The sequence below is a fragment of the Pseudomonas sp. R4-35-07 genome (genome assembly GCF_003852235.1).
GTDB lineage: Bacteria > Pseudomonadota > Gammaproteobacteria > Pseudomonadales > Pseudomonadaceae > Aquipseudomonas.
In genome coordinates, this window is sequence record NZ_CP027732.1 from 4456941 (window position 1) to 4687626 (window position 230686).

At 60.3% G+C, this 230686-nt stretch carries 211 protein-coding genes, 3 tRNA genes and 4 pseudogenes (2 of these 218 only partly in view); 108 read left to right on the plus strand and 110 right to left on the minus strand.

From position 1 onward, the window contains the following. Window positions 1-68 carry the 3' end of a PAS domain-containing methyl-accepting chemotaxis protein gene (locus C4J89_RS20290; RefSeq protein WP_124416054.1) on the plus strand. Its footprint begins 1252 nt before the window's first position, so 68 of the gene's 1320 nt are visible here — the last part of the coding sequence; the start codon falls outside the window, past its left edge; its stop codon occupies window positions 66-68. Between the two features lie 73 nt (window positions 69-141). Next, a complete protein-coding gene (locus tag C4J89_RS20295; protein WP_124364073.1) occupies window positions 142-660 on the plus strand; it encodes a DUF1003 domain-containing protein in 519 nt (172 codons plus the stop codon). On the opposite strand, the gene C4J89_RS20300 is transcribed toward C4J89_RS20295, so the two are convergent. Then, window positions 657-1541 carry a LysR family transcriptional regulator gene (locus C4J89_RS20300; protein WP_124415423.1) on the minus strand — a complete coding sequence of 295 codons (885 nt, stop codon included), beginning with the start codon at window positions 1539-1541 and terminating at the stop codon, window positions 657-659. The two genes, C4J89_RS20295 and C4J89_RS20300, sit on opposite strands and share 4 nt — an antisense overlap. Window positions 1542-1620: 79 nt before the next feature. On the opposite strand from C4J89_RS20300, the gene C4J89_RS20305 reads away from it, so the two are divergent. Beyond that, window positions 1621-2328 (plus strand): CTP synthase, encoded by a 708-nt coding sequence (locus tag C4J89_RS20305; protein ID WP_124364075.1) that lies wholly within the window; start codon window positions 1621-1623, stop codon window positions 2326-2328. Further along, window positions 2325-2648 (plus strand): antibiotic biosynthesis monooxygenase, encoded by a 324-nt coding sequence (locus tag C4J89_RS20310; protein ID WP_124364076.1) that lies wholly within the window; start codon window positions 2325-2327, stop codon window positions 2646-2648. Before C4J89_RS20305 ends, C4J89_RS20310 begins: the two co-directional genes overlap by 4 nt. Before the next feature lie 534 nt (window positions 2649-3182). Here the strand turns inward: C4J89_RS20310 and C4J89_RS20320 are convergent. After that, window positions 3183-3506: a DUF2025 family protein gene (locus C4J89_RS20320; RefSeq protein ID WP_124415425.1), complete on the minus strand. Its 324-nt coding sequence runs from the start codon at window positions 3504-3506 to the stop codon at window positions 3183-3185. 232 nt (window positions 3507-3738) lie between these two features. Between C4J89_RS20320 and C4J89_RS20325 the strand changes: the two genes are divergently transcribed. The 4 genes from C4J89_RS20325 to C4J89_RS20340 all read left to right on the plus strand — a co-directional run bounded on the left by C4J89_RS20325 (window position 3739) and on the right by C4J89_RS20340 (window position 8335). Continuing rightward, window positions 3739-4890 carry a glycerophosphodiester phosphodiesterase family protein gene (locus C4J89_RS20325; protein WP_124415426.1) on the plus strand — a complete coding sequence of 384 codons (1152 nt, stop codon included), beginning with the start codon at window positions 3739-3741 and terminating at the stop codon, window positions 4888-4890. A 91-nt stretch (window positions 4891-4981) separates the two neighbouring features. Beyond that, window positions 4982-5290 (plus strand): PepSY domain-containing protein, encoded by a 309-nt coding sequence (locus C4J89_RS20330; RefSeq protein WP_124364080.1) that lies wholly within the window; start codon window positions 4982-4984, stop codon window positions 5288-5290. Window positions 5291-5437: 147 nt separating this feature from the next. After that, window positions 5438-6460, plus strand: a complete 1023-nt coding sequence (locus tag C4J89_RS20335) for a transporter (RefSeq protein ID WP_124364081.1) — start codon at window positions 5438-5440, stop codon at window positions 6458-6460. Between the two features lie 258 nt (window positions 6461-6718). Next, window positions 6719-8335, plus strand: a complete 1617-nt coding sequence (locus C4J89_RS20340; RefSeq protein WP_124368081.1) for an inorganic phosphate transporter — start codon at window positions 6719-6721, stop codon at window positions 8333-8335. A gap of 13 nt (window positions 8336-8348) precedes the next feature. Here the strand turns inward: C4J89_RS20340 and C4J89_RS20345 are convergent, their stop codons facing one another. After that, window positions 8349-9245, minus strand: a complete 897-nt coding sequence (locus tag C4J89_RS20345) for a LysR family transcriptional regulator (protein ID WP_124415427.1) — start codon at window positions 9243-9245, stop codon at window positions 8349-8351. A 105-nt stretch (window positions 9246-9350) separates the two neighbouring features. Here C4J89_RS20345 and C4J89_RS20350 point away from each other — a divergent pair, with 105 nt between their 5' ends. Continuing rightward, window positions 9351-10112, plus strand: a complete 762-nt coding sequence (locus C4J89_RS20350; protein ID WP_124415428.1) for an SDR family NAD(P)-dependent oxidoreductase — start codon at window positions 9351-9353, stop codon at window positions 10110-10112. An 11-nt stretch (window positions 10113-10123) separates the two neighbouring features. Here the strand turns inward: C4J89_RS20350 and C4J89_RS20355 are convergent, their stop codons facing one another. Then, window positions 10124-10561 carry a multidrug/biocide efflux PACE transporter gene (locus tag C4J89_RS20355; protein ID WP_124415429.1) on the minus strand — a complete coding sequence of 146 codons (438 nt, stop codon included), beginning with the start codon at window positions 10559-10561 and terminating at the stop codon, window positions 10124-10126. A gap of 88 nt (window positions 10562-10649) precedes the next feature. Here C4J89_RS20355 and C4J89_RS20360 point away from each other — a divergent pair, with 88 nt between their 5' ends. The 4 genes from C4J89_RS20360 to C4J89_RS20375 all read left to right on the plus strand — a co-directional run bounded on the left by C4J89_RS20360 (window position 10650) and on the right by C4J89_RS20375 (window position 13702). After that, window positions 10650-11504 carry a LysR family transcriptional regulator gene (locus C4J89_RS20360; RefSeq protein ID WP_124415430.1) on the plus strand — a complete coding sequence of 285 codons (855 nt, stop codon included), beginning with the start codon at window positions 10650-10652 and terminating at the stop codon, window positions 11502-11504. Window positions 11505-11685: 181 nt separating this feature from the next. After that, window positions 11686-12204: an N-acetyltransferase gene (locus C4J89_RS20365; RefSeq protein ID WP_124415431.1), complete on the plus strand. Its 519-nt coding sequence runs from the start codon at window positions 11686-11688 to the stop codon at window positions 12202-12204. Between the two features lie 42 nt (window positions 12205-12246). Continuing rightward, on the plus strand, window positions 12247-12501 hold the full coding sequence (locus tag C4J89_RS20370; protein ID WP_124364088.1) for a helix-turn-helix domain-containing protein: 255 nt from the start codon (window positions 12247-12249) through the stop codon (window positions 12499-12501). Further along, entirely contained in the window at window positions 12494-13702 is a 1209-nt protein-coding gene (locus C4J89_RS20375) for a type II toxin-antitoxin system HipA family toxin (RefSeq protein ID WP_124415432.1), read from the plus strand. Before C4J89_RS20370 ends, C4J89_RS20375 begins: the two co-directional genes overlap by 8 nt. A gap of 20 nt (window positions 13703-13722) precedes the next feature. Here C4J89_RS20375 and C4J89_RS20380 read toward each other — a convergent pair whose 3' ends face one another. Further along, window positions 13723-14205, minus strand: coding sequence for a GyrI-like domain-containing protein (locus tag C4J89_RS20380; RefSeq protein ID WP_124364090.1), 483 nt, complete (start codon window positions 14203-14205; stop codon window positions 13723-13725). A gap of 194 nt (window positions 14206-14399) precedes the next feature. Here C4J89_RS20380 and alaC point away from each other — a divergent pair, with 194 nt between their 5' ends. Beyond that, window positions 14400-15617 (plus strand): alanine transaminase, encoded by a 1218-nt coding sequence (gene alaC / locus C4J89_RS20385; protein ID WP_124364091.1) that lies wholly within the window; start codon window positions 14400-14402, stop codon window positions 15615-15617. An 846-nt stretch (window positions 15618-16463) separates the two neighbouring features. On the opposite strand, the gene C4J89_RS20395 is transcribed toward alaC, so the two are convergent. Then, window positions 16464-17816, minus strand: coding sequence for a GntP family permease (locus C4J89_RS20395; RefSeq protein ID WP_124368091.1), 1353 nt, complete (start codon window positions 17814-17816; stop codon window positions 16464-16466). An 83-nt stretch (window positions 17817-17899) separates the two neighbouring features. Next, entirely contained in the window at window positions 17900-18433 is a 534-nt protein-coding gene (locus C4J89_RS20400) for a gluconokinase (protein WP_124415434.1), read from the minus strand. A 212-nt stretch (window positions 18434-18645) separates the two neighbouring features. Between C4J89_RS20400 and C4J89_RS20405 the strand changes: the two genes are divergently transcribed. Next, a complete protein-coding gene (locus C4J89_RS20405) occupies window positions 18646-19677 on the plus strand; it encodes a LacI family DNA-binding transcriptional regulator (RefSeq protein ID WP_164484594.1) in 1032 nt (343 codons plus the stop codon). A gap of 10 nt (window positions 19678-19687) precedes the next feature. Here the strand turns inward: C4J89_RS20405 and C4J89_RS20410 are convergent, their stop codons facing one another. After that, window positions 19688-20833, minus strand: a complete 1146-nt coding sequence (locus C4J89_RS20410; protein WP_124371642.1) for a hypothetical protein — start codon at window positions 20831-20833, stop codon at window positions 19688-19690. A 432-nt stretch (window positions 20834-21265) separates the two neighbouring features. On the opposite strand from C4J89_RS20410, the gene C4J89_RS20415 reads away from it, so the two are divergent. From C4J89_RS20415 to C4J89_RS20445, 7 genes and pseudogenes are all read left to right on the plus strand, one after another. Beyond that, window positions 21266-22183, plus strand: coding sequence for a hypothetical protein (locus C4J89_RS20415; RefSeq protein WP_124415435.1), 918 nt, complete (start codon window positions 21266-21268; stop codon window positions 22181-22183). A 220-nt stretch (window positions 22184-22403) separates the two neighbouring features. Next, window positions 22404-22642: pseudogene (locus C4J89_RS20420) on the plus strand (DUF6124 family protein). Window positions 22643-22808: 166 nt separating this feature from the next. After that, window positions 22809-23237, plus strand: a complete 429-nt coding sequence (locus tag C4J89_RS20425; protein ID WP_124415436.1) for a DUF6252 family protein — start codon at window positions 22809-22811, stop codon at window positions 23235-23237. A gap of 264 nt (window positions 23238-23501) precedes the next feature. Next, on the plus strand, window positions 23502-24137 hold the full coding sequence (locus C4J89_RS20430; RefSeq protein ID WP_124364099.1) for a glutathione S-transferase family protein: 636 nt from the start codon (window positions 23502-23504) through the stop codon (window positions 24135-24137). Window positions 24138-24150: 13 nt separating this feature from the next. Then, entirely contained in the window at window positions 24151-24888 is a 738-nt protein-coding gene (locus tag C4J89_RS20435; protein ID WP_124364100.1) for an NAD(P)-dependent oxidoreductase, read from the plus strand. 12 nt (window positions 24889-24900) lie between these two features. Then, the gene (locus tag C4J89_RS20440) at window positions 24901-26310 is read left to right on the plus strand and encodes an MFS transporter (RefSeq protein ID WP_124415437.1); all 1410 of its coding nucleotides are present in this window, start codon (window positions 24901-24903) and stop codon (window positions 26308-26310) included. A gap of 133 nt (window positions 26311-26443) precedes the next feature. After that, the gene (locus tag C4J89_RS20445; RefSeq protein WP_124415438.1) at window positions 26444-26914 is read left to right on the plus strand and encodes a hypothetical protein; all 471 of its coding nucleotides are present in this window, start codon (window positions 26444-26446) and stop codon (window positions 26912-26914) included. A 36-nt stretch (window positions 26915-26950) separates the two neighbouring features. Here the strand turns inward: C4J89_RS20445 and C4J89_RS20450 are convergent, their stop codons facing one another. Beyond that, complete coding sequence (locus tag C4J89_RS20450) at window positions 26951-27877, minus strand: aliphatic sulfonate ABC transporter substrate-binding protein (RefSeq protein ID WP_124415439.1); 927 nt, start codon at window positions 27875-27877, stop codon at window positions 26951-26953. 206 nt (window positions 27878-28083) lie between these two features. On the opposite strand from C4J89_RS20450, the gene C4J89_RS20455 reads away from it, so the two are divergent. Further along, window positions 28084-28482 (plus strand): GNAT family N-acetyltransferase, encoded by a 399-nt coding sequence (locus C4J89_RS20455; protein WP_124415440.1) that lies wholly within the window; start codon window positions 28084-28086, stop codon window positions 28480-28482. A gap of 172 nt (window positions 28483-28654) precedes the next feature. Here the strand turns inward: C4J89_RS20455 and def are convergent, their stop codons facing one another. From def to C4J89_RS20470, 3 genes are all read right to left on the minus strand, one after another. Beyond that, window positions 28655-29194 (minus strand): peptide deformylase, encoded by a 540-nt coding sequence (gene def / locus C4J89_RS20460; RefSeq protein WP_124408002.1) that lies wholly within the window; start codon window positions 29192-29194, stop codon window positions 28655-28657. After that, window positions 29191-30147: a YihY/virulence factor BrkB family protein gene (locus C4J89_RS20465; protein ID WP_124364107.1), complete on the minus strand. Its 957-nt coding sequence runs from the start codon at window positions 30145-30147 to the stop codon at window positions 29191-29193. Before C4J89_RS20465 ends, def begins: the two co-directional genes overlap by 4 nt. 180 nt (window positions 30148-30327) lie before the next feature. Beyond that, the gene (locus C4J89_RS20470) at window positions 30328-30513 is read right to left on the minus strand and encodes a CsbD family protein (RefSeq protein ID WP_124371651.1); all 186 of its coding nucleotides are present in this window, start codon (window positions 30511-30513) and stop codon (window positions 30328-30330) included. 201 nt (window positions 30514-30714) lie between these two features. Between C4J89_RS20470 and C4J89_RS20475 the strand changes: the two genes are divergently transcribed. Beyond that, window positions 30715-31092: a hypothetical protein gene (locus C4J89_RS20475; RefSeq protein WP_124415441.1), complete on the plus strand. Its 378-nt coding sequence runs from the start codon at window positions 30715-30717 to the stop codon at window positions 31090-31092. Window positions 31093-31207: 115 nt separating this feature from the next. On the opposite strand, the gene fadD1 is transcribed toward C4J89_RS20475, so the two are convergent. Continuing rightward, complete coding sequence (gene fadD1 / locus C4J89_RS20480; protein WP_124371653.1) at window positions 31208-32899, minus strand: long-chain-fatty-acid--CoA ligase FadD1; 1692 nt, start codon at window positions 32897-32899, stop codon at window positions 31208-31210. A gap of 380 nt (window positions 32900-33279) precedes the next feature. Beyond that, on the minus strand, window positions 33280-34968 hold the full coding sequence (gene fadD2 / locus C4J89_RS20485; protein ID WP_124415442.1) for a long-chain-fatty-acid--CoA ligase FadD2: 1689 nt from the start codon (window positions 34966-34968) through the stop codon (window positions 33280-33282). A 212-nt stretch (window positions 34969-35180) separates the two neighbouring features. Between fadD2 and C4J89_RS20490 the strand changes: the two genes are divergently transcribed. Both C4J89_RS20490 and C4J89_RS20495 read left to right on the plus strand, forming a co-directional pair. Beyond that, window positions 35181-36125: an alpha/beta hydrolase gene (locus tag C4J89_RS20490; protein WP_124415443.1), complete on the plus strand. Its 945-nt coding sequence runs from the start codon at window positions 35181-35183 to the stop codon at window positions 36123-36125. A 57-nt stretch (window positions 36126-36182) separates the two neighbouring features. Next, complete coding sequence (locus tag C4J89_RS20495; protein ID WP_034115694.1) at window positions 36183-36653, plus strand: MaoC family dehydratase; 471 nt, start codon at window positions 36183-36185, stop codon at window positions 36651-36653. Window positions 36654-36786: 133 nt separating this feature from the next. Here the strand turns inward: C4J89_RS20495 and C4J89_RS20500 are convergent, their stop codons facing one another. Then, entirely contained in the window at window positions 36787-37254 is a 468-nt protein-coding gene (locus C4J89_RS20500; protein WP_124415444.1) for a PA2169 family four-helix-bundle protein, read from the minus strand. Window positions 37255-37458: 204 nt separating this feature from the next. Here C4J89_RS20500 and C4J89_RS20505 point away from each other — a divergent pair, with 204 nt between their 5' ends. Continuing rightward, window positions 37459-37695, plus strand: coding sequence for a DUF3820 family protein (locus C4J89_RS20505; RefSeq protein ID WP_104505342.1), 237 nt, complete (start codon window positions 37459-37461; stop codon window positions 37693-37695). 14 nt (window positions 37696-37709) lie between these two features. Next, the gene (locus C4J89_RS20510) at window positions 37710-38885 is read left to right on the plus strand and encodes an aminotransferase class V-fold PLP-dependent enzyme (RefSeq protein ID WP_124415445.1); all 1176 of its coding nucleotides are present in this window, start codon (window positions 37710-37712) and stop codon (window positions 38883-38885) included. Window positions 38886-39088: 203 nt separating this feature from the next. Here C4J89_RS20510 and C4J89_RS20515 read toward each other — a convergent pair whose 3' ends face one another. Genes C4J89_RS20515 through zwf form a run of 3 tightly spaced genes read right to left on the minus strand, consistent with a single transcriptional unit; the run spans window position 39089 to window position 41938 of the window. After that, window positions 39089-39754, minus strand: a complete 666-nt coding sequence (locus C4J89_RS20515) for a bifunctional 4-hydroxy-2-oxoglutarate aldolase/2-dehydro-3-deoxy-phosphogluconate aldolase (RefSeq protein ID WP_069076884.1) — start codon at window positions 39752-39754, stop codon at window positions 39089-39091. A gap of 17 nt (window positions 39755-39771) precedes the next feature. Next, window positions 39772-40485, minus strand: coding sequence for a 6-phosphogluconolactonase (gene pgl / locus C4J89_RS20520; RefSeq protein ID WP_124368115.1), 714 nt, complete (start codon window positions 40483-40485; stop codon window positions 39772-39774). Then, entirely contained in the window at window positions 40472-41938 is a 1467-nt protein-coding gene (zwf, locus tag C4J89_RS20525; protein WP_124364119.1) for a glucose-6-phosphate dehydrogenase, read from the minus strand. Before zwf ends, pgl begins: the two co-directional genes overlap by 14 nt. Window positions 41939-42158: 220 nt before the next feature. On the opposite strand from zwf, the gene C4J89_RS20530 reads away from it, so the two are divergent. Next, window positions 42159-43019 (plus strand): MurR/RpiR family transcriptional regulator, encoded by an 861-nt coding sequence (locus C4J89_RS20530; RefSeq protein WP_170039859.1) that lies wholly within the window; start codon window positions 42159-42161, stop codon window positions 43017-43019. 129 nt (window positions 43020-43148) lie between these two features. On the opposite strand, the gene C4J89_RS20535 is transcribed toward C4J89_RS20530, so the two are convergent. From C4J89_RS20535 to C4J89_RS20580, 10 genes are all read right to left on the minus strand, one after another. Then, complete coding sequence (locus C4J89_RS20535) at window positions 43149-43994, minus strand: D-hexose-6-phosphate mutarotase (RefSeq protein WP_124368116.1); 846 nt, start codon at window positions 43992-43994, stop codon at window positions 43149-43151. A gap of 100 nt (window positions 43995-44094) precedes the next feature. After that, the gene (locus C4J89_RS20540; RefSeq protein ID WP_124364121.1) at window positions 44095-45441 is read right to left on the minus strand and encodes a carbohydrate porin; all 1347 of its coding nucleotides are present in this window, start codon (window positions 45439-45441) and stop codon (window positions 44095-44097) included. Between the two features lie 85 nt (window positions 45442-45526). Then, entirely contained in the window at window positions 45527-46687 is a 1161-nt protein-coding gene (locus C4J89_RS20545) for an ABC transporter ATP-binding protein (RefSeq protein ID WP_124415446.1), read from the minus strand. 2 nt (window positions 46688-46689) lie between these two features. After that, window positions 46690-47535, minus strand: coding sequence for a carbohydrate ABC transporter permease (locus C4J89_RS20550; RefSeq protein ID WP_034115702.1), 846 nt, complete (start codon window positions 47533-47535; stop codon window positions 46690-46692). Further along, window positions 47528-48436, minus strand: coding sequence for a carbohydrate ABC transporter permease (locus tag C4J89_RS20555; protein ID WP_124364123.1), 909 nt, complete (start codon window positions 48434-48436; stop codon window positions 47528-47530). Before C4J89_RS20555 ends, C4J89_RS20550 begins: the two co-directional genes overlap by 8 nt. A gap of 174 nt (window positions 48437-48610) precedes the next feature. Next, window positions 48611-49897, minus strand: coding sequence for an ABC transporter substrate-binding protein (locus C4J89_RS20560; protein ID WP_124364124.1), 1287 nt, complete (start codon window positions 49895-49897; stop codon window positions 48611-48613). 104 nt (window positions 49898-50001) lie between these two features. After that, window positions 50002-51261, minus strand: a complete 1260-nt coding sequence (locus tag C4J89_RS20565; protein ID WP_124415447.1) for an AGE family epimerase/isomerase — start codon at window positions 51259-51261, stop codon at window positions 50002-50004. A 264-nt stretch (window positions 51262-51525) separates the two neighbouring features. Continuing rightward, window positions 51526-52350, minus strand: coding sequence for an ATPase (locus C4J89_RS20570; RefSeq protein WP_124364126.1), 825 nt, complete (start codon window positions 52348-52350; stop codon window positions 51526-51528). 127 nt (window positions 52351-52477) lie between these two features. Further along, a complete protein-coding gene (locus tag C4J89_RS20575) occupies window positions 52478-53476 on the minus strand; it encodes an NAD(P)-dependent oxidoreductase (protein WP_124364127.1) in 999 nt (332 codons plus the stop codon). A gap of 98 nt (window positions 53477-53574) precedes the next feature. Further along, entirely contained in the window at window positions 53575-54471 is an 897-nt protein-coding gene (locus tag C4J89_RS20580; protein ID WP_124364128.1) for a LysR family transcriptional regulator ArgP, read from the minus strand. 96 nt (window positions 54472-54567) lie between these two features. Between C4J89_RS20580 and C4J89_RS20585 the strand changes: the two genes are divergently transcribed. From C4J89_RS20585 to C4J89_RS20615, 7 genes are all read left to right on the plus strand, one after another. After that, on the plus strand, window positions 54568-54969 hold the full coding sequence (locus C4J89_RS20585; protein WP_124415448.1) for an ACT domain-containing protein: 402 nt from the start codon (window positions 54568-54570) through the stop codon (window positions 54967-54969). 5 nt (window positions 54970-54974) lie between these two features. Continuing rightward, window positions 54975-55577: a LysE/ArgO family amino acid transporter gene (locus C4J89_RS20590; RefSeq protein ID WP_124364130.1), complete on the plus strand. Its 603-nt coding sequence runs from the start codon at window positions 54975-54977 to the stop codon at window positions 55575-55577. 177 nt (window positions 55578-55754) lie between these two features. After that, window positions 55755-56351 carry a superoxide dismutase gene (locus C4J89_RS20595; protein WP_065949384.1) on the plus strand — a complete coding sequence of 199 codons (597 nt, stop codon included), beginning with the start codon at window positions 55755-55757 and terminating at the stop codon, window positions 56349-56351. A 155-nt stretch (window positions 56352-56506) separates the two neighbouring features. Beyond that, the gene (locus C4J89_RS20600; protein WP_104504514.1) at window positions 56507-56686 is read left to right on the plus strand and encodes a hypothetical protein; all 180 of its coding nucleotides are present in this window, start codon (window positions 56507-56509) and stop codon (window positions 56684-56686) included. A gap of 210 nt (window positions 56687-56896) precedes the next feature. After that, window positions 56897-58948: a bifunctional diguanylate cyclase/phosphodiesterase gene (locus C4J89_RS20605; RefSeq protein WP_124415449.1), complete on the plus strand. Its 2052-nt coding sequence runs from the start codon at window positions 56897-56899 to the stop codon at window positions 58946-58948. Between the two features lie 127 nt (window positions 58949-59075). Next, the gene (locus C4J89_RS20610; RefSeq protein ID WP_124364132.1) at window positions 59076-60416 is read left to right on the plus strand and encodes an imelysin family protein; all 1341 of its coding nucleotides are present in this window, start codon (window positions 59076-59078) and stop codon (window positions 60414-60416) included. 247 nt (window positions 60417-60663) lie between these two features. Beyond that, a complete protein-coding gene (locus C4J89_RS20615) occupies window positions 60664-62118 on the plus strand; it encodes a TrkH family potassium uptake protein (protein ID WP_124364134.1) in 1455 nt (484 codons plus the stop codon). Here the strand turns inward: C4J89_RS20615 and C4J89_RS20620 are convergent. Next, entirely contained in the window at window positions 62075-63133 is a 1059-nt protein-coding gene (locus C4J89_RS20620; protein ID WP_124364135.1) for an AraC family transcriptional regulator, read from the minus strand. The genes C4J89_RS20615 and C4J89_RS20620 overlap by 44 nt on opposite strands. A 162-nt stretch (window positions 63134-63295) precedes the next feature. On the opposite strand from C4J89_RS20620, the gene C4J89_RS20625 reads away from it, so the two are divergent. The 3 genes from C4J89_RS20625 (at window position 63296) to C4J89_RS20635 (ending at window position 65405) form a co-directional block, all read left to right on the plus strand. After that, complete coding sequence (locus C4J89_RS20625) at window positions 63296-63607, plus strand: DUF962 domain-containing protein (protein ID WP_124415450.1); 312 nt, start codon at window positions 63296-63298, stop codon at window positions 63605-63607. 314 nt (window positions 63608-63921) lie between these two features. Continuing rightward, window positions 63922-64104, plus strand: a complete 183-nt coding sequence (locus C4J89_RS20630) for a hypothetical protein (protein ID WP_124368131.1) — start codon at window positions 63922-63924, stop codon at window positions 64102-64104. Window positions 64105-64208: 104 nt separating this feature from the next. Then, entirely contained in the window at window positions 64209-65405 is a 1197-nt protein-coding gene (locus C4J89_RS20635; protein WP_124364138.1) for an MFS transporter, read from the plus strand. Here C4J89_RS20635 and arfB read toward each other — a convergent pair. The 3 genes from arfB to C4J89_RS20650 form a co-directional block, all read right to left on the minus strand. Further along, a complete protein-coding gene (gene arfB / locus C4J89_RS20640) occupies window positions 65402-65815 on the minus strand; it encodes an alternative ribosome rescue aminoacyl-tRNA hydrolase ArfB (RefSeq protein WP_017847165.1) in 414 nt (137 codons plus the stop codon). The two genes, C4J89_RS20635 and arfB, sit on opposite strands and share 4 nt — an antisense overlap. A gap of 92 nt (window positions 65816-65907) precedes the next feature. Further along, window positions 65908-67047 (minus strand): hypothetical protein, encoded by a 1140-nt coding sequence (locus C4J89_RS20645; RefSeq protein WP_124415451.1) that lies wholly within the window; start codon window positions 67045-67047, stop codon window positions 65908-65910. A gap of 177 nt (window positions 67048-67224) precedes the next feature. Further along, complete coding sequence (locus C4J89_RS20650; protein WP_124415452.1) at window positions 67225-68646, minus strand: amino acid permease; 1422 nt, start codon at window positions 68644-68646, stop codon at window positions 67225-67227. Between the two features lie 646 nt (window positions 68647-69292). Between C4J89_RS20650 and C4J89_RS26975 the strand changes: the two genes are divergently transcribed. Both C4J89_RS26975 and C4J89_RS20655 read left to right on the plus strand, forming a co-directional pair. After that, window positions 69293-69430, plus strand: coding sequence for a hypothetical protein (locus C4J89_RS26975; protein WP_003237751.1), 138 nt, complete (start codon window positions 69293-69295; stop codon window positions 69428-69430). 73 nt (window positions 69431-69503) lie between these two features. Continuing rightward, complete coding sequence (locus C4J89_RS20655; protein ID WP_124364142.1) at window positions 69504-70463, plus strand: leucyl aminopeptidase; 960 nt, start codon at window positions 69504-69506, stop codon at window positions 70461-70463. Window positions 70464-70661: 198 nt separating this feature from the next. Here the strand turns inward: C4J89_RS20655 and rluB are convergent, their stop codons facing one another. The 6 genes from rluB to C4J89_RS20685 all read right to left on the minus strand — a co-directional run bounded on the left by rluB (window position 70662) and on the right by C4J89_RS20685 (window position 75581). Then, on the minus strand, window positions 70662-71873 hold the full coding sequence (rluB, locus tag C4J89_RS20660) for a 23S rRNA pseudouridine(2605) synthase RluB (RefSeq protein ID WP_124415453.1): 1212 nt from the start codon (window positions 71871-71873) through the stop codon (window positions 70662-70664). Between the two features lie 144 nt (window positions 71874-72017). Continuing rightward, a complete protein-coding gene (locus C4J89_RS20665) occupies window positions 72018-72209 on the minus strand; it encodes a DUF1289 domain-containing protein (RefSeq protein WP_057723807.1) in 192 nt (63 codons plus the stop codon). 119 nt (window positions 72210-72328) lie between these two features. Next, entirely contained in the window at window positions 72329-73243 is a 915-nt protein-coding gene (scpB, locus tag C4J89_RS20670; protein ID WP_124410637.1) for an SMC-Scp complex subunit ScpB, read from the minus strand. A 12-nt stretch (window positions 73244-73255) separates the two neighbouring features. Continuing rightward, window positions 73256-73954, minus strand: coding sequence for a ScpA family protein (locus tag C4J89_RS20675; protein ID WP_177412781.1), 699 nt, complete (start codon window positions 73952-73954; stop codon window positions 73256-73258). A 120-nt stretch (window positions 73955-74074) separates the two neighbouring features. Then, window positions 74075-74704, minus strand: coding sequence for an L-threonylcarbamoyladenylate synthase (locus C4J89_RS20680; RefSeq protein ID WP_124364147.1), 630 nt, complete (start codon window positions 74702-74704; stop codon window positions 74075-74077). Between the two features lie 13 nt (window positions 74705-74717). After that, entirely contained in the window at window positions 74718-75581 is an 864-nt protein-coding gene (locus C4J89_RS20685; protein WP_124415454.1) for a PHP domain-containing protein, read from the minus strand. 87 nt (window positions 75582-75668) lie between these two features. Between C4J89_RS20685 and C4J89_RS20690 the strand changes: the two genes are divergently transcribed. From C4J89_RS20690 to C4J89_RS20720, 7 genes are all read left to right on the plus strand, one after another. Continuing rightward, window positions 75669-76265, plus strand: a complete 597-nt coding sequence (locus C4J89_RS20690) for a septation protein A (RefSeq protein WP_124415455.1) — start codon at window positions 75669-75671, stop codon at window positions 76263-76265. A 1-nt stretch (window position 76266) separates the two neighbouring features. Then, window positions 76267-76566: a YciI family protein gene (locus tag C4J89_RS20695; protein ID WP_124364150.1), complete on the plus strand. Its 300-nt coding sequence runs from the start codon at window positions 76267-76269 to the stop codon at window positions 76564-76566. A 106-nt stretch (window positions 76567-76672) separates the two neighbouring features. Beyond that, the gene (locus C4J89_RS20700) at window positions 76673-77080 is read left to right on the plus strand and encodes a translation initiation factor 2 (protein WP_124364151.1); all 408 of its coding nucleotides are present in this window, start codon (window positions 76673-76675) and stop codon (window positions 77078-77080) included. 7 nt (window positions 77081-77087) lie between these two features. Continuing rightward, window positions 77088-77765 (plus strand): response regulator transcription factor, encoded by a 678-nt coding sequence (locus C4J89_RS20705; protein WP_124405115.1) that lies wholly within the window; start codon window positions 77088-77090, stop codon window positions 77763-77765. 229 nt (window positions 77766-77994) lie between these two features. After that, a complete protein-coding gene (locus C4J89_RS20710; RefSeq protein WP_124415456.1) occupies window positions 77995-78456 on the plus strand; it encodes an LTXXQ domain protein in 462 nt (153 codons plus the stop codon). Between the two features lie 67 nt (window positions 78457-78523). After that, window positions 78524-79867, plus strand: a complete 1344-nt coding sequence (locus C4J89_RS20715) for a HAMP domain-containing sensor histidine kinase (RefSeq protein ID WP_124415457.1) — start codon at window positions 78524-78526, stop codon at window positions 79865-79867. 40 nt (window positions 79868-79907) lie between these two features. Then, window positions 79908-81257: a CoA transferase gene (locus C4J89_RS20720; RefSeq protein ID WP_124415458.1), complete on the plus strand. Its 1350-nt coding sequence runs from the start codon at window positions 79908-79910 to the stop codon at window positions 81255-81257. A 91-nt stretch (window positions 81258-81348) separates the two neighbouring features. On the opposite strand, the gene arcD (C4J89_RS20725) is transcribed toward C4J89_RS20720, so the two are convergent. Further along, window positions 81349-82776 carry an arginine-ornithine antiporter gene (arcD, locus tag C4J89_RS20725; RefSeq protein WP_124415459.1) on the minus strand — a complete coding sequence of 476 codons (1428 nt, stop codon included), beginning with the start codon at window positions 82774-82776 and terminating at the stop codon, window positions 81349-81351. Between the two features lie 401 nt (window positions 82777-83177). Between arcD (C4J89_RS20725) and arcD (C4J89_RS20730) the strand changes: the two genes are divergently transcribed. From arcD (C4J89_RS20730) to C4J89_RS20755, 6 genes are all read left to right on the plus strand, one after another. Continuing rightward, complete coding sequence (arcD, locus tag C4J89_RS20730; protein ID WP_124364157.1) at window positions 83178-84605, plus strand: arginine-ornithine antiporter; 1428 nt, start codon at window positions 83178-83180, stop codon at window positions 84603-84605. Window positions 84606-84630: 25 nt separating this feature from the next. Continuing rightward, window positions 84631-85887 (plus strand): arginine deiminase, encoded by a 1257-nt coding sequence (arcA, locus tag C4J89_RS20735; RefSeq protein ID WP_124415460.1) that lies wholly within the window; start codon window positions 84631-84633, stop codon window positions 85885-85887. A gap of 12 nt (window positions 85888-85899) precedes the next feature. Continuing rightward, entirely contained in the window at window positions 85900-86910 is a 1011-nt protein-coding gene (locus tag C4J89_RS20740) for an ornithine carbamoyltransferase (RefSeq protein ID WP_124364159.1), read from the plus strand. A 129-nt stretch (window positions 86911-87039) separates the two neighbouring features. Further along, on the plus strand, window positions 87040-87969 hold the full coding sequence (gene arcC / locus C4J89_RS20745; protein WP_124415461.1) for a carbamate kinase: 930 nt from the start codon (window positions 87040-87042) through the stop codon (window positions 87967-87969). A gap of 18 nt (window positions 87970-87987) precedes the next feature. Continuing rightward, window positions 87988-88350: a DUF5064 family protein gene (locus C4J89_RS20750; protein WP_124368149.1), complete on the plus strand. Its 363-nt coding sequence runs from the start codon at window positions 87988-87990 to the stop codon at window positions 88348-88350. Between the two features lie 188 nt (window positions 88351-88538). Beyond that, on the plus strand, window positions 88539-90047 hold the full coding sequence (locus C4J89_RS20755) for a sigma-54-dependent transcriptional regulator (protein ID WP_124364162.1): 1509 nt from the start codon (window positions 88539-88541) through the stop codon (window positions 90045-90047). A 9-nt stretch (window positions 90048-90056) separates the two neighbouring features. Here C4J89_RS20755 and C4J89_RS20760 read toward each other — a convergent pair whose 3' ends face one another. Further along, window positions 90057-94727, minus strand: a complete 4671-nt coding sequence (locus C4J89_RS20760; RefSeq protein ID WP_124415462.1) for a hypothetical protein — start codon at window positions 94725-94727, stop codon at window positions 90057-90059. Window positions 94728-95085: 358 nt separating this feature from the next. On the opposite strand from C4J89_RS20760, the gene gcvH reads away from it, so the two are divergent. The 6 genes from gcvH to C4J89_RS20790 all read left to right on the plus strand — a co-directional run bounded on the left by gcvH (window position 95086) and on the right by C4J89_RS20790 (window position 102204). Next, the gene (gene gcvH, locus C4J89_RS20765) at window positions 95086-95469 is read left to right on the plus strand and encodes a glycine cleavage system protein GcvH (RefSeq protein ID WP_032879722.1); all 384 of its coding nucleotides are present in this window, start codon (window positions 95086-95088) and stop codon (window positions 95467-95469) included. Between the two features lie 10 nt (window positions 95470-95479). Continuing rightward, a complete protein-coding gene (gene gcvP, locus C4J89_RS20770; protein ID WP_124415463.1) occupies window positions 95480-98317 on the plus strand; it encodes an aminomethyl-transferring glycine dehydrogenase in 2838 nt (945 codons plus the stop codon). A 160-nt stretch (window positions 98318-98477) separates the two neighbouring features. After that, window positions 98478-99854 (plus strand): L-serine ammonia-lyase, encoded by a 1377-nt coding sequence (locus C4J89_RS20775; protein ID WP_124415464.1) that lies wholly within the window; start codon window positions 98478-98480, stop codon window positions 99852-99854. Between the two features lie 37 nt (window positions 99855-99891). Next, window positions 99892-101016: a glycine cleavage system aminomethyltransferase GcvT gene (gcvT, locus tag C4J89_RS20780; protein WP_124364166.1), complete on the plus strand. Its 1125-nt coding sequence runs from the start codon at window positions 99892-99894 to the stop codon at window positions 101014-101016. A gap of 393 nt (window positions 101017-101409) precedes the next feature. Next, a complete protein-coding gene (locus C4J89_RS20785) occupies window positions 101410-101622 on the plus strand; it encodes a cold-shock protein (RefSeq protein ID WP_034109143.1) in 213 nt (70 codons plus the stop codon). Between the two features lie 93 nt (window positions 101623-101715). Next, window positions 101716-102204, plus strand: a complete 489-nt coding sequence (locus C4J89_RS20790) for an RDD family protein (protein WP_124415465.1) — start codon at window positions 101716-101718, stop codon at window positions 102202-102204. Between the two features lie 641 nt (window positions 102205-102845). Here the strand turns inward: C4J89_RS20790 and nadA are convergent. The 28 genes from nadA to C4J89_RS20940 all read right to left on the minus strand — a co-directional run bounded on the left by nadA (window position 102846) and on the right by C4J89_RS20940 (window position 131176). Beyond that, on the minus strand, window positions 102846-103904 hold the full coding sequence (gene nadA, locus C4J89_RS20800; protein ID WP_124415466.1) for a quinolinate synthase NadA: 1059 nt from the start codon (window positions 103902-103904) through the stop codon (window positions 102846-102848). 245 nt (window positions 103905-104149) lie between these two features. Then, entirely contained in the window at window positions 104150-104617 is a 468-nt protein-coding gene (locus C4J89_RS20805) for an SRPBCC family protein (RefSeq protein WP_124364169.1), read from the minus strand. A 22-nt stretch (window positions 104618-104639) separates the two neighbouring features. Continuing rightward, entirely contained in the window at window positions 104640-108116 is a 3477-nt protein-coding gene (locus C4J89_RS20810) for an amino acid adenylation domain-containing protein (protein WP_124415467.1), read from the minus strand. A gap of 12 nt (window positions 108117-108128) precedes the next feature. Then, window positions 108129-109058, minus strand: a complete 930-nt coding sequence (locus C4J89_RS20815) for a diiron oxygenase (RefSeq protein ID WP_124415468.1) — start codon at window positions 109056-109058, stop codon at window positions 108129-108131. 25 nt (window positions 109059-109083) lie between these two features. Next, a complete protein-coding gene (locus C4J89_RS20820; RefSeq protein ID WP_124405133.1) occupies window positions 109084-109431 on the minus strand; it encodes a DUF4437 domain-containing protein in 348 nt (115 codons plus the stop codon). Continuing rightward, on the minus strand, window positions 109428-110204 hold the full coding sequence (locus C4J89_RS20825; protein WP_124415469.1) for a DUF3050 domain-containing protein: 777 nt from the start codon (window positions 110202-110204) through the stop codon (window positions 109428-109430). Before C4J89_RS20825 ends, C4J89_RS20820 begins: the two co-directional genes overlap by 4 nt. 459 nt (window positions 110205-110663) lie before the next feature. Then, entirely contained in the window at window positions 110664-112208 is a 1545-nt protein-coding gene (locus tag C4J89_RS20830) for a DHA2 family efflux MFS transporter permease subunit (protein WP_124364174.1), read from the minus strand. Then, the gene (locus C4J89_RS20835; RefSeq protein ID WP_124415470.1) at window positions 112201-113373 is read right to left on the minus strand and encodes an HlyD family secretion protein; all 1173 of its coding nucleotides are present in this window, start codon (window positions 113371-113373) and stop codon (window positions 112201-112203) included. Before C4J89_RS20835 ends, C4J89_RS20830 begins: the two co-directional genes overlap by 8 nt. Continuing rightward, the gene (locus C4J89_RS20840) at window positions 113370-114872 is read right to left on the minus strand and encodes a TolC family protein (protein ID WP_124415471.1); all 1503 of its coding nucleotides are present in this window, start codon (window positions 114870-114872) and stop codon (window positions 113370-113372) included. Before C4J89_RS20840 ends, C4J89_RS20835 begins: the two co-directional genes overlap by 4 nt. A 203-nt stretch (window positions 114873-115075) precedes the next feature. Continuing rightward, complete coding sequence (locus C4J89_RS20845; protein WP_124364177.1) at window positions 115076-115816, minus strand: helix-turn-helix domain-containing protein; 741 nt, start codon at window positions 115814-115816, stop codon at window positions 115076-115078. Window position 115817: 1 nt separating this feature from the next. Beyond that, on the minus strand, window positions 115818-117512 hold the full coding sequence (leuA, locus tag C4J89_RS20850; protein WP_124415472.1) for a 2-isopropylmalate synthase: 1695 nt from the start codon (window positions 117510-117512) through the stop codon (window positions 115818-115820). 429 nt (window positions 117513-117941) lie between these two features. Then, window positions 117942-118017 (minus strand) — tRNA-Lys (locus C4J89_RS20855). 132 nt (window positions 118018-118149) lie between these two features. Continuing rightward, window positions 118150-118797, minus strand: a complete 648-nt coding sequence (queE, locus tag C4J89_RS20860) for a 7-carboxy-7-deazaguanine synthase QueE (protein WP_124415473.1) — start codon at window positions 118795-118797, stop codon at window positions 118150-118152. Window positions 118798-118961: 164 nt separating this feature from the next. After that, window positions 118962-119798, minus strand: a complete 837-nt coding sequence (gene ybgF, locus C4J89_RS20865; RefSeq protein WP_124415474.1) for a tol-pal system protein YbgF — start codon at window positions 119796-119798, stop codon at window positions 118962-118964. A gap of 6 nt (window positions 119799-119804) precedes the next feature. Then, window positions 119805-120305, minus strand: coding sequence for a peptidoglycan-associated lipoprotein Pal (gene pal, locus C4J89_RS20870; protein ID WP_003193861.1), 501 nt, complete (start codon window positions 120303-120305; stop codon window positions 119805-119807). A gap of 55 nt (window positions 120306-120360) precedes the next feature. Next, entirely contained in the window at window positions 120361-121641 is a 1281-nt protein-coding gene (gene tolB / locus C4J89_RS20875) for a Tol-Pal system beta propeller repeat protein TolB (RefSeq protein WP_177412836.1), read from the minus strand. A 17-nt stretch (window positions 121642-121658) separates the two neighbouring features. After that, complete coding sequence (gene tolA / locus C4J89_RS20880) at window positions 121659-122732, minus strand: cell envelope integrity protein TolA (RefSeq protein WP_124364182.1); 1074 nt, start codon at window positions 122730-122732, stop codon at window positions 121659-121661. Continuing rightward, a complete protein-coding gene (gene tolR, locus C4J89_RS20885; RefSeq protein WP_161793227.1) occupies window positions 122732-123184 on the minus strand; it encodes a protein TolR in 453 nt (150 codons plus the stop codon). Before tolR ends, tolA begins: the two co-directional genes overlap by 1 nt. 23 nt (window positions 123185-123207) lie before the next feature. After that, window positions 123208-123903: a protein TolQ gene (tolQ, locus tag C4J89_RS20890; RefSeq protein WP_053135845.1), complete on the minus strand. Its 696-nt coding sequence runs from the start codon at window positions 123901-123903 to the stop codon at window positions 123208-123210. Between the two features lies 1 nt (window position 123904). Continuing rightward, on the minus strand, window positions 123905-124360 hold the full coding sequence (gene ybgC, locus C4J89_RS20895) for a tol-pal system-associated acyl-CoA thioesterase (protein ID WP_124364183.1): 456 nt from the start codon (window positions 124358-124360) through the stop codon (window positions 123905-123907). Window positions 124361-124609: 249 nt separating this feature from the next. After that, on the minus strand, window positions 124610-125668 hold the full coding sequence (ruvB, locus tag C4J89_RS20905; protein WP_003175801.1) for a Holliday junction branch migration DNA helicase RuvB: 1059 nt from the start codon (window positions 125666-125668) through the stop codon (window positions 124610-124612). Then, a complete protein-coding gene (gene ruvA, locus C4J89_RS20910) occupies window positions 125669-126280 on the minus strand; it encodes a Holliday junction branch migration protein RuvA (protein WP_124364184.1) in 612 nt (203 codons plus the stop codon). A gap of 66 nt (window positions 126281-126346) precedes the next feature. Beyond that, window positions 126347-126871: a crossover junction endodeoxyribonuclease RuvC gene (gene ruvC / locus C4J89_RS20915; protein WP_057723842.1), complete on the minus strand. Its 525-nt coding sequence runs from the start codon at window positions 126869-126871 to the stop codon at window positions 126347-126349. Window positions 126872-127028: 157 nt separating this feature from the next. Continuing rightward, window positions 127029-127775: a YebC/PmpR family DNA-binding transcriptional regulator gene (locus tag C4J89_RS20920; protein WP_124364185.1), complete on the minus strand. Its 747-nt coding sequence runs from the start codon at window positions 127773-127775 to the stop codon at window positions 127029-127031. 134 nt (window positions 127776-127909) lie between these two features. Next, window positions 127910-129685: an aspartate--tRNA ligase gene (gene aspS / locus C4J89_RS20925; RefSeq protein WP_057013724.1), complete on the minus strand. Its 1776-nt coding sequence runs from the start codon at window positions 129683-129685 to the stop codon at window positions 127910-127912. Window positions 129686-129793: 108 nt separating this feature from the next. Then, window positions 129794-130015, minus strand: a complete 222-nt coding sequence (locus tag C4J89_RS20930; protein WP_003193872.1) for an FmdB family zinc ribbon protein — start codon at window positions 130013-130015, stop codon at window positions 129794-129796. 171 nt (window positions 130016-130186) lie between these two features. After that, window positions 130187-130519: a ribbon-helix-helix domain-containing protein gene (locus C4J89_RS20935; RefSeq protein ID WP_124364186.1), complete on the minus strand. Its 333-nt coding sequence runs from the start codon at window positions 130517-130519 to the stop codon at window positions 130187-130189. Window positions 130520-130702: 183 nt separating this feature from the next. Further along, the gene (locus tag C4J89_RS20940; RefSeq protein ID WP_003193874.1) at window positions 130703-131176 is read right to left on the minus strand and encodes a Dps family protein; all 474 of its coding nucleotides are present in this window, start codon (window positions 131174-131176) and stop codon (window positions 130703-130705) included. 429 nt (window positions 131177-131605) lie between these two features. Between C4J89_RS20940 and C4J89_RS27320 the strand changes: the two genes are divergently transcribed. Further along, window positions 131606-132208: a cold-shock protein gene (locus tag C4J89_RS27320; protein ID WP_005790922.1), complete on the plus strand. Its 603-nt coding sequence runs from the start codon at window positions 131606-131608 to the stop codon at window positions 132206-132208. A 72-nt stretch (window positions 132209-132280) separates the two neighbouring features. Here C4J89_RS27320 and C4J89_RS20950 read toward each other — a convergent pair whose 3' ends face one another. Further along, complete coding sequence (locus tag C4J89_RS20950) at window positions 132281-132487, minus strand: SlyX family protein (protein WP_124364187.1); 207 nt, start codon at window positions 132485-132487, stop codon at window positions 132281-132283. 3 nt (window positions 132488-132490) lie between these two features. After that, window positions 132491-132916 carry an HIT domain-containing protein gene (locus tag C4J89_RS20955; protein ID WP_124415475.1) on the minus strand — a complete coding sequence of 142 codons (426 nt, stop codon included), beginning with the start codon at window positions 132914-132916 and terminating at the stop codon, window positions 132491-132493. A 741-nt stretch (window positions 132917-133657) separates the two neighbouring features. On the opposite strand from C4J89_RS20955, the gene C4J89_RS20960 reads away from it, so the two are divergent. Continuing rightward, window positions 133658-134938, plus strand: a complete 1281-nt coding sequence (locus C4J89_RS20960) for an OprD family porin (protein ID WP_124364189.1) — start codon at window positions 133658-133660, stop codon at window positions 134936-134938. A 187-nt stretch (window positions 134939-135125) separates the two neighbouring features. Here C4J89_RS20960 and C4J89_RS20965 read toward each other — a convergent pair whose 3' ends face one another. Then, window positions 135126-135971, minus strand: coding sequence for a mechanosensitive ion channel family protein (locus tag C4J89_RS20965; protein WP_124415476.1), 846 nt, complete (start codon window positions 135969-135971; stop codon window positions 135126-135128). A gap of 136 nt (window positions 135972-136107) precedes the next feature. Then, window positions 136108-136593 (minus strand): YajQ family cyclic di-GMP-binding protein, encoded by a 486-nt coding sequence (locus C4J89_RS20970; RefSeq protein ID WP_003193880.1) that lies wholly within the window; start codon window positions 136591-136593, stop codon window positions 136108-136110. A 123-nt stretch (window positions 136594-136716) separates the two neighbouring features. Here C4J89_RS20970 and C4J89_RS20975 point away from each other — a divergent pair, with 123 nt between their 5' ends. The 3 genes from C4J89_RS20975 to C4J89_RS20985 are packed head-to-tail and all read left to right on the plus strand — an operon-like array spanning window position 136717 to window position 140297. Then, entirely contained in the window at window positions 136717-137634 is a 918-nt protein-coding gene (locus tag C4J89_RS20975) for a putative 2-dehydropantoate 2-reductase (RefSeq protein ID WP_124364191.1), read from the plus strand. A gap of 45 nt (window positions 137635-137679) precedes the next feature. Further along, window positions 137680-139716 (plus strand): ATP-binding protein, encoded by a 2037-nt coding sequence (locus tag C4J89_RS20980; protein ID WP_124368172.1) that lies wholly within the window; start codon window positions 137680-137682, stop codon window positions 139714-139716. 2 nt (window positions 139717-139718) lie between these two features. Beyond that, a complete protein-coding gene (locus C4J89_RS20985; RefSeq protein WP_124415477.1) occupies window positions 139719-140297 on the plus strand; it encodes a cob(I)yrinic acid a,c-diamide adenosyltransferase in 579 nt (192 codons plus the stop codon). 137 nt (window positions 140298-140434) lie between these two features. On the opposite strand, the gene C4J89_RS20995 is transcribed toward C4J89_RS20985, so the two are convergent. The 3 genes from C4J89_RS20995 to secA all read right to left on the minus strand — a co-directional run bounded on the left by C4J89_RS20995 (window position 140435) and on the right by secA (window position 145585). Beyond that, window positions 140435-141379: a Nudix family hydrolase gene (locus tag C4J89_RS20995; RefSeq protein WP_124415478.1), complete on the minus strand. Its 945-nt coding sequence runs from the start codon at window positions 141377-141379 to the stop codon at window positions 140435-140437. Window positions 141380-141508: 129 nt separating this feature from the next. Further along, window positions 141509-142726, minus strand: coding sequence for a bifunctional glutamate N-acetyltransferase/amino-acid acetyltransferase ArgJ (gene argJ / locus C4J89_RS21000; RefSeq protein ID WP_124415479.1), 1218 nt, complete (start codon window positions 142724-142726; stop codon window positions 141509-141511). A 123-nt stretch (window positions 142727-142849) separates the two neighbouring features. Further along, window positions 142850-145585: a preprotein translocase subunit SecA gene (secA, locus tag C4J89_RS21005; RefSeq protein ID WP_124415480.1), complete on the minus strand. Its 2736-nt coding sequence runs from the start codon at window positions 145583-145585 to the stop codon at window positions 142850-142852. A 305-nt stretch (window positions 145586-145890) separates the two neighbouring features. Between secA and C4J89_RS21010 the strand changes: the two genes are divergently transcribed. After that, the gene (locus tag C4J89_RS21010; RefSeq protein WP_124415481.1) at window positions 145891-146346 is read left to right on the plus strand and encodes a DUF721 domain-containing protein; all 456 of its coding nucleotides are present in this window, start codon (window positions 145891-145893) and stop codon (window positions 146344-146346) included. Window positions 146347-146349: 3 nt separating this feature from the next. Here the strand turns inward: C4J89_RS21010 and C4J89_RS21015 are convergent, their stop codons facing one another. Further along, window positions 146350-147828, minus strand: coding sequence for a helicase HerA-like domain-containing protein (locus C4J89_RS21015; protein ID WP_124415482.1), 1479 nt, complete (start codon window positions 147826-147828; stop codon window positions 146350-146352). Between the two features lie 350 nt (window positions 147829-148178). Here C4J89_RS21015 and C4J89_RS27520 point away from each other — a divergent pair. The 5 genes and pseudogenes from C4J89_RS27520 to C4J89_RS21035 all read left to right on the plus strand — a co-directional run. Then, a pseudogene (locus C4J89_RS27520) lies at window positions 148179-149018 on the plus strand (cache and HAMP domain-containing protein); the annotation flags it as partial. A 141-nt stretch (window positions 149019-149159) separates the two neighbouring features. Continuing rightward, window positions 149160-149924, plus strand: a complete 765-nt coding sequence (locus C4J89_RS27525) for a methyl-accepting chemotaxis protein (RefSeq protein WP_372237509.1) — start codon at window positions 149160-149162, stop codon at window positions 149922-149924. Between the two features lie 109 nt (window positions 149925-150033). Then, window positions 150034-151146, plus strand: a complete 1113-nt coding sequence (locus C4J89_RS21025; RefSeq protein WP_372238989.1) for a glycosyltransferase family 4 protein — start codon at window positions 150034-150036, stop codon at window positions 151144-151146. Continuing rightward, on the plus strand, window positions 151139-151891 hold the full coding sequence (locus C4J89_RS21030) for a DUF2334 domain-containing protein (RefSeq protein ID WP_124415485.1): 753 nt from the start codon (window positions 151139-151141) through the stop codon (window positions 151889-151891). The genes C4J89_RS21025 and C4J89_RS21030 overlap by 8 nt, the downstream gene beginning before the upstream one ends. After that, window positions 151879-152988 (plus strand): lysylphosphatidylglycerol synthase transmembrane domain-containing protein, encoded by a 1110-nt coding sequence (locus C4J89_RS21035; RefSeq protein ID WP_124415486.1) that lies wholly within the window; start codon window positions 151879-151881, stop codon window positions 152986-152988. Before C4J89_RS21030 ends, C4J89_RS21035 begins: the two co-directional genes overlap by 13 nt. A gap of 115 nt (window positions 152989-153103) precedes the next feature. On the opposite strand, the gene purU is transcribed toward C4J89_RS21035, so the two are convergent. After that, on the minus strand, window positions 153104-153952 hold the full coding sequence (gene purU, locus C4J89_RS21040) for a formyltetrahydrofolate deformylase (protein ID WP_019821236.1): 849 nt from the start codon (window positions 153950-153952) through the stop codon (window positions 153104-153106). 346 nt (window positions 153953-154298) lie between these two features. Here purU and mvaT point away from each other — a divergent pair, with 346 nt between their 5' ends. Continuing rightward, entirely contained in the window at window positions 154299-154673 is a 375-nt protein-coding gene (gene mvaT, locus C4J89_RS21045) for a histone-like nucleoid-structuring protein MvaT (RefSeq protein ID WP_003175830.1), read from the plus strand. A 90-nt stretch (window positions 154674-154763) separates the two neighbouring features. Here the strand turns inward: mvaT and sbcB are convergent, their stop codons facing one another. Next, window positions 154764-156191, minus strand: a complete 1428-nt coding sequence (sbcB, locus tag C4J89_RS21050; protein WP_124415487.1) for an exodeoxyribonuclease I — start codon at window positions 156189-156191, stop codon at window positions 154764-154766. A gap of 166 nt (window positions 156192-156357) precedes the next feature. On the opposite strand from sbcB, the gene C4J89_RS21055 reads away from it, so the two are divergent. Genes C4J89_RS21055 through C4J89_RS21080 form a run of 6 tightly spaced genes read left to right on the plus strand, consistent with a single transcriptional unit; the run spans window position 156358 to window position 163028 of the window. Further along, entirely contained in the window at window positions 156358-157050 is a 693-nt protein-coding gene (locus C4J89_RS21055; protein WP_124415488.1) for an RDD family protein, read from the plus strand. Further along, entirely contained in the window at window positions 157047-158021 is a 975-nt protein-coding gene (locus C4J89_RS21060) for a stage II sporulation protein M (RefSeq protein ID WP_124415489.1), read from the plus strand. The genes C4J89_RS21055 and C4J89_RS21060 overlap by 4 nt, the downstream gene beginning before the upstream one ends. Continuing rightward, window positions 158008-159540, plus strand: coding sequence for a DUF4129 domain-containing protein (locus C4J89_RS21065; RefSeq protein WP_124415490.1), 1533 nt, complete (start codon window positions 158008-158010; stop codon window positions 159538-159540). The genes C4J89_RS21060 and C4J89_RS21065 overlap by 14 nt, the downstream gene beginning before the upstream one ends. Further along, window positions 159537-160694 (plus strand): DUF4350 domain-containing protein, encoded by a 1158-nt coding sequence (locus C4J89_RS21070; RefSeq protein ID WP_124415491.1) that lies wholly within the window; start codon window positions 159537-159539, stop codon window positions 160692-160694. The genes C4J89_RS21065 and C4J89_RS21070 overlap by 4 nt, the downstream gene beginning before the upstream one ends. Further along, window positions 160691-161689, plus strand: coding sequence for a MoxR family ATPase (locus C4J89_RS21075; protein ID WP_124364208.1), 999 nt, complete (start codon window positions 160691-160693; stop codon window positions 161687-161689). The genes C4J89_RS21070 and C4J89_RS21075 overlap by 4 nt, the downstream gene beginning before the upstream one ends. Window positions 161690-161696: 7 nt before the next feature. Further along, window positions 161697-163028: a DUF58 domain-containing protein gene (locus C4J89_RS21080; protein ID WP_124415492.1), complete on the plus strand. Its 1332-nt coding sequence runs from the start codon at window positions 161697-161699 to the stop codon at window positions 163026-163028. 56 nt (window positions 163029-163084) lie between these two features. Here C4J89_RS21080 and C4J89_RS21085 read toward each other — a convergent pair whose 3' ends face one another. Together C4J89_RS21085 and C4J89_RS21090 are read right to left on the minus strand one after the other, a co-directional pair. Beyond that, window positions 163085-163444: a PilZ domain-containing protein gene (locus tag C4J89_RS21085; RefSeq protein WP_124415493.1), complete on the minus strand. Its 360-nt coding sequence runs from the start codon at window positions 163442-163444 to the stop codon at window positions 163085-163087. Window positions 163445-163649: 205 nt separating this feature from the next. After that, window positions 163650-164024, minus strand: coding sequence for a tol-pal system YbgF family protein (locus tag C4J89_RS21090; RefSeq protein ID WP_124364211.1), 375 nt, complete (start codon window positions 164022-164024; stop codon window positions 163650-163652). 174 nt (window positions 164025-164198) lie between these two features. Here C4J89_RS21090 and pyk point away from each other — a divergent pair, with 174 nt between their 5' ends. Next, window positions 164199-165650 carry a pyruvate kinase gene (pyk, locus tag C4J89_RS21095; RefSeq protein WP_124371716.1) on the plus strand — a complete coding sequence of 484 codons (1452 nt, stop codon included), beginning with the start codon at window positions 164199-164201 and terminating at the stop codon, window positions 165648-165650. Window positions 165651-166073: 423 nt separating this feature from the next. Here pyk and C4J89_RS21100 read toward each other — a convergent pair whose 3' ends face one another. Further along, window positions 166074-167006 carry an iron-sulfur-binding ferredoxin reductase gene (locus tag C4J89_RS21100; protein WP_124415494.1) on the minus strand — a complete coding sequence of 311 codons (933 nt, stop codon included), beginning with the start codon at window positions 167004-167006 and terminating at the stop codon, window positions 166074-166076. A 216-nt stretch (window positions 167007-167222) separates the two neighbouring features. Here C4J89_RS21100 and C4J89_RS21105 point away from each other — a divergent pair, with 216 nt between their 5' ends. From C4J89_RS21105 to C4J89_RS21125, 5 genes are all read left to right on the plus strand, one after another. Further along, window positions 167223-168746 (plus strand): fumarate hydratase, encoded by a 1524-nt coding sequence (locus C4J89_RS21105; RefSeq protein WP_124415495.1) that lies wholly within the window; start codon window positions 167223-167225, stop codon window positions 168744-168746. 258 nt (window positions 168747-169004) lie between these two features. Next, the gene (locus tag C4J89_RS21110; protein WP_124414627.1) at window positions 169005-170336 is read left to right on the plus strand and encodes an IS110 family transposase; all 1332 of its coding nucleotides are present in this window, start codon (window positions 169005-169007) and stop codon (window positions 170334-170336) included. Window positions 170337-170458: 122 nt separating this feature from the next. Continuing rightward, window positions 170459-172225 (plus strand): ATP-binding protein, encoded by a 1767-nt coding sequence (locus C4J89_RS21115; RefSeq protein WP_124415496.1) that lies wholly within the window; start codon window positions 170459-170461, stop codon window positions 172223-172225. After that, entirely contained in the window at window positions 172219-173544 is a 1326-nt protein-coding gene (locus tag C4J89_RS21120; protein WP_124415497.1) for a sigma-54 dependent transcriptional regulator, read from the plus strand. Before C4J89_RS21115 ends, C4J89_RS21120 begins: the two co-directional genes overlap by 7 nt. 283 nt (window positions 173545-173827) lie before the next feature. After that, window positions 173828-175147: an MFS transporter gene (locus C4J89_RS21125; protein ID WP_124364215.1), complete on the plus strand. Its 1320-nt coding sequence runs from the start codon at window positions 173828-173830 to the stop codon at window positions 175145-175147. Between the two features lie 115 nt (window positions 175148-175262). Here C4J89_RS21125 and C4J89_RS21130 read toward each other — a convergent pair whose 3' ends face one another. Beyond that, window positions 175263-176018 carry a hypothetical protein gene (locus C4J89_RS21130; RefSeq protein ID WP_124415498.1) on the minus strand — a complete coding sequence of 252 codons (756 nt, stop codon included), beginning with the start codon at window positions 176016-176018 and terminating at the stop codon, window positions 175263-175265. 191 nt (window positions 176019-176209) lie between these two features. On the opposite strand from C4J89_RS21130, the gene C4J89_RS21135 reads away from it, so the two are divergent. Further along, window positions 176210-176845: a flavin reductase family protein gene (locus tag C4J89_RS21135; RefSeq protein ID WP_124415499.1), complete on the plus strand. Its 636-nt coding sequence runs from the start codon at window positions 176210-176212 to the stop codon at window positions 176843-176845. A 121-nt stretch (window positions 176846-176966) separates the two neighbouring features. On the opposite strand, the gene C4J89_RS21140 is transcribed toward C4J89_RS21135, so the two are convergent. After that, entirely contained in the window at window positions 176967-177212 is a 246-nt protein-coding gene (locus C4J89_RS21140; protein ID WP_124415500.1) for a hypothetical protein, read from the minus strand. A gap of 43 nt (window positions 177213-177255) precedes the next feature. After that, complete coding sequence (locus C4J89_RS21145) at window positions 177256-177597, minus strand: antibiotic biosynthesis monooxygenase family protein (protein WP_124364218.1); 342 nt, start codon at window positions 177595-177597, stop codon at window positions 177256-177258. A gap of 328 nt (window positions 177598-177925) precedes the next feature. Between C4J89_RS21145 and C4J89_RS21150 the strand changes: the two genes are divergently transcribed. After that, window positions 177926-178855: an AraC family transcriptional regulator gene (locus C4J89_RS21150; RefSeq protein ID WP_124364219.1), complete on the plus strand. Its 930-nt coding sequence runs from the start codon at window positions 177926-177928 to the stop codon at window positions 178853-178855. Between the two features lie 122 nt (window positions 178856-178977). On the opposite strand, the gene C4J89_RS21155 is transcribed toward C4J89_RS21150, so the two are convergent. The 4 genes from C4J89_RS21155 to edd all read right to left on the minus strand — a co-directional run bounded on the left by C4J89_RS21155 (window position 178978) and on the right by edd (window position 184077). Further along, the gene (locus C4J89_RS21155) at window positions 178978-180447 is read right to left on the minus strand and encodes an ATP-binding protein (protein ID WP_124364220.1); all 1470 of its coding nucleotides are present in this window, start codon (window positions 180445-180447) and stop codon (window positions 178978-178980) included. Beyond that, window positions 180437-181171, minus strand: coding sequence for a response regulator (locus tag C4J89_RS21160; protein ID WP_124364221.1), 735 nt, complete (start codon window positions 181169-181171; stop codon window positions 180437-180439). Before C4J89_RS21160 ends, C4J89_RS21155 begins: the two co-directional genes overlap by 11 nt. A 126-nt stretch (window positions 181172-181297) precedes the next feature. Continuing rightward, a complete protein-coding gene (locus C4J89_RS21165) occupies window positions 181298-182254 on the minus strand; it encodes a glucokinase (RefSeq protein WP_124364222.1) in 957 nt (318 codons plus the stop codon). Further along, window positions 182251-184077, minus strand: a complete 1827-nt coding sequence (gene edd, locus C4J89_RS21170; RefSeq protein WP_124415501.1) for a phosphogluconate dehydratase — start codon at window positions 184075-184077, stop codon at window positions 182251-182253. Before edd ends, C4J89_RS21165 begins: the two co-directional genes overlap by 4 nt. Window positions 184078-184297: 220 nt before the next feature. On the opposite strand from edd, the gene gap reads away from it, so the two are divergent. From gap to C4J89_RS27535, 8 genes and pseudogenes are all read left to right on the plus strand, one after another. Beyond that, window positions 184298-185299, plus strand: coding sequence for a type I glyceraldehyde-3-phosphate dehydrogenase (gene gap, locus C4J89_RS21175; RefSeq protein WP_124364224.1), 1002 nt, complete (start codon window positions 184298-184300; stop codon window positions 185297-185299). 187 nt (window positions 185300-185486) lie between these two features. Then, window positions 185487-186005 carry an RNA polymerase sigma factor gene (locus C4J89_RS21180; protein WP_124415502.1) on the plus strand — a complete coding sequence of 173 codons (519 nt, stop codon included), beginning with the start codon at window positions 185487-185489 and terminating at the stop codon, window positions 186003-186005. Between the two features lie 75 nt (window positions 186006-186080). Beyond that, window positions 186081-187049 carry a FecR domain-containing protein gene (locus tag C4J89_RS21185; protein WP_124415503.1) on the plus strand — a complete coding sequence of 323 codons (969 nt, stop codon included), beginning with the start codon at window positions 186081-186083 and terminating at the stop codon, window positions 187047-187049. Between the two features lie 116 nt (window positions 187050-187165). After that, window positions 187166-189730, plus strand: a complete 2565-nt coding sequence (locus C4J89_RS21190) for a TonB-dependent receptor (RefSeq protein WP_124415504.1) — start codon at window positions 187166-187168, stop codon at window positions 189728-189730. A gap of 137 nt (window positions 189731-189867) precedes the next feature. Beyond that, window positions 189868-190476 (plus strand): biliverdin-producing heme oxygenase, encoded by a 609-nt coding sequence (locus C4J89_RS21195; RefSeq protein WP_124415505.1) that lies wholly within the window; start codon window positions 189868-189870, stop codon window positions 190474-190476. 175 nt (window positions 190477-190651) lie between these two features. Beyond that, complete coding sequence (locus C4J89_RS21200; protein WP_124405170.1) at window positions 190652-191053, plus strand: YbaN family protein; 402 nt, start codon at window positions 190652-190654, stop codon at window positions 191051-191053. 273 nt (window positions 191054-191326) lie between these two features. Then, window positions 191327-192418: pseudogene (locus C4J89_RS27530) on the plus strand (cache domain-containing protein); the annotation flags it as partial. A gap of 375 nt (window positions 192419-192793) precedes the next feature. Next, a pseudogene (locus C4J89_RS27535) lies at window positions 192794-193324 on the plus strand (methyl-accepting chemotaxis protein); the annotation flags it as partial. A 301-nt stretch (window positions 193325-193625) separates the two neighbouring features. Here the strand turns inward: C4J89_RS27535 and C4J89_RS21210 are convergent. Continuing rightward, a complete protein-coding gene (locus C4J89_RS21210) occupies window positions 193626-194189 on the minus strand; it encodes an NAD(P)H nitroreductase (protein ID WP_124364230.1) in 564 nt (187 codons plus the stop codon). A 139-nt stretch (window positions 194190-194328) separates the two neighbouring features. On the opposite strand from C4J89_RS21210, the gene C4J89_RS21215 reads away from it, so the two are divergent. From C4J89_RS21215 to C4J89_RS21225, 3 genes are read left to right on the plus strand one after another with little or no spacing between them, the layout of a single operon-like run. After that, window positions 194329-195756 (plus strand): di-heme oxidoredictase family protein, encoded by a 1428-nt coding sequence (locus C4J89_RS21215; RefSeq protein ID WP_124415506.1) that lies wholly within the window; start codon window positions 194329-194331, stop codon window positions 195754-195756. Between the two features lie 31 nt (window positions 195757-195787). After that, on the plus strand, window positions 195788-196852 hold the full coding sequence (locus C4J89_RS21220; RefSeq protein ID WP_124364232.1) for an imelysin family protein: 1065 nt from the start codon (window positions 195788-195790) through the stop codon (window positions 196850-196852). Window positions 196853-196854: 2 nt separating this feature from the next. After that, window positions 196855-197952 (plus strand): DUF1513 domain-containing protein, encoded by a 1098-nt coding sequence (locus C4J89_RS21225; protein WP_124416057.1) that lies wholly within the window; start codon window positions 196855-196857, stop codon window positions 197950-197952. A 66-nt stretch (window positions 197953-198018) separates the two neighbouring features. Here the strand turns inward: C4J89_RS21225 and C4J89_RS21230 are convergent, their stop codons facing one another. From C4J89_RS21230 to colR, 5 genes are all read right to left on the minus strand, one after another. Then, window positions 198019-198246 (minus strand): hypothetical protein, encoded by a 228-nt coding sequence (locus C4J89_RS21230; protein WP_124364233.1) that lies wholly within the window; start codon window positions 198244-198246, stop codon window positions 198019-198021. Further along, window positions 198243-198962 (minus strand): lipopolysaccharide kinase InaA family protein, encoded by a 720-nt coding sequence (locus C4J89_RS21235; protein WP_124415507.1) that lies wholly within the window; start codon window positions 198960-198962, stop codon window positions 198243-198245. Before C4J89_RS21235 ends, C4J89_RS21230 begins: the two co-directional genes overlap by 4 nt. 4 nt (window positions 198963-198966) lie before the next feature. Further along, entirely contained in the window at window positions 198967-199647 is a 681-nt protein-coding gene (locus C4J89_RS21240) for a class I SAM-dependent methyltransferase (protein WP_124364235.1), read from the minus strand. A 188-nt stretch (window positions 199648-199835) separates the two neighbouring features. After that, a complete protein-coding gene (locus C4J89_RS21245) occupies window positions 199836-201116 on the minus strand; it encodes a HAMP domain-containing sensor histidine kinase (protein ID WP_124364236.1) in 1281 nt (426 codons plus the stop codon). After that, window positions 201106-201789 (minus strand): two-component system response regulator ColR, encoded by a 684-nt coding sequence (colR, locus tag C4J89_RS21250; protein ID WP_124364237.1) that lies wholly within the window; start codon window positions 201787-201789, stop codon window positions 201106-201108. The genes C4J89_RS21245 and colR overlap by 11 nt, the downstream gene beginning before the upstream one ends. Window positions 201790-201989: 200 nt before the next feature. Here colR and C4J89_RS21255 point away from each other — a divergent pair, with 200 nt between their 5' ends. Next, window positions 201990-203939: an LTA synthase family protein gene (locus tag C4J89_RS21255; RefSeq protein WP_124415508.1), complete on the plus strand. Its 1950-nt coding sequence runs from the start codon at window positions 201990-201992 to the stop codon at window positions 203937-203939. A gap of 51 nt (window positions 203940-203990) precedes the next feature. Further along, entirely contained in the window at window positions 203991-204710 is a 720-nt protein-coding gene (locus tag C4J89_RS21260; protein WP_124415509.1) for a phosphatase PAP2 family protein, read from the plus strand. Between the two features lie 77 nt (window positions 204711-204787). On the opposite strand, the gene groL is transcribed toward C4J89_RS21260, so the two are convergent. The 5 genes from groL to C4J89_RS21285 all read right to left on the minus strand — a co-directional run bounded on the left by groL (window position 204788) and on the right by C4J89_RS21285 (window position 209411). Then, window positions 204788-206434 (minus strand): chaperonin GroEL, encoded by a 1647-nt coding sequence (gene groL / locus C4J89_RS21265; RefSeq protein WP_065887544.1) that lies wholly within the window; start codon window positions 206432-206434, stop codon window positions 204788-204790. A gap of 50 nt (window positions 206435-206484) precedes the next feature. Then, window positions 206485-206778, minus strand: coding sequence for a co-chaperone GroES (locus tag C4J89_RS21270; protein ID WP_124364240.1), 294 nt, complete (start codon window positions 206776-206778; stop codon window positions 206485-206487). A gap of 248 nt (window positions 206779-207026) precedes the next feature. Further along, window positions 207027-207503 carry an FxsA family protein gene (locus tag C4J89_RS21275; RefSeq protein ID WP_124364241.1) on the minus strand — a complete coding sequence of 159 codons (477 nt, stop codon included), beginning with the start codon at window positions 207501-207503 and terminating at the stop codon, window positions 207027-207029. A gap of 66 nt (window positions 207504-207569) precedes the next feature. Continuing rightward, window positions 207570-208301: a HugZ family protein gene (locus tag C4J89_RS21280; RefSeq protein WP_124415510.1), complete on the minus strand. Its 732-nt coding sequence runs from the start codon at window positions 208299-208301 to the stop codon at window positions 207570-207572. A 102-nt stretch (window positions 208302-208403) separates the two neighbouring features. Further along, complete coding sequence (locus C4J89_RS21285; RefSeq protein WP_124415511.1) at window positions 208404-209411, minus strand: DUF481 domain-containing protein; 1008 nt, start codon at window positions 209409-209411, stop codon at window positions 208404-208406. 193 nt (window positions 209412-209604) lie between these two features. On the opposite strand from C4J89_RS21285, the gene C4J89_RS21290 reads away from it, so the two are divergent. From C4J89_RS21290 to C4J89_RS21305, 4 genes are all read left to right on the plus strand, one after another. Further along, window positions 209605-209919, plus strand: a complete 315-nt coding sequence (locus C4J89_RS21290) for an MGMT family protein (protein ID WP_256657927.1) — start codon at window positions 209605-209607, stop codon at window positions 209917-209919. A 43-nt stretch (window positions 209920-209962) separates the two neighbouring features. Continuing rightward, the gene (locus C4J89_RS21295; protein ID WP_124364245.1) at window positions 209963-211495 is read left to right on the plus strand and encodes an AmpG family muropeptide MFS transporter; all 1533 of its coding nucleotides are present in this window, start codon (window positions 209963-209965) and stop codon (window positions 211493-211495) included. A gap of 205 nt (window positions 211496-211700) precedes the next feature. Further along, window positions 211701-213416, plus strand: a complete 1716-nt coding sequence (locus C4J89_RS21300) for a proline--tRNA ligase (RefSeq protein ID WP_124364246.1) — start codon at window positions 211701-211703, stop codon at window positions 213414-213416. Between the two features lie 20 nt (window positions 213417-213436). After that, a complete protein-coding gene (locus tag C4J89_RS21305) occupies window positions 213437-214390 on the plus strand; it encodes a hypothetical protein (protein ID WP_124364247.1) in 954 nt (317 codons plus the stop codon). A 130-nt stretch (window positions 214391-214520) separates the two neighbouring features. Here the strand turns inward: C4J89_RS21305 and dinB are convergent, their stop codons facing one another. Beyond that, window positions 214521-215579: a DNA polymerase IV gene (dinB, locus tag C4J89_RS21310; protein ID WP_124371739.1), complete on the minus strand. Its 1059-nt coding sequence runs from the start codon at window positions 215577-215579 to the stop codon at window positions 214521-214523. A gap of 278 nt (window positions 215580-215857) precedes the next feature. Between dinB and C4J89_RS21315 the strand changes: the two genes are divergently transcribed. From C4J89_RS21315 to C4J89_RS21330, 4 genes are all read left to right on the plus strand, one after another. Next, a tRNA-Met gene (locus C4J89_RS21315) sits at window positions 215858-215934 on the plus strand. Window positions 215935-216205: 271 nt separating this feature from the next. Further along, a tRNA-Met gene (locus C4J89_RS21320) sits at window positions 216206-216282 on the plus strand. A 279-nt stretch (window positions 216283-216561) separates the two neighbouring features. Next, window positions 216562-219204, plus strand: coding sequence for a bifunctional lysylphosphatidylglycerol flippase/synthetase MprF (mprF, locus tag C4J89_RS21325; RefSeq protein ID WP_124371741.1), 2643 nt, complete (start codon window positions 216562-216564; stop codon window positions 219202-219204). Then, a complete protein-coding gene (locus C4J89_RS21330) occupies window positions 219204-220484 on the plus strand; it encodes a virulence factor family protein (protein ID WP_124415512.1) in 1281 nt (426 codons plus the stop codon). The genes mprF and C4J89_RS21330 overlap by 1 nt, the downstream gene beginning before the upstream one ends. A 137-nt stretch (window positions 220485-220621) precedes the next feature. Here the strand turns inward: C4J89_RS21330 and recJ are convergent, their stop codons facing one another. The 3 genes from recJ to C4J89_RS21345 all read right to left on the minus strand — a co-directional run bounded on the left by recJ (window position 220622) and on the right by C4J89_RS21345 (window position 223597). Beyond that, on the minus strand, window positions 220622-222331 hold the full coding sequence (gene recJ, locus C4J89_RS21335; protein ID WP_124415513.1) for a single-stranded-DNA-specific exonuclease RecJ: 1710 nt from the start codon (window positions 222329-222331) through the stop codon (window positions 220622-220624). Between the two features lie 159 nt (window positions 222332-222490). Further along, window positions 222491-223033: a YaeQ family protein gene (locus tag C4J89_RS21340; RefSeq protein ID WP_124368227.1), complete on the minus strand. Its 543-nt coding sequence runs from the start codon at window positions 223031-223033 to the stop codon at window positions 222491-222493. Between the two features lie 279 nt (window positions 223034-223312). Next, window positions 223313-223597 carry a DUF3509 domain-containing protein gene (locus C4J89_RS21345; protein ID WP_124364253.1) on the minus strand — a complete coding sequence of 95 codons (285 nt, stop codon included), beginning with the start codon at window positions 223595-223597 and terminating at the stop codon, window positions 223313-223315. A gap of 312 nt (window positions 223598-223909) precedes the next feature. Here C4J89_RS21345 and C4J89_RS21350 point away from each other — a divergent pair, with 312 nt between their 5' ends. Next, window positions 223910-224110, plus strand: coding sequence for a hypothetical protein (locus C4J89_RS21350; RefSeq protein WP_057723913.1), 201 nt, complete (start codon window positions 223910-223912; stop codon window positions 224108-224110). Window positions 224111-224196: 86 nt separating this feature from the next. On the opposite strand, the gene thrC is transcribed toward C4J89_RS21350, so the two are convergent. The 7 genes from thrC to rimM all read right to left on the minus strand — a co-directional run. After that, window positions 224197-225606: a threonine synthase gene (thrC, locus tag C4J89_RS21355; RefSeq protein ID WP_124415514.1), complete on the minus strand. Its 1410-nt coding sequence runs from the start codon at window positions 225604-225606 to the stop codon at window positions 224197-224199. Window positions 225607-225711: 105 nt separating this feature from the next. Then, complete coding sequence (locus C4J89_RS21360) at window positions 225712-227016, minus strand: homoserine dehydrogenase (protein ID WP_124364255.1); 1305 nt, start codon at window positions 227014-227016, stop codon at window positions 225712-225714. A gap of 129 nt (window positions 227017-227145) precedes the next feature. Then, on the minus strand, window positions 227146-227877 hold the full coding sequence (locus C4J89_RS21365) for a thioredoxin fold domain-containing protein (protein WP_057723916.1): 732 nt from the start codon (window positions 227875-227877) through the stop codon (window positions 227146-227148). A 140-nt stretch (window positions 227878-228017) separates the two neighbouring features. Further along, the gene (gene xerD / locus C4J89_RS21370; protein WP_124364256.1) at window positions 228018-228914 is read right to left on the minus strand and encodes a site-specific tyrosine recombinase XerD; all 897 of its coding nucleotides are present in this window, start codon (window positions 228912-228914) and stop codon (window positions 228018-228020) included. Between the two features lie 107 nt (window positions 228915-229021). Then, on the minus strand, window positions 229022-229372 hold the full coding sequence (gene rplS / locus C4J89_RS21375; RefSeq protein ID WP_003175895.1) for a 50S ribosomal protein L19: 351 nt from the start codon (window positions 229370-229372) through the stop codon (window positions 229022-229024). Window positions 229373-229417: 45 nt separating this feature from the next. Next, a complete protein-coding gene (gene trmD / locus C4J89_RS21380; protein ID WP_177343966.1) occupies window positions 229418-230191 on the minus strand; it encodes a tRNA (guanosine(37)-N1)-methyltransferase TrmD in 774 nt (257 codons plus the stop codon). Further along, on the minus strand, window positions 230173-230686 hold the 3' portion of the coding sequence (gene rimM, locus C4J89_RS21385) for a ribosome maturation factor RimM (RefSeq protein ID WP_124364258.1). Its footprint extends 23 nt past the window's final position; the window shows 514 of its 537 coding nt (coding positions 24-537); its start codon lies off the right edge, out of view — the gene reads right to left on this strand; it ends in the stop codon at window positions 230173-230175. The genes trmD and rimM overlap by 19 nt, the downstream gene beginning before the upstream one ends.

Genomic DNA, 230686 nt, shown 5'->3' on the forward strand with positions numbered 1-230686 from the left:
TCCGTGAAGGCACCAGCGAGGCGGTACAGGCGGTGAGCGCGTTTGCCAACGAGCGGGGCAACCGCTGACGGCTTCTTCATGTGCGGGCCGAGGGCTGGGTCTATAGTGCGTGATGCCTCACGCCACTGACTCGAGCCCGCCATGACCTCAGAAAAACCCGACCCAACCCCTGTCGACCCCTTGCGCTTCCACCGACATCACGCCCACCTGGCACCGACCTTTGGCAACGATACCTTTGCCCTCAAGGCCGAAGCCTTTGCGCGGTTCTTTGGCACACCGACCTTCCTCGGCGCGCAAACCGCCATTGTGGTGCTGTGGGTGGTGCTGAACGCTACCGGCATTACCCACTTCGATGTATACCCATTCATCCTGCTCAACCTGGCCTTCAGCCTGCAATCCGCTTACGCCGCGCCGTTGATCCTGCTGGCCCAGACGCGCCAGGCTGCGCGCGACAAAGCCCAGTCCGACGCCGACGCACAACACCGCGAAGCCCTGGCCACCGCCAATACCGCACGCCAGGCCCAGGCCGCACAAACCACCAAACAGTTGCTGGAGCTACTGGAACAAAACACGCGGCTGACGGAAATGACTAAACAGCTGACCGAACGTATCGAAACCCTGACGTGCGAAATACATGAGCAATTTGTGCGCAAAACCTAATTGCGCAACCCGCTTACATGTCGCCCCAGCTCATCAAACAGGGTCACCACTGAACGCAACGCCCGGCAGTCGGGGCGCGTCAACAGCCATAGCGCCGTGTCATGCCCTGCCAATGCGCAGCCCAGTGGTTGCAGGCCATCGCCTATCAGAAAATCCGGCAGCGCCGCCACCCCCAGCCCGGCGCGCACCAACTCGGCCACCGACTGCATGCTGTTGCAATGATAACCGGGACGCACGCCCGGCAGATGCTCACGGCGCCAGGCCACTGTGGGATGGTCGGGTAAAAAGTCGTCCGGCGCGATCCAGGCCAGGTCAGCCAGCTCCTGGCCTGCATGCCGACGCGCATAGTCGGCGCTGGCGCACACCTGATACGTCACCGTCCCCAGGCAACGTCCGACAAGATGCTCCGGCGGCTTGCTGGTCAGACGCAGCGCGATATCGGCATCGCGGCGGCTGAGGTTGGCGAAATCATTGGAGGTGCTCAGTTCCAGGATCAACGCCGGATAATTCGCCATGAACTTGGCCAGGGCCGGCAGCAGCAGACCTTGCAGCACAGCGTCGGTGCAGGTCAGGCGCACCGTGCCGCTGATCACTTCCCCGCCCTGCTCCACACCGATGCGCGCGGCCTCTAGGGCAAGTTCTGCGCGCTCGGCCTGTTGCGCCAAGTGGGTGGCCAATCCGGTGGGCAGATAACCGGCACGGTTTTTTTCAAACAACGTCTGGCCAAGGGCAGCTTCCAGGCGCCGCACCGCCCGGAACACTGTGGACACATCCACCCGCAGCAGCCCGGCAGCCCGCGCCAGGGTGCCGCCGCGAACCAGGGCGAGGACCAGCGACAGGTCGTTATAGTCGACTTGATAGTGCACGGCTGCATTGAGCATGTGGGCAAATGCCAATATTGATTGCGTGAGCGCCAATCTATAGTGCCCCTCAGGACACCACAAGCCATGGGATCACACGATGAAAGACGCCCCGCTGCACCTCGCTCTGATCGGCGATTACAACCCTGACGTGATTGCGCACCAGGCCATTCCCGTGGCGCTGCAACAAGCAGCCCAAGCCTTGAAGCTGAGCGTCAAGGTGCAATGGCTCGACACCGACACCATCACCGCCACGGCCTCGCTGCACGGGTTCGACGGTTTCTGGTGCGTGCCCGCCAGCCCGTATCGCGACACCGAAGGCGCACTGCGAGCCATCCGGTTCGCCCGCGAACAGCGACGGCCTTTCCTCGGCACTTGCGGTGGTTTTCAGCACGCGGTGCTGGAATATGCCCGCAACGTGCTGGGCTGGGCGGATGCCGAACACGGCGAGTTGGTACCGGGCGCTAAACGTGCCGTCATCACGCCGTTGAGTTGTGCGCTGGTGGAGGCCGACGACACCGTGCGCCTGGAGCCCTACACCCGTATCGCGCAAGCCTATGGCAGCCTGGATATCCACGAAGGTTATCGGTGCCGCTACGGCATCAACCCCGAGTTCGCTCATGCACTGCTTGAAGGAGAGATGATTGCCAGCGGTCACGACGCTGCAAACGACCTTCGAGCGGTGGAGCTGCTGAACCACCCGTTTTTCGTCGCCACCCTGTTCCAACCCGAACGCGCCGCCCTCAAAGGCATCACGCCGCCGCTGGCGATTGCCCTGCTCACGGCGTGCCAGGAGGCCTCGGCATGATCGCCAGAACGCCGGCGCCGCCCTACTACGCGGTAATCTTCAGCTCACTGCGCACCGATGGCGACCAGGGCTACGGTCAGGCCGCCACGCGCATGCTGGAACTGGCGCGTGAACAGCCGGGATTTCTGGGCGTGGAATCGGCGCGGGAAGAGGGCCTGGGGATCACCGTGTCTTATTGGAGCAGCGAAGCGGCGATCCTGGCCTGGAAACAGCAGGCCGAACATCAGCAGGTGCGCGAGCAAGGGCGCTCCCTCTGGTACACAGCGTTTCATACCCGCGTGTGCAAGGTGGAGCGGGCCTATAGCTTCCACACTGAATGATCGTGCGTCTGCAAAATGCATAGGTATCTACACAAGTGTGTAGCAGCGGCCTACGCTAACCACGATGCGAAGCGAGCCGCTCTTGATCTTGCTCTTGATCTTAAGCGCCCCGTTAAACCACGCTGGCCGCAATTCGATAGTGATTTGGGGGGTAAACCGGCAGGGATGCCGGTTTAGCCGCCCCGCGCCATGGATGGCGCGTGGCGGCGGCCCCCCAAATCACTGTCGGATTACGGGCACACCGAGCCTAGGCGAGGTGCCGAGTGGTGGGGCAAGAGCCCTTTGGTTACTTTGGGGCTCTTTTCCAAAGTGACCCGCCGTCAGGGCGGAACCCTAAGCCGCCGTTACCGCAGCAACGGATATGTACTCGCCCTGATCCAACATCCTGGTCGGCCCTGAGGCCGCCATCGGGAGCAAGCCCCCTCCCACATTTGGAACGCGGGGCATCAGTTAAAGAGACTTCGGCTCCGAGCCGCCACTGGTTCGGGGCCGAACCAAATTTGTGTAGATACCTACGCTGCAAATGGCCTGCGCTTAACTGACCAAACTACGCACCGCACTGATCTGCGGGATCTCAACCCGGCGCATATACACCCGCAGCGGTTCGCTGATGTTGATGCGATCGTCAATGTTCTGTGCGAGCAGCAACTGAATGCGCGCTCGGGACAGGATCATGCTGTGGTCGGCAGCCGATTCCCAGACGAACTCGGCTGTGGGAATGATGCCGTCATCGGCCACGTCCATGCCGAAGGCATCTTCGCTGAAACGCACGATGTACTGGCCCGTCTTGCGGTTCAGACCGACAAAACCGTGGAGTTGGTCGGCGGCCTGGCAGATAAGTTCGGAAGTGATGCGCATGGTAAACCTCACTGAAAAGTCCTACTGGGACTGGAAAGATGGTTTACACGCGTGGCAGAAAATACCGTCCTCTAACGGGACAGCTTCGGCTAAGAGTACTGCAATGCATCACAAAAAAACCGACGAAATTGGCCCGCGCACACGTTAATGTCGGTTTGGTGATAGCGCCTTTCGCAATCAATTGTTAAAAAGGACACCTTCTCAAAGTTACCTCCACGAAAGGACTTCGCATATGCCTGTCACGTTAACCAACGGCCCGGTACCCGCCACTCTAGGGAGTGCCCTGCTGCTGGCGCTGATGCTCGGCCTTGGCCCTGCACAGGCTGCCGACCCCATCAGCCCGGCTGAATTGGCGACAAACGAAGGCATTCCCTACCCTGCCGTGATCGCCCACCGTGGCGCCTCCTATGACGCCCCCGAGTCCACCGCCGCCGCTTACAAGGTCGCGCGCGACCTGGGCGCCGACTACCTGGAGCTGGACCTGCAGCGCAGCAAGGACGGCGTATTGTTCGCCCTGCACGACAACAACCTGCAACGCACCACCGACGTGGCGACCAAGTTCCCCGAGCGCAAAGACGCGCCGGCCAACGAGTTCACCTGGAAAGAACTGCAAACCCTCGACGCCGGCAGCTGGTTCAACGCCGCCTACCCGGACCGCGCACGCCCTGGTTTCGTCGGCCTGAAAATCCAGAGCCTGGATGACATCATCAAAATTGCCGAAGGCAACCCGCAACACAAACCCGGCTTGTACATCGAGACCAAGGAGCCCAAGCAATTTCCGGGCATCGAGGCCGACCTGAAAAACAAGCTGCTGGACAAGGGCTGGTTGAGTTCCGCCGGCTCCAAGCTGGGCAAGAGCAACACCGGTGTCGGCCAAGGCAAGGGCCGCGTGGTGCTGCAAACTTTCGAGGTGGCCAGCCTGAAAGAACTGCAGAAAGAAATGCCCAACACGCCGAAGATCCTGCTGTTGTGGGTCGGTGAAGGCAGCATCGAACCGAAGTCCAAAGTGCCCTTCGCCGAATCCGGCGAGCCGACCAAAGCCGCCTATTACGCTAAGCAGGAACCAAAGGACGCGGCCGAGTTCGAAAAATGGGTCGACCAGGCCAAGAGCCTGGGCGCCATCGGCACTGGCCCTTCGGCGGAGCTGACCGACCACGGCGACCAGAGCTACACCGACCTGGTCAAGCCTGAAATGAACCAGCTGACCCACGACAAGGGCCTGCTGGTGCATGTGTACACCGTGGATGAACCGGTTGATTTCGACAAGGTGATGAAGGCCGGCGTCGATGGCATCTTTACCAACCGCGCTGCCGAACTGCTGAAGTTTTACAAGCGCTGGCCGTCGTCCAGCGTGCAGGACCTGCTGAACGACCATAAGTACTGAGGCGTTTGTGGCAGTCAGCCATTAAGCATGAGTTAAGTTGCGCCGGTTAATCTGGCGCCACTTAAACAGTTCAACCAGAAGGACACACACCATGAAAACCTTGACCACTCTGTTCGCCGCCACTGCCCTCACCCTGACTGCCGGTTTGGCACAGGCTGATGTTCGTCCGGATCACATTGAAGGCCTGCTCAAGTCCGGTGCCGTGATGAAGTTCGATCAACTGAACGCTGCGGCCGTCGCCAAACACGCTGGCGCAACGATCAACGACACCGAGTTGGACCACAATAACAGCGGCGTATTGGTCTACGAAGTGGACCTGACCGACACCACTGGCAAGAAATGGGAAGTGAAGCTCGACGCCAAAACAGGCGCCGTGCTGGAAGACAAGCTAGACACCTGAGTTCAAACTCAAAAACGCGCCACCTCCGGGTGGCGCGTTTTTTTATGGGCGCTCGCCAGACCGTCACATAACCGTCATCGCGCCTTGCAATGATTCGCGCATGCGAACCTGTGAAACGTCCTACAGGCGCTTTGTCTGCGAGCCTCCATGAACCACAGCATCGATCACGCCCATCAGGATCCCGATCTGTTTGGCCTGCTTTACGGTTTCCGCTTTCTGCCCGGCGAAAAGGGCGAGCAGATTGACTCGGCCACCGCGCTTGCGTACCTGCAACAACCCGGCGATCCGCAAGCCTTTCTCTGGCTGCACCTGAACCTGGCCCACGCCGCCTGTGAGCGCTGGATGCAAGCCCACCTGGAATTGCCCGAAGAGTTCTTCGAAGCATTGCACGAAGGCTCGCGCTCCACGCGCATCGAGCACGTCGATTCCGCCCTGTTGGCGGTGGTCAACGACGTGGTATTCAACTTCAGCAGCATGGTGTCGTCGGATATTTCCACGTTGTGGGTGTGTGCGCGCAGTCGCCTGCTGATCAGTGCGCGCCTGCAACCGCTGCACTCGGTGGATAAATTGCGCTCGTCGGTGAAAGCCGGTGAACGCTTCCGCTCGCCGCTGGAGTTGCTGGTGCATTTGCTGCGCGACCAGGGCGAAGTACTGACGCAAATCGTGCGCAAGACCAGCCTCAGCGTCGACCAGATCGAAGACCAGTTGCTGTCCTCGCGCCTGTCCACCAACCGCGCCGAACTCGGTGCCGCGCGCCGCGTACTGGTGCGTTTGCAACGCCTGCTGGCGCTGGAGCCGGGCTCGCTGTTGCGCCTGCTCAACCGGCCGCCGCAATGGCTGCAAAAGGAAGACGTGAAGGAGTTGCGCAAATCCACCGAAGAGTTCGCGCTGATCATCAACGACCTGACGGCCCTGGGCGAGCGCATCAAATTGTTGCAGGAAGAGATCGCCGCCAACCTCAACGAACAGAGCAACCGCACCCTGTTCACCCTCACGGTGGTGACGGTGCTGGCGCTGCCGATCAATATCATCGCCGGTTTTTTTGGCATGAATGTGGGTGGCGTACCGCTGTCCACCGACCCGGAGGGCTTCTGGATCCTGGTCGCGCTGGTGGCGACCTTTACCTTGATTGCCGGGCGCTGGGCATTCAGGAAGCGCAAGGATTACTGAATTGAAATGCAATGAAGATCGTTCCCACGCTCCCGCGTGGGAATTCAGCCCGTGACGCTCTGCGTCGCCGTGCGCAGTATTGGCGGGACGCGCAGCGTCCCAGGAAGCATTCCCACGCAGAGCGTGGGAACGATCATCGCACGGTGCCTAACAGACCAGCGGCACCCGCATATCCCTTAAACACTGACCTGCCGCAGCATCTCTGTAACATTCTGCAATGATCATGGGCGACATCCTCATCACACTGGATGCTCCGGCATGGCCACCCCTTCCCTGACTGCCTCCCCCCACGCCTCACCCACCGCCTCCACACCCCGCCTGGACACCAAGCCCGGCCTGGTGACGGTGATCATGTTCTTCGCCGTACTCGCCATGGGCCTGTTGTTCACCGCCTATAGCCTGATGCATGACATGCACGAACTGGGCACGGTGGTCACCACCTGGACGCCGTTCCTGCTGCTCGGCGTGGCGCTGTTGATCGCCCTGGGCTTCGAATTCGTCAACGGCTTTCACGACACCGCCAACGCGGTGGCGACGGTGATCTACACCAACTCGCTGCCGCCGCATTTCGCGGTGGTGTGGTCGGGCTTTTTCAACTTTCTCGGCGTGCTGCTTTCCAGCGGTGCGGTGGCGTTCGGCATCATCGCCCTGCTGCCGGTCGAGCTGATCCTGCAGGTGGGTTCATCGGCCGGCTTCGCCATGATCTTTGCCCTGCTGATCGCCGCGATCCTGTGGAACCTCGGCACCTGGTGGCTGGGTTTACCGGCGTCGTCGTCCCACACCCTAATCGGTTCGATCATTGGCGTGGGCGTGGCGAATGCCTTGATGCATGGCCGCGATGGCACCAGCGGTGTCGACTGGAGCCAGGCCACCAAAATCGGCTACGCCTTGCTGTTGTCCCCGCTGATCGGCTTCGCGTTTGCCGCCTTGCTGTTGCTGGCCCTGCGCGCCTTCGTGAAAAACCGCTCGCTGTATAAAGCGCCCCAAGGCGATACCCCGCCGCCCTGGTGGATTCGCGGCATGCTGATCGTCACCTGCACCGGTGTGTCGTTCGCCCACGGCTCCAACGATGGGCAAAAAGGCATGGGCCTGATCATGCTGATCCTGGTGGGCACCCTGCCGATGGCCTACGCGCTGAACCGCACCATGCCCGCCGATCAGTCGCTGCAATTCGCGGCGGTCGCCGAGGTAACCCAGGCTGCATTGGTGAAGGCGGTGCCGCAGCCGGCACCCGCCGACTCCCGCGCAACCTTGTCGACCTATGTGCGCACCAAGGAAGCCACCCCGGAATTGGTGCCCGCCCTCGCCGCCATCACCGGCCACATCGGTGCCGAGGTCAAAGGCTATGGCTCCCTGGCCGCCGTACCGGCTGAAGCGGTGGGCAACGTGCGTAACGACATGTACCTGACCAGCGAAACCATTCGCTTGATGGACAAGGGCAAGGTCGGCGGTTTCGACGCCGACACCCAAGACAAGCTGCAGCTGTTCAAGCAACAGATCGACAGCGCCACGCGGTTTATCCCGCTGTGGGTCAAGATCGCAGTGGCCATCGCCCTGGGGCTTGGCACCATGGTTGGCTGGAAGCGCATCGTGGTGACGGTGGGCGAGAAGATCGGCAAGACCCATCTGACCTACGCCCAAGGCGCCTCGGCCGAAACCGTGGCGATGCTGACCATCGGCGCGGCGGACATGTTCGGTCTGCCGGTGTCGACCACCCACGTACTGTCATCGGGTGTGGCGGGAACCATGGTGGCCAACGGCGGCGGCTTGCAGATGCGCACCATCCGCAATTTGCTGATGGCCTGGGTGCTGACGTTGCCGGCGGCGATTGTGTTGTCGGGCAGCCTTTACTGGCTGTTCACGCAACTGTTCTGAGCCACGTTCGCCTCTAGAGATGCGCGTGCAGCGTGGCCGCCAGCCACTCCATGAACACCCGCACGCGCAAGGGCAAATGCCGCTGGCCGGCGTAGAGCAACGACACGTCCAGCGGCGGCGCAGGGTAATCCGGCAGCACCGCCACCAGCTCGCCGCTGCTCAACAATTCGCAGATGCCCAGGCGTGGCACTTGAATGATGCCAAAGCCCCCCAGGCACGCCGCCTGGTACGCATCGGTGCTGTTGACGGTCACGCGCCCGGCCATCGGCAGCCGCTGCACCTTGCCGCCTTGCACGTATTCGAACCCCGCCGAGCGTGCGCCCAGCGGCCTTACGTAATGCACCAGTTGATGGTGCTCAAGGTCCGCCAGGGTTTCGGGCCTGCCGTAGCGCTGCACATACGCCGCGCTCACGCAGTTGACCATGGGCAGGCTGCACACCCGCCGCGCCACCACGCTTTGATCGGGCTGGGCGCCCACGCGCACGACACAGTCGAAGCCTTCGGCGATCAGGTCCACCTGGCGGTCCGAGCTGCTGATCTGCATGTCGATCAGCGGATGCCGCTCCATGAACGGGGGCAAGTTGGGCACGATCAAGGTGCGCGCCATCGCGTTGGGCATGTCCACCCGGATGCTGCCGGCCAATTGTGTTTCGTCCTGTCGGAACAGCCCTTCCAGTTCCTCCATATGCGCCAGCAAATCCTTGCTGCGCTCATACAACACCCGACCGTCCTGGGTGGCCTGCACCCTGCGCGTGGTGCGTTGCAACAGGCGCGCACCGAGCAGTTCTTCTAGAGTCCGCACCTGCTCGGAGACGGTGGAGCGCGGCAGGCCAAGGCTCTCGCCAGCCTGGGTGAAACTCGACAGTTCGGTGACACGCACGAACGTGCGCAGCAGCTCCAGTTTATTCATGGGATTGTTCGCCTTGCCCGACCAGTGATTCCGATATAACCATGTTTATCACGTTGCCGGCGTACAAATACACTCAGTCCCACCATCACTTCAGAGGACTGCAGCATGACCCCACGTAAAATCGCACTGATCACCGGCGCCAGCCGCGGCTTGGGCAAAAGTGCTGCACTGCACCTTGCCGCACAGGGCGTCGATATCATCGGTACCTACCACAGCAAGGCCGACGAGGCCCAGGCGTTAGTGGCGCAGATCGAACAACTGGGCGGCCGCGCCGCCATGTTGCAACTGGACGTGAGCCAGAGCGCGACGTTCGCAGGGTTCGTCGCTGAAGTTACCGGCGCGCTCAAGGATGCTTTCGCACAGAACCACTTTGATTTTCTGATCAACAACGCCGGTATCGGCCTGCATGCAAGCTTTGCCGAAACCACCGAAGCCCAGTTCGACCAACTGGTGGCGATTCATTTCAAGGGCCCGTTTTTTCTGACACAGAAGCTGTTGCCGTTGATTCGCGACGGTGGGCGCATTCTCAATGTGTCCAGCGGCCTGGCGCGTTTCAGCCTGCCGGGCTACGCCGCCTACGCGGCCATGAAAGGCGCAATGGAGGTGCTGACCCGTTACCAGGCCAAGGAACTGGGCGCGCGTGGCATCAGCGTGAATATCCTCGCCCCTGGTGCGATTGAAACCGACTTCGGCGGTGGTGCGGTGCGCGACAACGCTGACATCAATGCCATGGTCGCCAACAACACCGCCTTGGGCCGCGCCGGTTTACCCGATGACATTGGCGGCGCCATCTCGCTGCTGCTGGCCGATGGCAGTCAATGGATTACCGGCCAGCGCATTGAGGCTTCCGGCGGCATGTTCCTGTAGGCGCCTGGCGCTCACAGGGAAATCGGGGTCTTGCTGGCAACCCTTTCGCGTACCACGTCATAGCCCCAGTGATAGACGTAGGTGTACGGCAGGAAGAACAGCAGCACCCCGATGTCGAGGATGAAGGCTTCCAACAGGCTGATCTTCATCAAGGCGGCAATCAATGGCACCGCCAGCAGGATCAAGCCACCTTCGAACAGCAGCGCGTGCAGCACCCGCGTCCAGCCGCCGCTGGGCAGCTGCAGGCGCACTTTAAGGCGGTCGAAGAAGCTGTTGAAAATGACGTTCCAGCTCAGCGCCAGCAAGCTGATGCCCAGGGTCACCGCGCCCATTTCCAGGGCCGGTCGGCCGGTCACCCAGACCAGCAAGGGCGTACAGATCAACAACGCCAAACCTTCAAAACCCAAGGCTTGCAAAACGCGTTCAGTCATCGACTTGGTAGGGTTCATGACCCGGCTCCGTGAAGGACGATGGTTGCCATGATTACCCCTTGAGTCGATACTTCATAACTAATAACCATCGATCAAGGCGATACTCATGGCGTCCCATGAAGTGCTCCAGGCATTTGTCCAGGCGGCAACCCAAGGCTCGTTTTCCGGGGCGGCGCGTAAGCTGGGCAAGAGTCAGTCCACCATCAGCGCGGCGGTGGCCAGCCTGGAGATTGACTTGGACGTGGTGCTGTTCGATCGCAGCAGCCGCAAACCGACGCTGACGCCGGCCGGCCAGGTGTTGCTGCAGCGTGCGGAGCAGGTGCTGGAGGCCAGCAGCCGGCTGGAGTTGGCGGCGAGCCAACTGGCCCAGGGGCTGGAGCCGAAGCTGAGTATCGCCATGTCCGATACCTACCAGTCCGACCACTTCGAGGTTGCCCTCAGCGCCTTTGAACAACGCTACCCGGACCTTGAGTTGGAATGCCTGATCGCTGAATGCGAAGACTTGATCGCCTTGGTGCAAAGTGGCCGCACACACATCGCGTTTATCGAACAGCAGGAGGTTTACCCGCCGGACCTGACGTTTGCCCCCGTTGAAGAACGTACCGAAATCGCGCTGTTCGTCTCGCGTAAACACCCGTTGGCAAGCCTGGCCAAGGTTCACCCGCAGACGCTGCAGCTGCACCGGGAGTTGCGCTTGGCGAGCATCATCAATCCCAATGAAAACCGCAGCCCCCAGCGCGTATGGTCGGCCCCCAGTTACCTGATGTTGATGGAGATGGCGCAACTGGGCTTCGGCTGGGCTCCGATCCCGCGCTGGCTGGTGGAGCGTTTTGGCGGTGGGCAATTGGTCGAACTCAAGGTGCGCAGCTGGCCCCGCTCGGTGGCGGTGGATGCGGTGTGGTCGCGACAAAACCCACCGGGGCCGGCGGGCAGTTGGTTGCTGGGCAAGATGCTTGAGTGAGTCACTGTTGATGGGCTTGGAGTTCGGCCAGGCGTTGTTCGAGGAAACGCGCTGTCGAGGCGCTCGGGCGACTCGGCCAGGAACGCGCTGCAGGCAAATCGACAGTCCGCACAAAAATAATGTCGCCTACGGCAAAAACGCTAGAATCCGCCCTCTTTGTAGGATTTCGGATATGCCGCACATGGAAACCCGCCTCGTCCCCTATCAGGCGCTGAGTGCTGTACAAAAACAGCAGCTCGACGGACTGGAAGTCAATCCAGAACAACTGGCGTATTCCGGTGATATCTATTGCGCGCTGAACAGCCTGCTGGTCAATCCCAACCCCGACGCTATCAAAGGCTTCGCCCTGCTCGCCGACGAGCGGCCGGTAGCCTTCCTGCTCCTCAAACGCCCACCTTGCCTGCCCCACTGGGCCGACGAACACAGTGCGACGCTGCATGCGTTGCAGGTCGATCGGCATCAGCAGGGTCGTGGGTTTGGCAAGGCCTGTTTGCAGGCGCTGCCGGAGGTGGCGCTACAGGCGTGGCCGCAGATCAAGGCACTGGAATTGTCGGTGGATGCGGACAATGAAGCGGCGATGGGGTTGTATCTGGCAGCCGGTTGGGTGGATAGCGGTGAGGCTTACAGGGGAAAGATTGGGTATGAGCGCAGGTTGAGATGGGTGTTTAGTACGGCTGGTGTTGACAGCGCTAAAATGTAACGTATACATAACTTAACAACAGCAAAGTAATGTATACGCGACATGGACACTTCTGTAATTACTCAACGACTCGGCGTCCAGCTGCGCACCATGCGCTTGAATCGCGGATATAAGCAGGTGGATCTGGCGAAGTTGGCCGGAATTACCCGGCAAAAACTGATCGAAATCGAAAAAGGCAGCCTCTCGGTCTCGATGAATGCCTATGCTCGGGTGGTCGCCGCCTTGGGCAGCGAATTCAAATTGGTGCCTGTGACCTTGCCGACCCTGGAGGAACTGGAGGACTTGTTCAATGAATAGCTCCACGCTACGCGTTCATACGCCTCAAGGGGGCAGCGGCAGCGTGCTGGTCGGTGCTCAAGACTATTTGTTCCGGTATAGCGATAACGCAAAAGCCGACAGCGCAATCAGCCTGTCGATGCCCGTCCGCGCGGAAGAATACCGTCGCCGGGACCTGCACCCTATCTTTCAGATGAATTTGCCCGAAGGCTACGTGCTGGAGCAACTGCGCAATCGCCTCGCCAAAACGGTGAAGGTCGACCCGATGTTGCTCTTGGCGCTCTCGGGAAGCAGCGCGCCAATCGGTCGGGTTTTCGTATCTTCTGAACAGGTGAACGAGCTGATCCATCGCAACAGCCCCCACACAACCGGAGAAAACCTCGACGAAATTCTTGCGTGGGACGGCGCGGAAGATCTGTTCGTCGAGCTGGTGGATCGCTACATCCTGCGAGCAGGTATTTCCGGTGTGCAACCCAAAGTATTGGTGCCGGAAAAACCACAAACGCCCGAACAGAAATTCACCTCGAAAACCGACGATCTGATTATTAAAAGCGGGCGCGACGAGTTTCCGGGGTTGGCCATCAATGAATACCTGTGCATGTCCATTGCCCGAGACGCGGGCCTGCCCGTACCGCCGTTTTATCTGTCCCGCAACCATAAGCTGTTCATCATGCGGCGCTTCGATCGGGACGCACAGCTCAACCCACTGGGCTTCGAAGACATGACCGCGCTGATGGGCCTGTCCGCCGAGCAAAAGTACACCAAGAGTTACGCCGCCATAGCCAAGGCTGTACGCGTGTTCTGCGCCCCGGCGCATCAACGCAGTTCGCTGGACCAATTGTTCGATAGCGTAGCGCTGAGTTGCATCGTGGGTAATGGCGATGCCCATCTGAAGAATTTCGGCGTGCTCTATAGCAATCCGGTGAAATCAGATATGCGGTTGGCACCGGCCTACGACATCGTGAACACCACCGCTTACATCCCGGAAGACTCACTGGCATTGGACCTGGGCGGAAATAAATCGTTATTCGCCTCGCGCCTGGGCATCCTCGAATTTGCCAGGACCTGCGAAGTCGAACATCCCGAGGAGCGTATCCAGGCGCTGTTGCAGACCCTTGAAATGGTGCTCAAGCGCGAAGATGACTACTGCCGGTTGGCGCCTGAGGTGGCGAGCGCCATACGTCAATCCGCTCAAGGTTATCAAAATAGCTTCGGGGGCTGAGTCGCCCCCGGTTCTGGCTCTCAGGCTTTCTGTCCAACCGGCAGCCAGATTTCCACCGTCCCGGTGCCCTTTTTCCCGTCAAAGTCCGCACTGTAGCGCTCGAAATCCGCGCCCATCACCTTGTAGCCCGAATGCGGCAGCCATTCGAACATGATGCGCTCGTACGTCTGTTCCAGCGCCCGCACAGGCCCGTAATGCGTGAACACGGCGTAATTGAGCGGCGCAATTTCGATGAACTGGAAATTGCTCGGCACATCGCCCTTGGTCGGGACTTCAACACCGGCCATGTAGTCGAATTCGCCGTGCTTGGGGTTATGGCAAACACCATACGTCACGCCGCCGACGCGCTTTTTGATGTCCTTGATGCACGTGTCGAACAACTCCCACAGATTGGGGATATCGCCCACGGTAGCCTTCGAATAGCGCCCCTGAACGCCGGCGATCACCATGGCCTTGCCGGCTTCCATGCGTGGCTCCAGCGGTTGTTTTGTCTGCTGATCCATACGAACAGTCTCCTTCTTATGAGGGAACAAACCCGCATCGAGTATAGGGGCATATCCGCGTCGCGCTCCATGTGGAAATTTTTCCTACGCATCTGGACAACTGGCCATCATCGACCGTATTGTCTGCCCGCAGGCCACCGCAGTGGCCGACGTCGCTCGGACGGTTCCGGGCGCTTACGTACCTCGAGGCAACAATGGCAGACCAAGGTTCGCCGCGCCGCTTTGCGCGCATAGATCGACTCCCCCCCTACGTGTTCAATATCACTGCCGAGCTGAAGATGGCTGCGCGTCGGCGCGGCGAAGACATCATCGACTTGAGCATGGGTAACCCCGACGGCGCCACGCCCCCGCACATCGTGGAGAAAATGGTCACCGTCGCCCAGCGTGAAGACACCCACGGCTACTCGACGTCCAAAGGCATTCCGCGCCTGCGCCGGGCGATTTCGCGTTGGTACAAAGATCGTTATGAGGTGGACATCGACCCCGAGTCGGAAGCCATCGTCACCATCGGCTCCAAAGAAGGCCTGGCGCACTTGATGCTGGCCACCCTGGACCAGGGCGATACCGTGCTGGTGCCCAACCCCAGCTACCCGATTCACATCTACGGCGCCGTGATTGCCGGCGCCCAAGTACGCTCGGTGCCGCTGGTGCCCGGCGTGGACTTCTTCGCTGAGCTTGAGCGGGCGATTCGCGGCTCGATCCCCAAGCCGAAAATGATGATCCTCGGCTTCCCGTCCAACCCCACCGCGCAGTGCGTGGAGCTGGATTTCTTCGAGCGCGTGATCGCCCTGGCCAAGCAATACGACGTGCTGGTGGTGCATGACCTGGCCTACGCCGACATCGTCTACGACGGCTGGAAAGCCCCGTCGATCATGCAAGTGCCCGGCGCCAAGGACATCGCGGTGGAGTTTTTCACCCTGTCCAAGAGCTACAACATGGCCGGCTGGCGTATCGGCTTCATGGTGGGCAACCCGGAACTGGTCAACGCCCTGGCGCGGATCAAGAGCTACCACGACTACGGCACCTTCACCCCGCTGCAAGTCGCCGCGATTGCGGCGCTGGAAGGCGATCAGCAGTGTGTGAAAGACATTGCCGAGCAGTATCGTCAGCGCCGTAACGTGCTGGTAAAGGGTCTGCATGAGCTGGGCTGGATGGTGGAAAATCCGAAGGCGTCGATGTATGTCTGGGCCAAGATTCCCGAGCAGTATGCCGCCATGGGCTCGCTGGAGTTTGCCAAGAAACTGCTGCTGGAGGCGAAGGTGTGTGTATCGCCGGGGATTGGCTTTGGTGAGTATGGTGACGATCACGTGCGCTTCGCGCTGATCGAGAACCAGGACCGGATTCGCCAGGCGGTGCGGGGGATTCGCGGGATGTTCCGGGCGGACGGGCTGGTAGCAAAACCCGGCGTCTGACTCGGTCAAAAAGTGGGAGGGGGCTTGCCCCCGATGACGGTGAATCAGTCACCACATGCAGTGGCTGACACCCTGCTATCGGGGGCAAGCCCCCTCCCACATTTGATTGGGTTCCCATATCTGCTGTGGTGGTGTGGCTTACACCAGCAACGACAGCAGCATGACGAAGATCAGCGCCCGACTCGGTCAAAATTGTGGGAGGGGGCTTGCCCCCGATGGCAGTGAATCAGTCACCACATGCAGTGACTGACACCCTGCTATCGGGGGCAAGCCCCCTCCCACATTGGATTGGGTTCCCATATCTGCTGTGGTGGTGTGGCTTACACCAGCAACGACAGCAACATGACGAAGATCAGCGCTCGACTCGGTCAAAATTGTGGGAGGGGGCTTGCCTCCGATGGCGGTGGATCAGTCACCACATGCAGTGGCTGACACCCTGCTATCGGGGGCAAGCCCCCTCCCACATTGGATTGGGTTTCCAGCTTTTGTTGCGGGGTGTGGCTTACACCAGCAACGACAGCAACATGACGAAGATCAGCGCCCGACTCGGTCAAAATTGTGGGAGGGGGCTTGCTCCCGATGGCGGTGAATCAGTCACCACATGCAGTGACTGACACCCTGCTATCGGGGGCAAGCCCCCTCCCACATTGGATTGGGTTCCCATATCTGCTGTGGTGGTGTGGCTTACACCAGCAACGACAGCAACATGACGAAGATCAGCGCCCGACTCGGTCAAAAAGTGGGAGGGGGCTTGCCCCCGATGGCGGTGAATCAGTCACCACATGCAGTGACTGACACCCTGCTATCGGGGGCAAGCCCCCTCCCACATTGGTTGAGTGGTGTGGCTTACACCACCAACGACAGCAGCATGATGAAGATCAGTGCCACCACCGACAGAATGGTCTCCATCGCCGTCCAGGTCTTGAATGTCTCGGCCACGGTCATGTTGAAGTACTGCTTCACCAACCAGAACCCCGCGTCGTTAACGTGCGACAGGATCAACGAGCCCGCCCCCGTCGCCAGCACCAGCAGCTCGCGGTTAACCCCTGGGATCATGCCCACCACCGGCACCACGATGCCCGCGCCGGTAATGGTCGCCACGGTGGCCGAACCGGTTGCCACACGAATCACCGCCGCCACCAGCCACGCCAGCAGGATCGGGTTGATCTGCGCATTCACCGCCATGTGGCCGATCACGTCGCCCACGCCGCTGGTCACCAGCATCTGCTTGAAACCGCCACCGGCACCGATGATCAGGATGATCGCGGCGGTCGGCGCAAGGCTGGCGTCGAGCAGTTTGAGGATCTGCTTGGAATGGATGCCCTGGCGATGGCCGAAGGTGTACAGCGACAGCAGCAACGCCAGCAACAGCGCGGTGATCGGGTGACCGATCATGTCCATCCAGTTGCGCACTACGTTGCCTTCGGCAAACGCGATGTCGGCGAAGGTCTTGAGCAGCATCAAAAACACCGGCAGCAGCACGGTGACCAGGGTGATGCCGAAGCTTGGCAGCGATTTGTTATCGGTCTCGCGGGCCAGTTGATCCACCAGTTCCTGGGACGGGTTGCCCGGAATGTACTTGGCGATGAACGTACCGAAGATCGGGCCGGCGATAATGGCGGTGGGCAGTGCGACGATCAGGCCATACAGGATGGTCTTGCCGATATCCGCGCCAAACACGCCGATGGCCAGCAGCGGGCCCGGGTGCGGCGGCACCAGGCCGTGCACTGCCGAGAGGCCGGCGAGCAGCGGAATACCGATCTTGATCAGCGACACACCGGTGCGGCGCGCAACGATAAACACCAGCGGGATCAGCAGCACAAAGCCGATCTCGAAGAACAGCGGGATGCCCACCAGGAACGCGGCGAACATCATGGCCCACTGGACCTTGTCCTTGCCGAAGGCGCGGATCAACGTCTGGGCGATCTGATCGGCGCCGCCGGATTCGGCCATCATCTTGCCGAGCATGGTACCCAGCGCGAGGATGATGCCGACAAAGCCGAGCACCCCGCCGAAACCGTCCTGGAACGCCTTGATGATCTTGTCCACGGGCATGCCCGAGGTCAGGCCGAGGAAACCGGCCGCGATGATCAGTGCAATGAACGGGTGCACCTTGAACTTGGTGATCAGAACGATCAACCCGATGATAGTGACTACTGCGTCTAGCAGCAGGTATGACTCGTGGGACATGCCAAACATGGGGGGTCTCTCCTGTTTGTTGTTGTTATTAAAGCGGGTGTTGAACTTCCTGCCGGGGATAGCGCTATCTTTCCGGCAAAAAATTAGTGATTAGGTTCAAAGCCGTGCTTGAGCCACCAGGCGTTGGTCTGCTCGGCCAGCTCCTCGACGCTGTCTTCGCTGGCGTTGAGGGCCAGGGTCAGCGGCTCGCCCTTGGGCGATTCAAGAGTGGCGAACTGGCTGTCGATCAGGCTGGCCGGCATGAAATGGCCCGGGCGATGGGACACGCGGTCGGCGGCCACTTCACGGGTCAGCTCCAGGAACACAAAGCCCAGGCCCGGCGCGGCTTCGCGCAGGTGATCGCGGTATTTCCTTTTCAGCGCAGAACAGGTCAGCACCGGATGCTCCCCGGCCTTGAGCGAACGGCGCAGTTCATCGCAGAGGATGTCGAGCCAGCCGGCGCGGTCGTCGTCGTTGAGGGGGTGGCCGGCGCTCATCTTTTCGATGTTCGCGGCGGGGTGAAAGCTGTCGCCTTCAATGGCGGTGGCGCCGTTCAGACGGCACAGGGCCTCGCTAACGCTGGTTTTGCCACAGCCGGCAACACCCATGATGACCAGGGCAGTAACAGGTTGACTCATAAACACCTCAGGACGCAGATAGCGCTACCTTTGCACGCTGTAAGGCTAGTGCAAAAACAGGCTTTTCCCGCGCCGTCTTGTCTTTTTTTATGGAGTGACGCGTGCATCCGCTCCAATCATTTGAACGGGATCAGGCAACCCAACGTTCAAGCATTTGCAGCCGTTTGGAGACAGCGCTACCTTAGTGCCTCGATTTTTGTTTGGCAAGCCGCCTGATGACCTCCAAGAACGATAAAAATACCCGTACCACCGGTCGCCCCACATTGAATGAAGTTGCCCGTCTGGCCGGCGTCAGCCCGATCACCGCCTCCCGCGCCCTGCGCGGTATCAGCACCGTCGCCGCCGAACTGGTGGAAAAAGTCCAGCAAGCCGCCGCCGAACTCAACTACGTGGTCAACCCCGCTGCCCGTGCGCTGGCGTCGGCCCAGAGCCATTCGGTAGTGGTGCTGGTGCCGTCCTTGTCCAACCTGCTGTTTATCGAAACATTGGAAGCCATTCACCAGGTGCTGCGGCCCAAGGGTTTTGAAGTACTGATCGGTAACTTCCACTATTCGCGTGACGAAGAAGAAAACCTGCTGCGCAACTACATGGCCTACCAGCCTCGAGGTCTGCTGCTGACCGGCTTCGACCGCACCGAAAGCGCGCGACGGATGGTCGAGGCCAGCAACGTGCCCTGCGTATATATGATGGACCTGGACCCGAATGCCGGCGTGAACTGCGTAGGCTTCTCGCAGTTGGCCGCCGGGGAAACGGCAGCGGCGCATCTGCTCTCCCGTGGGTACAAACGCTTGGCTTACATCGGCGCGCAACTGGATCAACGCACGTTGCTGCGTGGCGAAGGTTTCCGCCGAGCACTGCAAAACGCCGGCCTGTACGACCCGGCGCTGGAATTGCTGACCCCGCGCCCTTCGTCGGTCGGCCTGGGTGGCGAACTGTTTTTACAGCTGCTGGCGGCTCATCCCGATGTGGATGCGATCTTCTTCGGCAACGACGACCTGGCCCAAGGTGCACTGTTGGAAGCCATGCGCCATGGCATCAACGTGCCGCAACGCGTCGCGGTGCTGGGTTTTAACGACCTGCCCGCATCCTCCTTCATGGTGCCGCGCCTGAGCAGCATCAGCACGCCCCGCGAAGCCATCGGCCGGCGTGCGGCGGAGCACTTGCTGATGATCATGGCGGGTAACAAGATCGCCAAGCCGGTGGTGGATATGGGGTTTGAGTTGCAGGTGCGGGAGAGTACGTGAAGGCTCGCGCTTAGTCGGACGGAGGGAGCCTGTAGCCGCCGCCCTCTGCGCCTTCGTGCAACGCTGCCTGGATACGCTCGTATAGCGCGTTGGCCTCCCGCGAACCGATGGATCGCGAGCAATCGCGTAACACGATACGAAGCAGGATGTTCTCTTGCCCAGGCAACAACCCCAGGCGAGCGATTGCTTGCGCTGGCAACTCATCTCGAGACCAGCGCCCCTTGATCTGCATTTCTTCCACCCACGCTGCGTCCTCACCTGCGGCGAGCAGCATCTTCTCAGTGATAACTTCTTCGCTTTGCCCCGGCGTCACCGCAAGAGAAATGTCTCGGGTAATCGAAGGCAATCGAGAAATCGGCTGCCACGGCTTCAAGTCGAACATTTGCGCCCTGACGCGGGGATGGGTATCACGCAGGAGTCGAATATCCGGAATGCCCTTGCGCAGCATGGTCAAACGATCCAGGCCCATCCCCAAAGCCAAGCCGCCGTGGTGGTGCGGATCGATATTCAAGCGTTCAAGTAACGACCGGGCGATGCACCCGCACTCCAACACCTCGATCGGTTCTCCATCAAGGATCAAGTTCACCTCGATACCACCTTCGGTGTAATGGTGGGGGCTGTCCGAGAACACCCATTCCATGGCGGGCACCGCAATGTCCAGGATGTCTCCCACCAGGCGCAGTAGCTGGTCCCGCTCAGCAAGCTGCGGCTCGCCCAATACCCACAGGTCCATTTGATGCGGTTCCGCGCAATGCCAGCGATCACGGCTATCACGTCGAAATGTCATGCCGGGCGCCGCCAACAGCCTCATCTGCCCAGGCTGGCGGTTTTCACTGGCCCGCTGTAACGCTGCCGGAATCAAACTGGTGGTTTGAGTACGCAGCAGGCTGATGTCATCAACCCACCGGGTGTGGGCACTGCCCAGGGTAATTTCGCGGGTGTCGTAGCCGAGCAGGCCGTAGTTATCGTGGGCCGAAACCACACGCGGCCCTTCCAGCCACTGAGGGTCAGGCCAATGACGTGAGGTCAGGCCTTGGAGAATTTGATCAAGCAATAGTCGCACTGCGTGCGGCTCGAGGTTGAGGTCGGTTAGATCCTCTAATGTCAGGGCTCGTTTCAGTTCGGCGGCACTTATAACTTTTCTGCTTGGATACATATCTGCATCTCCTGCACCGTAAAAGCCAGAAGTACAAAAACTACGCCTTGAAACTTTACGAGCGCAACAGCCAGACACGAGAAACTATATTTTCAGATGCTACGTACAGACGTTACTTACAGACTTCGTAAAAAATCATAAAGACCTCTGACTTAAAATAAATACATATAAAAACCATCATTCAATACTTTCAATCTGCCCCCTTTGGAGAGCTAATGTTTTCACCCCGCCCAACGGGGTGCTTACAAACAGAACCGGATCAATAAGATAGGAGGCAAAATGAAAACCTTAGATCAATCGAACGAACAACAGCTCAATCGAAAAACGCCTGATTCAGAAGCGTTTACCTGGCCACCGCTGTCGTGGCCTTAATTGAAGCACTGAAGCGCCAAGGCTTAGGCTTTGGCGCCTTCGCAAGTAGGAGCCCACCCTATGATAGCGCCCAAAACCACAGTGCTGGACAAGGGAAACCTTGTGATCACTTCCGACTCACCCCAGTTTCTTGAGTACTGTAGTCTTCAGCACTTTACGACAAAAAATATTATGCAAGCTCAGTCACTGGATCAAAATAGCCTGGTGTTTTCGTTTAGTGACTGCGCTGCAAAAAAGACATTTGACCTAGCTAGGCTCACCGATAAAAAACGCTGTGTATTTTTCCCTATACATGTTTTTGAAAACACAATCAACAATGCACTATATAGCTTAGAGTGCTTTCTAAAAAGCGACATTACACAAGCGCTCAAGGAGCAGCAAAAAGCCTTAGAACTGATTAACTGTAAGTCCCCCCTTGCCCTGACAGGACCTTCAACCCAATCGACTGTAAACGTTTTATCCAGCGCGGTGCCCTATGCAATGCTTGACGGAGATTTAAAGGATAACTTCGTTCACTCAGCCGCCGAGTTTTTCGAAGTCCACCTTGCTCATATGCAGCCCCAAACGGCTTGCCCTTTCACTGTCAATGGAGAGTTCCGAGTGAGTGGAATTCTAACCGTTCTGAGAAAAGCGCAAAGCGCGCCTCCTGACATCACAAACTCACTCACTACACTGATTGGTGAAGTTGCTTCAAAACAGGCCAGCCTGAAGGTCGAAGGCAATAAGGTCAGGTCATTCACGGTAGACAACCGAGATTATGCCGACCTGATTAAACGCGCGGCGGGAAAAAGAGGAGCACACCTCACCGAGTTCGCCATAGGCGTAAATCAGGCGATTACACCCATTATAGATTTCAGCATTAACTCTCAGATGAACGAGGGCGTCAGTGGCGTTCATGTGGCTATTGGCGATGGTACTAATGGCTATCACATTGATTTTCTATGCCCGGATGTCGTTGTTCTTAAGGCGGTCACATGATCTGTGCCAAGCAGGGCGTAGGAACGATCACGCGCACGTAGGATGCCTGTAGGAAGCGGCTGACATCACGCCAAGTGCCTTGCTCCATTACCTACGGTTACGTCAGAATCCGCCGGCTTGTGTGACGGGGTGGCGGTCTTTAAGGTTTGCCGGTCGCTGAATTCCTCGGTGATCGGGTTTAGTAGCCCATTTTTGGACCTCCTAAACCAGGAGCATTGCAATGTTCAAAGAAATCGACACGCCGCCAAACACCCTCTTCACCGTCTTCCCCGATATTTCTACCGAAACCCTGCTGATCAACAGCTACGAAACCGTGTGCTCCGTCAGCACCTTGCTGCTTGACCTGTCCAATGACCTCACGGCAAGCAACGCGACGTAGCCCTGGCCATCCACCAATTGAGCGAGCTGAGCGTCTTGCTGGTGGGCAAGGCCATGGACCAGCACACACCGTTGGCTTAACTGTGAAGGGGGGCAAATTTTTCTCTCTGTACGCTCTTCGAAAAAGCGACCCGAACGCCTCCCCCTACCTGTCAACCTTGACAGTAGGCAAGTGTTTGACGATGTCCTATAAGTGAGTTGTTGGCTGCATTGTGCTCCACAAACCGCTACTAAAAAGGACTTCGTCATGCACACATTAAAAACACAGAAAAGGTCACTTTCCCAAGGCGTAGTGAGTTGCAACGTCTCACTTATAGCTGCTCCATTCACGTCAGATAGCGTAGATTTTTTCGACTCAACCGCGACCCACTATGGCGTCACGGCATTTGATAGAAAAGCAGGTGAGCGCATGTTTTTTATCTCGCTGAAAAAAACCATTGCGCCAGGCACTTATGAGTTTAAACCCGAGTCAGACGTGTACGGTTATTACTACCACGAACATGAACGTTTTGGATGGATTTACTATCCCGAGAAAGGGGAATTTTTACTGAAGAGCGTTGATTTTGAAAAGCTTGAGATAGACGCAACGTTCGCATTCACGTCAACGACGACACCCGACCAACAACCCGTGACGTTCGAGAACGGCGTCTTCACACTGACCGGACCGGGTGCCTGAGATAATGTTGTTTAATTCCTTCGGTTTCATGCGACAAGGGCGGGCAGTGAGTAAGAGCACTGCTATTCATGACTACATTGACTGCACGATATCTGAATTATAAATGCAACAAATGGCCCATCCCCGCTGAACCTCTTCCCATGTTAAGGCGACATTGCCGTAAACGGGCAATTGCTCGCCTTTTCTCGCTGACGGCACTACCTCGCTATCGTCACCAAACGTCTGTTAAATTGCCTCTGCCATTCACGAGCGCAGGGAAGCACCATGGGACATTCACTGAAAATCTTGGGCCGCGCCTCCTCCATTAACGTACGAAAAGTACTGTGGACCTGCCAGGAACTGGGTATCGACTACGTGCGTGAAGACTGGGGCATCGGCTTCAAGCCCACCCAATCCCCCGAATTTCTCGCCTTGAACCCCAATGCCCAGGTGCCGGTGCTGATCGACGACCATGGCGTGCTGTGGGAGTCCAACACCATCTGCCGCTACCTGGTCGGCCTCTATCAACGCACTGACCTGCTGCCCGTCGAGCCCGCGCCACGGGCCCGCGTCGAACAATGGATCGACTGGCAAGCGGTCGAACTCAACCGTGCCTGGGGCGATGCGTTCACCGCGCTGGTGCGTAACAATCCCGACGGCCTGGACGCAACACAGATTGCCGCCGCAGTGCAACGCTGGAACAGCGTGATGGGCATTCTGGAACAACAGTTGGCCAAGACTGGCGCTTACGTAGCGGGCGATGAATTCACCCTCGCCGATATCCTGATCGGCCTCTCGGTACACCGCTGGCAGGTGACGCCCATGGAGCGTCCGCCCTACCCCGCCATCGCGGCGTATTATCAACGACTCGGCGGGCAGCATGCAGGCTTCAAGACCTTCGCGCTCGACGGCCATAATTAAACAAGGACACACCATGAACGGACTCAACGTATTACTGACCGGCGCCTGCGGCAAAATCGGCAGGACCTTTTTCGAGGCGTCGAAAGACCGCTACCGCTTCACCCTGACCGACCGTGTCGAGCCGGATTTCGCGCTCGGCGAACACCGCTTCGTGCACGCTGACCTGAGCGACAAATCCGTCCTCGCCAGCCTGCTCGAAAACATCGAGGTGGTTGTACACCTCTCGGGTATCCCGGACCCCGATGCGTCGTTCGAGGAGCTGCTGCCCAATAATATCCTCGCCACCACCTACCTGTTCGAGGCCGCCGTGGCCGCTGGCGTGCAGCGCCTGGTATATGCCAGCAGCGCGCAAGCTGTCGAAGGTTATCCGGTAGACCGTGAGATCACCCCCGACATGCAAGTGATGCCCGCCAACCTGTATGGCGTGACCAAATGCTACGGTGAAGCGCTGTGTGGCTATTACGCGGCCAAAACCCCACTCTCGACCATCGCCGTGCGCATTGGCGCGTTTGAGTTTCCCCAGCACGCCGACCTGAACAACGCCCGCGACCTCAGCGCGTGGCTCAGCCCGCGCGATGCGGTGCAACTGCTGCAGTGCGCGGTGGACACCCGCGATGTGAAACATTTGGTCGCCCATGGCATTTCCAATAACCGCTTCAAGCGCCTGGACCTGAGCGAAACCACACGAGTGTTGGGTTACCAACCGGTGGATGATGCGTTCCAGGTCTTTGAAATCCCCATCACTTACTGAGTGTTCTGACCCATGCCTGCACGCGCCACCACTGACGGCATCGACCCGACCCGCGCCGCCCACATCAGCGCACGTATCGACCGCCTGCCCGCCGTCGCCAGCATCTGGCGCCTGGTGGCATTGCTGTCGATCGGCGGTTTTTTCGAGCTGTATGACCTGTTCCAGACGGCTTATATCAGCCCAGGCCTGATCAGCGACGGGGTTTTCCACACGGGCAGCGAGGGTGTGTTTGGCTTTTCCGACCAGGCCGCGTTCGCCTCGGCCACCTTCCTCGGCCTGTTCCTCGGCGCCAGCCTGCTGAGCCCCATCGCCGATCGTTTCGGGCGCCGGGCGATCTTCACCTTTGCGCTGATCTGGTACACCGTCGCCACGGTGCTGATGGGCATCCAGACGTCCGCCCTGGGCATTATCTGCATGCGCTTTCTGGTGGGCATCGGACTGGGTATTGAACTGGTGACGATCGACGCCTATCTGTCGGAACTGGTGCCCAAGCGCATGCGCAGTTCGGCGTTTGCCTTTGCGTTTTTCATCCAGTTCCTGTCGGTGCCGGCGGTGGCGCTGATGTCATGGTGGCTGGTGCCCCAGGCGCCGTTCGGGATCTCCGGTTGGCGCTGGGTGGTGCTCAGCAGTGCAGTCTTTGCGTTGTTTATCTGGCAACTGCGCAAGCGCCTGCCGGAATCACCGCGCTGGCTGGCGCAGAAAGGTCGTTTCGAGGAAGCCGGCACGATCATGGACACCCTTGAAGCGCGCTGCCTGAAGGATCACGGCAAGCCTCTGGATGCGCCGGAACCCGAGGCTGTCAGCGTGCAGGGCAGCGGCCGTTTCGCCGATATCTGGCAACCGCCCTACCGCCGTCGCGCCTTGATGCTCATCGTCTTCCATGTGTTCCAGGCCATCGGTTTCTTCGGCTTTGGCAACTGGTTGCCCGCCTTGCTGTCGGGCCAGGGCGTCAGCGTAACCCACAGTCTGCTCTACGCGTTTATCATCACGCTCGCCTATCCGCTGGGCCCGCTGCTGTTCGTGAAGGTCGCCAACCGTTTTGAGAACAAGTGGCAGATTGTCGGCTCGGCCTTGGGCGCGGTGATCTTCGGCAGCCTGTTCGCCGTGCAAACCACGGCGGTGGGGCTGATCTTCTGTGGGGTGATGATCACCTTCTGCAACGCCTGGCTGAGCTTCAGCTATCACTCGTATCAGAGCGAATTGTTCCCCACCAATATCCGTGCGCGGGCGGTAGGGCTCTGCTACTCGTTCAGCCGCTTGTCCACGGTGTTCAGCAGCCTGCTGATCGGTTTTATCCTCGAACACCTGGGCACACCGGGCGTGCTGGCGTTTATCGCGAGCAGCATGTTGATTGTGATGATCACCATCAGTTGGTTCGGGCCGCGAACGCGTAACCTGGCATTGGAGAATATCGCCCACTGACGGCAAGGGTTGGCCGTCGACGGGACAGTGTTTGCCGCGACGGCGGCTTGCCCCCCAATAAAAACGGGCACGTCGTGCCCGGCATGCTAATTGCTCCAGCTGTCACACCGAACATTCCCCCAGGTGACCGATCATGCTGGTTAACAACGACACCCAAGCCGCGTCGACCGTCCAACAGCTCAAGCGCTCCGACATGGATCCGGCCAACGCCGCTGCCAGCGCGCTGTACAGCGGCGCCCTGCAAACGGCGCAGCAAAGCGTGATGGTGCCGGCCGCCCAGAAGGACCTGGACAAGGCGAGCGATCGCATCGACGAGGCCTTCGCCAAGACCCGCGTGCAGTTGCAAGCCACAGCGACGACCTCCGGGGCGCGGGCTGAACTCAGCGAATACATGAGCAAAACCCCGGCCGAGCGTATCCGCGAGCAGTTGCTCAAGGAACAAGGGATGACAGAAGAGCAAGTGCAGGCCCTGCCGCAGGAAAAACAAGACGCCATTGCCAGGCAAGTGGCTGAGCGTTTAAAGGAGCAGCAACAGCAGCAGGTAGCGGCGAAGGCGGCTGCTCCACAGGCCCAGGCAGTGAAAGACACCCTGGCAGCAATCTAAGCCAAGCCAACCAAGGCGAACTCGCGGCGTATCGGCTTATGGACCTTTGAAGACAACCTGCTGCACATCGACCTTTTTCGGGATCAAGCCATTGGCGAAAAACAAATCGGCGGTGCGTTGCTGATTGGCGATGTCGACCGCCTGCAGCGGCCGGATCGGCTCGGGCGAGCGGTGCTCGAAGTAGCGTTTGACCACCGCCGGTTGCAGGCCCAGGGTCTTGGCCATCAGCGCGATGCTGACTTCGGGTTGGTCCAGGGACAGACGCTGCGCCTTGCCGAGGGTTTGCAGGATGGTGGCAATGGCCTGGGGATTTTGTCGGGCAAACGCGCTGCTGGTCACGAAGAAGCTGCCGGCCGGATTGAGGCCCTCGCCGGTGCCCAACACGCGGGCGGCACCGTCGACCACGGCGGCCGAGTAGTAAGGGTCCCACACCACCCAGGCGTCCACCTTGCCTTGCTCGAACGCGGCGCGCCCGTCGGAGGGCGACAGGTACACCACGTTCACATCTTTCCACTGCAAGCCGGCGCGCAGCAGGCTTTTGAGGAACAGGTTGTGCGCACTGGAACCCTTGAGCAGCGCCACGCGCTTGCCCTTGAGCTCAGCCACGCTCTGAATGGGGCTGGCTTGAGGCACCAGCACGGCTTCGGTTTTGCCCTCATTGGGCTCGACGGCGATGTACTGTAATTCAATCCCGGCGGCCTGGGCAAAAATGGGTGGGATGTCGCCGATATTGCCGATGTCCAGGCTGCCAGCGTTCAGCGCCTCGATCAGCGGCGGGCCACCGAGAAATTCGGTCCACTGCACCTGGGTGCCGGGCAGCGCGGCTTCGAACAGCTTGTGTTCACGGGCGAGGACCATGCTCACCGAGCTTTTCTGATAGCCAATGCGCAGCGTGGCTGGATCGGCGGCCAGTGCCTTGGCGGCGACCAGCGAAAGAACGGCGACAGCAATAATTTTCAGCATAAGAGCGCTTCCTTGACCTTGACGGCGGGTGCGGTTGGGCACGGTGTGTCGGGTGCTTCGAAGCAGCGATCCTAGCAAGCCCTCTTATTCATTAATAATATTAAAAAGTCATCTATTTATAACTTTATATACGGACTCGCAGGCCGATGTTTGCGCCCTGCCGGCAAAGGCTACAATGCCCGCCTCGCCCTTTCATTGGTTTGAACATGCACATCGAACGCTTGGCAGCGCCGCTATGGCCGCTGCTGAACAAGTTTTACCGCAGCCACAACTCGTCGATGAAGGCGCTCAAGGACGGGCAGTTGTGGGTGGCGAGGGACACGCAGATCGTTGCCGGGTTGTGCCTGACCCCCGTGGTCGGTGGGCAATGGCTGACCGGCGTGTTCGTTGACCCGGCTTATCGCGGCCAGGGGGTGGCGGCGCGGTTGATCCACCTGGCAGTGGCTGAAGTGGACGGCACAGTGTGGTTGCTGTGCCACCCAGACCTTGAAACGCTGTACCAGCGCATGGGGTTTTCCCAGCACACCGTGTTGCCGCAGTCGCTCAGTGAACGGCTGGTGCGCTACAAGCGCAACAAGCCGATGATTGCGATGGGCCTTCGATAACCTGGATGGCTTGCGCCGATAGCGGTGGGTAGGAGCGAGCTTGCTCGCGAAAAACTCACAGGCACCGCGTTCATTCAGCAAGCACGCGTTATCGTTGACATCTTTCGCGAGCAAGCTCGCTCCTACAGGGAGCAAGCCCCCTCCCACATTTGGACCTGTTGCAGTCTGCTGCTCATTCGTCGGCGGTTGGGTCCATTTCCGGGAACATCACTTCGATAAACCCGAACTTGCTGAAGTCGGTAATCCGCGACGGGTACAACCGGCCGATCAGGTGATCGCACTCATGCTGCACCACCCGTGCATGGAAGCCGTCGGCGAAGCGTACGATCGGCTCGCCCTTGGGGTCGAAGCCTTCGTAGCGGATCTGCTGATAGCGGTCCACAGCGCCGCGCAGGCCGGGGACGGACAGGCAGCCCTCATACCCCTCTTCCAGCACCGGGCTGAGCGGTGTGATCAACGGGTTGATCAGGATCGTCTGCGGCACCGGCGGCGCCTCCGGGTAGCGTTCGCTGGCCTCGAAACCAAAGATCACCAATTGCAGGTCCACACCGATCTGCGGCGCAGCCAGGCCGACGCCGCCCACGTGTTCCATGGTCTGGAACATGTCGTCGATCAGTTGCCACAGCTCGGGGCTGTCGAACATTTCCGGCGGCACTGGCGGGGCGATGCGCAGCAGACGTTCATCGCCCATTTTCAGGATTTCACGGATCATTGATCAGGCTCAACGGTGAGAGGCTTGGAATGGTCCCGGCCCAGGCCTGAGACATGTTGTTTTTCACCGGCATGGCCCGGTTCGTCGATTTCTTTTTCGCCGGGGTCCTTGCCTTCGGCGGACATGTGTTCGATCACGGCGTTCATCTCCGCGCCAAGCAACAGCACGGCGGCGGAAATATAGAAGTACAAAAGCAACACGATGATCGCGCCGATGCTGCCGTACATGGCGTTGTAGTCGGCGAAGGTTTTAACGTAGTAGCCAAAGCCGAGGGAAGCGACGATCCACACCACCACCGCCAATACGGAACCGGGGGTGATAAAGCGAAACTCCTGTTCGACGTCCGGCATCACGTAATACATGAGGGCCACGGCAAACATCAGCAGGATCACGATCAGCGGCCAGCGCAGGATGGTCCACAGCGTGACGACAAATTCCTGCATACCGATCTGCCCCGCCAGCCATTCCATCACCTGCGGGCCGAGCACCATCAGCGCGGCGGCGGCGAGCAGCATGCCGGCGATGCCGATGGTGTAGAAAATCGACAGCGGGAAACGCTTCCAGATCGGCCGCCCCTCCACCACGTCATAGGCCGCGTTCATCGCGCTCATCATCAGGCGTACGCCAGCGGAAGCGGTCCACAGGGCGATCACGATACCCACCGAGAGCAGCCCGCCCTTGGATTGCTGCAACTGGTCGATCACCGGGTTGACCTGCTCCAGTGCCTGGGGCGGCAATACCAGCTCCGACTGCAGGCGCAGCCAGGTGAAGAAGTCCGGCAGATGCAGAAAACCGATCAGGGCAATCAGGAACAACAGGAAAGGAAACAACGAGAACAGCATCTGGTAGGCCAGAGCCGAGGCGTAGGTGGGCATCTCGTCGTCGACGAATTCCGTAACGGTGCGCACCAGCACCTTGTGCAGCTTGAGACCATCGAGTACCGGAAAAATCATAGCGTCTCCTTTCGCCGCAAAGAGGGTGGGGTCGCGGGCGACTCAGGGGCCGTTTTCTACATCAAAGTAGCCCATTTGGCGACTTTGAAACAATTTCTAAACTTTAGTTGCAGCCTTGGATACAAAAACGGCCATCCGTAGATGGCCGTCGGGCTGCTGGGATGAGCCAGCCGGACCGTCTTACTCGGTCGCTTTTTTCACTGCGTCCTTGGTCTTGCCCACTGCCTGCTGAGCTTCACCTTTCTTTTCCTGGATCACGCCTTCAGCACGCATTTTGTCGTTGTCCGTCGCCTTGCCGACACCTTGCTTGACGTTGCCGACGGCTTCATTAGCTACGCCTTTTACCTTATCGGAAGTGCTGCCCATGGTATTACTCCTGATAACTATCAAATGGTTTTAGGTCACTACGTAGCGGTTGACTCGAAGCCAAGCGACAGAGTTTCAATTATTTTTCAGCGAGCATTTCATCGAAAGGGGCAGGTTTGCCTTTATGTTTTGCGGCCAACCCACGAGAATGCCCGGCAGATTCAGGCTCGAACGCTGAATAACAGATCCCGTAGGAAGGTTATGAAACTCAATAAAGCACAGGCCATCGCCCGCAGAAACCAGGAACTGGGCGGTGCCGTACTCGGCGTCAACAACTGCCATTTCACCGACCTGGACCCCAAACGCAATATCTGGTGGTTCGACTTGCCAGTGGCGCGGATTGGCCTGGGCCAGTACGAGTGGATCCATCTGTTGATGCACAACGCCGAGACTGACCAACTGCTGCACCTGAAAGTGCCAACGGTGTTCCTGCGTGAGAACCTCGAAGGGCTGGTGGTGCGCAATGCCGGCAAGCGCAAGCCGGAAATCACCTTGGAACTGAGCGCCGACAAGGACTCGTTCCTCAAGGATGTGCGCCCTGCCGGTGCAGGAATCAGCTTTGCGCAGTTCGCCCTGTAATAACGCAGTCATAAATGTGGGAGGGGGCTTGCTCCCGATAGCTAAGTGTCAGTCACATTATCTGTGACTGGCCCACCGCTATCGGGAGCAAGCCCCCTCCCACATTTGAAGTGCGTTACTTTTTGAGACCGAGCTTCTTCAGTTCTTCATCGCGCAATTCACGCCGCAGAATCTTGCCCACATTGGTGGTCGGCAGCGCATCGCGAAATTCAACGGCCTTGGGCACCTTGTAGCCGGTGACGTTGGCGCGCATGTGTTCCATCACCTGTTCCTTGGTCAGGGTGGCGCCTGGCTTGACCACGATGAACAGCTTGATGTGCTCCCCGGACTTTTCATCCGGCACGCCGATGGCTGCGCACTGCAACACGCCCGGCAGGCCTGCCAGCACGTCTTCCAGTTCGTTGGGATACACGTTGAAACCCGAGACCAGGATCATGTCTTTCTTGCGATCGACAATACGCATGTAGCCGTCGGGCTGGATGATCGCGATGTCGCCGGTCTTCAGCCAGCCTTCGCTGTCGAGCATTTCGTCGGTTGCGTCCTGGCGCTGCCAGTAGCCCTTCATGACCTGGGGGCCCTTCACGCACAGCTCGCCGGTTTCGCCCAGCGGCAGCTCGGTGCCGTCGTCGGCGATCACTTTACACACGGTGGAGGGCACCGGGATGCCAATGGTACCGATCTGGATATGCTGGATCGGGTTGACCGTGGCCACCGGGCTGGTCTCGGTCATGCCGTAGCCTTCGCAGATGCCACAACCGGTCACGGCCTTCCAACGCTCGGCCGCCGCCAACTGCAGCGCCATGCCGCCCGACAGGGTGACCTTCAGCGCGGAGAAATCCAGCTTGCGGAAACCTTCGTTATTACACAACGCCACGAACAGGGTATTGAGGCCGACAAAGCCGCTGAACTTCCACTTCGAGAGTTCCTTGACCATCGCCGGCAGGTCGCGCGGGTTGCTGATCAGGATATTGTGGTTGCCGATCAGCATCATCGCCATGCAATGAAAGGTAAACGCATAGATATGGTACAGCGGCAGCGGCGTGATCAGGATCTCGCACCCTTCATTGAGGTTGGAGCCCATCAGCGCCTTGCATTGCAGCATGTTGGCGACCAGGTTGCGATGGGTGAGCATTGCGCCCTTGGCCACGCCGGTGGTGCCGCCGGTGTATTGCAGCACCGCCACATCGCCGCTGGCCGGGTTGGCATCGCTGACCGCCTGGCCCTGCCCCTTGGCCAGCACGTCATTGAACTTGATCGCTTGCGGCAAATGATAGGCCGGGACCATTTTTTTCACGTACTTGATCACGCTGTTGATCAACAGGCGCTTGAACGGCGACAGCAGGTCGGCCACTTCGGTCACGATCACGTGTTTGACCGCAGTCTTGGGCACGACTTTTTCAGCCAGGTGCGCCATGTTGGCCAGGCAAACCAGGGCCTTGGCCCCGGAATCATTGAATTGGTGTTCCATTTCCCGCGCGGTGTACAGCGGGTTGGTGTTGACTACGATCAGCCCGGCACGGATGGCGCCGAATACGGCGACCGGGTATTGCAGGACATTGGGCAGTTGCACGGCGATTCGGTCGCCAGGCTTCAAGTCGGTGTGCTGTTGCAGGTAGGCAGCGAATGCGCCGGACAATTCGTACAGTTCACCGTAGGTGATGGTCTTGCCCAGGTTGCTGAAAGCCGGTTTGTTGGCGAAGCGCTGGCAGGACTGCTTCAGTACCGCCTGAATATTCGGATACTCGTCTGGATTGATTTGTGCAGCAATCCCGGCGGGGTACTTATCCTTCCAAAAGTCTTCGTTCATGGAAGCCCACTCCTCAGCGACGCGAATTCATCATCGCATTTGATGCGATTATTATTGGTGTATGTTTTTTTAAGGTGAATCTGGCGCTTCAAGCAGGCCTAGACGTCACAAAGCGCGCCGAGAGTAGCAGCTTTGCCAAGGGCCGACTAGAGCCAAAAGAGGGCCCTACGGTCACTAACACGACTGTCCTACAATAATTGGTCACACTTTTAATGCAGGCAAAATAACCCACTGAAAGGCTCTGGAATGGGGCTTAGCGGGCAATACAAAACAATGTGGGAGGGGGCTTGCTCCCGATAACGGAGTGTCAGTCACTGCATCTGTGCCTGAAACACCGCAATCGGGAGCAAGCCCCCTCCCACATTTTGTAGCTATTCGGTTCAGGCGATGTCGCGCAGCTCCCGTCGCAGGATTTTCCCCACCGGCGTCATCGGCAGCGAATCCCTGAGCACAATATGCTTGGGCACTTTGTACCCGGTGAAGTTGGTCTTGCAGTAGGCCTTCAGTTCCTCAAGGCTCACACCTTCGGCACGCGCGACCACAAACAGCTTCACCGCTTCCCCCGTGCGCTCATCCGGCACGCCGATCACCGCGCAGTTGGCCACGGCCGGGTGGGCCATCACCACGTCTTCGATCTCATTGGGATAAACGTTGAAACCCGAGACGATGATCAGGTCTTTCTTGCGGTCGACGATGCGTATAAAGCCGTCGGTATCGATCACAGCGATATCGCCGGTCTTCAGCCACCCCTCGGCATCCAGCGCCTCGGCCGTGGCCGCCGGTTGCTGCCAATAGCCCTTCATCACCTGCGGGCCCTTGATGCACAGTTCGCCGCGTTCGCCCAACGGCAATTCAGCGCCCTCGTCATCGATTACCTTCATGGCCGTGGCCGGCACCGGAATGCCTACCGTGCCCAGTCGCGATTGATTGCCATAGGGGTTGGTGCTGGCCACCGGTGAAGTTTCGGTCAGGCCGTAGCCCTCGCCGATTGCACACCCGGTGATCTGCTGCCAACGCTCGGCGGTGGCCTTGATCAGCGCCGTGCCGCCGGAATTGGTCAACTTGAGATGGGAAAAATCCAGGCTCTTGAAGTCCGGATGCTCCATCAGCGCCACAAACAGCGTGTTGAGCCCCAGCAGCCCGGTGAAGCGCCACTTTTTCAGTTCCTTGATAAACCCGCCGATGTCGCGCGGGTTGGTGATCAGCACGTTGTGGTTGCCGGACACCATCATGCACATGCAATTCGCGGTGAACGCATAGATGTGGTACAGCGGTAGCGGCGCAATCATCACCTCCTGCCCTTCCTTGATCAGCGGATGGCCGTCGTCCCCCAGTTGCGACATGCACGCCCGCGCCTGCTGCATATTCGCTACCAGATTGCCGTGGGTGAGCATCGCGCCCTTGGCCTGGCCGGTGGTGCCACCGGTGTATTGCAGCACGGCGATATCCTCTAGGCTCACCGGATGTCGCGTCACGCCCAGGCCCGCGCCCATGTGCAAGGCGCGCTTGAACGACACCGCACGCGGCAGGTGGTAGGCCGGGACCATCTTCTTGACTTTGTCGACCAGGGTGTTGACCAGCCAGCCTTTGGCGGCGGGCATGAAATCGCCCATTTTGGCTTCGATCAGGAAGTCGATCTCGGTGTCGGTACACACCTCCTGCACCCGCGAACCGAACAGGTTGAGGTAGACCAGCGCACGCACGCCGGCGTCCTTGAACTGGTGGCGCATTTCACGCGGGGTGTACAACGGGTTGGTATTGACCACAATAAGCCCGGCGCGCAGTGCGCCAAAAACCGCAATCGGGTAATGCAACACGTTGGGCATCTGGACTGCGATGCGCTCGCCGGGCTTGAGGTCGGTGTGCTGCTGCAGGTAACCGGCGAACGCCGCACTCTGGCGCTCAAGCTCGGCGTAGGTCAGGGTAATGCCCATGTTGCTGAACGCCGGACGGTCGGCAAAGGTCTTGCAGGAACGCTCGAAGACTTCGATCACTGATTGATAGGCAGTGAGGTCGATGGTGTTAGGCACACCCGCCGCGCGTTTGTCATTCCAAAAATCAGGTTGCATTATTCTTGTCCTCTTTACCTGAGTGTGTCCGGCCGCTTTTCTATGCAGCTACAAAGAGCGGAGCTTTGAGGACGTTAGCAGTAATGACCAAACAGGCAATACACTGAACTGTGTCATTGATTGTATGAATCTTGTCGCTGAGGCGTAGGCAGATACCTCGCGCCCCACTAGATGAGCTATACACTGCAACGACCCTGCGCAAAGGAACCGCCATGAACCACAGCACTTTCTGGCTGACCGCGAACGACCAAACTCGCCTGTACGTCAATCACTGGATGCCCGACGAACCCCCCAGGGCTGTGGTGATGCTGTCCCATGGCATGGCCGAGCACAGTGGCCGCTATGGGCGCCTGGCGCAGGCGTTGTGCGACGCTGGCTATGGTGTGTATGCGCTGGACCAACGTGGCCATGGCCGTACCGCCGACGAAGGCACCTTGGGGCTGTACGCCGAAGAGGATGGCTGGAACAAAGTGGTGGGCGACCTGGCCAGCCTTAACCAGCACATCGGCCAGCAGCAACCGGGGCTGCCGATTATTTTGCTCGGCCACAGCATGGGCAGCTATATCGCCCAGGCCTATCTGCTGCATCACAGCGCCAGCCTGCATGGGGCGATACTCAGCGGTTCGAATTTCCAGCCGGTGGCGTTGTATCGCGCGGCACGGGCGATTGCCCGTATCGAACGCGCGCGCCAGGGTTTGCGCGGGCGCAGTGCATTGATTGACTTTCTATCGTTCGGCTCCTTCAACAAAGCGTTCAAACCCAATCGCACCGCCTTCGACTGGCTCAGCCGCGACCCAGTTGAAGTCGACCACTACATCCATGACCCGCTTTGCGGTTTCCGCTGCACCAACCAGCTGTGGGTCGACCTGCTCGGCGGCTTGCAGCAAATCAGCAAAGCGTCCAATCTCGCGCAGATCGATCCGGGCCTGCCAATTCTGATAATCGGCGGCGAATGTGATCCGGTGAGTGAAGGCAAGCGTCTCAAAAGTCTGGCCCATGCCCTGCGCGACGCGGGCTGCCAGCACCTGCAATTGACGCTCTACCCGCAGGCACGTCATGAAGTGTTCAACGAAACCAACCGCGACGACGTCACCGCGGATGTGCTGACGTGGCTCGAACACGCCCTGACAGTGCGCAGGCCCACCCGCTGCGAATAATTTTTCGTTTAAAATCAGCCAATTAAATTATCGATTAGCCACAGGATGCACGTTTAGATGACCCAGGTAACCAACACCCCCTACGAGGCCCTTGAAGTCGGCCAGACCGCCAGCTTCAGCAAGACTGTCGAAGAACGCGATATCCAGTTGTTCGCCGCCATGTCTGGCGATCACAACCCAGTGCACCTGGATGCCGAGTATGCCAAGGCGACGATGTTCAAGGAGCGTATTGCCCATGGCATGTTCAGCGGTGCGCTGATCAGCGCGGCGGTAGCCTGTGAACTGCCTGGCCCGGGCACGATTTATATCGGCCAGCAGATGAGCTTTCAAAAGCCGGTCAAGATCGGCGACACCCTCACCGTGCGCCTGGAAATCCTGGAGAAGCTGCCCAAGTTCCGTGTACGCATTGCCACGCGAGTGTTCAACCAGCGCGATGAGTTGGTAGTGGATGGCGAAGCGGAGATTCTTGCCCCGCGCAAACAGCAAGTAGTGACCTTGACCGAATTGCCGCCAATCAGCATTGGCTGAAAATGACGCAATATAAATGTGGGAGGGGGCTTGCCCCCGATGGCGGTGATTCAGTCAATAAACCTATCGACTGATCCACCGCTATCGGGAGCAAGCCCCCCCCACACTTTTTACAGCATGTACAACCCAGGGTTTACGACTGAGCGCGAGCCTGATTACGCAGGGCTTTAACCTGGTCGTGGTTGCGCTGCACACCGTGGTACTGACGTTCAACCAGATCACGAATACCCAGCAGGTTGTGCTTGTTGATCTTCTCGATCGCTTCCTTGTAAGCCTTCAATGCGTGGTCTTCACCGCGCTCGGCTTCGTTCAGCACGGACTCTTCGTCCTTACCGGTCACCATCGATTTCACGTCAACCCAACCGCGATGCAGCGCACCGGCCATGCTGCCGGAATCTTCCGGGTCGCCACCCAGGGCACGCACGGCAGTTTTCAGCTCGGCGGCAGCAGTGGCGCAATCGGCGGAACGCTTGACGAACAGGGCTTTGAGTTCAGGGTGCTTGATATCGTCAGCGCACTCCTTGAAACCCTTTTGACCGTCGATGCTGGTTTCGATCAGGTCGTTCAGTACGGAGATGGATTCTTTATTGATGTCAGTCATTTTTCAATTCCTTATGTGGGTTGAGAAAGTTGTCTTAATGATTGCAGCGCTCGTGCCAGGTTTTGAAAAATTACTTATTTGTTATATTTCAATGACTTACGAATTATTGAACCATCTGTATCGACGTTATTTGCATGATCTGTCATTTGGCCTTCATGCAGAATGCCTGTATTTTCCCCGCTATTGAATCAAACGCTGAAGCCCATGAACCCCGAAAAACTCGAATTGCTGATCACCCGCGAAATGCCCTTCGGCAAATACAAAGGGCGGATCATCGCCGACTTGCCAGGCCCGTACCTGAACTGGTTCGCCCGTGAAGGTTTTCCCCACGGGGAACTGGGCGGCTTACTGGCACTGATGCAGGAAATCGACCACAACGGTTTGGCCGAATTGCTTGAACCGCTGCGCGTTAAACACGGTAAACCCGCCCCTCGCCATTAATTAAGAGCCTCGCCATGCCAAGGAATGCAAACAACGAACGTCACTGGCAGGCCATCGCCCAGCGCTATGAGCTGGAGCCGGGCCCGATCAATCTGGAAAACGGCTACTTCGGGCGCATGAGCCGTGCAGTCCAGGCCCAGTACCTGGAACACGTTGCCTTCATCAATCGCAGCAACTCGGTATACGTGCGTCAGCGTTTCGAGCAAGGGGAAAATCTCGAGATTCGTCGCCAACTGGCCGCTTTGATCGATGCGGACCCCGACTCGGTGGCCTTCACCCGCAACGCCACCGAAGCCTTGCAGTCGCTGATCCGCAACTACAACCGCCTGCAACCCGGCGACCAGGTGCTGATCAGTGACCTGGAGTACGACACGGTCAAAGGCGCGATGCGCTGGCTGGCCGGCGTGCGCGGTGTCCAAGTGATCGAGATTTCCCACGCTCACCCGGCCAGTTTCGACAGCCTGATGCAGACTTATCGCGATACTTTCAATCAGTACCCGCGCTTGAAGCTGATGGCGCTGACCCATGTCACGCACCGCACCGGCCTGGTGATGCCGGTGGCGGCGATTGCCAAGGCTGCGCGTGAACAGGATGTTGATGTAATCCTCGACGGCGCCCACGCTCTGGGCCAGATCGATTTCAACCTGGCCGAGTTGGGCATTCAGTTCGCCGGCTTCAACTTGCACAAATGGATCGGCGCCCCGCTGACCCTGGGCTTTCTCTACATCGCCCCCGAGCGCCTGGCGGATATCGACCCGGACATGGGTGAATTCCACTACCCCGCCACGGATGTACGCGCGCGTACGTCCTACAGCACGCCGAACTTTCCGGCACTGATGAGCCTGCCATTGGTGTTTGAAGAGCATCGGCAACTGGGCGGCGCGGCGGCCAAGGGCGCACGGGTCAATTACCTGCGCAATCTGTGGGTGAACCAGGTGCGGACTGTGCCGGGAATTGAGGTGCTGACGCCGGATGATCCGAGGCTGTATTGCGGGATTACCGCGTTCAAGTTCATTGGGCGCGATCAGCAGGTGATGGTCGACAGGTTGCTCAAGGAGTATGACTTGTTCACCACGACACGCTCAGGCGCGGCGTTTGGCACCTGTATTCGAGTGACGCCGGGGTTGGTGACTACGGCTACGGACATCAATGTGTTGGTGCAGGCGATTACCCAGCTCAACACAGATTAAACTGTGGGAGGGGGCTTGCTCCCGATGGCGGTGTATCAGTCAGCACATGTATTGACTGAACCACTGCTATCGGGAGCAAGCCCCCTCCCACATTGGTTTTGTGGCGTTCTCCAGGTTTTCTACAGGCAAAAAAAAGCGGTACACCGACCAAGTGCACCGCAAAAATGCCGTTAAGCACAGCAACAACGATTCGATGAATCAGATCAATCCAGCAGCGCCAGCGCCTCGGCGGTGACTTCCTGGATACGCGCCCAGTCGCCGTTCTTGACCCACTCAGGATCAAGCATCCAGCTACCGCCCACGCACATCACGTTTTTCAACGCCATGTAGCTTTTGATGTTGGCCGGGCCGACGCCGCCGGTCGGGCAGAATTTCACTTCGCCGAACGGGCCACCCAGGGCCTTGATCGCCGCCACGCCGCCGCTGACTTCCGCTGGGAACAGCTTGAAGCGGCGATAGCCCAGGCCATAGCCTTCCATGATGCCGGAGGCATTGCTGATGCCAGGCAGCAGCGGGATCGGGCTGTGCACCGAGGCTTCCAGCAGGTCGCGGGTGATGCCGGGGGTGACGATGAACTGCGAGCCGGCCACTTCTGCCGCTTCGAGCATATGACGGTCCAGCACAGTGCCGGCACCGGTGCACAGCTCTGGGCGCTGCTCGCGCAATACCTGGATGGCCTTGAGGCCGAACTCGGAACGCAGGGTCACTTCCAGGGCGGTCAGGCCACCGGCAGCCAGGGCATCGGCCAGGGGCAGGATGTCCTGCTCGCGGGCGATGGTAATCACCGGCAGGATCCGCGCCTTGGCGCAGAGGCTGTCGATCAGGGCAACTTTATCCGCCATGGACACGGTCGGTTGAGGGCTTTTCATAGCGGCTGATCCTTGGCTCATGGGCACCAGTAAATCTCTAAAGTAGGTTGCAAAAACGCGCGAATCGGCATGGCGGCGACATCGTCACCGGCCAGCGCGGCGCTCAAGGTAGTCAACTTCGAACTGCCGGAAATCGACAGCACGGTGTAGTGGGCCGTGGCCAGCAATGCACGACTCATGGTCAGGCGCTGGTGCGGCACGGTCGGCGCCAGCATTGGCCAGCAACGGCGGGTGCCGTCGGCCTGCAACGCCTGGGCGAGGTTCGGGCTGTTGGGAAACAGCGAGGCGGTGTGGCCGTCATCGCCCATGCCCAGCACCAGCACATCGATCGCCGGCAGTTCGGCCAGCAGGCGATCAGCCTGCTCGGCCGCCTCTTCAAGGTTGGCGGCAGCGCTGTACAGGCTCAAAAACTTCGCCTTGGCCGCCGGGCCTTGCAACAGGTGCTGCTTTAACAAGCCGGCATTGCTGTCGGCGTGCTCCACCGGCACCCAACGCTCGTCGGCCAGGGTGACCGTGACCTTGGACCAGTCCAGGGCTTGCCTGGCCAGGTTCTGGAAGAACGCCACCGGGCTGCGGCCACCGGACACCACCAGAGTGGCCGCGCCACGGGCGCTGATGGCCACGCGCAATTGTTCGGCCACGTCATTGGCCAGGCCGTCCGCCAACAGCACGGGCGTACGATACTCATGGGCAGTGACGCCCTGAGGCAGTTTCAATTCAGATATCGCCATACCACGACCTCCCATCCCGCGTGATCAGTGCAATCGAGCTCATCGGCCCCCAGGACCCCGCCGCGTACGGCTTGGGCGCATCACCGGATTTTTTCCACCCGGCGATCAACTGGTCACACCACTTCCACGCGGCTTCAATTTCATCTTTGCGAACAAACAGGTTCTGATTGCCGCGCATCACTTCCAGCAACAACCGCTCGTAGGCATCGGGAATCCGTGCGCTGCGATAAGTGTCGGAAAAATTCAGTTGCAGCGGCCCGCTGCGCAGTTGCATGCCCTTGTCCAGGCCCTGCTCCTTGGTCATCACGCGCAAGGAAATACCTTCGTCCGGCTGCAGGCGGATGATCAACTTGTTGCTGATCTGCAAGCGCTGCTCGGGGGCGAAGATATAGTGGGACGGTTCCTTGAAGTGGATGACGATCTGCGACAGCTTTTGCGGCATGCGCTTGCCGGTACGCAGGTAGAACGGCACCCCGGCCCAACGCCAGTTGCGAATATCGGCCCGCAGGGCGACGAAGGTCTCGGTGTCGCTCTGGGTGTTGGAATTCTCTTCTTCCAGGTACCCCGGCACGGCTTTACCGGCGCTGTAGCCGGCAATGTACTGGCCGCGCACTACCTGGGTAGTCAGGCCTTCCGGGCTGATCGGCGCCAGGGCCTTGAGCACCTTGACCTTCTCGTCGCGGATGCTGTCGGCGGACAGATCGGCCGGCGGGTCCATGGCGATCAGGCACAGCAGCTGCAGCAGGTGGTTCTGGATCATGTCGCGCAGTTGGCCTGCCTTGTCGAAGTAGCCCCAACGGCCCTCGATGCCAACCTGCTCGGCCACGGTGATTTCCACGTGGGAAATGTAGTTCTGGTTCCATTGGGTTTCGAACAGGCTGTTGGCGAAACGCAAGGCGATCAGGTTCTGGACGGTTTCTTTGCCCAGGTAGTGGTCGATACGGTAGGTGCGGTTTTCCGGGAAAAACTGCGCGACGGCGTCGTTGACCTTGCGCGAGGATTCCAGGTCCGAACCAATCGGCTTTTCCAGCACGACGCGGGTATTTTCCGCCAAGCCGACCTTGGACAGGTTTTCGCAGATCGCGCCATACACGGCGGCCGGGGTGGCGAAGTAGGCGATCAGGCGCTGTTCGCTACCGACCTTTTCGGCAAGGGCGACGTAGTCGTCGGCCTTCATGAAGTCGACATGCACATACGCCAGGCGCGCCAGGAAACGCTGGGCCACGGCTTCGTCCAGCTCCTTGCCGACGTATTTGCGCAGTTCGGTTTCGATATGGGCCAGGTGCTGCTGCTCGGAACCGGCTTCGCGGGCCAGGGCCAGGATGCGCGTGTCATCGTGCAGCAGGCCGGCGCCATCGAGTTGATAGAGGGCAGGAAATAACTTGCGCAGCGCCAGATCACCCAAGGCGCCAAACAGGGCAAAGGTGCAGGGTTCTACGGTTATCAAAGGCATGATGTTTGTTCTTTTATCAAGTTAAGCTACAAATACCTTTTTTCAAGGCATCACTCAAGGAAAAATGTAGTAATAACCACAACATTTTCCGCAAATACGCATTGCGAGTGGTGGTGTTCGGCTACCCTCAGTAGGATAGGCCACCGCGAAAAGCCACTCATTGACTGGTTACCGCCTTTTTATTTGCATCGTCGCCCGAAGGAAAGACTGAATGGACCGCGTGCGAAATCTTCTGGAACAGATCCGGAACCGCCTCGAAGAATTGAACAAGGCCGAGAAAAAAGTCGCCGAGGTCATCCTGCTCAACCCGCAGCAGGCCACCCGCTTCTCGATCGCTGCCCTCGCCCAAGCCGCTTCGGTCAGTGAACCGACGGTCAACCGCTTCTGCCGTTCGTTCGGCGTCAGTGGTTACCCTGAACTTAAATTGCAGTTGGCGCAAAGCCTGGCCAGTGGCGCGGCGTATGTCAGCCGCGCAGTGGAAGCCGATGATAACCCGGAGGCCTACACCCAGAAGATCTTCGGCAGCGCCATCGCGTCCCTGGACAGTGCCTGCCAGGCCCTCGACCCGGCCCTGATCAGCAAGGCCGTGGATCTGTTGATCCAGGCGCGGCAGATCCACTTCTTCGGCCTGGGCGCCTCGGCCCCGGTGGCCATGGACGCGCTGCACAAGTTCTTCCGTTTCAACCTGGCGGTGACCGCCCACGCCGACGTGCTGATGCAACGCATGATCGCCTCAGTGGCGCATACCGGTGAGTTGTTCGTGATCATTTCCTACACCGGGCGTACCCGTGAGCTGGTGGAAGTGGCGCGTATCGCGCGGGAAAACGGCGCGTCGGTGCTGGGCGTAACGGCCGAGAACTCACCACTGGCCAAGGCCAGCACGGTGAGCCTGAACATTCCGCTGCCGGAAGACACCGATATCTACATGCCGATGACCTCGCGGATCATTCAGCTGACGGTGCTGGATGTGCTGGCGACCGGGATGACATTACGCCGCGGAGTGGATTTCCAGCCGCATTTGCGCAAGATCAAAGAGAGCTTGAATGACAGCCGGTATCCGGTGGGGGATGAGTTCAACTGAGCCTGATCGTTCCCACGCTCCGCGTGGGAATGCCTCTTGTGACGCTCCGCGTCACGGCATCAAAAGCAGACGCGGAGCGTCAAGGGCTGCTTTCCCACGCGCAGCGTGGGAACGATCACAGCAGCACCACTAAATCCCAGCCCGAGCCTGCAGACTCAAATGCGCCCTCTCCCCCGGCGCCAGGCTCGCCCCGGCCATCGCCGACTCCACGCACACAAACCCCGACGCCTCGTTGAAGCTCACACCCAGCAACGGCCGGCTGCCGGGATGCCACACCACGGTGTCGGCGCTGTCGCCGGTGTCGATACACAGTTCCCGCTGCCACGCATGATCCTTGAGGTGCAACTCACCCTCATGCTGGAACACCCGCTGGCAGCCGCCATCCACCCGCAGCTCGCCTTCCTGCTGGCAAGCCTGGCGGTTGAGCTGGTCATAACCTTGCGCGCCGTCGAGCCCAGACAGCGCTACCTCGTCAACGTGACCGATACGCCAGTAGGCGTGCAAAGCGTGGCTCAACTGGCACGGCAGCTCATCCTGATGCTCGGTGCTCAGGCGCAATTCCAGGGTTTCACCCAAATGCGCGTGCAGGTCCACCTGCCAGTCACACAACTGCAGCTGCCAGTGCAGGCGCACGCCGTCGTCTTCGGTGCTGCTGTCGAGCAGTTTCCAATCGATCAAGCGCGCCCAACCGTGGGAAGGCCACGCGTTTTCGCTGGGGTGGCGGCCATACCACGGCCAGCACACCGGCACGCCACCCCGGATGGCACCGACTTGGGGCCACTTGGCGGCGCACCACAGCCAGGGTTTCTGGCCGGTGGGCTGAAAGTGCAGCAATTGCGCGCCCTGGCGACTGAACACCGCCTGGCACAGCGGATGGTCGATCACCAACACGTCACGCATCTGGAAGCGCTCCCAGGCGAACACCGGACGCTCGCGCAAGGATTTGAAAAAACGTTGCAGCGGTTGCTCATGCATGTGCACAGGTTCCGAATATCACAGTGCCACCCAAAAAAAAGCGGATAGCCATGGCTACCCGCAAAATGCGCACAGAGAGAAGGAGCTTATCGCAACAGCGTTAGAACGTAGACTGGATTTTCAGGCCCGCTACCAACGCGTTGTCGACTTTGTCCACGCCACCCGGCTGGACAACGTATTGCAGGTTCGGACGCACGGTCAGCCAGTTGGTGACGTGGAAACCGTAGTTGAGTTCGACGTTGTACTCAGTCTCACGAATGGGCGTGTAGAACGGATTGTCATAGTCGCTCACACCATTGGCGGCGTTGAGCAGTTGAGAGTTCTTCTTCACGTCATCGTTGACATGCAGGCGAGCGACGCCAATGCCGACGTCATCTTTTGGACGCGCGTCGAAGGGGCCTTTGTACACCAGCATCAACGACTGGTAGTTGTCGACCAGGTTGGTTTCCTTGTCGTGGAAGGTCGCGTTGGCGGCGATGTTCAGGCCACGGGTAGCGTCGCCGTTATGCGTGGTGAGTTGCTGTTGCGCAACGAACCAGTAGCCTTTCTTGCTGCTGTGGGTACGGTAGGCGGCGCCAGTGGTGGCGGCATCGTTGCCGTTGACGTCTTCGCGTACGTCAGACGCATCGGCAGCGCTTTTGTAGTAACCCACACGGTATTCGCCCGGCAGGTTGTTGACCTTCGGCGACCAGACCAACTCCACCGGAATCACGGTGCCTTTGGTACCGCTGCCGCTGAGTTTGAAGCCGTTACCGTGCTCAAGTTGCGACGGGTTCTGGTTGTAGGCACCAATCTGCGCATACAGCTCAGGCGTGATGTTGTACTTCACGCGGATAGCGGCCTGGGCGACCGGCCAGTTGTACCAGGTGTTTACGTAGTTACCGACCTGGGAGCCGCAGAACGACAGGTTCTGGAAGTCGCACGGGAAGGTGTTGAAGTCTTCGCCTTCACCGAAGTAGCCGAGTTTCACGTCCAGTTTGTTGTCGAACATCTGGTGCTGAACCCAGAACTGGGTCAGACGCACCATGTGGCCACGGCCATACACTTCCTGAGACGAACTCAAGGTGCCGGCGCGCGGATCGCCAATACGGTCATTGGAGATGTTCTGGCCATTACGGTTGGTGAACTGGATCTTGGCCTGGGTGTTATCCCAGCCCCACAGTTTTTGCAGGTCCAGCGCCACGCCCAGACCGAACTGGTCGGAGTAACGGCCGGTCTTGTCGTCGTTGTAGCCACCGTGGGCGTTGTAGCCCATCTCACCTACGTAGTCGGCCTTGATGTCGATACCCTGCTCGATCAGCTTGGTACGCTCGCCGCCCCAATCGCCGGTCATCCACTTGGAATCGGCGCTGAACGCATCGGCCGCCATCGCATTGGCGGACAATACAAGGGCTGCTGCTGCTGACAGTTGGCAGAACAGCCGGGTGTTGTTGTGTTGCTTTTTCATCCCTACATCCTCGTCTTTATTGTTATTAAACTGTTTTTATCTAACGCGGGTTACATTTTTTAATTAAAACAACCAGTTATCTCGATTAACGACCTTTGAACTGGGTCACATTGCCGGCATGCCCCTGTGCCGGCAATGCAGCAACGGTGCCCAATCGCTCACCGGTCGCGGCATCGAACAGCAATACCTTGGCCGGGTCGAACTGCAGGGTCAGGGTCTCGCCGACCTGCGGTGCCACGTCCGGCGCCAGACGGCAGCAGACCTTGGTGTCATTGAGCTGCACGAACACCAGGGTGTCCGGGCCGGTGGGCTCGGTTACCTGGACTTCGGCACGAATGCTCGAAGCACCATTGCCCTCGCCCGCCGCCAGCACGATCTGCTCCGGGCGCAGGCCCAGGATCACATCGCGGTCTTCCAACCCAGCGTCATTCATACTCAGCGGCAGCTCGCAACGGGCCTGGCCGCTGTCGAGCGGCGCCACCAGGCGACCGTCCTTGCGTTGTAGACGTAAAGGTACGAAGTTCATGGGAGGTGAACCGATAAAGCTTGCCACAAACAAGTTGGCCGGGTCGTTGTAAATTTCTTTCGGCGTACCAAATTGTTGGATGATGCCGTCCTTCATCACCGCCACTTTGTCGCCCAGGGTCATTGCTTCGATCTGGTCGTGGGTCACGTAGACGGTGGTGGTCTTCAGGCGCTGGTGCATCAGCTTCATTTCGGTGCGCATCTCGACGCGCAGCTTGGCGTCAAGGTTCGACAACGGTTCGTCGAACAGGTAGATCTTCGGCCGACGCGCCAAGGCCCGGCCCATCGCCACGCGCTGTTGCTGGCCACCGGACAGCTGGCCCGGCTTGCGGTTGAGCAAGTGTTCGATCTGCAGCAGCTTGGCTACGCGCGCGACTTCGGCGTCGATGTCGGCCTGGGGCATCTTGCGGATCTTCAGGCCGAACTCGATGTTCTCGCGCACGCTCATGGTCGGGTACAGCGCGTAGGACTGGAACACCATGGCGATGTCACGGTCCTTGGGGCTCATGCCGCTCACGTCCTGATCACCGATCATGATCGCGCCGCCGGAGATGGTCTCAAGGCCGGCGATGCAGTTCATCAACGTGGACTTACCGCACCCCGACGGGCCGACCAGGATCAGGAACTCACCTTCCTTGATCGACAGTTCGATGTTCTTCAAGGTGTCGGGCAGGCCGGCGCCATAGGTCTTGTTTACATTGCGAAGTTCAAGCGTAGCCATGATTACCCCTTGACCGCGCCGGCCGTCAGGCCGCGCACGAAATACTTGCCTGCGATCACATAGACCAGCAGGGTCGGCAGCCCGGCGATCATCGCCGCCGCCATATCCACGTTATATTCCTTGGCCCCGGTGCTGGTGTTGACCAGGTTGTTCAGCGCTACCGTGATGGGCTGCGAGTCGCCGCTGGAGAACACCACACCGAACAGGAAATCGTTCCAGATCTGGGTGAACTGCCAGATCAGGCAGACCATGATGATCGGCGTCGACATCGGCAGAATGATCTGACGGAAGATGGTGAAGAAACCGGCACCGTCCAGGCGGGCCGCCTTGATCAACGCATCCGGAATGCTCACGTAGTAGTTACGGAAGAACAGCGTGGTGAACGCCAGGCCGTAGACCACATGCACGAACACCAGGCCGGTGGTGGTGCTGGCCAGGCCCATCTTGCCGAGGGTGAACGACGCCGGCAGCAGCACGGTCTGGAACGGCAGGAAGCAGCCGAACAGCAACAGGCCGAAGAACAGCTGCGAACCGCGAAAGCGCCAGAACGACAGCACGTAGCCGTTCAACGCACCGATGGCCGTGGAGATCAGCACAGCGGGCACGGTGATCTTGATCGAGTTCCAGAAGTAGCCATCCACGGTGGCCCAGGCCTTGACCCAGCCAATGCCGCTGACCACGGTTGGCCAGCTCAGCAGGTTGCCGGTGCTGATGTCTTCAGGCGTCTTGAAACTGGTGAGCAGCATCACCACCAGCGGCACCAGGTACAGCAGCACCGCAAGGATCAGCACCGCGTAGATCGCGATGCGACTCAGGCTGATGGCAGGTTTAGCGGCGAGACTAGTCATTACGCTTGGTCCTCAGCTCGGAATACAGGTACGGCACGATGATCGCGAGGATCGCACCGAGCATCAGGATTGCACTGGCCGAGCCCATGCCCATCTGGCCGCGACTGAAGGTGAACGAGTACATGAACATGGCCGGCAGGTCGGAGGAATAGCCCGGGCCGCCAGCGGTCATCGCCGCGACCAGGTCGAAGCTCTTGATCGCAATGTGCGCCAGGATCATCACCGCACTGAAGAACACCGGACGCAGGCTTGGCAGCACCACGCTCCAGTAGATGCGCGGCAAGCTTGCGCCGTCGATCTGCGCGGCGCGGATGATCGACTGATCGACGCCCCGCAGGCCCGCCAGGAACATCGCCATAATAAAGCCCGAGGCTTGCCACACGGCGGCGATCACCAGGCAGTAGACCACGCGGTCGGGGTCGATCAGCCAGTCGAGACGGAAGCCTTCCCAACCCCAATCGCGCAATAATTTGTCCAGGCCCATGCCCGGGTTGAGCAGCCATTTCCAGGCTGTACCGGTGACGATCATCGAGAGCGCCATCGGGTACAGGTAAATGGTGCGAATGAAACCTTCACGACGGATTTTCTGGTCGAGGAAAATCGCCAGCAGCACGCCGATCACCAGGGTGATACCGATGAACATCCCGCCGAACACGGCAAGGTTTTTGCTCGCGACCCACCAACGATCGTTGTCGAACAGCCGCTCGTATTGCGCCAGGCCAGCCCACTTGTAGCTGGGCAGGAAGGTGGAGGTGGTGAACGACAGCACGAACGTCCACAGGATGTAGCCATAAAAGCCCACCAGCACGATGAACATGCTCGGCGCCAGCACCAGTTTAGGGAGCCAGCGCTGCAGTGCATCGAACGGCGAGGCCTTGCTGAACACAGCAACAGAACTCATGGGAAAATCCAATACAAGGAAAAGGACTGACAGGTGAAACCATGGCGCTCCCCTGTAGGAGCGAGCTTGCTCGCGAAAGTCTTCAACGATGACGCGGGCATCAGGGATGAACGCGGTGACCTTGAGTTTTTCGCGAGCAAGCTCGCTCCTACAGAAAAGCGCTTTTAGAGCGTGTTACTTCGCAGACTTGATCGCAGCGCCCAATTTCTTGGCGGTGTCGGCCGGGTCGGCTTTCGGATCGTTGATGTAGTTGGTGACCACGTCAAAGAACGCACCTTGTACCGCCAGGGTGGTGGCCATGTTGTGCGCCATACTTGGCTGCAGGCCACCGGTCTTGGCATCGGTCAGGAAGTCCTTGGCCGCCGTCTGGGCGCAGGAGTCGAAACCGTACGAATCCATTTTGTTCAGCATGTCGTTGCGCACAGGGATCGAACCCTTGTTGATGCTGAACACTTTCTGGAAGTTTTCACCCAGCACGACTTTGGCGATGTCCTGCTGGCCAGCGGCAGTGCCTTCGTCTTTCTGCTTGAACACCGCCAGGGAGTCGATGTTGTAGGTGAAGGCTTTGTCGGTGCCCGGGAAGGCTACGCACTCGTAGTCCTTGCCGGCGACTTTCTTGGCGGCGGTCCATTCGGACTTGGCCCAGTCACCCATGATCTGCATGCCGGCCTTGCCGTTGATGACTTTACCGGCTTCGAGGTTCCAATCCTGGCCTTTGCCGTCAACGTCCATATAGGTCGCGACTTTCTTCAGCTCGGTCAGCGACTTGACCATTTCCGGGCCAGTCAGTGCGCCGTTATCCAGGTCGACCAGGGCTTTCTTGTAGCCATCGGCACCCATCACCGAGAGCACCACCGCCTCGAACACGGTGCTGTCCTGCCAAGGCTGGCCGCCGTGAGCGAGCGCAATGAAGCCCGCCGCTTTCAGCTTGTCGCCGGCGGCATAGAATTCTTCGAGGGTGGTGGGGTTCTTGGTGATGCCGGCTTTCTTGAAGACTTCCGGGTTGATCCACAGCCAGTTCACGCGGTGGATGTTGACCGGTACGGCGACGTAGTCACCGTCGTACTTCACGGTATCGGAGACTTTCTTGTCGAGCAGGGAGTCCCATTTTTCTTCTTTGGCGACGTCTTTGAGCACGTCGGTGTCGAGCAGGCCAGTGGACGCCCATTCCTGGATGTCCGGGCCTTTGATCTGGGCAACGCCAGGTGGGTTGCCGGCGACCGCACGGCTTTTCAGCACGGTCATTGCAGTGGCACCGCCGCCACCTGCAACAGCGCCGTCTTTCCAGGTGAAGCCGTCTTTCTCGACTTGGGCCTTCAAGACATCGACAGCCGCTTTTTCACCGCCCGAGGTCCACCAATGCACCACTTCAACCGTCCCTTTCGAGTCGGCGGCAAATGCACTGAGGGGAAACAACGAGGCAACGGAAATAGCTACGGCGAGGCGATTAATCGCGTTCATCTGAATACCTTTTCTTGTTGTTATGCATGCAAGTCTAGAGCTTGCGCTGCACGGAGTTTAAACAGGGATTTTCCGGGCGCAGGTAACAAAGGGACGTACAAATGTCACCACTTGGTGACATAGCGTCCGCTGCCCAATGCACTGGCCAGGCTGGGTGCCAAAGGTAGCGCCGGCAACACGACGGCTTGCCAGGCATGGTACAGGTCCGGTTTGCCCGCCCAGATTTTGCTGCTGGGCTGGTTGTGCGGGCTGAGTTCGTGGTGCCAACTGCCATGGAGCCGGTCGATGAAATGGGTTTCGCAAAACTCCCAAAACCGCCGGTACCAGATTTCATAATGCAACTCACCGGTACGCTTGAGCAGCGCCTGGGCCGCAGCGCTGGCTTCGGCATGGGTCCAGTGCAGGCGTTCGCGAACGACCGGGAGGTTGTTCCAATCCAGGGTGTAGACAATGCCCGGCGCACCATCCACCGCCCAGGCATAGTCGCAGGCGCTGGCAAACAGCCCTTGGGCATCTTTCACCAACCAGTCCGGCGTGGGCAGCCCGGCTTGCAGGCGCGCGGCCTCCAGGTGCAGTACCAGCCGCGCCCATTCGAAGCCATGGCCGGGGGTGATGCCGTAGGGACGGAAACCGTCGGCGGGGTTGTCTTCATTGTAAGCGGGCAAAGGCTTCCACTGGGCGTCGAAGTGCTCGATCACCATAAAGTGGCTACCGGCGGCGTGGGTGTGGATAACGCGCTCGACGATACGCAACGCGCGGTCCAGCCAGCGCGTGTCACCGGTGACATCGGCCAGGGCGAGAAACGCTTCGGTGGCGTGCATGTTGCTGTTGGCGCCGCGATAGGCTTCAACGCCGCTCCAATCGCGGGCGAAAGATTCGAGCATCACGCCCTCCTCTTCGCTCCAGAAGAACTGGTCGATGATATGGACCGCATCGTTCAACAGGGTGTGTGCACCGGGGGCACCGGCCACTACCGCAGAGCTGGCGGCCAGGGCGACGAAGGCATGCAGGTAAGCGGCCTTGCGGGTATTGCCATCGATGGCATCGGGCGCGGCGAACCAGCCACCGTGTTCGCTATCGTGCAACGGGCCACTGAGGGCCGCGACGCCGTGGGCTACCAGCTCGGCGTAACCGGGCAGCCCCATGGCGTGGGCCATGGCGAAGCTGTGGGTCATACGGGCAGTGTTCATGGTTTCGGCATGGGCATCGGCCGGCAGCTGGCCTCGCTCGTCGAGGTTGCCAAAGCCGTGCGGCAGGCGCGAAGCCTTGGCAAATGACAGCAGACGCTGACCTTCTGCCGCGAGCCAGGCGTGATGGGCAGGTGCGTTCAGCCAACTGCTGGCAGGCAGTGGTTGCATGGTCATGGGGGGCCCTTATTGTTTTTTGTGGGGTGACCGGAGTCTAAACAAGGGCGCGGGAGTGGCAAGTAACGAAGGGGACAAGAAATGTCACCGGGCGGTGACAAAAGTGCGAGCGACATCAATTTACCTGACTAATACAGGTTTAAATGTGGGAGGGGGCTTGCCCCCGATAGCGGTGAGTCAGTCAATATTTCGGTGACTGATACACCGCTATCGGGGGCAAGCCCCCTCCCACAGTTTGGCCTCATTCACAGTCCACAGAACGAGTCATTGACCCAGTGGCGTCGTCGCCGCTGGCGCATTGAGACGTTGATTCAGGTTCTGCACCTGGCTTTGCAAGGTCGTGATATTGCGCGTGGTCTGGATGCGGAACACGTCGAACTCTTTATTGGTCGGTGCATCCGCAGTGGCGGGCTGGTTTTCCTGCGCGCTCTTGAGTACCAGCACGTCCTGCTCAAGACGGGCGATGGCCGCCGTCGGATTGCCTTGCTTCTTCAAGGCCGCCACGTCGTTAGCCAGGTCCTTGGTCTCACCCTGTGTCGCCTTGAGGCTGGCGACCGCATCGGTCAGGGCCTGCACCTGGCCCTGCAATTTGGCATTCGCATTCGCAAGCTCAGTGGTGCTGGCGCTCATCTGTGCCAGGCGCTGGTCCAGCGCGGTGGCTTGGCCGGCCACGCCCACTTGTTGCTTGCCCTGCTCGAGCAACTGGGCTTCCAGCTGTTTGATCTGCAATTTCAGGGCTTCGCTGCCGTTGTTCACATTGGCTTCGCTGGCCACGACCTTGCCGGAAATATCCTGCAGGCGCCCCGCCGCTTCTTCGCTGATACGCGCAAAGCTTTCCTGGGTGGCGACCAGTTGCTGGCCCATCAGGGAAATCTGCTGGAAGCTCCACCAGGCAAGGCCGGCAAAGGCGATCAGCAATGCGCCGACCAACGCCCACAACGGGCCGGTGTTGGCCCGTTTAACCTTGACCACAGGCGTCGTCCGCGAGCGCACCGAGGTGGCGGCAGTCGGCACGAAATCATCATCGTCCCCGGGATCAGCCCGCAGGCTGGGAACGTTGTCGAAGTCGTCTTTAGCATCGTTACGCATGAATCTACCCTGAATCAATGAGATGGCCGGCTGGAAAGCCGAGCGGCGCGAGTATAAACCCTGCGCCCGGCGCATGGGTCGACACGCAACCGGCAATACGGTTCCCGATGTGTTGCTGGTTGTGAGCTTAAGCGTGGCCAGGGGCCTGGGCCTTCCACCAGGTACAGAACTCGTCGAGGGCGCTCCACAGGCTGACCTTGGGCTCATAGTCGAGATAATGCCGCGCCCGGCTGATGTCGAGGGTGAAATTTTTGTTCATGACCTGCATGCCCAGGCGTGACAACGACGGCTCCGGCCGCCCCGGCCACATTGCGCAGAACGCCTCATTCAAAGCCGCCATGCTGTAGGACAAACCATAGGAGCGATAGCGGGTGACCTGCGGCAGGTCCATTTGTCGCATCACGTAGTTGACCACGTCCCACACCGGCACCGGCGTGCCATTGCTGATGTTGTAGGCCTTGCCCAACGCCGAACCAGGCGCCAGCAAACTGCTGAGCAGCGCCTCGTTAAGGTTGTGCACGCTGGTGAAATCGACCTTGTTGAGGCCGTCACCGACGATGGCCAGGCGGTTCTTGCGCTGCATTTTCAACAGGCGCGGGAACAGGCTCATGTCACCGGCACCGGTGACGAAACGCGGGCGCAGGGCCAGCACTTCCAGACCGAATTCCTGGGCCCCGAAGACCTTCTGCTCCGCCAGGTATTTGGTCGCCGCATAAGGATGCTTGAAGCGCTTGGGCACTTGCTCTTCGGTCAGCCCCAAGTGGTCGCGCCCATCGAAATAGATGGAGGGCGAGGACAGATGCACCAACCGCCCGACCCGCTGCTTGAGGCACGCTTCGACGACGTTCTCGGTGACCAGCACATTGCCCTGATGGAAATCCTGATACTTGCCCCACAGCCCGACGGCACCGGCGCAATGCACCACGGCCTCGACATCACGGCACAGCGCGCGCACCAGGTCGGCATCGTTAAGATCACCCTGGATAAACTCGGCCCCGCGCCGCACCAGATGTTCCACACCCTCGGCACGTCGCCCGTTGACCCGCACGTCCAAGCCCTGCTCCAGGGCGAAACGCGCAAAGCGCCCGCCGATGAAGCCGCTTGCGCCGGTGACCAGAATCTTCATGGTGTCTCCTACGGATACAGCTGCAAGCCTCAAGCTGTCAGCTGTAAGTTAAATACGGTCCGCAAGCTCTTCTCTTGCCGCTTGCAGCTTGACGCTCGTCACTGCTGATAGGGCACCAACCATTGCCCACAGACCTGTGCCAGATGCTCGGTCAACAGGCCCAACAGTTGCCCGCCGCTGCGCCAATGATGCCAGTACAGCGGCACGTCGATGGGCTTATCTGGCAGCAATTCGACCAACAGGCCGTTTTGCAGTTGGTCGCGTACCTGCAGTTCGGGTACCAGGCCCCAGCCCAGGCCGGCTTCCGTCAGGCGGATAAAGCCTTCGGACGACGGGCATAAATGGTGCTCGAAACCACCGTTCACCCCGAGCGAAGCCAGGTAACGGTGTTGCAGGAAATCATCCGGCCCGAACACCAGGGCCGGGGTACTGGCCAGTTGGTCGGCCTGCACGCCAGCGGGGAAGTGCCGCGCGATAAACGCGGGGCTGGCCAATGCGCGATAACGCATGGCTCCAAGCACAAGGCTGCGGGCGCCGGCCACCGGGCGCTCGCTGGCGCAGATGCAGGCCGCCACTTCACCGGCGCGCATGCGTTTGAGGCCGACAGTCTGGTCCTCTACCACCAGGTCCAGCAGCAAGTGCTGTTCGGCGCAGAAATCACTCACCGCCAGCGCCCACCAGGTGGCGAGGCTGTCGGCATTCAGCGCGATGCGCAAGCGCTCGGGCATGCCTTCTTCGTCCAACGCAGGCACCTGGCTTTGCAGGTCGCGCTCCAGCAGCCGCACCTGTTGCACATGGTTGAGCAAGCGCCGGCCGATATCGGTGGGGGTCGGCGGCGTTGCCCGTACCAGTACCGGTTGGCCGACGCGCGCTTCCAGCAGCTTGATCCGCTGGGACACGGCCGACTGCGACAGCCCCAGCACCTGCGCGCCGCGCTCGAAGCCCGCCTGTTCCACTACGGCCGCCAACGCGGAAAGCAATTTATAGTCGAACATCAGTTTCTCTAATGAGCGATCAGTAATATTGATTTTTCTTATACAGCCTGCACCCAGAGAATAGCCAGCATCGCTTCTCTTTATAAGGAACCTTCCATGGTTGGCGAAACTTCCCTGGCAACCCTGTTGCGCAGCATGAGCCCTCAGCTCAATGACGGTGACTACGTATTCTGCACCCTGCCCGATCACCGCATTCCGGCCAGTTGCGAGGTGATCGGCAGCTTTCGCGAGCCAGAAGGCCTGACGTTGATCCTGGAGCGCCGGCACGCCGAGCAGGCTGGCCTGGCCTTCGACTATGTGGCGGCATGGATCACCTTGAATGTGCATTCAGCCCTCGAAGCGGTGGGCCTGACCGCTGCGTTCGCCAGCGCGCTGGGAAAAGCCGGTATCAGTTGCAACGTGATCGCCGGTTATTACCACGACCACCTGTTTGTCGGTCGCGCGGATGCCGAGCGCGCCCTGCATGTGTTGCACCAGTTGGCGGCGGACGCGGAGTAAACCCTATGTGGCAAAGCTATCTGAATGGGCTGTTGGTGTCCCTCGGTCTGATCATGGCGATCGGCAGCCAAAACGCCTTTGTCTTGGCGCAAAGCCTGCGCCGTGAACATCACCTGCCGGTGGCCGCGTTGTGCGTGGTGTGTGATGCCTTGCTGGTGGCAGCCGGCGTATTCGGCCTGGCGACGGTGCTGGCGCAAAGCCCGCTGCTGCTGGGCATTGCCCGTTGGGGCGGCGCGGCGTTCCTGCTGTGGTACGGCACCCTGGCATTGCGTCGAGCGTTTTCGAAACAGAGCCTGGAGCAAGGCGCACACCTCAAGGTGCGCTCATTGCGCGCGGTGTTGCTCAGCGCCCTGGCGGTGACCCTGCTCAACCCCCACGTGTACCTGGACACCGTGCTGTTGATCGGCTCACTGGGCGCGCAGCAAACCGAACCGGGCGCGTATGTAGCGGGCGCCGCCAGCGCTTCGTTGCTGTGGTTCGCAACACTGGCCCTCGGCGCGGCGTGGTTGGCCCCCTGGCTGGCGCGCCCGGCCACCTGGCGCCTGCTGGACCTGCTGGTGGCCGTGATGATGTTCAGCGTGGCCTACCAATTAATCAGTGCGCCATGAACTTATTCCAAAAGGCTCTGGAACCTCTATCCCACACAGTTGTTGCGTGGTTTTGCCGCACCCCCGGTGCTATGATCCCGAACTTGCGCCGCAAAGAGTACAGACTCGCCGGCGCTTGTTTGGCCGCCCGTGATCGGCCTTGCGCTCACCGCAACTGACCTGATTAGGAGAATCATCATGGCTTTCGAATTGCCGCCGCTGCCCTACGCACACGATGCCCTGCAGCCGCACATCTCCAAGGAAACCCTGGAGTATCACCACGACAAGCACCACAACACCTATGTCGTGAACCTGAACAACCTGGTGCCAGGCACCGAGTTCGAAGGCAAGACCCTGGAAGAAATCGTCAAGTCTTCCTCGGGCGGTATCTTCAACAACGCCGCTCAGGTCTGGAACCACACGTTCTACTGGAACTGCCTGGCGCCAAACGCCGGCGGCCAACCTACCGGTGCACTGGCTGAAGCCATCAACGCTGCATTCGGTTCGTTCGACAAGTTCAAAGAAGAGTTCAGCAAGACGTCCATCGGCACCTTCGGTTCCGGTTGGGGCTGGCTGGTGAAGAAGGCTGACGGTTCCCTGGCCCTGGCCAGCACCATCGGCGCAGGCAACCCGCTGACCAACGGCGACACCCCGCTGCTGACCTGCGATGTCTGGGAACACGCCTACTACATCGACTACCGCAACGTGCGTCCGAAGTATGTAGAAGCGTTCTGGAACCTGGTCAACTGGAAGTTCGTGGCCGAGCAGTTCGAAGGCAAGACCTTCACTGCCTAAGCAACGCTTGCAGTAGAAAGAGCCCGGCGATTGCCGGGCTTTTTCATGGGCGCTGGAAAGTAGCGAGTTGGTTGGAATCGTGGAACTCGCCGAAGGGAATTTGCCACGCACTGAGTGAGAGGAATAACCCTCTCGCGCTCTTCTGGAGAAAAAAGATGGAAGAAATCGGAAAAGCAGGCGGGCAGATGGCGATGCAACTCATCAGCGGCCTGATGAAAGGTCTTGCCGGTGGTGCAGGTGGCGGCGGCGATGAAGGTGGCGCGAAAGCACCAGAGCGCCCCGGTGAGGACAACATGCCACCGCCACCGCCGAAGATTGATTTTTCAGTCAGTTAATCAATGCGTTTGAAATGCCAAGCTACCGTTGGCATGCAGCGCGTTAGTCAAACAGTCAGACGGCGGAACGAATCCGCCGTTTTTCTGGTTTTTTCCTTCCTGTCAGGTGTGAAGTCGCCTTGCGCGCCAATGTTCCTTTGACTGCCATCGCCCGATTGCCAATACTCATGGCATATTGAAGGCCACCCGCATGAGACAAGGAATGCCCCTTTGAAGCTGGAACTCAAAAACAGCTTGTCGGTGAAGTTGCTACGGGTTGTCTTGCTCTCGGCATTGATCGTGGGCGTAGCGCTGAGCGTGGCGCAGATCGTGTTCGATGCCTACAAGACGCGCCAGGCCGTGGCCGGTGATGCCCAACGTATTCTCGACATGTTTCGCGACCCCTCGACCCAGGCCGTGTATAGCCTGGACCGCGAAATGGGCATGCAGGTGATCGAAGGATTGTTCCAGGATGACGCCGTGCGCATCGCGTCCATCGGTCATCCCAACGAAACCATGCTCGCGGAAAAAAGCCGCGCCTTGCAGCACTCTTCCAGCCGCTGGTTGACCGACCTGATTCTCGGGCAGGAGCGCACTTTCACCACCGCACTGGTCGGCAAGGGCCCCTACAGCGAGTATTACGGCGACCTGAGCATTACCCTCGACACCGCCACCTACGGCGAAGGCTTTATTGTCAGCTCAGTGATCATCTTTATTTCCGGCGTGCTGCGCGCCCTGGCCATGGGCCTGGTGCTGTACCTGGTGTATCACTGGCTGCTGACCAAACCGCTGTCGCGGATTATCGAACACCTGACGTCGATCAACCCGGACCGGCCCAGCGAGCACAAGATCCCGCAGCTCAAGGGGCATGAACGTAATGAGCTGGGCCTGTGGATAAACACCGCCAACCAGTTGCTTGAATCCATCGAACGCAACACCCACCTGCGCCACGCGGCCGAGTCCAGCCTGTTGCGCATGGCCCAGTATGACTTTCTCACCGGCCTGCCGAACCGCCAGAAGTTGCAGGAGCAACTGGACAGGATCCTGACCGATGCCGGCCGTCGCCAGCGCCGGGTGGCGGTGCTGTGCGTAGGATTGGATGACTTCAAGAGCGTCAACGAACAATTCACCTACCAGAACGGCGACAAACTGCTGCTGGCGCTGGCCGATCGTTTGCGCGCCCATAGCGGTCGCCTCGGCGCGCTCGCGCGCCTGGGGGGCGACCAGTTCGCCTTGGTGCAAGCCGATATCGACCAGCCCTACGAAGCCGCCGAGCTGGCGCAAAGCATCCTGGACGACCTGGAAGCGGAATTCGCCCTCGACCAGGACCAGATTCGTTTGCGCGCCACCATCGGCATCACCTTGTTCCCGGAAGACGGCGACAGCACGGAGAAATTGCTGCAAAAGGCCGAACAGACCATGACCCTGGCCAAAAGCCGCTCGCGCAACCGTTATCAGTTTTATATCGCCAGCGTCGACAGCGAAATGCGTCGGCGCCGTGAGCTGGAAAAAGACCTGCGCGATGCCTTGAGCCGCGACCAGTTCCACTTGGTGTACCAACCGCAGATCAGCTATCGCGACCTGCGCGTGGTTGGTGTAGAGGCGTTGATTCGCTGGCAGCACCCGGAACACGGCCTGGTTCCGCCGGACCTGTTCATCCCGCTGGCGGAACAGAATGGCACCATCATTCCCATCGGCGAATGGGTGCTTGACCAGGCGTGCCGCCAACTGCGCGAATGGCATGATCAGGGTTTCACCGAGCTGCGCATGGCGGTCAACCTGTCCACCGTGCAGTTGCACCACACCGAGTTGCCGCGGGTGGTCAACAACCTGATGCAGATTTACCGCCTGCCGCCGCGCAGCCTGGAGCTGGAAGTCACCGAAACGGGCCTGATGGAAGACATCAGCACCGCCGCCCAACACCTGTTGAGCCTGCGTCGTTCGGGGGCGCTGATCGCCATCGATGACTTCGGCACCGGTTATTCATCCCTCAGTTACCTCAAAAGCCTGCCGCTGGACAAGATCAAGATCGACAAGAGCTTCGTCCAGGACCTGCTGGACGTAGACGACGATGCGACCATCGTGCGGGCGATTATCCAACTGGGCAAAAGCCTGGGCATGCAGGTGATTGCCGAAGGCGTGGAGACCGCCGAACAGGAGGCCTACATCATTTCCGAGGGCTGCCATGAAGGCCAGGGTTACTACTACAGCAAACCGCTGCCGGCCCGGGAGTTGGCGGCTTACTTGAAACAATCGGAACGCAATAACGCGGCGATTCTTTGAGCGGGCCGAACGATTCCAAATATTTCACGCGTATAAGCCTTTACACAAAATGCAAATCTTTCGCATTATGTCGCAGCTTTTGCGCCCGCGCGCGCGCCCTATCAACAACCGAAGCAGGATGTTCGCCATGATTCGTATGCCCCTGGCCACCGCCAGTCTGCTGGCTATCGCCATTTCTCTCGCCGGTTGCGGCGAAGGTAAAGACAAGGCCGCCGCGCCTCAGGCGCCTGCCGCTGCCAGCACTACCGCCCCAGCGCCCGCCGCGCCTGCGGGCCAGGTCGACGAGGCTGCCGCCAAGGCCGTGGTCGCGCATTACGCAGACATGGTGTTTGCGGTGTACAGCGACGCCGAGTCCACCGCGAAAACCCTGCAGACCGCCATCGACACCTTCCTGGCCAACCCGAACGACGACACGCTCAAAGCGGCCCGTACCGCCTGGATCGCTGCGCGCGTACCTTACCTGCAGAGTGAAGTGTTCCGCTTCGGCAACACCATCATCGACGACTGGGAAGGCCAGGTGAACGCCTGGCCCCTGGACGAGGGGCTGATCGACTATGTCGACAAATCCTACGAACACGCACTGGGCAATCCAGGCGCCAACGCCAACATCATCGCCAACACCGAGGTACAGGTCGGCGAAGACAAGGTCGACGTCAAGGAGATCACCCCGGAAAAACTCGCGAGCCTCAATGAGCTGGGCGGTTCCGAAGCCAACGTCGCCACCGGCTATCACGCCATCGAATTCCTGCTCTGGGGCCAGGACCTCAACGGTACCGGTCCAGGCGCCGGGAACCGCCCGGCCTCGGATTACATGACCGGTGACGGTGCCACCGGCGGCCACAACGAGCGTCGTCGTACCTACCTGCGCGCCGTAACCCAGCTGCTGGTCAGCGACCTGCAGGAAATGGTCGGCAACTGGAAGCCCAACGTCGAAGACAACTACCGCGCCACCCTGGAGTCGGAACCGGCTACCGACGGCCTGCGCAAAATGTTGTTCGGCATGGGCAGCCTGTCCCTCGGCGAGCTGGCTGGCGAACGCATGAAGGTGTCCCTGGAGGCCAACTCGCCGGAAGACGAGCAGGACTGCTTCAGCGACAACACGCATAACTCGCACTTCTATGACGCCAAGGGCATCCGCAACGTCTACCTGGGCGAGTACACCCGCGTCGACGGCAACAAGCTGACCGGCCCGAGCCTGTCGTCCCTGGTTGCCAAAGCCGACCCGGCGGCCGATGCAGCCCTCAAGGCTGACCTGGCGGCGACCGAAGCGAAGATCCAGGTGATGGTTGACCACGCCGCCAAGGGCGAGCACTACGACCAGTTGATCGCAGCCGGTAACGATGCGGGTAACCAGATCGTGCGTGACGCAATCGCTGCACTGGTCAAGCAGACCGGTTCAATCGAAGCCGCTGCGGGCAAACTGGGCATCAGCGACCTGAACCCGGACAGCGCTGATCACGAGTTCTGATCGAAGCGCAGTTGAATGAGGCGACCTTTGGGTCGCCTTTTTTATTCAATCTGTCCAGCACAGTGAATCCATGTGGGAGGGGGCTTGCTCCCGATAGCGGTGTGTCAGTGACAAATGTATTTGCTGACCCGGCGCCATCGGGAGCAAGCCCCCTCCCACAGTTGATCCCCGTTGTTTCCAAGTCCGCCGGTTTACATGCCCTGCACCGCAGGTAGAATGGCGCCACCCCCACACCTGAGCGAACTTCATGGCGTTGCCGACCCTGCGCATCATCGGTTTCATCATCGGCATCTTCCTGATCACGCTTGCGATCGCCATGGTCGTGCCCATGGCCACCCTGGTGATCTTCGAACGCACCGGCGACCTGCCCTCTTTCCTGTGGGCCAGCATGATCACCTTCATCGCCGGCCTGGCCCTGGTCATTCCCGGTCGCCCCGAGCATGTGCACCTGCGCCCACGGGACATGTACCTGCTGACGGTGACAAGCTGGGTGGTGGTGTGCGTGTTCGCGGCGCTGCCGTTTTTGCTGACCCAGCACATCAGCTACACCGACTCGTTTTTTGAAAGCATGTCCGGCATCACGGCCACCGGGTCCACGGTATTGAGTGGGCTGGACAGCATGTCGCCGGGCATCCTGATGTGGCGCTCGCTGTTGCACTGGCTCGGCGGTATCGGCTTTATCGGCATGGCGGTGGCGATCCTGCCACTGCTGCGCATCGGCGGCATGCGCCTGTTCCAGACCGAATCTTCGGACCGTTCGGAAAAGGTCATGCCACGCTCCCATATGGTGGCGCGGCTGATCGTTGCGGCGTATGTGGGCATCACCATCCTCGGCAGCCTGGCGTTCTGGTGGGCCGGGATGGGGTTGTTCGATGCGATCAACCACGCCATGTCGGCGATTTCCACTGGTGGGTTTTCCACCTCCGATGAATCCCTGGCGCACTGGAAGCAACCGGCGGTGCACTGGGTGGCGGTAGTGGTGATGATCCTCGGCAGCTTGCCGTTCACCCTGTATGTGGCGACATTGCGCGGCAACCGCCAGGCGCTGATCAAAGACCAGCAGGTGCAGGGTTTGCTCGGCCTGCTGCTGGTGACCTGGCTGGTGCTCGGCACCTGGTATTGGTGGACCACCAACCTGCACTGGCTGGACGCCCTGCGCCATGTGGCGTTGAACGTCACCTCGGTGGTAACCACCACCGGTTTCGCGCTGGGGGACTACAGCCTTTGGGGCAATTTCTCACTGATGCTGTTCTTCTATCTGGGCTTTATCGGCGGCTGTTCGGGCTCCACTGCCGGAGGGATCAAGATCTTCCGCTTCCAGGTTGCCTATATCCTGCTCAAGGCCAACCTTAACCAGCTGATTCACCCACGCGCGGTGATCAAACAGAAGTACAACGGCCATCGTCTCGATGAAGAAATCGTACGCTCGATCCTGACCTTTTCGTTTTTCTTCGCCATCACCATCTGCGCCATCGCGCTGGCCCTGTCACTGCTGGGGCTGGACTGGATGACCGCGTTGACCGGCGCGGCCAGCACTGTATCCGGCGTCGGCCCCGGCCTGGGTGAAACCATCGGCCCGGCCGGCAACTTCGCCAGCCTGCCGGATGCGGCCAAGTGGATTCTGTCGCTGGGCATGCTGCTGGGGCGGCTGGAAATTATTACGGTGTTTGTGCTTTGTATTCCGGCGTTCTGGCGTCACTGACGCTCGACGCTTGCAGCAACCGCGCCCGGTATTCGCCGGGCGTGGCGTCGAACCAGCGGCGAAACGCGCGAAAGAAGTTGCTCGGGTCGGCGAACCCCAATAGGTAGGCAATTTCCAGCAAGGTCATGCTCGGCTGCGCCAGGTATTGCTCGGCCAGCTCGCGGCGGGTGTCATCGAGCAGGGTCTGGAAGCTGGTGCCCTCCTCCTGCAAACGCCGCTGCAAGGTACGCTGGGACAGGTGCAACGTCTGCGCCACCACTTCGCGCTTGGGTTCGCCCTGGGGCAGCAGGCGGCACAGCACTTGCCGTGCCTTGTGAGTCACGCGGCTTTCGGAAAAGCGCGCCAGGTATTCTCCGGCAAAACGATCATGCAGCAGCGCCATGGCCTCGTTGGCCGTGGGCAGCGGAGCATCCATGTCAGCCTGTTCGAAAATCAGCGCGTCATAGGGCGCATTGAATTCCAGCGGCGCATGGAACACCTGTTTATAGGGCGCCAGGTCGACCGGCTGAGCGCCTTGCAACAGTACTTTACGCGGTTGCAGGGTTCGCCCGGTGAGCCAGCCGCACAGCGCCAACGCGCTGGCCAGCGAGGCTTCGGCGCTTTGCCGGGTGGGCGGCAGATGGTCGCCGTGCACTGTCAGAATCAGCGCATACCCCTCGGGTAACAAGCGGAAGCTCAAGTCGGCGCTTTCGGCGATGATGCGCTGGTAACGCACCAGGCGCCCGAAGCCTTCGGCCAGGGTGTTGCTGGACATCAAGGCATAACCGGCCACATGAAACGATGCCGGGCGCACCACTTTCCCCATGTTCAGGCCAATTGCCGGGTTGCCCGACACCTCCACCGCGCGCTGCCACAAACGGGTCATGGCGTCTTGCGCAAACCGTGCGTCGGGATCACTGAGGGCGGCGTAGTCCAGCCCCAGTTGTTGGAACAGGGCCCGGCAATCCAGGCCGTCCATTTCCAAGGCCTTGACTATCCCCATCGCCCAGCTTGCAGAAGTTGTTCGTTCGCTCATGGCGTCTTCTTGAATAAAGCGGGCCTGAATGGCAGGCCAGGAAGGCAAGGATACTAAAGTGGCATCTATTGTCACTGGCTGTAACCATTGATCACTCTAGACTCCAATAAGCTCCCCGCCGAACATCTGTTGGGCGGCATAACAATCAAAGGGCCGGCCACAGTGGAAAATCTCAAGCGATTCAACAGCTTCGCCGAGTTTTACCCGTATTACCTGGCAGAGCATGGCAACAGCACCTGCCGGCGCCTGCACTTTATCGGCACCACCCTCGTGATCGGCATTCTGGCGTATGCCCTGGGTCGCGGCTCGCCGGGCCTGCTGCTGGCCGTGCCGATTGCCGGCTACAGCTTTGCCTGGATCGGCCACTTCTTTTTTGAAAAAAACCGCCCGGCGACCTTTCAGCACCCGTTTTACAGCCTGCTGGGTGATTTTGTGATGTACCGCGACATGATCCTAGGCAAGGTGCCGTTCTAGTTTTCGTGGATATAAAAGTCTATTTGTCATTTACGGTGCTGTATCCTGCCAAGGCTTTTTGAGAGCGCGCAATCACCCGCGATTTAAAACAGACCTTGCGAGGAGCGACGACGATGCACGAGATACCTAATCTCCCCTTCCCAAGCCTGCACCCAACAGAGCAGCCAACACCGCAGCAGGCCAGCCCAAAGCAGCCTGAAGCCAAACAAGCCAAACCAGTCGACAGCAAACGCCAGGACTGACGCCGTACCAGACCGTGTGGAAAGCGCCACTTCAAGCGTTTTCCACACTGCCTGAACTCTGGGATACCCGCCATGACCGACACCCTTCCCGATTCCCCGGACACCGCCGTCCTCGACGCTGCCTTGCAAATGATCGAGGTGTGGAACCGCCTCAGCGCGGACAAACAAGCCACGTTGCTCAAGCGCTTCGGTACCCAGGAAAACGCCTTGGCCGCCCTAGTCACCACCCAATTGCTGGCCCCTGCGCAACCCTGAGGTCTTCCCGGTCTGAGGTTTTTGCGCTTTAGCGCCCTACGCGAGCCCAACCACCGGTATCATTAGCAGCCTATCTTTACCTGCTGCGACAGTGGACCTCTCCCATGCCAGATACCCAGCGCCCCATGGCGGTCACGCTGCAAGTCGTTTCCATCGTGCTGTTCACCTTTATCGGTTACCTGAACATCGGCATCCCCCTGGCCGTTTTGCCGGGCTATGTGCATAGCGAACTGGGCTATGGCGCGGTGATTGCCGGCCTGGTGATCAGCGTGCAGTACCTGGCCACCCTGCTGAGCCGCCCGTATGCGGGCAAAATCATCGACAACCTGGGCAGCAAGCGCGCGGTGCTGATCGGCCTTGCGGGGTGTGGCTTGAGCGGTGTGTTCATGCTGCTCGCGGCATGGTTTTCAAGCCTGCCGGCCTTGAGCCTCGCCAGCCTGCTGATCGGCCGCCTGGTGTTGGGCAGTGCTGAAAGCCTGGTGGGCTCGGGCGCCATCGGGTGGGGCATCGGCCGGGTCGGCGCGGCGAACACCGCCAAGGTCATCTCCTGGAATGGCATCGCCAGTTATGGCGCCTTGGCGGTCGGTGCGCCGTTGGGCGTATTACTGGTAAGAAATTTCGGACTGTGGAGCATGGGCGTCAGCATCCTCCTGCTGGCGGCAATCGGCCTATTGCTGGCCTGGAACAAGGTTGCCGCGCCCATCGTGACCGGCGTGCGCCTGCCGTTCATGAACGTGCTGGGCCGCGTATTGCCGCACGGCTGCGCGCTGGCGTTGGGTTCTATCGGCTTTGGCACCATCGCAACCTTTATCACTTTGTATTACACCACCCAGCATTGGGATAACGCGGTGTGGGCCTTGAGCTTGTTTGGCGCCAGCTTTATCGGTGCGCGCCTGCTGTTCGGCAACCTGATCAACCGTATCGGCGGGTTTCGCGTGGCGATTGCCTGCCTGTCGGTGGAGATCCTTGGGCTGTTGTTGCTGTGGCTGGCGCCGGACGCCAACCTGGCCCTGGCGGGCGCGGCGTTGAGCGGGTTTGGCTTTTCCCTGGTATTTCCGGCGCTGGGGGTGGAAGCGGTCAACCTGGTGCCCGCCTCAAGTCGCGGTTCGGCGGTGGGGGCTTATTCGTTGTTCATCGACTTATCGCTGGGTATCACCGGGCCATTGGCCGGGGCTGTGGCGGCAGGCTTCGGCTTCGCGTCGATCTTCCTGTTCGCCGCCCTCGCCGCCCTGGGTGGCTTGCTGCTGAGTGTGTACCTGTACCGCCAGGCGCCCAAGGCCCGCGAAGCACGCGAGGCCTAGAAGTCGACCTTGCCGCGCCCGGCCTTGATGCTGCCACGCTTGGTCTTGGATTCGAGGCGACGCTTTTTCGAGCCCAGGGTCGGCTTGGTCGGGCGGCGTTTCTTCTCGACCTTGGTGGCGCTGAGGATCAACTCCACCAGGCGCTCCAGCGCATCGGCGCGGTTCTGTTCCTGGGTGCGATATTGCTGGGCCTTGAGCACCAGCACGCCATCACTGGTGATACGGCTGTCGCGTAATGCCAACAGCCGCTCCTTGTAGAATTCCGGCAGCGACGATGCGGGAATATCAAAACGCAGGTGCACCGCGCTGGAAACCTTGTTGACGTTCTGCCCCCCGGCGCCCTGGGCGCGAATGGCGGTCAGCTCGATTTCGGCGTCGGGCAAGTGCACGTTGTTGGAAATTACCAGCATTGGAACAGGTCCGTGATTCAGGCCGACCAGCATACGCGAACACGCCCCTTCACGGCATCGGCATCACCTATACATCGCCATACAGACGCGGGTTACTGACGGTTGGTGAACGCCGTCTCCAACTGCGCCTGTGCCAGCTGTGTCGACCTGATCATGGCGCCACGGTCTGTAGGTTTTTCATTGTTGAGCGTCATTTCAACCCCAGATACCACTTCCGGGTAGGAATGAGAAAAGATCATCGAAGGCTCAACATGCTTGGGCGGCAAACCGTGTAGATCATGACGCATCTCGTCGTAGAACCCTTGAGCGGTATCCGCGATTTTGTTGCGCATCAGATTAAACATCAGTCCGGTCAAGCCTTCGCGCCCCTGGGTTTCAGTCATCCCCTGCGGCCACATTGACTGGCCCTGCGAACGGGCAGCGTAACGAAGGGTAGAGGCGACATCTGATGCGCTACCCGACGTCCCCAACATGACCGAGGCGCCCAAGGCGTCCCGCACTTGCGTGCCCAAGTCGTTGCGCAAATCGGTGCCATGAAGATCATCGAAGTGATTGGTCTTTTTACCGTCTACCAATCGATTGGCAGAAACACGTCCCTGGGAGGCGTTTGCGTCGATATTCGCAAGCAGCGGGTCATGTTTTTTCAGCGACTCGCCAAGTATCTTGATGCCGAACGTTACCTCCGCACCCTCGCGCGCTTGCTCATGGGTCAGCGGTCCCTGCTCTGCGTTGACCAGCATCGCATGCAGGCTTTTCATCCTCATCAGCGTCCCCGGATGATCCTTGCCAGCCAGAAAAATGTTATCGGGATCATTGTCCGGCGCGAGCAGCTCTTTATGTAATTGCTCGCGAAAAGCAGGATTGGTCGTCGACTCGGCCCACAACCCGCGAATCAGATGCACCATGTGAGAAGACAACCGCGTTGCTGGCGAGTCTTCACGCAGCAGGTCCTTTTCAACGCCCAAATCAACGGCCATTTCGGCCTCTATATTTTTGAAGAAATTCTTCGCACGGCGCTCGAGATTTTCTTTGCTTTCATAGTTTACGTTCTGCAGCGTATCGTTGATAAAAGCGCTGACCAGCGAATGCTTGTCTGCCGGTGTGTAATTTTCTCCAGCGACAGAAACACCCGTATGGGGTTTCGAAACCACTTTCTTAGCGGTATCAGCCGCTTGTTCATACGCAGAGACGGCTATGAATGGGTGGGCGGGAACAGCGGATAATTCCGGCATTTGATACTCCAGAAGATTAAAGATCGTAAAGGCTCCACGACTCTATTGGTCACCTACCCGCACCAGGTTCCTCAGCCTGCCCCCCGCGCTGTAACAAACATCAACATCACTTGGCCTTGGCGGCCGCCATAAAAAACCCGGCGATGCGCCGGGTTCTTTTATTCAAGGGTTGCCGCCCTACTCCAGTACGGTCTGTGATGTGCCCAAGGCGGCCAGTGCCTTACGCTTGTTTTTCAACCAATAGCACAGAGCCATAAACGCTACCCACACCGGAATCGCATACACCGACACCTGGATACCCGGAATCATCAGCATGATCACCAGGATAAACACCACGAACGCCAGGCAGATGCAGTTGCCATATGGGTACCACAGCGCCTTGAACAGCGGCACCTGGCCGGTGCGGTCCATGTGCTGACGGAATTTGAAGTGGGAGAAGCTGATCATCGCCCAGTTGATCACCAACGTGGCCACTACCAGCGACATCAGCAACTCCAGCGCGTGTTGCGGGATGAAGTAGTTCATCAACACCGCTACCAGCGTAACGGCCGCCGACGCCAGGATCGAACGCACCGGCACCCCACGCTTGTCGATCTTGGCCAGCGCTTTCGGCGCGTCACCCTGCTCGGCCATGCCCAACAGCATGCGGCTGTTGCAGTAGGTGCCGCTGTTGTAAACCGACAGCGCCGCCGTCAATACCACGAAGTTGAGAATATGCGCGGCGGTGTTGCTGCCCAGCATCGAGAACACTTGCACGAAAGGGCTGCCGCTGTAGGCATCGCCCGATGCATTAAGGGTGGCCAGCAGGCTGTCCCACGGCGTCAGCGACAACAGCACCACCAACGCGCCGATGTAGAAAATCAGGATGCGGTAGATCACCTGATTGATCGCCTTGGGGATCACGGTGCGTGGCTGGTCCGCTTCGGCGGCGGTAAACCCGAGCATTTCCAGGCCACCGAAGGAAAACATGATGATCGCCATGGCCATCACTAATCCGCCCACGCCATGGGGGAAGAAGCCGCCGTGGTCCCACAGGTTGCTCACCGAAGCTTGCGGACCACCGCTGCCACTGACCAGCAGGTAGCTGCCCAGGGCAATCATGCCGACGATGGCCACTACCTTGATGATCGCGAACCAGAACTCGGCTTCACCGAAGACTTTGACGTTGGCCAGGTTGATCAGGTTGATCAGCACGAAGAACGCCGCCGCCGAGACCCAGGTCGGAATCTCCGGCCACCAGTAGTGCACGTATTTGCCGACTGCGGTCAGCTCCGACATCCCCACCAGGATGTACAGGATCCAGCAGTTCCAGCCCGACAGGAAACCGGCGAAACCGCCCCAATACTTGTGGGCAAAATGGCTGAAGGAACCGGCGACCGGCTCTTCGACGATCATTTCGCCGAGCTGGCGCATGATCATGAAGGCGATAAAGCCGCAGATGGCATAGCCCAGGATCATCGATGGGCCGGCGGACTTGAGTACCCCGGCCGAGCCGAGGAACAGGCCGGTGCCGATGGCGCCACCGAGGGCGATCAACTGGATATGCCGATTTTTCAGGCCGCGTTTCAGCTCGCCTGAAGAGGAATGGGGTCCACTCATGAAAAAGGTCTCACGCAAGGTTTGAAGAGGTTGAATGCAGGTTGCTGCCTTGAATTACCGACTCAAGCAGCGCCGCTCAAACCCCAGCGCAGGCACCAGGAGTACAGCGTCTTTCTAGCGGTCATGCGTCACCTGTTTGTTTTTATCTGTGACGAAATCGAACCCGTCTGGCTCGTGGCCGGACGGAGTGATCAGGGCGGATACACCCTGGGTCTTGGCCTTTGCGTGGATACGCAAGAGGGGGTCACAGTAAAACGCGGCGCATTGTACACCGCTCGACAGCTTCGGCACGCACCAGGAACGTGCACCCGACAATCTGTCAGGTATTCCTTACAGGGGATTTCCAACCAAAGCGGGCAGGCCGCCAACGTAAACTTAACGTTACGCAGCGGAAAATTGGCTTTACGGGCAGGCTCAAATGACGGTTTACGGAAAATTGTCAGTCAGACTCATCTGAAGAATCGGTTCAGCCAATCCGCTGTTTTACCTGGATAAAAAATAACGTCAAAAAAACCGAAGAAAAAATCCAAATGAAACCGTGTCAATAAATATTTTGCATTTTGAAACACTCTCTCCTAGGTTCTCTTCACTTGCCTGCGAGCCGCTGGCAAGCCGTTCTCAAACAACGTCCTCTAGGAGATACACCATGCAAGCACTGGAAAAAGACCTGGAAACTGAACTGCAACTCGACGATTGGTTTGAAGCGCCGACCCATGAGGCCGCCGTTGAAATGATGCAAGCTGATGCCGTTGTGCCATTTGGCACCGCGATGTGGCCTTTCTAACACCCGGCAGGCATCCGGCAGGTGTCGTGCACGGCACCTGCCCCCTTACCCAAGGCACAGAAGGACACTCGTCATGGACAAGGCCCGCGCTGTCGAACATTTTCTCTATTACCTCGCTCACCATCCGGCTCTTCAGGGCCTGAGCCGCCCTACCGTGCTGCTGGGCCATACCGAACGCTACGATGCCATCGCCCAGGCAATCACCCAAGGCAGCGCCGCCCGTTTCAATTTCCAGGTGCAGCGCCTGGACCTGAGCGCCAGCGAATCCCTGGCCCAGGCCATCGAAGCCTGCGACCTGTACCTGTTTCTCTACGATTCCTCGACCCTGCCCAACCCGCGTGCCGAAGGCCCGGACTTCATCCGCGCGTTGCACGGCGTCATGGCCGAACATTGGAAAAAGTCGCTGCTGTTCAAGGATTACGGCGACTATTTCTACGACACTTTCAGCGTCGAACCGCAGCGCATCGCCGACCTCAACGCCACGTTGATCCGGCGCATGTCCGAGGCCAGCGTGCTGAGCTTCACCGACAAGCACGGCTCACGCCTTGAAGCACCTATGAGCAGCATCAAGAAGTGGACCAATATCAACGGCGTCGGCAACCACGACCTGGCCCCTGGCGAGATCGCCACCCACAGCGAAGCCATCAACGGGCAAGTGCGGTTTGTCGGCACCTTTCTCAGCACCATCCCCTTTGCGCGCAAATACGGCGTGCTGGAGTCCCCCCTGGAACTGTGGATCGAGAACTCCACCATCTGCAGCGTGGCCAGCGAGGTGCCGGGGCTGGCGGATGACTTCAACAAGTACCTCAACGCCAACCCGTCCAACCGCCGTGTGGAGGAATTGGGGATTGGCACCAATGAAGGCGTGAAGGATTTGTATGCGCGCAACGCAGGCTTTGAAGAGCGCCATTGCGGCTTGCACCTGGGGTTGGGTGGCGGACAGAAAGGCAGCCATCACCTGGATTTGATCTTTGCCAGCGGCGTGTTGGCGCTGGATGACAAGCCGGTGTTTGATGGAACGTTTGCCTTTTGAGCAAAGGACTCGAAAACACTGGAGACCCAAATGTGGGAGGGGGCTTGCTCCCGATTGCGGTGGTTCAGCCGATGCTTATGCAAGCTGATACACCGCTATCGGGAGCAAGCCCCCTCCCACAATTGAGCGCATTTCAAATTTAAATCAAAAAAAACGCCAACCCGAAGGTTGGCGTTTTTTTGTGCAGCGCTTAAGACATCACTGCGGCTTCTTGCGACCAAACCCAGGACGCTGGCCGGAACCGGCCGGCGCGCCACGGCGCTTGCCCGATGGCTCGTCCGCCACCAGTTTCGGCCCAGGGCGCTTGTTAGCCGCGGGCTTGGCTGGACGCTTGGTGCTGGCGTTGTCGGCGGGACGCTCCGCTTCACCACGGTTGCTGCGACCACCGGTCGGCGCTGGGCGCGGCGTGCGCGGAGCACGCTCACCTTCCTGACGCGATGGCGCGGTTGGACGACGCTCACCTTCGATCTGCGGCTCACGCGAGATGCGACCACCAGTGGCCGGAGCGTTCAACGCCGGGCGCACGGTGCGCGCAACACGTTCGGTACGGGCCACCGGGCGCGACGACTTACGCTGCATACGCTCAAGCTTGTCTTTGCTCTTGGCGTTCATCTGCGGCATGGCCACCGGCGTCAGGCCAACTTCGGCACTGAGAATGTCGACTTCGTACTGGCTCATTTCGCGCCAGCGGCCCATCGGCAGGTCGGAGTTCAGGAACACCGGGCCGAAACGCACGCGCTTGAGGCGGCTGACCACCAGGCCCTGGGATTCCCAGAGGCGACGCACTTCGCGGTTACGGCCTTCCATCACCACGCAGTGGTACCAGTGGTTGAACCCTTCGCCACCTGGCGCCTGCTTGATGTCGGTGAACTTGGCCGGGCCGTCTTCCAGCACCACGCCGGCCTTGAGGCGTTCGATCATCTCGTCATCGACTTCACCCCGCACACGCACGGCGTATTCACGGTCCATCTCGTAGGACGGGTGCATCAGGCGGTTGGCCAACTCACCGTCGGTGGTGAACATCAGCAGGCCCGTGGTGTTGATGTCGAGGCGACCGATGTTGATCCAGCGGCCCTCTTTGGGCTTGGGCATCTTGTCGAACACGGTCGGACGGCCTTCCGGGTCGTCACGGGTGCAGATCTCGCCATCGGGCTTGTTGTACATGATCACACGGCGTACCGATTCGGCCGCCTCTTCACGCTTGATGACTTTGCCATCGATGGTGATTGCATCGTGCAGGTCGACGCGCTGGCCAAGGGTGGCCTCGACGCCGTTGACCTTGATGCGCTTCTGGGTGATCCAGGCTTCGACGTCGCGGCGCGAGCCCACGCCGATACGCGCCAGCACCTTTTGCAGTTTTTCGCCTGCTGGGCCGATTTCCTGGCTGTCGTTCTGGTCTTTGTCGTTCATCTTAAGCACCTCCCGGTGGGTCGATTCAGGCGTGGCCTGAAGAGTGTTGAAAGCGGGGCTTTGGCCGAATAGCTCGGCAAAGGGTCGCGAATCATACGCGCATGCTGCGCGTTGCGCATCAGAGACTAGCCGATCCAGGCACAATCATTTGCTTTTCCGCCGGCCGGTGGCACCCAGGGCCAGCAGGCGCAGCTCGGCTTCGGCCAGCACCGTGCGCTTGTCGACTTTGTCGAGTTTCTTCCAGGCACGGATTTCGCGCTTGCTGCGGCCACAGCCGACGCAGATGTCGTCGTTGAACTTGCAGATGCTGATGCAGGGGTCTTTGGTGGAAGTCATCGCTAAGGCTCTCGTTCCCACGCTTCGCGTGGTAATGCATCCCGTGACGCTCCGCGTCACAGCGGACGCGGAGCGTCCAAGGCGACATTCCCACGCGGAGCGCGGGAACGATCATTGCGTCAGTCTTCGAATTGGCGGCGTTCGTTTTCGATGGCCTCGGCCAGCGCCCGGGCTTCGTCTTCCTCATCGCTCAACGGCGGCTGTTCGAGGGCGGCGACGGCGGCCAGCAGTTTTTCCCGGGCATCGGCAACACCGAGGATGTCTGCTTCGACGTCAGGCTCGGGCTCAACATTCACCTGAATCTCAGGCTCTACGGCGCCATCGCGCAGCACATCATCAAAATCGGTCTTGATGCCCTGCTCCATGTCGTCCAGTTCCAACAGCAACGTATGGAAACTGGTTTCGTCTTTCGGCTCTTCCGGCTCGGCGCTGGCGTCGGCCAGTTCCTGCAAGCTGGCCGGTACCGGCGCGTCGTCGAAGTCGAGCACCGGTTCGGCTTCCATCTCGCGCAGTTCGGCCAAGGGCGGCAGGTCGTCGAGGTTTTTCAGGTTGAAGTGGTCGAGGAACACCTTGGTGGTGGCGAACATCGCCGGTTTGCCCGGCACGTCACGGTAGCCGACGATGCGGATCCACTCGCGCTCCAGCAACGTCTTGACGATATGGCTGTTGACCGCCACGCCCCGCACATCTTCGATCTCGCCCCGAGTGATCGGCTGGCGATAGGCGATCAACGCCATGGTCTCCAGCATCGCCCGTGAATAACGCTGCGGGCGTTCTTCCCACAAGCGCCCCACCCAAGGGGAAAATTTCTCGCGGATCTGCAGGCGATAACCCGACGCCACTTCACGCAATTCAAAGGCGCGACCGTCACAGGATTTGCGCAGGATCTCCAGCGCCTTCTTGAACACCGGCGGTTCGGGACGTTCGGCCTCTTCAAAGAGTTCGAACAGGCGCTCCAAAGATTGCGGCTTGCCCGAGGCCAGGAGAAAAGCTTCCAGCAAGGGTGCCAGTTCGCGGGGTTCAGTCAGATTCATCGATTCAGCTCGTTATTCGGCTCGCGCCCGCACATGGATAGCCGCAAACGGCTCATTCTGGACCAGCTCGACCAAGGACTCCTTGACCAGCTCCAGGATCGCCATGAAAGTCACCACCACGCCCAGGCGCCCTTCCTCTGCGGTGAACAGCTCGACAAACGGCACAAACCCGCCGCCCTTGAGACGCTCCAGCACATCGCTCATGCGCTCGCGGGTGGACAGGGCTTCGCGGCTGACCTGGTGGCTTTCGAACATATCGCCACGGCGCAGCACCTCGGCCATGGACATCAGCAACTCTTCCAGGCTCACGTCGGGCAACAGTTTGCGCGCTCGGGCTTCCGGGGCATCCAGCTTGGGCACCACCACATCGCGGCCTACCCGGCTCAAACCGTCGATCCCTTCGGCGGCCGCCTTGAAGCGCTCGTATTCCTGCAGGCGGCGGATCAGTTCGGCGCGCGGGTCATCTTCTTCGGCCTCGACCGTCTCCGCGCGCGGCAGCAGCATGCGCGACTTGATCTCGGCGAGCATGGCAGCCATCACCAGGTATTCGGCGGCCAGCTCCAGGCGCACCGACTGCATCAATTCGACATAGCCCATGTACTGCCGGGTGATTTCCGCCACGGGAATATCGAGGATGTTGATGTTCTGTTTGCGGATCAGGTACAGCAGCAGGTCCAGCGGGCCTTCGAAGGCTTCAAGGAAGACTTCCAGGGCGTCCGGCGGGATGTACAGGTCCAGGGGCATTTCCAGGACTGCCTGGCCATAGACCATCGCGAAGGGCAGTTCCTGCTGGGCCCCCGCCTGGGAATCGACGGTTTCCACGACCGACATTCAGGCCTCGACCATGAACGGCGTCGGGTCGCCGCACCCTACACGCACCACTTGCGGCTCGCCATCGGCCAGGTTGATCACGGTGGAGGCCTTGTTGCCGCCGTAGCCACCGTCGATGATCAAGTCGACATGTTTCTCCAACAGGCGGCGCATTTCGTAAGGGTCATACAGCGGCTCGGTTTCGCCGGGCAGGATCAGCGACACGCTCATCAGCGGCTCGCCCAGTTCGGCCAGCAGCGCCAGGGCGATCGGGTGCTCCGGCACGCGCAGGCCGATGGTGCGTTTTTTCGGGTGCAGTAACAGGCGCGGCACTTCGCGGGTGGCGTTGAGAATGAAGGTGTACGGCCCAGGCGTATGGGCCTTGAGCAAGCGGAAGGTGCCGGTGTCGACCTTGGCGAACAGCCCAAGCTGGGACAAGTCGCTGCAGATCAGCGCAAAGTTGTGCTTGTCATCCAGTTGGCGCAGGCGTCTTACGCGCTCGACCGCGCCCTTGTCGCCGATCTGGCAACCGATGGCGTAGGACGAATCAGTTGGATAGATCACCACGCCGCCGGCGCGAATGATTTCCACGGCCTGTTTGATCAGGCGCGCCTGGGGGTTTTCCGGATGAATCTGGAAGAATTGACTCACGAGCTCTACCTGTTCAGACGGTGGCAATAATGGGGTCATGCTTGAATCGCCCCCACAACAGCGGCAGGTCTTGCGGAACCTGGCGATACTCGCCGATCTCGGACCAGCCGCCTGGGCCATGAAAATCACTGCCGGCACTGACCAGCAGACCAAATTCGCGGGCAAGGATCGCCAGGCTGCCGACCTGATCGGCGGGTTGATGCCCGTTGACCACTTCGATCGCGTGGCCGCCCGCTCCAATATAGTCACTGATCAGCTTGCGGCGCTTGCTGCGGGTGAAATCGTAATGCCAGGGATGCGCCAGGCTGACCCAGGCCCCGGCGGCCCGCAGGGTCTGCACGGTGTCCTCCAGGGTCGGCCAATGTTGCTTCACATCGCCCAACTTGCCCGCGCCCAACCATTTACGGAAGGCTTCGGCGCGGTCCTTGACGAAACCTGCCTGCACCATCCAGTCGGCGAAGTGCGGACGGGCCGGTGCATTACCGCTGTCGCCCAACGCCTGCTGGATAGCCCGAGCGCCGTCGAGGGCGCCCGGCATGCCTTTGAGGCTGAGCTTGCGGCTTATTTCTTCGGACCGCAGCCAGCGGCCATCGTGCAATCGGGCGATGGCCGCCACCAGGGCCGGGGCGTTTTGCTCGAAACCGTAGCCGAGCACATGAATGGTGGCGCCGCCCCAGGTACAGGACAATTCCACGCCGTTGACCAGCTGCATGCCCAAGGCCTGGGCCGCCGTGCGGGCCTCATCGAGGCCTTCGAGGGTGTCGTGGTCGGTCAACGCGAGGACTCGCACGCCTTTTTCAAACGCACGCGCAACCAGTACCGCGGGCGCCAAGGCGCCGTCGGAGGCCGTGCTGTGGCAGTGCAAATCAACATTCACGGGAGTGTGTAACCTCAAGTCAGCTGGCGCTATCGCAACCAAGGATGTTTGTTATTATGCCGCCACATCCAGCTTCTGGCTCTTACTGTGAAACAATTCATCGACTTCATCCCGCTGTTGCTGTTTTTCATCGTTACCAAACTCGACCCCAGGGTCATCGACATCGCCGGTCACGAGCTCTCGTTCGGCGGCATCTACAGCGCCACCGCCGTGCTGATCATCAGCTCCATCGTGGTGTACGGCGCCATCTTCATCTCCCAGCGCAAGCTGGAAAAAAGCCAATGGCTGACCCTCATCGCCTGCCTGGTGTTCGGCGGCCTGACCCTGGCCTTCCACAGCGAAACCTTCCTCAAATGGAAAGCCCCGGTGGTCAACTGGCTGTTCGCCCTGGTGTTCATCGGCAGCCACTTCATTGGTGATCGCCTGCTGATCAAGCGGATCATGGGCCACGCGCTGACCCTGCCGGACCCGATCTGGGTGCGCCTGAACGTGGCCTGGATCGTGTTTTTCATCTTCTGCGGTGCCGCCAACCTGTTCGTGGCCTTCACCTTTCAGGAATACTGGGTCGACTTCAAGGTGTTCGGCAGTCTGGCCATGACCCTGCTGTTCCTGGTCGGCCAAGGTATCTACCTGTCGCGTCACCTGCATGACTCTGCCGCCACCACGCCGAAAACCGAGGACTGACATGCTCTACGCCATCATTGCCACCGATGTTGCCAACTCGCTGGAAAAACGCCTGAGCGTGCGCCCGGCCCACGTCGAGCGCCTCAAGCAGCTGCAAACCGAAGGCCGCATCGTACTGGCCGGCCCGCACCCGGCCACCGACAGTAACGAGCCGGGCGAAGCGGGTTTCACTGGCAGCCTGATCGTTGCCGAGTTCGCCTCCCTGGCCGATGCCCAGGCGTGGGCCAAGGCTGATCCTTATGTGGCGGCGGGCGTCTACGCCGATGTCGTGATCAAGCCGTTCAAGCAAGTCCTGCCGTGACCCCGGTGGCGCCGAACCCAAACGGTTCGGCGCCAACCCGCTGGCTCATCATTCCCGGTAACCTGCCGACAACGTTCTGAATATCCGTGTGGAATCAGGAGTTCCGATGCGCTTACGTCAGTTGTGTCTGTTGGCAGTGTTTACGATCGGGGCGACGGCCCACGCTGAAGAGACCTCGAGCAGCGGCAGCTCCACGCCGCTGTCCTTGAGTGCCGGCAGCCAGATCACCGAATTGCAGCAACGCTTGAAAGAAAGCGAAGGGCTACGCGAAGCGCTGAGCAAGCAACTGCAAAGCACGCAGGCTACCCGCGAAAGCGCGCAACTGAGTCGTTTGCGCCAGGAGAACCAACGCCTGGCCCAGCAACTCAAAGAGACACAAGGCGGTGCCTTGACCCGATGGCTGACCGAGCAGCAGCAATGGTTTGTCACCGGCGCGGGCGTCGCCCTGATCGCCTTGCTGTGCGGCATCTTTGCCAGCGGTGGGCACCGTCGTCGTCGACAATGGCTAAATTGAGTGAGTCATGAGCGAGCTGTTACTGATAGATGATGACCAGGAGCTCTGTGAGCTGCTGACCAGTTGGCTGAGCCAGGAAGGTTTCCAGGTACGCGCCTGCCACGACGGCTCCAGTGCCCGCAGGGCCTTGGCCGAAACTGCCCCGGCGGCGGTGGTGCTCGACGTGATGCTGCCCGATGGCAGCGGCCTGGAGTTGCTCAAGCAATTGCGCAACGACCACCCGGAATTGCCGGTGCTGATGCTCTCGGCCCGGGGCGAACCCCTGGACCGCATCCTCGGCCTGGAGCTGGGCGCCGACGATTACCTGGCCAAGCCTTGCGATCCGCGCGAACTCACCGCTCGCTTGCGTGCCGTGCTGCGCCGCAGTCATCCGGCAGCCGTGTCGACCCAACTGGAACTGGGAGACTTGTGCTTCAGCCCGGTGCGCGGCGTGGTCAGCATCGACGCACAGGAATTTACCCTGACCGTCTCCGAAAGCCGCCTGCTCGAAGCCTTGCTGCGCCAGCCCGGCGAACCGCTGGATAAACAGGAGCTGGCGCAAATCGCCCTCGGCCGCAAGTTGACCCTGTACGATCGCAGCCTGGACATGCACGTCAGCAACCTGCGCAAGAAAATCGGCCCACACCCGGACGGCCGGCCGCGGATCGTGGCGCTGCGCAGCCGTGGTTACTACTACGCGCCTTGAGCGATCGTTCCCATGCTCCGCGTGGGAATGCCGCCTGGACGCTCCGCGTCCCGCCTTGCGCTTGGGTGACGCGCAGCGTCACGGGATGCATTCCCACGCAGAGCGTGGGAACGATCAGGGCCGCCGCCTCACCCTTACCAAACCTTTACCCTCCCCTGACCGCCGCTGACCTTGTCCTGGGTAATCTACTCACATCCGGACTCACCGGAATAGAGACAGGAGAATCCCCATGCGCAAGACCCTTATCGCTTTGATGTTCGCCGCTGCACTGCCTACCGTCGCAATGGCCGCCATGCCGGAAGGTCCAGGCCCGATGGGCGGCCCGGAAGGCCATATGATGGGTGGCCCAGGCCACGGTGAACATGGCCCGCGTGGTAAAGGTGGCCCGTTCGCCCAGTTGGATTTGAGCAAGGAACAACGCGAGCAGATTCGCAAGCTGATGGGTGACCAGTGGCACGCTCGCAAAGACCTGACCCAAAAGTACCTGGCCAAACTGCCAGCCGCTGACCAGAAAGCCATGCAGGACGAGATCGCCGCCGGCAAGCAGAAAACCCAGGCCGACATCCGCGCCGTGCTCAAACCCGACCAGCAGAAAAAGTTCGACGAGATCGTCAAGCAGCAAGAGCAGCGTCGTGCCGAATGGAAAGAATTCCAGGCCTGGAAAGCGCAACAACCGCAAAAAGCGCAATAATGCCCTCGCGTTAATGCTCCCAGCCCAGTGGCCCCGCCACTGGGCTTTTCCTATTTGAGGGTTTCCCGTGCGTTCATTGTTCTGGCGCATCCTGGCGAGTTTCTGGCTGGCCATCGCCCTGGTTGCCGGATTGTCGATCCTGCTTGGGCATATGCTGAACCAGGACGCCTGGATTCTCAGCCGTCACCCCGGCCTCAACAACCTGGCGCAAGAGTGGACGCAACTCTACGAAGCCCAAGGCGAAGACGCTGCCCAGGAGTTGCTGCAGCAACGCAAGCGCCAGTATCACATTGACGTGCAAGTGCTGAACGAAGGCGGCGAGCCGGTGGTACGCGGCACGTTCCCACGCCGCGCCGCCGCCTTCGAAGCCCGGCAGAATGACAGCCAGGACGGCCATCTGCCCTGGCGGCGCCTGACCGCCGAGTACACCAGCGAAAAAACCGGCGACACCTACCTGCTGATTTACCGCATCCCGCACCCGGAACTCGACGCCTGGCACCGCAGCAGCCTGTTGTGGCCGTTCAGCGCCCTGGCCATTGCCTTGGTGGTGCTGACCCTGTTCAGCCTGTTGGTGACTTTGTCCATCACCCGTCCGCTGAGCCGACTGCGCGGCGCGGTGCATGACCTGGGCCAAGCCACGTACCAGCAGAACAGCCTGGCGCAATTGGCCAACCGCCGCGATGAATTCGGCGTGCTGGCCACCGATTTCAACCGCATGGGCGCACGCCTGCAAAGCCTGATCGCCAGCCAGCGCCAACTGCTGCGCGACGTCTCCCACGAACTGCGTTCGCCCCTGGCCCGCTTGCGTATCGCCCTGGCCCTGGCCGAGCGCGCCAGCCCCGAAGAACGGGAAAAACTGTGGCCGCGCCTGACCCGCGAGTGTGACCGCCTGGAAGCCCTGATCAGCGAGATCCTGGTACTGGCCCGGGTGGATGCCGACAACGCCAGCGCCGAAGAGGTCGACCTCAACCTGTTGCTCCAGACGCTGCAAAAGGACGCCCAGCTCAGCGCGCCCGAGCAAGCCGTGCAACTGAGCACTGAACCCGATCTGCGCCTCAAAGGCTGGCCGACCATGATCGAACGCGCCGTGGATAACCTGCTGCGCAATGCCCAGCGTTTCAACCCGGCCGGCCAGCCCATCGAGCTGCAGGCACAGCAGCGCGGCGAGCGCATTTTGATCAGTGTGCGCGACCATGGCCCCGGCGTTGAAGCCGAGCACCTGAGTCAACTGGGCGAGCCGTTCTACCGCGCCCCGGGCCAGACAGCGCAAGGTCACGGCCTGGGCCTGGCGATCGCCCGTCGCGCCGCCGAACGCCATGGCGGCAACCTGATCCTGGCCAATCATGCCGACGGCGGCTTTGTCGCCAGTATCGAACTGCCGTTGGTGCCGGGGGTTGTCACACCGGCCTGACGATCTTCTATAGTGGCCCTTCTCTCACGGAGGGCCTTAGATGACTGACCTGCTGACACCCATCCGAGCGGCACTCGATCTACCGCACACCCCGCTGCCTCTGAACGAGCCCGGCGCCCTGCCCTCGGCCTTCGCCGTGACTGACCTGGCCGCCGCCAGCATCGGCGCCGCCGGCCAGGCCGTCGCCGAGCTTATCCGGCAACAGACCGCACGCTTGCCCAGCGTCAGCGTGGACCGCCGCCTCGCCTCATTCTGGTTTGCCTCATCGATTCGCCCGCTGGGTTGGCAGGTGCCCCCGCTGTGGGACCCGATAGCCGGTGACTACGCCAGCACCGACGGCTGGATTCGCTTGCACACCAATGCGCCCCATCACCGCGCAGCGGCCGAACGGGTGCTGGGCAAGGTTACTGAGCGTGCGCAAATGGCGCGTCACGTCGCCAAATGGAACGCCGCCGAACTGGAACAGGCGATTGTCGACGCGGGCGGTTGCGCGGCGCAGATGCGTTCGTGGCACGCCTGGCAAAGTCACCCTCAAGGCTTGGCAGTGAATGCCGAGCCACTGGTACAGCGTCAGGCCTGCGAAACCAGTCGTGACACACCTTGGCTCGGCACAGCGGCCCGCCCACTGGCCGGCATCAAGGTACTGGACTTGACCCGCGTATTGGCCGGCCCCGTTGCCAGTCGTTTTCTCGCGGGTTTGGGTGCGGATGTATTGCGCATCGACTCGCCGACCTGGGACGAGCCAGGCGTGGTGCCGGAAATGACCCTGGGCAAGCGCTGCGCGCGGCTGGATCTGAAAAGCGCCGAAGGCCGACAGGTCTTCGAAGCGTTGCTCAAGGACGCCGATATAGTGTTCCACGGTTACCGCGCCGATGCGTTAGAGCAGTTGGGCTATTCGGCCGACACCCTGCAACGCATCGCGCCGGGCCTTATCGACGTCAGCCTCAACGCCTATGGCTGGAGTGGCCCGTGGCGTAACCGCCGCGGCTTCGACAGCCTGGTGCAGATGAGCAGCGGCATTGCCGATGCGGGCATGGCCTGGAAGCACGCGGATAAACCGCTGCCGTTGCCGGTGCAGGCGCTGGATCACGCCACCGGGTACCTGATGGCCGCCAGTGCGATCCGGGCCTTGACCGAGCGCCTGGCCTGCGGCCGGGGTGAGTCGGCGCGCTTGTCATTGGCACGCACGGCGAAACTGCTGGTGGAGGCAGGGCAAGTGCCGGAGCAACCGCCGCTGCGGGCCGAAGATACGCGTGATCAAGGCCTGGTGGTTGAGCAGACTGCCTGGGGCCAGGCGCATCGCTTGTTGGCGCCGCTGAGCATCAGCGGCGCGCCACTGCAGTGGGATTTGCCCGCCGGAGAGCTGGGGGCGCATCGGCCTCAGTGGTGACTTGAAGCCGCCATCGGGGGCAAGCCCCCTCCCACATTTGAACTGTGAATGCATTCAAAGTGTGGGAGGGGGCTTGCCCCCGATTAGGCCCTCACAACGACAACACCCCGCTATACAGCCCATAGGCCGCCAAGCCGGCCCCTGCAACCACGCAGCCGAAAATGCCTTTTTCCACAACGGTGAACAACGGCTGGCCCTGTTCGCGCTTGGCCTGGGCGAACAGGATCACCCCGGGCGCATACAACAGCGCCGACAGCAGCAGGTATTTCAGGCCGCCTGCATACAGCAGCCATACGGCGTAAACCAGGGCAATCAGGCCCACCAGCAAGTCCTTCAGGCGTCGACGCGGGGCGCCTTCGTAGGTTTCGCCACGCCCGCTCAACAGCACCGCATAGGCCGCCGACCACAGGTAGGGCACCAGAATCATCGACGAGGCGAGGTAAATCAGGGTGGTGTAGGTGCTGGCGGAAAACAGCGTGATCACCAGGAACGCCTGGATCATCAGGTTGGTCAGCCACAGGGCGTTGACTGGCACCTGGTTGGCGTTTTCCTTCTTCAGGAATGCCGGCATGGTCTTGTCCTGGGCGGTGGCGTAGAGGATTTCCGCACACAGCAACGCCCAGGACAACAGCGCGCCCAGCAGCGACACCGCCAGGCCGAGGCTGATCAATATCGCCCCCCAGCGCCCGACGATATGCTCCAGCACCCCGGCCAGGGAGGGGTTTTGCAATTGCGCCAGTTCCGGCTGGCTCATGATCCCCAGAGACAGCACATTCACCAGCACCAGCAGCGCGAGTACGCCGAGAAAACCGATCACGGTGGCCCGGCCCACGTCCGCGCGCTTCTCGGCCCGCGCCGAGTAAACGCTGGCACCTTCGATGCCGATAAACACAAACACCGTGACCAGCATCATGTGGCGCACCTGGTCCGTCACACTGCCCATTTGCGGGTTGCCCAGGCCCCAGATATCGCGGCTGAAGATATCCGCCTTGAACGCCACGGCGGCAATCACGATAAACATCAGCAGCGGCACGATCTTCGCCACGGTGGTCACCAGGTTGATGAACGCCGCTTCCTTGATCCCGCGCATCACCAGAAAATGCACAGCCCACAGCAACAGCGACGCACAGCCGATGGCCAGCGGCGTGTTGCCCTCGCCAAACGCCGGAAAAAAGTAGCCAAGGGTGCTGAACAGCAGCACGAAGTAACCCACATTGCCCATCCACGCACTGATCCAGTAACCCCAGGCGGAGGAAAACCCCATGTAATCGCCAAACCCGGCCTTGGCGTAGGCATACACGCCGGAGTCCAGTTCCGGCTTGCGGTTGGCCAGGGTCTGGAACACGAAGGCCAAGGTCAGCATGCCAACCGCCGTGATTCCCCAGCCGATCAGCACCGCGCCCGCACCAGCGCGTGCGGCCATGTTTTGGGGCAGGGAAAAAATCCCACCGCCAATCATCGAACCCACCACCAGGGCGATCAGGGCACTGAGCCGAAGTTTCTGTGCGGGGTGGGACATGACGATTCCTCGAATTAAATTTTTCAGCTGACAGCTGCGCATTCAACTAATTCAGTTTAATGAACATAGCCTTCATAACATAAGGGCATGTAATAACAGGAAGTTTAGGCGTATTTAGAATTTAAATAAGTGCAGCATAAACCACTCGTCAAACCTTACTCAAAAAGTTTGCACATTGGTAAATACCAACTAGCGTCATACATCCATGCACCACCAAATGATTAATCAGGAGGGAGGAAGCGCTCTACAAAGCGCCTCTTCGGGCTTCTCATCGCCCGCGAACCTTCACCTCCAAGTCATTAATTCATAATGAAATGTGCCGATGATGTGATCTAAGTCAGCTATTTGATCAGCCCACGGAATTATTCTGTGATCTCTCTCTCCTGCATTGGAGTCACACAATGTCTGATTCACCCGGAAAACTTAGGCTTGGCGCGTTGGTGGCGCTGGTCGTGGGCTCGATGATTGGCGGCGGGATCTTCTCACTGCCGCAAAACATGGCCGCCAGTGCCGATGTGGGCGCGGTGTTGATTGGCTGGGTGATTACCGCCGTCGGCATGCTGACCCTCGCGTTCGTGTTCCAGACCCTCGCCAACCGCAAGCCGGACCTCGACGGCGGTGTCTACGCCTACGCCAAGGCCGGTTTCGGCGACTACATGGGTTTCTCGTCGGCCTGGGGTTACTGGATCAGTGCCTGGCTGGGCAACGTCGGTTATTTCGTGCTGCTGTTCAGCACCCTCGGCTATTTTTTCCCGATCTTTGGCGAAGGCAACACCCCGGCCGCTGTGATTGGCGCCTCGGTGTTGCTGTGGGCCGTGCATTTTCTGGTGCTACGCGGAATCAAGGAGGCGGCGTTCATCAACCTGGTGACCACCGTCGCCAAAGTAGTGCCACTGGTGCTGTTCGTCTTGATCGCGCTGTTCGCGTTCAAGCTGGACATCTTCACCGCTGACATCTGGGGCGTGAAAAATCCGGACCTGGGCAGCGTGATGAACCAGGTGCGCAACATGATGCTGGTCACCGTGTGGGTGTTCATCGGCATCGAAGGCGCGAGCATCTTTTCGTCCCGGGCGGAGAAACGCTCCGATGTGGGCAAGGCCACGGTGATTGGCTTTATCACCGTGCTGTTGTTCCTGATGCTGGTGAACGTGCTGTCCCTGGGGATCATGACCCAGCCGGAACTGGCCAAGCTGCAGAACCCGTCGATGGCCGCCGTGCTGGAGCATGTGGTGGGTCACTGGGGCGCGGTGCTGATCAGCGTCGGCTTGATCATTTCGCTGCTGGGGGCACTGCTGTCGTGGGTGTTGCTGTGCGCGGAGATCATGTTCGCCGCCGCCAAGGACCACACCATGCCGGCTTTCCTGCGCAAGGAAAACGCCAACCACGTGCCGGTCAACGCCCTGTGGCTGACCAACGCAATGGTGCAAGTGTTCCTGGTGATCACGCTGTTTTCCGCCAGCACCTACCTGTCGCTGATCTACCTCGCCACCTCGATGATTCTGGTGCCGTACCTATGGTCGGCGGCGTATGCGCTGTTGCTGGCGGTGCGCGGCGAGACTTACGAAAACGCCCTCAAAGAACGCAAGAAAGACCTGTTCATCGGCGCCGTCGCCCTGATCTACGCGATCTGGCTGCTCTACGCCGGCGGCACTAAATACCTGCTGCTGTCCGCCCTGCTCTACGCCCCCGGCGCGATCCTGTTCGCCAAGGCCAAGCGTGAACTGGGCAAACCGATATTCACCAACGTCGAGAAGCTGATTTTCGCCGCAGTGATCGTTGGCGCCCTGGTGGCTGCCTATGGCCTCTACGACGGCTTCCTGACGCTGTAATTGCATGTCCACTGGAGGATCTGAAATGACCACGGAAAAAGTGAAGTACGGCGTTCATTCCGAAGCCGGCAAACTGCGCAAAGTCATGGTGTGCTCCCCAGGCTTGGCCCACCAGCGGCTGACCCCCAACAACTGCGACGAGCTGCTGTTCGATGATGTGCTGTGGGTCGCCCAGGCCAAGCGCGACCATTTCGACTTCGTGACCAAGATGCGCGAGCGGGACATTGATGTGCTGGAAATGCACAACCTGCTGACCGACATCGTCGCTATCCCCGAAGCGCTGGACTGGATTCTGCAGCGCAAGATCACCGCCAATACCGTCGGCCTGGGCCTGGTTGACGAAGTCGGTTCCTGGCTGCGCAGCCTGGAGCCGCGCAAGATCACCGAGTTCCTGATCGGCGGCGTCTCGGCCGATGACTTGCCGAGCAGCTTCGGCGGCCGGACCATCGAGATGTTCCGCGACTTCCTCGGCCACGCCAGTTTCATCCTGCCGCCGCTGCCCAATACCCAGTTCACCCGCGACACTACCTGCTGGATCTACGGCGGCGTGACGCTCAACCCGATGTACTGGCCGGCGCGACGCCAGGAAACCCTGCTGGCCAGCGCCATCTACAAATTCCACCCCGAGTTCACCAACGCCGACTTCCAGATCTGGTACGGCGACCCCGACCAGGACCATGGCGCCGCCACACTGGAAGGCGGCGACGTGATGCCGATTGGCAACGGCGTGGTTTTGATTGGCATGGGCGAGCGCTCGTCGCACCAGGCCATCGGCCAACTGGCGCGCAACCTGTTCAAGAACAATGCCGTGGAACGCGTGATCGTGGCCGGCCTGCCCAAGTCCCGCGCGGCAATGCACCTGGACACGGTGTTCAGTTTCTGCGACCGCGATCTGGTCACCATCTTCCCCGAAGTGGTCAACCAGATCGTGCCCTTCACCCTGCGCCCGGACGACAGCAAACCCCACGGTATCGATATCCAACGGGAGACTACCAATTTCCTCGACACCGTTGCCGCAGCGCTCAACCTCAAGGCGCTGCGCGTGGTCGAGACCGGCGGCAACAGCTTCGCCGCCGAACGCGAACAATGGGATGACGGCAACAACGTGGTGGCCGTGGAACCGGGCGTGGTGATCGGCTACGACCGCAACACCTACACCAATACCTTGCTGCGCAAGGCCGGGGTGGAAGTCATCACCATCAGCGCCGGTGAACTCGGTCGGGGCCGTGGCGGCGGCCACTGCATGACCTGCCCGATCATCCGCGACCCTATCGACTATTAAGGAGACTCCATCATGGCTTTCAATATGCGCAACCGCAGCCTGCTATCGCTGATGCACCACACCACCCGCGAACTGCATTACCTGCTGGACCTGTCCCGCGACCTCAAGCGCGCCAAATACACCGGCACCGAGCGTCCGCACCTCAAAGGCAAGAACATCGCGCTGATCTTCGAAAAGACCTCGACCCGCACCCGCTGCGCGTTCGAAGTGGCGGCCCACGACCAGGGCGCGCACGTCACCTACATCGACCCGGTGTCGTCGCAGATCGGCCACAAGGAAAGCATGAAGGACACCGCCCGCGTGCTTGGGCGCATGTTCGACGCCATTGAGTACCGGGGCTTTGAACAGGAAATCGTCGAAGAGCTGGCCAAGTTCGCCGGCGTGCCGGTGTTCAACGGCCTCACCGCCGAATTCCACCCGACGCAAATGATCGCCGACACCCTGACCATGCGCGAACACAGCGACAAGCCGCTGCATGACATCAGCTACGCCTACCTGGGCGATGCCCGCTATAACATGGGCAACTCGCTGCTGATGATCGGCGCCAAGCTGGGCATGGACGTACGCATCGGCGCGCCGAAAGCCCTGTGGCCCCATGACGACTTCATCAAACAGTGCCAGGCGTTCGCGCAAGAAAGCGGCGCACGCATCACCATCACCGAAGACCCGGCCGAGGCGGTCAAGGGCGTGGATTTCATTCACACCGATATCTGGGTGTCGATGGGCGAGCCAGTGGAAGCGTGGGACGAGCGTATCGAGCAACTGCTGCCGTACCAGGTCAACAGCAAGATGATGAAAGCCTCGGGCAACCCGCGCGTGAAGTTCATGCACTGCCTGCCGGCGTTTCATAACAGCGAAACCAAGGTCGGCAAAGACATCGCCGCGCGCTATCCGCACCTGGCCGGTGGCGTGGAAGTCACCGAGGAAGTCTTTGAGTCGCCGGCCAACATTGCCTTCGAGCAGGCGGAGAACCGCATGCATACCATCAAGGCGATCCTAGTGTCGGCGTTGGCGGATATCTAACTGATCGTTCCCACGCTCTGCGTGGGAATGCCTCACTGGACGCTCTGCGTCCGCTTTTGTGGCGCAGAGCGCCACTGGCTGCATTCCCACGCAGAGCGTGGGAACGATCATTTCAGAAGGATTTGCATTATGCGCATCGTCGTAGCCTTGGGCGGCAACGCCCTCCTGCGCCGTGGTGAACCCATGACCGCAGACAACCAACGCGCCAATATCCGCATCGCCACCGAACAGATTGCCAAGATCCACCCCGGCAACGAGCTGGTGATCGCCCACGGCAACGGCCCGCAGGTCGGCCTGCTGTCGTTGCAGGCCGCGGCCTACACCAGCGTTTCGCCGTACCCGCTGGACGTACTCGGGGCCGAGACCGAAGGCATGATCGGCTACATCATCGAACAGGAACTGGGCAACCTGCTGGATTTCGAAGTGCCCTTCGCCACCCTGCTCACACAAGTGGAAGTCGACGTCAACGACCCAGCGTTCCAGAACCCGACCAAGCCAATCGGCCCGGTGTACGCCAAGGCCGAAGCGGAAAAACTTGCTGCCGAAAAAGGCTGGGCCATCGCCCCCGACGGCGACAAATACCGTCGCGTGGTTGCCAGCCCGCGCCCGAAACGCATCTTCGAAATCCGCCCGATCAAATGGCTGTTGGAGAAGAAAGCCATTGTGATCTGCGCTGGCGGCGGCGGTATCCCCACGATGTATGGCGAAGACGGCAAGCTCAAAGGCATTGAAGCGGTGATCGATAAAGACCTCTGCTCATCGCTGCTGGCCGCGCAACTGGACGCCGATTTGCTGGTGATCGCCACCGACGTCAACGCGGCATTCATTGACTTCGGCAAGCCCACCCAGAAGGCCATCGGCCAGGCTCACCCCGACGCCATGGAACAACTCGGCTTCGCCGCCGGTTCCATGGGCCCCAAGGTGCAAGCGGCCTGCGAGTTCGCCCGCCAGACTGGCAAAACCGCGGTGATCGGTTCACTCTCGGACATCGAAGCCATCGTCCAGGGCAGCGCCGGCACACGCATCAGCACGGCAACCGCTGGCATCAGCTATCTGTGAAGTAGAGGAGATTTGCCTATGGCTACCTTTGAACCGGGACACTTGCACGTCGAGCGTCACGCGCTGAACAAAGACGACTACAGCTACAACCTGTGCATCGACTATGAAGTCAGCCAGGACCCCAAGGAAGGCAAGGGCATGTTGTTCAAACTGCACGGTTCGGTGCAGGGCAAGGACCTCAAGGAGGAGTTTTTCCTGCCCAAGGACCAGGCCTTCGACTTTGCGCGGCATGCGATGAATATCGCGCAGAAATACGGCATGCCGAAAACGGCCGTGTTGAATGGCTCGATGCACAAGCAGTACGACTTGATGTTCGAAGATGTGCGGCACCAGCTGGATGTGAAATCGGGCGACCCGATCAAGCCTGAGCACCTGGCATAGCCAGGGTGTATTGACACAACACTGTTCAAAAATGTGGGAGGGGGCTTGCTCCCGATAGCGGTGGATCAGCTGATAAATCTTTGGCTGACACACCGCTATCGGGGGCAAGCCCCCTCCCACATTTTTGATCTCCATCACCTGTCAGGCATACTTGCCGTCTCTCGCACGCCAGAACCCAACACCATTCCATGCGTATCCACGTCAGCTTCATCGATCGCGTCGGCATCACCCAGGAAGTCCTGGCCTTGCTCGGTGGGCGCAATCTCAACCTGGATGCGGTGGAAATGGTGCCGCCCAACGTCTATATCGACGCGCCGACCTTGAGCGCCGAGGTGCTCGAGGAACTGCGCGATGCGTTGTTCAGCGTGCAGGGCGTGCAGGCGGTGACCGTGGTCGACATCCTCCCCGGCCAACGCCGCCACCTGCAACTCGACGCGCTGTTGGCGGCCATGACCGACCCGGTACTGGCCCTGGACAGCGCGGGCAAGATCCTGCTGGCCAACCCGGCGCTGATCGCTCTTTACGGGCGCGAACCGGCCGGGGAAAGCATCGCCGAGCTGTTCAACGATCCAGGGCTACTCAACACCTTGCTGGAGCACGGCTTCCGCCTGCCGCTACGCGAGATCAGCGTGAACGGCCAGACCCTGCTGCTGGACGCCACACCGATCACCGATGCCGGCGCCCTGCTCACCCTCTACCCGCCCAACCGCATCGGCGAGCAATTGTCGGCGCTGCACCACGACCATGCCGAAGGATTCGACGCGCTGTTGGGCGAATCCCCGGCGATCCGCACCTTGAAGGCGCGTGCGCAGCGCGTGGCCGCGCTGGATGCGCCGCTGTTGATCCAGGGTGAAACGGGCACCGGCAAAGAGTTGGTGGCACGCGCCTGTCATGCGATCAGCGCACGTCACAGCGCACCCTTTCTGGCCTTGAACTGCGCCGCACTGCCGGAAAATCTCGCCGAAAGTGAATTGTTCGGCTACGCCCCCGGTGCCTTTACCGGCGCACAACGGGGTGGCAAGCCGGGGCTGATGGAGCTGGCCAACCAAGGCACGGTGTTCCTCGACGAGATCGGCGAAATGTCGCCGTACCTGCAGGCCAAGTTGCTGCGCTTTTTAAACGACGGCAGCTTTCGCCGGGTGGGCGGCGACCGCGAAGTGAAGGTTAATGTGCGCATTCTCAGCGCCACCCACCGCAACCTGGAAAAAATGGTCAGCGAAGGCACCTTTCGCGAAGACCTGTTCTACCGTCTCAACGTGCTCAACGTTGAAGTGCCGCCGTTGCGCGAGCGCGGCCAGGACATCCTGCTGCTGGCCCGCTACTTCATGCAGCAGGCCTGCGCGCAGATCCAGCGACCGGTGTGTCGCCTGGCGCCCGGCACCTATCCGGCGCTGCTGGGCAACCGTTGGCCGGGCAATGTGCGCCAGCTGCAGAACGTGATCTTCCGCGCCGCCGCCATTTGCGAAAGCAGCCTGGTGGACATCGGCGACCTGGACATCGCCGGCACCTCGGTGGCCCGCCAGAGCGACGGTGAAATCGACAGCCTCGAACAGGCCGTCGAGGATTTCGAACGCAGCCTGCTGGAGAAACTCTACGTCAGCTATCCCTCCACGCGGCAGTTGGCCAGCCGCTTGCAGACCTCCCATACCGCCATCGCCCATCGCTTGCGCAAGTACGGCATTCCCGGCAAACCCTGAACCCACCCTTCACCAGAATGAGCGCCGTCCGCGGTGCTTGACTGAACCTTTAGCGCTGAAAAACAGTTGCTCGGCCATGGGTGCGCTGATGCGCGAATAGTAGATCGCGATGACATCCCGGTCGGTCTTGTCAGCGAGGCTGCGGAAACTCATGAAGCGCTGCTCCGGCCGCTTCAAATGGCCGGCGTTGTAAGCGCTGTCGGGTGTGGTGAGCGTCGTGTAATGAAAGTGTGCATACGCCAGGACCTTGCCCTGCTTGTCCTTGACCACATACTCCTGCAAAAAATCATCGACGCGCTTGAGTGCGATACGCCCCTCGATGCGTAGTATCAGCACCTGATCCTGGGCATGGAGCCAGGCAATCCCGTCCTCATCGGGAGGCAAACGCTTGAGCATGTCGATACGCAACAGTCGCCCCTGTTCCAGGTAACGGCGGGAGACCTGCTCCAATTCATCGAGCAGGGCCTGCGATACGGCATCGGGCGCTTCAGGCAGCGCCTTGCGAATCTTCTCGGCAACGGCCCTGATCGCTTCGGACTGCCGCGTCAACCGGGCCTGGACGTTGTCCGCCACGTTGGAGGCAAGCGCTTCGGCACGGGCCTGCTGCTGCACAATGGGTTCTCTGTCCAGCAGCCGACGGGCATCGCGCTTGAGGTTTTCCAGGGAGCGTATCGGGCGTGGCACCACGGCGACCGCCTCGGGAATCGCTTCGAACTCCGCCGAACCCACCCGCTGATGCAAGCTGACGACCACCGTCTGGTCGACAGGGCTGATGAGATCCACGATGTCTTCGCTCGCCTGCGGCGTGCGCGCACGAACCCGCCCCAACTGATAGCGTCTCTTTGAGTCACGTACCAGCCGTTGACCTGCACCGGGCGTGCGCACGGTGGTGGGTTGGGGGTTACGCTCTTGCTCGCGGAGCAGTTTGGCCAACGCTATTCTCGATTCCTGTTCCAGGCTGAGGATCGCCTCTTCCACCGGCACCTCGATGTCCCCATGAATCAAGTCCGGCGCGGCTGCACGGTATTCATCCAGTATCGCCCGCGATCCGGCGTACTCATGCAGAATGGCCTGGATCCCATCGATGCGCTGCTGCACGCTCAGCACGCCGGCTTCGTCAATAGTCTTCTGGGATTGGGCCGATTGAATCGCCTCGTCAATCGCCACCTTGACCCGACTGACATCGTCGCGCTCTTCAGGCAGGGGCTGCCGGCGCCATATCAGCTGTTTCAGCGTCTGTAGCTGCAAGGTCCTCCAGTCCAGTGGCAAGCCATGGGAAGAAGGCGCCAGTTCGCCGATGTACGATTTATATCCAGGAATGCTCAGCAACCGCTCGTAAAAGACGCGCTCCCAAAAGCTCAAGTTGACCATCTTGTCCTGGAATTCGCCGATCTTTCGCGCTTCCTCGGTCAGCGCACCGTAAGCTGCCTGGACGGCGGCCACGTCCTCGTGTTCCAACTGCGCCGTCAATTGATCCAGACTCACTTTGGAAAACTGCTCTTGCATGCGATTGAACTTCAATACGTACATTCGCCGGCGCATGGTTTTAAGCATGTCCTCCAATTGCAAACTGTGCTCTCTTTCAAAACCATCCACGGGCCTATTGGCGTTTTTTTGCACCAGCACATTAAGTTTTTTTAGTTGCACCTCCTCTTTTTTCTCCAGTTCCTTCAAAAAGCGCGCCCTGGCGTTTTGCCGCAGTGAGTCGGTGAATAGACCTTCAGCACTTAAATGCGCCTTTTCGCACAGGTTTTCGGCGGCAATGACCACGCGTTCAGCGTTCGTCAACTCGGCGCTCACTTCGTTGTACGCCTGCTGCAGCGCGAGGTTTTTCTGTTCGATTTGCGCACGCTGCCCGATGGCGGTGTTCTTGAGTTGACCACCGATCAAGCGCAGGCCCAGGTCGACTTTCCAGGCACCGCGCGCATTCTTCCTGAGCCAGGGGCCAAGGCGCTGGGAGTTCCTGAGGTCAAATAGACGCCAGCCCGCCTCAACAGCCCTCACGCCATACAGCTTGCCGTCTATCAGCGTGTAGTTTTCAACGCTGGCGACGGCACTGTCACTCAGCACCTGAACCCCACCGCGCACAGGGCTGTCGGCCGAGACAATCGTGGGCCGCTCAGGCCAACGTTCTCCACGCTGGGGTGACCATTGGAACGTCTCCAACTGCGCCTGCTGCTGCGGGGTAAGCCTGAACCGTGAGTTGGCCCAGGAATAATCCATGGCGGTTATATCGGCGAGTGAACGCTGCCAGGCAAACGTCGACGCCGACTGGCGAACGTGGTTGGGCGGGATCACCTCCGGAGCCGACACCACGCCTGTCGTAACGGTTTTGATCGCGCGCAGGCGTAAACGCTGATCCAGCGTGACCACGGGGCTCAGCAGCAGGCCGGCCACACTGCCCATCAATTCGGCGAGGGCATTGGCCGTGTCTTCACGACTGGCCTGGGCCGGTAAAGCCAGGACCGTCCGAAAGGTCCTGAAGGTTTGGAACAGCCAGCCCGCGACCGCCACGGGCCCTCTGATCATGGGCAACAACGCATTGAACAATTGCCAGAGATCATTCTTGAACAAGGTCCAGCGCAATGCCTGGTTCGACGCAGACTGCTTCACCGCGAGCTGCCACAGGCTTTGGGCGTTGTCATCGAAGACGGCCGCCAGAAAATCGCCCTGCACCGGCTCATCGCTGAGCAGCGCCGGGCTTGAGCTGGGCTGCACGTCGTATTCATCGCCTTGAAGAAAACGCTGAACGTGAGGACGCAAAAAGCCGCCATTGCCAAACACGGCCCGGCTGTCCTCCGGCAGACGCTGCAGCACCACGCTTTGCAGGTCGCTGCCCATTCGCGCGATCTCGTCGAGCAACGCCTGGCGGCTGGGGAATTGTTGCAACACGGCCTCGGTTTGATCCGGCCGATAAAGAATATGGGGCAATTGGCTGTTGTCACGCGGGCCGATGACAAACAGGTTATCCGCTCGATGGGCAAGCCCCCCGGCATGGATCAGAAATGCCAGAGGCCGGGCCGCTATCACTTCACCGTCGATCACACGCTTTTGCGGATCGTCCTGCAGCACCGCTCGCACCACCAAGGCGCCGGCCCGAGTAAAGCCATAGCGCCGGCGCAGGCTGTTTTCAAGGGCGCGCATCGGCAGTTGGATCGCCATCTGATCAACGAACAATCGACGCCGCCGTGCGGACTCCGCCGGGTCGGCTATCAGCGCATGTTCAAGCAGTGCGGGGTAGTGCTTGCCCACATCCACGCGTTCGATCAGTTGCTTGAGGTACGCCGGCGTGATCCATCCGGGCACCTGACCCGGCGAGGTCTGATTGCTGATCTGCACGCGGGCATAGGCCGTGGCGAAGGGGTTTTCCAGCGACCATTGGGTCAAGGTCCTGGAGGTGCGTTGCGTCCAGCCGACGGTTGCGCCCTGGGTGTGTTCGAAGGTTAGAAGGTAATCGTCCGGGTTGATAAGCGCTTGCGTGGGGTGGTCCAGGCGCATTTGCCGTTGCAGGGCTTTGTGTGCATACACATCGATAGGGTCAAGGCCATCCAGGAATGACGCACCACCGGTGACTCGCTGCGAGCGCTCCAGGCGTTCGAGCCACTGACCATACACCAGGCGATCGGCCCTGTTGGCCTGTTGCAGCCAGACAGGCAGCTGCTCTTCGTGAGGTTGCTGGAGGTAATCCGGGTCGAACCAGGCCAAGGGCGACGTGAGGGTGATGAACAGGTTTTCATAGCTGCCAATGTCGGGAAGTGCTGACCAGTCGAGCCGATACAGGGTGCGAAGCTGACGCTCGAGCAAGGTCTGGGCCAAAGCCTCGAACACATCGCACATCGGCTCACGAAGCACCCAGTTGACGGGCACTCCGGGCAGGTAGTGGTTCATGTAGCGAGGTAACAGGTTACCCAACGCGTCCGGGGTATCGAGCTTCAGCAGGTTCATCGCCGGGACGTAGACCAGAGTGATTTGCTGGCCCTGGACCTGCCGCTGCAGGACCAACAGCGGCAGCCATTCGCCACCGTGACCATCCTGGGCGGCATAGACTTGATAGATGCGCAGCACATGAGGTTTGTCCAGCGCCTCTCGGTCCGCTTGGTACGCCCAAAGTTCCTGGTAATCATTGCCCAGCCCCAGCAGCCATCCCGCTTGCTCCGGTGTCAACGGCGGATTCTGCCGCGCCGTGAGCAGGCATGCTCTTAATTGCTCACGGACTGCATACCAGCGACTTCTGGCCACACCGGGCACGTCAGCATTCCAGTACTCCACCAACCGCTCGCAAAACCCCGCGAGCACGCCGAGTGCCAGGGTGTTGAGCATCAATTCAATGTCATCCACGCTGATGGCTTCGGTCACCGGTTGGAAAACCTCCGCTCCCGACCGGATCAACAATTGATGATGCCCTGGCGTGTAGTTCAACGCTTCGCCACTCATGCAGCGTTTAATCAACGCATCGCTCAAGGCGATGAGTTGCGTGTAGTGACCGCCCGGCTGTGTCACGCCGATCCAGCTATTGCTCGCCTGGAGGCGGGAACCGGCAAACCATTCGCTTATCCACGCCTGGATCATCGATTGGGCCACCTCGGTCAGGCTCAGGCGGTGGGCAAACACTTTGGCCAAGTAATCGCGGGACTTCCGGGCCTGGGTGAGTTCCGGGGAATTTGCAGTTGAAGCACACATGGGACGCATCCTGATAACGGGATGGCGCACGTTAAAGCGCGGTGGGGCATCCGTTACGGTAGATAGATCGCGCAGGCAGACGCTAAAAGCGACGCCTATCCGTACTGAAAGCGCTACAGCGTAACGATTTCGCTACAACCCTGTTTTTTGCGCGCCATGCAAGGCTTTGATCCACATAGGCTTTTTTTCGCAGGTCTGGCTGTAGCGAAATCGCTACAGCCGAAACACATCACCCTATAGCCAAACTTAGTAACCAGCTGATTTATAACGAATTGATGGAATTGGCCGCAATATTGCTAAGCAACTCCTCATTATTCCAATCCCGTCCACCAGACGAATCTGGCCCTGAGGAGTTTCCATGAGCGAGTTGCGTTTCACTGAAGATCACGAATGGCTGCGCGCCGAAGCCGATGGCAGCGTCACCGTGGGTATCACCGCTTTCGCGCAGAACGCGCTGGGTGATGTGGTTTTCGTGCAACTGCCGGAGTTGCAGGCCTACGACAAGGGCGCTGAAGCCTCCACCGTGGAGTCGGTCAAGGCCGCCAGCGGCGTGTACATGCCGTTGGACGGTGAAGTGCTGGAAGTGAACGACAAACTCGATGGCAGCCCGGAGCTGGTCAACGAAGACCCGATGGGCGAAGGTTGGTTCTTCCGCTTTAAACCGGCTGATGCCGAGGCGGTCGCTAAACTGCTGGATCAGGATGCGTACGACCGCCTGATCAAAGCCAACGCCGAAGCCTGAGGAGCGCGCCATGACGATCAACTTGAGCACCGCCAACGAATTCATCGCCCGTCACATCGGCCCGCGCCAGGAAGATGAGCAGCAGATGCTCGCGAGCCTGGGCTTCGATTCCCTGGAAGCCCTGAGCGCCAGCGTGATCCCGGAAAGCATCAAGGGCACCAGCGTGCTCGGCCTGGAAGACGGCCTGAGCGAAGCCGAGGCCCTGGCCAAGATCAAGGCCATCGCCAACCAGAACCAACTGTTCAAAACCTACATCGGCCAGGGCTACTACAACTGCCATACGCCGTCGCCGATCCTGCGCAACCTGCTGGAAAACCCGGCCTGGTACACCGCCTACACACCGTACCAGCCAGAGATTTCCCAAGGCCGCCTGGAAGCGCTGCTGAATTTCCAGACCCTGATCAGCGACCTCACCGGCCTGCAGATCGCCAACGCCTCCCTGCTCGACGAAGCCACCGCCGCCGCCGAAGCCATGACCTTCTGCAAGCGCCTGAGCAAGAACAAGGGCAGCAACGCCTTCTTCGCCTCGATCCATAGCCACCCGCAAACCCTCGACGTACTGCGCACCCGTGCCGAGCCATTGGGCATCGACGTGGTAGTGGGCGATGAGCGCGAACTGAGCGACGTCAGCCCGTTCTTCGGCGCCCTGCTGCAGTACCCGGCCAGCAACGGCGATGTGTTCGATTATCGCGAGCTGACCGAACGCTTTCACGCGGCCAACGCCCTGGTCGCGGTGGCCGCCGACCTGCTGGCCCTGACCCTGCTGACCCCGCCGGGCGAGTTCGGCGCCGACGTGGCCATCGGCAGCGCGCAACGCTTCGGCGTGCCATTGGGCTTTGGCGGCCCGCATGCGGCGTACTTCTCCACCAAGGACGCGTTCAAGCGCGACATGCCGGGCCGTCTGGTCGGTGTCTCGGTAGACCGCTTCGGCAAGCCGGCCCTGCGCCTGGCCATGCAGACCCGCGAGCAACACATCCGTCGCGAGAAAGCCACCAGCAACATCTGCACCGCCCAAGTGCTGCTGGCCAACATCGCCAGCATGTACGCCGTGTACCACGGCCCCAAGGGCCTGACCCAGATCGCCCAGCGCATTCACCAGCTGACCGCGATCCTGGCCAAGGGCCTGACCGCCCTGGGCTTGAAGGTCGAGCAGCAACACTTCTTCGACACGCTCACCCTCAACACCGGCGCCAACACTGCCGTCCTGCACGACAAGGCCCGTGCCCAGCGCATCAACCTGCGCGTGGTGGATACCGAGCGTGTCGGCCTGTCGGTCGACGAAACCACGACCCAGGCGGATATCCAAGCCTTGTGGGCGATCTTCGCCGATGGCAAGGCGCTGCCTGCCTTCGCCGCCACTGAAAGCACCTTGCCAAGCGCCTTGCTGCGCCAGTCGCCGATCCTCAGCCACCCGGTGTTCAACCGCTACCATTCGGAAACCGAGCTGATGCGCTACCTGCGCAAGCTGGCCGACAAGGACCTGGCGCTGGACCGCACCATGATCCCACTGGGCTCGTGCACCATGAAGCTCAACGCCGCCAGCGAAATGATCCCGGTGACCTGGGCCGAATTCGGCGCCCTGCACCCGTTCGCCCCGGCCGAACAAAGCGCCGGCTACCTGCAACTGACCTCGGACCTGGAAGCCATGCTCTGCGCGGCCACCGGCTACGACGCGATTTCCCTGCAGCCGAACGCCGGCTCCCAGGGTGAATACGCCGGCCTGCTGGCCATCCGCGCCTATCACCAGAGCCGTGGCGAAGCGCGTCGCGACATCTGCCTGATCCCCTCGTCGGCCCACGGCACCAACCCGGCGACCGCCAACATGGCCGGCATGCGCGTCGTAGTCACCGCCTGCGACGCACGGGGCAACGTGGACATCGACGACCTGCGCGCCAAGGCCATCGAACACCGCGAGCACCTCGCCGCGCTAATGATCACCTACCCGTCCACCCACGGCGTGTTCGAGGAAGGCATCCGTGACATCTGCGCGATCATCCACGACAACGGCGGCCAGGTGTATATCGACGGCGCCAACATGAACGCGATGGTCGGCCTCTGCGCGCCGGGCAAGTTCGGCGGCGATGTGTCCCACCTGAACCTGCACAAAACCTTCTGCATCCCCCACGGCGGTGGCGGCCCGGGCGTTGGCCCGATTGGCGTCAAGTCGCATCTCACGCCGTTCCTGCCTGGCCACGCGGCCATGGAACGCAAGGAAGGCGCCGTGTGCGCAGCGCCTTTCGGCAGTGCAAGCATCCTGCCGATCACCTGGATGTACATCAGCATGATGGGCGGTGCCGGCCTCAAGCGCGCCTCGCAGTTGGCGATCCTGAATGCCAACTACATTTCCCGTCGCCTGGAAGAGCACTATCCCGTGCTGTACACCGGCAGCAATGGCCTGGTGGCGCATGAATGCATCCTCGACCTGCGCCCATTGAAAGACAGCAGCGGCATCAGCGTGGATGACGTGGCCAAGCGCCTGATCGACTTCGGCTTCCATGCGCCGACCATGTCGTTCCCGGTGGCCGGCACCTTGATGATCGAGCCGACCGAAAGTGAATCCAAGGAAGAACTGGACCGCTTCTGCGATGCCATGATCGCCATTCGCGAAGAAATCCGCGCAGTGGAAAACGGCACCCTGGACAAGGACGACAACCCGCTCAAGAACGCTCCGCACACTGCGGCGGAACTGGTGGGCGAGTGGAGCCACCCGTACAGCCGCGAGCAGGCGGTGTACCCGGTTGCGTCGCTGATCGAAGGCAAATACTGGCCGCCGGTGGGCCGGGTCGACAATGTGTTTGGCGATCGCAACCTCGTTTGCGCATGTCCATCGATTGAAAGCTACGCGTAACTTCGGGGGTGTACTCGCTTAAAAGGTGGGAGGGGGCTTGCTCCCGATGACGGAGTGTCAGTCAACAGATAGGTTGAATGTACAACCGCCATCGGGAGCAAGCCCCCTCCCACACTGACCGAGTACACCCGATACATAATAAGAAACCGGAGAACAACTCATGTCTTTAAGCGTGTTCGACCTGTTCAAGATTGGCATCGGCCCTTCCAGTTCCCACACCGTCGGCCCGATGCGCGCCGCCGCTCGTTTCGTCGAAGGGCTCAAGCGTGACAACCTGCTCAGCGCCACCCACAGCATCAAGGTAGAACTCTATGGCTCGCTCGGCGCCACTGGCAAAGGCCACGGCAGCGACAAAGCCGTGTTGCTCGGCCTGGAAGGCGAACACCCGGACACCGTGAATACCGAAACCGTGGCCGCACGCCTGGCGCAGATGCGCGGTGACGGGCGCCTCAACCTGCTCGGCGAACACAGCATTGCATTCAACGAGAAAGCCCACCTGGCGATGATTCGCAAACCCCTCGCCTACCATCCCAACGGCATGATTTTTCGCGCCTTCGATGCCGCCGGCATCCAGGTGCGCAGCCGCGAGTATTACTCGGTCGGCGGTGGTTTCGTGGTGGATGAAGACGCGGCCGGCGCCGACCGGATTGTCGAGGACGCCACCCCACTGACCTTTGCGTTCAAGCACGCCAAGGACTTGCTCGGCCATTGCGCCACCTACGGGCTGTCCATCAGCCAGGTGATGCTGACCAACGAAAGCGCCTGGCGTCCGGAAGCGCAAACCCGTGCCGGCCTGTTGAAGATCTGGCAGGTCATGCAGGATTGCGTGGACGCCGGCTGTCGCAATGAAGGCATCCTGCCCGGTGGGCTGAAGGTCAAGCGCCGAGCCGCCGCGCTGCACCGGCAATTGTGCAATAACCCCGAGTCGGCCCTGCGCGACCCGTTGTCGGTGCTCGACTGGGTCAACCTCTATGCGCTGGCGGTCAACGAAGAAAACGCCAACGGCGGGCGCGTCGTTACCGCGCCCACCAACGGTGCGGCCGGGATCATCCCCGCCGTGCTGCATTACTACATGCGCTTTATCCCCGGCGCGAACGAAGACGGCGTGGTGCGCTTTCTGCTCACCGCCGCCGCTATCGGCATTCTGTACAAGGAAAACGCCTCGATCTCCGGCGCCGAAGTCGGTTGCCAGGGCGAGGTCGGCGTGGCCTGTTCCATGGCCGCCGGCGCACTCTGCGAAGTGCTGGGCGGCAGCGTGTCACAGGTGGAAAACGCCGCCGAGATCGGCATGGAACACAACCTCGGCCTGACCTGCGACCCGATTGGCGGGCTGGTTCAGGTGCCCTGCATCGAGCGCAATGCCATGGGCTCGGTCAAGGCGATCAACGCCGTGCGCATGGCCTTGCGCGGCGATGGGCAACACTTTGTGTCCCTCGACAAAGTGATCCGCACCATGCGCCAGACCGGCGCCGATATGAAGAGTAAATACAAGGAAACCGCCCGTGGCGGTTTGGCGGTCAACATTATCGAGTGCTGACGCCTGACCGCGCCGGCACGTTTTTCAGGAGCTGAACATGTCCACCGAAACCCTGTTGAAAACCCCATTGCACGCCCTGCACATCGAGCTGGGCGCGCGCATGGTGCCCTTCGCCGGCTACGACATGCCGGTGCAGTACCCGTTGGGCGTAATGAAGGAACACTTGCACACCCGTGAACAGGCCGGGTTGTTCGATGTGTCGCACATGGGCCAGATCCGCCTGACCGGCGCCAACGCCGCCAAGGCCCTGGAAACCCTGGTGCCGGTCGACATCATCGACCTGCCGGTGGGCATGCAGCGCTACGCGATGTTCACCAATGACCAGGGCGGCATTCTCGACGACCTGATGGTGGCAAACCTTGGCAACGACGAACTGTTCCTGGTGGTCAACGCTGCCTGCAAGGATCAGGACCTGGCACACCTGCGCGCGCACATCGGCGACCAATGCAGCATCGAACCGTTGTTCGAAGAGCGCGCACTGCTGGCCCTGCAAGGCCCGGCGGCGGTGAAGGTGCTGGCGCGCCTGGCACCGCAAGTCACCAAGATGACATTCATGCAGTTCGCCTCCCTGCGGCTGCTGGGCGTGGACTGCTACGTCAGCCGTTCGGGCTACACCGGGGAAGACGGTTTTGAAATCTCCGTGCCGGCTGAAAACGCCGAAAGCCTGGCCCGCAGCCTGCTGGCCGAGGCCGAAGTACAGGCGATCGGCCTGGGCGCTCGTGACTCCCTGCGCCTGGAAGCGGGCTTGTGCCTGTACGGCCATGACATGAACACCGACACCACCCCGATTGAAGCCAGCCTGTTGTGGGCCGTCTCCAAGGCCCGCCGTGCCGATGGCGCGCGTGCCGGCGGCTTCCCGGGTGCAGACCGAATCTTCACCCAGCAGCAAACGGGCGTGACCCGCAAACGCGTAGGCTTGTTGCCCCAGGAACGCATCCCGGTGCGTGAAGGGGCGCAAATCGTTGATGAACAGGGCACGGTGATCGGCAGCGTGTGCAGCGGAGGCTTTGGCCCAAGCTTGGGCGGCCCGCTGGCGATGGGGTACCTGGACAGCGCATTTGTCACACTGGATACCGAAGTCTCTGCGTTGGTGCGTGGGAAAAAGGTGCCATTGCGTGTAAGTAAAATGCCATTCGTGCCGCAGCGTTACTTCCGCGGCTGAATGTCTGTTTCAATAAGTAACGCGCTTGCGTGCCGCGCACTAAACTGTAACGCAAGCGCCATATAACAGTGCACGCGTGATAGTAATTGTTAGGGTTTTTTCCCTATAACAAGTGATTGAATCTATCGAATAAGACAGCTGCGCAACTTCAACAAAACTGTCATCAGCCCGAGCAATCTCGGGCTGTTTGGCAGGGCTTGTTTTTTTCATATTAGTTGGCGTAGAGTTTCTCCACTGTGTTTGCATGGGTCGCTTGGAACCTGGACCTGGGCAGTAGCTGAAGTAGTAGTGCTACAACCCGTTCGACGTCTCTTACTTTCCTGCAACCCAGCCCAGTACTCTTTCATGTGAAAGGGGCTGTCATTAATTTTTAGCGTCAAAGGAAAGAAGAAAATGTCTGATCGTCAGAGCGGTACCGTCAAGTGGTTTAACGACGAAAAAGGGTTTGGTTTTATCACACCAGAAAGCGGTCCGGATCTGTTCGTGCATTTCCGCGCTATCCAGGGCAACGGCTTCAAGAGCCTGAAAGAAGGCCAGAAGGTCACCTTCAAGGCCGTGCAAGGCCAGAAAGGCATGCAAGCTGACGAAGTACAAGCAGAAGGCTGATCCTTCCTGCGACAAAAAGCCCCTGATATGACATCAGGGGCTTTTTTATGGGCGTCATTGCGTAAACTGCAGTTTTCCCCAGAGAGCCCTGCCATGCCCAAAGCCCTGTTGAGCCCCCAAGGCGAGTTTCCCGCAGTTGGCCTGGGCCGTCGCCTGGCAGCGATGTTCTATGATTTTCTTTTATGCACCGCGCTGCTGATCGTCACCGCGTTTATCTACAAGCTGGTATGGATCGCCTTCGTCGGCGAAGCGAAGATGCGCAGCCTTACCGAATCCGGCGCCCTGGACGGTGACCCGCTGCTATCGACCCTCCTGTTGTTTGTGTTGTTCGGTTTCTTCGCCAAATTCTGGACCCATTCGGGGCAGACCCTGGGCATGCAGGTGTGGGGCGTGCGCGTGCAGAACGCCGATGGCTCGCGCATCAGTCTGTGGCAGGCGCTGTTGCGCTTTGTGGTGTCGATCGCCTCGTGGCTGTGCGTAGGGCTGGGATTTATCTGGTCGCTATTCGATAAGCGCAAGCGCAGCTGGCATGACATCTATTCGGACACGCGGCTGGTGCGGATTCCGAAGCAAAAGAAATAGTCGCACAATAGTGGAGACCGAAATGTGGGAGGGGGCTTGCTCCCGATAGTCATAGGTATCTACACAACTTTGGCGCTGCCCTGAACCTGCGGCGGCCCAGGAGCCGAAGCCTCTCTAACTGATGCCCCGCGTTCAAAATGTGGGAGGGGGCTTGCCCCCGATGGCGGCCTGACAGCCGACCAGGATGCTGGATCAGGGCGAGTACATATCCGTTGCTGCGGTAACGGCGGCTTAGGGTTCCGTCCTGACGGCGGGTCACTTTGGAAAAGAGCCCCAAAGTAACCAAAGGGCTCTTGCCCCACCACTCGGCACCTCGCCCCGGCTCGGTGTGCCCGTAATCCGACATTGATTTGGGGGGCCGCCGCCACGCGCCATCCATGGCGCGGGGCGGCTAAACCGGCATCCCTGCCGGTTTACCCCCCAAATCACTGTCGAATTCCGGCCAGCGTGGTTTAACGGGGCGCCTAGATCAAAAGCAAGATCAAGAGCGACTCGCTTCGCATCGTGGTTACCGTAGGCTGCTACAAAGTTGTGTAGATACCTATGCCCCGATAGCAGTGGTTCAGTCAAAATATAGAGTGACTGTCACACCGCTATCGGGAGCAAGCCCCCTCCCACATTTTTACCAAGTCAGCCCGAGGTCAGGCGTTGCCGGCCAGTTTGAGGCGCGCTGCCTGGGTGAAGTCCAGCATGCGTTTGAGCGGGCGTACCGCCTGCGGGATCACTGACGGCTCGACGAATATCTCATTACTGCCCTCGCGCAGACATTGCAGCGTGCGTTCCAAGGTGTTCATCGCCATCCACGGACAGTGCGCGCAACTGCGGCACGCGGCGCCGTTACCGGCGGTAGGCGCTTCGACGAAGACCTTGTCCGGGCACAGCTGCTGCATCTTGTAGAAGATGCCACGGTCAGTGGCGACGATGAACGTCTTGTTCGGCAACCGTTGTGCCGCGGCAATCAGCTGGCTGGTGGAACCGACGGCGTCCGCCAATTCGATGACCGCTGTCGGCGACTCCGGGTGCACCAGGATCGCGGCATCCGGATACAGCGCCTTCATGTCTTCCAGCTGCTTGGACTTGAACTCTTCGTGCACGATGCACGCACCGTCCCACAGCAGCATGTCGGCACCGGTCTGGCGCTGGATGTAGGTGCCCAGGTGTTTGTCCGGGCCCCAGATAATCGTCTCGCCGTTATCCATCAGGCTTTCGACGATCTCCAGCGCGCAACTGGAGGTCACCACCCAATCGGCGCGGGCTTTGACCGCCGCCGAGGTGTTGGCGTAGACCACCACCGTGCGCTCGGGGTGTTGATCGCAGAAGGCGGAAAACTCATCCACCGGACACCCAAGGTCCAGGGAGCAGGTGGCTTCCAGGGTCGGCATCAGGATACGTTTTTCAGGGGTGAGAATTTTCGCGGTTTCGCCCATGAAACGCACCCCCGCCACCAGCACGGTCTTGGCCGGGTGAGCAGCGCCGAAGCGCGCCATTTCCAGGGAGTCGGAAACGCAGCCACCGGTTTGTTCGGCCAAGGCCTGAATCACCGGGTCACAGTAGAAGTGGGCGACCAGCACCGCGTCCTGCGCTTTAAGCTCGGCGGCGATGGCGGCCCGCAGGCTCGCCTCTTCATCGGCGCTGAGGGCCTTGGGCTGCTTGGCGTCGAGGTGGGCTTGAACCAGTAGGCGTTCGGAAATGTGCGTCATGTTCGCAAGACCTGCAGGCGCAGTAGCGCGAAAGTCGAGTGTACCACCGGCTCAGGAGCCCTTCGGGCGCCGCCGGACGAAGTGTGTAGTCATCAAGCACGGGTAAAGCTGAAGCTGCGCAAGGCTACAGAATATCGAATGGATTCAAAAGCCTAATCTGGTCTTGCACGGGGCATTTTGCGGGGGGATGACGGCGGGATTGGTGCCCCGCGAATACACAGGTATTCGCGGGGTGGTACAAGTGGTCAGGCAAACAGCTTTTGGACATTGCTCATCGCATCATCGGCGAACCCTTGCAGGAACGCCTCGAACGCCGGCACGTCCTCCGGGCCACCGGTGTAGGGCTCACCGATGATGGTCCAGGTCGCCAGGCTTTGGTTCGCGCCTTGCGGCTCCACTTGCATGACGGCCCACAGGTTGCCGATGTTCAGTGAGGTGTAAATCAGCGACCAGGTCATGGTCATGCCGTCGTTGTCATGACTGTTGAGTTGCTCGATCACCACGTTGCCGTCCTTGAACAGCTTCTTGCGTACCGAGCGCACGCCCTCCCCGGTCATTTCAATGTGGGACAGCGCCGGAATGAATTTTGCGAAACCGGAAAAGTCACCGACGATATTCCACACGCTGCGCGCGTCGCCATTGACGCTGACGCTGGCGACCACAGGGTTGCCCACGGGGTTGCGCACCAGGGTATCGGGTTCAAAATGTTGCATGAGACAGCTCCTTGTTTGTGCTTTAGATGAAATCGATTTGCTTGAGGTAGTCGCAGCCTTTTTGCAGCAGCGCACTGTTCTTGGCCGGGTAGTCTTCACCCATGCTACGGATGCCTGAGAGCGCATTGCGGTATTCGATCATCGAGATATCGCCGATGTCTTCCTCAAACCCATTGAGGTAAAAGCCGACTACACCGAATAACGCGTTGTCACTGTCGATCGCCGACAGGCGCTGCTGCCATTGTGTCACCGGGACCATCTGGAAATCGTGACCAGCGGCGCGAAACGCCTCCAGGTAGTGCGCCCAGCTCAGGGGCAACGGGTTGTGCAAGTTGAAGACCGCCTTGGAGCGGTTGTGCCGGCTGGCATGAAACGCAATGAACCGAGCGAGAAAGTCCACTGGCATCAGGTCGAAGTTCAGCGCCAGCTCAGGCACTTCCTTAAGCTGCAATGAGCCTTTGAGCATCAGCATCAACCGGTTCTGATGGGGCTGGCACACACCGGTCCGCGTATTGAAGGCAATGTTGCCGGGACGATAGAGGTTGACCCACACTCCCGACTCACTGGCGTTCCACAAGATGCGCTCAGCCACCCACTTGGAAAGGTTGTAGCCATTGCGAATGTAGATCGGCGGCGTGAACGCCGGCGGTTCTTCCAACACGCGCCCCTGCGCATCCACCGTGCTGGAAGCCGACAAGGTGGAAATGAAATTGAACACCTTCTTGCTGCGCCCTTCACACAGCTGCAGGCATTCCAGCACGGGGGTGACGTTGTCCTTGACCAGCGACTCATAGTCGAGCACATGGTTGACGTTGGCCGCGTTATAGATCAACACGCCGTATTCACGGTCCAGCCACTCATAATCAGCCTGCGACAGCCCCAGTCGAGGCTGGCTGATATCCGCCGCCAGCACCCTTACGCGGCTCAAGTCCAGGTGCTCCAGACGGTTCTGAATCAAGGCCTGCTCGAAACGCTGCTGGGCGCTCATTCCTGCTGATTCGCGCACCAGGCACGCCACTTCGGTGCTGCCCAGCTCCAGCAGCGCTTCGACGATATGCACCCCCAGAAACCCATTGGAACCGGTGACGATGACCTTGTGCAGGTTGCCCAGGCGGCTGATCGGCAACACGTCCAGCTCGGGTCGCAGCATCGCGTCACGCAAGGCCTGAGGGCTGACCGTGGCCGTGGCCTCCACGTCCTGGTCGATGAGCTTGGCGAGGTTGATCAGGGTCGGCTGTTCGATAAAACGGTTGATCGAAACGCCCTTGCCGAACTTCTCGCGAATGCCCATGAGCATTTGCGACAACAGGATCGAGTGGCCGCCGAGGTTGAAGAAGCTGTCATCCACCGAGATGTCGGCACCGGGCATGTCGAGCAGTGTGGCCCACAACCCGAGCAACGTTTCCTGGGTAAGGTTCTGCGGCGCTTGGCGTGGCCCCTGGGTTTTGTAATTGACGGGAAGATTCTTCAAGGCCTTGCGGTCGATTTTGCCGTTGGCCGTGGCCGGCAGGCGGTCCAGCAGGCAGTAGGCGCTGGGGCGCATGTAATCGGGCAAGTGCTTGAGTGCATAAGCCTGCAACTGTTCGCTGGCCGCGTGTCCGTCACCGCCGTGGGGTTGGGAGAAAAACGCCAGGATGCGCCGCTGCTGATCGATCACCACCGCCAATTGGCGAAACAACTGGCTCGATTGCAGCAAGTGTTCGATTTCTTCCGGTTCGACGCGAAAACCGCGAATCTTCACCTGATTATCCAGGCGTCCGATGATCTGGATGCCGTCTGACGTCCAGCGCGCCAGGTCGCCGGTGCGGTACAAACGCAACAGCTGACCATCGGGCAATTCGTGCAGGCGGTAACGCTCGGCAGTCATTTGCACGGCGTCCAGATAACCCAGGCCCACCCCTGGCCCGTCGATGTGGATCTCGCCGCTGCCACTTTGCCCTACCGGCTGCCCCTGCTCATCGAGCAGGTAAACCGCGGTATTGGCGATCGGCACGCCAAGGTTGCGATTGTTGTCGCCGGGCAGAAAAGTGCGGCATGTGGCAAGCACGGTCGTCTCGGTGGGCCCGTAGATGTTATGCAATTGGCACTGCCCCGCCAGTTGCTCGATGACATGGGGCTCGCACACATCGCCGCCCGTCACCAGATGCTGCATGCCGTACAGCGATTCGAGCGCAAGGATGCTGAGCAAGGCCGGTGGCAGGAAGGCATGCGTCACGTGCTCCTGCTGAATCAATTCGGCCAGCGCCACAGGATCACGGCGCTGATCCTCGGTGGGTACGATCAACTCCGCGCCCTGGATCAGCGTGGGGAAAATGTCCAGCAACGAGGCATCGAAATTGATCGTGGAAAACTGCAAGGCGCGGCTGTGGCGATCCAGTTCCACATAACGGGCATACCATGCGCAAAAGTGGCTCAGGTTGTCGACCGTCAGTAATACGCCCTTGGGTTGCCCGGTGGTGCCTGAGGTGTAGATCGCCACACAAGGCGCCGCCCCTGCCAGCGGCACGCGCAGCAGGCTTTGATGCGGAGCCAGGGCCACGCGGCTGTAACCTTTGGCGCCATGGTGGAAGAAATCCAGGTGGCTGATGTCCAGGATCGCCAGGCCCGGGAGCGGGTTGCCAGCGTCGGTGTCCTGGATCAGCAAGCTGGCTTTGGCATGCTTGAGGATCGCCCCGCGGCGCTCTTCGGGATGGTTCGGGTCCAGCGGCAGGTACACGGCCCCACAGCCAATCACTGCGAGAATCGCGGCATACAGCGCCGTTCCTTTGGGCAAGGAGATGCCGATCACGGTCAACTCCCCGGCCCGGGATTGAAGCAAAGGCTGCAGGCGCTCCTGGATGGCCACGCTGTAGGCGTGCAGTTGCGCATATGACATGCCTTGCCCATCGACTTTCAAGGCAGTGCGCTCGGCATTGGCCAGCAGACTGTCCGCCAGGCGCTGTACGAAGGGTTGCCGGGCGTCCTGCAGCACCCCGATGTCGGCAGTGGCATTGTGGCGGTGCTGCCAGGCCAATTGATCAAGCCGGGTCAGGCTCAGCAGGCGGTCGAGCGCCTTCACTGGTTCGCGCGGCGCCTCGAGGTAGTCGGCACTGCGCGAGTAGCGGCCAATGTGCATGCTGGTCAGTTCCACCATTTGCACGATGGCTTCCTGCGCCTGGTCCGCACCATTGCCGGCCGTATCGGCGCCAACTTCACGGCGCCCCAGCGTCATCCAATCGCCCTCCCCCGCACGCCACAGGCATTCGAGGTGCAACGGCGCGGACACATCGCCGGCATCGTCAGACTGCATCCGTAACGATAGACGGTGACACGCCGGATAGTGAGGGACCCCTGTCGTGCTGGCATCATCGATCAGCAAGTCCGGCGACGGTAACCGGCAGTGCTCATTAGCATTATCAGTGGGCAGCAGATGCGTCGTATGGCCCATCTGCTCCAGCTCTTGCGTAAGGCGGGCGAGCGCATGGCTGCGCCCGCACAGAACGATATCAAGGTGTCTCATGGCTGTTCTCCTCTAGCGCAGATAATCGGCGAGCGCTTCCTGCATGCAGGGAGCGTCGAGCATGGCGCTGTGTTTGAAGAATCGGACGATGTTGCCCACCAGCGGATGCGTCGGGGTGATCGGAAAACTCATGCCTTCGACCTCCTCACGCAACGCCGCCTTGACCGTAGGGCTCACCGGCAACTGCTCGATCAAGGCGAAATCGAACCCCTGCTGGATGTCGTTGGTCAGGTACTCGGCGAGGAACACCGGCATGATCGCGGCCAGCGCGCGCTTGTCCTCCTCGATCGCTGTGCTCCAGTAAATGCGCGTCAACTTGGCCCAGAAGCCGGAGTGCCGCCCCTCGTCCGCCAGATGGTCTGCCATCAGCCCCTTGACCGATGCCTTGACCGAATCGTCCCGGGCAAATGCCGCGACATCATTGGTCAGGGTATTTTCGGCAACCGCAACGCAGATCAGCTCAACCGCTGCTTTGAGGTGCTCGGGCGCCATTGCCAGGGCCTTGGGAATCGACCGGCTGAGTTCGATTTCCGCAGGCAAGGTGATGGGCTCGATCCCGGTCAGTTCGATGGTTTGTTGCATGTAGTCCATCGCCACCAATGCGTGGTAGTCCTCATCGACTACCACCGTCATCGCGTCATACCGACACGCAAACGGAAAGCGGATGGCGAAGTTATCTTTCGCAATGCTTCTGGCCGTTCTGTCGACAATTTCCGTTTCGAAAATCACTACATCGTTAATGAACTTGTACAAGCTTTGAACGAGTACGAAGTGCTGCAAGTGAGCACACTCGCGAATAAACGTTGCCCCCATTACCAGCGGTTGGCGACTGATCGGGAATATTAACTTTTCATCATCTTCCAAACGACGCCTCGGTCGCGTGCGAATCGTCGCCCGCTCCTCCCACGCCTCGGAAAATGATTGATATTCTTCAGCTCTCATGAAGCGTTCCCTTTGTTCATGATGATCAGTAGTAGTGCACTTCAAACAACAAACAGCCGTCTTCGGAATGGAACGGCCCGTGCTCGGTGTGCGCCGCCCTGAAGAAGTAACCGCCATCCCGATAGGTTTTCTCGGGGCGATCTTTACTGGCTGACTCCGTCTGGTCGCCTTCAATCAAATACACTTCTTCGTGATAATCGTGCGTGTAAATCTCCCGGGTACCACCGCCCGGATGAAAGCGCACCAATCGCGTGCGAATACCGGTTTTATTGATAGGGTCCAAGGTGTCCTTGAATACCGTCAGGGTAATACCGCGCTCAGATGTCACCTCGACCCATTGGGCCTGGTCAGCTTCGATGACTGCTACGTTCATGCCACGCACTCACTGACATTTTCACGCATGGCGACACGCAAGTTGTCCCACAAGGCCAGACGACTTTGCACGGCGGCGATGGCCGACTCATACACTTCTTCCTGGCGTTGCGCATCACCGTTGACCAGGCGTGCGAGCAGGCTTTCCGCCGCCGGGCCGTGATCTTCGGAGTCAACTTCAATATGGCGTTGCAGGTAGTAGCGGAACGTCGGGGCATCGTCGGCAGTGATGTCCCAGTCATCGAGAATGCGCTGGAACATCTCTGGAATCACGCTCTCGCGGCCATGCAGGAACGCGGCGGCGACACTGTGCGTCGACGCATTGATTGCGGTTTCGATGGTATCGGTCACGAACGCGGAAGCCGCCAGGCCTGCTCCACAACGGTCCAACGCGGTCTGCAGATCGACGCCTTCACGCATCAGCTTGACGAAGAATTCGATCTTGTCGGTGCTGGCGCCAACTTCACGCATGGCATGCAGGTAGAGTTCGAAATGACTGTAGTGACCGCCCTGCAGGTTCTGGTCGGACTCTTCGCCGAGGATGATTTCGTTGATCAGGTGAGCTGCCGCCGGGTCCAGTGGTGGGAGCCAAGGCAGGCGAGTACACGTCAGGTCCTGTTGCAGGCGCTTGGCCAGGGACATGAAATCCCACACGGCAAAGACATGGGTTTCCATAAAGGCGCGCAGGACAGGCAATGAATTGATTTCAGCAAAAATCCGATGATTGCCCAGTTCCGTTTTCTTTGCGTTCAATAGCGACTTTTTATCTTCCATGGTGCTTTCCTTATCAGGCTTAGTTGCGTTCAGGCCACGCGACATATACCGACCTGCCTTTTTTCAGGCATGAGCAGGCTTATCTCGCCATTACCGGCCAGCACGGTATATATGTTAATTAAGTTACACGGTGAATCTTCGGCAGACCGAGCGGTCACCCGCCGAAGCAAGACGAAACTTAGAGGAAGTTCATAACGATCGGCAAGTGTTTTCTGGAAAAATAATACTAAATATTTCCAAACTACAAAACACACAACAACAGAAGCCCGAGCAAAGTTTTAAATATCAACTTTGTCGGGCGATAGTTTACCTACTCGCTTTTCGCGAGCATTAGCAAACTGCATGTCATTGCTAAGTTAGCAATCCACTAAACCGTCAACAGGCCTGTCGCCTTTTTTCCATTCAAGTTCCCTCTTGTTTGCTGAGAAGCGCCGCGCATCATTTGCCGGCCAAGTGCATTCAATTCTTTGCTTGCTGACGTAATGCCAATGCCGCCACACCACACAGGACCAAGGCGATACAGGACACGTAGAACGCATCGCTGTAGGCCATCAGGTAGGCCTCGCGGCGCACGGTACGCATCAAGCCCTCAAGGACTTGCTGCTGGGCGGGCAGCAGTTGGTTGAAGACGAAGGCTTCGCTGTCTGCCATGCCGGCGCGCAGGCGCTCCTGGAATGACGGGGAAAACAAGGTGATCGACTCGCCGACTCGCTCTGAATGAAAGCGCTCGCGCATGGCGACAATCTGCGTCAACCCGGCAGTGCCCACGGCGCCGCCCAGGTTGCGCAGCATGGAAAACAGGGCAGAGGCAGAACCGGCTTCATCCTTGGCCAACCCGGACACGGCCAGCACCGAAAGCGCCACCATGATCAACGGTTGCCCGATGCCCCGTACCACAGTGGACGGGATGATCACGTTGGCGGCGCTGTCCATGTCCAGATGCGCGCCGAGATAGCAGCCCAGGGCCATGATGAAAAAGCCGCTGGCAACCATCAGTTTTGGGTTGAGCCACTTCATCAGGCGCGGCATGAACGGCGCCAGCACCAGTTGCACCATGCCGTAGGCAATCAGGCTGATCCCGATTTCCCGGGCGTTGTAGCCCTGCAGTTGGGACAGGTAATTGGGCACCAGAAAGACCAGGCCGAACGTGGCCCCGCCAAAAATGAACATCGCTGCGCTCGCCACGCCGAAGTTGTAGCTCTTGAGCAGGCGCAGGTTGATGAATGAGCGGCTGCCGTAGAGCTGTGACAGCACGAAATACACCAGGGCGACGCCGGCGGTGAGCGACATCCATACGATGAAATCGGAGCCGAACCAGTCCTTGCGTCCGCCTTCTTCAAGCACGATCTGCAACCCGCCGAGGCCGACAATCATGGCCAGGATGCCGCCCCAGTCGCCGCGCTTGAGCAGGCTCAATTGCATGGGTTTGGCATCGATGGACCATGCCACCGCCAGCAGCAGGAGAATGCCGGGGGCCAGTTGCAGGTAAAAAATCCAGCGCCAGGAATACGCATCGGTCAGCCAGCCGCCGATGGACGGCCCGGCGGCCTGGGCCACGCTGTTGGACAGGGCGAACAGGGCCATGCCCATGGCGATCTTGCTGGGCGGCAGTTCCGTGATGATCAGTTGGAACGACAACGGGATCAGCACCGCGCCGGCGGCGCCCTGGATCACCCGAATGATGATCATCACTTCCAGGTTGGGTGCCCAGGAGCAGGCAATGGAAGCCACTAGAAATACAAACGAGCCCACCAGCATCACCCGGCGCAGGGAGAACACCTGCACCAGCCAGGCGGTCAGCGGGATCATGACGATTTCCGCAACCAGATACGCCGTGGAAATCCACGAGCCTTCTTCAAAGGTCGCCCCCAGCGAGCCTTCGATTTCCGGCAGCGCGGCGCTGGTCACGTGCACGTTCATGCCGGCCATGAAACAGCCGAACAGCCCGCCGATCACGGCCACCCAGGCGCGAAAGGAGACGGTTTTCTCGCCAATCTCAGTCATGCGCGGCGCCCTGGGCAGTAGGACGGGTATCCACCGTCGTGATCACCGACATGCCCGGCAGGATGGGGCCGCCGTCATCGTGCTGATCGATCACGATCTTCACCGGAAAACGCTGCACGATCTTGGTGAAGTTGCCGGTGGCGTTGTCCGACGGCAGCAGCGCAAATACCGCACCCGAACCGGGCGAAAAACTCACCACATGGCCCTTGAGCTTGCGCCCTGAATAGCTGTCGACGCTGATATCCACCGTTTGCCCGGCGCGCATGTCACGCAATTGGGTTTCCTTGTAGTTGGCCACCACGTAGGCCTGCTGCAAGGGCACCACGGCCAGCAGCGGCAGGCCCGGCGCGACATATTGGCGGGCGCGCACCTTGCGCTGCCCCACTACCCCGTCAATCGGCGAGCGGATCAAGGTGTCTTCGAGCGCATGGGTCGCCAGTTTCAACTGGGCCTCGGCCTGGTCGCGCCGGGCTATCTGTTGCTGCAGCGAGGCATCGGCCAATTGGCGGCGGGTAGTGGCGACATTCAGCCGGGTTTCCTGCTGGCGCTGCATCGCCCGGGCAATGTCCACCGCGGCGCTGGCCTGGGTGTAACTGGCCGCGGCGCTTTCCAGGCGCTGGGCGCTGGCGGCATGCTCGCGGACCAGGCCTTCATAGCGATGTTGATCCAGACTGGCGCGGCGCAACTCCGCCCCCACGCTGCGGGTATGCGCCTCGGCCTGGGCGACACCGGCCTTTTGCTGTGCGATCAGGCTGTCGGTAACGTGCAGGTTGGCCTGCTCGGCGGCAATCGAGGCTTGTGCTTGCGCCAACTCCGCACGGGCTTGGGCCAAGCGCGCCTGGTAGTCACGGTCCTCGATGCGCACCAGCACATCCCCGGCCTTGACGGGCTGGTCATCCTCCACCAACACCTGGGCTACGTACCCGGACACCCTTGGGCTGATGGGAATCCAGTCGGCACGCACGTAGGCGTCGTCAGTCTGTTCCAGGTAACGCCCGACGGTCATCCAATACACGCCGAACGCCACCGCTGCGATCAACAACGCAGCACCACCGAGCAGGATCAGATTGCGTTTGCGGCGTTGCTTGCGGGCGTGCATGAGCTGCTCGAGCACATGCTCCTGCTCATCCTGCACAGCGGTTTTTTCATCAACAGCGATATTCATGGCTGGGTACCGGAAAAATGGGCGGAAGCGTGGGTAAGTGCAGCGGCCGGAGCCTGGGCGGAAGCGGATTGCCAACCGCCCCCCAGGGCGCGAAACAGGCTGATCTGGCGCTGCAGCAATTGGCCATCGGCATCGGCGCGCGTGGCTTGCAGGCGGATCAGCTCACGCTCGCTGTCGAGCACATCGAGAAAGTCGATGGAGCCGGCGTTGTAGTTGAACTGCGCCAGCTTGTAGGCATGCCGACTGCTATCGAGTGCCTGACTCAAGGCGGCGTGGCGCTGGCGCTCGCCGTCGTACAGCGCCAGGGCCTGGCGTACGTCCTTGAGCGCCCTGAGCACGCTGTTTTCGAATTGCGCGACTTCCACCTGCTCGAGCGCGCGCGCCTGGTTGACCCGCGCACGGTTGGCACGCCAGTTGGGGAACTGCCAGGTAATCAGCGGACCGATGCCAAACATCACCGCGCTGCTGTCCCCCAGTTCATGGGACTTGCTGGCCGAGGAAGACACGGAGGCGCCAAAAGTAACCTTCGGATACAGGTCGGCCTGGACGATATCCACTTGCAAGGTGGCGGCTCGCAAAGCGCGCTCGGCCTGACGGATATCAGGGCGGCGTGCCAGTAATTGCCAGCCATCGCCCACCGGCAGCGCGGCACTGAGTTGCGGTACCACTTCGCACGTCGCCGCGCCTGAACCCTGCTCCAGGTCAGCCACGCCGGTCAGCATCGCCAGCTCGTACAACGCCGACTCGCGGCGCGCCTCCAGCATCGGCAACAGGGCCAGGGTTTCGCCCTGCAGGGCCTGCATGCGGCTGTATTCAAGGTCTGTCACTACGCCGGCCTGACGCTGGCGATCGGTCAGCGCCAAGCTGCGCCCGACCACTTCCAGTGAATGGCGCTGCACTTTGGCGCGCGCGCCCAGGGCGCAGGCATTCACGTAGGCGCGGGTGGTTTGCGCGGCGACGGTGATGCGCAGCAAGTCTTCGGCGTCCTGAGCCGCCGCCGCTTGCACCTGCGCCCGCTCAATGCTGCGCTGGACCTGGCCCCACACATCCACTTGGTAAGCCAATTCGAAACCCGGGTTGAAGGCCCACTGCGACGGTGCGTGGCTGTCGGTGGCCTTGGCCAGGGTCTGATCGTCGGCAGTCTTGCCGTAGACGGCGCCCAGTGACGCCTGGGTGGACGGCCAACGCTCGGCGTCGGCCTGCATGATGCCGGCCAGCATCGACTGCACATGGGCCTGCGCCGCCGCCAGGTCGCGGTTATGTTCCAGCGCTTGCTGCACCAGCGCGTCGAGCTTGGGATCGTTGTACAACTGCCACCAACGGTCGGGCAAGACCTGGGCCGACACACCCTGCGGCAGGCGGCTCAAGGCATCGATGCGCGAAGGGTGCGGTTGCGCCGGCACATGGGTGACCCAGGAAGAACATCCTGCCAACCAGACGACAGCCACGCCCAGGAGCGAAAGACGGCAGTGCCGCGTGGAAAATGAAGGCGAACCCATCGCAGAAATCCAGAGTGCTGAGTAGAGACGCAGGTTAAGAGAGCACCGTGCTGCGCATCTCCCGAGTTCCAGACAACCATCGTTTCGATTGGGACAACTTGGCTGCGCAGCCGGATCCAGAGCGCCCGCCGTCCAGGCGCACGTACGCATGGCCCTGCGCAAAGGCGGGCCATGTCCAGTAGGTGGGGGTAGCGCGGGGTCGATCAGACCAAACGGCAGTTGCTGGGTGTATAGCCCATGGTGCGTTTGAACATTGCCGTGAAAGCGCTGGGGCTTTGGTAGCCATGCTCAAGCGCCACTTCAAGAATGGACACGCCGCAGGCCAGGCGCTGCATGCTCAGCAGCAGGCGTGTGCGCTTGCGCCACTCGCCATAACTCATGCCCAACTCTTTCTGGAACAACCGAGCCAGGGTGCGCGAACTCATATTGAGTTGCACCGCCCAGCTCTCCAGTTTCGATTCCTGGGAAGGGTTGTCGATAAAGTCGGCACACAGCGACTTGAGCCGCGGCTCGTCTGGAATCGGCACATGCGCCAATACTTTCTGTGCCCTGTCGAGTTCAGAGAAGATCAGGTCGACAATCTGCCTGTGACGCACCACCGCCGGCTCGCTGTCAGGTGTTTCGGCGGCGGCGATGATCAACTCACGCAGCAGCGGCGACACACGGATGACGTGGCATTCCTCCGTCAAGGCGCGGTGGGCGCCGGGGCTGATCAGCAACGTGCGCATGCGCACCTCGCCCGTCATGCGGATCTGGTGCTCCTGCCCGGAGGGGACCCACAGCGCGTGCCCGGAAGGTACCACCCAAGTGGTGCCGACGACCGATACCAGCATGACGCCGTTGATGGCGTAGACCAACTGGCCTTCGTCGTGTCGATGCGAGGCAACGATATCGCCGTGACCATAGTTACCGGTAAGCGCCGCCAATGCGGTATGCGCATTCATCTCAGGAAGGCACCGCAGCACTCGCCACGCTGAGCAGGCCCAGACGCGATGCGCGATTGACGGCACTCGTCACCGCCTTGAGGGACGCCAGCAAGATGCTGCCATCGCGGGCGGCACCGAACAGCAACTGGTTGTTCACGCGGATCTCCACATAAGCCAGTGCTTCAGCCTGGGCACCGTCACGGGTGGCATGTTCGTGGTAATCGGCGATATCGAAGTGGATGCCACGTTGCGCGAATGCGTCGACCAGCGCCGCCAGCGGGCCGTTACCTTCACCGCTCAGTTCAAGGGGGCTCGCGCCGCCGATCAGCGTGCCTTCCAGGTAAGTCACGTTGCCCTCGCTGACCAGTTTGGGCTGCAACAAAGTGTAAGGCTGGCCTTGGTCGAGGTAGTGCCGGGTAAAGCAGGCCAGGATCATCTCGCCACTGACTTCCTGACCGGAGGCATCGGCTTCCTGCTGCACCAGACTGCTGAATTCCATCTGCAAACGGCGTGGCATCACGATGCCATGTTGTTCCAGCAGATACGCCACGCCACCTTTGCCCGACTGGCTGTTGACGCGAATCACCGCTTCATAGCTGCGTCCCATGTCGGCGGGATCGATCGGCAAGTACGGCACTTCCCACAGCCCATTGGGATTGGCCTGGCGGGCCGCGAAGCCTTTTTTGATCGCATCCTGGTGCGAGCCCGAAAACGCCGTGAACACCAGCTCCCCGGCGTAGGGATGGCGCGGGTGCGTGGGCAGTTGGTTGCAGAACTCGACTTCACGCTGCACGTGGATGATGTCCGAGAAATCCAGTTGCGGGTCGATACCGCTGGTGTAGAGGTTCATTGCCAGCGTCAGGATATCCACATTGCCGGTTCGCTCACCGTTGCCGAACAACGTGCCCTCGACCCGCTCGGCTCCGGCCAGGCAAGCCTGTTCGGCGGTAGCGACCCCGGTACCGCGATCATTATGCGGGTGGACACTGATGACTACGCTGTCACGCCGGCTGAAATGGCGGCAGAACCACTCGATCTGATCGGCGAAGACATTGGCCGTGGAGACCTCCACAGTGGTGGGCAGATTCAGGATCATTTTGTTCGACGGGGTCGGGCCGAAAGCATCGGTCACCGCTTCGCAGACCTCCAACGCAAAGTCCAGTTCGGTGAAGCAGAAGGTTTCAGGGGAATACTGGAACGTCCACTGCGTATCTGGATTGTTGTCCATGTGGCGCTTGATCTCACGCGTTGCCTGGGTGGCAATGTCGATGCAGCCGGCCCGGTCCACGCCGAACACCACCTCCCGGAACACTGGCGCGGTGGCGTTGTACACATGCACGATCGCGCGCGGAGCGCCTTTCAAGGCTTCAAACGTACGCTCGATCAAATGGCTGCGCGCCTGCGTCATCACTTGGATAGTCACATCGTCGGGAATCGCACCACTGTCGATCAATTCACGCACGTAATCGAAATCGGTCTGGGAAGCGGCAGGAAAGCCTACCTCGATCTCCTTGAACCCCACCTTGACCAGCAGCTCGAAGAAACGGCGCTTGCGCTCGGCATTCATGGGTTCGATCAATGCCTGGTTGCCGTCACGCATGTCGACACTGCACCAGGTTGGCGCTGCAGCCTGCACGACACTTGGCCATTGGCGTTCCGGGAGGTCCACGGTAGTGAAATGGCGGTATTTGCTGGAAGGGTCCTTGAGCATCATGTCGCTTCTCCTTTTTAGAACTGATCGGCGGTAGCGTAGACAGCCTTGCTGAACGCATCCGACATTGGATCCAATACTAAACACAGAGAGCTTGACATGAATTGCGTATTTGGCGCGACAACATGAAAGAAATTACATAAAAAATCATAAATTGAAAAAATAGTGGTGATTTCTTTCAATATACGAATTTATAGGGCAATAAACCCTTTAAGAGCAGGGTTTAGACGATGATCGAAATTGAGCGCGACGGGGCGCGGAAAAGAGCAAAAAGGCTACTGAGGAGGATAGGTGATGGCGGTTGAGCCGTTCGCTGAGAGGTAGCGACTATGTACGTGGCGCATAGAGCGCATGTTCAGCATATTTCAGGCAAAAAAAAACCCGGAAATCCTCACTTGCGTGGGCCTTCCGGATTTTCTAAACCGCCAAAAATGGTGGGTCGTGTGGGATTCGAACCTACGACCAATTGGTTAAAAGCCAACTGCTCTACCAACTGAGCTAACGACCCGCTGTGTGGTGGCGCGTATAATACTGATTTCTAAGGATTATTCAACACCTTATTTGAAAATAATTCAAAATTATACGCAGGGGCCATAATTCGGCCGGTTGAACGTCTCGCATCACCGCCTGATCAGGCGTATCAACGCCCCGGCTCGTCGTTCCACAGGTATTTGTGCAACTGCAGCTGCAGGCGCACTGGTAGGTTGTCCGCAACGATCCAGTCCGCCAATTCACGGGCGTTCAGGTCGTGATGGCTTGGGGAGAACAGCACCTCGCCTGCACGACGCTCGAGGCCATACTGGATCAGCTTGGACGTCGCCCAGTCATAATCGCCTCGAGAACAGATGACGAACTTGACCTGATCGTTGGCCGTCAGCAAGTCGATGTTCTCGTAGCGGTTGCGGTGAGCTTCTTTGGAATCGGGGGTCTTGAGGTCCACCACTCGGCTCACACGCGGGTCTACCGCGGAGATGTCCAAGGCGCCGCTGGTTTCCAGCGAAACCTCGTATCCGCCGTCACACAGCTGCTTGAGCAAGGGGATGGCATTGGGTTGCGCCAATGGCTCGCCGCCTGTCACACAGACGTAGCGCGGTCGGTAGCTGGCAACCTGCTGCAGGATGTCGTCCAGGGTGCGCACAGTGCCGCCGCTGAAGGCATAAGCACTGTCACAGTATTGGCAACGCAAGGGGCAGCCGGTGAGCCGTACAAATACGGTAGGCAGCCCTGCGGTGCGCGTTTCACCCTGTAACGAGTAAAAAACTTCGGTAATACGTAATGTGTCTTGCATAGTCGCCACGGGCGTAACAGCTAAACAGGCTGTCCGCCTCCGTCAGGCACTTCAGGGGATTGCGCCAACGCGTCAATCCCAGGAAGCGTGTGTCATAAAAGGGCGTGGATTCTAACGAAAAAACCCGCGCCAGGCGCGGGTTTCTTCTAAACGGAGTGCATTGCTTACAAGCGTTGCAAATCCCGTTGGGCCAACTGCGCAGCGGAAGTACCCGGATACTGGGCGACGACCTGCTGCAAAATGCCTTTGACCTTGTCGGCATGGCCTAGGCGGCGTTCCACGTCAGCGAGTTTGTACAGCGAGTCCGGCACCTTGGCGTGCTTGGGGTACAGCTGGCTGACCTTGGCAAACGCTTGGCCTGCCCCCTGCAAATCACCCTTTGCCAGGTTGACCTCACCCAACCAGTACTGGGCATTGCCCGCGTATTGGCTGTTGGGGTACTTGCGCAGGAATGCGGTAAACGCCTGGCTGGCCTTATCGAAGTCCTTGGCCTTGATCAGGTCGAAGGCTGCATCGTAATACAGTTTTTCCTTCGCCGGATCACCCGGTTCACTGCTGGCAGCCGGGGCCTGGCTGGCTGCCGCGGCTCCCGCTGCTGCGCCACCGGCGGCAGCACTGGGCGTGCCACCGGCAGAAGAATTATCAGGAGTAGCGGCAGGTGCAACACCGGCTCCAATACGTCGATCAAGATCCTGGTAACGCTCCAGGCCTTCTTGCTTAAGCTGGTTCACTTGATTCTGCAGAACTTCAATGGCGCCTTGTTGCTGGGCCAATTGATCCTGCATGCGTTGCAGCTGGTTGAACAGTTCGCCCTGTGCCGAAGGCGCGGCCGTAGCCGCCCCCCCAGCATAGGCGCCGTTCGTGCCATAACCCGCTGGCGGATAACTGCTGCCGCTATTGTTATAGCCAGAGTTGCTATCCGTTACAGGAACCGCAGCCCACACCGCAAGCGGTGCGAGGCTGAAAGCCAATACAGTTAGAGCACGACGGCACGTTCGCATGACGAATTACTTACGCAGTTCGACGCGACGGTTCTGAGCCCACGACTGTTCGTCGTTGCCAGTTGCAACTGGACGCTCTTTACCGTAGGAAACCAGTTCCAGTTGGCCTGGAGCAACACCTTGCAGTACCAGGTAGCGCTGAACGGCTTTCGCACGACGCTCGCCCAGTGCCATGTTGTACTCACGAGTACCACGGGCGTCAGTGTTACCTTCCAGAACAACGCGAGCGCCGTTAGCTTTCAGGTCCTTGGCGTGAACGTCCAGAGCGCGCATGGCTTCTGGCTTCAGGTCCGAACTGTCGTATTCGAAGTAGAAAGTGGTGATCGCGCGCAGAGCAGCTTCTTCGCTCAGGGAGCCGTCGACTGCACCAGTGTTAGCGCCGTAACCAGCGTTTGGATCAACAGCTGCGCCTTCACCGGCATTGTCGCCGCCTTTAGAGGAGCAACCAACGGCTACGGACAGAGCCAGAGCCAGAGCAGCAAACTTACCAAACTTCAGCATTTCCATCGTGAAACTCCTAATGAACCCCAGTGTGTTAAGTACTTCTTTTTGTAGCGCCGCGTCAGTTCAGGTAAGGGGACCAGGATGGTTCTCTGACTTCGCCTTGTGCGGTAGGAAGCGGGAGCCTTACGCGTCCATTAATGGACACGAGCATCAAGACTCCCCGGCCCTGCTGGCGGGTGGCGTAGATTACCATGGTGCCGTTGGGCGCAACAGTGGCTGACTCATCAAGGTTGGTATCTGTAAGGATTTTTACGGTTCCGCGCTGCAAATCCTGGGCCGCAACCCGGAAATTAGTGAAACCATCCTGACGGTGAATCATTACTAACGTCTTTTCATCGGCCGAAAGCTTGGGGTTGGCGTTGTAGTTACCGATAAAGGTCACGCGTTCCGCGCCACCACCACCCACGCTGGCTTTGTAGATTTGAGGCTTGCCGCCACGGTCGGAGGTGAAGTAGATGGTCGAGCCATCCTTACCCCAGAACGGTTCGGTATTGATGCCCGGGCCACTGGTCACGCGAGTGATTTGGCGCGAAGCCATGTTCATCACGTAGATGTCCGGGTTACCGTCCTTGGACAGCACAAATGCCAGGCGCGAACCATCCGGCGACCAGGCTGGTGCACCGTTGAGGCCTTCGAAGTTGGTGATCTGCTCACGACGGCCGGTATCGATGTGCTGGACGAAGATACGCGGACGCTTCTGTTCGAACGACACATAGGCAATACGCTTGCCGTCCGGCGCAAAACGCGGCGACAGGATTGGCTCGCGCGATTGCAGCAGGGTCACGGCGCGTGCGCCGTCATAGTCGGAGCGCTGCAGGGTGTAACGCGTGTTGTCTACGGAGAAACGCTCAGCGGTGACGTACAGCATGCGTGTGGAGAACGCACCCTTGATACCGGTGAGCTTTTCAAACGACTGGTCCGAAATATAGTGGGCCATGTCACGCAGTTGCTCGGCGGTGCCCGAAACGTTGCCGGTCAGGACCTGCTGTTCGGTGGCCACGTTGAACAACGTGTACTGGATCTGCAAGCGACCACCGGCCGGTGTGATGCTGCCGACCATCAGGTACTGCGCGCCCACGGCCTTCCAGTCGCGGAAGATGACTTCGCTGGCCTGGGTCGGCTGGCTGATCATGTTGCCTTTCGGAATCGGCGCGTAATAGCCGGAGTTGCGCAGGTCGTCGCTGACGATCTGGGCCATGTCGTCCGGCAGCACGCTGCCGCCCTGCCAGCCGAACGGCACTACCGCGATCGGGGTAGCCCGATCGCTGCCGCTGGTAACCAGGATGTTCTTTTCATCCGCCGCCGCTATCCCTGCCATGCAGCAAATAACGACAAGCATTCCTCGAAGAAGGTTTCTCACAAGGCTAGATCCTCAGGTGTGAATGTCATCTTGAATGAACGATAGGGAGCGAAGTCGCTTGGTTTCATTCCCTGCATCTCGGTCAACCGGCCAATATTCTTGACTGCGGCAACCGCCGAACTGTCGAACGAACCGTCACCACTGGACTTGGCCACGCTGACCGAAGTCACCGTACCGTCCGGCAACATGCCGATCTGCAGCACTACTGTCATGCCTTTACGTGCCGAAGGTGGACGTGTCCAGCCTTCCGCTGCCCGCGCCCGGATCAGGTCGTCGAAACTGCCCGCGACTTCATCGCCACGCTCATCGGCCAAGGCTTGCTGACGCTGCGGCGTGTCGGAAAGCAAATCTGCCAGGGCCTGGGCCTTTTTCTCTTCGGCGGATTTACGGGCTGCTTCCTGGGCCTTTTTCTTGGAGGCGTCGGCGGCAGCTTTCTTCTTCGCTTCGTCGGCGACTTTCTTTTTCGCCTCGTCTGCTTCAGCTTTTTTCTTGGCGTCTTCGGCGGCTTTCTTCTTCGCGTCTTCGACGATCTTTTTCTTGGCTTCTTCGGCGGCCTTTTTCTTGGCCTCTTCCTCGGCAGCTTTCTTGGCTTCTTCTTCGGACTTCTTCTTGGCTATATCAGCCAATTGTTTCTCTTCGGCCTTTTTGGCTTCGGCAGCTTTCTCGGACTTCTTGGCTTCATCAGCCTTTTTCGCCTCGTCAGCTTTCTTCGCTTCGTCAGCCTTTTTCGATTCCTCGGCCTTTTGAGCCGCCTCTTCTTTCTTTTGTTCCGCAGCCGCCTTCACCGCTTCCTGCTCGACCTTCTTCTGTTCCATCTGCTCGACTTCGGTCTGGCGCGCAGCCGACTTCTGGGCCTCACCCGCAATCTTCTGATTGGTCTGGGTGGTGGCCTGACTTTTCGATTTCAGCTGATACAGGGTCGCCTGCACGATCGGCTTGGCTGGCGGCAGGTCCGGGGTCATGGCAAAGCTGACGAACAGCATGCCGAACACCAGGATGTGCAGGGCAATTGCCCACACGCCAGGCCAGAAGTAGCTTTCCGAGGCGGACGGCTCTCGCTGTTGCTGCATCAGGGCGCCTCGGTAATCAAGCCAACGTTACCGACGCCGGCCTTCTGCAGCCCGCCCATGGCGCCCATGACGGAGCCATAGTCGACCGACTTGTCACCGCGAATGAACACCTGGGTGTGCTTGCCGCCTTCGTTGCCGGAGCGAATGATCTTGGTCACGGCGTCAGTCATTGCCGGCAAGGTCAGGGCCTTGTCCTGCTGCTTCTGCGTGTCGACTTCGCTGCCAAGGTTCCAGTAGTAGGTCTTGTCAGCCTTGATCGAAATGGTCAGGACCTGAGTGTTGTTGTCTTGCGGCAGGGCTTCACTGGAAACCTTGGGCAGATCAACCTTCACGCCCTGGTTGAGCATCGGCGCGGTCACCATGAAGATCACCAGCAGCACCAGCATCACGTCGATGTAGGGCACTACGTTCATCTCGGCGACCGGCTTGCGCTTTTTGCGAGCTCGAGCGATTAAAGCCATTGGGAATTACCTGCTTATTCTTCGCTGGTGTGCACTTTACGGTGCAGGATCGCCTGGAATTCATCGGCGAAGGTGTAGTAACGGCTGATCAACGTTTCGCTGGTAGCGGCAAAACGGTTGTAGGCAATTACTGCGGGGATAGCGGCGAACAGGCCGATCGCGGTGGCGATCAGGGCTTCGGCGATGCCCGGGGCCACGGTGGCCAGGGTCGCTTGCTGGGCCTGGGCCAGGCCACGGAAGGAGTTCATGATGCCCCATACGGTACCGAACAGGCCGATGTACGGGCTGACGGAGCCCACAGTCGCCAGGAACGGCAGGCTCTGCTCCAGTTTCTCTTCTTCACGGGAGATGGCGACGCGCATGGCCCGGGCCACACCTTCCATTACCGCTTCCGGGTCAACGCCCGGTTGCTGGCGCAGGCGCGAGAACTCCTTGAAGCCGGCGCGGAAGATTTGCTCGACGCCCGAATCCGGGTCCGGATTGCTGCCAGCCTGGCGATACAGCTTGGACAGGTCGATACCCGACCAGAAGCGCTCTTCAAAGCTCTCCAGGGCACGTCGACCGGCACGCAGCAAGTTGCTGCGCTGAAAAATCATGACCCAAGAGGTAACCGATGCGGCTACCAGGGTCAGCATGACCAGTTGCACCACGACACTGGCATTGCTGACCAGGCTCCACATGGAGGAATGGTCGACGACGGTAGGTTCCACGCTAAATCTCCTGCTTTGATTGTTTACCCGCGCCGCTCACGGCGGCAAAGGCCGCACGTAGAGTTTCGGGAATGGCCCGAGGTTTCAAACTGTTGGTGCGTACACACGCCACCAGGAACTGCCCCTCACAGAGCAGCGTTGCATCCGTAGCCCGCCTGACCTGCTGTTTGAATCGCAGGCTGGCACGGTTCAATTCGATGACTTCAGCGCTGACCAGCAGTTCATCGTCCAGTCGCGCCGGTGCGTGGTAACGCGCCTCGCTGGAATGCACGACGAATAACAGGTCCTCTCCTGCCAGCAAGGATTGGGCAAAGCCCAGCTCCCGTAGCCGCTCGGTTCGAGCCCGCTCCATGAATTTCAGGTAATTGACGTAATAAACGATGCCGCCGGCATCAGTGTCCTCGTAATAAACGCGACAGCGATGTGCGAACGACTGATCCCCGTTTTGCGCGCGCATACTCTAGTGCTTACTCCTCAGGTTGCCAATCCGGCTGGACAACTGTTTTTTCAATACCTGAACACATTTGCATTGCCTGAATGACGACGCCAGACACTGGGACAGCACAAACTTCAGATAAATCACCCCACATGACAAATACCCTGCAGGAGCGAGCTTGCTCGCGAAAAACCTGAGCACGCCGCGTATAACCAGACATACCGCGTTATCGTTGACGTTTTTCGCGAGCAAGCTCGCTCCTACAGTTTTTTAATCGTCCACTGCATCGAGGAATTCGTCTACCACAGGCATCTCTCCCAATCGTGACGGAATATTTAGCCCGAAGTGCAGGTAGGCGTGGCGCGTCACCACCCTGCCCCGTGGCGTGCGCATGATGTAGCCCTGCTGGATCAGGTAGGGTTCCAGCACATCCTCAATGGTGTGCCGCTCTTCACTGATGGCGGCGGCCAGGCTGTCCACGCCCACCGGGCCACCGTCGAATTTCTCGATCATGGTCAGCAGCAGGCGCCGGTCCTGATGATCGAAGCCATGTTCATCCACATCCAGCAGGTTCAACGCCAGGTCCGCGACCGCCTTGGTGATATGCCCCTTGGCCCGCACCTCGGCAAAATCGCGTACGCGGCGCAGCAAACGATTGGCGATCCGTGGTGTACCGCGCGCGCGTCGGGCGATTTCGAACGCGCCTTCAGGGTCCAGCGGCAAGCCGAGGATACTCGCCGAACGGCTGACGATCGTCGCAAGGTCGGCGGTGCTATAGAACTCAAGACGTTGAACGATACCGAAACGGTCTCGCAGCGGGTTGGTCAGCATGCCGGCACGGGTGGTCGCGCCGACCAGGGTGAACGGTGGCAGGTCGAGTTTGATCGAACGGGCCGCCGGGCCTTCGCCGATCATGATGTCGAGCTGGAAGTCCTCCATCGCCGGGTACAGTACTTCCTCGACGATGGGCGACAGCCGGTGGATCTCGTCGATAAACAGCACGTCGTGAGGCTCGAGATTGGTCAGCAGCGCGGCGAGGTCGCCGGGGCGCTCCAGCACCGGGCCGGACGTGGACTTGATCGACACGCCCATTTCCTGGGCGATGATATTGGCCAGGGTGGTTTTACCCAGGCCCGGCGGGCCGAAGATCAGGGTGTGATCCAGCGACTCGCTGCGCCCGCGCGCGGCCTGGATGAACAGTTCCATCTGCTCGCGCACGGTGGGCTGGCCGATGTAGTCGGCCAGGCTCAAGGGGCGGATGGCGCGGTCCTGGACTTCTTCACGGTCGCGCGGGCCGGTGGCCGCGATCAGACGATCAGCTTCAATCACTTAAATCATTCCCTTCAGGGCTCGGCGGATCATGTCTTCGCTGCTCAGGTTCTTGTCCTTGATGGCCGACACCGCTTTGCTGGCCTCCTGCGGCTTGTAGCCCAGGGAGATCAACGCACTGACAGCATCGCTTTCGGCACTGGCAACCTGAGTCGCCGGCATATCCGGTTGATTGGGCACCAGGGCGAACATGCTCGGCACCACTTCCCAGGCCTTGAAACGGTCCTTGAGCTCCACCAGCAGGCGCTCGGCGGTTTTCTTGCCGACACCGGGCACCTTGGTCAGCGCCGAGGTGTCCTGGGCCGAAACGGCGCGCACCAGCTCATCCACTTCCAGGCTCGACATCAACGCCAGGGCCAGCTTGGGCCCTACGCCGTTGAGGCGAATCAGTTCGCGAAAGAAGTCACGGTCGCGCTTGCCAATGAAACCATAGAGCAGTTGCGCGTCCTCTCGCACGACTAAATGCGTGTGCAAAGTTATCGGCTCGCCGACCGACGGCAGGCGATACAGGGTAGTCATGGGCACTTCAAGCTCATACCCCAATCCATTCACATCCAGAATCAGGTGCGGCGGCTGTTTCTCAGCCAGGGTGCCGCGCAAGCGTCCAATCACGGTTCAGATCCTTAAAGCTTGGGGTCAGAACAGGCCTGACCGGAAATAACGATTGCGCTGATGCTATCAGAGACGCAGGCGTCCGCCACGACTGCGTGCCGCGCCCAGACCATGGGGCAGCAGGCTGGAGCGGGTGTGGGCGTGGCAAATGGCAATGGCCAGGGCGTCGGAGGCGTCGATCTGGGGTTTTGAGGTGAGCTTGAGCATGTGCATGACCATCATCTGCACCTGTTCTTTATTCGCCCCACCCGTACCGACGACGGCCTGCTTGACCTGGGTCGCGGTGTATTCGGCGATTTCCATGCCCTCCTCGGCTCCCGCCACAATGGCCGCGCCACGGGCCTGGCCGAGCTTCAACGCCGAGTCGGCATTCTTGGCCATGAAGACTTTTTCGATGCCCATGGTCACCGGGCCGTAGGTCTGGATGACTTCACGCACGCCGCGATAGACGATCTGCAGGCGCTCGGCCAACTCCCCCGCGCCGGTGCGAATACAGCCCGAGGCCACATAAACGCAGCCACGCGGAGTGTGTTGCACCACGCCAAAACCGGTAATGCGCGAACCGGGGTCGATACCTAGGATTAAAGTCATAACGCCTGCAGGTTGGATAAACACATTTTGTGATACGCCGAAGTTCAAATGTGGGAGGGGGCTTGCCCCCGATGGCAGTGGATCAGTCAGAATTTTTTTGGCTGACCCGCCGCTATCGGGGGCAAGCCCCCTCCCACATTTGGATCTATGTAGTTCTTCAGCTTAGCTGTTCGGCCACGGATTCCGGAATGTCGGCGTTCGAATACACGTTTTGCACGTCGTCCAGGTCTTCGAGCATATCCAGCAGCTTCAACACTTTTTGCGCACCGTCCAGGTCCAGTTCGGCGCTGGTGGTCGGCAGCATCACGATTTCCGCGTCGGTACCTTTGAAACCAGCCGCCTCCAAGGCATTGCGCACCGCGTAGAAGCTGGCGAACGAGGTGAACACGTCGATGGAGCCGTCTTCGTTTGTGACCACATCGTCGGCATCCGCCTCCATCGCGGCTTCCATCAGCGCGTCTTCATCCGTGCCGGCCGCAAAGGTAATCTGCCCCTTGCGCTCGAACAGGTAGGCCACCGAACCGTCGGTACCCAGGTTGCCGCCGCACTTGCTGAACGCGTGGCGCACCGCAGCTGCGGTACGGTTGCGGTTATCGGTCATGCATTCGACCATCACCGCCACGCCGCCTGGCCCATAGCCTTCGTAGGTCAACTCGACCATGTCGTCGGTGTCGGCGGCGCCGGCGCCACGGGCCACGGCGCGGTCGATGATGTCACGGCTCATGTTGGCGCCGAGCGCCTTGTCCAGCGCCAGACGCAGACGCGGGTTGGAGCCCGGGTCACCGCCACCCTGGCGGGCGGCGACGGTCAGCTCGCGGATCCACTTGGTGAAGATCTTGCCTTTCTTGGCATCCTGACGCTCTTTGCGGTGCTTGATGTTCGCCCACTTGGAATGGCCAGCCATAACACAACTCCGAAATTCTATAGAAACCGTATCAATCCCGCCGGGCAGGATTTCCCTCTTTTAAACGCAAAGGCGCATCCGAAGATGCGCCTTTTTGACTGCGTACCACCTTATCGCGCTTTCACGCAGCAGCCTTACTCAGCCTTCGGCGTCTCGCGCAGACGGATGTGCAATTCGCGCAATGCCTTGGCATCCACGACGCCCGGCGCCTGGGTCATGACGTCCGCAGCACTCTGGGTTTTCGGGAACGCAATCACTTCACGGATCGACTGGGCGCCGGTCATCAGCATCACCAGACGGTCCAGGCCGAAGGCCAGGCCACCGTGCGGCGGCGCACCGTACTTGAGCGCGTCGAGCAGAAAGCCGAACTTCTCTTCCTGTTCCGCTTCGTTGATGCCCAGCAGACGGAACACTGCTTGCTGCATCTCTTTGCGGTGAATACGGATCGAACCGCCACCCAACTCAGTGCCGTTGAGCACCATGTCGTAGGCACGGGACAACGCGCCGGCCGGGTTGGCTTCCAGCTCGGCCGGGGAGCACTTCGGCGCGGTGAACGGGTGGTGCAAGGCGCTGAAGCTGCCGTCGTCGTTCTCTTCGAACATCGGGAAGTCGACAACCCACATCGGGGCCCACTCGCAGGTCAGCAGGTTCAGGTCGTGACCCAGCTTGATACGCAGTGCGCCCAGGGCTTCGCTGACGATCTTGGCTTTGTCGGCACCGAAGAACACGATATCGCCATCGACCGCACCGACGCGATCGAGGATCGTGTTCAGGTTGGCTTCGGGGATGTTCTTCACGATCGGCGACTGCAGGCCGTCAACGCCATTGGCGCGCTCGTTGACCTTGATGTACGCCAGGCCCTTGGCACCGTAGATGCCGACGAACTTGGTGTAGTCGTCGATCTGCTTGCGCGGCATGCTCGCGCCGCCAGGCACGCGCAGGGCGGCGATGCGGCATTTCGGGTCGTTGGCCGGGCCGCTGAACACCTTGAAGTCAACGTCCTTGAGCTGGTCGGCCACGTCGACCAGTTCCAGCGGGTTACGCAGGTCTGGCTTGTCGGAACCGTAGCGACGCATGGCCTCTTCGAAGGTCATGTGCGGGAATTCGCCGAACTCCAGGTCCAGCACTTCCTTGAACAGGTTGCGGATCATTTGTTCGGTGAGGCCCATGATCTCTTTTTCATCGAGGAAGCTGGTCTCGATGTCGATCTGGGTGAATTCCGGCTGGCGGTCGGCGCGCAGGTCTTCGTCACGGAAGCACTTGGCGATCTGGTAGTAACGGTCGAAGCCGGCCACCATCAGCAGTTGCTTGAACAGCTGCGGCGATTGCGGCAAGGCGAAGAAGCTACCCGGGTGGGTACGGCTCGGCACCAGGTAGTCGCGTGCGCCTTCCGGCGTGGCACGGGTGAGAATCGGCGTTTCCACGTCGAGGAAGCCGTTCTCGTCGAGGAAGCGGCGGATGCTGGTGGTCATGCGCGAACGCAGACGCAGCTTCTCGGCCATTTCCGGACGACGCAGGTCCAGGAAGCGATAGCGCAGGCGAGTTTCCTCGCCAACGTCGGAATATTCGTTCAGTGGGAACGGCGGGGTTTCCGACTCGTTCAGCACTTCCAGCTCGTAGCCCAGCACTTCAATGCCGCCGGACGCCATGTTCTTGTTCACGGCACCGGCCGGGCGCAGGCGCACCTTGCCAGTGATCTTCACGACGTATTCGCTGCGCACGCGGTCGGCGGCGGCGAAGCTCTCGGCGCGATCCGGGTCGAACACTACCTGGGCCAGACCATCACGATCACGGATATCGAGGAAGATCACCCCGCCGTGGTCGCGGCGACGGTGAACCCATCCGCAAAGGGTGATTTCCTGACCTTCCAGGGTCTCGTTCAGTTGGCCGCAATAGTGGCTGCGCATCATGGTCGTGGTTTCACTTCTCGTAATTCGAAATTCGGTGGCAGGCGTGCCTCGTCACCGTACATTAAAGCAGGGGACGGATAATGCAGGAGCCTGCGCGTAGAGTTCAACTCAGTCTGCTTTGTCGCCGCCCGCCAGGTTCTTCTTGGCGCCGGTCTTGAAATCGGTCTCGTACCAGCCGCTGCCGCTCAGGCGGAAGCCCGGCATGGACAACATCTTTTTCAACTCAGGTGCCTGGCAGGCTGGGCAATCGACCAGCGGCGCGGCGCTGATCTTCTGAATGGCTTCCAACTGATGACCACAGGAAGCACATTGATAGTCGTACATGGGCATGGAGTTGTCTCGGCGATCAGATCGTTACTGCGCTACGCCCTGCCGATGTGCATAAAGCCCGGCATGCGCAGCAAAGCGCGGGATTATATCTGGTAAATCGAGGCAGCGCAGCCGGCTTTCTGCCCGAGGCGCGGCCCGCCGGAAGGAAGGGCCGCGCCCTGCAGCCTCCGATCAGACGGGGCCAGAGGCGCTAAGGCGGTCTTTCAACAGGTGAACGACACACACCACCCGCACCAGCCCGCTGAAGTTCTTCACACCGCCATAGCGCAAATGCACTTCCCGATCGACATAGGACAACAACGCACTGACCGAGCAGGTGTTGATCCTGGCCATTTCCGTCAGGATATTCCAGTAGATCTGCTCCAGCCGCAGGCAGGTGGAAAACCCGTTGAGCCGCACCGACCGCGATAATGGCTTGGCGAGCCCCATGTCGAACCCTTTCGCGAAGGGATCGACCTTTATCTTGTGAAAACCACCGGTTTCCACGCCCTTACCACATGACATACACCTGACACTCCCTTGCCAAAACAGCAGTCCATGGGTCTTTCCCATTGGACGGTCAGCCTATAAAACCGCAGGAAGCGACGAGCAGCCAGAAGACGCGGGCGCCGGGCGTCGTAGGACAACGCCAGCAAGCGCAGAGAAACCAGTGAGCGGCGCCCCGAAGACGCCGCACGGGTTCGACGGTTATTGGTTTTCGAGCAGCGAACGCAGCATCCACGCGGTTTTTTCGTGGACTTGCATCCGTTGCGTCAACAAGTCCGCCGTCGGCTCATCGCTGACCTTGTCGAGCAACGGGAAAATGCCACGCGCGGTACGGGTGACAGCCTCCTGGCCCGCCACCAGCTGCTTGATCATCTCTTCGGCGCTCGGCACACCCTCTTCTTCCTTGATCGAAGACAGGCGGGCGTAGATCGAATAGGCACCCGGTGCCGGGAAGCCCAGGGCACGGATACGCTCGGCAATGGAATCCACCGCCAGCGCCAGCTCGTTGTACTGCTCTTCGAACATCAAGTGCAGCGTACGAAACATGGGGCCCGTGACGTTCCAGTGGAAGTTGTGGGTCTTCAGGTACAGCACATAGGTATCGGACAGCAGCCGTGAAAGTCCGTCGACGATGGATTTACGATCTTCTTCACTGATACCAATATCGATTGCCATGTTTTTCCCCTTCAATTGACGAGCATTCATTGATCAGGTGCAGGATCACTCTAGCAAGAGTGCTGGCCGCGTGCAGCCCAACGCACCCAGGCAATGTGCGGCAAATTGCCCCGCACCGCTTGCGAGGGCAGCGGCGGAAGAGCCGGTCATCCTGTAAGAAAAACGCTCGAAAGGCCGCTCAAATTACCTGCACCTGTCTAGGACAAGCCTTAGACGCAAAAATGCCACCTCGATTGCAACACCCCGAAATGCTTGATTTGAGTAGGCACAGCCTTTGCTGTTAAATAGGCGGCGTGTGGCTGCCGTTCATTTCTGCGGCACGTCACATAGGCTGCTACCCGCGCACGTGCCCAACGCCTCCCATTGTTCAGAAGCGAACCGTGCCAGTCAGCTCTTCCTTGTGATCCGTCTTAACGTGAGTTAATCAAAATGTTGAAAATCGTCCACCTGCTAACGGGCGTTGCAGCTTTGCTGCTGTCCTTTATCCCGAGCCTGCAGCCTGAAAGCCTGCCCTACCTGCAACAACACGACGCTCTATACCTGGCCTTGTTCGGCCTTCTCAACCTGACCCTGGCACCGGTAATCCCCTACTGGAACAAAGGCACGCGTCATCAACTGCAAAACCTGGTCAGCGCGCTGCTGGTACTGACCGTCGTTGTTCAAACCCTTACCCTGCTGGCACCCATGCCTGAAGTGGGCGGCCACCCGGCCATCCTGCTCAGCCTGGTGATCGCTGTGGTCGCCATCGTTCTTCACCTGGCCATCAGCTTCTATCGTTCGTCCCCAGCGGCCGCGTCGCAAAACTACGACATGACCAACCGGGATACCGGGACCGTCAAGTGGTTCAACACCTCCAAAGGCTTCGGCTTTATTTCGCGCGACTCGGGTGACGATATCTTCGTCCACTTCAGAGCTATCCGCGGTGAAGGCCACCGCGTCCTGGTCGAAGGCCAGCGCGTGGAGTTCTCGGTGATGAACCGCGACAAAGGCCTGCAAGCTGAAGATGTCATCGCTGCCCTGCCGCGTCGCTGATTCCAGCCTGCGCTGCAAAAAAAACCGCGATCCGGCGTAGGCTGGATCGCGGTTTTTTTATTGCACGCTCATTTAATAGTGCGGCGGCGGGGCTTCTTCTTCCGAGGTTTCGAACTGGCCGCCCATCTCTTCCTGACGCTTGAGCAAGGCGATCATCTGCAATTGCAGGCGCTCCACCGCTTGCTGCTGGGCGACCAGAATGTCATTGAGGGTTTCGATGGTGTCGTCCTGGAACGCCAGGCGGCTTTCCAGGTCGGTGACGCGATCTTGCAGGTCCATGGTTCAGTCCTGGGTAAAAATGAAGTCGGCAGGCAGTAGTTCACGCAATTGGCTGCGAATCGCCGCCACCTGCTCTGCGCTGTATGGACGGGCCGGATGCTTGCCCCACACCGGTGCCGGCCATGCCACGTCATCGCGCTTGCGCACGATGACATGCACATGCAGCTGGCTGACCACGTTACCCAGCGCGCCGATGTTCATCTTATCGGCGGCCAGGCCTTCGTTCAGCAACTGTGCGAGTGCAGTCGTTTCCTGCCACAGTGTCTGTTGCTCGGCGACATCCAGTTGAAACACTTCGCTGATACCGTCAATGCGCGGTACCAGGATGAACCAGGGATAATTCGAATCATTGGACAGCAGCAGGCGACAGAGCGGGAAGTCCCCAATGGCCAATGTGTCTTGTTGCAGGCGTTGATCTAAAGCGAACACGTGGGCACTCCGTTCGGCAGGTCAATTACAGGCGCCCAGCATACCGCCGAATGCGCGAGGCTTCACGGCGAATGCGCGAGCAGCCTGAGGCAAGCCAATTCCATGGATGCACTCTTTCGAGGCAGTCGGACGTGTGAACCACGCTAACTCGGGCTTCAACGGGATGCACCAAAATGACCCACTTGTGCCTCAAAGGGAGTCGGCCGCTACCCACTTATGAGGGTCAATCGGTAACGTTTTGCCAAGGCGCAGGTTTTGCGCGCCACCGCACGACGGTAACACCTGAATGTCGCGCCTGAACCAAACTGCCCGAGAGGCCCGTGTTTATGCGGTTTTTACACTGCCGTAACGTTTTTCACGAAAAAATGACATTCGGTTGGCGCTTTGTGCACGCTTGTTGCATTCACCTCGCTATCGTCGGCAACGACACCTGGGTGGATGCCAGGGTTTCGCGATAAGAAACAATAGCGTTTCAATGGGTACCAAGGACGATTTCAAACTTTGAAGGCGTTTGAAAAGAACATTGAAGTTGTCAGCCTAATTACCATCGGGCTGTGATTTGCGACACGGAGCTAGCAATTTACGACAGCCTCGTAAAGAAGCTGAAAGGATAGTTGGGCAAGTATCGTCAATAGCGCCGGTGTGAGATAACTTTGCGCCGACACACATAAAGAAAGAGCCGCCCAGATAAAAATACAGGTGGGACGGCAGTACTCTTCTAAACCAAAGGAGCAAATCACGATGCGCGTGATGAAGTGGAGCATGATCGCCCTGGCTGTTTCAGCAGGCACCTCGCAGTTCGCAATGGCGTCCGCCCAGGACGATTCCAAGGGCTTTGTTGAAGACAGCACTTTCAGCATCAACACTCGCGCTTTGTACTTCAGCCGCGACTTCCGCAACAACCCGTCGGGCCCGGGCTCCAAGAGCCGTGCGGAAGAAAGCGGCCTGGGCTTCAACGCCTTGTACGAGTCGGGCTTCACCCAAGGCACCATCGGTGTCGGCGTTGACGTGATCGGCCTGATGGGCCTCAAGCTCGACAGCGGCAAGGGCCGTGCCGGCACCGGTCTGTTCCCTACCGGTTCCGACGGTCGTTCGCAAGACGAGTACTCAAAAGGCGGCGGCGCGGTTAAGTTCCGCATTTCCAATACTGTGCTGAAAGTCGGTGACCAATACACCACAGCGCCTGTATTCGCCTCCGATGACAGCCGTTTGCTCCCAGAACTGCCACAAGGTATCTCGATCACCAGCAACGAGATTAAGGGCCTGAAGCTCGAAGGCGGTCACTTCACTTCCAGCGTCGCGCAGAACCAGACCTACCATGACAGCCTGGGCCTGACGAAGACCGACTTCGTCGGCGGCGTCTATGCCTTCACCCCGGAAGTCACCGGCAGCCTGTACTACGCGAAAACCGAAGACTACTTCCGCAAGTACTACAGCAACCTGAACTGGACCCATGCCCTGAGCGATGACCAGTCCTTCGCGCTGGACTTCAACATCTACGACACCAAGAGCGAAGGCGCCGGCCTGCAGCGCGCAGAGAAAGATGGCGTGACCAAGCTCGACAACCGCGCATTCAGCTTGCAGGGCGCGTACACCGTCGGCGCTCACACCTTCACCCTGGCTGCCCAAAAGGTTACCGGTGACGGCGACTACGGCTACGGCGTAGATGGCGGCGGCACTGTGTTCCTGGCCAACTCCATCGCCCGTTCCGACTTCAACGCCGAAGGCGAGAAGTCGTACCAGGCGCGCTACGACATCAACATGGCGACCTTCGGCGTTCCTGGCCTGAGCTTCATGACCCGTTACGTGACCGGTAGTGGCGCCAACACGGGCACCACCAGCAACGGTAAAGAGTGGGAACGCGACATCGAAGCCAAGTACGTGGTTCAGAGCGGCCCGGCTAAAAACCTCAGCCTGCGTCTGCGTCAAGCGACTTATCGTTCCGGTGATGGCGTTTACTACGGTTCGCCTTCGATCGACGAACTGCGTCTGATCGCGAACTACCCGCTGAACATCTTGTAATCACGCAAGTAATTACAACGATGACTTAAGGTTTCGACCTTGAATAAAAAGCCGCTCCCCTGTTTGCAAGGGAGCGGCTTTTTTATTTCAGTTACATTTCAAAAACAATATAACTAGCAAGCTAAGTAACTATATACAACTGTCGCATTTAACCTGACCTTTCGGCCAACTTAAACGCGACACTGTTTCATGGCTTCGCCGGAGCTTCCTGCATCACGCGAATAACCCGCTGCGGGAACGGAATATCAATCCCCGCCCCTTTCAAACGGTCGCGCGCCAGTTCATTGAGCATGAATACCACATCCCAATAATCCGCCGTATTGGTCCAGCAACGCAGGGACACGGTGATGGAGCTGTCGCCCAGGGTCGATACCACTGCGACAGGCGCCGGGTCGGCCAGCACGCGCGGGTCCTTGGCCAGTTCCAGCAACACTTCACGGGCTTTCTGCAGGTCAGCCTCGTAGTCCACGCCCACATCAAACACCACCTTGCGCGTCGGTTGGCGGTTGGTGTTGGTGATGATGCCGTTGGACAGGATGCCGTTCGGTACAATCACCGTCTTGTTGTCGCCGGTACGCAGCACCGTGTGGAAAATCTGGATACTGTCGACGGTACCCGAGGTGCCCTGGGCTTCGATCCAGTCACCGATGCGAAACGGACGGAACAACAGGATCAGCACACCGCCGGCGAAATTGGCCAGGCTGCCTTGCAAGGCCAGGCCGATCGCCAGGGTAGCGGCACCAATGGCTGCGACGAACGAGGTGGTTGCCACGCCGATCATCGAGGCCACGCTGACGATCAACATGACTTTCAGCGCAATGTTCGCAAGGCTGGTGATGAAGTGCTGCAGCGCCAGGTCGGCGTTACGCACGGCCAGCAAGCGCCCCACTCGGTGGGTAAAGACGTTGATCAGCCACCAACCAATGGCCAGGGTGATAACGGCCAGCAGTACCCGGCTGCCGTATTCCATGATCATCGGGATCCAGGACTGCGAGGTCTTGATCAAGTGATCCACTTCAGCGTTCAAATCCATCTATCTTCTCCTGTTATGCGGATATGCGGCTTCATTGACTGCCTGAAAACGCAAATGAGCCCCGTAGGGCTCAATTGTAGGCATTGTTGCTGCGGCGTGGGACGTCGAAAACGGCCACAGGTTCCGCGAGCTGCCATCAGTCGCGGAAGTTGTTGAACTGCAGCGGCATGTCGAAGGTCTTGGCGCGCAGGGCCGCAATGGCCTCTTGCAGGTCATCACGCTTCTTGCCGGTAACACGCACCTGTTCACCCTGGATGGCCGCCTGGACTTTCAGCTTGGCATCCTTGATGTGCGCGACGATCTTCTTCGCCAGTTCCTTGTCGATGCCTTCCTTGAGCACGGCTTCCTGCTTCATCAGTTTGCCGGAAGCGTAGGCGTCCTTGACTTCAAGGCACTGCACGTCGATCTTGCGCTTGACCAGGGCCAGCTTGAGGATCTCGATCATCGCTTCCAGCTGGAAATCGGCTTCAGCGGTCAGGTTGACGGTCAGTTCCTTTTCCTTGAATTCGAAGCTGCCCTTGCCTTTCAAGTCATAGCGACGGTCCAGTTCCTTGACGGCGTTCTCGACGGCGTTGGTGACTTCGTGTTTGTCCAGTTCGGATACCACGTCGAACGAAGGCATGTCATTTCTCCAATATAAGGGGCGGGCTCAGTAGAGATGGAGCGCGCCCGAGCTAAAATGCCGGGGCATTATAGCGGTTCTTTCGCCGCGTTCACCGCTGGCGACCTTACGGAGCACACACTGATGTCGACCACCTGGCATATTCTCGGCGCCGGTAGCCTGGGCACCCTCTGGGCCACGCGGCTGGCGCGCGCGGGCGTGCCGGTGCGGCTGATCCTGCGCGATCAGGCGCGCCTGACCAGCTATGCGTCGAGCAACGGCCTGACCCTGGTTGAGCAAGGCGTTGCGCACACCTACCCGGTAATCGGCGAAACACCCGACAGCCCGGAGCCGATCCAGCGCCTGTTAGTGGCGTGCAAAGCCTACGATGCCCAAAGTGCCGTCGCACAGTTACAGCATCGCCTGGCGCCGAACGCGGAACTGATCCTGCTGCAAAACGGCCTCGGCAGCCAGGATGCGGTAGCCGCCCAGTTGCCACAGGCGCGTTGCATCTTTGCCTCCAGCACCGAAGGCGCGTTTCGCGAGGACGAATGGCGTGTGGTGTTTGCCGGCCATGGCTACACCTGGCTGGGGGATGCGGCTCATCCTACCGCGCCGCTGTGGCTGGAGGACTTGCAGGCCGCCGCCATCCCCCATGAATGGAGCATCGATATCCTCACGCGCCTGTGGCGCAAGCTGGCCCTCAATTGCGCGATCAATCCGTTGACCGTGCTCTACCAGTGCCGCAACGGCGGCCTGCAGGCCCACCAATGTGAAGTAGCCACCCTGTGCGCGGAATTGAGCGAATTGCTGGAATGCTGCGGCCAGCCTGCGGCCGCGCAAGATTTGCACAGTGAAGTGCAACGGGTGATTCAGGCCACTGCGGCCAACTATTCCTCCATGTACCAGGATGTGGCCAACGCACGGCGTACCGAAATCAGCTACCTGCTGGGCTACGCCTGCCAGGCGGCCGCCCGCCATCAACGGGTACTGCCGCATCTGCAACTGCTGCAAGCGCGCTTGGTCGAGCAGTTGGTTGCACGCGGATTGCCCAGCGACTGAGGCACGCGCTACCCTGCCGTATGTCTATTGCCTGCGAAAAACCTGATGCCACTGCGCCAGCGTCTTGAAAACCTACCGGTAGGGCAGAAACTGCTGGCCGCCCTGCTGGTACTGCTGACCACCGTGTTGCTGGTGGCCAACCTGACCTTTATCAGCGCCGCCTACTGGATCTCCCAGGAAAGCATGGCGCCCCAGGCCTTGCAGGCCATCGGTCGGCTGGTGTCCAACCCGGCACTCGCCGCTGAAGCCCTGCAGTCCCCGGCCAAGGCCAACGCGCTGCTCAATGAGCTGACCAGCTATTCACCGCTGCGCGCCGCCGCCTTGTACGACGGCGAAGGCAATCGCCTGGCGCAGATGCAACACGGCGACCGCCTGCACCTGCCCGACAACTACCGGCATATCGAGGCCTGGCGCCTCACCGAGTTTCGCAGCAACCAAGTCATCACCCTGCCCCGCACCGACCAGCCTTCGGGGCATTTGCTGCTGGTGGCCAGCAGCGAGCTCCCGGTGGCGTTCTATACCGGCACCCTCACCGCAAGCCTGGGCATCCTGATTTTCAGTGTGTTGCTGTGGCTGGTCATCGCCCGGCAGATCAAACGCCTGATCACGCGGCCGATCCATGAACTCGAAGAACTGTCGCGCCAGGTGACTCGCGAAGAGAACTACGCCCTGCGCGCAGGCCCCGGCAACCACGATGAAATCGGCAGCCTGGCGGAAGCGTTCAACACCATGCTGTCGCGCATCGAAGCCCGTGAGCAGCAGCTCAAACGCGCGCGGGATGATTCCCAGGCCGCCTACGACCAGGCTCAGGGCCTGGCCGAAGAAACCCGCCATACCAACCGCAAGCTGGAACTGGAAGTGCAGGTGCGCAGCAAGATCGAGAAAAAGCTCACCGGTTTTCAGAACTACCTCAACAGCATTATCGACTCGATGCCTTCGGCGCTGATCGCCCTGGATGAACAGCTCTACGTCACCCAGTGGAACCAGGAAGCCACCGCGCTCTCGGGCACGCGCCTGGATGAAGCCCTCAACCAGCCGATCTTCCTCGCATTCCAACCTCTCAAGCCGTACCTGCCGCAAATCAAGGCCACGGTGGAACAGCACACGGTGGAGCGGATCGAGCGGGTCACCTGGGTCAAGGACGACGAGCCAAAGCATTACGCCCTGACGTTCTACCCCTTGATGGGCGGTGCCGGGCGCGGCGTGGTGATCCGTATCGATGACATCACCCAGCGCCTGTCCCTGGAAGAAATGATGGTGCAATCGGAAAAAATGCTCTCGGTCGGCGGCCTGGCTGCCGGCATGGCCCACGAAATCAACAACCCGCTGGGGGCGATCCTGCACAACGTGCAGAACATCCGGCGCCGCCTGTCACCCGAGCTGCCCAAGAACCTGGAACACGCCGAACAGGCGGGCATCGAGCTGGCGCTGGTCAATCAATACCTGCAAGCGCGCGAAGTCCCGCAGTTGCTGGATGGGATTCAACAGGCCGGCGCGCGTGCAGCGAAAATCGTCACACACATGCTCAGCTTCAGCCGGCGTAGCAACCGGCAAATGGCCCCCTGCGACTTGCCAGCCCTGATCGACCAGGCCGTGGAGATCGCCGGTAACGATTTCGACCTGGCCATCGGTTTCGATTTCAAGGGCCAGGCGATCATCCGCCAGTTCGACCCGCAACTGGGGCCGGTACCCGGCACGGCCAACGAACTGGAGCAGGTGCTGCTCAACCTGCTGAAAAATGCCGCCCAGGCGATTCACCTGCGTGAAGACGGCAGCGAACCGGGGCGCATCATCCTGCGCACCCGCCTCAACCCGCCCTGGGCCGAGATCCAGGTGGAAGACAACGGCATCGGCATGAGCGAAAACGTGCGCAAACGCACCTTCGAGCCGTTCTTCACCACCAAAGAGATCGGCCAGGGCACCGGGCTTGGGCTGTCGGTGTCGTATTTCATCATCACCAATAACCACAAGGGCCAGATGGAAGTGCACTCCACCCTGGGCCAAGGCACCTGTTTCACCTTGCGCCTGCCCCTGGCCGGCAGCCAATTGTCCCCCGCAGAACTCACCCAACTGGAGCAATGACCATGGGCTTTCGCCTGTCGAAGATCTACACCCGCACCGGTGACCAGGGCGAAACCGGCCTCGGCGACGGTCGCCGCGTGCCCAAGGATCACCCACGGGTGGAGGCCATTGGCGAGGTGGATACGCTGAACAGCCAGTTGGGGTTGTTATTGGCCAACCTGGAGGAGCAGAGCGGCAAGCACCCCGAACTGGACGATGTGGTGGAAGTGCTCACACCCTGCCAGCATCGCTTGTTCGATCTGGGCGGCGAGCTGGCCATGCCGGTGTACAAGGCGTTGAATGCAGCGGAAGTGGATCGGCTGGAAGCGGCGATCGACCGCTGGAATGAAGAGGTGGGGCCACTGGAAAATTTCATCCTGCCCGGCGGCTCAGCGCTGATCGCCCAGGCCCATGTGTGCCGCAGCCTGGCGCGCAGTGCCGAACGCCGCTGTCAGCAGCTGAATGCTCTGGAACCGTTGGAGGGGGTTGGGTTGGCGTATATCAATCGATTGTCGGATTTGCTGTTTGTAGCGGCCAGGGTGATTGCCAGGCGCCAGGGGGTTGCCGAGGTGTTGTGGCAGGCGGCCGCCAAGCCCCATTGATCGTTTTCAGGTGCCTATTGATCGTTCCCACGCTCTGCGTGGGAATGCCGCCCGAGACGCTCCGCGTCCGCCTTTAAAGTCATGACGCAGAGCGTCACAGCATGCGTTACCACGCGGAGCGTGGGAACGATCATGCTTCAAGCTTGCGGCCAAAATGCCCGAATCCCCGCAACACCTTGCGCTCCAGCCGCCCAAGCCTGCTCCCGCTGCGCAGGCCCTACCCCGCCCAACAGAAACACCGGCTTGCTGAACCCACGGATCAGCTCGGCCGCCTGTTCCCAACCCAACGGCTGAGCCTCGGGATGAGTCTCGGTCGGCTGAACCGGCGACAGCGTGACGAAGTCCACATCCATCAACTGCGCCAGCGCCAGTTCTTCAGCGTTGTGACACGAGGCCGCCAACCAACGGTCCTTCGGCAGCGGTCGGCCCTTGCTCGCGTATTTACGCAATTGCGCCGAGGTCATGTGCCAGCCTGCCGCTGGAAAATCCCCCAGCCATTCGAACGGCCCCTTGAGCATCAACTGCGCCTTGCCCGCACACAGCCCCACGGCGTCCACGGCGAGGTCGCGGTATTTAGGGTCGTAACCGTTGGGCGCGCGCAGTTGAACCAGTTTGATGCCACCGGCGATGGCTGTTTGAAGGCCACGCAGCAAGGGCGCGGTTTCCAGTTCACCGGGCGTGATCAGGTAGTCGGCCGGCAGACGGGCTGCCGCGACAATCGGCGCGTTAGCCGCTGGAAACTCATAGTTGACCAGATCCCGCGGGGTCACCCACTCCAGGGGCTGCCCTTCGACCCCATGGGGCTCGCCGGTAAACGCCGAGACCTCCCAGACATCCAGCAACACCTGCTTGTCCGGGTAGTCATGCTGCACCTGGATCAACGGCCGCGCCGTGGTGACCTGGATGCCCAGCTCTTCCTGCAACTCGCGGGACAAGGCCGTGACGACTGACTCATCAGCCTCCACCTTGCCGCCGGGAAATTCCCAGAGGCCACCTTGATGCTGGGTATCGGCGCGGCGTGCCAGCAGGATCCTGCCGTCGACACCGCGGATCACCGCTGCTGCTACATGCACTCGTTTCACCGCCACTGTTTCCTCTCGTTATAGCCCTTGTAGGAGCGAGCTTGCTCGCGAAGAACGTCAACGATAGCGCGTACATCCTGGATAAACGCGGTGGCATTGAGTTTTTCGCGAGCAAGCTCGCTCCTACATTCAGGTGCGATATTCCGCGTTGATCTTCACGTATTCGTGGGACAGGTCCGTGGTCCAGATGGTTTCGCTGCAGTCGCCGCGCCCCAACTCGATGCGGATGGTGATTTCTTCCTGCTGCATCACCGCCGAGCCCTGGGCTTCGGTGTAGGTGTCGGCACGGGCGCCACGGCTGGCAATGCACACGTCGCCGAGGAACACGTCGATCTTGCTCACATCCAGGTCAGGCACGCCGGCACGACCGACGGCTGCGAGGATACGGCCCCAGTTCGGGTCGGAAGCGAACAAGGCGGTCTTGATCAGCGGCGAGTGCGCCACGGTGTAACCCACGTCCAGGCACTCCTGGTGGTTGCCGCCGCCGTTGACTTCAACGGTGACAAACTTGGTAGCGCCCTCACCGTCACGCACGATGGCCTGGGCCACATCCATGCACACTTCGAATACCGCCTGCTTCAATGCGGCGAACAGCGGGCCTTCGGTGGAGGTGATTTCCGGCAGGTTGGCTTGGCCGGTGGCGATCAGCATGCAGCAATCGTTGGTGGAAGTGTCACCGTCGATGGTGATGCGGTTGAACGACTTGTTGGCGCCGTCCAGCATCAGGCGTTGCAATACATCACGGGAGACTTTGGCGTCGGTGGCGATATAGCCGAGCATGGTGGCCATGTTCGGACGGATCATGCCTGCGCCCTTGCTGATACCGGTCACGGTGACCGTCACGCCATCGTGCACGAACTGCCGGCTCGCGCCTTTGGGCAAGGTGTCGGTGGTCATGATGCCGGTAGCCGCAGCCGCCCAGTTATCCACAGACAGGTCATCCAGCGCGGCTTGCAGGGCGCCTTCGATTTTCTCCACCGGCAGCGGCTCACCGATCACGCCGGTGGAATACGGCAGCACCTGGCTTGCGTCCACGCCGGTCAACTGGGCCAGCTTGGCGCACGTGCGCGCAGCAGCCACCAGGCCAGGCTCGCCGGTACCGGCGTTGGCATTACCGGTGTTGGTCAGCAGGTAACGAATCGACCCGGCCACACGTTGCTTGGCCAGGATCACCGGCGCAGCGCAAAAGGCGTTGAGGGTGAATACACCGGCGACGGTCGAGCCTTCGGCACAGCGCATCACTACCACATCCTTGCGCCCCGGGCGCTTGATGCCGGCCGAAGCGATACCGAGTTCAAAACCGGCGACCGGGTGCAATGTGGGCAAAGGACCAAGACCAACAGCCATGTATGCGCTCCTTGAAATAGATGATGTGTGTGCCGTCGCTATCGACGGTGGGAATTAATGGCAAAACGCCGCGACGGCTGTTGCCGGTCGCGGCGTGGGGTGTTGCAGCGTCAGGCGAAAATCTTATTCGATCTGGCCGTGGCAGTGTTTGAATTTCTTACCCGAACCGCAATAGCACAGCTCATTGCGGCCCAGCTTCTGATCATTGCGCACCGGGGTCTGAGCCAGGGCCACATCGACCTCTTCGCCCAACACCTCAGGTGCTTCCAGGCCCGGCGCTTCGTCGTGCTGGAACTGCATGCGCGCAGCCAGTGCCTCGGCTTCCTGGCGCAGGCGCGCTTCTTCCTCGATCGGGTCTTCGCGACGCACCTGAACGTGGGACAGCACGCGGATCGAATCGCGCTTGATCGAATCCAGCAGCTCGGAGAACAACGTGAACGACTCGCGCTTGTACTCCTGCTTCGGGTTTTTCTGGGCGTAGCCACGCAAATGGATACCGTGGCGCAGATGGTCCATGGTCGACAGGTGGTCTTTCCACAGGTCGTCCAGCACGCGCAGCACGATTTGCTTCTCGAAGGTGCGCAGGGCTTCGGCACTCGCCTGCTCTTCTTTCTCGTTGTACGCGGCCAGCAATTCGGCCATCAGTTTTTCGCGCAGGGTTTCTTCGTACAGGTGATCGTCTTCGTCCAGCCACTGCTGAACCGGCAAGTCGACGCCAAAATCGCTCTTCAACGCGGCTTCCAGACCGGCCACATCCCACTGCTCAGGCAGCGACTGTGGCGGGATATGCGCGCTGACGGTGGCGTTGAGCACGTCCTGACGGAAGTCAGCGATGGTCTCGCCAATGTTGTCGGCGGCCAGCAACGTGTTACGCATGTGATAAATCACTTTACGCTGTTCGTTGTTGACGTCATCGAACTCGAGCAGTTGTTTACGAATGTCGAAGTTACGCCCTTCTACCTTGCGCTGGGCCTTCTCGATGGCGTTGGTCACCATGCGGTGCTCGATCGCTTCACCGGACTGCATGCCCAGGGCCTTCATGAAGTTCTTCACCCGATCCGAGGCGAAGATACGCATCAGGCTGTCTTCCAGGGACAGGTAGAAACGGCTGGAGCCCGCATCACCCTGGCGACCGGCACGACCGCGCAACTGGTTGTCGATACGGCGCGATTCGTGACGCTCGGACGCGATCACCTGCAAACCGCCGGATTCCAGCACGGCCTGGTGGCGTTTCTGCCAGTCGGCCTTGATCTGGGCGATCTGCTCAGGGGTCGGGTTGTCGAGCGAGGCCACTTCCACTTCCCAGTTACCGCCCAACAGGATGTCGGTACCACGACCGGCCATGTTGGTGGCGATGGTCAGCGCGCCGGGGCGACCGGCCTGGGCGATGATCTCGGCTTCTTTTTCGTGGAACTTGGCGTTGAGCACCTTGTGCTCGATGCCTTCCTTGTTGAGCAGGTTGGACACGTGCTCGGACGTCTCGATGGTCGCGGTACCCACCAGGATCGGACGGCCCTTGGCCAGGCCGTCCTTGATGTCATTGATGATCGCCGCGTATTTCTCTTCGGCGGTCAGGAACACCAGGTCGTTATAGTCTTTACGCGCCAGTGGCTTGTTCGGCGGGATGACCACCACCGACAGGCCATAGATCTGATGGAATTCGAACGCTTCGGTGTCGGCCGTACCGGTCATGCCGGACAGTTTGTTGTACAGACGGAAGTAGTTCTGGAACGTGGTGGACGCCAACGTCTGGCTTTCGGCCTGGATGTTGAGCATTTCCTTGGCTTCGATGGCCTGGTGCAGGCCTTCGGACAAGCGACGACCGGGCATGGTACGGCCGGTGTGTTCGTCAACCAGGACGACCTGGCCGTCCTGGACGATGTATTCGACGTTGCGATGGAACAGCTTGTGGGCGCGCAGGCCGGCATATACGTGGGTCAGCAGGCCCAGGTTATGCGCCGAGTACAGGCTTTCGCCTTCGGCCAGCTCACCGATCTGGGTCAGCATTTCTTCAACGAACTGGTGGCCGGCCTCGTTGAGTTCGACCTGGCGGGTCTTCTCGTCGATGGTGAAGTGGCCGTCTTTGGTCACCACGCCTTCGACTTCCTCGATGTGCTGCTCAAGGCGCGGGATCAACTTGTTGATCTCGGTATACAGGCGCGAGCTGTCTTCGGCCTGGCCGGAGATGATCAGCGGGGTACGGGCTTCGTCGATGAGGATGGAGTCGACTTCGTCGATCACGGCAAAGTTGAGTTCGCGCTGGAATTTTTCATCCATGCTGAACGCCATGTTGTCGCGCAGGTAGTCGAAACCGAATTCGTTGTTGGTACCGTAGGTAATGTCGCAAGCGTAGGCGGCGCGCTTCTCTTCCGGCGGCTGGAACGGCGTCACTACGCCGACGGTCAGGCCGAGGAATTCATACAGCGGGCGCATCCAGTTGGCGTCCCGGCGAGCCAGGTAGTCGTTCACCGTCACAACGTGCACGCCCTTGCCGGACAGTGCGTTGAGGTAAACACCCAGGGTTGCCACCAGGGTCTTGCCTTCACCGGTACGCATTTCGGCAATCATGCCTTCATGCAAGGTCATGCCGCCGATCAACTGGACGTCGAAGTGGCGCATGCCCATGACGCGCTTACCGGCTTCACGGGCGACCGCAAAGGCTTCGGGGAGCAGCTTGTCGAGGGTTTCACCTTTGGCTATGCGGGCCTTGAACTCTTCGGTCTTGGCGCGCAATTGCTCATCCGACAGGGCAACCATCTGCTCTTCGAAGGCATTGACCAGCTGCACCGTCTTGAGCATGCGTTTGACTTCGCGCTCATTCTTGCTTCCAAAAAGTTTCTTTAACAAAGGCGCAAACATATCGGCAGGTTCTTCCACACATAGGGATGGAGGGCGCACCGTGAGTGGCCCGAGCAGCCCTCACGGCCGCATGCGAACGCGCATTCTACCCGGAATCGTGGGTGAGGAAAGTGGCGTTGTTCCCCGATGCGGGCACGGCGCTGTGAGAGGGCTTGTTTAAAATAAGGGCTTTTGCCGGAACTTCAACCCATCAAAGGCAGAAGTTACTTATTGATTTCATGAGAAAAGCCCTGCCCTTGCAGGGTCTCGGGGCTCACCGGCGCTTTCTGCTAAGATGACGGCTCTGTTACTTAAGGTGTCTAGACATGGCATTTCGCCCTCTTACAGCCCGCGCTCCCGGCGTGTTGCTTCGCGAAGCCAAGCCGCTCAAAGCCATCTTTGGCCACGCGCAACGCCTGGCGCATTTGCAACGCCTGCTCGAAAGTCAGCTGCAACCGGCCGCACGCGAACATTGTCATGTAGCGTCCTGGCGTGAAGGCAACTTGCTATTAATTGTCACTGACGGGCATTGGGCCACCCGCTTGCGTTATCAGCAAAAACGCTTGCAGCGCCAATTGATGGTGTTTGATGAGTTTGCCGGCCTGACGCGCATCCAGTTCAAAGTGCAGCCGCCTGCCGTGCTGCGAAGCCCGGCCGGACATACGCTGGACCTGTCGGAACAGGCAGCCGAAACCCTCCAGGCCACGGCCGAAGGGATCAGCGATCCGGGTTTGCGCGCGGCACTGGAGCGGCTGGCCGCCCATGCCAGGCCCAAACCCTGAGCCTTACTTGCGCTTGCTGCCACCCAGCAGCGAGCCCAACAAGCCGCGCACCAACTGCCGCCCCATCTGATTGGCGGCTTGCTGCATGGCGGATTTCAGCGCCTTGCCCGCCGTGGTACCCAGGAATGCACCGGCTTTGTCGGTGAAGCTGGGTTCTTCGGTCGCCGGCTTGGCCTCCTCGGTCGGCCCCAAGTCTTTACGCGCCATCAGCACTTCATAGGCTGACTCGCGGTCAATCGGCTTGTCATAGCGGCCCTGCAGCGGCGAACTGGCGATCAACGCCGCACGCTCGGCCTCGGTGAGCGGCCCGATCCGCGACTGCGGCGGTGCAACCAATACGCGCTGGACTACCTCCGGCGTGCCTTTTTCCTGCAAGGTACCCACCAACGCCTCACCGGTGCCCAACTCGGTCAGCACCGCCAAGGCATCGAATGCCGGGTTGGGCCGGAAACCGTCCGCCACCGCCCGCAGGGATTTTTGCTCTTTGGTGGTGAATGCGCGCAGGCCATGCTGGATACGCAGCCCCAGCTGCGCCAGCACCGTGTCAGGCAAATCCCCCGGAGATTGAGTGACGAAGTACACCCCCACCCCTTTGGAGCGAATCAACCGCACCACCTGCTCCAGACGGTCCTGCAACGCCTTGGGTGTATCGGCGAACAACAAGTGCGCCTCGTCGAAAAACAGCGCCAACAGCGGCTTTTCGGCATCACCGCGCTCCGGCAACTGCTCGAACAGTTCCGCCAACAGCCACAGCAGGAACGTGGCATAGACCTTCGGCGCGTCATGCACCAGGCGGCTGGCGTCCAGCAGGTGGATACGGCCACGCCCATCGCTGGCGGGCTGCAAAATATCCTCAAGCTGCAGGGCCGGCTCGCCAAACAGGGCTTCGGCACCCTGCTGCTCCAGCACTGCCAGGCGTCGCAACAACGCCTGGCTGGAACCGGTGGTCATCAACGCCGCATCGTCGCCCAACAGTTCAGGGTGATAACGCAGGTGGTTGAGCAGTGCCTTGAGGTCTTTCAGGTCCAGCAGCAACAAGCCTTCACGGTCGGCCACCTTGAAAGTCGCGTACAGCGCCGACTGCTGGCTGTCGGTGAGTTCCAGCAGGCTGCCGAGCAACAACGGGCCCATTTCGCTGATAGTGGTGCGCAATGGATGACCGGACTGCCCGTGGATATCCCACAACGTAACCGGATAAGCCTTGGGCGTGTAATTCAGGAAGGGCATCCCGGCAATGCGTTCGGCGACTTTGCCCTGGGGATTGGCCGCTGCGCCCAGGCCGCACAGGTCACCCTTGATGTCGGCGGCGAATACTGCCACGCCGGCATCACTGAAGGCTTCCGCCAGGCGCTGCAAAGTGACGGTCTTGCCGGTGCCCGTGGCGCCGGCGATCAACCCATGCCGGTTGGCCAGGCGCATGGGCTGGGCGATGGGCTGGCCGTCTGGGCCGGCACCGATAAGCAGTTGTGTGGAGTCAGGCATTTCGTCACCTTTGGTTAATCTTTAATGCAGCCAGGTCGATACAGACACTGTGAAACCCACAAAATCTAAAAACAGGACAGATATTTCCCACAGAGCCCCCCTGGCGCTAGCACTCGAAGTATCACACCTTTTTTTGACGCTGCCATTTTTGCGCATCCCCTAAAGACGCGCCTCGGATATCAAGACCTTAGCGGACCCTACAAGCCATGAATAAAAACCTGCGCTTCAGCCATAAAATTTTGCTTGCAGCCTCCCTTATCGTCATCGCCGCCTTTGCGTTATTTACCCTCTATAACGACTACCTCCAACGCAACGCGATCCGTGACGACCTCGATAACTACCTGCATGAAATGGGCGACGTCACCGCCGGCAGTATTCAGACCTGGCTCACCGGGCGCATCGCCCTGGTAGAAAATGCCGCGCAGAATATTGCCCTCAACCCCGAACCTTCGGTGGTTGCCAGCCTGCTGGAACAGAAAGCGCTGACATCGTCGTTCATGGCAACCTACGTCGGCGACAGCCAGGGCACCTTCACCATCCGCCCTGACAGCAAGATGCCCGACGGTTTCGACCCGCGCGTTCGCCCCTGGTACAAAGGCGCCCAGACCAGCAACGGCTCGACCTTGACCGAACCCTATATCGACGCGGCAACGGGGCAACTGATTATTTCCATCGCCACCCCGAGTGCCAAGGCCGGCCAGAGCATCGGCGTGGTGGGCGGTGACCTGAGCCTGCAAACCCTGGTGGACAACATTGGCGCGCTGGATTTCGGCGGCATGGGCTACGCATTTCTGGTCAGTGCCGACGGCAAAGTGCTGGTGCACCCGGACAAGGCCCTGGTGATGAAGACCCTGGCTGACGTGTACCCGAAAGACACACCGAAGATCAGCGCTGCGTTCAGCGAAGTGCAGGCCAATGGCAAGACCAATATCGTCACCTTCACCCCGATCAAGGGCCTGCCATCGGTGAACTGGTACCTGGGTATTTCGGTGGATAAAGCCAAGTCGTTCGCCATGCTCAGTGAATTCCGCACCTCGGCGGTCATCGCTACCATCATCGCCGTGGTGATCATCATCGCCTTGCTGGGCATGTTGATCCGTGTGTTGCTGCAACCGCTGCACGTGATGACCCGGGCCATGCAAGACATCGCCGACGGCGAAGGCGACCTGACCCGACGCCTGACCATCCAGAATAACGACGAGTTCGGCACCCTGGGTACTGCGTTCAACCGTTTCGTGGAGCGCATTCATACCTCGATCCGCGAGGTGTCGTCGGCTACCGAGCAAGTCAATGAAGTGGCACTGCGGGTGGTCAGCGCGTCCAACTCGTCGATGGTCAATTCAGACGAACAGGCCAACCGCACCAACAGCGTCGCAGCTGCCATCAACCAATTGGGCGCTGCCGCCCAGGAAATCGCCCGCAACGCGGCGCAAGCCTCCAATCAGGCCAGTGATGCGCGGCATTTGGCCGAAGACGGCCAGCAGGTGGTCGAGCGCAATATCAAGGCAATGACCCAGCTGTCGACCATGATCAGCGCCTCCAGCACCAATATCGAGGCGCTGAACAGCAAGACGGTGAATATCGGCCAGATTCTTGAAGTGATCACCAGTATTTCCCAGCAAACCAACTTGCTCGCGCTCAACGCTGCCATCGAAGCCGCGCGTGCCGGTGAGGCCGGCCGCGGCTTCGCGGTGGTGGCCGATGAGGTGCGCAACCTGGCGCATCGCACCCAGGAATCGGCGCAACAGGTGCAGAAGATGATCGAGGAGTTGCAAGTCGGCGCCCGAGACTCGGTGAGCACCATGAGTGAAAGCCAGCGCCACAGCCAGGACAGCCTGGAGATCGCCAACCTGGCCGGCGAGCGCTTGAACAGCGTGACTCAGCGCATTGGCGAGATCGACGGCATGAACCAGTCCGTGGCCACCGCCACCGAGGAGCAGACCTCGGTGGTGGAGTCGATCAATATGGACATTACCGAAATCAACACCCTCAACCAGGAAGGCGTGGAAAACCTGCAATCGACTCTGCGCGCCTGCTCGGACCTCGAACGGCAAGCCGCACGCTTGAAGCAAATGGTGGGCAGCTTCCGCATCTGAGGCGAATGTGGGAGGGGGCTTGCGCCCTCCCACAGCCAATCTCGATCGAACATCTATCCCTTGCTCAGGTCCACGTAAAGGAGAGCAATGGATCGGAGGGATGTTCATCGTGCATATCGCTGACATAACCATGTTCTACGCCCCGGCCAGCGGTGGCGTACGCACTTATCTGGACGCCAAGCACCGGCGCCTGGCGCTCAAGCCCGGGATTCGCCACAGCCTGTTGGTGCCTGGCGCCCATTTGAGCGAGCGGGACGGGATTTTCGAGGTGCCGGCGCCACCGCTGCCCTTCGGCAAGGGTTACCGCTTCCCCCTGCGCTTGGCTCCTTGGCGAAATGTCCTGCACGATTTACAGCCGGATCTGATCGAAGTCGGCGATCCATACCTGACCGCCTGGGCCGCCCTCGACGCACGGCGCCAGCTGGATGTGCCGGTCATCGGTTTTTACCACTCCGATCTACCGCTGCTGGTGCGTAACCGCATGGGCGCCTGGTTTACCCCCAACGTCGAAGCCTATGTCAGCAAACTCTATGGGAATTTTGACCGAGTACTGGCCCCCAGCCAGGTGATGGCCGACAAACTCACCGGGCTTGGGGTGAAAAACGTCTTCGTACAACCCCTGGGCGTCGACCTGCAAACCTTTACCCCCGCCGTGCGCGACCCCGGCCTGCGCGCCGAACTGGGGATTGCTGAAGACACCCGGCTACTGATTTTCGCCGGGCGTGGTTCCAAGGAGAAAAACCTGCCGGTGCTGCTCAATTGCATGAAACGCCTGGGCGAGGGTTACCACTTGTTGCTGGTGGGCTCCGGCATGCCGGCCAGCGTGCCGGACAACGTCACCGTGGTCGATGGCTTCGTACCGGCCAATCATGTTGCCCGCTTGATGGCCAGCGCCGACGCGTTGCTGCACGGCGGCGACCAGGAAACCTTCGGCCTGGTGATTCTGGAAGCCATGGCCTGTGGCATCCCGGTGATCGCCGTTGCGGCGGGCGCTTTCACTGAGATCGTCGACGAGCGCTGTGGCCTGCTCTGCGCGCCCAACAACCCCAAAGCGATGGCCGATGCGGTACGCGAACTGTTCGGCGCCGACAGCCGTCGCCTCGGGGAGCAGGCTCGGCGTCATGTCGAACAGCAGTATGCGTGGGATGCAGTAGTGGACAGCCTGCTGGGGCATTACCACGCCGTGCTGGGCACGCACAAACCGATGCTCGCCCATGGCTGAACGTTCGGTCATGCTGGTGCTGCACGATGTGGCGCCGAACACCTGGGCCGATTACCGGCCTTTTGTCGAGGCCGTCGATGCCATCGGCAATGTGCCTATCACCTGGCTGGTGGTGCCGGACTTCCATCACCATAACGCCCTGGGCGCCCACGGTGATTTCCGGCGCCTGCTCGATAACCGCGTGGCAAAGGGCGATGAGCTCACCTTGCACGGTTACTACCACTGCGACGAACAACCCCGGCCGCGCACGCCAAAAGAATGGTTCATGCGACGCATCTATACCCATGAGGGCGAGTTCTACCAGTTGTCCGAGGCCGAGGCGTTGCAGCGCCTGAGTGACGGCATTGAGGTATTCCAGCGCAATGATTGGCCGCTGCAAGGGTTTGTCGCACCCGCCTGGTTGATGAGCGAAGGCACCCGGCTGGCGCTGCGCCAGTTACCGCTCGGCTATACCAGCGACCCGCAGCATTTGTATCGGCTGCCTGACTTCACGCGCATTCATGCCCCGGGCCTGGTGTGGAGCGCGCGCAGTGCGTGGCGCCGGGGCCTGTCCAAAGTGCTCAGCGACCGCCGCGAACAGCGCTGGCAGACGGCCCCGGTGATTCGGCTCGGCTTGCACCCCGTGGACATGCGCCACGAGTTTTCCCGCCATTACTGGCTACAAACCCTGCAGCGCCTGCTCGACGACGGACGCACGCCACGGACCAAGGCCGCCTGGCTGTCGACGCTGCCATGCGCCGACTGATCTGGCTGGTGCTGGCGCTGATAGTCGCGCTGGTGATTCCCGTGTGGCTGGGGGGCGGCGAAACCGTTGCGCGCCTGCGGCAGTTCCCCCTGCCCCAGTTACTGGCGATGTTTGCCATGATCATCGGCTGCTGGTTGATCAACAGCCTGCGCCTGCGCTTGTTGCTTGGCGAACAGCGCGGCCGGTTGGGATGGCGTAAAAGCCTGGGCGTGGTGATATCGACCGAGTTCGCGATGTGCGCGACGCCTGGGGGCAGCGGCGGGCCGCTGACGTTGATGGGCCTGCTGGCACGCAATGGCATACGACCCGCCCACGGCAGCGCGGTGTTCGCCATGGACCAACTGAGCGACTTGCTGTTTTTTCTCTGCGCACTGGTGGGCATCGTGCTGTATGCGCTGTTCCACAGCCTCAGCCCGCGCCTGGAATGGCTGCTGGGGCTGAGTGCCGTGTCGATGGTGGGTGGCGTCGTTGTTGGCCTGCTGGTGGTGCGCTTTCATCGTCGGCTGATTCGCCTGGCCGGGTTGGCACTCAAGGCCTTGCACGTGCGTGCCAGCACCCGTCGGCGCTGGGCCCGCCGGCTGCTGCGCTTCCTCGCGGCATTCAGCCAAACCCTGAAATTGCCCTGGCACACGCTGCTCGGGGTGTTTGCGCTGACCAGCCTGCATTGGCTATTACGCTATAGCGTGTTGTACCTGGCGCTGCGCGGCCTGGGGGGTGATGTGCAGTGGGCCTGGAGTTTCCTGATCCAGATGCTGTCGTTGACCGCAGGGCAATTCAGCCTGTTGCCAGGCGGGGCCGGGGCGGCGGAGTTGACGTCGGCGGCATTACTGGCGCCCATGGTGGGCAAATCCACGGCGGCGGCGGCGATTCTGATCTGGCGGGCGGTGACCTACTACTTCTATCTGCTGGCCGGTGCGCCAGTGTTTTTGCTGATGGTGGGCAAACCGCTGCTCAAACGTCTTTTTCAGGGACCTCGGGCGGCTTCTCAGGCGCCTGTAACTGCTCCCACAACTGGGCAGCGCCAGGAAAGTCAGTACCATCATCGGCACCCAGCGCGTCCGGGTCGTAGCGACTCAGACACCCCTCGCCCAGGGTAGCCGGTGGCCTGGAAGTCGCCTTATCGAGTGGGTCGGTCATGGTCGCGTCCTGAAATAAAAAGGGCCCGGAGAGTTTTACTCCCGGGGCCCCGCTTATTCAATCAACACGCGTCGATCAGAACACCACGGTCTTGTTGCCGTGCACCAACACGCGATCTTCCAAGTGATAACGCAAGCCGCGCGCCAGCACCATCTTCTCGACGTCACGCCCGAAACGCACCATGTCTTCGATGCTGTCGCTGTGGCTGACGCGAACCACGTCCTGCTCGATGATCGGACCGGCGTCCAGTTCCTCGGTGACGTAGTGGCAGGTCGCTCCGATCAGCTTCACGCCGCGCAGGGACGCCTGGTGATAAGGCTTGGCCCCCACGAACGAAGGCAGGAAACTGTGGTGAATGTTGATCACCTTGCCGGCGTATTCGCGGCACAGTTCCGGCGGCAGGATCTGCATGTAGCGCGCCAGCACCACCACATCGGCGTCGTGCTGCTTGACCAGGCGCGACACCTCGGCGAACGCCGGTTCCTTGTCCTGCGGGTTGACCGGCACGTGGTAATACGGGATGCCGTGCCATTCGACCATGCTGCGCAGGTCATCATGGTTGGAGATCACACAGGCGATCTCGCAATCGAGCTCATCGCTGTGCCAACGGTGCAGAAGGTCCGCCAGGCAGTGGGATTCACGGCTGGCCATCAGGACGACACGTTTTTTCTGCTCCGTGTCGGTGATGTGCCAAGTCATCGAAAACTCTTCGGCGATCGGCGCAAACGCCTCACGAAAGGCTTCCAGACCAAAAGGCAGTGTATCGGCACGAATTTCGTGACGCATGAAGAACCAACCGCTGAGATCATCCGAGTGATGGCTCGCCTCGGTGATCCAACCGTTATGAGAAGCCAGAAAGTTACTGACCTTGGCAACGATGCCAACCCGGTCCGGGCAAGCAATCACCAGCCGAAAAGTGCGCATTAGGGGGAAACTCCAGAACTTCGCAAAGGCCGCCATTCTAGCGATTGCGCAGAAAAACTGCAGTACTCCTTGCGGCTTATTCTGAGCCCCGGCCGTGGCAACAGCCCTTAATAGCGTAAGGTTTTACCACCGCTATATGTACGTGCACGGCTAAGCTCAGCACTTAGCCGCATTAAGCTGATTATTCTCAGCCACTCACCTGATAATTAACTCGACCGCAGCGCATTGCCACAAACATTCAATGTAATTCACATAAATAGCTGCTTAAATGTTTACTTGGTGAAATTGCCTGACTATTATTGGGCCACTCACCCTGTCAATCAGCGTTCTACATAAGGTAGTCCACATGTCCCTGATCAACGAATACCGCGCCACCGAAGAAGCTATCAAAGAGCTGCAAGCCCGTTTGAAGAACCTGTCGCAAGACGACAAGCTGAAAACCGAGCTGGAATTCGAAGGCAAACTGCGCACCCTGATGGGCGAATACTCAAAATCCCTGCGTGACATCATCGCACTGCTGGATCCGGAATCGAAAGTTAAAGCACCTCGCGGCGCTGTGAAAACTACCGGCACCAAACGTGCTCGCAAGGTCAAGCAATACAAAAATCCGCACAACGGTGAAGTGATTGAAACCAAAGGTGGCAACCACAAGACGCTGAAAGAGTGGAAAGCCAAGTGGGGCGGTGACGTGGTTGAAGGTTGGGCGACCCTGCTGGGCTAAGCCTGGTCGGCGTCACACCCGATACGCGATACATTAAAAACGCCAGCTTGCTGGCGTTTTTTATTGTCTGGATGTTTTGCAGTTATGCAGCTACAGACTCAGGCGAGCCGCTAAAGAGTCGGCATAGTCTTGCCATTCACCCAGTACCTGGCACTGAAACGCTGTCGCATTGTTTTGCAACTCCTGGCGCGCCGCCTTAAATGCCGACAGGGTATTGGGTGCGCCCCACACCGGGTCTGACAAACGTTGCTGACAGAAAAGTCTCCAGCGCTGTTGTTCCTCATTGTTCAAGGTTTCAGGAAAGTTACGCGCGCGGTAGCGAAATAATAATTCCGGCAACCGATGATCATCGAAAGGCCATTGCTGACGCCCTAGTTGCAGCGGCTCTGCCAGGCGAACTTGTTCACATAAGCGTCGGTCACGGTCGCCGATAAAACCCTCGTAGAGCTGCTGCTCCGGATCGGCATTCGGCGCAAATTCCTCCTCGGCGTAAACGCTCGCCAACTTGTCACGCCAAACTTCCTGTGCGTCAGTTAGTCGCAGCGCCCGCGCCTGATAAACGTCCATATCCAATTGCAGGCGCTCGCGATCTTGCGCGCGCAGCACCTTCAAGGGCGCGACGACCGGGCAGCGGTTGATGTGCAGCAACTTCAGGGGTACCGGCAGCTCGCCTTCCGCCAGTTCATCACGCCGCGTATAGAGGCGCTTGCGCAACGTGTCGGCATCCAGTTCGAGCAGGCCCTGCGGGTCGAGCCCCAGGTCACAGACAATCAATGCATTGCGATTGCGCGGATGCCAAGCCAGAGGCAACACCACACCGAGGTAATGGCGCTCGGCGCTGAAGCGTCCGGAAATGTGCACCAGCGGCTGCAACAATCGCACCTGGTCCATCACCCGTTGCTTGCTGCGCAGCTGGAACAGCCATTCATACAGCCTGGGTTGTTTCTCCCGGACCAATCGCGCCAGGGCAATAGTTGCACGCACATCAGACAATGCATCGTGGGCCTGGCCGTGGTCGATGCCATTGGCTTGGGTCAAGCGCTCAAGCTTGAGCGTCACGCGCCCGTCCTGCTCGGGCCACACAATCCCTTCCGGGCGCAGGGCATAGGCGGTACGCATCACATCGATCAGATCCCAGCGGCTGTTGCCGCCTTGCCATTCGCGCGCGTAAGGGTCGAAAAAGTTGCGGTACAGGCTGTAGCGCGTCATTTCATCGTCAAATCGCAGGGTGTTATAACCCGCGCCGCACGTACCGGGAGCAGACAGTTCGGCATGCACCCGCGTCATGAAATCCGCTTCGGCAAGGCCCTTCTGCGCCAGGACCTGCGGCGTGATACCGGTGATCGCACACGCCGCCGGGTGAGGCAGGATATCGTCGCCGGGCTGGCAATAAAGATTGATCGGCGGACCGACCTCGTTGAGCTCGAGGTCGGTACGAATGCCGGCCACCTGCAGCGGGCGGTCGCTGCGTGGGTTGATCCCGGTGGTTTCGTAGTCGTACCAGAAAATGGAGGTCACGGGCTGTTCCTGTGCTGAAGACCGGCAAAGTCTAGGCGCTGCGAGGTGTCAGGGGCCAGCGATACCTTACTGGACAAACATCCAGCAAAAGCTTGAAGGGTTGCTTCCAGCCTCGACACTGCTAGCATCCGTCTCTCTCAGTCGCTTCGCACTGCCAAGGATCGCAATGCCAACAGCTCCTCTGGATACCTGCTACCAGATCGAGACCCCCGAGGGTATCGACCTGCCCTTGCGCCCTGCCGGCCTACTGCCAAGGGCCGTGGCCTTTGCCTTCGACCTGCTCGTGCGCGGCGTGATCATGGGCGTTCTGCTGGTGCCCCTGGCGCTGCTTGGCAACCTCGGGCTCGGCTTGGGCTCCCTGCTGCTGTTCCTGGTCAGCTGGTGGTACATGGTGCTGTTCGAAGTGCTCAATCAGGGCTGCTCTCCCGGCAAGCAGGTCATGGGCCTGCGGGTGGTACAGGACGACGGCACCCCCATTGGCTGGTCGGCGTCGCTGATCCGCAACCTGCTGCGCTTTGTCGACATGCTGCCCTTCGGCTACTTCTTCGGCGCCATCAGTTGCCTGCAACATCCACACTTCAAGCGGCTCGGCGACCTGGCAGCGGGTACGCTGGTGGTCTACCGCGATCAGGCGTCGGCCCGCCCGCGCATCCCTCAGGCAGCCGCCCTGCGCCTGCCCTTCGCACTGGAGCTGAGCGAACAGCGGGCCATACTCGGTTTCGCCGAACGCCAGGCTGAATTGTCTGCCGAGCGGGTCCATGAACTGGCTGCCATCCTCGCCGCGCCCTTGCAGGTGTCTCCGGCTCGCGCCGTGGAGCAACTCAACGGTGTGGCCCACGGTTTGTTGGGGCCGACATGAAGCAGAGCCTTTTTGAAAGCCGCCACCAGCAGCAATGGCAAACCTTCGCCGAACTGCTCAAACAGGTAGAGCAAGGCAAAGCCTGCGAGGCAACCGACTTCCCTTATCAATACCGCCGCCTCTGCCAACATCTGGCCCTGGCCCAGGCACGCGGCTATAGCAGCTACCTGGTAGACCACCTGCAACAACTGGCGCTGCGCGGTCACCAACAACTGTATCGCCATCGCAGTCAAACGACAGCCAACGTACTGGCGTTCATCCTCGCCGGTTTCCCGCGCCTGGTGCGCGAACAATGGCGCTTCGTACTGATTTCCAGTTTGCTGTTCTTCGGTAGCCTGCTCGGCATAGCGTTATTGGTGTACCTGTTCCCCAACCTGATCTACAGCATCGTCAGCCCGCAACAAGTGGCCGAGATGCAAAGCATGTACGACCCTGCCGCCAGCCGTCTGGGGCGTGCGGCCGAACGGGCCTCCAGCGAAGATTGGATGATGTTTGGCTATTACGTGATGCACAACATCGGCATCGCCTTCCAGACCTTCGCCGCCGGCTTGCTGTTCGGCCTGGGCAGCGTGTTCTTCCTGGTATTCAACGGCTTGATCATCGGCGCGGTCAGCGGGTACCTCAGTGAAATTGGCTACGGCCAGACGTTCTGGTCATTCGTGATCGGTCATGGCGCCTTCGAACTCAGCGCCATCGCACTGGCCGGTGCAGCGGGCCTGCAACTGGGTTGGTCGCTGATCGCGCCTGGGCCCCTGGCACGTAGCGAATCCCTGCGCCTGGCGGCCCGCAAAAGCGTGCAGATGCTGTGCGGGGTCATGTTATTGCTGCTGATCGCAGCATTCATCGAAGCCTACTGGTCATCCACCACGAGCATTGCGCCCTGGATCAAATACCTCGTGGGCAGCGCACTTTGGCTGTTCGTGGCCGCCTACCTGATCTTCGCCGGCAGGACTCGCCATGCGCCTGACTGACTCCAGCGTGGTCATCCGCCCCCGCACCTCCTGGGAAGCCATGGACCTCGGCGTACTGATGGCCCGGGAACATCGTGTATTGCTGATGAGCAGCTGGGCGCTGGTCAGCCTGCCGGTGTTCGTGCTGCTCAGTGCGCTGCTGTGGCAGTACCCGTCCTACGCCATCTTCTTGTTCTGGTGGCTGAAGCCGGCCTTCGAGCGCTTGCCGCTGTACATTCTTTCCAAAACGCTGTTTGGTGAGACGCCCAGTCTGAAACAGTCCGTTCGCCAGTGGCCGCGCCTGCTCAAGGGGCAACTGCTCGCCAGCCTCACCTGGCGCCGACTGAGCCTGAGCCGCAGCTTCGTGATGCCCGTGAGCCAGCTTGAAGGCCTGGAGGGTCAAGTGCGCCAACAGCGCCTGGGTGTCCTGCAACAGCGCAACGCGGGTGGCGCGCGCTGGCTGACCATCATCGGGGTGCATCTGGAAATCGGCCTGTGGTTCGGTTGCATGGCGCTGTTCTATCTATTCATCCCGGAGCAGGTCGAACTGGATTGGGACTGGCAGCGGCTGGCATTGGCGACCGGCCCGCAGGGGCTATGGCTGGAGCACCTGAGTAATGCCTTCTATGCGCTGATCCTGGTGTTCTGGGAACCCATCTACGTCGCCTGCGGTTTCAGCCTGTATCTCAACCGTCGCACCGTCCTGGAGGCTTGGGACCTGGAGCTGGTGTTTCGCCGATTGCGCCAACGCCTGAGCAGTGTCGCACCGCTGTTGCTGCTGGTCGTCGGGCTGACGCTGGCGCAACTGAGCCCAACGGCGATGGCGGATGAACCGACTGATCCAAAGCCGCTCAGTACCCAGGCGGCCAGCCAATCGATCAAGGCATTACTGGAAAAACCGCCGTTCAAGAATCCGCAAACCGTTACCCGCTATCGTTTTGGCGAAGAAAAACCCGCCACTGACCACAAAGCCCAGGGCGGCGACGGTAAGCTACCTGGCTGGCTCCAGCACTTGCTCGACAACCTCAACAGCAACACCTTCAAGCACGTGGCCCAAGGTCTGGAGATACTGCTATGGGGCTTGCTGATCGGCGGGTTGGCCTGGGTGGTGTGGCGCTACCGTGAATGGCTGCGCACGTTTGTCAGCCGCAGGCGGCGACCTCGCCCCAACGCCGCAAAACCTGCGCCTGCCCAGTTGTTCGGGTTGGATCTGGGGGTCGAGACGTTGCCCGACGACATCGCCAGCACCGCCGAACAACTGTGGCCCACCCAACCGAGGGAAGCCCTTGGCCTGCTGTATCGCGGCCTGCTCAGCCGGCTGCTGCATGAGTTCAACCTGCCGCTCAAAAGTGCCGACACCGAGGGCCAGGTACTGGAGCGCGTCCATCAGTTGCAGCAACCGCAGTTGCTGGCATTCAGTCACGAATTGACCCGGCACTGGCAAAACCTCGCCTATGGCCACCGGCTGCCTCCCGGCGCCGCCCAGCAAAAGCTCTGCAGCGACTGGCGCGCACTCTTCAGTAGCGGGGCCAGCCAATGAAGCGACCCTTACTGTGGATGGCCCTGCTGCTGGCTTGCCTGTTGGGAGTGGGCGGTCTGTATGCCTGGCACAAGGCAATTCCCTATGAGGAGGTTGTGGATCACGGCCCGGCGCCGGACGCGCTGGCTAATCCTTACCTCGCGGCCGAGCATTTCCTGGGCCAGCAAGGTTTGACGGTAGCGCATGCCAACGGCCTTGAGCGGCTTGCCGACCTGCCCGCCCCAGGCCATAGCCTGCTGTTGCTGGGAGAACGCGGCAACATGACCCCACGCCAGGTCGAACAGTTGCTGGCCTGGGCCAAAGCAGGGGGCCACCTGCTACTGGTGGCCGAGGCGTTATGGGATGAAGAAACCGGCAAAAGCGGCGACCTGCTGCTTGATCGTCTCGAGCTTCGCCAGGCCTTGAGTGATGACTTCGACGAGCCGGCGCCACCGCGCAAAAAGCGCGCGCCAGACCTCACCAAACTGTATGTCGACAATGAAACCAAACCTGCGTATTTCAGTTTCGACACCGACTTCAACCTTACCGACCCCAGGCACCTTGCGCAGTTTTCAGCCAACAGCGCCAAGTCCAGCCACCTGATGCAACTGGACCTGGGGCTGGGCCGCGTCACGGTGATCACCGACAGCGACCTGTGGAAAACCCCGAGCATCGGCAAACACGACAACGCCTGGCTGCTGTGGTACTTGAACCAGGGTACCGACGTCACTTTGCTGTTCAGCAGCGACGTGGACAACCTGCTTACCCTGCTGATCCGTTACTTCCCCCAGGCCCTCGTCGCGCTTGTTGCACTGGTTGCCCTGGCACTCTGGCAGGCCGGCATGCGCCAAGGCCCGATCCGGGCGCCCGCGCCCAAGGCGCGTCGACAGCTGCAGGAGCATTTGCGCGCCAGCGCCGACTTCCTGCTACGCCGCAACGGCCAGGGCGCATTGCTGCAGGCCTTGCAGCACGACCTCCTGCGCACAGCCCGGCGACGCCACCCCGGCTTTGAACACCTCGACACGGCGGAACAATGCCAGGTGCTGGCACTTCTGACGCGACAACCTTCCCCTATCATCAGCCAGGCACTCGGCGCACCTGCGCTGAAACGGCTGTCCAGCGCCGACTTCAGCCGACAGGTGGCGTGCCTGCAAACCCTCAGGAATGCCCTATGAGCGATTCTCCACTGGCCACTGCCCTGACCGCAGAAAAAACCTTTGAATACGCCAGCCAACAGGCCCAGGCCCTGCGCGTTGAATTGCGCAAGGCAGTCATTGGCCAGGACGCGGTGATCGATGACGTACTCACCGCATTGATTGCCGGTGGCCATGTGTTACTCGAGGGCGTACCCGGCCTTGGCAAAACGTTGCTGGTGCGTGCGTTGGCCCGTTGTTTTGGCGGTGATTTCGCACGCATCCAGTTCACCCCGGACCTGATGCCCAGCGATGTCACCGGCCACGCGGTGTACGACCTGCAGACCGAACAGTTCAAGCTGCGCAAGGGGCCGTTATTCACTCACCTGCTGCTCGCCGACGAAATCAACCGCGCCCCGGCCAAAACCCAGGCGGCACTGCTCGAAGCCATGCAGGAGCGCCAGGTCACGCTGGAGGGCGAGGCATTGCCCATCGGCGAGCCGTTCATGGTGCTGGCCACCCAGAACCCCATCGAGCAGGAAGGCACCTACCCATTGCCCGAAGCCGAGCTGGACCGCTTCATGCTCAAGGTGCGCATGGACTATCCCGAGGCGCAACAGGAAGTGGATATGGTGCGCGAAGTGACCCGCTCGTCCAGGGCCGACATGCTCGATGTGCAGCCTTTGCGCACCGTGCTGCAAGCCGAAGACGTGGTGCAGATGCAGCAGATTGCCAGCGGCATGCCTCTGGATGAACAGGTCCTCGACTATGCCGTGCGCCTGGCGCGGGCGACGCGCAGTTGGCCAGGCTTGACCATCGGTGCCGGTCCACGAGCGTCTATCGCCCTGGTTCGCGGCGCCCGTGCGCGGGCGCTGTTGCGCGGCGGCGAATTCGTGATCCCGGATGACGTCAAGAGTTGCGCCCTGGCGGTACTGCGTCACCGAGTACGTCTTTCGCCGGAGCTGGATATCGATGGTTTGGAGGTGGACCAGGTGATCAAGCAGTTGCTCGACCAGATCGCGGCCCCCAGGCAGTAACGCCGGCATGAAACCGACCCGTCTGCTCCTGACCTGGCTGGGTGTTCTGCTGGCCCTCGATATCCTGCTGGGCGCGTCGGCGGCGTTGCAGTTCAAGGTGCCCGATACCTTGCACGCAATCGCCTGGGGCCTGCTGTTGGCCCTGCTGTTGCTGGCGATACTGGATGCCATGCGCTTGCGCCGCCGCCCTTCGGCCCGTATACAGCGGATGTTGCCCGGTAGCCTGGCGCTGGGGCGCTGGGGAGAAGTGCGCCTGTCACTGGAACACGATTATCCACAGCCGCTGACCGTGCTGGTGTTCGATCACGTGCCCGAAGGACTGGTAGTGGATAACCTGCCGCAATCCATCTCACTGCGCCCCGGTGAGCGCGGCGAGTTGGGCTATCGCGTGCGCCCCCTGCGACGTGGGCATTTCAGTTTCAGCCGCTGCGAAATCCACTTGCCCAGCCCCTTGGGGCTGTGGTCGGCGCGGCGCTGGATCGAAGCCTCGGATGCCACCCGCGTGTACCCGGATTTCGCGCGTTTATCCGGTGCCCGGTTGCAGGGTGTGGATAACTGGCTGAGCCAACTGGGTGTACGTCAGCACCAGCGGCGCGGACCAGGCCTGGAATTTCATCAATTACGCGAATTTCGCGACGGTGACAGCCTGCGTCAGATCGACTGGAAAGCCACGGCACGCCAGCGCACGCCGATTGCCCGCGAGTATGAAGATGAGCGCGACCAGCAGATTGTATTCATGCTCGATTGCGGCCGACGCATGCGCAGCCAGGACGACGAGTTGTCCCACTTCGACCACGCGCTGGACGCCTGCCTGTTGCTGAGTTATGTCGCCTTGCGCCAAGGCGATGCAGTCGGGCTCTGTACCTTTGCCAGCGACCAGCCGCGTTACCTGGCGCCGGTCAAGGGCAGCGGCCAATTGAACGTCTTGCTCAATACAGTCTATGACCTGGAAAGCACACGCCAGACCGCTGACTATGAGGCCGCCGCCAGCCAATTGCTGGCTCGGCAAAAGCGCCGCGCCTTGGTGATCGTGGTGACCAACCTGCGCGATGAAGACGATGAAGCACTGATGAGTGCCATCAAGCGGATCGGTCGACACCATCGGGTACTGGTCGCCAGTCTGCGAGAGGAAGTACTCGACCAACTGCGCCAGGCCCCGGTACAAACCCTACCCGAAGCACTGGCTTACAGCGGCGCGGTTGACTACCTCAACATGCGCAACCAGCTGCATGATCGCTTGGGCGCTCATGGGTTGTCGGTGTTGGATAGCCTGCCATCGGAGTTGGGCGCCGCGTTGGTGACACGTTACCTGCACTGGAAAAAAGCCGGGGTGTTCTGACGGCAAGCGCACGGCCACGGTAGGCACAGGTCCCCATGGCCGACTGCACATGATAGTCAAACGGGTGCCTGTAAAGGATCGAAACTGAAGTAATGCAACAAGGCGCTGATCAGCTGCGCGTATTCTTCGCACGCCTGACGCACGCGGAACCCCGAGTCGTAATGCTGCGGGTTGACATCTTCACGGCTCCACAAACAGGTCGCGGTGAGGTCAATAGCCTGGAACTCGCCGTCCGGCCCTGGAATCTTCAGGCGCAGCTCAAAATCTGCGCCGATCATCATTGGTAGCTGGCTGATCAGCATCAGCCCTTCTTCAGAAACGTCGCCCAGATAGCCGATTGGCTTGTCCGTAAGCCGATTGAACACCTGCAGGAAATAAGGTAGCTGATGCCGTTCGATCCGTCGTTCGATAAACATGGTGAGGTCGCCATCCAATAAAGCCAGTGATTCGGAACAAGCCCATCGCTCGCTCTCCCTGGATATCGGTGTGACAAGAAATCGTTGCCACGAGACAGCTGCCGAATCCGGGCATTACATTCTTTTGAACAGAAAGTTGTACAAACATCTATTCAAAGAATAACCCAAGACTGGAAAGAGGCCAGTTATGAAGCGACGAATACCATCATAAAGACGCCGGCCGTGGTTGCGCTGCGGTCACGCCAGAGAAATGCCCCAGCTGGCGCAGGGTATCGAGCCGGGCTTGGGCTCGGTAAGCGTACTCGCTTGATGGGTATTGGCTGATGATGAATTGGTAGGTTTGCGCAGCATCGACGAACAGTTTCTGGCGCTCCAGGCACTGCCCGCGCAACATCGAAACCTCGGGCTGCACATAGCGGCGGGTGCGGCTTTCACGGTCTACCTGGGACAATTCCAGGGTAACCCGTGCGCAGTCACCCACCCCATAGGCGCGGTAAGCGTTGTTCAAATGATGGTCCATCGACCAGCGGGTGCAGCCGACAACACTGACGGCCAGGGCAGCAACGAGCAAAATTCGCATGGGGGTTCTCCTGTCTTGTGCAGTGTATCGACCTATCGTCCAAAATCTTCAAGGGCGTTCACCTTTCCACCGCAGCAAAAACAAGCCGATCGTCGATAAGTAGTGCAAACGAACAATGACTACAACGAAAGAGCATAGTAGCCTTCCCCAGCGCTTGAACTCAGGAGTCTGTGCATGTCCGTCCGTCGTACCAAAATCGTCGCCACCCTTGGCCCGGCCAGCAACTCGCCGGAAGTCCTCGAACAGCTGATTCTGGCTGGTTTGGACGTTGCCCGTCTGAACTTCTCCCACGGCACCCCGGACGAGCACAAGGCTCGCGCCAAGCTGGTGCGGGACCTGGCTGCCAAACACGGCCGCTTCGTGGCGTTGCTGGGTGACCTGCAAGGCCCGAAGATCCGTATCGCCAAATTCGCCAACAAGCGGATCGAGCTGAAGATCGGTGACAAATTCACCTTCTCCACCAGCCATCCGTTGACCGAAGGCACCCAGGACGTCGTAGGCATCGACTATCCGGATCTGGTCAAGGACTGCGGCGTCGGCGACGAACTGCTGCTGGACGACGGTCGCGTGGTGATGCGCGTCGACACCGCTACCCCGACCGAACTGCATTGCACCGTGATCATCGGCGGCCCGCTGTCCGACCACAAAGGCATCAACCGTCGCGGCGGTGGCCTGACGGCACCGGCCCTGACTGAAAAAGACAAGGCCGACATCAAGCTCGCCGCCGAAATGGAAGTGGACTACCTCGCCGTGTCCTTCCCGCGCGACGCCGCCGACATGGAATACGCACGTAAACTGCGCGACGAAGCCGGTGGTACCGCCTGGCTGGTGGCCAAGATCGAACGTGCCGAAGCCGTGGCTGATGACGAAACCCTGGATGGCCTGATCAAGGCTTCCGACGCCGTCATGGTTGCCCGTGGCGACCTGGGCGTGGAAATCGGCGATGCCGAGCTGATCGGTATCCAGAAGAAGATCATCCTGCACGCACGCCGCCACAACAAAGCGGTGATCGTTGCGACCCAGATGATGGAGTCGATGATCCAGAACCCGATGCCGACCCGCGCCGAAGTGTCCGACGTGGCCAACGCCGTGCTCGACTACACCGACGCCGTGATGCTTTCGGCCGAAAGTGCCGCTGGCCCGTACCCGCTGGAGGCCGTCCAGGCCATGGCGCGTATCTGCGTCGGTGCTGAAAAGCACCCCACCAGCAAGACCTCCAGCCACCGCATCGGCAAGGTCTTCGAAAGCTGCGACCAGAGCATCGCGTTGGCCGCCATGTACACCGCCAACCACTTCCCGGGCGTTAAAGCGATCATCGCCTTGACTGAAAGTGGTTATACGCCGCTGATCATGTCGCGCATCCGCTCGTCGGTGCCGATCTACGCGTTCACCCCCCACCGCGAAGCCCAGGCCCGTGCGGCGCTGTTCCGTGGCGTGTACACCATTCCGTTCGATCCGGCCTCGCTGGCCCCGAACGAAGTCAGCCAGAAAGCTATCGACGAGCTGGTCAAACGCGGCGTCGTAGAGAAAGGTGACTGGGTCATCCTGACCAAGGGCGACAGCTATCACACCACCGGCGGCACCAATGGCATGAAGATCCTGCACGTGGGCGACCCGCAGTTCTGAGTGACACGCTGAAAAAACAAAAGCCCTGCCATGAGAATGGCGGGGCTTTTTTGCATTCTTAGCAACGGCTATGTAATCGCCCAGATCCAACATCCTAGTCGGCTGTCAGGCCGCCATCGGGGGCAAGCCCCCTCCCACCTTTTAATTCGGTTTTGTCGGCTATCACTGTGCAAGCAGCCATTGCGCCCACGGCAGGCCTGCGGCGCTCGGCGCCAACACCATTTCATGAGCAAGGGAGATCCCCTGTGGGAGGGGGCTTGCCCCCGATGGCGCAGGGTCAGTCACCCGCTGTATCAACTGACCCAACGCTATCGGGAGCAAGCCCCCTCCCACACTTGACCGTGCCCCCTTCAAACAATTTGGTCGACTGTGGCCTGCAATGGCGTCAGTCAAGGCGAATCTCGCGGCGGTAGGATTCAGCGCTCAACCACGGGGCAGGAACACATCGGCCAGCAGTTGATTGCGCGGCAGTCCCGCCAGAAACAAGCGCTTGGAAAGGGCTTCGACGCTGTCAGGATGACCGCATATTAAGGCCAGCGTTTGCCGCGAAATAAGCCGCAGCTGCCCCAATGCCTGGGCCAACTCATCTGCGGTCCACAACTCCACCGTAAGGTTCTGATGCTGCGCGGCCAGCGCCGTCAGGGGTTCGGCCAGGTAGTGAGCCTGGGCATCATGAGCCAGGTGAATGACGCGGATGGCACCTTGGTGATCCTGGCGCAACGCTTCACGCAACACCCCCCACAACGGACCCAGCCCAGTGCCGGAGGCCAGCAGCCACAGCGGCCGGGCTTGCCAGTCGGGATCATACTGCAGCGCCCCACCCCGCAACTCACCCAGGTTTAAAGCATCACCGATCTTGAAGTGGCGAGCGGCATCGCTGAATGCCCCGGGTTGACGGCAATCGATATGAAACTCCAGGTACGGGTCCTGCTGGGGCAAGCTCGCCAGGGAATACGGACGTGCCACCTGCCCTGCCCACAACACCAGATGCTGCCCGGCGCGGTATCGCAGGCCACGCTCGGGTTGAAGGCGCAGGCGCAGCACCGTCGGACTCAGCCAATCCGCACCCACCACCTGCGCCGCCATGCCGTCGCGCAGCGGGTCAAAGGCTTCGACCCGCAGATCGCCGCTGACCCGACACTGACACGCCAGGCGCCAGCCGTCCTGGCGTTGCGCCGGGCTCAACGCCTGAGGTTGCTTGTCTTCAACCTCGCCCTGGCAGCGCACCAGGCAGGCATGGCAACTTCCGGCGCGGCAACTGAAGGGCACGGCCACCCCCGCCTGGTTCAAGGCGTCCAGCAGGTTGCTGCCGGTAGTCACCGGCCAATGGCGTTCGCCGACGTACAGTTCAGGCATACAAGGACTCAATCACAAGGGGCGCGCACAGGGAATCATGCCTGCGACAGTTTGACCATAGTCGGGTGTATCAGCCACCGTGCCGGGTTATACTGCCGCGCTTTTTTAGCGTCGCGCCTGCACCAGTGGCGTGCCTTGGAAAGGTGGTTTCAGCCGACCGATGCACCCTCACTGAAGCCACCTTATTGAATGTTCCCTTATAGAGGAGCGCGACTCATGACCGTGATCAAGCAAGACGACCTGATTCAGAGCGTTGCCGACGCCCTGCAATTCATTTCCTACTACCACCCCGTTGATTTCATCCAGGCGATGCACGAGGCCTATCTGCGCGAAGAATCGCCGGCCGCCCGTGACTCCATCGCCCAGATCCTGATCAACTCGCGCATGTGTGCCACCGGCCATCGGCCAATCTGCCAGGACACCGGTATCGTGACCGTGTTCGTGCGCGTGGGCATGGATGTACGTTGGGATGGCGCCACCATGGGCCTGGACGACATGATCAACGAAGGCGTGCGTCGCGCCTACAACCTGCCGGAAAACGTCCTGCGCGCTTCCATCCTTGCCGACCCGGCAGGCGCGCGCAAGAACACCAAGGACAACACCCCGGCGGTGATCCACTACTCCATCGTCCCGGGTAACACCGTGGAAGTGGACGTGGCCGCCAAGGGCGGTGGTTCCGAGAACAAGTCGAAAATGGCCATGCTCAACCCGTCCGACTCGATCGTCGACTGGGTGCTCAAGACCGTGCCGACCATGGGCGCCGGCTGGTGCCCACCGGGCATGCTCGGCATCGGCATCGGCGGCACCGCCGAGAAAGCCGCGGTGATGGCCAAGGAAGTGTTGATGGAATCCATCGACATCCACGAGCTGAAGAAGCGCGGCCCGCAGAACCGCATCGAAGAGATGCGCCTGGAGCTGTTCGAAAAGGTCAACCAACTGGGCATCGGCGCCCAGGGCCTGGGTGGCCTGACCACCGTGCTCGACGTGAAGATCATGGACTACCCGACCCACGCCGCGTCCCTGCCGGTGTGCATGATCCCCAACTGCGCCGCCACCCGCCACGCGCACTTCGTGCTCGACGGTTCGGGCCCGGCGTCGCTGGAAGCGCCACCGCTGGACGCCTACCCGGAAATCGTCTGGGAAGCCGGCCCATCGGCCCGTCGCGTCAACCTCGATACCCTGACGCCCGAAGAAGTGCAAAGCTGGAAACCGGGCGAAACCGTGTTGCTCAACGGCAAGATGCTCACGGGTCGCGACGCGGCGCACAAGCGCATGGTCGAGATGCTGAACAAGGGCGAAGCCCTGCCGGTGGACCTCAAGGGCCGTTTCATCTACTACGTCGGCCCGGTTGATCCGGTGCGCGAAGAAGTGGTTGGCCCGGCGGGCCCGACCACCGCAACGCGGATGGACAAGTTCACCCGTCAGATCCTCGAGCAAACCGGCCTGCTGGGCATGATCGGCAAATCCGAGCGCGGCCCGACCGCCATCGAAGCGATCAAGGACCACAAGGCCGTGTACCTGATGGCCGTGGGCGGCGCCGCTTACTTGGTGGCGCAGGCCATCAAGAAATCGCGCGTCGTCGCTTTCGCCGAACTGGGCATGGAAGCGATCTACGAGTTCGACGTGAAGGACATGCCGGTCACCGTTGCGGTGGACAGCAAGGGCGAATCCGTACACATCACCGGTCCTGCGATCTGGCAGAAGAAGATCAGTGAAAGCCTGGCGGTGGAAGTCCAATAAGTAAAGGTGGGAGGTCCCACTAAGTCTTCGACGTAGCGCTGTCGCGCATCAAACTGGTTCATCGTAAGGTTGAAGAACGCGTGCGGGGCAAAGGCCGTAGCCAACACTGGTGTGACAGCACCCGAGTGGGAGAGTGGCCTGCACGGTATCGGCGTGGAGTCATTGTCGGCACAGCAAAGCTGTGACCACGTATAAGAGAGTGAATCCGCTCGCCACCGTGTACCCCGCCCGCGTCGTTCAATCCTGCGAGGAATTGTCATGACGCGCAAGAACCAAAAGCGTTTTGAGGTTATCCATCCGGACTGCGCTGCCGTTGATGTGGGCGGCAGTGAGCATTTGGCCGCTGTTGATCCGACCAAATGCGATGATCCGGTTAAGCGGTTTTCAACCTTCACCGATGATTTGCATGCCATGGCCGATTGGTTTGAATCCATGGGCGTCAAGGTGGTGGCGATGGAGGCGACTGGAGTTTATTGGATCCCGCTCTTTGAAATACTCGATAGACGAGGGTTTGAAGTCTATCTCGTGAATTCCCGTGCGACCCGGCAAATAACCGGTCGCAAGTCCGACGTACTGGATTGTCAGTGGATCCTTCAGCTCATGACGCACGGGCTGCTGCGAGGCGCTTTTCGGCCCTCGGACGATGTGTGTTCATTGCGCTCACTGGTCCGTCAGCGTGGCAATAAGGTCCGCGACCAAGCCAAGGCCCTCAACCGGATGCAAAAGGCTTTGGTCCAGATGAACATCCAACTGGCTCAAGTCATCAGCAACATTGCCGGGGTGACAGGCATGAGTATTTTGCGGGCAATCGTTGATGGAGAACGTGACCCCGAAGTACTTGCCATGCTCAGAGACAAGCGCGTCAAAGCCGACCAGGCCACTGTCGCCCGAAGTTTGCGGGGTAACTGGCGAGCTGAGCATTTGCATGCACTGAGTCAGGAACTGGCGGCTTACGACTTCCTTGAAAAACAGATTGGTGAATGCGACCAAGCCATCGCCTTTGCACTTGAACGGTTGCCTGTTCTTCAAGACGAGGTCGTGCTCCCAGCTAAAACGCTGCGCAACCCACACCGCTCCACTGAGCAGCAATTGACCCTGCATCGAGCGCTGAATAAGGTGATGGGGGTAGATTTAACCGCAATTCCTACTATCGGCATCGATACGGCGTTGGTTTTGGCTAGCGAATTGGGATCGGACTTGTCACGGTTTCCGACCTCACAGCACTTCTGTTCCTGGCTGGGCCTCGCGCCGCCAACGCGAATTTCGGGAGGAAAACCCTTGCCCGGGAAATCTCTAAAAGTGATTAACCGAGCTGCACAGGCTTTAAAGCAAGCCGCTTCTATCGCACGCAATGATAAAAGCTTTATCGGAGCAAGCCATCGGGCGCGCCTAACCCGAATGGATACTTGCTGCGCAATCAAGGCGACAGCGCATCAACTGGCCCGGCTGATTTACGCGATGCTGACTAAAGGTCAACCGTACGTTGAAAAAGGAATCGAGGAGTTTGAAGAAAAAAGCCGTGACCGGCAGATGCGCGCCTTGGAGCGCAAGGCGCGTAAGTTAGGAATGCAGCTGGTTAAAGCGGCTTGAAATTAAGAGCAAAAACAATGAGTTATTTTTTGTTTGATAAGAGGGGGCCTTGCTCCCTCCCACACAAGTTTCGGGCAGCCCATGCTATGGTGCTCGCCCCCACTGCGCCTGTTCATCCTCGTATGATCGCAATCCCTCGCCCCCTGCGCCTGACCTTCTATTCCCTGCTGATCGTCGCCGGTGCGCTGCTGGCGGCAGCTGTGGCCACGCGCCATGCCGAACGCCAGGCCTTGGTGGACGACGCCGCCCGTGCCAATCAACAGCTGGCGCTGTATGCCAACTCGCTGCACACCCTGATCGAACGCTACCGTGCCCTGCCCGCCGTGCTGGCGCTGGACTCGGAGATGATCAACGCTTTGAAAGGCCCGCTGGACGCCACCACCCAGGACCTGCTCAACCGCAAGCTGGAACGCATCAACGGCGCCGCCCAGTCTTCCACCCTCGAATTGATGGACCGCACCGGCCTGGCCGTGGCCGCCAGCAACTGGAACCTGCCCAGCAGCTATGTGGGGCACAACTACGCGTTTCGGCCGTATTTCAGCCAGACCCTGAGCCAGGGCACCGGGCGCTTTTACGCGGTGGGGGTGACCACCGGCATACCGGGTTACTTTCTTTCCAGCGCAGTGGTCGACGAACACGAGCAGTTTCTCGGCGCCATGGTGGTCAAGCTCGAATTCCCCGAGCTTGAGCGTGAATGGGCCCAGGGCAACGACCTGCTGCTGGTCAGCGACGCGCGCGGGATCGTGTTCATCGCCAACCAGCCGGGCTGGCGTTACCGCAACCTGCGGGCGCTGTCGGCCAGCGACCTGGCTGAACTGAAGGCCACCCGTCAATACGACAAGAAACACCTGCAGCCGCTGGAGACCAACACCTTGCAGCGCTTCGGCGACAACAGCCACCTGATGCGCGTCAACGGCCCCGACGGCAACGCCAACTACATCTGGGAATCGCTGCCGCTCAAAGCCGAAGGCTGGACCCTGCACCTGCTGCGCAAACCCCAGTTCCCGTTTGAAGACCAACGCAACGCCGGCCTGGCCGCCGCCGGGTCCTGGCTGGCATTGGTGTTCCTCGTGCTGTTTTTGAGCCAACGCTGGCGCCTGGCGCGTCTGCGTCAACGCAGCCGTGAAGAGCTCGAGCAATTGGTCGAGGAACGCACCCGGGCCCTGCGCACCGCCCAGGATGGCCTGGTGCAGTCGGCGAAGCTGGCGGCACTGGGGCAGATGTCCGCTGCCCTCGCCCATGAAATCAACCAACCGCTGACCGCCCAGCGCATGCAATTGGCGACCCTGCGGCTGTTGCTCGACCACGGCCGCGTGGACGATGCCTACAAGGCACTCACACCGCTGGATGACATGCTCACCCGCATGGCCGCGCTGACGGGCCATCTCAAGACCTTCGCGCGTAAAAGCCCCAGCGGCCTGCGCGAACGCCTGGACCTGGCCACCGTGGTCGATCAATCCCTGCACCTGCTCGACGCACGCTTGCGCGATGAAGCCATCGGCGTGGTGCTGGACCTGACCCGCCCGGCCTGGGTACGCGGCGACGCGATCCGCCTTGAACAAGTGCTGATCAACCTGCTGCGCAACGCTCTGGATGCCATGGCCGACAAGCCGCGCAAACGCCTGGAAATCCGCCTGCACGCCGACCAGCAGCTCTGGCAGTTGAGCGTCAGCGACAGCGGCGGCGGGATTGCCGAAGAACACTTGAACAATGTCTTCGACCCCTTCTTCACCACCAAGCCGGTGGGTGACGGGCTCGGCTTGGGGCTGGCCGTGTCCTACGCTATCGTGCATGAACTGGGCGGACGCCTGATCGCCGGCAACCGGGGCGACGGCGCGATATTTACCCTGACCTTGCCTGTCGCGCTGGAGACGCCCGACCTATGTTGAACGCGGTGATTGTGGTGGATGACGAAGCCAGCATTCGTACGGCCGTCGAACAATGGTTGAGCCTGTCCGGGTTTGCGGTGCAGTTGTTCAGCCGTGCCGAGGAATGCCTGGCGCAGTTGCCCAGGGACTTCCCCGGCGTGATCCTGAGCGACGTGCGCATGCCCGGCCTCAGCGGCCTGGAGCTGCTGGCCGAAGTGCAGCGGCGCGATGCCGACTTGCCGGTCATCCTGCTCACCGGCCATGGCGACGTGCCGATGGCCGTCGAAGCCATGCGCGACGGCGCCTACGACTTCCTGGAAAAACCCTTCAGCCCGGATGCGTTGCTCAATAGCCTGCGCCGCGCGTTGGATAAACGCGGGCTGATCCTGGAAAACCGCCGCCTGCATCGCCAAGCCGATCATCGCGCCCAGCTGGAATCCAGTCTGCTCGGGGTATCCAAGAGCCTGCAAACCCTGCGACGCCAGGTGCTGGACCTGGCGACGCTGCCGGTCAACGTGTTGATCCGCGGCGAGACCGGCAGCGGCAAAGAGCTGGTTGCGCGCTGCCTGCATGATTTCGGCCCGCGGGCGAAAAAGCCGTTTGTCGCGCTCAACTGCGCCGCGATCCCCGAGCAGCTGTTCGAAGCCGAGCTGTTCGGCCATGAAAGCGGCGCGTTCACCGGCGCCCAGGGCAAGCGGATCGGCAAGTTGGAATACGCCCATGGCGGCACGCTGTTCCTCGATGAAATCGAAAGCATGCCCTTGGCCCAGCAGGTAAAACTGCTGCGCGTGTTGCAAGAGCAGAAGCTGGAGCGCCTGGGTTCCAATCAGAGCATTCATGTGGATTTACGCATCATCGCGGCCACCAAGCCGGACTTGTTGGAAGAGGCCCGCGCCGGGCGCTTTCGCGAAGACCTAGCGTATCGTCTCAACGTCGCGCAACTGCGCCTGCCGCCGTTGCGCGAGCGGCGCGAAGACATCCCGCTGCTGTATGAGCATTTTGCCCAGGACGCTGCCCAGCGCCTGGGACGCAGCGCCGAGCCGCTAAGCGGTCCGGCGCTGGGACGCCTGCTCAGTCATGACTGGCCAGGCAACGTGCGCGAGCTCGCTAACGCTGCCGAACGCCAAGTGCTGGGGCTTGGCGAGCCGGAACCGGAGGGCATCGAGGCCGGGCAATCCTTGGCGGCGCAGCAGGAAGCCTTCGAGGCGCATTGCCTGAAAGCTGCCCTGACCCGGCATAAAGGCGATATCAAGGCGGTGCTGGCCGAACTGCAACTGCCGCGCCGGACCCTCAATGAAAAGATGCAGCGGCATGGGTTGGCAAGGGAGATATTTCTCTAGCGGTCTTCAGATCGCCATCGGGGGCAAGCCCCCTCCCACAGTGGTCCGCGTTTATTCAGGAACAATGAGGTCAAAATGTGGGAGGGGGCTTGCCCCCGATGACGCCAGCAGCCATAAGCGGATTTCCGCTCATCAGTCCAAAACCATCAGCGACATTCCGCTCAAAAAAATTCTGCAACCCTTCTAAACCGGGCCTTCAACCACCTGGCACAGCTCCTGCTACAGCCCGAACCAGGCTGCGCACGCGCCGCTCCATAAAAACAACTAGATGAAGGATCCTTCAATGGATAACACCAACACCCTGCCTCTGGGGTCGGCGGCCGCGCCGGCAAAAGAACGCACAACCTCCAGCCGGATCAGATCGATCTTCAGCGGCTCCGTCGGCAACATGGTCGAGTGGTACGACTGGTACGTCTACGCCGCTTTCTCGTTGTACTTCGCCAAAGCCTTCTTCCCCAAAGGCGACACCACCGCCCAATTGCTCAATACCGCCGCGATCTTCGCCGTGGGCTTTTTGATGCGCCCGATCGGCGGCTGGTTGATGGGCCTGTACGCCGACAAGGTCGGGCGCAAGAAAGCCCTGATGGCCTCGGTCTACCTGATGTGCTTCGGCTCGCTGTTAATTGCCCTGAGCCCAGGCTATGAAATCATCGGTATCGGTGCGCCCATCCTGCTGGTGTTTGCCCGCCTGCTGCAGGGGCTGTCGGTCGGTGGCGAATACGGCACCTCCGCCACTTACCTCAGCGAAATGGCGACCAAGGAGCGTCGTGGTTTCTATTCCAGCTTCCAGTACGTCACCCTGATCTCGGGCCAGCTCATCGCCCTGGCGGTGCTGATCGTGCTGCAGCAAGTGCTGACCACCGAGCAACTGTATGCCTGGGGCTGGCGCATTCCGTTCGCCATCGGCGCGCTGTGCGCAGTGGTTGCGCTGTACCTGCGGCGCGGCATGGAAGAAACCGAGTCGTTCACCAAGAAGGAAAAAGCCAAGGAAAGCGCGATGCGCACCTTGATGCGCCACCCCAAGGAACTGCTCACCGTGGTCGGCCTGACCATGGGCGGCACCCTGGCGTTCTACACCTACACCACCTACATGCAGAAATACCTGGTGAACACCGTCGGCATGAGCATCTCCGACTCCACCACCATCTCGGCGGCGACGCTGTTCCTGTTCATGTGCCTGCAGCCCTTGGTCGGCGGCCTGTCGGACAAGATTGGCCGTCGGCCGATCCTGATCGCCTTCGGCATCCTCGGTACCCTGTTCACGGTGCCGATCCTCACCACCCTGCACACCATCCAGAGCTGGTGGGGCGCGTTCTTCCTGATCATGGCGGCGCTGATCATCGTCAGCGGCTATACCTCGATCAACGCAGTGGTGAAAGCCGAGCTGTTCCCAACTGAAATCCGCGCCCTGGGCGTAGGCCTGCCCTATGCCCTGACCGTGTCGATCTTCGGCGGCACCGCTGAATACATCGCGCTGTGGTTCAAGAGCATCGGCATGGAAACCGGCTATTACTGGTACGTGACCGCGTGTATCGCGGTGTCGTTGGTGGTCTACGTGACCATGAAAGACACACGCAAACACTCGCGCATCACCACCGACTAAAAAATGTGGGAGGGGGCTTGCTCCCGATAGCGGTGTGTCAGTCAGCTAGTGTGTAGCTGATACACCGTCATCGGGGGCAAGCCCCCTCCCACATTAGTTTGTGTTGTTTGTTCAATCAGGAAAGCTCTGCGACCTCGCGTTGCCCATAGCGCCGCTGCGCATACGACGCGCCGGCAATCATCACCACCAGCACCGCTGCCAACACCGCCGACGAACCAATGGTGCCAAAATCCAACCCGCCCTTTTCATGGGGTTTGGTCAGGAAGTCGCCCAGCGTCGCGCCAAACGGCCGGGTCAGCACGAACGCCACCCAGAACAACAGCACCGACGAGATCCGGGTGAAGTACTTCAGCGCCACCACCACAGCGATGGTCGAGCCGATCAACAGCGCACCGCCGGCAAAGCCGAGCCCCGAATCGTCCGCCAGGAAATCGCCCAATGCCGTGCCCAAGGTGTTGGAGAACAGGATCGCCATCCAGTAAAACAACTCGCCCCGGAAGGTCTGCACCTTGTTCACGTTCAGTGAATCACCGCTGAGGTGCCACATCGCGAAGATGATCATCAAGATCACGATCAGGATCATCGACCCTGTGGCGTATCCCAGGCCGAGGGTGCGGTCCATGAAGTCCGACATCGTGGTGCCGGCTGTGCTGGTGGACAGGATCACGATCCAGTAGAGCACCGGGTTGTAGGTTTTCGACCAGAGTTGCGTCACCAGGGTGACCAGGAACACGCTGATCAGGATCATCGAGCTGATGGCGTACCCGACATTCAGCGTCATCGACAGCAAATCCCCGGCGGTTTCGCCCAGGGTGGTTGCGCAGATTTTCATGACCCAGAACGCCAGGGTGATCTGAGGAAGTTTATTCATAGGTGGGAAGGCTCCGAAGCTCAGTCATTCAATGGCCGACTTATAGGGGTGTCGACCTGGCGCGCAGACTGAACGGGGAGCTGTGAAAAATAGGTGGGCGAGGAATGAAAATTCCATATTGTCGATGGAAATTGGCCGTCATGGATTGCACTATGGCTGCCTCCCAGATCCCGCAGCAGGAACCCCGGCCCATGTCCGACGATATCCATTTCTACGAACCCGCCAACGGCCACGGCCTGCCCCATGACCCGTTCAATGCCATCGTCGGCCCACGCCCGATCGGCTGGATCTCATCCCACGACCGCGAGGGCCGCCTTAACCTGGCGCCCTACAGTTTCTTCAATGCGTTCAACTACATTCCGCCGATCATTGGATTTTCCAGCGTGGGGCGCAAAGACAGCCTGAACAATATCGAGCAGACCGGCGAGTTTGTGTGGAACCTAGCGACCCGCCCACTGGCCGAGCAGATGAACCAGAGTTGCGCAGCCGTTTCGCCAGAGGTGAATGAATTCGAGTTGTCCGGCCTGACGCCGGTGGCGTCGAAAGTCGTCGGCGTACCGCGAGTGGGCGAGAGCCCGGTGTCGTTCGAATGCAAGGTGACGCAGATTATCCAGCTGCAACGCGCCGACCAGCAGCTGGTACCCAGCTGGCTGGTGCTGGGCGAAGTGGTCGCGGTGCACATCGCCAAATGGCTGCTCAAGGACGGGATCTACGACACCGCCGCCGCCGAGCCGATTTTACGCGGTGGCGGCCCGGCGGATTATTTCCAGCTGGGGCCGGAGGCGCTGTTCAAGATGTACCGCCCAGGCGCCAAAAAGCCTGACTGAAACACAGTCAACCTGTGGGAGGGGGCTTGCTCCCGATTGCGGTGTGTCAGTCAACTAATGTGTAGCTGATACACCGCTATCGGGAGCAAGCCCCCTCCCACATTTGGATCGTCGGTGGCCTTTAGTTGGAGGCAGTTGCCCAGGCAAGTTGACCCTCTGCATCCACGTCGACCAGGCATTCAAGCCGCGCCGCCGCCGCTTCATCGGCGTCGGAAGCCGTCTTGAACGTCTGCCCATCGAGAATCTTGTGAAAGCGCGGTGCACCCATGCCATCCAGTGCCTTGACGGCGATGGCGGCACTGTAGCCGCCCTCTCCCGGTACTACGGCGGAAACGGCTTCGTGGTGGGCAAATTGTTTACGTGCCATGTTTGAACGTCCTGGCCAATGAAAAGTCGGCCATTCTAACGCTCTAGCCGGCCAGTTGCAGGTACTCGCCGTAGGCTTTGACGGCGGATGCATCGGTGAAGGTCTGGAAGTCCATGCTGCGCACGACCATGTCGTTCAGCAACTCGGTGAAGATCATCAGGGCCGGAGAATTGAAGTAGGCGCTCATCGCCTGCTCGCTGCTCCAGAAGCCCGAAATCAGCCATACATCGGGATCGGTCTGGGAATGCTGCACGGTAAATTGCAGGCAACCCTGAGCCTGTCGGCCCGGTTCGATCAAGCTGCTCAAGCGTGCACCGAGTTCGGTGCTGCACCCGGTACGGGCACGGACAAAGGCCATATGGCTCGCGGGAATGGGGGTGGACATGTTCGACTCTCCCGTTGAGAAGTGATGCTCGGCAAGCACTGTGAGGGCGTGTTGCCACAGGATCAAAGATAGCGGCGCCGGTGTGGGCACGGTTAGTCAATTCCTGCCGGCTTATTGCACAATCCTGCGAGAAGCGTAGGCATGACGTTCCAGCGCTGGATTTATTCCAGGCCCGAACGGCATGTTTCAGGGAGATGACAGCCGCCTTGCTTGCCTGATTCACGATAAGCCGCAGGATCAGGCAAGGATTGTGCAGAATCGACGTAACACTTTTTGAATACCCACCACTAAGCTGAGCACCATTCAACCAGTGTGTAGAGGACGCCCCATGTCGTCGCCCGACCTCAAGCCCATGCCCCTCGATGCCGAGATGGAAAAGCAGCGTGCCGAACTGGCCAGCATTGTGCACCGCCATACCTGGGAAGATGGCTCCTACGGCACGGCGATCACTTCGCTGTACCTGAACCGCCACAACACGCCGCGTGACTTCATGCCGGTGCTGGTGGAGCCGGCACTGTGCATCCTCGCCAGTGGCAGCAAGGAAGTGCGCCTGGCCGACGAAATCTTTGCCTACGACCCGCTCAATTATTTGGTGTTCTCGGTCGCCATGCCGGTGGCCGGGCGAATTATCGACGCCACCCCCGAAGACCCCAACCTGTCGGTGCGCATCAATATCGACCCGGCCCAGCTCACCGCACTGATCGCCGAAGCCGGCCCGATGGGTGTGCCGTCGCGTCCAACTTCCCGAGGCATGTACGTCGACCGCATCGACCATCAGTTGCTTGATGCAGTGCTACGCCTGACCCGCCTGCTGGATACGCCCAAAGATATCGCGATGCTTGCCCCGCTGATCAACCGCGAAATTCTCTACCGCTTGTTGCGCGGGCCCCAAGGCTATCGCCTGTATGAAATTGCCGTGGCCAACAGCCAGAGCCACCGGGTGAGCCAGGCGATCAAGTGGTTGAACGGCAACTACGAACAGCCGCTGCGCATCGATGACCTGGCCAGGGAAGTGAACCTGAGCGTCTCGACCCTGCACCACCGCTTCAAGGCGATCACCGCCATGAGCCCGCTGCAATACCAGAAACAACTGCGCTTGCAGGAAGCTCGGCGGCTGATGATTGCCGAAGGGTTGGAGGCCTCGGCTGCGGGGTATCGGGTGGGGTATGAAAGCCCGTCGCAGTTCAGCCGGGAGTACAGCCGGTTGTTTGGCGCGCCGCCGTTAAGAGACTTGGCCAGACTGCGTCAAAGCATCTGACCTGACACAGACAAAATGTGGGAGGGGGCTTGCTCCCGATAGCGGTGGGTCAGTCAGCTGATGTGTAGCTGATAGACCGCCATCGGGAGCAAGCCCCCTCCCACATTTGGTCCTGCGTGTATTCAGTCTAATCCGCGCGGTAGCTGGAGGGTCACCCGCAACCCACCCTCGCGCAAATTCTGCAAACTCACCTCACCGCCATGGCTATGGGCGATATTGCGTGCAATCCCCAACCCCAGCCCATAGCCCTGCTGCTGCCCGGCCAGGCGAAAGTGCGGTTCGAACACCTGCTCCAACCGCTGTTCCGGCACGCCGGGGCCTTCGTCGTCCACATGCAGGATGAACTCGGCGCCATCGTCCTCGATGTGCAAATGCGCGTTCTGCCCGTATTTCAGCGCATTGTCGATCAGGTTGCCGATGCAGCGCTTGAGCGCCAGCGGCTTGCCCGGATAGGTGGTCAGGGCCTGCCCATGCTGGGTCACCCGCCCATTGCCGTTGGGCGCGAGGTAAGGCTCCACCAGGCATTCGAGCACGTGGTTGAGGTCCACCGGCTGGATGTTCTCGTGGATATCGGTGTCTTTCACGCATTGCAACGCGCCTTTGACCAGCAATTCCAACTCATCCAGGTCGCGGCCGAATTTGGCTTGCAGGTTCTCGTCTTCGAGCAATTCCACGCGCAGGCGCAGGCGTGTGATGGGTGTGCGCAAGTCATGGGAAATCGCGCTGAACAGCTGGCTGCGCTCAGTCAGGTAACGGCTGATGCGCTCACGCATGGCATTGAACGCACGGCCGACTTCCACCACTTCACTGCCGCCGCCTTCGGCCACCGGCTCTACATCCGCTCCCAGGGACATGTCCCGCGCCGCCCGCGCCAGGCGCTTGAGCGGGCGGCTCTGCCAATGCACCAGCAAGCCGATGAACAGCAGCAGGAAACCGCTGGTCAACACGATAAACCACACCTGCTGGGCTGGCAGGCCTTGTTCTTCAAGGCTGGTGTAGGGTTCGGGCAGCAGCGAGGCGATGTATAACCACTCACCGGGAGCGAGCTGGATCTGGGTGACGAGCACCGGCGGGTTGACCGGCTCCAGGGTCAACGCGTAGTGAGCCCAGGAGCGCGGCAGTTCGTCGAGCTTGAGCCCGGCGTTGAAAATGCGCAGGTCTTCGGCGCTGACGAACTCCACCGAAATATGCACATCGGCGCCGAGGGTCTGGCGCAGCACGTCGTCCACGGCCACCAGCACCGCCTGCTTGCGCGGGGTTTCGGGCAAGACCTGCATATCCAGCGGGCGATCATTGAGGGTCACCACAAAACGCGTGCCGCCCATGCTGCGCAACTGGTCGAGCACCAGCGGGCGATAGGCCACCGGTAATGAACGAAAATAACTCACGCTGGCGGTCATCGAATGCGCCAGGCTACGGGCAGCCGTCACCAGGCCTTCGAGCTGGGTAGCGCGCAGTTGCGACACCCAGATTACGCTGGATAACGCCTGGGCAAACAGCACCGCCAACAGGGTCAGCAGTAACATCCGCCCCAGCAGCGAACGCGGTACCGGGATCCGCCGGCGTAGTTCACGCAGGCGTTCAGTGGGCATTGCCGGCAACCACGCTGGCTGCCAGTTGATAGCCGCTGCCGCGCACGGTGCGGATCAGCCGGGGTGGTTTTTCGGTATCGCGCAGGCGCTGGCGCAGGCGGCTGACAGCCATGTCGACAATGCGGTCCAGCGGCATCAGGTCGCGGCCCCGGGTAGCGTTGCCGATGGTGTCGCGGTCGAGGATCTGTTGCGGATGGTCGAGAAACAACTTGAGCAAGGCAAAGTCGGCGCCGGAGAGGATCACCTCTTCGCCGTCCACATGAAACAGGCGATGGCTGATCATATCCAGGCGCCATTCATCGAACACCAACACCTCGCCGCCACTGCTGCGCTCCTGGCCGAACTGGCAGCGTCGCAGCAGCGCCTTGATCCGCGCCTGCAGCTCGCGGGGGCTGAACGGCTTGCCGATATAGTCATCGGCGCCCAGTTCCAGGCCGATCACGCGGTCGGCTTCGTCGGAACTGGCGGTGAGCATGATGATCGGCACCTGCGCCTGGCGCGGATGCTGGCGGATCCAGCGGCAGAGGCTGAAACCGTCTTCATCGGGCAACATCACATCCAGGATGACCAAGTCGCACGGCGCCTCGTTCATCGCCTGGCGGAACCCCGCGCCATCGGCCACGCCACGGACCTGGAAGCCGGCGCGACTGAGGTAGGTTTGCAGCAATTCGCGGATTTCCTGGTCGTCGTCGACGAGGAGAATCGATTTACTGATTACGCTCACGGGGTCCTCCTTGTTGTTATGAGGTGCTCTTGATGGCCTCATCGGGGGCAAGCCCCCTCCCACACCTTGAATTGTGAACGCCTTCAAATGTGGGAGGGGGCTTGCCCCCGATGAGGCCGTCACAGCCTAAGCAAATGCCTGCTCAAGCGCCACACCCGCGCCGGTCAACCCGGAATACGGCGCGGTCACCAGCCACACCGGGATGCCCTTGAAGTAGTCACTCATGCAGCCTTTGTCGGCAAAGCTCCTGGCAAAACCGCTGCGGATAAAAAAGTCGGCAAACCTCGGTATCACCCCGCCCACGATATACACACCGCCACGCCCGCCCGTGGTCAGCACATTGTTGCCGGCCACTCGGCCCAGCCAGATGCAGAACTGGTCGAGCACTTCCAGCGCCACCGGATCGCCCGCCAACCCCGCCGCCGTGATGGCCTCGGGCGTGTGCAGTACCGGTGTGTGCCCGTCCACCGCACAGATCGCCCGGTACAGGCGCGGCAAACCGCCCCCGCTCAACGCGGTTTCAGCGCTGACATGGCCGATCTCGCTGTAGATGTGTTGCCACAACTGGGTTTCACGCGGGCTGCTCAGGGGCAGGTCGACATGGCCGCCCTCCCCCGGCAACGCCGCCCAACGGCCTGCGCCGAGGTCCAGCAAGGTACCGACCCCCAGCCCGGTGCCCGGGCCGATCACCACGGCCGGGCGCAACGGCTCCGGAGTACCCTCGCACACCACGCGAAATTCATCGGGCTGCAGGCGAGTCATGCCCAGGGCCATGGCCGAGAAATCGTTGACCAGCAGCAATTCGTCCACCTGCAACGCCTGGCAGAAAGCCGTCTTGCTCAGGCGCCAGTGATTGTTGGTGAACTTGAATTCATCGCCGCTCACCGGGCCGGCCACCGACAGGCACACCGCACCAATGTCACCCAGCACCAGGCCTACCTCCTTGAGATAGACCTTGATGGCCTCCTCAGGGCTTGCGTGATCCACCGTGGCCTGCACGCGGATCGAATGCAGTGCCTGATCCCGCCACAACGCAAAACGGGCGTTGGTACCCCCGATGTCACCGACCAGCGCTAACTTCACTTAAGCGTCTCCAAGGCACAGGTAAAGGCGCTGGCGCCTTGCTCTGCGGAGCTTGCGGCCAAGCGCATGAATGCAAACAACTCGCGACCGGCGCCCACGTTATTGCCCAGCAGGCCCGTGGCCGGCGTGCGCGCGGCAAATTCTTCGGCGTCCACCTTAAGCTCCAGGGTGCCGGTAACGCCATCGACGCGAATGATATCGCCATCCTGGACCCGCGCCAGCGGCCCGCCGCTCTGGGCTTCGGGATTGACGTGGATCGCGGCGGGAATCTTACCCGAGGCGCCGGACATACGCCCGTCTGTCACCAGGGCGACTTTGAACCCACGGTCCTGCAACACGCCAAGGAACGGCGTCATCTTGTGCAATTCGGGCATGCCGTTGGAGCGCGGGCCCTGGAAGCGCATCACCGCGACAAAGTCTTTTTCCAGCTGGCCCGCCTTGAAGGCGTCAGCCAGGTCCTGTTGGTCCTGGAACACCACCGCCGGCGCTTCGACCACTTGGTGCTCGGGCGCTACTGCCGAAACTTTCATCACGCCACGGCCGAGGTTGCCTTCCATCACCCGCAGGCCGCCTTCGGGCGAAAACGCACGGGCCACGGGGCGCAGGATGGTTTCATCGAGGCTTTCGATGGGGCCTTCGCGCCAGATCAGTTCGCCGTCGACCAGGAACGGTTCCTGGGTGTAACGGCTCAAGCCCTTGCCCGCCACGGTGTTGACGTCTTCGTGCAGCAGGCCGGCTTCGAGCAGTTCGCGGATCAGGAACGACATGCCGCCCGCCGCCTGGAAGTGGTTGATGTCAGCCTTGCCGTTCGGGTACACGTGCGACAGGGTCGGCACCACTTCGGAGAGGTCGGCCATGTCCTGCCAGGTCAGGATAATGCCCGCCGACATGGCGATGGCCGGCATGTGCAGGGTGTGGTTGGTGGACCCGCCCGTGGCGTTGAGGGCGACGATGGAATTGACGAGTGACTTCTCGTCGACGATCTCGCCGATCGGCGTGAAGTTGCCGTTGGCCTTGGTCAGGCGTGTGACCTGGTGTGCGGCCTCGCGGGTGAGTGCATCGCGCAGCGGTGTATACGGATTGACGAACGAGGCGCCCGGCAGGTGCAGGCCCATCACTTCCATCAACAGCTGGTTGGTATTGGCGGTGCCGTAGAAGGTGCAGGTGCCGGGGCTGTGGTAGGACTTCATTTCCGATTCCAGCAGCTCTTCGCGGGTGGCCTTGCCTTCGGCGTAGCGCTGGCGCACATCAGCTTTCTGCTTGTTGGAGATGCCCGACGGCATCGGCCCGCCGGGCACGAAGATCATCGGCAGGTGGCCGTAGCGCAGCGCGCCCATCATCAGGCCGGGGACGATCTTGTCGCAGATGCCCAGCATCAACGCGGCGTCGAACATGTTATGGGACAGCGCGACCGCCGTGGACATGGCGATCACTTCACGGCTGAGCAGGCTCAGCTCCATACCCGGCTCGCCTTGGGTCACGCCATCGCACATGGCGGGCGTGCCGCCGGCGAACTGGCCGACCGAGCCGACTTCGCGCAGGGCTTTCTTGATTTGTTCAGGGAAGTGTTCGTACGGCTGATGCGCCGAGAGCATGTCGTTATATGAAGAAACAATTGCCACGTTGGCGGCATTCATCATGCGCAGACTGTTTTTGTCTTCGGTGCCGCAACCGGCCACGCCGTGGGCGAAGTTGGCGCACTGCAGCTTGCCGCGCATCGGACCGTCGCTGGCTGCGCCGCGAATGAGCGCAAGGTAAGCCTCGCGTGTGGCGCGGCTGCGGGCGATAAGCCGTTCGGTGACCTCAAGGACGCGGGGATGCATGTATAGAACTCCAGGCTAACGGATGTGGCGACCTGAGTGTCTATGCTGATCAAACGCCCGCAGCGCATGGATGGCAGGCAGTCGTTTGGATCATCGGACCAGTTGATTCAGGTCACTCGTTGTAGATTGAACAAAATATTGCCACTAAAAAGGCTTGTTTTCTATTTTTATGCGAATAATCTTGTAATTCTTACAACAAATCGACGATAGGCACTTTCCAATGACTCTACGTATCGCAATCAACGGTTTTGGCCGTATCGGCCGTAATGTTCTGCGCGCACTGTATACCCAAGGCTATCGCCAGGATTTGCAGATCGTCGCCATCAATGATCTGGGCGACAGCTCGATCAATGCCCACCTGCTCAAATATGACACCGTGCATGGCACATTCGAAGCAGAGGTAGCCCACGATCAGGAAAGCCTGACCGTCAATGGCGACCGGATCGCCGTGAGTGCCATTCGCAACCCGGCCGACCTGCCGTGGGCCGCGCACAAGATCGACGTGGTGTTCGAATGCACCGGCCTGTTCACCGATCGTGACAAGGCCGCCGCCCATATTAGCGCCGGTGCGCGCAAGGTGATCATCTCTGCCCCGGCCAAGGGCGCGGATGCGACCGTGGTCTATGGCGTTAACCATGACATTTTGCGTCAATCGCACCAGATCATTTCCAACGCGTCGTGCACCACCAACTGCCTGGCGCCGGTGGCCCAAGTGCTGCACCGCGAACTGGGCATCGAAAGCGGCCTGATGACCACGATTCACGCCTACACCAACGACCAGAACCTCACCGACGTCTACCACACCGACCCGTACCGCGCACGTTCGGCCACCCAGAACATGATCCCGAGCAAGACCGGCGCCGCTGAAGCCGTCGGCCTGGTATTGCCGGAACTGGCGGGCAAGCTGACCGGCATGGCCGTGCGCGTGCCGGTGATCAACGTGTCGCTGGTGGACCTTACGGTGCAGTTGAAAAAAGAAGCCACGGCCGATGAAGTCAACGCGCTGTTGAAGCACGCCAGCCAGCATTCGAAAATCCTCGGCTACAACACCCTGCCGCTGGTTTCCAGTGACTTCAACCATAACCCGCTGTCTTCGATCTTCGATGCCAATCACACCAAGGTGAGCGGCAAGTTGCTTAAAGTGCTGGCTTGGTATGACAACGAGTGGGGCTTCTCGAACCGGATGCTGGATAACTGCCTGGCGCTGTGCAACGCCGAGTAACACGACCTGCTCATTCCCACGCGCTGCGTGGGAATGCAGCGCCGGACGCTCTGCGTCGCGCTCCGGAGGTTGTGACGCGGAGCGTCACAGGATGAATTCCCACGCAAAGCGTGGGAACGATCAAGCCACTTGCCATTTGAGTTGATGATAAGCATTATCATTAACTGCAAATCGGTCTGGTATCACTGTGAGCCAATCTCGCTTCAACCACGTCTTTCTCACCCAACGGGTGATTCTGCTGCGCACGCTGCAACGCATGGTGAATAACCACAGCACCGCCGAGGACCTGTTGCAGGAAACCTACCTGCGCGTGACCCGGGCCCTGAGTGAGCGGTCGATCGACCACCTTGAACCCTTCGTCTACCAGACCGCGCGCAACCTGGCGCTGGATCATTTGCGTGCGCGCAGGATCCAGGCCCGCACCCTGCAGGAAGATGTCCCGCTGGATATCCTGCAAAGCGTTGCCGCCCCGATCAGCACACCCGAAGACGCGACCCAGGCCGAGCAATTGCTCGAGCACCTGAGCGTCAGCCTGGGCCAGTTGAGCGCTCGCCAGCAGCGGATCTTCATCCTCAGCCGCCTGCACGGTTGCAGCTACCAAGAGATCGCCGATCAGCTGCAGGTGTCCTTGAGCACCGTACAAAAGGAACTGAAGTTGATCATGGCCATCTGTGTAGGTGTGGCCGAACGGCTGGATCAGCCTTAAGCTTCACGCCGACAGAAGTGTCGATCCAGGCTGTAGGAAAAATGAACAGAACGTGGCGAAGACCCGAGGAACACCGTGACCGACCCGACTAAACTGCGCCCCCATGCGCTGGCTCATGAGGTGCTGCAAGACACGGCCATGGACCAAGCCCTCGATTGGCTGATCGCCTTGCAGTGCCCGCAACCCGGCCAACAAGCTGCGTTCCAAGCCTGGCTGGCCGAGGACCCCGCGCACGCCCACGCCTTCAGCAAAGCCCAGGCCGCCTGGGGTGGCGCGCCCGTACACAGCGCCGCCGTGGCCCTGGCCGCGCCACGCACGCCGAGCGCCTGGCGCCGGATCAAACCGCATTGGAAACCCCTGGCCACCGCCGCCGTGCTGCTGCTCGGCCTGTTCAGCTTCAGCAACCTGCCGGTACGCCTGCAGGCCGACCACCTCACCGTGGTCGGTGAACGCCAGCGCCTGCAACTGGACGAGGGCGCCAACGTATTGCTGAACACCAATTCGGCGTTTTCCAGCCGCATCAAGGACCACCAGCGCATCGCCCGCCTCTACCAGGGCGAAGCGTTTTTCGACATCGCCCCCAGCCGTGGCCTGCCGCTGGAAATTGACGCCGGCCCGGTGCGCGCCAGCGTGCGCGACACCGCGTTCGCCGTGCGCTATCTCGACGGCGAAGCCCAGGTGCAAGTGCAGCGCGGCGATGTCGACCTGAGCAACACCGTCGACGACGCCCGGGTGCGCCTGAGTGCCGGTGAAAGCATCCGCATCGGCCCCAAGGGCTTCGGCCAGCCGGCCAAGCTGGACGCCGGCAAGGACCTGGCCTGGGTCCAAGGCCGACTGGTGTTCGAAAACTGCCCGATGGGCGAAGTGCTGGCGGAGCTGCGTCGCTATTATCCGGGCTGGATCGTCAACACCAACGAAAGGCTCGCCAGTGTCGCCGTCACCGGTAACTATCGCCTCGACCAACCGCTGGACGTGGTGCGCTCCCTGGCCCACATCACCTCGGCCAAGCTGTCGGAATACCCGGCGCTGGTGATCTTGAACTAAATGAGAATTATTTTTACTCGATGCTGAACGGCGATACGTCTCGTTATAGCCAATGCAACTGATTCCTATTTGGTTCGGTTCGCAACTATAAGATTCGTATCTCCGGAGCGCTCTCGATGTCCTCTCGTTTCAACCGCCGGTCTTGTTCGCCCGTCCTTTCTCTGCTGACCGCCGCCATACTGATGGCCGGCGTGCCGGCAATGGCCGCCACTGCCGCCGAACCCGCACCGCGCAGCCAAGGCACCTACACTTTCAGCATCGAACAGCAGCCCTTGGTGTCGGCGCTGAACGCGTTCACCGGCGTGACCGGCTGGCAAGTCGGCCTGCCGGCTGAGTTGGGCCAGGGTGTGTCGTCCCCTGGCGTGCGCGGAGCGTTGTCGCCGGAGAAAGCGCTGGAGCGGCTGTTGGTGGGGACCAACCTGAGCTATCGCAAGCTGGGCAACAACAACATCGTCCTGGAGAAACGTGCCGCCGGCGGCGCCCTCAACCTGCAGCAGGTAACCATCAGTGCCACCCGTACCGAGCAGGATGTGAACAGCGTACCGAGCATGGTCAGCGTGCACGACCGCCAGGAACTGGACCGCCAGAACGTCAACACCACCCGTGAGCTGGTGCGCTACGAACCGGGCGTGTCGGTGGGCGGCGCCGGTACGCGCTCGGGCAATGCCGGCTATAACATTCGCGGTATCGACGGCGACCGCATTCTTACCCAGGTCGACGGCGTGGAAGTGCCCGACAACTTCTTCAATGGCCCCTACGCCAAGACCCGGCGCAACTACGTCGACCCGGAAATCGTCAAGCGCGTGGAGATCCTGCGCGGGCCCGCCTCGGCCCTGTACGGCAGCAGCGCCATTGGCGGCGCGGTGAGCTATTTCACCCTCGACCCGGATGACATCATCCAGCCCGGCCAGGACGTCGGCGCCCGCCTGAAGACCGGCTACAGCTCCGCCGACGAAAGCTGGCTGACCTCCGCCACCGTCGCCGGCCGTGTGCAGGACGTCGACGGTTTGCTGCACCTGAGCCAGCGCAACGGTCACGAAACCGAAGCCTATGACGGCAACAATGCCACCGGCCTGGCCCGCACCGGCGCCAACCCGGAGGACGCACGCACCACCAACGTGCTGGCCAAACTGGGTTGGAATTATGGCGACGATAACCGCCTGGGCCTGACGTACGAGAAGTACAAGGATGATCGCGACGTCAACCTGAAGAATGCGGTGGGCGGCCCGTTCATCGGTGGCCGTGGTTTCAACCTGTACCGTGACCGTCGCGGCAACGACACCATTACCCGTGAACGTTTCGGCCTGGAAAACAGCTTCGCCCTCGACTCGCCGATGGCCGACCGCATCAAGACCAGCCTCAACTACCAGATCGCCAAGACCGACCAGACCACCGCTGAAATCTATCAGCCGGGCCGTCGCGTATTGCGCACCCGCGACACCCTGTACGAAGAAAAGCAGTGGGTCTTCGACGCGCAACTGGACAAGGCCTTCAGCCTGGGCGACACCGAGCACCATGTGACCTACGGCACCACCCTCAAGCAGCAGAAAGTCACTGGTTCGCGCGAAGGCAGCGCCACCTGCCTGGCGGTCGGCAGCGGCTGCACCGCCATCGGCGCGCCCAGCCCGTCGGCCAGCGACAGCGTGAAGAAATCCAGCGACTTCCCCGACCCGACCATCAACACCTATTCGCTGTTCGCCCAGGACCAGATCAGCTGGAATAAATGGACCTTCCTGCCCGCCGTACGCTACGACTACACCCGGCTCAAGCCCAAGCTGACCGAGGAATTCCTCAGCACCGTAAACCCCACCGGTGAATATGCAGTCGATGGCAAGGACAAAACCTGGCACCGCGTCACGCCCAAGTTCGGCCTGACCTACGCCCTGACCGATCAATACACCTGGTTCGGCCAATACGCCGAAGGTTTCCGCACACCGTCCGCCAAGGCGCTGTACGGCCGCTTCGAAAACCTCAACCTGGGCTACACCGTGGAGCCCAACCCCGACCTCAAGCCGGAAACCAGCAAGGGTATCGAAACCGGGCTTCGCGGCAAGTTCGACGAGGGCTCGTTTGAAATCGCGGTGTTCTATAACAAATACCGCGACTTCATCGACGAAGACAACGCGGTGGTCGGTGGCACCGTCGAGCAGTTCCAGGCGGTGAATATCAAACGCGCCACCATCAAGGGCGCCGAAGCTAAGGGCCGCCTGAACCTGGACGCCTTCGGTGCGCCGCAGGGCCTGTACACCCAGGGAGCGGTGTCCTACGCCCATGGCCGCAACGACGACAACGGCCAGCCGCTCAACAGCGTCAACCCGCTCAAGGGCGTCTTCGGCCTGGGCTACGATCAGGACAGCTACGGCGGCCTGCTGAGCTGGACCCTGGTGAAGAAACAGAATCGCGTCGACAGCAGCACCTTCCACGCCCCGGACGGCGATACCAGCGGCCCGTTCAAGACGCCGGGGTTCGGCATTCTCGACCTGAGCGCCTACTACAAAGTCACCCACGACGTGACCATCAACGGCGGCGTCTACAACCTCACCGACAAGAAGTACTGGAACTGGGATGACGTACGCAGCTACGACAGCGTCGGCGAAGCCGCGGTGACCGGCCCGGCCAACCTCGATCGCCTGACCCAGCCGGGTCGCAACTTCGCGATCAATGTGATCTGGGACATCTGACGCCACCCGCTGCATCTCGCCGCGATGTTCGAGCGGAGAGATGCGGAATTTTTACTGTGCCGCGTCTTCCTGTTCGTCTAGTTGATAACCGCTCTCTTCAGAGCCAGAAAGGCGCTCCCCCTCTCAAGGACTTTTTCATGACCGCTTCTCCTACCGCAGAACGTCCAAGCCTGCGCTCCCAGCGCCTGAACCAGATCACCCACGCGCCACACACCAGGCTCGACGCGTTGGTGAAGGCCCACGCGCCGTTTGCAACCCAGGCCAACTTTGCCCGCTTCGTGGTGGCGCAATACCTGTTCCAATCGGAGTTGGTGGCGCTGTACAACGATGCCGAACTGAACCGGATCATCCCCAACCTGGCCGAACGCTGCCGCGCAGACGCCGCCAGACTCGACCTGGGCGACCTCGACACCGACGTGCCGGCCCCGGTTGCCGGGGCCGTGAACAACCCGAGTGTGGCCCAAGCCCTGGGCTGGCTGTTCGTCTCCGAAGGCTCCAAACTGGGCGCTGCCTTCCTGATCAAACGTGCCGTGGGCCTGGGCCTGAGCGAAACCTTCGGCGCCCGTCACCTGGGCGAGCCGGCGGGCGGCCGTGTCGAAGGCTGGAAAAGCTTCACTCGCACCCTCGATGCAATGCTATTGAGCGCCGAGGAAGAAGCCGCCATGGATAAAGGCGCAATCGATGCGTTTGTACGCTTCACCGTCTTGCTGGAACAGGCGTACGCTAGCGCCCCTGAACTGGCCTGATTGCGACTTGATCCTGAATTGAAATGCAATCAACTGTGGGAGGGGGCTTGCTCCCGATGGCGGCGTATCAGTCGACGCATTCAGTGACTGACACGCCCTCATCGGGAGCAAGCCCCCTCCCACACTTTGACCCTATTTCAAGCTGATTTCTTGTGACCTCCTGATTGCACACACCATGACCGGCAAAACCCAATCCACCTCGAAAATCGCGCAGATCCTCTACGGCCTGCTGGCCTACGTCAGCCTGGGGATCGGCTTGGTGGCGATTGTCATACCGGGTTTGCCCACCACCGAATTCATCCTGCTTGCCGCCTGGGCCGCGACCAAAAGCTCGCCACGCCTCAGCGCCTGGCTGGAAAACCACCGCCTGTTCGGGCCGATCCTGTTCAACTGGCGCAATGGCAAGATCATCGCGCGCCGGGCCAAAGTCAGCGCCACCGTCAGCATGTTGCTGTGCGCCGCCCTGATGCTGGTAATGCTTGATCATGGCTGGCCGATCTACCTGGCAATCGCCGGCATGAGCCTGGGCAACCTGTGGATCTGGTCGCGCCCCGAACGGCTTGCACGGCCCGTATAACGTGTGTGTAGGGGTTTTCCTACCGCTCATCGCCTGTCACTCATGAATTGATTTGTTACGCCGATGTTTCAGACATGGCGCCGAATGGACTTGGCTCTGCGCATCTCAACAAGTCCATTCGTGAGTGAACCTATGTTCGACACCCTCTCTATCCGCTTGAAAATCGTGCTGCTGTCCGGCCTCTGCCTGTTAGGGGTGATCGCACTGGTGGTCGGCATCAACATCTACAACACCAACCAGAACGATCAATTGGTCAGTGACTCAAGCTCACGAATGCTGACTGCCAGCGTAGAACAGCTGCTGCAAGCCAAGGCGGCCGAACAGGCCGTGCAGTTGCAGAAAACCTTCAACGAAAACCTGCTAGTGGTCACCGCTCTCGCCGATCAAGTCAAAGACCTGCGCACCCTGGGGGCCAAGCGCTCGCTGGACGCGGGTGCCTTGCGCGAAGACATCAACCAGAGCGTAAAAACCGCTTTTGAGCGTAACACCAAGGTGCTGGGCATCTGGCTGTCGTTCGAACCCAACGGACTGGATGGCAAGGACAGCGAGTTCGTCGACGACAAAGCACGCGTCTCCAACGAAAAAGGCCGCTTCTCCAGCTACTGGAGCCGGGCCGGCGGCGCCAGCCTGAACACGATCATGGTTGAAGATGACCTGACGAAAACCAGCCTCAACCTCAGCGGCACGCCCTACAACATTTGGTACACCTGCCCACGGGACACTCGCACTACGTGCCTGTTGGACCCCTACGAAGACACGGTGGCCGGCAAACCCGTGCTGATGACCACCATCTCCCTGCCCTTGATCGTGGATGGCAAGGTTATCGGCGTCGTCGGTGTCGATATCGCCCTCAACGCCCTGCAAGCGGTCACCGACGCGGCGCAGAAAGACCTGTTCAACGGCGCGGCGCACTTGGAGGTGCTGTCCAGCACCGGCCTGATCGCGGCCTACAGCGGTGAACCGGCCAGAGTGGGCAAGAACCTGATCGACACGCTTGGCGCCGAAGGCAAGGAGATCGTACAGTTGCTCGCCAGCGACCGCCCCATGATCCGCGAGCAGGACGAGACCATTCGCGCCGTGTACCCCGTCAAGCCGATACCCGACGCCAAATCCTGGGGCGTGGTGATCAAACTGCCCAAAGCGGTGATGCTGGCCGATAACGTGAAGCTGCAAGGTGTGCTTGATGACGCACAAGCCACAGGCACCCTCAAGGCCTTGCTGGTAGCGGCTGCGGCCGGCCTGGTAGGCCTGCTGCTGATCTGGCTGACGGCCACTGGCGTGACCCGCCCGATCAACAGCGTGGCGGCCATGCTCAAAGACATCGCCAGCGGCGACGGCGACCTCACCCAGCGCCTGGCCTACAGCAAAAAAGACGAACTGGGCGAGCTGGTGAACTGGTTCAACCGCTTCCTCGACAAGCTGCAACCAACTATCGCGCAGATCAAGCAAAGCATCACCGAAGCGCGCGGCACTGCCGATCAGTCCTCGGCCATTGCGCGCCAGACCAGCGAAGGCATGCAGGTGCAATTTCGCGAAATCGACCAGGTGGCCACCGCGTCCAATGAGATGAGCGCCACCGCCCATGACGTCGCCAACAGCGCCTCCAATGCCGCCAGCGCGGCACGCGGCGCGGATCAGTCGGCACGCGAAGGCATGTCGATCATCGAACAAAGCACCCGCGATATCACCACGCTTGCCGAAGAAGTCAGCAAGGCCGTCGGCGAAGTCGAGGCGTTGGCCGTCAACAGCGAACAGATCGGTTCAGTCCTGGAAGTGATCCGCAGCATTGCCGAACAGACCAACCTGCTGGCGTTGAACGCGGCGATCGAAGCGGCGCGCGCCGGGGAAAGCGGACGTGGTTTTGCGGTGGTGGCCGATGAGGTGCGTAACCTGGCCAAGCGCACCCAGGATTCGGTCGAGGAAATTCGCGTGGTGATCGAACGTATCCAGAGCGGCACCCGTGGCGTGGTGGCGACCATGCATTCGAGCCAGCATCAGGCCCAAAGCAATGCCGGGCAGATCCATCAGGCCGTGCAGGCCCTGGGCAAAATCAGCGACGCGGTGACGGTGATCAGCGACATGAACCTGCAAATCGCCAGCGCCGCCGAACAGCAGAGCGCGGTGGCTGAAGAGGTCAATCGCAACGTCTCCGCGATCCGAACCGTCACCGAAACCCTCACCGGCCAAGCCACCGAATCGGCAGCCATCAGCAGCCAGCTCAATGCTTTGGCCAGCCAGCAAATGAAGTTGATGGATCAGTTCAAGGTTTAAGAAACAACACACATCAATGTGGGAGGGGGCTTGCCCACGATGACAGAGTGTCAGTCAAATTGTTTGTAACTGACACCCCGCCATCGGGGGCAAGCCCCCTCCCACATTTGGACCGAGTACCGCTTGGGGCATCCGGTCAGCCAGCAAATGAGGTTGATGGATCAGCCTGATATCCAGACAACACCACAGACCCACTGTGGGAGGGGGCTTGCTCCCGATGACGGAGTGTCAGCCAACTTATCTGTCACTGACACAACGCCATCGGGAGCAAGCCCCCTCCTACATTGGGATCACTTTTGTCTTAGAGACCGGTCCAGCCTTGGACGAACGGTGTCAGATCTTCCTTCGGCGCGGTGCGCGGCGGGTTCTGGGGGGTACCCAGGTAGAGAAAGCCAATCACTTCCTCGCCGGGTACCAGCCCCAGGCCCTTGGCGACGTGGGCCGAGTAGGACAACTCACCCGTGCGCCACACGGCACCAATCCCCTGGGCATACGCCGCCAGCAGAATGCCGTGAGCCGCGCAGGCAGCGGCCAGCAATTGTTCGGATTTGGGCACCTTGAAGTGCTCCTGCAAACGCGCAATCACCACCACTACCAGCGGCGCGCGCAACGGGCCGTTCTGGGCTTTGTCGATGGCGGCTTGCGGGGCGTCGGCATCCTGCAAGCGCGCAGCTTCGGCGAGCAGCGTGCCCATCCGCTCACGGGCCGTGCCTTCCACGGTGAGGAAGCGCCACGGGCGCAGTTGGCCGTGGTCGGGCGCACGCATGGCGGCGGCGAACAGCACGTCGCGCTGCTCCTGGGTCGGTGCCGGTTCCAGCAGGCGCGGCACGGAAACACGGTTGAGCAAAGCGTCGAGAGCCTGCATTGGCCACCTCCAGAAAAAAATGTGCGCTCATTCTAGCGGAATGAATCGGGATGCCACCAAACGATAATTGCTCTTATTCAAACTGCCCCGCCCTGTTAGACTTTGCCCCCACATTTTTCGCCTTCGTTCAGGAAACTCGATGTTCCGTTCGCTACTTCACCTGTGCGCAGCGTTGATGGCCCTGGGCCTGACCGCCTGCGACGACGCCCCGCAGTTTACCCAGGCCGAACCGGGTGAAGCGCGCGCTGGCGGTGCCACCACGGTGAACAAGCGCGACCAGAACGCGTTTTCCCTGCCCTCGGCCAACCTGGCGCCCACCCGCCGCCTGGACTTCAGCGTCGGCAACAGTTTCTTTCGCAGCCCCTGGGTGATCGCGCCTTCGACCACCACCGCGCGTGACGGCCTGGGTCCGCTGTTCAATACCAACGCCTGCCAGAACTGCCATATCAAGGACGGCCGGGGCCACCCGCCGCTGGCCGATGCGCCCAATGCCGTGTCGATGCTGGTCCGCTTATCTATCCCGGATGCCGCACCTTACGCCAAGCTCATCGAACAACTCGGCGTGGTGCCCGAGCCGGTCTATGGTGGGCAACTGCAGGACATGGCCGTGCCCGGCGTAGCGCCGGAAGGCAAGGTGCGGGTCGATTACACACCGGTCAACGTCCAGTTCAAGGACGGTACGGTGGTCGAGTTGCGCAAGCCCGACCTGCAGATCACCCAGCTCGCCTACGGCCCGATGCACCCCGACACGCGTTTCTCTGCGCGCATCGCCCCGCCAATGATCGGCCTGGGGCTGCTCGAAGCCATCAGCGACGCCGATATCCTGCGCAACACCGATCCGAAAACCGCTGACCGTGAGGCCATCATCGGCCGGGCGAATCAGGTGTGGGATGACGCCGCGCAAAAAACCGTGCTGGGGCGATTTGGCTGGAAAGCCGGGCAACCCAACCTCAATCAACAAAATGTTCACGCGTTTTCTGGTGATATGGGCCTCACCACCTCCCTGAGACCCTTCGATGACTGCACCGACGCCCAAGTCGCCTGCAAACAGGCACCCAACGGCAACGGCCCCGAAGGCGAGCCGGAAGTCAGCGACAACATCCTGCGCCTGGTGCTGTTCTATACGCGTAACCTCGCCGTGCCGGTGCGCCGCGACGTCGATGCGCCGCAGGTGCTGGCCGGTAAAAACCTGTTCTTCCAGGCCGGCTGCCAGGGCTGTCATAAGCCGACGTTCACCACGGCCGCCAACGCCGCCGAACCTGAGCTGGCCAACCAAGTGATCCGCCCCTACAGCGACTTGCTGCTGCACGACATGGGCGAAGGGCTTGCCGACAACCGTACCGAATTCAAGGCCGGTGGCCGCGACTGGCGTACCCCGCCGTTGTGGGGCATCGGCCTGACGCATACCGTGAGTGGTCACACCCAGTTCCTGCATGACGGCCGCGCCCGCAACCTGCTCGAAGCCGTGCTCTGGCATGGCGGGCAAGCGCAAGCGGCGCAGCAGCATGTGTTGTCGTTCAACGCCGAGCAGCGCGCCGCGTTGCTGGCATTTCTGAATTCTCTATAAGCTTTGCCCCAATTACAGAAGGGAGCTCGACATGTTCCGTCCCAAGTTGTTGTTCACCAGCCTGGCCGCCCTTGCCCTCGGCGCCTGCTCGCCCCAGGACCCGCAAGCGGTGACCTCGGCGGCCATCGCCAAGCAAGTCATCCTGCCCACGTATAGCCGCTGGGTTGAAGCCGACCGCCAACTGGCCGTCAGCGCCCTCGCCTACTGCCAGGGCAAGGAAAGCCTGGACACCGCCCGCGCCGACTTCCTCCACGCGCAAAAAGCCTGGGCCGAGTTGCAACCGCTGCTGATCGGTCCGCTGGCTGAAGGCAACCGCGCCTGGCAGGTGCAGTTCTGGCCGGACAAGAAAAACCTGGTGGGGCGCCAGGTCGAACAGCTGGTCGCCAGCCAGCCACAGATCGACGGCGCCGCCCTCGCCAAATCCAGTGTGGTGGTGCAAGGCCTGTCCGCCTACGAATACATCCTCTACGACGCCAAGCCTGACGTCGCCGACGAAGCCCAGAAAGCCCGTTATTGCCCGCTGCTGATGGCCATCGGCGAGCGTCAGAAAGCCCTGGCCGAAGAGATCCTGGCCAGCTGGAACAGCACCGACGGCATGCTGGCGCAGATGAGCAAGTTTCCGAACCAGCGCTACGCCGATTCCCACGAAGCCATTGCCGACCTGCTGCGCGTGCAAGTGACCGCCCTGGATACCCTGAAGAAAAAACTCGGCACGCCGATGGGCCGCCAGACCAAGGGCATCCCGCAACCGTTCCAGGCCGATGCCTGGCGCAGCCAGTCGTCCCTGCAGAGCCTGGAAGCCAGCCTCGCGGCAGCCCAGACCGTGTGGGTGGGCGTCGACAACAAAGGCCTGCGCGGCCTGTTGCCGGCCGATCAGAAAGCCCTGGCCGACAAGATCGACGCTGCGTATGCCGCGTCACTGAAACTGTTCGCCAGCAACCAGCGCTCCCTCAACGAACTGTTGAACGATGACGCCGGGCGCCAGCAGCTCAACGATCTCTATGACAGCCTCAACGTGGTCCATCGCCTGCATGAAGGCGAGTTGGCCAAGGCGCTGGGCATCCAATTGGGCTTCAACGCCAACGACGGTGACTGATGATGCTCAGGCGACAGGCTTTGGCGGTTGGCAGCGTGCTGCTCAGTGCACTGACGTTGGGCGGCTGGACGCTGTTCAAGCAAAAAGACAAGGGCCCCCTGCTGCTGTCGGCGCGCGATGACGCCGACGGCAAGCACTATGCCGTCGGTTATCGCCTGGACGGCACGCAGGTGTTCGCCACCGAGGTCGGCCAGCGCTGCCACGACATCGTCAACCACCCGACGCTGCCGATCGCGCTGTTCGTCGCCCGTCGCCCGGGCACTGAGAGTTACCTGGTCGATCTGCGTGATGGCACGCTCCTGCAGACCATCACCTCGAACCCCAATCGCCACTTCTATGGGCACGCGGTGATCCACAAGAGCGGTGACTGGCTGTACGCCACCGAGAACGACACGTCCGATCCCGGCCGTGGCTTGCTCGGCGTGTATCGGTTCGAAGGCGAGCGGTTGGTGCACAGCGCAGAAATCTCCACCCATGGCATCGGCCCGCACCAGGTCTCTTGGATGCCCGATGGCGAAACCCTGGTGGTGGCCAACGGCGGCATTCGTACCGAAGCCGAAAGCCGTGTGGAGATGAACCTCAATGCCATGGAGCCGAGCCTGGTGCTGATGCACCGCGACGGCCGCCTGATCAGCAAGGAAACCCTGGGCCAGCAGATGAACAGCGTGCGCCATATGGGAATCGCCAGCGATGGCACCATCCTCACAGGGCAGCAGTTCATGGGGCCGTCCCAGGAGCGGTCCGAGCTGCTCGCGATCAAGCGTCCGGGCCAGCCATTCGTGGCCTTTGCGGTGGCCGATGCGCAGTTGCAGGCGATGGGGCACTACACCGCCAGCGTCGCGGTGCACAGTGAGCTGCGGCTGGTGGCGTTGACGGCGCCGCGTGGCAACCGCTTCTTTATCTGGGGCATGGACAGCGGCGAGTTGCGCCTGGATGGGCCATTGCCCGACTGTGCCGGTGTGGGTGCGGTAGCGGACGGCTTCGTTGTCACGTCAGGCCAGGGGCGTTGCCGCTTCTATGATTGCCGCCAGAAACAGTTACTGGCCAAACCGTTGGAATTGCCGGCGGGGTTTTGGGATAACCACCTGCACCTGATCTGATTCACGCTCACCCAGGCAAAAAAAGGGCCTCGCATCGCAAGGCCCTTTCCGGGGGGTTCAATCGCTTCAACTTTGCGGCCTCATCGCTTGAGACATCCCGAACATGAATAACAGCAATTCATGATCGGGCTTGGCCGCCACACTGACCTTGGCGACACGTGGCTGCAGGCATAGCCCACCGCCTTGCGCCGCACTGAGTACCTGTGTGCGAGGCTGTTCCCACGCAGCCAGGGCGAGGGCTGCAATGCCCAACGCCCCGACCAGGAACACACCTCGTGCTATTTCTAGCTTCATCTGGTTAAACCCTTGATAGCGCTGCCAAACGCCGTCTCATAAAAGTAGCTGAGTTTTTTCCAGTCGGTATCGTTCCACGACGAATGGCGGCGCAATTGCAGCATGTCATGGGAGGCGGCCCGATAAGCGGTCAGACGCTGGCGACATTTTTCAAAGTCCAGCAACGCCACTTCCACGGTCACCGCATCGCCCTCGCCGGTGACCCGTACGAAGATGTGCTTGATATACAGGCAACCATGCTGCCAGCGCCCTTTGTGCATGCGCGCCAGGGTCCCGGCCAGCTCCTTGAGCAGGCGTTCATGCACCTCCTCACCGTATTGCTCACGGCCACCGGCGGCGTACCAGTTTTCGATCTCGTCGAAACCGTCCAGCGAAGCGGTCACCAGCATGGCTTTCCATTGATGCTCAGGGTCGCGTCGCGCCTCGCAAAACACCATCTCCGGCACCCGTACATCGAGCAAGCGCAGGCCCCTGAGGGCATCACGTTCACGCAACACGGTCGGACGTCCAAACGGATGCAGCCAACTGCGGTAGATGTGGCCGGTCTGGCGCTTGCAGTAGAGCAAACGGCCATTGGAACTGACCACCCGCTGTACGCCACTTTCACCGCCACGCCGACGATTGGGCTCTTCTACCCATTCGCCCTGCTGGCGCCAGAAAAAATCAAATCGTTCTTCGGGAGCTACATGACTGCCGACTACGCACTCAACTGCCATCCTGTTACCTCTTACGCAATACATAGACTCGCCACATGGCGTAGAGCGGCATGAAGTCCAGGGATTCCTGAACCCGGAAACCGGCCTGCTCGAATTCTGCCTCGACAGTAGCAGCCGGTAACACAAACCGGTTTTGGTAACCTTCCTGCTCACCTTTCTTACGACGACGCACTTCGGCGCGCTTACGCTTCCACGCCTTGAAATTGCCATCCACCCACAGCGAGATAATCACGCTGTCACGGGTAACACGTTGAAACTCCCGCAGTATTGTCATCCTGTGCGCTGGGTCACCGATGTGGTGCATCAGGCGCATGCAGAAAATACTGTCGACCGAATTATCTGGCAAATCGATATCAAAGGCAGATGTCTGCAAAGGACGTACCCGTTTCACCACTTCCGGGGGTTGGGCCACCGTGGCGACCTTCAACATCGACGCCGAATTGTCGGCCCCGATGATCACGCGGTTGGGTTTCTCGGCCAGCAACGGCCAAAACCGACCGGCACCACACGGCAAGTCCAATACCAGGCTTGGCTCACCGGCCATGGCCAGCGCAGCGCGCGCCAGCTGCTCGTCGCGTTTGTGGGACCACCGGCGGGCCAGATTGTCCTGATGCTTGAGCAAATAGCGGTGAGCGTGGTTATCGTCGTACTTTTCAGAAAACTCTAACTTGATCGGCGAAGGCATCTTACATCTCCAATTACTGATGCCTACAACCCTAAGCAGCGAACTGTGATCAACAAGTCAACTCGTTGTGAAAAACTTGTCCTGTCCAATTGCATACATTTCAAGACTTTACAGAAACATTCAGTAGCATCGGGCCATCTTCGCTGAAAAACCGGCGTCGTGCAGCAGCAAATTGTCAGACTGAGCGGTCAGGTTTTGACTTGATCCAATTCGACATGAAAACGGCAACCATTGGGCTCCATGGTGCTCAGGGTCACGCTCCAGCCTTGGTTCTCACAGATGCGCTGCACCAGCGACAAGCCCAACCCTAGCCCCTCGCCGCGCTTCTCGCTGCCCCGCACAAACGGCTCGAACATCGCCTCACGCTTGTCTTCAGGAATGCCCACACCGGTATCCTCCACCACAAAACCGCTGGGCTCCAGGGTGAGGCGGATAAACCCTTGCTCGGTGTAATGCAGTGCATTGCGCAACAGATTGCCCATCACCGCATGCAGGAAGGTCGTGTTGTAGCGTGTGTCCAGCGGATTGCCTGGGCAGTAGATCAGTTCAAGGCCCTTTTGCTCGATGGGCCCGCGCCAGATCCCGATCAGGTCCTCAGCCACCTGTGTCAGGTTGACCTGGGCCGACATGGCGGCATCGTCATGCTGGGCACGGGCCAGCATCAGGAAGGTCTGCACCAGCTCGCGCATTTCTTCACAGGCCCGGGCGATTCGCTGGACCTGGTTACGCCCCCGTTGATCGATTGCCGGGTTTTCCAGCAGCAGCTCGCAGGAACTGGCCAGCACCATCAAGGGTGTGCGCAACTCATGGCTCACATCGCTGGTAAACAATTGCTCGCGAGACAGCGCCTGGCGCAAGCGACCCAGGGTGGCATCGAACGCCACCGCCAACTCGCCCACTTCGTCGGCGGCATAATCCGGCGCCAGAGGCGGGGCAAGCCCGAGCAACTGGTCGCGATGGCGCACCTGACGCGCCAGCCGTACCACCGGCGCCATCACCTTGCGCGCCAGCACCCAGCCGAGGAACACCGCCAGCGCCAGGCTGAGCACGAAGCCCACCAGCACCACGGCAAACAGGACGCGCTCGCGCTCTTCGAAATCGCTTTGGTCCTGCAGCAGCACATAACGTCGGCCATCGATCACTTCGACCATGGCGTGGTACGACAGCGACTCGCGAAACACTTCATGAAAGCCTGGGTCCAGATGCCGCAGGTCCTTGGGCAGCTCGAAATCGCCGGGGCCGCCGCTGAAATAAAACAACTGGTCAGGCTCCGGCCGGTGTCGCCAGTCTTCCATGCTGTCCATCAACAGCAGCCGTTGCAGATCGCCGCCCAGGCCCGCCGAAATCAACTTCTCTTCCACCAGGTGCACCGTCGCGACGATGCCCATGGCGAAAGCCCCCGCCACCAACGCGCTCATCAAGGCAAAGGCGATGATGATCCGCTGGGCAAGGCTTTGCTTAAACTCCATCACGTCCCTCGGCGAGGCGATAACCCACACCGTGCACCGTTTGCAGCAGCGGCTTGGCGAAAGGTTTGTCGATCACTTGGCGCAATTGGTGGACGTGGCTGCGCAGGCTGTCGCTGTCCGGGCAATCATCGCCCCACAAGGCTTCTTCGAGGATTTCCCGACGCAATACGTGCGGGCTTTTCTGCATCAACACTGCCAGCAGCTTCAGGCCGACCGGGTTGAGCTTGAGCATGCGCCCTTCGCGCGTGACCTCCAGGGTGTCGAGGTCGTAATGCAGGTCGCCCACTTGCAACACACGCCGCCCGCCACCCTGGGCCCGGCGCAGAACCGCTTCGATGCGGGCGGCCAGTTCGGACAAGGCGAACGGCTTGAGCAGGTAGTCATCGGCCCCGGACTTGAAGCCCTGCAGCCGGTCATCCAACTGGTCGCGGGCGGTGAGCATGATCACTGGCGTGTCGCGGCGTGCATCTTCACGCAGGCGTTTGCACAGGGTGTAGCCATCGATGCCGGGCAGCATGATGTCGAGCACGATCAAGTCGTAATGCTCGGTGGCGGCCAGGTGCAGGCCCGACAAACCGTCCTGCGCACAGTCCACTGTGTAGCCTTTGAGCCCCAGGTAATCGGCCAAGTTGGCCAGAATATCGCGGTTGTCTTCAACCAATAAAATTCGCATGGGCAGTGTCTCCGTACGCGGTAACGGCCGTGTTGGCTCGCGCAGCTTAAGGCCAAGTGCGGCTCAGGGATAGAGCGGCGAGCCCCGTCGATAAAGGTTTTCAACTGATTGGGCAGCCAAACGAGTTTTTCACTATAGCTTCACAAACTGACTACAGTGTCAGCGCGAAGATCGCCGCCATTGATAAAAGGAAATTTGACATGGGGCTCCCCAAAACTGCGCCTGTGCGCTATCTGCTGTTGATAACCGGCGCCTGGCTGGTTGTTTTCCTGTTGACCCGCAGCGTGCTGCTCATCACTCACCTGGATGAAGTCGGCGGTAACCTGCTGCCGGTGTTCGGCGTGGGCTTGCTCTACGACCTCGGCTTCCTGGCCTACGCGGCGTTACCGCTGGGGCTGTACCTGTTGCTGTGCCCGCCGGCGCTGTGGCGCCGCCGCGGTCATCGCTGGTTCCTGCAAGCGCTGCTCACGGTGAGCCTGTTCGCGATGCTGTTCACGTCGGTGGCCGAATGGCTGTTCTGGGATGAATTCGGCGTGCGCTTCAACTTTATCGCCGTTGATTACCTGGTGTACTCCGATGAGGTGTTGAACAACCTGCTGGAGTCCTACCCGATCGGCAAGCTGCTCAGCCTTTTGGCGATGCTCGCGCTGATCCTCAGCGTGGCCCTGCGCAAGCCCTTCAACGCCGCGATGGCCGCGCCCCTGCCGGCGCTGCGTGGCCGGTTGGTGAATGCAGTGGCCTTGCTGGTGGTCGCCGGCCTCAGCCTGCAATTGATCAGCCAGGACAGCCCGCGCACCCAAGGTGGCAACGCCTACAAAAACGAACTGGCCAGCAATGGCCCTTATCAGTTCTTTGCCGCGTTCCGTAACAACGAACTGGATTACACGCAGTTCTACAAAAGCCTGCCAACCGATGTGATCGCCAAGCAATTGCGCGCCGAACTCAGCGAACCTAACGCCCGTTTCATCGACCAGGACCCCCTGGATATCCGCCGCGCCATCACCAACCCCGGAACCCTGCGCAAGCCCAATATCGTGCTGGTCACCATCGAGAGCTTCAGCGCCAAATACATGGGCAGCAACGGCGACGAGCGCCACCTCACGCCCAACCTCGATGCGCTGCGCCAACAGAGCCTGTACTTCAATAACTTCTATGCCACCGGTACGCGTACCGACCGTGGCCTGGAAGCCATCACCCTGGCGGTTCCTCCTACGCCTGGGCGCTCTATCGTCAAGCGCATCGGCCGCGAAAGCGGTTTCGCCAGCCTGGGGCAGCAGCTTTCCGCCATTGGCTACGACAGCGTGTTCGTCTACGGCGGGCGCGGTTACTTCGACAATATGAATGCGTTTTTCAGCGGCAATGGCTATCGCGTCGTCGACCAGAGCAGCGTGCCCGAAGCGCAAATCTCGTTTAAAAACGCCTGGGGCATGGCCGACGAGGACCTGTACAAACAAACCCTGAATCTGGCCGATGCCGACTACGCCAAGCAGCAGCCGTTTTTGCTGCAGTTGATGACCACCTCCAACCACCGTCCCTACACCTACCCGGACGGGCGTATCGATATCAAATCCGGCAAGGGCCGTGACGGCGCGGTGAAATACACCGACTACGCCATCGGCCAGTTCCTCGACGCGGCGCGCCAGAAGCCCTGGTTCGATAACACGATCTTCGTGTTCGTCGCCGACCACACCGCCGGCAGTGCAGGCAAGGAAGACTTGCCCATCACCAACTACCAGATCCCCCTGTTCATCTATGCACCGAAGCTGATCGACGCCCGGGAAACCGCGCAACTGGCCAGCCAGATCGACCTGGCGCCGACGCTGCTGGGCTTGATCAACCTGAGCTACGAATCGACATTCTTTGGCCGCAACCTGTTGCAAGATAACCCGCTGCCACCGCGCGTGGTGGTCGGCAACTACCAGCACCTTGGCCTTTTTGACGGCACGAACCTGGCGATTCTCAGCCCGCGCAAAGGCCTGCGTCGTCATGACCAGGCGCTGGGGGACAGCCAGGAACTGCGCGCCGGCAGCGACGACCCGTTGATCCAGCGGGCGATCACCTATTACCAAGCCGCCAGCTACGACTACAAGCAACAACTGCTGAGTTGGAGAGCCCCCAAGGAAGAGGCCCCAGCCCTGAGCACACGCTAATCAAAACGTCCCGTGCGAGTGAGTACGGGACGTTTTTTACCAAGGTTCGTCATGAAGCCCCCCGCCTCCCTACCCGTTTCTAAACCGCTTAATTTTTGGCTGTGTCTGTGCCTCCCCGTCGGCGCCGCATTGGTCTTGCTGCTTCTGCAGCTGACCTCGCTGGACATGGACCTGGCCAAACGCTTCTACGATGCCGAGCAAGGCGGCTTCATCGGCCGCTATAGCTTCTTTCTCGAAGACATCCTGCATGATCGCGCCAAGCAACTGGTGATCCTGTTTTCGGTACTGGCGATTCTCGGGCTGGTGGGCAGTTTCATCCTGCAGCGACTCAAGCCCTACCGCCGCGAACTGGTCTGCCTGGTGCTGTCCCTGGCAATGGCGACGGCTTTCGTGGCGCCGTTGAAGACCATTACCGCAGTGCAATGCCCCTGGAGCCTCAAGGAATTCGGTGGCCAGGAAATTTACAGCGAACTGCTTAGCCCTCGCCCGCCGACCGATAAACCCGGTCGCTGCTGGCCCGGCGGACATGCGGCAACCGGGTTTGCCTTGTTCGCTTGGTTTTTTGCCCTGCGGGATCGGCGGCCACGCATGGCGCGCAACGCGTTTATCTTCGCGGTGGGCTTGGGCAGCGTGTTTTCAGTGAGCCGCATGCTGCAAGGGGCGCACTTTTTTTCCCACAACATCTGGACGGCGATATTTTGCTGGCTGATCTGCCTGGGCATGTATTGCCTACTGTTGTACCGGCCATCGAAGCCCGCCACGTCCCGTTGACGGCTTGCGCAACATCCATAAAAAACCCCGCCTGCATCACTGCAGGCGGGGTTTTTCAGTAGCCGGGTAAGGCTGGCTTACATCATGCCGCCCATACCACCCATGCCGCCCATGTCTGGCATACCGCCGCCGCCAGCGCCTTCAGCCTTAGGCTTGTCGGCGATTGCAGCTTCGGTGGTCAGGATCAGGCCGCCGATGGAGGCTGCCGCTTGCAGCGCGGAACGCGTCACCTTGGTTGGGTCCAGGATGCCCATTTCGATCATGTCGCCGTAGACGCCAGTCGCAGCGTTGTAACCGTAGTTACCTTTGCCGTTCTTGACTTCGTTGACCACAACGCTTGGCTCGTCGCCGGAGTTGGCAGCGATCTGGCGCAGCGGTGCTTCAACGGCACGACGCAGTACAGCGATACCAACGTTCTGGTCAGCGTTGTCGCCGGTCAGGTTGGTCAGGGCTTCCAGAGCACGGATCAGCGCAACGCCACCGCCAGGTACCACGCCTTCTTCAACGGCTGCACGGGTTGCGTGCAGGGCGTCTTCAACGCGGGCCTTCTTCTCTTTCATTTCGACTTCGGAACCGGCGCCAACCTTGATCACTGCAACGCCGCCGGACAGCTTGGCCAGACGCTCTTGCAGTTTTTCACGGTCGTAGTCCGAGGAAGTCTCGGCTACTTGAGCGCGGATCTGAGCGATACGCGACTCGATGTCACCTTCAACGCCAGCACCGTCAACGATGATGGTGTTTTCCTTGGAGATGGTTACACGCTTGGCGCTACCCAGGTTTTCCAGGGTGGCGCTTTCCAGGCTCAGGCCGATCTCTTCGGAGATAACGGTACCGCCGGTCAATACGGCGATGTCCTGCAGCATGGCCTTGCGACGGTCGCCGAAGCCTGGAGCCTTGACGGCTGCAACCTTGACGATGCCACGCATGTTGTTCACAACCAGAGTCGCCAGGGCTTCGCCTTCAACGTCTTCGGAAACGATCAGCAATGGGCGGCCGGCTTTGGCAACGGCTTCCAGCACTGGCAGCATTTCGCGGATGTTGGAGATCTTTTTGTCGACCAGCAGGATCAGCGGGCTGTCCAGCTCAGCAACCATGGTGTCTGGCTTGTTGACGAAGTACGGGGACAGGTAGCCACGGTCGAACTGCATGCCTTCTACAACCGACAGTTCGTTTTCCAGGCCCGAGCCTTCTTCAACGGTGATCACGCCTTCTTTGCCGACTTTTTCCATGGCTTCGGCAATGATGTCGCCGATGGAGCTGTCGGAGTTGGCGGAGATGGTACCTACCTGAGCGATAGCCTTGGTGTCAGCGCATGGCTTGGACAGGTTTTTCAGCTCGGCAACGATGGCGATGGTCGCCTTGTCGATACCGCGCTTGAGGTCCATTGGGTTCATGCCGGCAGCGACGGCCTTGTAGCCTTCGTTGACGATGGCCTGAGCCAGTACGGTCGCGGTGGTGGTGCCGTCACCGGCGTCATCGTTGGCACGGGAGGCAACGTCTTTGACCAGCTGCGCGCCCATGTTTTCGAAACGGTCTTCCAGTTCGATTTCTTTGGCGACGGAAACGCCGTCCTTGGTGATGGTCGGAGCGCCGAAGCTCTTCTCGATGATCACGTTACGGCCTTTCGGGCCCAGGGTCGCTTTTACTGCGTCAGCCAGGACGTTGACACCGGTGAGCATTTTTTTGCGGGCGGAGTCGCCGAATTTAACTTCTTTAGCAGCCATGATCGATATTCCTTAAATACTTTGGAGTAAACGGAAAATGAGCGGGGAAATCAGTCTTCCAGTACGGCGAGAATTTCGTTCTCAGCCATTACCAGCAGGTCTTCGCCGTCGATTTTCACAGTGTTGCTGCCGGAGTAAGGGCCGAAAACAACCTTGTCACCCACTTTCACGGCCAGCGCACGTACTTCACCGTTTTCCAGAGCCTTGCCTGGACCCGCAGCAAGAATCACACCGTGGTTGGCTTTTTCAGCAGCCGAACCTGGCAGGACGATCCCGCCGGCGGTTTTCTTTTCTTCTTCACTGCGACGGATGACGACGCGGTCATGCAGAGGACGAAGCTTCATTGTCGATCTCTCCTAATTGTGTTTTTCATCGGCCGGTATCAATTCCGGCGGGTTAAATTCCGGCGGTGCCGGTCGCGGCTCGCTGGGCGAACCGCGGAAGTCTGTCTAGTGTCACCACCAGAAACCTTGCGGTGACCGTTACATAAGGGCGCCCAGGCTTATTACAAGGGCCAGCGCCGGAAATTTTTTTGGATTGACTCAAGGATGAATGCAACACGGCACCCGAAGGTGCCGTGCCGGTGAAGCGGTTATTTGTTGTCGCGGTGTTCGAATTCGCCTTCGATCACATCGCCTTCACGCCCCAAGGGCTGGCGCGGGGCCGGGCCGCCACGGGGTTGCAGGTCGTCGGCAAAAGCACGCTGGCGCAGGGCCGCTTCTTCGGCACGCTGGCGCATCTTGCCGGCCAGCAATTTGCGCGTGACCGGCAGCAGCATGACCAGGCCCACCACGTCGCTGATGAAACCCGGCAGGATCAACAGGCCACCGGCCAGGGCCATCATCAGGCCTTCGAGCATGGTCTGGGCGGGCAGCTCACCGCGGTTCAGGCTTTCACGGGCACGCAGTGCCGTCGCCAGCCCGGCGACGCGCAGCACCAGCACGCCGAGCATCGAGCCGAGAATGATCAGCAGCAGAGCCGGGAAAAATCCAATCGCACCGCTGACTTGGACGAATACGAACAGCTCCAGCACCGGGAACAAGAGAAAAAGCAACAAAAAAGGGCGCATCAAATGGTTCCTCAACGCAAGAATGCCTTGCTAGTTCACCTTAGATGACGTCGCCTTTTCGTGAATTCAAGCACTAACGTCTGATTTTTTCGGCCAGGATTCGGCGTGAGCCAATGAAACCAAGGCTTCGCGTACTTGTGTCGGCGTGTTGCAAGGTTCGCCAAACGGCAGCCAGTGCAGCGACTGGCCGACACGCAGGTGCATGCCTTCGCTGTCGATGCCGGCCAGTTGCGCAGGCTCGGTCGTCGGTAAACCAGCAAGGTTGACGTAATGGGCGATGGCCTTGGCGTGATCGCTGTTCATGTGTTCGATCATGCTGCGTTCGGCGTTGCCCGCGAACGGATTGGCCAAGGTCAGGTGGTCGACCCAGTGGATCGCGCCGAACCCGCCGATATACCGGTGGCGCACCGGCTGGAGCACCCAGAAATCGAAATCGTGGGCCTTGTGGTAGTTGGCCGAGTCCGGGAAGTAGCGGTAGTAGCGCTCGGCAGCGGCGTCGATGGCGGCTTCGTCTTCCAGCTTCCGGGCTTGCGCCAGGTAGGTCAGGCGTCCGACGGCCTGCACATCGGCCGCTTCGCGCTCACCCACCAGCAACGAACACTTGGGGTCGTTCTGCAGGTTGTGGGTGTGCTGGGCGATGCGGCTGATCAGGATCAGCGGGTGGCCCTGCTCGTCGAGGCAGTACGGCACGACCGAACCGAAGGGAAAACCGGGCATGGCTTTGGATTGTGTGGCCAAGGCCCCACGGTATTCCTTGAGCAACAGCTCTCGGGCGTTCCTGGCAACGTGCGCGCTCAATGTATGACTCCTGGGTTGTTTCGCCGCCCATGGCATATGGGAATGGATCTCAACACAAGGTAATCAATATCCGCGCAGGTTGCCAGGGTGCTCGATGCCGCGTTACCAGGCCACGCCAAACCCTGCGGTGTAGCGGGTCTTGCTCAGGCTGCTGTCGGAATCGCCGCTGATGACGTCGCGCTCGGCCTTGAGATTGAGCGAGGCCCATTCGGTGACCTTGTAGCGCAGGCCCATCTCGGCATCCAGGGAATACTCGGCCGGACCGTCGATCGGCTTGCCCAGCTCGCCGTTGGTGAAGAATTCCACGGTCTTGCCTACCAGGTAGCGGTTGTAGTTCCACTTCATGGCCAGGGAATAGAAGTTGTCCTTGCCGCCATCGGCGTATTCGTAATCGGTGCGGTTGATCAGCGAGCCGAGGGAGAACGCGCCCAGTTCATCGTCCCAGAACTGATAGCCCGGGCCGGTACCGACGGTGCGTTGGCGCGCCAGGTCTTCAACCTTGTCGCGCTTGTAGGTCAGGCGGCCTTGCCAGAACCAGTGCTCGGTGATGAAGCGGTCCAGATCGTATTCCAGCGCCCAGTTGTCGGTGGTGGTGACGTCGTCCTGGAATTCGCGGTTGTATTCGCCCTTGCCGGTGTGGCGCCACTGGCCGTGACGGGCCGAGGTCTTGAAGTCGACGTCGTAGTCGTTGGTGTCTTTGTCGGCACGCTTGTAGTCCAGCGCCAGGTCGATGTTGCCCTTCCACACCAGGTCTTCGATCACAGGCTTGGGCTTGAGGATTTGCTGGATACTGGCCAAGTCCACGGTCTTGGGCGCTTCGCCGTTGGCCAGCACGACTTTGCCATCCTCCGCCGGCTTGAGGGACTTGGCCTTTTCACCGGCATAGGCGTCCTGCTTGACCAGCAACTCCTGGTCGCTCTCCAGGGTTTTCACCTGCTTCCAATCCACCGGGATGGCGCCCCCGTAGCTGGTTTGGATCAGCAACTTGCCGCCGTCGAAGACTTTGATCTTGCCGGTCAGGCGGTCACCGTTCTTCAACCAGACGGTATCGGCGAGCAAGGGCGTGGAAGCACTGAGAACAGCGAGGCACAGCAGGGTTCTGGACAACATAAGCAGATACGGGGCTCGGGGTTGGCGAAAGGAAGACGCTATCGTGTGAGATAGCCTGAACTGACTCAACTATTTATATTGAGTTCAATACGCGACACCAAGTTTACAGACGTTTCTTACAAAAACACCGACGTTCTCAACGGATAGACCCACAGTGAATGAACCTGCCGACACCCCGCAAAGCCCCGCCGACATGCGCCGCACCGCGCTGTACCTGACCTTGGCGCAAGTGCCCGCAGGTTGCGTCGTAAGCTACGGCGAGTTGGCGCACCTGGCCGGGTTGGGGCGCGCCGCACGCTGGGTCGGGCGTACCCTGAGCCAGCTTCCCGCAGACACCCGACTGCCCTGGCATCGGGTGCTGGGTGCCGGTGGTCGGATAAGTCTGCCGGTGGGCAGCGCCTCAGGTGACGAGCAACGTGCGCGTTTACGCAGCGAAGGTGTCAGCATCCTGAACAATCGCGTTGATATTCAGCGCCATGGCTGGCGCCCGGTAGAGCACAGCGGTTAGAGTGCGCGCTTTGTTTCCGCAAATCTGAGGCAGACTCCAGCCCATGCCCCGTAAAACCTGGCGCGCCGCGCTCGCCGCCTATGCCAGCCCCTCGACGTTAGTGCTGTTGTTGCTCGGTTTCGCTGCCGGCATGCCTTATATGTTGGTGTTCTCGACGCTTTCCGTGTGGCTGCGTGAAGCGGGTGTGGCCCGCGAGACCATCGGTTATGCAAGCCTGATCGGGCTGGCCTACGCCTTCAAATGGGTCTGGTCGCCGCTGCTCGACCAATGGCGGCTGCCATTGCTCGGTAAACTCGGGCGCCGGCGTTCCTGGCTGGTGCTCTCCCAGTCGCTGGTGATCCTCGGATTGATCGGCATGGGCTTTTGTGACCCACAAAAACACTTGTCCTGGCTGATTGCCATTGCCGTCGTCGTGGCCTTCGCCTCGGCCACCCAGGACATCGCCGTCGACGCCTACCGCCTGGAAATCGCCGACGACAGCCGCCAGGCCGCCCTGGCCGCCAGCTATATGTCCGGTTATCGCATCGCTGCCCTGCTGGCCACGGCCGGCGCGCTGTTCTTTGCCGAAGGCTTCGGCTCCACCGGTTTCAACTATAAGCACTCGGCCTGGACCGGCACCTATGTGCTGTTCGGCGTGTTGATGGTTCCGGCCCTGCTCACCACTCTGTTGATGCGCGAACCCAACGTGCCGCTGCGCACCCAGTTGCAGGCCGGGCGCTATAGCTTCGTGCATCAGTTGGCGTCAGTGTTCGTGCTGATTGTGCTGCTGGTGTCGGTGCCTGCCATGTTTACCCAGCTGTACAACACGGATTTCGCCAGCGTGCTGTTCCAGGGCGTGAGCCTGTGGGAACTGCTAATGGAAGACCGTGCCTTCCTGCGCGCTATCCTCTATATCCTGCTCACCGCCCTGTGCCTCTCGGCCATGGGCCGCCGTGGCCTGGCGCCGGTGCTGACGCCGGTTAACGACTTTATCCTGCGCTACCGCTGGCAGGCGTTGCTGCTGCTCGGGTTGATCGCCACCTATCGCATGTCCGACACCGTCATGGGCGTAATGGCCAACGTTTTCTATATCGACCAGGGTTTTACCAAGGACCAGATTGCCGGGGTCAGCAAGATCTTCGGCCTGATCATGACCCTGCTCGGCGCCGGCATGGGCGGCCTGTTGATCGTGCGGTTCGGGATTCTGCCGATCCTGTTCATCGGTGGCGTGGCCTCGGCCGGCACCAATCTGTTGTTCGTCATGCTCGCCGACATGGGCCCCGACCTGCAGATGCTGATCGTCACTATTTCCCTGGATAACTTCAGCTCCGGCCTGGCCACCTCTGCCTTTGTCGCCTACCTGTCGAGCCTGACCAACCTCAAGTTCTCCGCCACCCAATACGCGCTGCTCAGCTCGATCATGCTGTTGCTGCCGCGCCTGATCGGCGGGTACTCGGGGGTGATGGTGGAGAAGTTCGGCTATCACAGCTTCTTTATGATCACCTGCCTGCTGGGGGTGCCGACGCTGTTCCTGATTGCCCTGCACTGGTTCCAGGAGAATCGGCGGATTCGGTTGAATCCCCCGCAAGAAGACTGACACTGTGGGAGGGGGCTTGCCCCCGATAGCGGTGGGTCAGTGACACATAAGCGCCTGACACCCTGCTATCGGGGGCAAGCCCCCTCCCACATTTGGATCTTCCACAGTCAGTCAGATCCCCCGCAATGTCACGCCTGTACTCCAGCAGCAAGCGCCCGTACAATCCCAAGTCATTTCAAGTCCAAGCAACCGACAACGGCCTACCATGCGTACCAGTCAATATTTGCTCGCCACACAGAAAGAAACGCCTTCCGACGCGGTTGTGATCAGCCATCAGCTGATGCTGCGCGCCGGCATGATCCGCAAACTGGCCTCCGGCCTGTACACCTGGCTGCCCATGGGCTTGAAGGTGATGCGCAAGGTCGAAGCCATCGTTCGTGAAGAAATGAACGCTGCCGGCTCTCTGGAAGTGTTGATGCCGAGCACCCAACCGGCTGAACTGTGGCAGGAATCCGGACGTTGGGAAGAGTACGGCCCCGAGCTGCTGCGCTTCAAGGACCGTCATGGCCGCGATTTCTGCGCCGGCCCGACCCATGAAGAAGTCATCACCGACCTGATGCGCAACGAGTTGAGCAGCTATAAACAGCTGCCTCTGAACCTGTATCAGATCCAGACCAAATTCCGTGATGAAATCCGCCCACGCTTCGGCTTGATGCGCGGCCGTGAATTCATCATGAAGGACGCCTATTCGTTCCATGCCGACCAGGCGTCCCTGCAGGCGACCTACGACCGCATGCACCAGGCCTACTGCAACATCTTCACGCGCCTGGGCCTGAAATTCCGCCCGGTTGAAGCGGACAACGGCTCCATCGGCGGCGCCGGCTCCCACGAATTCCACGTGCTGGCCGAATCCGGCGAAGACGACATCGCGTTCAGCAACGGTTCCGACTACGCGGCAAACATCGAGAAAGCCGAAGCCATCCCACGGGAAACCTCGCGCCCAGCGCCAGCCGAAGAACTGCGCCTGGTCGATACTCCGGACACCAAGACCATCGCGGCCCTGGTGGAAAAATTCAATCTGCCGATTGAAAAGACCATCAAGACCCTGATCGTGCGCGCCGAAGAAGAAGGCAAGCTGATCGCCCTGGTGATCCGTGGTGACCACGAACTCAACGAAATCAAGGCGGCCCAGCAACCTGGCGTGGCCAGCCCGCTGGTCATGGCCACCGATGCCGAACTACGCGACGCCATTGGCGCCGGCGCCGGTTCCCTCGGCCCGCTGAACCTGCCTCTGCCGATCATCATCGACCGTTCGGTCGAGCTGATGAGCGACTTCGGGATCGGTGCGAACATCGACGACAAGCACTACTTCGGCGTGAACTGGGAGCGTGACCTGCCGGTTCCGACCGTGGCCGACCTGCGCAACGTCGTGGCCGGCGACCCAAGCCCGGATGGCAAGGGCACCCTGGAGATCAAGCGCGGCATCGAAGTTGGGCACATCTTCCAGCTGGGCAACAAGTACAGCAAGGCGATGAAGTGCGAAGTGCTGGGCGAGAACGGCAAGCCGATCACCCTGGACATGGGCTGCTACGGCATTGGTGTGTCCCGCGTGGTCGCCGCTGCCATCGAGCAGAACAACGACGAGAAAGGCATCATCTGGAGCGACGCCCTGGCTCCATTCCAGGTTGCGCTGGTGCCGTTGCGCTATGAAACCGAGCAAGTGCGCGAAGCCACCGACAAACTGTATGCCGAACTGACGGCCGCCGGTTTTGAAGTGCTGCTCGATGACCGGGACAAGAAAACCAGCCCGGGCATCAAGTTCGCCGACATGGAACTGATTGGCATCCCCCACCGGATCGTGGTCAGTGACCGCGGCCTGGCCGATGGCAATCTGGAATACAAGAGCCGGACCGAAGCCGAGGCCCAACCGTTGCCGGTGGCTGACGTGCTGTCTTTCCTTCAGGCGCGTATTCGTCGCTGAAAACCAGATCAAGAGAAGTCATGTTCAAGCGAAACACCAGAGCCCTGGGGGGCGCCGCCTTGTGCGGCGCCCTGCTGGTCAGCGGCTGCGCCAACCAGATGTCGCAACGCAGTGAGCACGAGGAGCGGGTCGAGCGTAAGTTACTCGACCACAGCCTGCAGATCGATGTAGGTGAGCCCAAAGTGCTGGAGCTGCCGCAACGTCGGGTTCGGATTCACGAGCAAAAGACCTTTGAAGTTACCGAATTCGAAGTCACTCGGCGTTACGACCGCTACACGCCCTATCAGCCCTGGCGCAAACTCTACGAGATGCCCCTGGGTGCCGTGGCGCTGGTGGCTGGCGCGGGGGCCAATGTGGTGAACATCTTCGCCCTCGGCAACCTGCCCGCCAGCATGACCCGCGATTGGCTGAGCTACGGCGTGGACGGCATTAACCCGTTCATGAACGTGCAATCCCACGGCCGTGCCCAGCAGAACCTCGCGGGCATCGATGAAGTCCAGCGTGACAAGCGCCTGGAGTATTCGAGCCTGCCCTGGAGCGAACGCCCGGTACAGGTTACCGCCGGCAAGCAGACCCATGAACTGACCACCGACCGAGACGGCGTCCTGCGCCTGAACCTGCTGGACAGTCCGTTTGCCGAGCAGGACCTGAACCGCATCACCACTTTGAAGATCAGCGTGGAAGACGGCCAGGACGACGTGCACACGGATTCGACCCTGGCGATCAGCAGCACCCTGCGCGGAAAATTGCTGGAAGCCCATGGCCTGATCTACGACGATTTGGAAGACGACGAAGTCAACCAGTGGGTACACCGGGTCAAGCGCCTCTCGGAGCTGGGCCTGGAAGAAGAAGCCAGCGAACTGGAGCAAAGCCTGATTGAACTGACACGCAATGACCCGGAGTTGCAGCAGGAGTTTTTGCAGGCGCTGGCCAAGGATGCCGGGCGGTTAGTCGCAGACCCTGGCGCACGCTGAGCCCAGGTTTTTTTGTAGGAGCGAGCTTGCTCGCGAAAAACTCACAGGCACCGCGTTCTTCCAGGAAACACGCGTTATCGTTGACGTTTTTCGCGAGCAAGCTCGCTCCTACAGGGGGCACCCGGTTTTTTTACCAGGAAAACTCGAGCTGTTCGTTACCGCTGCTCAAATCCAGCAAGCGCACGCCAATCCCCAACAACCGCACCGGCTTCCCACCACGGTTGAACGCCTGGGTCATCAGCTGTTGATAACTCTCCAGGTCCCGCCCTGCCCCGGCCTGCTCCAGAGTGGTCTGGGTAAAGTCATGAAACTTGACCTTCACGAACGGCTTGCCCGCCCGGTAGCTGCTGTCGATACGCGCCATGCGCCCGGCCAGGGTGTCCATGAGCTCGGGCAGCTTTGCCAGGCAGCTTGAAAGATCCGGCAAGTCCACATCGTAGGTATTTTCCACGCTGATCGATTGCCGCCGGCTGTCGTTCTGCACCACGCGGTCATCGATCCCACGGGCGAGGCTCCAGAGGCGCTCACCAAAACTGCCGAATTCGCGCACCAGCGCCAGCTTGTTCCACTCCCGCAATTGCAGGCAATCTTCAATGCCCAGGCGCGCCAGCTTGTCGGCAGTGACCTTGCCAACCCCATGCAACTTACTCACCCGCAACTGGGAGACGAAATCTTCGACCTGGTCCGGGGTAATCACAAACAGGCCGTTGGGTTTTTTCCAGTCGCTGGCGATCTTGGCCAGGAACTTGTTGGGCGCCACGCCCGCAGACACGGTGATGTGCAATTGATTGGAGACACGCCGGCGAATGTCCTGGGCGATGCGCGTGGCACTGCCGCCAAAGTGCGGGCTGTCGGACACGTCGAGGTAGGCTTCATCCAGCGACAACGGCTCGATCAAGTCGGTGTAGTCGCGAAAGATCGTCTGGATTTCCTTCGATGCTTCTTTATAGGCATCCATCCGCGGCTTGACGATCGTCAGGTCCGGGCACAACTTCAACGCGTGACGGGATGACATCGCCGAGCGCACCCCATACGCCCGCGCTTCATAATTGCACGTAGCGATCACCCCCCGCCGGTCTGCCGAGCCGCCGACAGCCAAGGGTTTTTGCGCCAGGCTCGGGTCGTCGCGCATCTCGATGGCGGCGTAGAAGCAATCACAGTCGACGTGGATGATTTTGCGCTGCGTCATATAAACGGGGTGTGAACCAACGGGTGGCCAGTATCGCATTCACCCCTGTATATAGCACCAGTAGTTTGAATCTTCTGTCTGAGCGGTACGAAATATCGCAGATGAATTTGTTTTCTCAATCGAATTCGGCCCTCCAATAGAGCTGAAAGCCTCGGCCCGACTGGCTCCGCGCCCCTACCACGTTCGCCTTGGAGAGCTAACCGATTGAACCACAAGCGCTTTTCTTCTATTTTCGGGTTGACACACTCGCGATCCTCTGTAGAATGCCGACACACAGACGCGGGATGGAGCAGTCTGGTAGCTCGTCGGGCTCATAACCCGAAGGTCGTCGGTTCAAATCCGGCTCCCGCAACCAAACATCAAAAAAGGCTACTCGAAAGAGTGGCCTTTTTTGTGCGCGCCTGTTTTACCTCCCTCCCCTGTAGGAGCGAGCTTGCTCGCGAAAAACTTCAACACACCGCTGGCTACCTGAAGCGCTGCGTTATCGTTGACGCCTTTCGCGAGCAAGCTCGCTCCTACAATGAAAGTGGCAAGGCCTTGATTTTGAATAAATCAGCGTTAATTTGAGCCATCGACTCATTAACGGTTGACACCTCGTCGCTGGACTGTAGAATGCCGCCCACAGACGCGGGATGGAGCAGTCTGGTAGCTCGTCGGGCTCATAACCCGAAGGTCGTCGGTTCAAATCCGGCTCCCGCAACCAAACATCAAAAAAGGCTACTCGAAAGAGTGGCCTTTTTTGTATCCGGTGAAAAAGTTCTTCTGAAACAATGGTATGGCATCTTTCATGAAACCGTAGACGGTTTGTAGAGTCCATCCCATTGCACGCTATGCTCGATACTCAAGCGCTACCTTCTACGACCAATGGCCGCAGTCGCCGCACTTGGTGATCCGCGTTAATATTTGTAATTATTTTGTCCATAGGGATTGGTAACTTGGCTGGATACCTCCATCCTGTCGCGCACAATCCACGAGGTGATTGATGCGCGCCAACTCGTCTGAACCACACGACACTGTCACAGCGGAACAACCGATCGCTCCCACTCGTTTGCGTTGGCTGGATCTGTTGAGCAAATACCGTCAGCCCATCGGCCTGGCCGTTACGTTGCTGCTGTTTGCAATTGCCCTGATCGCCTGCCGACACCTGTTGTTGGAACTCGACCTCTACGCGCTCCACGACTCGATCCTGGAGGTGCCTAAACCGGCCTTGCTCGGCGCGTTCGCGGCAGCGGTGGCCGGCTTCATCATTCTGTTGGGCTATGAATTTTCCGGCGCACGTTACGCCGGCGTGAAACTGCCGGCCAAGACCCTGGCCCTGGGCGGCTTCACTGCCTTTGCCATCGGCAACGCCATTGGCCTGTCGATGCTCTCGGGCGGCTCGGTGCGCTACCGTTTATATGCACGCCACGGCATTGGTGCGTCGGAAGTCGCCCACATGACCGTGTTCGCCAGCCTGGCGCTGGGCTGCGCGCTGCCGCCACTGGCCGCGTTGGCCACGCTGAGCAACCTGCCGGCGGCATCGACCTACCTGCATTTACCGCAGAGCCTGCTGGGCGGTGTCGCCGGTGCGGTGCTGCTGTTGTCGGCCATGCTGTGCATCGGTATCTATCGCCGTCGCCTGCCGGAACAACCCTACCCGGATAACCTGCTGGTCAAGGCCGGGCGCCGCACCCTGCGCCTGCCTGGCCGTCGCCTGACGTTCCTGCAATTGGTCATCACCGCGCTGGACGTCGCCGCCGCAGCCGCTGTCCTTTATATGCTGCTGCCCGAAGCACCGCCCTTCGGCCCGTTCCTGTTGGTGTACCTGCTGGCCCTGGCCGCCGGCGTGCTCAGCCATGTACCGGGAGGCGTAGGGGTTTTCGAAGCGATCCTGCTGGCGGCCTTCGCCGACACACTCGGCGCTGCGCCACTGGCTGCGGCCCTGCTCTTATACCGGATGATCTACGTGGTGTTGCCGCTGTTGATCGCCTGTATCTTCCTGCTGATCAACGAGGCCCAGCGCCTGTTCCAGACTCAGCAGAGCCTGCGCGTCGCATCCGGCCTTGCGGCACCGGTGCTGGCCGTACTGGTTTTTTTGTCCGGCGTGGTCCTGCTGTTTTCCGGCGCCACGCCGGAGATCGATTCACGCCTGGAAAACATCGGCTTCCTGATTCCCCACCGCCTGATTGACGCGTCGCACTTCGGTGCCAGCCTGATCGGCGTGCTGTGCCTATTGCTGGCCCAAGGCCTGCGTCGACGTTTGTCAGCCGCCTGGATGCTGACCATGGTGCTGCTGCTGGTCGGCGCCCTGCTCTCACTGCTCAAGGGCTTCGACTGGGAAGAAGCCAGCCTGATGACCATGACCGCCGTGCTGCTGGCGATCTTCCGGCGCTCGTTCTACCGCGCCAGCCGCTTGACCGAACTGCCCTTCTCGCCGCTGTACCTGGTGGCCAGCGTCTGCGTGTTGGGCGCGTCGATCTGGCTGTTGCTGTTTGCCTATCAAGATGTGCCTTACAGCCATCAACTCTGGTGGCAGTTCACCCTCGATGCCAACGCCCCGCGTGGCTTGCGTTCCTTGCTGGGTGCCGCCGTATTGCTGGTGATCGTGTCGCTGACCTGGCTGCTGCGTACCGCGCGCCCAGTGATCCACCTGCCGACCCCGGATGAACTGGAGCGCGCCAGCAAAATCTTGATGGCCTCCTCCCAACCCGACGGCGGCCTGGCGCTGACCGGCGACAAGGCGTTGCTGTTCCACCCCAACGATGAAGCCTTCCTGATGTACGCCCGTCGCGGGCGCAGCCTGGTGGCGCTGTATGATCCAATCGGCCCGACTCAACCGCGCGCCGAGATGATCTGGCAGTTCCGCGACCTGTGCGACATTCACCACGCACGGCCGGTGTTCTATCAGGTACGCGCCGAGAACCTGCCGTACTACATGGATATCGGCCTCACTGCGATCAAGCTGGGCGAAGAAGCCCGCGTCGACCTGAAACGCTTTGACCTGGAAGCCAAGGGCAAAGAGATGAAGGATTTGCGCTACACCTGGAACCGTGGCACCCGGGACGGCCTGTCCCTGGAGATCTGCGAGCCGGGCACGGCGCCGATGGATGAATTAAAAGTTATCTCGGACGCCTGGCTAACCGGTAAGAATGTGCGTGAAAAAGGTTTCTCCCTGGGCCGCTTCAGCGACGACTACCTCAAGCACTTTCGGATCGCGATCATTCGCTTCGAAGGGCGCCCGGTGGCCTTCGCCAACCTGCTCGAGACGTACAACCATGACCTGGCCAGTCTCGACCTGATGCGCGCCCACCCGGACGCGCCGAAGCTGACCATGGAGTTCATGATGGTCGGCCTGATTCAACATTATAAGAACCACGGCTACGCCCGCTTCAGCCTCGGCATGGTGCCGTTGTCGGGCCTGCAACCACGGCGTGGCGCGCCACTGACCCAACGCTTGGGCTCGATGGTGTTCCGCCGTGGCGAGCAACTGTATAACTTCCAAGGTTTGCGCCGCTTCAAAGACAAGTTCCAGCCTGACTGGGAACCCCGTTACATGGCCGTGCCCGCAGGACTTGATCCGCTGGTGGCACTGGCCGATACCGCCGCCCTGATCGCGGGCGGCTTGACTGGATTGGTGAAACGCTGATGATTCGACGCTCCTGGCGGTATGTATTGGCCTTTGTTGTGCTGCTCGCGCTGATCCTGGGCGGCGGCTATTGGTACTGGAACCGCCCTGCCCCACAGCCAACCCTGGAGCAGTTGCCCCAGGCCGACGGTTCGACGATGACCCGCGTGACCCCGGCGAGCACCGCCAAAGCCCGCGTGGCGGTGGCCGTGATGGCCGACGAAACCCTCACCGACAGCCAGCTGATCGCCCTGAGCCAGGGCGGCTCGGCGCAGATCGTGCAAGTGGTGCTGCCTAAAGATGACTGCGCCCTGCAGGAGAAGGCGCTGCAAAGCGCCCTGGGCCAACTCAAAGGCCCGGCGACCCTGGTCAGCGGCATCGGCCCTGGCGCGGCGCTCGCCTGGCGCTGGCTGGCCACACAGACCGACGACAAGGCCAACGCCATCTCCGTCGGCTTCGCCCTGAAACAGGAAGGCTGCAACGACCCGCTGCCGAAAACCGCCGCCCATGGCAACTGGCTGGTGGCATGGAACGACAACCCTGACGATGAAAGCGCCAGTTTCGTACGCGACACACCGCGTGCCACTACCAGCATCAGCGACTACGACATTCATTACCCGCAAGTGCTGAACAACGAGCTGCGCAAGCAACTGGTAGGTTCGGACAACGGCGGCCTGGCGATTCCGGTGGTGGAAGTGCCGGCAGGCCAGGCCAAGGACACCGTAACCCTGTTCCTCTCCGGTGACGGCGGCTGGCGTGACCTAGACCGCGACGTGGCCGGCGAGATGGCGAAGATCGGCTACCCGGTGGTCGGCATCGACACCCTGCGCTACTACTGGCAGCACAAGACCCCGGAACAAAGCGCCAAGGACCTTACCGAGCTGATGCAGCACTACCGGCAGAAATGGGGCACCAAGCGCTTCGTGCTGACCGGTTATTCGTTTGGCGCCGACGTCCTGCCGGCCATCTATAACCGCATGCCGGCAAACGAACAGCAACGGGTCGACGCAATCATCTTGCTGGCCTTCGCCCGCACCGGCAGCTTTGAGATTGAAGTGGAAGGCTGGCTGGGCAACGCCGGCAAAGAAGCCGCGACCGGCCCGGAAATGGCCAAGCTGCCAGCAGACAAGGTGGTGTGCATCTACGGCGCCGAGGAAGTCGACGAGAGCGGCTGCACCGACAAGACCGCCGTCGGCGAAGCCATCAAGCTGCCCGGCGGGCATCACTTCGATGAAAACTATCCGGCGCTGGCCAAGCGGCTGGTGGATATCATCGTCAAGCATCAGGCCAAAGCCGAGTAATTCCAGGCTGTACACGCAACCAAATGTGGGAGGGGGCTTGCTCCCGATAGCTGACTGTCAGCCAATGATGCTGTGACTGATCCACCGCTATCGGGAGCAAGCCCCCTCCCACATTTATATCCCGGTGTCAGTTGGATCTAACGCGGTTCGATATGCGCAATCATCAACTGCACCGTTTCATTCCCGCGATACTCGTTCACATCCAGCTTGTAGGCCAACTCCACCCAACGCACCGTCGGGTTCGGCCAGACTTCACGGTCGACTCCAAACGCAATGCCATCGAGCTTCACCGAGCCGCATTCGCTCTTGAGCACCACCTTCAAGTGCCGCTCGCCGACCACTCGCTGCTCCACCAACTGGAACACGCCGTGAAACAATGGCTCGGGAAAGTGCTGCCCCCACGGGCCGGCATGGCGCAGTGCGCGGGCCAACTCCAGGTGAAACTCTTCCACCGCCAGGGTGCCGTCGGAGAGCAGCCGACCGGTGAGGTCTTCTTCGCGCAGTTGCCGACGCACCTCGGCATCGAAGGCTTGCGCAAATAACGGGAAATTCGCTTCGGGCAGGGTCAGGCCAGCCGCCATCGCATGACCGCCATATTTGGCAATCAGGTTGGGATGCTGGCTGGCAACCACCGCCAGCGCGTCACGGATATGAAAGCCCTGTACGGAACGCCCGGAGCCCTTGAGCAGGCCATCACCGGCATCGGCAAAGGCGATGGTGGGACGGAAATAGCGCTCTTTCATGCGCGACGCCAGGATCCCGATCACCCCTTGGTGCCACTCCGGGTCGAACAGGCACAAGCCGTACGGCATCGATTCGACCGGCAAATCCTTGAGCTGGGCCAGGGCTTCGCGCTGCATGCCTTGCTCGATGGATTTGCGATCCTGGTTCATGCCGTCCAGTTGAGCGGCCATTTCCCGTGCGGCGGCAATGTCCGTGGTGAGCAGGCATTCGATGCCCAGGCTCATGTCATCCAGGCGCCCGGCCGCATTCAGGCGCGGGCCAAGGATAAAACCGAGGTCAGTGGAGGTGATACGGGCATGGTCGCGCTTGGCCACTTCAAGGATTGCCTTGATCCCAGGCCGCGCTCGACCGGCACGAATACGTTCCAGGCCCTGATGGACGAGGATGCGGTTGTTGGCGTCCAGCGGCACCACGTCGGCAACGCTGCCAAGGGCCACCAGGTCGAGCAACTCACCAATGTTCGGCTGCGGGCTGTTGTCGTACCAGCCCAGGCTGCGCAAGCGCGCACGCAGGGCCATCAACACGTAGAAGATCACGCCGACACCGGCCAGCGCCTTGCTGGGGAAGGTACAGTCCGGCTGGTTCGGATTGACGATCGCGTCCGCCGCCGGCAGTTCATCGCCCGGCAAGTGGTGATCCGTCACCAGCACCTTCAACCCCGCCGCCTTCGCCGCCGCCACGCCCTCGACGCTGGAGATGCCGTTATCCACGGTGATCAGCAACTGCGGCTCGCGCTGCAGCGCCACCGCCACGATCTCCGGCGTCAGGCCGTAGCCATATTCGAAGCGGTTGGGCACCAGGTAATCGACGTGGGCCGCACCGAGCAAACGCAGGCCCAGTGTGCCGACGGTGCTGGCGGTGGCGCCGTCGGCGTCGAAGTCACCGACGATCAGGATGCGCTGGCGCTGCTCCAGCGCCGTGACCAGCAGGTCGACAGCGGCATCGATGCCCTTGAGCTGCTGATAGGGAATCAACCGCGCCAGACTCTTGTCCAGCTCGGCTTCCGATTGCACCCCGCGCGCGGCGTAGAGACGGGTCAGCAGCGGTGGCAATTCACCGAGGAAAGGCAGGACGGCGGGCAAGGGACGGGGTTCGATACGCATACGGTGGGGATAACTTCTCTACTGATACAAGGGTTAAACGACAATTCAAGCTTCAACAAAGATCAAATGTGGGAGGGGGCTTGCTCCCGATAGCTAAGTGTCAGTCAATGATGGTGTGACTGATCCACCGCTATCGGGAGCAAGCCCCCTCCCACATGTTCAATCACGTCCGCCAACCAGCCATTCCAGCTGCACTTCGTGCTGGCCACGGTCATCGGTGACGAAGATCGTGCCTTCGCTGATCATCACATCCCACTTGATCACGCGAGGCATGTCCTTGGCCAGAACCTCGAGGATTTCCTGGGGCACGGCAGCGATGTGCACGTTTTTCAGGTTTTTCGCCACCGGCACGACCTTGCCTTCCCACACGCGCAGGCTGCCATACGCCAGCAGGCTGGTACGTTCGGTACGGCGCGAGCACCAGGTCAGGCGGTCGGCATCCGGCTGGCCGACTTCGATCCAGTGCAATACCCGGTCATCCAGGCTCTTTTCCCACAGGGCCGGCTCGTCGACGTCCGACAAGCCACGGCCGAACGCCAATTGCTCGTTGTACCAGAGGGCGTAGGCCAGCAGGCGCACGGTCATGCGCTCTTCGGTTTCCGAAGGGTGACGGGCGATGGTTTGCTTGACGCTCTCGTACACCGAACGGTCAAGGTCGGTGAGATTGAGTTCGAATTTGTAGGTCGTGGACGGCTGGGCCATGAACGGGCTTCTAGGACAAGGAAAGGCGACCAGTCTAACCGATGGCGAGGGCATTCAACGAATACTGCGCGACAGCATGACCCGTTTGCGTTCGCAGGGCGCGCTGTGCCAAATCCCAGGCAAAAAGAAACCCCGAGGAGTGGGGAGACAACTCGGGGTTAAACGTGATCTACAAAGACCAGTACAACAAGCCACAAACACCGGAGCACAATGTTTGCTCTTGCTGTTACAAACTCTGACCGGCCGTGTTGTAGGAAGTTTCGAAGGATAAATAATTCTTCATGCGCAGACCGGGTTTCGTGTCATGGCGGCATTTCGCAAGGCTGCGATGACCGAGGGCTCGAGTCGACCTTCAGCGATTTTCAAATCGCGCAGCAGACAATCCACCACATCCACCAGCGCGCGCTTGTCGGTCAGCTGTGCGCGGTTGACTTCGCGCTCGACCATGATGGCGCCACCGGGGTTCTTCACGGTCACCAGGCATTCGCCCTGCACACCAGAGGTGGTCAGCGTAACCAGATAAGGGCTCAGTGCTTCTTCGAGCAACAGGCTGATACTTTCCATCTCGATCACCACTCAATAGTTCGGGAACAATCGTTTCAACGGGTGCTGCATCTCTCCTAAGTGACCGGTCGTAACGTAGGAAAGTTCGCTTTTTCGTCTTTCAAGGGCTGTGCGGGGATGACGTATCCAGCATGCGCTTGCAACATGACAGGTAAAAAACGGCAGCACATAACTGCTTACGCAATGGGTTGCGGTTTTGGGGTACGCCGAGCGCGCAGGCCAGGAGTGAATCCTATACTCGGTGAGCGCTGATCACCCTGCCGTGCGGGCAGAGTGCATGTCATGAGTCCCTTACCACAAAGGATGAAGAGGATGCTGGAACACAATGAACAACAAGCTTCGATCGAGAAAATTCACGCGGACATATCACGCATCTATGCCGAACAACGCAAGTTCAATGCTGAAGTCCACAAGATAACCCGTGAGATCTTCTGGTACCCCGTGGGCATCGCAATAGGCTTCTTTACGGCTGTTGGCACGGTAATGGCGCTGGCCCACAAGCTACTCACGTAGACGATATGACTGGCGGGCCCGCCAGAAACAAAAAACGCCGCTGATCCTGGGAAGGGAACGCGGCGTTTTTGTCTATGCGGTGCGCCTTACAGCGGCTTACCCCGATTGCCATGCTGGCTGACAAACGCCTGCACCGCCTTCAGGTCGTTATCCAACACCGTGTAACGCTCTTCGCGCTCAAACAGATCAGTCAGGTGCTTGGGCAGCTCCAAGGCCTTGCCGACACCGGCCTGCTCCACCGCTTCCGGGAATTTGACCGGGTGCGCGGTGCCCAGGATCACCATCGGGATATCCAGGCTGCGACGGCACTCGCGGGCGGCTTTCACTCCGATGGCGGTGTGCGGGTCGAGCAGCTCGCCGGTCTGGGCATAGACTTCAGCGATGGTTTCGCACGTCTGCGCGTCGTCCACTGCCAAGGAGTCGAACAGCTTGCGGGTTTCGGTCCAGCGCTCTTGCTCGACGCTGAAACCGCCACCTTGCTTGAAGCTGTTCATCAGCTCGGCCAGCGCCGCGCCATTGCGACCGTGCATGTCGAACAGCAGGCGTTCGAAGTTCGACGAGACCATGATGTCCATCGACGGCGACAGCGTGGCGTGCAGGGTTTCCTTGACGTACTGGTTGCCGCTCATGAAGCGGTGCAGGATGTCGTTGCGGTTGGTCGCAACAATCAATTGATTGATCGGCAGGCCCATGTTGCGTGCCAGGTAGCCGGCGAAGATGTCGCCGAAGTTGCCGGTCGGCACCGAGAACGACACCGAACGCGCCGGGCCGCCCAGCTGCAGGGACGCGTGGAAGTAGTAGACGATCTGGGCCATGATCCGCGCCCAGTTGATCGAATTCACCGCCACCAGGCGTGTACCTTTGAGGAAGCTCTGGTCGGCGAAGCTGTTCTTGACCATTTCCTGGCAGTCATCGAAGTTGCCGTCGATGGCGATGTTGTGGATGTTCTCACCAAACAGGGTGGTCATCTGGCGACGCTGCACCTCCGACACGCGCTTGTGCGGGTGCAGGATGAAGATGTCGACGTTTTCGCAGTGCTTGCAGCCTTCGATGGCCGCCGAGCCGGTGTCACCCGAGGTGGCGCCGATGATCACCACGCGCTCGCCGCGTTTCTCCAGCACGTAGTCCAGCAGGCGACCGAGCAATTGCAGGGCGAAGTCCTTGAACGCCAGGGTGGGGCCGTGGAACAGCTCAAGCACCCACTCGTTGCCGTTCAGCTGGCGCAGGGGCGCGATGGCGCTGTGGGAAAATACGCCGTAGGTTTCTTCCAGGATCTTTTTGAAGTCCGCATCCGGAATGCTGCCGGTGACGAACGGGCGCATTACACGGAACGCCAGTTCGTGGTACGGCAGGCCGGCCCAGGAAGCGATTTCTTCCTGGGTGAAGCGCGGCAGGTTTTCCGGCACGTACAGGCCGCCGTCGGTGGCAAGGCCTGCCAGCAGAACGTCTTCGAAATTCAGGGCCGGTGCCTGGCCGCGGGTGCTGATGTAACGCATAGGAGGCAAACCTTCGGTTTGGGCTTCAAGCTTCAAGCTGCAAGCTGCAAGTCAAGAGCGAATAGGCTCTTACTTGCAGCTTGCAGCTAATAGCTTGCAGCTGAATTAATTCAAATGTTCGACGCGGATACGGACGACCGGCCCAACCACGCCTTGGAGAGCTTCGAGGGCTCGGATGGCATCGTTGATATGCTGTTCGAGCACGCGGTGGGTCAGCAGGATCATCGGCACCTGGCCGTTCTGCTCCTCGACTTCCTTCTGCATGATCGATTCGATGTTGATTCCGCGCTCCGACAGGATGCTGGCCACCTGGGCCAACACGCCCGGATGATCCTGGGCCTGGATGCGCAGGTAGTAGGCACTTTCGCAGGCTTCGATCGGCAGGATCGGGTGGGCCGACAGCGAGTCCGGCTGGAAGGCCAGGTGCGGCACGCGGTTTTCCGGGTCGCTGGTCATGGCGCGAACCACGTCCACCAGGTCGGCGATCACCGATGAAGCGGTCGGCTCCATGCCGGCGCCGGCGCCGTAGAACAGGGTGGAGCCGGCGGCGTCACCGTTGACCATCACCGCGTTCATCACGCCATTGACGTTGGCGATCAGGCGGTCGGCCGGGATCAGCGTCGGGTGCACACGCAATTCGATACCGGCCGGGGTGCTGCGCGCCACACCGAGGTGCTTGATGCGGTAGCCCAGGGCTTCGGCGTAGTTCACGTCGGCGGTGGTCAGCTTGGTGATGCCTTCGGTGTAGGCTTTGTCAAACTGCAGCGGGATACCAAAGGCGATGGACGCCAGGATGGTCAGCTTGTGGGCCGCATCGATGCCTTCCACGTCAAAGGTCGGGTCGGCTTCGGCGTAACCCAGGGCCTGGGCTTCGGCCAACACGTCTTCGAAGGTACGGCCCTTCTCGCGCATTTCGGTGAGGATGAAGTTACCGGTGCCGTTGATGATGCCGGCCACCCAGTTGATGCGGTTGGCAGACAGGCCTTCACGGATCGCCTTGATCACCGGGATGCCACCGGCCACCGCTGCTTCGAACGCCACGATCACGCCCTTTTCACGCGCCCTGGCGAAGATCTCGTTGCCATGCACGGCGATCAGCGCCTTATTGGCGGTGACCACGTGCTTGCCGTTGTCGATGGCCATGAGCACCAGCTCGCGGGCCACGGTGTAGCCGCCCACCAGTTCGATGACGATATCGATTTCAGGGTTGGTGGCCACGGCGAACACATCGTGGGTAATCGCAATACCGGTCGTTTCGAACTGAGGCTTTGGCGAACGCGTGGCAATCTGAGCCACTTCAATCTCGCGCCCTGCACGGCGGGAAATTTCTTCAGCGTTACGCTGAAGTACGTTGAAGGTGCCGCCACCGACGGTCCCTAACCCACAGATGCCTACTTTGACCGGTTTCACTGAAGAACTCCCCATGAAACGGCCGACTCAAGGTCGGCCGTGGAACACAGCCGCACAACTGCGGCTCTCAATTAATGGCCCGCCGACGGTTCGGCGGGCCATGCTCGTCAAAGGCTCGACGATAAATGCTTACTTGGCACCCAGTGCCAGTTTGGCAACTTGTGGTGCCGGCTGGTAGCCCGGAATCACCTGGCCGTCGGCCAAAACGATGGCCGGCGTGCCGTTCACGCCGATGGACTGGCCCAGGGCGAACTGCTTGGAAACCGGGTTGGCGCATTTGGCCGCCTTGATTTCCTTGCCGTCGACCATCTTGTCCATGGCCGCCTTCTTGTCGGCCGAGCACCAGACCGCTTGCAACTGCTCATCACCCGGCGAGCCCAGGCCCTGGCGCGGGAACGCGACGTAGCGCACTTCCACCCCCAGCTTGTTCAGCGCAGGCACTTCGGCGTGCAGCTTGTGGCAGTACGGGCAGGTGGTGTCGGTGAACACGGTGATGTGGGTCTTGGTTTCACCGATGGCCGGGTACACCACGGTTTCAGCCACCGGAATACCGTTGATCAGCTTGGACACGCCAAGGCGCTCGGCTTTCTCGGTCAGGTTGACCGGCTTGCCGTCCTTGAGCTGGAACAGGTAGCCCTGAACGATGTACTGGCCGTCGGCACTGGCGTACAGCACGCGGCTGCCCTTGAGCTTGACTTCATACAGGCCGGCCATCGGGCTGGCGCTGATGCTTTCGATGGGGGTGTCGAGCTGCAGGTTGACCAGACTCTTGCGAATGGCCTGCTCGGCCGCATCATCGGCGACAGCAAAGGTGGAAACCAACGCAATGGCTGCGGCGGCAATAATCTGGGTCAAGCGCATGGGAACTCCTGAAGGCAGATGCAGGGACGGTGCAGGTACGCCGATTGGAAAATGGGGGTGTGACCGTCGCCTTTGCGAACCGACAAAGCCTACCACAGTTGGGCCGCAGGGCAGCCCGTGGCAGGGTAAATTGGGATTTTTCAGCCGCGCGGATGGTGCTTGGCGTGCATATCCTGCAAGCGCGCCCGCGCGACATGGGTGTAAATCTGCGTGGTGGACAGGTCACTGTGCCCGAGCAGCATCTGCACGACACGCAAATCCGCGCCATGGTTGAGCAAGTGCGTGGCGAATGCATGGCGCAGAGTGTGCGGCGACAGCGTCTTGCCGATCCCGGCAACCTTGGCCTGATGCTTGATGCGGTGCCAGAAGGTCTGGCGGGTCATCTGCTCGCCGCGCAGGCTGGGAAACAGCACATCACTGGGGCGGCCGCCGAGCAATTCGTTGCGCGCATCGCGCATGTAACGCTCGACCCACACAATCGCTTCCTCACCCATCGGCACCAGGCGCTCCTTGCTGCCCTTGCCCATCACCCGCAACACACCCTGGCGCAAATTGACCTGCTCCAGGGTCAGGCTGATCAACTCGGTCACCCGCAGTCCGCAGGCGTAAAGCACTTCCAGCATGGCGCGATCGCGCTGGCCGATGGCTTCACTGAGATCGGGAGCGGCCAACAGCGCTTCTACGTCAGCTTCCGACAAAGACTTGGGAAGAGGCCTGCCCAATTGCGGCATATCGACCTGTAGCGTTGGATCGGTTGCGATGAGCTTTTCGCGCAACAAATAGCGATAAAAGCCACGCACACCGGAGAGAAATCTCGCAGTCGAACGGGGCTTGTAATGCTGTTCGAGGCGCCAGGCCAGGTGGTCGAGGATCAACTCACGCCCGGCATTGGCCAGCTCCAGGTTTTTCTCCTGCAACCAACCGTTGAACAGGGCCAGGTCACTGCGGTAAGCCTGGCGGGTGTTGTCCGACAGGCCTTTCTCCAGCCAGAGCGCATCAAGAAAGCGATCAATCAAAGGGTGGTCAATGGCGGGCATGGGAACTCAAGCAAGGGACTGGTCGGACAGATCCTATCGCAGACCTTGAATCGCGGGCACAAAAAAGCAGCCCGTAGGCTGCTTCTTTCTGCATCGGGAAGCTGGACTTAAGCCAGTTTTTCCTTGATGCGAGCTGCTTTACCGGACAGGTCACGCAGGTAGTACAGCTTGGCTTTGCGTACGTCACCGCGACGTTTCACAGCCATGCTGTCGATTTGCGGGCTGTAGGTCTGGAAAGTACGCTCTACGCCAACACCGTTGGAGATTTTACGAACAGTGAAAGCACTGTTCACACCACGGTTACGCTTGGCGATTACCACGCCTTCGAACGCTTGCAGACGCGAACGGTCGCCTTCCTTCACTTTCACCTGAACGACAATGGTGTCGCCCGGGGCAAAGGTAGGGATCTCTTTGGTCATCTGCTCTGCTTCGAGTGCAAGGATGATTTTGTTAGTCATGCTGTGCTCCTAAGGTAAGTCAATGGACCTACCATCGATACGTTGTTAACTATCGTCCCGCGCGAGGATGTATTCCTCGAGCAGCTTCTTCTCTTCTCCAGAAAGCGAGCGGCTTTCCAGAAGATCGGCGCGTCGTTCATAGGTCCGACCAAGGGACTGCTGTAAACGCCAACGCCGGATGTGTGCGTGATTGCCACTTAGCAATACGTCGGGAACACGCTGATCCGCATACACCTCCGGACGGGTGTAGTGCGGGCAATCCAGCAAACCATCCGTGAAGGAATCCTCCTCCGCAGAGTCCGCATGCCCTAAAGCTCCAGGCAGCAGTCGTGTAACCGCATCTATCAGGACCATCGCCGGCAGCTCACCGCCAGACAGGACATAGTCCCCAATCGACCACTCTTCATCGACATGAGCTTCAATAAACCGCTCGTCAATGCCTTCATAGCGGCCGGCAATCAGGATCAGTGCTTCCTCATTTGCCAGTTCGCGTACCGCAGCCTGTTTCAGCTGACGGCCTTGAGGGGACAGGTAAATTACCTTCGCCTTCTCCCCGGCGGCGGCCTTGGCCTCAACCAACGCGTCTTCCAGGGGCTTGATCTTCATCACCATGCCCGGGCCACCGCCAAATGGGCGATCGTCCACAGTGTGATGCCGATCCGTCGTGTAGTCTCGCGGGTTCCAACAGGTAAGCTGCAACAGCCCCTGCTTCACCGCCCGACTGGTGATGCCGTACTCGCTGATGGCGGAAAACATCTCGGGAAACAAACTGATCACTTCAATGCGCAAATTAGCCACGCTTAGAAGTCCGCGTCCCATTCCACCTTCATCTCGCCCGCTGCCAGGTCGACGGCCAACACGCACTGCCCGGTATAGGGCAACAGGCGTTCGCGATCATCCAGGCTGCCAGCGCAAGGCTTGACCACCATTACATCATTGGCGCCGGTTTCCAGAAGATGATCGATTTTCCCCAGCAATTGCCCGAGTTGATCAATAACCTTCAGACCTTCCAGCTGGTACCAGTAGTACTCGCCGTCGGTCAATTCAGGGAACAGGTTGCGCGGCACGCAGATCTCATAACCGGCCAGAAGACGAGCTTCTTCACGATCATCAAGACCCTTGAGCTTTGCGACCAGGAACTTGTCGTTCCCGCGTCCACTGACCAGCTCGACCTGTTTCACACTACCTTCGCGCTTGAGCGTCCAGGTTTTGTACTGCAACAGGTTTTCAGTCGGATCAGTAAAGGAATACACCTTCACTTCGCCGCGAACGCCATGAACAGAGTAAATCTTGCCGATAACGATCAAATCATCA

Excerpts from the sequence above, each read along its gene's own strand:
- C4J89_RS20295 (WP_124364073.1), top strand. The coding sequence starts at position 142 with ATGACCTCAGAAAAACCCGACCCAACCCCTGTCGACCCCTTGCGCTTC.
- C4J89_RS20300 (WP_124415423.1), bottom strand. The coding sequence starts at position 1,541 with ATGCTCAATGCAGCCGTGCACTATCAAGTCGACTATAACGACCTGTCG.
- C4J89_RS20305 (WP_124364075.1), top strand. The coding sequence starts at position 1,621 with ATGAAAGACGCCCCGCTGCACCTCGCTCTGATCGGCGATTACAACCCT.
- C4J89_RS20310 (WP_124364076.1), top strand. The coding sequence starts at position 2,325 with ATGATCGCCAGAACGCCGGCGCCGCCCTACTACGCGGTAATCTTCAGC.
- C4J89_RS20320 (WP_124415425.1), bottom strand. The coding sequence starts at position 3,506 with ATGCGCATCACTTCCGAACTTATCTGCCAGGCCGCCGACCAACTCCAC.
- C4J89_RS20325 (WP_124415426.1), top strand. The coding sequence starts at position 3,739 with ATGCCTGTCACGTTAACCAACGGCCCGGTACCCGCCACTCTAGGGAGT.
- C4J89_RS20330 (WP_124364080.1), top strand. The coding sequence starts at position 4,982 with ATGAAAACCTTGACCACTCTGTTCGCCGCCACTGCCCTCACCCTGACT.
- C4J89_RS20335 (WP_124364081.1), top strand. The coding sequence starts at position 5,438 with ATGAACCACAGCATCGATCACGCCCATCAGGATCCCGATCTGTTTGGC.
- C4J89_RS20340 (WP_124368081.1), top strand. The coding sequence starts at position 6,719 with ATGGCCACCCCTTCCCTGACTGCCTCCCCCCACGCCTCACCCACCGCC.
- C4J89_RS20345 (WP_124415427.1), bottom strand. The coding sequence starts at position 9,245 with ATGAATAAACTGGAGCTGCTGCGCACGTTCGTGCGTGTCACCGAACTG.
- C4J89_RS20350 (WP_124415428.1), top strand. The coding sequence starts at position 9,351 with ATGACCCCACGTAAAATCGCACTGATCACCGGCGCCAGCCGCGGCTTG.
- C4J89_RS20355 (WP_124415429.1), bottom strand. The coding sequence starts at position 10,561 with ATGAACCCTACCAAGTCGATGACTGAACGCGTTTTGCAAGCCTTGGGT.
- C4J89_RS20360 (WP_124415430.1), top strand. The coding sequence starts at position 10,650 with ATGGCGTCCCATGAAGTGCTCCAGGCATTTGTCCAGGCGGCAACCCAA.
- C4J89_RS20365 (WP_124415431.1), top strand. The coding sequence starts at position 11,686 with ATGGAAACCCGCCTCGTCCCCTATCAGGCGCTGAGTGCTGTACAAAAA.
- C4J89_RS20370 (WP_124364088.1), top strand. The coding sequence starts at position 12,247 with ATGGACACTTCTGTAATTACTCAACGACTCGGCGTCCAGCTGCGCACC.
- C4J89_RS20375 (WP_124415432.1), top strand. The coding sequence starts at position 12,494 with ATGAATAGCTCCACGCTACGCGTTCATACGCCTCAAGGGGGCAGCGGC.
- C4J89_RS20380 (WP_124364090.1), bottom strand. The coding sequence starts at position 14,205 with ATGGATCAGCAGACAAAACAACCGCTGGAGCCACGCATGGAAGCCGGC.
- alaC (WP_124364091.1), top strand. The coding sequence starts at position 14,400 with ATGGCAGACCAAGGTTCGCCGCGCCGCTTTGCGCGCATAGATCGACTC.
- C4J89_RS20395 (WP_124368091.1), bottom strand. The coding sequence starts at position 17,816 with ATGTTTGGCATGTCCCACGAGTCATACCTGCTGCTAGACGCAGTAGTC.
- C4J89_RS20400 (WP_124415434.1), bottom strand. The coding sequence starts at position 18,433 with ATGAGTCAACCTGTTACTGCCCTGGTCATCATGGGTGTTGCCGGCTGT.
- C4J89_RS20410 (WP_124371642.1), bottom strand. The coding sequence starts at position 20,833 with ATGTATCCAAGCAGAAAAGTTATAAGTGCCGCCGAACTGAAACGAGCC.
- C4J89_RS20415 (WP_124415435.1), top strand. The coding sequence starts at position 21,266 with ATGATAGCGCCCAAAACCACAGTGCTGGACAAGGGAAACCTTGTGATC.
- C4J89_RS20425 (WP_124415436.1), top strand. The coding sequence starts at position 22,809 with ATGCACACATTAAAAACACAGAAAAGGTCACTTTCCCAAGGCGTAGTG.
- C4J89_RS20430 (WP_124364099.1), top strand. The coding sequence starts at position 23,502 with ATGGGACATTCACTGAAAATCTTGGGCCGCGCCTCCTCCATTAACGTA.
- C4J89_RS20435 (WP_124364100.1), top strand. The coding sequence starts at position 24,151 with ATGAACGGACTCAACGTATTACTGACCGGCGCCTGCGGCAAAATCGGC.
- C4J89_RS20440 (WP_124415437.1), top strand. The coding sequence starts at position 24,901 with ATGCCTGCACGCGCCACCACTGACGGCATCGACCCGACCCGCGCCGCC.
- C4J89_RS20445 (WP_124415438.1), top strand. The coding sequence starts at position 26,444 with ATGCTGGTTAACAACGACACCCAAGCCGCGTCGACCGTCCAACAGCTC.
- C4J89_RS20450 (WP_124415439.1), bottom strand. The coding sequence starts at position 27,877 with ATGCTGAAAATTATTGCTGTCGCCGTTCTTTCGCTGGTCGCCGCCAAG.
- C4J89_RS20455 (WP_124415440.1), top strand. The coding sequence starts at position 28,084 with ATGCACATCGAACGCTTGGCAGCGCCGCTATGGCCGCTGCTGAACAAG.
- def (WP_124408002.1), bottom strand. The coding sequence starts at position 29,194 with ATGATCCGTGAAATCCTGAAAATGGGCGATGAACGTCTGCTGCGCATC.
- C4J89_RS20465 (WP_124364107.1), bottom strand. The coding sequence starts at position 30,147 with ATGATTTTTCCGGTACTCGATGGTCTCAAGCTGCACAAGGTGCTGGTG.
- C4J89_RS20470 (WP_124371651.1), bottom strand. The coding sequence starts at position 30,513 with ATGGGCAGCACTTCCGATAAGGTAAAAGGCGTAGCTAATGAAGCCGTC.
- C4J89_RS20475 (WP_124415441.1), top strand. The coding sequence starts at position 30,715 with ATGAAACTCAATAAAGCACAGGCCATCGCCCGCAGAAACCAGGAACTG.
- fadD1 (WP_124371653.1), bottom strand. The coding sequence starts at position 32,899 with ATGAACGAAGACTTTTGGAAGGATAAGTACCCCGCCGGGATTGCTGCA.
- fadD2 (WP_124415442.1), bottom strand. The coding sequence starts at position 34,968 with ATGCAACCTGATTTTTGGAATGACAAACGCGCGGCGGGTGTGCCTAAC.
- C4J89_RS20490 (WP_124415443.1), top strand. The coding sequence starts at position 35,181 with ATGAACCACAGCACTTTCTGGCTGACCGCGAACGACCAAACTCGCCTG.
- C4J89_RS20495 (WP_034115694.1), top strand. The coding sequence starts at position 36,183 with ATGACCCAGGTAACCAACACCCCCTACGAGGCCCTTGAAGTCGGCCAG.
- C4J89_RS20500 (WP_124415444.1), bottom strand. The coding sequence starts at position 37,254 with ATGACTGACATCAATAAAGAATCCATCTCCGTACTGAACGACCTGATC.
- C4J89_RS20505 (WP_104505342.1), top strand. The coding sequence starts at position 37,459 with ATGAACCCCGAAAAACTCGAATTGCTGATCACCCGCGAAATGCCCTTC.
- C4J89_RS20510 (WP_124415445.1), top strand. The coding sequence starts at position 37,710 with ATGCCAAGGAATGCAAACAACGAACGTCACTGGCAGGCCATCGCCCAG.
- C4J89_RS20515 (WP_069076884.1), bottom strand. The coding sequence starts at position 39,754 with ATGAAAAGCCCTCAACCGACCGTGTCCATGGCGGATAAAGTTGCCCTG.
- pgl (WP_124368115.1), bottom strand. The coding sequence starts at position 40,485 with ATGGCGATATCTGAATTGAAACTGCCTCAGGGCGTCACTGCCCATGAG.
- zwf (WP_124364119.1), bottom strand. The coding sequence starts at position 41,938 with ATGCCTTTGATAACCGTAGAACCCTGCACCTTTGCCCTGTTTGGCGCC.
- C4J89_RS20535 (WP_124368116.1), bottom strand. The coding sequence starts at position 43,994 with ATGCATGAGCAACCGCTGCAACGTTTTTTCAAATCCTTGCGCGAGCGT.
- C4J89_RS20540 (WP_124364121.1), bottom strand. The coding sequence starts at position 45,441 with ATGAAAAAGCAACACAACAACACCCGGCTGTTCTGCCAACTGTCAGCA.
- C4J89_RS20545 (WP_124415446.1), bottom strand. The coding sequence starts at position 46,687 with ATGGCTACGCTTGAACTTCGCAATGTAAACAAGACCTATGGCGCCGGC.
- C4J89_RS20550 (WP_034115702.1), bottom strand. The coding sequence starts at position 47,535 with ATGACTAGTCTCGCCGCTAAACCTGCCATCAGCCTGAGTCGCATCGCG.
- C4J89_RS20555 (WP_124364123.1), bottom strand. The coding sequence starts at position 48,436 with ATGAGTTCTGTTGCTGTGTTCAGCAAGGCCTCGCCGTTCGATGCACTG.
- C4J89_RS20560 (WP_124364124.1), bottom strand. The coding sequence starts at position 49,897 with ATGAACGCGATTAATCGCCTCGCCGTAGCTATTTCCGTTGCCTCGTTG.
- C4J89_RS20565 (WP_124415447.1), bottom strand. The coding sequence starts at position 51,261 with ATGACCATGCAACCACTGCCTGCCAGCAGTTGGCTGAACGCACCTGCC.
- C4J89_RS20570 (WP_124364126.1), bottom strand. The coding sequence starts at position 52,350 with ATGCGTAACGATGCTAAAGACGACTTCGACAACGTTCCCAGCCTGCGG.
- C4J89_RS20575 (WP_124364127.1), bottom strand. The coding sequence starts at position 53,476 with ATGAAGATTCTGGTCACCGGCGCAAGCGGCTTCATCGGCGGGCGCTTT.
- C4J89_RS20580 (WP_124364128.1), bottom strand. The coding sequence starts at position 54,471 with ATGTTCGACTATAAATTGCTTTCCGCGTTGGCGGCCGTAGTGGAACAG.
- C4J89_RS20585 (WP_124415448.1), top strand. The coding sequence starts at position 54,568 with ATGGTTGGCGAAACTTCCCTGGCAACCCTGTTGCGCAGCATGAGCCCT.
- C4J89_RS20590 (WP_124364130.1), top strand. The coding sequence starts at position 54,975 with ATGTGGCAAAGCTATCTGAATGGGCTGTTGGTGTCCCTCGGTCTGATC.
- C4J89_RS20595 (WP_065949384.1), top strand. The coding sequence starts at position 55,755 with ATGGCTTTCGAATTGCCGCCGCTGCCCTACGCACACGATGCCCTGCAG.
- C4J89_RS20600 (WP_104504514.1), top strand. The coding sequence starts at position 56,507 with ATGGAAGAAATCGGAAAAGCAGGCGGGCAGATGGCGATGCAACTCATC.
- C4J89_RS20610 (WP_124364132.1), top strand. The coding sequence starts at position 59,076 with ATGATTCGTATGCCCCTGGCCACCGCCAGTCTGCTGGCTATCGCCATT.
- C4J89_RS20615 (WP_124364134.1), top strand. The coding sequence starts at position 60,664 with ATGGCGTTGCCGACCCTGCGCATCATCGGTTTCATCATCGGCATCTTC.
- C4J89_RS20620 (WP_124364135.1), bottom strand. The coding sequence starts at position 63,133 with ATGAGCGAACGAACAACTTCTGCAAGCTGGGCGATGGGGATAGTCAAG.
- C4J89_RS20630 (WP_124368131.1), top strand. The coding sequence starts at position 63,922 with ATGACCGACACCCTTCCCGATTCCCCGGACACCGCCGTCCTCGACGCT.
- C4J89_RS20635 (WP_124364138.1), top strand. The coding sequence starts at position 64,209 with ATGCCAGATACCCAGCGCCCCATGGCGGTCACGCTGCAAGTCGTTTCC.
- arfB (WP_017847165.1), bottom strand. The coding sequence starts at position 65,815 with ATGCTGGTAATTTCCAACAACGTGCACTTGCCCGACGCCGAAATCGAG.
- C4J89_RS20645 (WP_124415451.1), bottom strand. The coding sequence starts at position 67,047 with ATGCCGGAATTATCCGCTGTTCCCGCCCACCCATTCATAGCCGTCTCT.
- C4J89_RS20650 (WP_124415452.1), bottom strand. The coding sequence starts at position 68,646 with ATGAGTGGACCCCATTCCTCTTCAGGCGAGCTGAAACGCGGCCTGAAA.
- C4J89_RS26975 (WP_003237751.1), top strand. The coding sequence starts at position 69,293 with ATGCAAGCACTGGAAAAAGACCTGGAAACTGAACTGCAACTCGACGAT.
- C4J89_RS20655 (WP_124364142.1), top strand. The coding sequence starts at position 69,504 with ATGGACAAGGCCCGCGCTGTCGAACATTTTCTCTATTACCTCGCTCAC.
- rluB (WP_124415453.1), bottom strand. The coding sequence starts at position 71,873 with ATGAACGACAAAGACCAGAACGACAGCCAGGAAATCGGCCCAGCAGGC.
- C4J89_RS20665 (WP_057723807.1), bottom strand. The coding sequence starts at position 72,209 with ATGACTTCCACCAAAGACCCCTGCATCAGCATCTGCAAGTTCAACGAC.
- scpB (WP_124410637.1), bottom strand. The coding sequence starts at position 73,243 with ATGAATCTGACTGAACCCCGCGAACTGGCACCCTTGCTGGAAGCTTTT.
- C4J89_RS20695 (WP_124364150.1), top strand. The coding sequence starts at position 76,267 with ATGCTCTACGCCATCATTGCCACCGATGTTGCCAACTCGCTGGAAAAA.
- C4J89_RS20700 (WP_124364151.1), top strand. The coding sequence starts at position 76,673 with ATGCGCTTACGTCAGTTGTGTCTGTTGGCAGTGTTTACGATCGGGGCG.
- C4J89_RS20705 (WP_124405115.1), top strand. The coding sequence starts at position 77,088 with ATGAGCGAGCTGTTACTGATAGATGATGACCAGGAGCTCTGTGAGCTG.
- C4J89_RS20710 (WP_124415456.1), top strand. The coding sequence starts at position 77,995 with ATGCGCAAGACCCTTATCGCTTTGATGTTCGCCGCTGCACTGCCTACC.
- C4J89_RS20720 (WP_124415458.1), top strand. The coding sequence starts at position 79,908 with ATGACTGACCTGCTGACACCCATCCGAGCGGCACTCGATCTACCGCAC.
- arcD (WP_124415459.1), bottom strand. The coding sequence starts at position 82,776 with ATGTCCCACCCCGCACAGAAACTTCGGCTCAGTGCCCTGATCGCCCTG.
- arcD (WP_124364157.1), top strand. The coding sequence starts at position 83,178 with ATGTCTGATTCACCCGGAAAACTTAGGCTTGGCGCGTTGGTGGCGCTG.
- arcA (WP_124415460.1), top strand. The coding sequence starts at position 84,631 with ATGACCACGGAAAAAGTGAAGTACGGCGTTCATTCCGAAGCCGGCAAA.
- C4J89_RS20740 (WP_124364159.1), top strand. The coding sequence starts at position 85,900 with ATGGCTTTCAATATGCGCAACCGCAGCCTGCTATCGCTGATGCACCAC.
- arcC (WP_124415461.1), top strand. The coding sequence starts at position 87,040 with ATGCGCATCGTCGTAGCCTTGGGCGGCAACGCCCTCCTGCGCCGTGGT.
- C4J89_RS20750 (WP_124368149.1), top strand. The coding sequence starts at position 87,988 with ATGGCTACCTTTGAACCGGGACACTTGCACGTCGAGCGTCACGCGCTG.
- C4J89_RS20755 (WP_124364162.1), top strand. The coding sequence starts at position 88,539 with ATGCGTATCCACGTCAGCTTCATCGATCGCGTCGGCATCACCCAGGAA.
- C4J89_RS20760 (WP_124415462.1), bottom strand. The coding sequence starts at position 94,727 with ATGTGTGCTTCAACTGCAAATTCCCCGGAACTCACCCAGGCCCGGAAG.
- gcvH (WP_032879722.1), top strand. The coding sequence starts at position 95,086 with ATGAGCGAGTTGCGTTTCACTGAAGATCACGAATGGCTGCGCGCCGAA.
- gcvP (WP_124415463.1), top strand. The coding sequence starts at position 95,480 with ATGACGATCAACTTGAGCACCGCCAACGAATTCATCGCCCGTCACATC.
- C4J89_RS20775 (WP_124415464.1), top strand. The coding sequence starts at position 98,478 with ATGTCTTTAAGCGTGTTCGACCTGTTCAAGATTGGCATCGGCCCTTCC.
- gcvT (WP_124364166.1), top strand. The coding sequence starts at position 99,892 with ATGTCCACCGAAACCCTGTTGAAAACCCCATTGCACGCCCTGCACATC.
- C4J89_RS20785 (WP_034109143.1), top strand. The coding sequence starts at position 101,410 with ATGTCTGATCGTCAGAGCGGTACCGTCAAGTGGTTTAACGACGAAAAA.
- C4J89_RS20790 (WP_124415465.1), top strand. The coding sequence starts at position 101,716 with ATGCCCAAAGCCCTGTTGAGCCCCCAAGGCGAGTTTCCCGCAGTTGGC.
- nadA (WP_124415466.1), bottom strand. The coding sequence starts at position 103,904 with ATGACGCACATTTCCGAACGCCTACTGGTTCAAGCCCACCTCGACGCC.
- C4J89_RS20805 (WP_124364169.1), bottom strand. The coding sequence starts at position 104,617 with ATGCAACATTTTGAACCCGATACCCTGGTGCGCAACCCCGTGGGCAAC.
- C4J89_RS20810 (WP_124415467.1), bottom strand. The coding sequence starts at position 108,116 with ATGAGACACCTTGATATCGTTCTGTGCGGGCGCAGCCATGCGCTCGCC.
- C4J89_RS20815 (WP_124415468.1), bottom strand. The coding sequence starts at position 109,058 with ATGAGAGCTGAAGAATATCAATCATTTTCCGAGGCGTGGGAGGAGCGG.
- C4J89_RS20820 (WP_124405133.1), bottom strand. The coding sequence starts at position 109,431 with ATGAACGTAGCAGTCATCGAAGCTGACCAGGCCCAATGGGTCGAGGTG.
- C4J89_RS20825 (WP_124415469.1), bottom strand. The coding sequence starts at position 110,204 with ATGGAAGATAAAAAGTCGCTATTGAACGCAAAGAAAACGGAACTGGGC.
- C4J89_RS20830 (WP_124364174.1), bottom strand. The coding sequence starts at position 112,208 with ATGACTGAGATTGGCGAGAAAACCGTCTCCTTTCGCGCCTGGGTGGCC.
- C4J89_RS20835 (WP_124415470.1), bottom strand. The coding sequence starts at position 113,373 with ATGAATATCGCTGTTGATGAAAAAACCGCTGTGCAGGATGAGCAGGAG.
- C4J89_RS20840 (WP_124415471.1), bottom strand. The coding sequence starts at position 114,872 with ATGGGTTCGCCTTCATTTTCCACGCGGCACTGCCGTCTTTCGCTCCTG.
- C4J89_RS20845 (WP_124364177.1), bottom strand. The coding sequence starts at position 115,816 with ATGAATGCGCATACCGCATTGGCGGCGCTTACCGGTAACTATGGTCAC.
- leuA (WP_124415472.1), bottom strand. The coding sequence starts at position 117,512 with ATGATGCTCAAGGACCCTTCCAGCAAATACCGCCATTTCACTACCGTG.
- queE (WP_124415473.1), bottom strand. The coding sequence starts at position 118,797 with ATGCAAGACACATTACGTATTACCGAAGTTTTTTACTCGTTACAGGGT.
- ybgF (WP_124415474.1), bottom strand. The coding sequence starts at position 119,798 with ATGCGAACGTGCCGTCGTGCTCTAACTGTATTGGCTTTCAGCCTCGCA.
- pal (WP_003193861.1), bottom strand. The coding sequence starts at position 120,305 with ATGGAAATGCTGAAGTTTGGTAAGTTTGCTGCTCTGGCTCTGGCTCTG.
- tolB (WP_177412836.1), bottom strand. The coding sequence starts at position 121,641 with ATGCTTGTCGTTATTTGCTGCATGGCAGGGATAGCGGCGGCGGATGAA.
- tolA (WP_124364182.1), bottom strand. The coding sequence starts at position 122,732 with ATGCAGCAACAGCGAGAGCCGTCCGCCTCGGAAAGCTACTTCTGGCCT.
- ybgC (WP_124364183.1), bottom strand. The coding sequence starts at position 124,360 with ATGCGCGCGCAAAACGGGGATCAGTCGTTCGCACATCGCTGTCGCGTT.
- ruvC (WP_057723842.1), bottom strand. The coding sequence starts at position 126,871 with ATGACTTTAATCCTAGGTATCGACCCCGGTTCGCGCATTACCGGTTTT.
- C4J89_RS20920 (WP_124364185.1), bottom strand. The coding sequence starts at position 127,775 with ATGGCTGGCCATTCCAAGTGGGCGAACATCAAGCACCGCAAAGAGCGT.
- aspS (WP_057013724.1), bottom strand. The coding sequence starts at position 129,685 with ATGATGCGCAGCCACTATTGCGGCCAACTGAACGAGACCCTGGAAGGT.
- C4J89_RS20930 (WP_003193872.1), bottom strand. The coding sequence starts at position 130,015 with ATGCCCATGTACGACTATCAATGTGCTTCCTGTGGTCATCAGTTGGAA.
- C4J89_RS20935 (WP_124364186.1), bottom strand. The coding sequence starts at position 130,519 with ATGTCATGTGGTAAGGGCGTGGAAACCGGTGGTTTTCACAAGATAAAG.
- C4J89_RS20940 (WP_003193874.1), bottom strand. The coding sequence starts at position 131,176 with ATGGCAATCGATATTGGTATCAGTGAAGAAGATCGTAAATCCATCGTC.
- C4J89_RS27320 (WP_005790922.1), top strand. The coding sequence starts at position 131,606 with ATGTTGAAAATCGTCCACCTGCTAACGGGCGTTGCAGCTTTGCTGCTG.
- C4J89_RS20950 (WP_124364187.1), bottom strand. The coding sequence starts at position 132,487 with ATGGACCTGCAAGATCGCGTCACCGACCTGGAAAGCCGCCTGGCGTTC.
- C4J89_RS20960 (WP_124364189.1), top strand. The coding sequence starts at position 133,658 with ATGCGCGTGATGAAGTGGAGCATGATCGCCCTGGCTGTTTCAGCAGGC.
- C4J89_RS20965 (WP_124415476.1), bottom strand. The coding sequence starts at position 135,971 with ATGGATTTGAACGCTGAAGTGGATCACTTGATCAAGACCTCGCAGTCC.
- C4J89_RS20970 (WP_003193880.1), bottom strand. The coding sequence starts at position 136,593 with ATGCCTTCGTTCGACGTGGTATCCGAACTGGACAAACACGAAGTCACC.
- C4J89_RS20975 (WP_124364191.1), top strand. The coding sequence starts at position 136,717 with ATGTCGACCACCTGGCATATTCTCGGCGCCGGTAGCCTGGGCACCCTC.
- C4J89_RS20980 (WP_124368172.1), top strand. The coding sequence starts at position 137,680 with ATGCCACTGCGCCAGCGTCTTGAAAACCTACCGGTAGGGCAGAAACTG.
- C4J89_RS20985 (WP_124415477.1), top strand. The coding sequence starts at position 139,719 with ATGGGCTTTCGCCTGTCGAAGATCTACACCCGCACCGGTGACCAGGGC.
- argJ (WP_124415479.1), bottom strand. The coding sequence starts at position 142,726 with ATGGCTGTTGGTCTTGGTCCTTTGCCCACATTGCACCCGGTCGCCGGT.
- secA (WP_124415480.1), bottom strand. The coding sequence starts at position 145,585 with ATGTTTGCGCCTTTGTTAAAGAAACTTTTTGGAAGCAAGAATGAGCGC.
- C4J89_RS21010 (WP_124415481.1), top strand. The coding sequence starts at position 145,891 with ATGGCATTTCGCCCTCTTACAGCCCGCGCTCCCGGCGTGTTGCTTCGC.
- C4J89_RS21015 (WP_124415482.1), bottom strand. The coding sequence starts at position 147,828 with ATGCCTGACTCCACACAACTGCTTATCGGTGCCGGCCCAGACGGCCAG.
- C4J89_RS27525 (WP_372237509.1), top strand. The coding sequence starts at position 149,160 with ATGGTCAATTCAGACGAACAGGCCAACCGCACCAACAGCGTCGCAGCT.
- C4J89_RS21030 (WP_124415485.1), top strand. The coding sequence starts at position 151,139 with ATGGCTGAACGTTCGGTCATGCTGGTGCTGCACGATGTGGCGCCGAAC.
- C4J89_RS21035 (WP_124415486.1), top strand. The coding sequence starts at position 151,879 with ATGCGCCGACTGATCTGGCTGGTGCTGGCGCTGATAGTCGCGCTGGTG.
- purU (WP_019821236.1), bottom strand. The coding sequence starts at position 153,952 with ATGCGCACTTTTCGGCTGGTGATTGCTTGCCCGGACCGGGTTGGCATC.
- mvaT (WP_003175830.1), top strand. The coding sequence starts at position 154,299 with ATGTCCCTGATCAACGAATACCGCGCCACCGAAGAAGCTATCAAAGAG.
- C4J89_RS21055 (WP_124415488.1), top strand. The coding sequence starts at position 156,358 with ATGCCAACAGCTCCTCTGGATACCTGCTACCAGATCGAGACCCCCGAG.
- C4J89_RS21060 (WP_124415489.1), top strand. The coding sequence starts at position 157,047 with ATGAAGCAGAGCCTTTTTGAAAGCCGCCACCAGCAGCAATGGCAAACC.
- C4J89_RS21065 (WP_124415490.1), top strand. The coding sequence starts at position 158,008 with ATGCGCCTGACTGACTCCAGCGTGGTCATCCGCCCCCGCACCTCCTGG.
- C4J89_RS21070 (WP_124415491.1), top strand. The coding sequence starts at position 159,537 with ATGAAGCGACCCTTACTGTGGATGGCCCTGCTGCTGGCTTGCCTGTTG.
- C4J89_RS21075 (WP_124364208.1), top strand. The coding sequence starts at position 160,691 with ATGAGCGATTCTCCACTGGCCACTGCCCTGACCGCAGAAAAAACCTTT.
- C4J89_RS21080 (WP_124415492.1), top strand. The coding sequence starts at position 161,697 with ATGAAACCGACCCGTCTGCTCCTGACCTGGCTGGGTGTTCTGCTGGCC.
- C4J89_RS21085 (WP_124415493.1), bottom strand. The coding sequence starts at position 163,444 with ATGTTTATCGAACGACGGATCGAACGGCATCAGCTACCTTATTTCCTG.
- C4J89_RS21090 (WP_124364211.1), bottom strand. The coding sequence starts at position 164,024 with ATGCGAATTTTGCTCGTTGCTGCCCTGGCCGTCAGTGTTGTCGGCTGC.
- pyk (WP_124371716.1), top strand. The coding sequence starts at position 164,199 with ATGTCCGTCCGTCGTACCAAAATCGTCGCCACCCTTGGCCCGGCCAGC.
- C4J89_RS21100 (WP_124415494.1), bottom strand. The coding sequence starts at position 167,006 with ATGCCTGAACTGTACGTCGGCGAACGCCATTGGCCGGTGACTACCGGC.
- C4J89_RS21105 (WP_124415495.1), top strand. The coding sequence starts at position 167,223 with ATGACCGTGATCAAGCAAGACGACCTGATTCAGAGCGTTGCCGACGCC.
- C4J89_RS21110 (WP_124414627.1), top strand. The coding sequence starts at position 169,005 with ATGACGCGCAAGAACCAAAAGCGTTTTGAGGTTATCCATCCGGACTGC.
- C4J89_RS21115 (WP_124415496.1), top strand. The coding sequence starts at position 170,459 with ATGATCGCAATCCCTCGCCCCCTGCGCCTGACCTTCTATTCCCTGCTG.
- C4J89_RS21120 (WP_124415497.1), top strand. The coding sequence starts at position 172,219 with ATGTTGAACGCGGTGATTGTGGTGGATGACGAAGCCAGCATTCGTACG.
- C4J89_RS21125 (WP_124364215.1), top strand. The coding sequence starts at position 173,828 with ATGGATAACACCAACACCCTGCCTCTGGGGTCGGCGGCCGCGCCGGCA.
- C4J89_RS21130 (WP_124415498.1), bottom strand. The coding sequence starts at position 176,018 with ATGAATAAACTTCCTCAGATCACCCTGGCGTTCTGGGTCATGAAAATC.
- C4J89_RS21135 (WP_124415499.1), top strand. The coding sequence starts at position 176,210 with ATGTCCGACGATATCCATTTCTACGAACCCGCCAACGGCCACGGCCTG.
- C4J89_RS21140 (WP_124415500.1), bottom strand. The coding sequence starts at position 177,212 with ATGGCACGTAAACAATTTGCCCACCACGAAGCCGTTTCCGCCGTAGTA.
- C4J89_RS21145 (WP_124364218.1), bottom strand. The coding sequence starts at position 177,597 with ATGTCCACCCCCATTCCCGCGAGCCATATGGCCTTTGTCCGTGCCCGT.
- C4J89_RS21150 (WP_124364219.1), top strand. The coding sequence starts at position 177,926 with ATGTCGTCGCCCGACCTCAAGCCCATGCCCCTCGATGCCGAGATGGAA.
- C4J89_RS21155 (WP_124364220.1), bottom strand. The coding sequence starts at position 180,447 with ATGCCCACTGAACGCCTGCGTGAACTACGCCGGCGGATCCCGGTACCG.
- edd (WP_124415501.1), bottom strand. The coding sequence starts at position 184,077 with ATGCATCCCCGCGTCCTTGAGGTCACCGAACGGCTTATCGCCCGCAGC.
- gap (WP_124364224.1), top strand. The coding sequence starts at position 184,298 with ATGACTCTACGTATCGCAATCAACGGTTTTGGCCGTATCGGCCGTAAT.
- C4J89_RS21190 (WP_124415504.1), top strand. The coding sequence starts at position 187,166 with ATGTCCTCTCGTTTCAACCGCCGGTCTTGTTCGCCCGTCCTTTCTCTG.
- C4J89_RS21195 (WP_124415505.1), top strand. The coding sequence starts at position 189,868 with ATGACCGCTTCTCCTACCGCAGAACGTCCAAGCCTGCGCTCCCAGCGC.
- C4J89_RS21200 (WP_124405170.1), top strand. The coding sequence starts at position 190,652 with ATGACCGGCAAAACCCAATCCACCTCGAAAATCGCGCAGATCCTCTAC.
- C4J89_RS21210 (WP_124364230.1), bottom strand. The coding sequence starts at position 194,189 with ATGCAGGCTCTCGACGCTTTGCTCAACCGTGTTTCCGTGCCGCGCCTG.
- C4J89_RS21215 (WP_124415506.1), top strand. The coding sequence starts at position 194,329 with ATGTTCCGTTCGCTACTTCACCTGTGCGCAGCGTTGATGGCCCTGGGC.
- C4J89_RS21220 (WP_124364232.1), top strand. The coding sequence starts at position 195,788 with ATGTTCCGTCCCAAGTTGTTGTTCACCAGCCTGGCCGCCCTTGCCCTC.
- C4J89_RS21225 (WP_124416057.1), top strand. The coding sequence starts at position 196,855 with ATGCTCAGGCGACAGGCTTTGGCGGTTGGCAGCGTGCTGCTCAGTGCA.
- C4J89_RS21230 (WP_124364233.1), bottom strand. The coding sequence starts at position 198,246 with ATGAAGCTAGAAATAGCACGAGGTGTGTTCCTGGTCGGGGCGTTGGGC.
- C4J89_RS21235 (WP_124415507.1), bottom strand. The coding sequence starts at position 198,962 with ATGGCAGTTGAGTGCGTAGTCGGCAGTCATGTAGCTCCCGAAGAACGA.
- C4J89_RS21240 (WP_124364235.1), bottom strand. The coding sequence starts at position 199,647 with ATGCCTTCGCCGATCAAGTTAGAGTTTTCTGAAAAGTACGACGATAAC.
- C4J89_RS21245 (WP_124364236.1), bottom strand. The coding sequence starts at position 201,116 with ATGGAGTTTAAGCAAAGCCTTGCCCAGCGGATCATCATCGCCTTTGCC.
- colR (WP_124364237.1), bottom strand. The coding sequence starts at position 201,789 with ATGCGAATTTTATTGGTTGAAGACAACCGCGATATTCTGGCCAACTTG.
- C4J89_RS21255 (WP_124415508.1), top strand. The coding sequence starts at position 201,990 with ATGGGGCTCCCCAAAACTGCGCCTGTGCGCTATCTGCTGTTGATAACC.
- C4J89_RS21260 (WP_124415509.1), top strand. The coding sequence starts at position 203,991 with ATGAAGCCCCCCGCCTCCCTACCCGTTTCTAAACCGCTTAATTTTTGG.
- groL (WP_065887544.1), bottom strand. The coding sequence starts at position 206,434 with ATGGCTGCTAAAGAAGTTAAATTCGGCGACTCCGCCCGCAAAAAAATG.
- C4J89_RS21270 (WP_124364240.1), bottom strand. The coding sequence starts at position 206,778 with ATGAAGCTTCGTCCTCTGCATGACCGCGTCGTCATCCGTCGCAGTGAA.
- C4J89_RS21275 (WP_124364241.1), bottom strand. The coding sequence starts at position 207,503 with ATGCGCCCTTTTTTGTTGCTTTTTCTCTTGTTCCCGGTGCTGGAGCTG.
- C4J89_RS21285 (WP_124415511.1), bottom strand. The coding sequence starts at position 209,411 with ATGTTGTCCAGAACCCTGCTGTGCCTCGCTGTTCTCAGTGCTTCCACG.
- C4J89_RS21290 (WP_256657927.1), top strand. The coding sequence starts at position 209,605 with ATGCGCCGCACCGCGCTGTACCTGACCTTGGCGCAAGTGCCCGCAGGT.
- C4J89_RS21295 (WP_124364245.1), top strand. The coding sequence starts at position 209,963 with ATGCCCCGTAAAACCTGGCGCGCCGCGCTCGCCGCCTATGCCAGCCCC.
- C4J89_RS21300 (WP_124364246.1), top strand. The coding sequence starts at position 211,701 with ATGCGTACCAGTCAATATTTGCTCGCCACACAGAAAGAAACGCCTTCC.
- C4J89_RS21305 (WP_124364247.1), top strand. The coding sequence starts at position 213,437 with ATGTTCAAGCGAAACACCAGAGCCCTGGGGGGCGCCGCCTTGTGCGGC.
- dinB (WP_124371739.1), bottom strand. The coding sequence starts at position 215,579 with ATGACGCAGCGCAAAATCATCCACGTCGACTGTGATTGCTTCTACGCC.
- mprF (WP_124371741.1), top strand. The coding sequence starts at position 216,562 with ATGCGCGCCAACTCGTCTGAACCACACGACACTGTCACAGCGGAACAA.
- C4J89_RS21330 (WP_124415512.1), top strand. The coding sequence starts at position 219,204 with ATGATTCGACGCTCCTGGCGGTATGTATTGGCCTTTGTTGTGCTGCTC.
- recJ (WP_124415513.1), bottom strand. The coding sequence starts at position 222,331 with ATGCGTATCGAACCCCGTCCCTTGCCCGCCGTCCTGCCTTTCCTCGGT.
- C4J89_RS21340 (WP_124368227.1), bottom strand. The coding sequence starts at position 223,033 with ATGGCCCAGCCGTCCACGACCTACAAATTCGAACTCAATCTCACCGAC.
- C4J89_RS21345 (WP_124364253.1), bottom strand. The coding sequence starts at position 223,597 with ATGGAAAGTATCAGCCTGTTGCTCGAAGAAGCACTGAGCCCTTATCTG.
- C4J89_RS21350 (WP_057723913.1), top strand. The coding sequence starts at position 223,910 with ATGCTGGAACACAATGAACAACAAGCTTCGATCGAGAAAATTCACGCG.
- thrC (WP_124415514.1), bottom strand. The coding sequence starts at position 225,606 with ATGCGTTACATCAGCACCCGCGGCCAGGCACCGGCCCTGAATTTCGAA.
- C4J89_RS21365 (WP_057723916.1), bottom strand. The coding sequence starts at position 227,877 with ATGCGCTTGACCCAGATTATTGCCGCCGCAGCCATTGCGTTGGTTTCC.
- xerD (WP_124364256.1), bottom strand. The coding sequence starts at position 228,914 with ATGCCCGCCATTGACCACCCTTTGATTGATCGCTTTCTTGATGCGCTC.
- rplS (WP_003175895.1), bottom strand. The coding sequence starts at position 229,372 with ATGACTAACAAAATCATCCTTGCACTCGAAGCAGAGCAGATGACCAAA.
- trmD (WP_177343966.1), bottom strand. The coding sequence starts at position 230,191 with ATGGGACGCGGACTTCTAAGCGTGGCTAATTTGCGCATTGAAGTGATC.